Raw genomic sequence first — 230,686 nt, 5'->3', positions numbered from 1 at the left:
AGCGCGCTTCCAGCACGGAATCAGCATGGCGGCCGATTCCAAAGGAAACGTTTACGTTCTCGACCTCCTTGCGAACGTGGTGCGGCGGGTCAGCCCGGACGGAACGGCGAGTTTGTTTGCGGGGGTTGCAGGGGTCCGGAACAGCGAGGAGAGGGGGCGCTTTCGCGCCGACGCGTTTGCCGAACAAAAATCGATCGCGGTCGATGCCAGGGACGTGGTGTATGTCTCCGATGTCGACAGGATCGTCAGGATCGAGGACGGTGTCCTGACCACGGTGGTGGCGCAGGACGAGCGCACGATGGTGGAGCATATTGCGGTCGATTCCGCCGGCAATATCGCCACGGCCGGGCGGAAAGGGGTGCGCGTGCTGAACCCGCGCGGCGATATATTGATGACGGTCGAACAGAGCGATGTCGCCAAACTGGCACCGCCTGCACGGGGGTTACATGGTTTTACCCCCGCCGGCGTTGCCTTCGATAGGGCTGGAAACCTGTATATCGCCGATCAGGAAGGCCATACGATCCTGAAGCGGGACACGCTCGGCTCTTTATCGGTTTTTGCGGGCACCTTCGACGGTGACGGCAACGCCGATGGCGCCCCCGGCAAGGGACGTTTGGGCTTCGAAGGTCCGGTGCACATGACGTTTGCCCCGAATGGCGACATGTACCTGACCGGCTCGGGCAAGGTGCGCAAGATCGCGCCGGACGGCACGGTATCGACGCCCGTGCTGGCCTGGGGCTACCCCAGCCTGGCCAGCATCGTGTACAGCCAGAAACGGTTGCTGGGCATGACTGCCTTCGCCGTCCTCGCGACCCCGCTGCCGCAGTAAGTATCGCCGCGCGCTGCCAGCCTTGTTGGCCGATGCGCGGCGCCCCGGTCCGAACATTTGAGTAGTGTTGTGCAAGCAAAATGGGTATATTCCGCCTTCTCAGATATTTTCCAGATAGTTAAAAGATCCAATGCGACACGACCCACTGCCATTTCCCCCTTCTATGGCCACGCGCCGCGGCGCTGCACTGCTTGCATGCCTGTTTTTCACGGCTTGCGGCGGCGGAGGATCGGGCGGCTCGTCCACGCCGACACCGCCGGCGGCCTTGGCGCCACCCGCATCCACATGCGGCGCCGGTGCAGCCGACTACATGGCGGCGGGCGATGAAGACATGGCCGCGCTCGGCATCACCTGCGTGCAGTCCGTGCGCGCCGGCAAGGAAACCGTGCTGCAGATCCCGCATGGCATGGCGCTCGACAAGGCGGGCAATACGTATATTCTCGACCGCGCCAAGCAAGTCATCTTCAAGCTCACGCCCTCGGGCGCGATGTCGGTGCTGGCCGGTTCGATCGCCAGCTACGGCAGCCAGAATGGTGCCGGCAGCGCGGCCAGCTTCAACTTCAACCACCTGTCGCGCCTCATCGTCGACACGGCGGGCAACCTGATCGTGACCGATACGTGCAACAACACGCTGCGCAAGATTACCCCGGGCGGCGTGGTCAGCACGCTCGCCGGGGTGACCGAGCTGGTGTGCCTGCGCGGCGCCACCGATACGCCGACCACCGACGGCGCGCTCGCGCAAGCGCCGTTCGACCGTCCGGCGGACATTGCGCTTGATGTCAACGGCGACTACCTGGTCCTCGATCAAAGGGGCATCCGCCGCGTCACCCCCACCGGTGCGGTGAGCCGGGTCACATGGAGCAACGACCCCGCCAATGAATGGCGGCTGGCCCAGCCCTCGCGCATTGCCGTGACGGGCGACGGCACGCTCTACCTGGCCGAGTACATGCGGATTTACCGCATCGCCGGCGGCGTCGCCACTTTTGTTGCCGGGGGCACCTATGGGGACGCGCGCGACGGGACCGGCGCGGCCGCCGTTCTGAAGGCGCCGCGTGCCCTGGTAGCCGACGCGGCGGGCGATGTGTACATCAGCGACTATGACACCTTGCGCAAGGTCACGAAGGCCGGCGTGGTGACGACCGTGGCCGGCAAGAGCATGGCCGGCGGCGTGCGCGACGGGACCGGGGCGGAAGCCCGCTTCTCGTATCTCGGCCCGCTGCTGCTCACGTCCTCGGGCAATATTCTCGCGCTCGACAGCGGGGCACCGACCATCCGCACCATCACCCCCTCCGGCGTGGTGACGACCTCGGCCGCCACCCCGGTCACCAGCGCGAGCGTGGATGGCAAGGGCAGCGCGGCGCGCTTCAACCGGCGCGAAGGCACGGCGGCCGATGCGGCCGGCAATCTGTATATTGCGGACGCCGAGACCAACGTCGTGCGCATGGTCAGCCCCGATGGCGTGACCAGTGTGTTTGCCGGCAATGGCGTCAAGGGCGCCACGTTCAGGCGGCCATACAGCGTCGCGGTCAGCCCGAACGGCGCCGTGTATGTCGCCGATGGCGACAGCATTTTCAGGATCGAGCGTGGCGCGACCACGTCTGTGCACTCGTATCAGCCGGTAAACAGCGGTGTGGTGGATATTGCCGTCGATGCCGAAGAGAACGTGGCCATCGCCGGCGACTATTGGGTACGGCAGATTTCGCCGTCAGGCAAGGTCACCGACTTGCTCACCAACGTGGGCCGCGGTTCCGCCTTGCTGGGAGATGGCTCTTTCCAGCCGACCAGCATCGCCTACGACCGCCCGGGCAACCTGTATGTGGCCGACGCCAGCAGCGTGGCCATCTACAAATTGACCAAGGCGGGCAAACTGACGGTGTTCGCCGGCTCGCCCGGCTGGATGGGCGACCTCGATGGCCCGGCCGGCAATGCCATGCTGGGCTTTCACGGGACCGTGGAAATGGCGTTTGCGCCGAACGGCGACATGTATCTGAGCGGGCAGGGCTTGCTGCGCAAGGTCAGGCCCGACGGCACGGTGTCGACCCCGGCGCTGGCTTGGGGCAAACCCGTGCTCGGCGGTATCGCCATCGGCAACGGGATGCTGATCGGCATGACGGGCTACGCCGTGCTGCACACGCCGCTGCCGGCGGACTGAGCGCCGGATGGTTCAGCCGAGCACTTTGCCGTCCAGGTCATGGCGCGTGATGGCGCCGTCCTCGCCGATGGCGATCCAGCCGCCGCGCGGCGGCTCGCCATCCGGCTCCCAGTCCGGCAGCACGTAGCGGCGTTTGCCATCCCTCTCGTGCAGCGCCGGGCGGTGCGTGTGGCCGTGGATCAGCACGGTGGTGCCGGTGGCGGCGAACAGCGCGTCGATCGCCTGCGGCGTGACGTCCATGATTTCCATGGTCTTGGTGCTGTGCGCTTCCTTGCTGCCTTCGCGCAGGTTGGCGATGATCGCCTTGCGCTGGACCAGCGGCATGGCGAGAAATTGCGCCTGCCACGCCGGCTGGCGTACCTGCTTGCGAAATGCCATGTAGTTGATGTCGTCGGTGCATTCGGCGTCGCCGTGCACGAGCGTGATGTTCTGCCCGCCGATGTCGGCGATGTGCGGCTCGGCCAGCAGTTGCATGCCGGCGGCGTCGGCAAAGGCCTGGCCGACCAGGAAGTCGCGGTTGCCGGCGATCCAGTAGACCGGAATGCCGGCCTCGCGCACCGCACGGATGGCCGTGGCGATCTGGCGGTGCAGGGGGGCGTCGAGGTCGTCGTCGCCCGCCCAGTACTCGAACAGGTCGCCGAGAATGTACAGCGCGCGCGCGGCCATGGCGCGTTCTTCCAGGAAAGCGAAGAAAGCGTCCACGGTGCGCGGATGCGCGGCCTGCAGATGCAGGTCGGAGATAAACAGCGCGAGCGTTCGCGCGGGCAGGGTCATCGCTGCACTGCCGGTGTGGTTTGCCCGCGCATCATGCTCAGATGACGGTGATTTTTTCGATGATCACCGGCTCGACCGGCACATCGGCGAACATGCCGCTGTTGGCGGTCTTGACCTTGCGGATCTTGTCGACCACGTCGGTGCCTTCGCTGACCTTGCCGAACACGGCGTAGCCCCAGCCGTCCTGGCCTGGATAGTCGAGGAAGCTGTTGTTCTTGACGTTGATGAAGAACTGGGCCGATGCCGAGTGCGGCGCCGAGGTGCGGGCCATGGCCAGGGTGTACATTTCGTTCTTGAGGCCGTTCTTGCCTTCGTTTTCCACGGTCTGCTCGGCTGGCTTTTGCTTCATGCCTGGCTCGAAACCGCCGCCCTGGACCATGAAGTCGCCGATGACGCGGTGGAAAATCGTGTTGTCGTAGTGGCCCTTGGCCACGTAGTCGAGGAAGTTGGCAACCGATTTCGGTGCTTTTTCGGCGTCGAGTTCGACGGTGATGTTGCCCATGTTGGTGGTGATGAGTACGGCCATGTTGGTGTCCTGTTGGTTGAGTTGTTGTGAGGGTGCTTTCAGTTTGCTACGAAAGGCGCCCGCTATTTTACTGCTTCACGATGGTTGCCGACTTGATGATGATAGGCATCACAGGCACGTTCTGGTTGCCGCGCACGTCGTCGACCATCACGCCCTTGATCTTGTCGACCACTTCCTGGCCGGAAATGACCTTGCCGAAGACGGTGTAGCCGAAGCCGTCGCGGCCCGGATAGTCGAGATTGGTGTTTTCGGCGACGTTGATGAAAAACTGCGAGGTGGCCGAATTCGGGTCCTGGGTGCGCGCCATGGCGACCGAGTAGGGCACGTTCAGCAAGCCATTCTTGGCTTCGTTCTGGACCGGTTTGTTGGTGCGGCGCGGGATCATCTTTTCATCCATGCCGCCGCCCTGGATCATGAAGTCGTTGATGACGCGGTGGAAAATCAATCCCTTGTAATGGCCGCTTTTAACGTACTGCAGGAAATTGGCGACCGTTTTCGGCGCTTTTTCCTGGTCCAGTTCAAGGACGATTTCGCCCATGTTGGTCTTGAGCGAGACTTGCGGCGTATCGCTGGCGAGGACGGCGGTGCTGAGGGTCAGGCCGCAGAACAGGGTGAGAAACCGGGCAACCAGTGGCATGCGGAACAATAACGAATCTTGCATTTAGAATCCTTGACGTGAGGTGCTTGTTGTTATATGGAGGCGAGGCTGTCAAGCCTTTACCGCAAAAATAAACCTGATCCATATGCGGCCAGCCGGGATTTTAACAATGCTATACTTTGTACAGAACGTCCCATTCTATCAAAGAAGAACAAGACAGAGGGCTCCGACGATCTCGATGCAAACCACGCCTGACCGGCGCGCGCCCACCGCGGCGATCGCGCCCGGTTGTCGTTTTGCCCGAGCGCGGCGCGCGCTGTAACGAGTAAGAATCCGATGAGCCAATTAAAGATCTACAACACGCTTGCGCGTGAAAAGCAGGTATTCACCCCGATCGAGCCCGGCAAAGCCGGCATGTACGTGTGCGGGATGACGATCTACGACTACTGCCATATCGGCCATGCGCGCATGATGATGGCGTTCGACGTCATCTATCGCTGGCTCAAGGTATCGGGCTACCAGGTCACGTACGTGCGCAACATTACCGATATCGAAGACAAGATCATCAGGCGCGCCGTCGAGAACGGCGAGTCGATTTTCTCGCTGACCTCGCGCTTCGAAAAGTACATGGACGAAGACACCACCGCGCTCGGCATCCTGCCGCCCGACGTGGTGCCGCATGCGACCGCCTACGTGCCGCAGATGCTGTCGATCATCGCCCAGCTCGAACAGAAGGGCCTGGCCTACAAGTCGGACGATGGCGACGTGAACTATGCGGTGCGCAATTTTCCCGGCTACGGAAAGCTTTCCGGCAAGTCGCTCGACGACCTGCGCGCGGGCGAACGGGTTGACGTCAATACCGGCAAACGCGATCCGCTCGACTTCGTGCTGTGGAAGGCATCCAAGGAATCCGAACCCGACGAAGTCAAATGGGAATCGACCTGGGGCAGCGGCCGTCCGGGCTGGCATATCGAATGCTCGGCCATGTCGTGCGCGACCCTGGGCGAGCATTTCGATATCCACGGCGGCGGCGCCGACCTGCAGTTCCCGCACCACGAGAACGAGATCGCCCAGTCCGAAGGCGCGTTCGGCCATCCGATGGCCAACTACTGGGTGCACAACGGCTTCGTGCGCGTGGTCGACGAACAGACCAAGGTCGCCGAAAAGATGTCTAAGTCGCTGAACAATTTCTTCACGATCCGCGACGTGCTCAAGCTGTACGACGCCGAAGTGATCCGCTTCTTTATCTTGCGCGGGCATTACCGCAGTCCGCTGAACTATGGCGCCGCCAATCTCGACGACGCCAAGGCTGCATTGACACGCCTGTACACGGCGCTGGCCGGTATCGACCTGGGTGTGGATACTGCCGGCGCCGGTGCGCTGGAAGTCGACTGGAACGAAGCGCACGCAATCCGTTTCCGCGAAGCGATGGACGACGACTTCAACACGCCGATCGCGATCGCCGTGCTGTTCGACCTCGTCACCGAGCTCAACAAAAGCAAGTCGGTCGCCCATGCGCGCCAGTTCAAGGCGCTCGCTGCCGTGCTGGGCCTGCTCGAACGCGCGCCGCAGGCATTCCTGCAGGCTGGCGGCGAGGAGGGCGGCCTGGACGAAGCGGCGATCGTGGCGGCCATCACCAGGCGCAGCGAAGCGAAAAAGGCACGCAACTTCGCCGAGTCCGACACCATACGCGCCGAGTTGCTGGCGGCCGGCATCGTCCTCGAGGACAAGCCGGACGGCACGACCAACTGGCGCCGCGCATGATGGCGCCAACCAAGGAAACGGCGGGGACCGCTCCGCCGCCGCTGGAGGTGCCTGAGTACTGGGAACAAGCCAAGATCGAACTCATGAAGCGCGACCGCATCATGAAAAAGCTGATCCCGCAGTTCGGCGACCTGCATCTGGTCGGCCATGGCGACCCGTTTACGACCCTGGCGCGCTCGGTGGTGGGCCAGCAGGTCACCACCAAGGCGGCCGATGCGGCATGGAACAAGCTGCTCACCGCCTGTCCCAGGATCACGCCGGCACAGGTGATCAAGGCCGGCGCCGAGCAATTGTCGGCCTGCGGGCTGTCCAAGCGCAAGACCGAGTACATCCTCGACCTGGCCGACCACTTCAAGGCCAAGCGCGTGCACGCGAACCAGTGGGCCGAAATGGATGACGAAGCCGTCATCGCCGAGCTGGTGCAGATTCGCGGCATCGGACGCTGGACAGCGGAAATGTTTCTGATCTTCAATCTGCTGCGTCCCAATGTCTTGCCGCTGGACGACCCTGGCCTGATTCAAGGTATCAGCCAGAACTACTTTTCCGGCGAACCGGTATCGCGCAGCGATGCGCGCGAGGTATCGGCCAATTGGGAGCCGTGGAGAACGGTCGCTACGTGGTATTTGTGGCGTAGCCTCGATCCGGTTCCGGTAGAATAGCGCCTGACGTGGCCGTGCGGTGGGGTATGCTGCGGCCAGAATTTACCCGGAGGTATCATGATTAAACAAACTTTCCTCAGTTTTGAGCAGCCAATTGCAGAGCTTGATGCCAAAATTGAAGAGCTGCGCTTCGTCCAGGACGATTCGGCTGTCGACATCTCCGAAGAAATCGACCGTCTGGCCAAGAAGAGCCAGCAACTGACCAAAGATATCTACGCCAAGCTCACGCCATGGCAGGTGTCGCAGATTGCGCGCCATCAGCAACGTCCGTACACCATGGACTACGTGAACGAAATCTTTACCGACTTCCACGAACTGCACGGCGACCGCACCTACGCGGACGACCTGTCGATCGTCGGCGGCCTGGCGCGCTTCAACGGGCAGGCCTGCATGGTCATCGGCCACCAGAAGGGCCGCGACACCAAGGAACGCGCAATGCGCAACTTCGGCATGCCGAAGCCCGAAGGCTACCGCAAGGCCATGCGCCTGATGAAGCTGGCCGAAAAATTCGGCTTGCCGATCTTCACCTTCGTCGACACCCCGGGCGCGTTCCCCGGCATCGATGCCGAAGAGCGCGGCCAGTCCGAAGCCATCGGCCACAATCTGTACGTGATGGCCGAACTCAAGGTGCCGCTGATCGCCACCATCATCGGCGAAGGCGGCTCCGGCGGCGCGCTGGCGATTGCCGTGGGCGATGCCGTGCTGATGCTGCAATACGCCACCTACTCGGTGATCTCGCCGGAAGGCTGCGCATCGATCCTCTGGAAGACGTCCGAGCGCGCGTCCGACGCGGCCGATGCGCTGGGCCTGACCGCGCACCGCCTGAAGGCGATGGGCCTGATCGACAAGATCATCAACGAACCGCTCGGCGGCGCCCACCGCGATCCGAAGGGCATGGCTGTCATGCTCAAGCGCGCGCTGGCCGACACCCTGCGCCAGTTCCACGGCATGAAGACCAAGGATCTGATCGAAGCCCGTCACAACAAGTTGATGAGCTACGGCAAATTCAAAGAAACGACGCCGGCCGAAGAGTGAACCAGACCACCAACGCAGCGCTTGCAGCGCAGTTTGCGCAAGCGCTTGACGCGTTGCGTGCACAAGGCGGGGCCATCGCGCCGTCGGTGGCCATCGCCTACAGCGGCGGGCTCGATTCCTCGGCCCTGCTGCACCTGGCGGCGCAGTACGCGTGCGCCAACGACATTCCCCTGTTTGCCTTCCACGTTCACCATGGCATCAGCCCCAACGCCGATGCCTGGCTGGCGCATTGCGAAGCGACCTGCGCCGGTCTCGGCGTGCGCTTCGCGGCGCGCCGCGTGGTGCTGGAAAAAACCAGATCCGGTGTCGAAGCGGCGGCCCGCAAGCTGCGCTACGCCGCCCTGGGCGCCCTGTGCCTCGAGCACGGCGTGCGCCTGATGCTGACCGCCCACCATCTCGATGACCAGGCCGAAACCGTGCTGCTGCAACTGCTGCGCGGCTCCGGCACGGCCGGCTTGTCCGGCATGGATGCGGCCAACGCCGCGCCCGAACTGCTGGGCAACCCGGATCTGGTGATGGCGCGTCCCTTGCTGCCGGTGTCGCGCCAGCAGCTCGAAGCGTACGTGGCCGCGTACGAGGTGGCCTACGTCGAGGACGAATCGAACACCCACCCGCGCTATGCGCGCAATGCCCTGCGCCACCAGGTGATGCCGGCCCTGGCCACGGCCTTTCCCGGCTACCAGGAACGCTTTGCGCGCAGCGCCGCGCACGCGCAGTCGGCCCAGCGCCTGTTGACCGAACTGGCCGTGCAAGACCTGGCCGGCTGCCTGATCGAGGATTGCATCGACGTCGCCAAGCTGCGCACGATGAGCCTGGACCGCGCCTACAACATGCTGCGCTACTGGTTCGGCCTGCGCGCGCTGCGCATGCCGTCGACCGCCTGGCTGACCGAAATGGTGACCCAGCTGGTCGAAGCGCGCCACGACGCGCAGCTGCTGGTGACCCATCCCGACTGCCACATCCGGCGCCACCGCGACCGCTTGTACATCACGCCCAGGCTGGCCGACCTGGCCGGCCAGCGCGATCCGGACGATGAAGGCATTTTTGTGAAGGAAGGCGAGCGCTTCACCTGGACCGGCGCAGCGAGCATGGCATTCCCGGCTTACGGCGGCGTGCTGCATTTCGACGCGGCGGAGCAGGGCTTCGATGCCGCCTGGCTGCGCGCGCAAGCCTTGCAGATCGACTTCCGCAAGGGCGGCGAGCGCCTGAAGCCGGCCGCCAACCGGCCCACGCGTCCGCTCAAGTATCACTACCAGGCCTGCAACGTGCCGGCATGGGAGCGCGAGCGCTTGCCGGTTGTCACCAGCGGCAAGGACTTGCTGTTCGCGGCCGGCATCGGCATGGATTGCCATCACTTCGGGGCTGCTCCCGGCCCCCTGATCAGCCTGCGCTGGGAAGCGCATCCGGCCTGACGACTACCCGGAAACGTAATTTCGATATAGCAATAACGTATAGGTTTGTCCACCGACTGCCTTGTTTTTTTGCATCGCAGCATGTAGAGTAAAGCCCTCCTTTTTCATTTAACCGAGCGGAAACTTCACTCTTATGGCTTTAATCGTCCACAAATATGGCGGAACGTCGATGGGCTCGACCGACCGCATCAAGAACGTTGCGGCACGCGTCGCCAAGTGGCATGACGCGGGGCACCAGATTATTGTTGTGCCTTCGGCAATGTCCGGCGAAACCAATCGCCTGATCGGCCTGGCAAAACAACTGATGGACCAGCCTGATCCGCGCGAATTGGACATGATTGCCTCCACCGGTGAACAGGTTTCCGTTGGCTTGCTGGCGATGGCCTTGCTGGCGATCGGCAAGCCGGCTGTTTCGTATGCGGGCTGGCAAGTGGCGATCAAGACCGACTCGGCCTTTACCAAGGCGCGCATCGAGTCGATCGACGACGTCAAGGTCAAGGCCGATCTCGATGCCGGCAAGATCGTCATCATCACCGGTTTCCAGGGTGTCGATGCGAACGGCAACATCGCCACGCTCGGCCGCGGCGGTTCGGATACGTCGGCGGTGGCGATCGCGGCGGCGATGAAGGCCCAGGAATGCCTGATCTACACCGACGTCGACGGCGTCTACACGACCGACCCGCGCGTGGTGTCCGAGGCGCGCCGCCTGAAAACCATTACGTTTGAAGAAATGCTGGAGCTGGCCTCGCTGGGCTCGAAAGTGCTGCAGAGCCGCTCCGTAGAATTCGCCGGCAATTACCGTGTTCCCACCCGCGTGTTGTCGTCGCTGACCGATCCCCTGATGCCGCTCGAAGAAGAAGCCAACTCGGGCACCCTGATTTCGTTTGAGGAAGATACAAATATGGAACAAGCCGTCATCTCCGGCATCGCATTCAACCGCGATGAGGCCAAAATCACCATCCTGGGCGTGCCGGACAAGCCGGGCGTGGCGTACCACATCCTGGGGCCGGTGGCCGATGCCAATATCGAAGTCGACATGATCATCCAGAACCAGTCGGTGGAAGGCAAGACCGACTTCACGTTCACGGTGACGCGCGGCGAGTATGCGAAGGCGATGGGTGTGCTCGAAGGCGTCAAGAACGATATCGGCGCGGCCAGCATTTCGGGCGACGCCAAGGTGTCGAAAGTGTCGGTCGTCGGGGTGGGCATGCGCAGCCACGTGGGCGTGGCCTCGCAGATGTTCCGCACCCTGTCGGAAGAGGGCATCAACATCCTGATGATCTCGACCTCGGAGATCAAGATCTCGGTGCTGATCGATGAAAAGTACATGGAACTGGCGGTGCGCGCGCTGCACAAGGCGTTCGATTTGGAAAAAGCATAATATTTCCAAAAAGTGGATGCGCATCATTGCAAAATCCACGCCCAGCCGGTATGATCTTGGTCTTCTGATCTGGTGAAACCTACCGGGCAGAATGGAGATGTGGCCGAGTGGCCGAAGGCACGTCCCTGCTAAGGACGCATATGGGGTAACCTGTATCGTGAGTTCGAATCTCACCATCTCCGCCAGAATCCTGTTCAGGTTGCTCCTGGACTGACAAGAACCCGCAGCGCTCGTCATGAGACTGCGGGTTTTTTGTTTTTTCTTCCCGGCACGCCTCGGCGAAGCGTGAATTTTTCGGTGGGAAGGGTGCCGCGGCCCTGTTCGGCGCCGCTGGAATCCGGTATGATCCTCATCTTCTGGCTTAGCAATATCGTGTAGGCCAGAATGGAGATGTGGCCGAGTGGCCGAAGGCACGTCCCTGCTAAGGACGCATATGGGGTAACCTGTATCGTGAGTTCGAATCTCACCATCTCCGCCAAAATTCTGTCCAGGTTGCTCCCGGACTGTCAAAAAACCCGTAGTCTCTATCCTGAGGCGCCGGGTTTTTTTGTTTTCAAGGTCCAGCTTTGCCCATCTATGTCTTCTCCACTTGGGGGCATGTTTGGGGCAGATTTCGTGCCCCCAAAAGCCCATGCCCCCAAAATTTCATGACCCCACGATCATGGCTAAGCGAATTGCCCCTTTGACTGACCTGGCTATCCGAAACGCCAAGCCGGGGGAGAAGTCACTGAAGCTGTTCGACGGGGGTGGGCTATACCTTGAAGTCATGCCCAGCGGCTCCAAGCTATGGCGTATGAAGTACCGGCAGCTTGATGGCAAAGAAAACCGGTTGAGCTTTGGCAGCTACCCCGAGATATCACTCGCCGACGCGCGCGCGAAGCGCACTGCCGCTCGTGCGCTCTTGGCCGCTGGTACCGATCCTGGTCGCGAACGCGATGTCGCGGCCGCCAGCGCGTCCCACGTCGCCGGCAATACTTTCGAACGCGTTGCACGTGAATGGCACCACACGTTCGTCGAATCCTGGCAACCCCAGACGGCTGAAAACATGTTGCACCGCATGGAAGTGAACGTCTTTCCCCTGCTTGGTCGCCTGCCGATCACGGACAGTCGGTTGAGCTGTCGGCACATACGGCGCCAAGGCTGAACCAGGTGTCAGCTTCAGATCAAGCAGAAAGTTGCTGTCGAGTGCACCGCGCCCGCGAACCAGAATCACATAGCGCTCCAATCCCAGGCTACCCGTACCGGCGATGCGGCGTGCCACATCCACCACACTGAAGAAGTCGGGCACAGGCTGCGTCTCCGCATAAGCGGCCATGAAGTCCTTCACCTTCTCGCGTTGCGCCTCGTCGACCGGCAGCGCCGTAATGCCGTCCAGGCGCAGCCTACGCTTACCCTTAGTATGTCAGTACGGCGGTCGAGAAACGCGGGACGCTCCCGCATGCGCAGGTCGCGCAGCAATTCACGAACCATGCCATCGGCAGTGAGGCGTTCCACCCAGCGCGCCTTGCCTTCGGTGAGGTTTGCCGCGTAGGCGTCGAGGAAGCAGTGAGAAAGGGCGATGGCTTCGGCAGGCCGCACCTTCAGCGTGTCCACCGCCACCAGAACGCTGACCAAAAAGCGGCTCAACTCCCAACTCGCTGGCGCCAACACCGCTTCGCCAAAGTCATTCTGGTCGAAGTAAGACAGGCGATTGTCACCCTTGTAGGCGCCGAAATTTTCAAGGTGAAGATCTCCGCAAATCCAGGCAGGCGGCGCGCTGTTGAGCAGAGGGTCACAAGGAAAGTCCGTCGTTCGTTCAACAACGCGACAGAACCTGCACAATTCCACGACAGATTGATTGTATTTATTCGCCATAATGTCCTGCCAGTATTTATTTTCTCCCAATACCCAACAGGACAATGCCATGCAACGACTATCTAGTAAGCACCTGTCTGCCGGACTGACACTCTGCCTCGCGCTGTTCTTGAGCGCGTGCGGCGGCACCAGCGCTCCCCAGCCAACGCCGGAACCGGTCCCGCCTCCTCCCGCAGTGTTGAGCGGGCGCACCAGTTTCGTTTCGGCCGACAGCGGCGCCAACCAGTCCACCCTCGGCCTGGACGGCACGCTCAAGCTGACCGTCGCCGACTCCGCTGTCCCGCCCGTCGCCGCTGCGCCCACCCGCACCGTGCAGGAGGGCGACATTTTCCGCATGCTGGAGAACGGCAAATCCATTCTTAGCCTGAACCGCTTCCGCGGCCTGCAGATCATCGATATCAGCAACACCGCGAGTCCGCGCGTTGTGGGCCGTGCCGCCATCAATGGCGAGCCGGTGGAAATGTACCGGATGGGCAACCGCGTGTACATCTTGCTCAATAACTGGACCGAGTACAAGCGCATCGCCACGGGGGGGGCCGAATCGCTCGATCAGTTCAGCGGCGGCGCCGTGATCACGGTCGATATTGCCGATCTGTCGGCCCCGAAAATTCTGGCCACGGAGCGCGTGCCTGGCAACATTGACACCTCGCGCCTGACCAGCGGCGCCGGCAAGAATGCCTTGTACGTCACTGCCAGCGACTACACCGCCTCGGTGATGCCGATGGATGTCGTGCCTGCTACGCCATCCTTGTATTACCCGGGAGTGAGCAAGACGCACGTCCTGAGCTACAGCATCAACGAACAGGGTCAGCTGATCAGCAAATCGACCCTGCAGCTGGGCGGCAATGTGCAGGCGGTCCAAGCCTCGGGCGATCGCCTGATGGTGGCGCGCGCGGCCGACGACCTGGGTCGCCAGAGCGGCTCGCGGGTGGCGCTGATCGATATCTCCAGCCCGGATGGCGTGATGGTCCAGGGCGCCGATGTGGGCGTCAGCGGCATGGTGCAGAAGAAGACCAATATGCACATGCACGGCGACGTGCTGCGCGTCGTGTCCGGCAACTGGTGGTCCTCCGGCGCCAATGTGAATCATGTCGAAACCTTCAATATGGCCGACATCGGGCGTCCGAAGCCCATCGACCACGACACCTTCGGCGCCGGCCAGCAGTTGTTCGGCACCTCCTTCTTCGCCGACAAGGCGTTCTTCGTGACCTATTTGCGCAAAGACCCGTTCCACGCGTTTTCGATCACGCCTGACGGTACCATGAAGGAAGAGAGCGAGTTTATCGTCTCTGGCTGGAACGATTTCTTCGTGCCGGTGCAAAACCAGACGCGCTTGATCGGGGTGGGCCACAACGACGAGAATGACCGGCGCAGCCTGGCCATCAGCCTGTACGACGTGACCGACCTGAAGAACACCAAGCCGCTGCTGATGCGCGCCGAAGTCGATCTGGCCAACAGCTGGTCCCAGGCCAACTGGGATGACCGCGCATTCACCGTGCTGGAAAACGCCGCGAACGCCATCGCTCCCGACGGCAAGACGCGCGAAACCGGTCTGATTCTGCTGCCCTTTACCGGCTTCAATGCCAACACCCGGGAAAACAGCGCCGGCGTACAGATCTTCACCTTCTCCGCCAGCACCGTCACCCGGCGCGGCATCATGAAACAGGACACGGAAGTGCGGCGCAGTTTCATGGGCGATACGGCCAATAACCTGGCGGCCAACCTGTCCGACAGCGAGCTGTCCCTGTTCAGCATCGTCAATGCCGAGTCGCCGCAAGTCAAGGGCCGCCTGCCCCTGGCGCCGAACTATGGTCAGTTCGTGCTGTTCAAGAATGTCGACGTGCGTTATCACGTCAACGACAATCAGTGGTGGTCAAGCACTGCGGCCCGCACCGATCAGGTGGAACTGGTACCGCTGGCCAATCCGGATGGCGCCGCGCCCTTGTCCAGCATCACGGTACCGAGCAACGCCAAGCTCTACAACGTGGCCGAGAAGCTGGTCGTCGTGTCCAGCGCCGGCGGAAACGATGGCACCGTGAACACCACCATCACCACCTACGACCTGGCCGATGCCGCCAAGCCGGTGCGGCTCGGTTCGCTCACCACCACAGAGCTGGCGCAGACCAACATCTATCCGATGATGGGTAAAACCATCTGCCCCATGATCGGGCCGTGCGGTGGCTGGTACGGCACGCTCGATGCCACCGTGGTGGGCAATGCCCTGGTATTTGCCACCCAGGTAACACCGATCCTGTTGCGTGGACCGAAGCCTGCTGCCGCTCTGGCCATGAGTTCGCTGCCTTACGGATATTATTCCTCCAGCTACACGCTGCACGTGCTCGACTTGAGCAAGCCTGCGCAACCTGTGCTGCTGCCAAAAATCGCCATGGCCGAAAATGAACAGGCCGTCGGGCTGGTCAAGAGCGGCAACACGGTGTGGGTCAATTACAAGCAAGCCGAGGCAGTGACGAGCAGCGGCCAGGCGCAGGCGAAATACTACGTCAAGGCGCTCGACGTATCGAACGCCAGCGCCCCAAAACTGGGCAGTGCCATCAACGTGCCGGGTCGGGTGATGGCCGTCGTTGGCGACGTCATGTATACAGTGGACGAGTCCTGGGGAGACAAGACCGTGACAAACTCGGTCAATATGCTGATCGTGCGTGACAATCTGGCATATCTGCAAGCATCCCAGGCGCTGGGAGGGCAGTACGCGCGCGACCTAAGCATCGAGGGCAAGAACCTGGTGCTGGCCCTTGCCGAGAATGGGACCGGCAAGAACGCGCTGGCGGTCATCGAGGTGGGCAGCCAGTCGCTGACCCGTAAAGCCACGCTCGATGTGCCCTTCTACCCGATGCTGCATCATGCCGGTCCGGGCAAGGTGCTGGTACAGGCCGGCTATGGTTTCCTGCTGTATGACGTGAGTACCGCGGCCCCGTTCGCCCAGGCATTTTTCCCGACCGCCAACTGGGGCGGTCAGGTCAGCGTACTCGGCAAAGACATTTATGTGCCCGCGAACGCCTACGGCATCTATCAGTTCAACCTCGATACGGTCAATTTGAGCAAGCCCTAAGGCAAGCAGGCGGCGCCTACGCACCGCGTCAAGCAGCACCCTTGAGGGTTCTGTCGCATTGTTGGACGAACGACGGAATTTCCCGGCGTCCCGCATCCTGTCGGTGCCGAGGAGGAAAGACATGATGAGCCAAGAAAATAAATTGCATCGTGCTGCGGAGTTGTTCGACAAAGCGGTCGCCTCATTGCCGCCAGCATACAAGGCACTGCTGGCCGGCGCTGCGTTCTCGGCGCTAAACGATCACGGGACCGTGAAGATGGTATCGGAGGGGACCGGCTGTAGCTCACTGTATACAGGGGAAATCAGGCATCTTGGTAAATTCCCTCTCGCAATATGCAAGCGAGGCCGAGGTGCTGTTTAAACCAGGCACAAAATTTGCGATAACCAAAGTAATCGATGCCGTCCCTGGGATAAATACAACCATCATTCTTGAAGAGATACTGAAATGAACAAAAGCACTCTACTAAAATCGCCGGAAGAGGAGGAAAGATCGGCCAGATTGGTAAGAGAAGTAGAAGCCCACCTGGCCCGTCAGCAGAAATACCCGTCGGACATGGGGTTTTCCCCGTTACAGGATAAATTTTGCGAAGGCGCTCAAGTGAAGGCGCCATGGCTGGCGGGTTACTTAAGCTATCGCGATATCCATGGAGATGAGAATTTTACTCGCACACAATTTCTCGAATACTTTGCGGCGGCTGGCGCAGACTCGAGCGATCAGGCCGATCGTTGCCGTGGCGCGCTGCTAGGCTTGGCCTTAGGGGACACGCTAGGTGTGCCGCTCGAGTTTTCCCAGCGCGATGTGAAAACTGTCAGCGGAATAGAAGGCGGAGGTCCATTCAAGCTGGCGCCTGGGTATTGGACAGATGATACGAGCATGGCATGCTGCCTGGCTTATAGTCTGATTACCTGCCGTGGATTCGATCCGGCGCACCAGATGCAATGCTATTGTCATTGGTATCGCTATGGCGCGTACAGCCCGACCGGTAATTGCTTCGATATTGGAAATGCGACCAGGGCCGCGCTCGAGCGTTTTTTGCAAACAGGAGAAGTCTACGCGGGCAGCGACGCCGCCCAGTCGGCCGGCAACGGCTCCCTGATGCGGCTGGCGCCGGTGCCGGTTTACTATTTCGATTCCTTCGAAAATGCAGTCCATTACTCAGGATTGAGCAGTCAGACAACGCATAAAGCCATCGAGACCATTGATGCCTGCCGCTATTTCGGCGCCTTGATTCATGGTGCCTTGCACGGTGTCAGCAAAGAACGCTTGCTGACTGGTCTGTATTCACCCGTTAAAGGTTATTGGGAGGCCCATCCATTAACAGCCAGCATCGAGGCGGTAGCCTTAGGTTCCTATAAAATCAAGTCAAGAAACGAGATTTCATCCAGCGGATATGTTGCGCACACGTTGGAAGCTGCGCTTTGGGCATTCCACCACCATGACACCTTCCGCGACGGAGTTCTCGCCGCAGTCAACCTGGCCGACGATTCCGATACAGTGGGCGCGGTGTTCGGGCAACTAGCCGGAGCCTATTTCGGCGAGACGGCCTTGCCGATTGAATGGCTCTTAAAAATGCATGCCACGCAAGGTTTTTATCACTTCGCACAAGATCTCAAGCTGGCATCTCATCCATAGTCCGCACGCTTGCCGGAGTCATCGGCGGCCTTAACTGTGCCGACACGAGCGCGCGCACACCGCTGCTCACGTTACCTTCAGTGACGAGATCGGTGTGCGTCAAGCCGATGCCGCATCGATCCCTGCTGGCTTTGAGTCCGAGACGCCAGTCGTTATCCTTCGTTAATTTCCATGGGATCGTAATGCCCCTGCTCGCGGGGCGACCTCGCTCGGGGAATTTGCCCGGATTGTTCGCCCCATGCCTTCGGTTGTCGTACGAAGCTGCGCCGTTCTACGCAATCATTTGTCAGGAAGGCATCCTGCGCCGTCGCCTTTCCGATGCTGCGACTGGAACCGATGGGCGCCGCTGCTGTCTTAATCTAGCCAGGACCGGAAACGACCGATCCGCCCACTTTCCCTAAAGAGGAGGACAGAATGGACTCGCAGAATCGTACTGCCCGGCGCGGCTCAACGCTGGTCGCCGGGTTGTTAATTCCTTTGTATATCCATGCCGCGAACCAGGCGCCGTCGGCAAAGGCCGAACCGCAGTCCCAGGCCAACCAGTCCGTGCAGCCGCAAGTCGACAAACGTACCGCCGATGCGGCCCTGCAAAAGCAGCGCGAGCTGATGGCGGAAGCCCAGTCCGCCATTGCCGAAACTGAAAAAGCCCTGAAGGCGCTGGACGAGAAACGCAACCGGGATGCGCTGGCCGCACTCGCGTCCGCCACCGGCACGCTGGAGCTGCTCCTGGCGCGCAGTCCCAAACTTGCCCTGGCGCCCATTCGCACCGATGTGGTCACGCACGACCTGCTGGCCAGGAACGACACCGTCAAGGCGGCCGTGAAGGAGGTGCGCGACCGCTTGCGCGATGGCGAGGTGCAAAAGGCGCGGCAACTGATGCAGGGACTCGCGAGCGAAGTCGAGTTCCGCACGCTTAACATCCCGCTCGAAACCTATCCGGCCGCGATCAAGGCCATTACGCCACTGATCGATGCCGGCAAGATCGAGGAAGCAAAAACGGCGCTGCGCACCATGCTCCACACCCTGGTGGTCACCACCGAGGTGGTGCCGCTGCCCAAGCTGCGCGCGGAGGAGCAGATCAAGGCCGCCCAGGGGCTTGCCGAAAAAGCCAAGCGCAGCAAGGAAGAAAACGACAAGCTCGCCCAGAGCATCGCGGCCGCGCGCGACCAGTTGAAAATTGCCGAGCTGCTTGGTTATGGCGATAAAGAGGACTACAAGCCCATGTATCAGCAGATCGACGAACTTGAGAAGAAAACCGCTGGCGGCAAGACCGGCATGGGCTGGTTCGAGAAGCTCAAGCAGCAACTCGCTGCATGGATGTAAGCAGTCAGACTCCGGCGTATCCACGCGCAAACGTTCCAAACACGACAGGCAGGCCAATGCCGGACCCTATAGCGAACCTGTACCGTCGAAAATGGCTGCTCAGGGCGACAGGCGTGAGCGGCGGCGCCGTGCTGGCCGCCGCCGCAGTTCCCTTCATCGAAAGCCTGGCCCCGAGCGAAGCGGCCAGGGCCGCGGGCGCGCCGGTCGAGGTCGACATTAACCAGATCGCGCCGGGCGCCTTGTTGACCACCGAGTGGCGCGGCCGGCCGGTGTGGATACTGCACCGGACCGTGTCCATGCTCACTCTGCTGCGCGGCAACGACGAGCGCCTGGCCGATCCCCGCTCCGAGCGGCCACAGCAACCGCCGTATGCGGCGAACCCGACCCGCTCGATCCGCCCCGCGTTCCTGGTTGCGACCGGCATCTGCACCCACCTCGGTTGCGTTCCCGTGTACCGCCCCGAGGTCGCGCCGGCGGACCTGGGCAGCGACTGGAACGGCGGGTTTTATTGTCCCTGCCACGGCTCCCGATTCGACTTGGCCGGCCGCGTGTTCAATAACGTTCCGGCGCCCACCAATCTTGAAATCCCCCCTCATGAGTACCTGAGCGACACCCGCCTGCGCATCGGCGCGGACCGCGAGAACCCTGCCTGAGCCGCGCTCATACCCCGCCAATTCGCCTGCGCTCGTGCGATCCCGATGACCTGTGGGAAAGCTCTTACATGCGCACGCGTCATCGTCCACTACGCTCGGCGGTTTGGCATTTGCATAATGTTCAACAACTGAACATGATGAAGTGACAAAGGAAGCCATGAACTCAATCAACACCGGCAGTGCCATCGTGGTCCACGGTGGCGCGGGTGCCGGACGCGATCTCGACGACGGCTGCGCACAGGCCGCCAAAGCCGCGCGCGAACAACTTGACCAGGATGGCGACGCGCTCGATGCCGCCATCGCCGCCGTCCTCTCGCTGGAAAACGACAGCCGCTTCAACGCCGGAACGGGCGCCGCACTTGGCCTTGACGGCACGACCATCGAAATGGATGCCTGCGTGATGGATACGCGCGGCCGCCTCGGCGCCGTGGCCGGCTTGCGCGCGGTGAAAAACCCGGTGCTGGTCGCACGCGACATCTCCCGCACGCCGCATTGCCTGCTAAGCGGGGAGGGCGCCGAGCGCTTTGCACGTGCCATGGGTCACGCGCCGTATCGCGAGGTCGGCGACAAGGCGCGGCGTGCCCACAAAAAAATGATCGACCAGCTCGCCGGCGACGGACAGGCCCTGCCCGGCATCGACAACGACGATTTTGCGCGCTTCTGGAACTATGCCTGCTCGCCGGCCTTCGTCGGCAAGAGCGGTTGCGACACGGTGGGCGCCGTGGCGCGCGACCAGGATGGCCACTTCGCCGTGGCCGGCTCCACCGGCGGCTCGGCGCCCTCGCTGCTCGGACGGGTGGGCGACACCCCGATCATCGGCAGCGGCTTCTACGCCGGCCCGCACGGTGCGGTGGCGGCAACCGGCATCGGCGAACGCATCATGCGCCACATGCTGGCCAGCACGGTGTACCACTGGATCGCCGCCGGTACCGCACTGGACGAGGCGCTGCGCCGCGGTGTCGGCCTGTTCCCCGACGACGTTGCTGTCGGACTGATTGCCGTGAGCCGCAACGATGCCGGCGCGTTCAGCAATGCGCCCATGCCGCAGGCGGTGCTGTGCCATGGATGAGACGCTGCTGGAGCGGGCCGGCCTGCCGGTGCCGGAAGGCGACACTGTGCGCAGTGCCGACGACGCCGTGCGCGTGGCCAGCCGAATCAACGGCCCGGTCACCGTCAAGCCGCTCGACGCCAACCAGGGCAAGGGTGTCACCACGCACTGCTGCAATGAAGAGGAGGTACGCACGGCATTTGCCCATGCCGCGAACATGCGCGCGGCGAGGGCCGCATTCCCCTGATCGCCGTCACCGGCACCAACGGCAAGACCACCACCACGCGCCTGATCGAACACGCGGCCCGCAAGACCGGCCTGACCACCGGCATGACCACGACCGAAGGCGTGTACATCAACGGCGAGCTGACCATGGAAGGCGATTGCACGGGCTACCATTCGGCGCTGTCGCTCCTGAGCGCGCCCGATGTCGACCTGGCGGTGCTGGAACGGCGCGCGGCGGCATCCTCAAGCGCGGGCTGGCGTTCGACCGCTGCGACATCAGCGTGGTGCTCAATGTGACGGCCGACCATCTGGGCCTGGAGCGGTGGTGCTCAACGCGCATGACCCGCTGTGCGTGGACATGCCAGCCGCATCGCTCGCGGGGTGGAAATCCTGTATTTTTCGCTCGACGACAGCCATCCGGTGCTGCGCAAGCACCTGGACGATGGCGGCCGCGCCGTGTACCTGCATCAGCGCAGCGTGGTGCTGGCCAGCGAGGGCGAAGAGCGACGCCTGCTCGATGAACGTGCCATGCCAGTGTCGATGAACGGCGTGGCGCGCCTGATTTCTGAGGGCGCACTGAGCGCGTCGCCCCAACCTGGCCGCCTCCATTGCAAGCTCGACGCGCACGAAGCGATCCGCTTTGCCTTGCGCATGTGCAGCCCGGGCGACGTGCTCATTTTCGGCTGCGGCTCGTCGTTGAGCGAACTGATCGAAGCGATTCGCCCGGACATGCCCTTGCTCGCGGAAAAAATTACCGCCGACATCGCCTATGACGGCGTGCCTTGCTGCATAAAATGAAACAGTGGAGGCAGGCGTATTCCTACATCAGTTCTGCGATAACGCCTATTCATGCGCGCCAGTGACAGGATTAACATGGAAGGTCGTCGCAAGGCCGCAGCAGCGAGCGTCGTCCGCAAGAGGACGCATGGCAACACGCTGCTCCGGCTGCGCTGACTCATCTCAATCGACAATCAGGAGGAAAACCATGTTGAGCCGTATTCTCGGGTTGGTGGCTGTTGCGGTCGGTGGAACGTTGCTGGCCAAGCAAATGCAAAAGTCTGGCGGAAAGGGCAGTGAATCGCGTGTCAGTATCGATGTCGATCTTCCGGTGCGCACTGTCTACGACCAGTTCACGCAGTTCGAGCAATTTCCGCAGTTTATGGAAAGTGTGCATGAAGTGCGCCAGCTCGACGACAAGCGCCTGCACTGGAAGGCGGACGTGTTCGGCAAGGTAATCGAGTGGGATGCCGAAATCACCGAGCAGATTCCGGACAAAAAGATCGCCTGGCGCAGCACCTCCGGCACGCCGAATGGCGGCGCGGTGACGTTCAAGGAGCTGTCGGGCGGACGCACCAATGTCACGCTCGAGATGTACTACGAACCGCAAGATGCCGTGGAAACCATGGGTGACATGGTCGGGGCCGTTCGCATGCAGGCGCGCTCCAACCTGCAGCGCTTCAAGGATATGCTGGAGAAGCGCGGCAGCGAAACCGGCGCGTGGCGCGGCACCATATCGAAAGAGAGCGGGGCAGGGCCGATGCATTAACTGCCCCGGCGAGCCGCGTCGCCCCGGCCAGCGTCATGCACCATGCACTGGCCGGGGCGGCCGGCCTTCGATACCGCCAGCCAGCTGCCGGCGGGTTTGATGTCTACCCGGTCGAGAAGGAGGCATGCACCTCCCAATCCGGATCGCGCTTGCTCACGCACGGGATATTGTGCGTGATATGCCTTCAGAAGAACGACGCGCCGGCACATCGCCCGGCGCGCCGCGACGATTTACGGATGCGCCGCAATGACCTGCGCCACCGCCGCCGTCAGTCGTTTTCCGTACGGCACATGCAGGAACTCGTTCGGCCCGTGCGCATTGCTCTTCGGTCCCAACACGCCGCACACCATCATCTGGGCTTTCGGGAAACTCTTCTGCAGCAAGCCCATCAGTGGAATGGTGCCGCCTTCGCCCAGATAGCCGACCGGCGTGCCGAAATGGCTTTCGCTGGCCGCGTTCACGGCGGTGGACAGCCACGGGCTCAGTTCCGGCGTGTTCCAGCCGCTGGCGCCATACGATCCCGGCGTACCATCCGGCACGAACGACACGCGCGCATTGTAGGGCGCGTTATCTTCCAGCAAGGCTTTCAATTGCAGCGCGGCGGCATTGCCGTCGAGCAGGGGCGGAATGCGCAGCGACAGCTTGAAGGCGGAGTAGGGGCGCAGCACATTGCCGGCATTGGCGAACTCCGGAAAGCCTTCCGCCCCCACCACCGACAAGGTCGGCCGCCAGGTGCGGTTCAAGATCGCTTCAAGCGGATCGGTCGTCACGGGCAGCACCGAGCCACCATCGGCGCCGCAGGCCCACGGCATGCGCTTGTACACTTCTTCCTTGAGGATGGCGGCGGTCGCTTTGGCTTCCTCGATGCGCACGTGCGGAATGTCGCAATGGAAGCTTTCCGGCAGCAGGCGCCCGGTCTTCGCGTCTTCAAGCCGGTCCAGCAGATGGCGCAGGATGCGGAAACTCGACGGCACTACACCCGAATGGGCCCCCGAATGGATGCCCTCGGTCAGCACTTCCACCTTGAGCGTGCCCGATACCATGCCGCGCAGCGACGTGGTCAGCCACAACTGGTCGTAGTTGCCCGCGCCCGAATCGAGGCAAACCACCAGCGATACCTGGCCCAGGCGGTCGCCCAGCATGTCCAGGTAAGGCGGCAAGTCGTACGAGCCGCTTTCCTCGCAGGTTTCGATCAGGCCCACGCAGCGCGGGCGAGGAATGTTCTGACGGTCCAGCGCCATGATCGCCGTGAGCGAGGCATACACGGCGTAGCCGTCATCGGCGCCGCCGCGTCCGTACAGCTTGCCGTCTTCGTACTTGGGCGTCCACGGACCCAGGTCGCCGCGCCAGCCGTCGAATTCGGGCTGCTTGTCGAGGTGGCCGTAGATCAGGATGGTGTCGCTGGAAGCGGGCTTGGTGGCCGGCAGCTCGAAGAAAATGACGGGCGAGCGATTCGGCGCGCGCAGCACTTCGAGTTTCAGGCCTGGAATCTTTTTGCTCCTGATCCACGCTTCGGCATCGCGCACGACCCGGTCGAGATAGCCGTTGGCTTCCCACTGGGCATCGAAGGCGGGGCTTTTGGCCGGCACGGCGATGTACGAGACCAGGGCCGGAACGATTTCTTCATCCCAGACGCGGTCGGCAAAGGCCGCCAGTTCGCTTTGGGAGAGCGTGCCGCTGGTGGGCGACGAAGTTGGGTGGGTCATGGCGGTTCTCTCTTGAACAGAATATCGTATTTTACTGTAGCACTTCATTCGATGGGAGGGTGCCCGCCACGCAGCTCGCCGCTGTGCCGATGTCGGCGGCGATACCGCTGTTTGGGGCCGCGCGACCATCCGCGCCGGATCCGGAATCCGGCGTATTATCTGGATATTAACCAAACAGCAAGCAAGACATCACTTACCACTGACCAAGGAGAACAAGCATGGCTGGAAAGAAGATTTTGTTTCTGACGGGCGATTTTGCGGAAGATTACGAGACCATGGTGCCGTTCCAGGCGCTGCAGATGGTCGGCCACACCGTGCACGCGGTTTGCCCGGGCAAGAAAGCGGGCGACAAGATCAAGACCGCGATCCACGATTTCGAGGGCGACCAGACCTACACCGAAAAACCCGGCCATCTGTTCGCGCTGAACGCCAGCTTCGATGAAGCCGACGCGGCCAACTACGATGCCTTGATGATCGCCGGCGGACGCGCCCCGGAATACCTGCGCCTGAACGAGCGGGTGATCGAGCTGGTCAGGCAATTCGCGCAGGCGAACAAGCCGATCGCGGCGGTGTGCCATGGGGCGCAGTTGCTGGCGGCTGCGGATGTAATTCGCGGCAAGCGCATTTCGGCCTATCCCGCATGTTCGCCGGAAGTGCGCATGGCCGGCGGCGAGTATGCGCAGATCGAGGTGGACCAGGCGGTCACGGACGGCAATTTCGTCACGGCGCCAGCATGGCCGGCGCACCCGCAGTGGCTGGCGCAATTTCTCAGGCTGCTCGGGACCGAGATCAGGCTCTGAACGCTGGCGCGGCGGCACGCCGCGCGTTCAGAACGTGAACGACTTGACCAGCGTCAGTTCGCCGATGCTGCGGATCGGCAGCACGAACGCTTCGCGTTTTTCGCGCGCAGTGTTTTCGTTATACACCAGCGTCACGCGCGCGGTGATCATCTGCATCTGGCGCTTGCTCTCGTCGAAGTGGTAGCCGTTCGCGCCCAGCTTGCCCCAATAATTGATGTACACGTGGTAGTTCCCGCGCAAGGGCGCGGTCATGGTGTACATCTCGGGGCCGGGGCCATCCACGCTGTCGACGTCCAGCCCGCCGCCGTTGGTCAGGATCGGGTGGCCGAAGTAGGCGTGCTGGCCGTCGGGCGTGACGATGTGCAGGTCGATCTCGGCTTCGGTGTCGTCCCAGGCGCAGATGATGCGCAGGCCGGGCAGGGGCCGGCCCGAGCTGGTTTCGTAGAACTGCACGCGCCTGAGCGACTTGCCCTGGGGCGATTTGACTTCCACGCTGTTCGACCCGGCGCCGAACAGGTAAGGGCGCGCGTAGCGGCCCTGCTCGTCCGTCATCAGGCGCAGGGGATTGCCGTTGACCACCAGCTGGTGCGCCTCGCGCTTGCCGGCGGCCGCCGCGATGCGCCCCTTGATCATGCTGCGTTTGCTCTGGGCGCCGCGGTCGATCGGCGAATTGGGGTAGGCCACCGTTGCCTGATCGCTCCTGTCGACCAGTCCCGAGCGGTTCCAGCCGCCGGCCGGCGAGGCTATTTCCGTGGCCATCGCGGACGGCAGGGCCAGTGCCAGGGCCAGGGCCGGGCGGCACAGCTTGCAGGTCAATTTCATCAGGGACTCCAGGAGGTTTGCGCGATTGTAACCGCTGCCCCGGCCGCTTGTTAAATTGCCTTTGTTTTATTGTTAATTCAAGAGTAAGCTTGTTTTGAATGTAAATCGATGTGCGGCAGGTTTTCAAGTACGAAAGAAGCTGATACGACAGCTCGGCGTCAAACAAGGGTAGTAGCAGGTAAATGACACTGACTACACTAACAGGAGAGCATGTACATGAATATTAATCCATTCGATCTGTCGGTTTCTGATTTCGTGGCGCAGTCGGCCAGGTGGTGTGCGCAGTTCAATATTCCGGATGACTTTCCCTACGATTTGAAGGTGGAGATCGCGGACCGCGCCCTGTTCGAGACCGGCACCGATCAATACGAGCAGATCGCCGAGGAAGCCGAGGACTGGATCGAACAGGAACGTACCCGCCTGGGCGAGGCGCTGCCGACGTTCAGCACGCACGCCGATTACATTGTGCGCACGGAGCAGTGGCGCAACGAGTTCAATATTCCCCCCTACCTGCCCTACACGGAACAGGTGCGCATTGCCGATGAAGTGCTGCGCACGATCGACCGGTCCAAATATGCCGGCATGCTATCGGCGGCCGAGGAATGGAGTAAAACCGAAAGCGCCAACCTGCATGCCGAACCGCCTTTCGATGGCTGGAAAGAGCAAATCCGGCGCCAGCTGCTGCAGATCCAGAAAGGCAAATACCTGATGATCTATGTGCCGTATGGTGCGAGCAACTACAGGATCGAGCAGGGAACCCTGACCAGTGTCGACTGGAACAAGGGCACGGTGCTCCTGCATAGCACCGTGTATAACCGCGATAACACCGTGGCGATCGATAACATCCAGAGTATCGACGAAAGCCGCAGCGGTTCGGGCGCGCTGGGCTCGGTGCAGACCGCCGATCTGCGGCTGGTCGGCTTTGACTGGTATCGCGGCAACACCAAGCTGTAACAGCCTGGCGGTTCAAGAGGCCATCGGCTGCCGATGGCCTCTCGGTGTGCGGCGCCCTGCCCGAATCGCGGTGCTGCCGAATTCATCGGCCCCCGGATCGATGCGCCTTTGCTGGGCGACCGGACACTTCATACGCATCGTCCGCGCTGCTTGGCCTGGGCGCTATTGCCGTTGATGGCTCGGGGAAAAGGTCGCGTTCCGAGCAGTTCCAGGCAGGTGATCCAGTCGTCGAAGCGGGGGCACTGCGCGCGAATGGCGGATAGCCCGGCGAGCTCGATAATTTCCGGCCCATGCAGCTTCTTGTCGTAGCGGGGAAACAGGGCTTTCATGCGATGCGATGGACTCGTTGCTGCGTTGTCATTCACCAATTCCGGCGCGCCGCATTGGGCAACGGCCTTCCGCATCGCAGCGAGCTCGCGCGCCGTGCCGCCCAGCCAATCGACCGCTTGCACGGGAGCGGCAAACAGCAGAGCCTCGAACTCGTACTGCTGGAGATACGGGAAAAAGCGCATTTGCCTGTCAACACCGGTCAGCCCGGCGATTGCCGTTTCCAGCTGGGTAACGGTGCGTTGGCCGCGATCCTTAAAACCGTAGAAGTCGTAGAAAGTGGCAACGAAATCAAAGGATCCGAATAAAGCCGGGAGAACGCCTTTAATCCTGTCGAGGCTCACGTTCCCCCGCAAATCAATTCCCGTCGCGATGATTCCATGTTGGTCAAAGTGCGGACGCAATACACGGTTGACGAATTCCCGTTCGGTGGCACCTTCAACGCTGATGCCCAGGCGCCTCATTGGGCGTTCCGCCAAGCGCATTCATTTCCCAGACATCGCCCAGCTTGTACTGTTCCATCCAGCACGCCACCTCGTGTTCCTGCAGGCGACGGAACTGAGATCCTTGACTGTTCCGATCGACGACCACCATGTCCTGCCAGCCGAACTGATTGGCCAGCGTGACCGATTGCGTCGATGCAATAATCTGGGTGGTCTCGCTGGCGGAGCGCATCATTGCCGCAAGCAATTGCATCGCGAATGGATGCAAGCCAAGTTCGGGCTCGTCCAGAAGAATCATGGATGGCATCGTGGGCTGCTGCAATAGCGTTGCGATGCAAATGAATCGTAACGTCCCATCCGACAGCATGGTGGCATCGAAGTAATCGTCGCTGCCGCTGTGCTTCCAGCGCAAGCGAATCAGGTCGTTTGCTTCAGGCAAAAAAACAAAATCCTGAAAGAAGGGCGCAACCCGCCGGATCGCGCGCACGATGCGCTGATAATTGCCGGTATCCCTGATGTGATACAAAAATGCCGCCAGATTTTCGCCCCGGGGCATCAGCCGTTCCGTTGCATGAATGCTGTAGGTGCCCTTTATCCTGGCAGTATCGCTAGTGTCATGAAAGTGATACACCTTCCAGTCTTGCAGGCAGCGCGCCAGGTGTTGGGCCGGTGAACCTGTTCCGGCCCGTGGCAGCCCCGACTCGCCCGAGCCGGACGTCGCCAGCGCCTGGCTTTTTTCCTCATGGACATCGCCGGTTACCCCACCGCTAAAGAGCAGCGCTTCCCTCTCGAATACCAGCGTGTCGTCATTGGTGGGCACCAGCGTGGCGCGATACCGATGGAAGGGGAACTGCAAAACCACGGCAAGCCGTTCTGTCACCTTGCACCCGAAATACAGGGCACGGTCGGCGCCGTTGAGCTGTGCGCGCACGTGCAGTTGCAACCCTTTTTCCGCCAGTCTGTTCATCAAGGTGAAGAAACTGACGAAATTGGATTTACCAGCGCCATTGGCGCCGATCAAAATATTCAGCGGAGCAAGGTCAAGGCTTAGTTGCTTGATCGACCGAAACCCGGCAAGCTCGATATGCTGCAGGCGTCCTAAAGTGGCCATCCGGGACCTCGCTCAGAAATCGCTCGTCACATGTGCGACAAGCGTTTAGGGGCGCGTCGACACGCAGTTGATATCTTAACGTATCCCGTGCGCAGATGGGGATCGCACGTCAAGCCTGGTGACCCCAAGCGTTCACACCCCTGCGTCGGCGGCCATCACCGCCGCAACCCGGCTCGCGATGGCCTGCGTGAGCACATGCACGTGATAGCCGTCGACAAAGCCGTGATGCGCCTGCACCGAAAACGGCATCGTCATCGTGTCCCCCGCCGGCGCGCTGAATTTGCCCCAGGCGAGCGAGGGAATATCGGAGCTGCGATGGCAGAAGACCGGGTGCTCGATCGCGCGCATCTCGAACCATGGCATGCAGGTGATATAAATATTGTCCCTGGCCTGGCGCGGCGTCAGGTCCGCGTTGGTATTGATCAAGGCGCGGCTGGCCTTCGCTTCCTGGCCGGCGCGTACGCTGCGCGCGATGAATTCGCGCAGGTCGGCGCTTCGGGTAAAGCGCGCGAAATTGAGATTGTTGTCGTCATTGATCACCGTGAACGAGCCGATGAAATCGTCGATCTTGATGACCTGATCTTCATGCACGCGGTACATGAAGTTATCGACCGTCTCGATCGCGGACAGCACGCAATACAGGAAGAAATGAAACGGCGGCAGCGCACGCTGTTTGCAGAACGGACGGAAATCCGGCAGTTCCAGCGTCAGGCTGATATTGAGCAGGGGATTGTCGAATTGGCGGAAAACCTCATAGCGGTCGCGCCGGAGTTCAAAATTTTTCATGCCCGCAGTTTAACCGATGGCGGCGCCGGCCGGCAGGCCACGGGGGCATTTCCACGGCGCCGTAGCGACGTTCTGTTCCTCCGATATGGCAGCCTGTCGCCGCCACCGCCTGTTTCTCCCCCCCGGCGAGGTAATCTGCGTACTCCTCCTGCATGGCAGGCAGATATCAACACCCTGCGCGGCCAATCGCGGCCGCGCACCAGAATGTGGAGCCTCATATGCTGTTTCGACAAATTGCCGTTATCGCCGCATTGACCCTCGCCAGCGCGGCTTGCGCGGCGGCGCCGGACAAGCTCGACGCCATCGTCAAGTCGGCCATGGCCGGCAGCAAGGTGCCGGCGGTCGGTGCCGTCATCCTGCGCGACGGCGCCATCAGCGCGCAAACGGTGCAGGGCCGGCAGCGCAACGACCGGCCGCGCCGCGCCGGCGCCGACGATGTCTGGCTGATCGGCTCCACCGGCAAGGTCATGACGGTGGCCATGATCGCGCGGCTGGCCGAGCGCGGCGTGCTGGCGTGGGATGCGCCGCTCGAGAAGATGCTGCCCGAGCTGGCCGCCGGCATGCTGCCCGACTACCGCCAGCTCACGCTGCTGCAACTGCTGTCCCACCGCGCCGGCTTGCCGCGCGACCTGCTCAATCTCAAGGGGGCGGAACATTTTTTCACCGACACCCGCCCCACCGGGCAGCAACGCCTTGCCTACATCGCCGAAGCGCTCAGGGACAAACCGGAGCTCGCCCCGGGCACCGCCTTCGCTTACAGCAATACCGGCTTCCTGATCGCCGCCGCGGTCGCCGAAAAAGCCAGCGGCGAGACCTACGAAGCGCTGATGCGCAAGGAAGTATTCGCGCCGCTGGCAATGCGGCACGCCGGCTTCGGCAACACCGGCAACGGCCAGAACCGCGGCCACCAGCATGGCAAGCCGATGCTCGACATGGCCAAGTTCGATGACGGCGCGCCGGCCATGTTCGCGCCGGCCGGGTTCCTGCATATGAGCCTGGCCGACTGGGCACGCTTCAATCTCGACCAGCTGGCCGGCGCCAGGGGGCAGGGCAAGCTGCTCACGCCCGCATCCTACAAGCTGATGCAAACCGCGCAGCCGGACAGCCCCGCCGGCCTGGACTGGGGTGTGCAAGCCTCGATCGCCGGCCGCCAGGGCCCGGCGCTGGTCCACCAGGGCTCGGACGGCAACTGGCTGGCCATCGCCGTGCTGTTCCCGGAGCAGGGCAGCGGCGCGCTGGTGGTCGCCAACGCCGCCGAGGACATGGGCGCGGACAAGGTCTTGAACGGCATCTTCGGCAAGTTGTTTCCAACGCTCAGTCCTGTCAAGTAAAATCCCTGGCACAGGCAGCAGGCTGCGAGCGCGCCGTCATTCCGACCGCGTTCGCAGCGCACTGTTCAATAAAGCCGACGCGCTTGGCGTTTTGCCGCCATACTGCTCGGACCTGCCGCCGCCAATGTCGGCTTGCAAAAAAGGACGCCATGGCGAAGCAGCACAGCACCACAGAATCGCCCCTACCCGCGGCACACTCCCTTGCCGCCGAAGTGGCCGACTTGCGCCGTCTGCTGGGCCAGCGCGACGCCGAGATCGCCACCATGCGCGCTGAGGCCGCACGCGCCGCAGCGCGCCAGCACGCCTTCCTGGCGCTGCTGGTGCGCGAACTGCGCAATCCGCTCGCCCCCATCAGCCTGGCCAACACCATGCTGGCCAAGCTGCCCGAGCCGTCGGCCGGGCTGCTCAATGTGCACGCAGTGATCCACCGCCAGGTGCAGCACCTGAGCCACCTGCTCGACGAACTGCTCGATGCCGCCAGCCTCAATGACGGCACCATGACGCTCGCGCGCAGCCCGGCGCCGCTGGTGGCGCTGCTGCGGCGCGCGCTGCAGACGGTGCAGGTGCGCATCCTGGAACGGCACCAGCAGCTACAGCTGGACATGCCGGAAGAATTGATGGTCCATGCCGACCCCGTGCGGCTGGCGCAAGCCTTTGCCAATCTGCTGGTCAACGCGTCCAGGTACACCGCCGACGGCGGCATCATCCGCGTGGCCGCGCGCGCCCATGAGGGCCGGGCGGTGGTGACCGTGGCCGACAACGGCGCCGGCATGGCGCCGCAAGTACTGGCCGCCATGTTCGATCTGTTTACCCAGGGGGAGCGCGCGCCGGCCCGCGCCGAAGGCGGGCTGGGGGTGGGCCTGAACGTGGTGCGCAATATCGTCGAACTGCATGACGGCAAGGTTGTCGGCGCCAGCGACGGGCCGGGACGGGGCAGCGTGTTTACCGTGTCGCTGCCGCTGTGGAGCGGCGACGCCGGGGCGGCCGCGCTGGCCGGCGGCGCCGCGCCGCCCAGCCGCCGCATCCTGCTGGTCGAAGACAATCTCGACGCCAACGATACCCTGGGCCAGCTGCTGCTGGCCGAAGGCCACAGCGTCATCGCCGCGTACGACGGCATCGCCGGGCTGTCGCTGGCGCGCACCCAGGCCTTCGATGTGCTGATCTGCGACATCAACCTGCCCGGCCTCGACGGTTACGAGCTGATCACGCAGCTGCGCCGCACGGCGGGGGCGCACATCCCGTTTGCGATCGCCATTTCCGGCTACGCCCGGCCGGACAACCGCACGCGCGCCATCGCGGCCGGCTTCGGCCAGTACGTGGTCAAGCCGCTCGACATCGACGCCTTGCTGGCGCTGGTCGCCTCGGAAGCGGTCACGCGCTTTATCGCCGCCGCCGGCAACGCCCGCTAGCCGCGGGGGCAAGGGCCGGCGTTGCGCCGCCGGCTCACGCGCTGTGCGCCTTGCCGCGCAGGTCGAAAAACTCGGTATGGCCGAATCCCTTCGTGTAGTCGAGCACGGAGAGCGCCAGCGGCGTGATGCCCACGAACAGCATGCCCGGCCATGGCAGCGCGGCCGTATCGGCAACCACGTTCACGAACGCCGGAAATTTGGCGAGCAGGGCGGAAGCGGCGCGCTGCGCTTCCACCGGTTCGTGAATCATCTCGGCCATGGCGTCCATCGACAGGCCCTGGATCTCGTTCCAGCTTCGGTAGGGCGCGTTGACCGTCAGCGCCACGCGCGGATGGGTGCGCAGGTTGTGCGCCTTGTGGCTGTCGAGCGCAATGGCGACATACAGCACCAGCCCATCGGCGGCGAAGCTCACCGTGGAGGCGTGCGGCGTACCATCGTCGCGGATCGAGGCCAGGGTCAGGTCGGTCGCGGCGGCAAGGATCTTGCCGGCCAGTTCTTGCGCTCCTGGGGGAAGTTGGGTCATGGGATGTCCTTTCAGTGAGTCGGGAAGACCATGCTGTCGCGCTGGCGGACGGTGCGCCGGCTGGTGCGGGGCGCGCACGGGCGCGTCACCGGCTTGCGGACCTCCCGGTGCCCCTCCGAGCCTAGCACAAAGCGCGGCGGCGCCATGCACCGGACAGCGCTGCGCGCGAATGTTGTTTTTAAAGCATTTTTATAGAACAACTTAATAAACCTGCGCGAAACGGGATAAACGTCCATACTGCGTTACGCCCAGTCGTCAATGTGCACACGACCAATACTTACTCGGCCTTAGATGGACACCAGCGACGCGATGCGGCAAAAAATGATCGATGAGGTGCTTGCCGCGCCGCCTGGCGGCGATGGCGCGGCGCGCGAGGCTGCCCTGCGCGCCTGGGAGCGGCTGGCAAACCACCTCAGCCCCCTGATCGGGGAAACCGCGCTGTGCGCGATGTACGCGCGCGCGCGGCATGTGACGTTTCCCGACATGCACCCGAGCCCGGCCATGCGGGAGCTGCGCTCGACCGCGCTCCTGCTCGATCAGCTCGCCACGCAGCTGGCATCGATGGCGCCCCAGGCGGGCGCCGACTTCAACCGGGCGATGCTCCAGAGTTTTACCAGGCTGCTGTCTGGCCTGATAGGCGAGGCCCTCACGGTCCGTCTGATGAATACAGCATGGACCGATCGGTCCTGCGGAAAGAGTACATGAACCTGAAAGTGCAGCTGGGCCTCCAGCCGACCGGCGTGCCCGGGCTCGACACCCTGCTGGGCGGCGGCCTGAGCGAGTTTTCCTTCAACGTCATCGCCGGCGCGCCGGGGAGCGGTAAAACCACGCTGGCGCATCAGATGATGTTCGCGCTGGCCGGCCCGCACAAAAAAGCCCTGTTTTTTACCGTGCTCGGCGAGCCGCCCCTGAAAATGCTGCGCTACCAGCAGCAGTACCATTTTTTCGATATCGACAAGATCGACGACAGCATCCGCTATGTGAACCTGGCCGACGACCTGCGCGCCGGCGACTTCAGCGGCGTGCTGGAACGCATCACGCGCGAAGTCGAAGCGTTTTCGCCCGGCCTGGTGTTCGTCGATTCGTTTCGCTCGGTGGTGCAGATGGCCAAAAACGGCAATGAGGGCGTGAGCGAGCTCCAGTATTTCATCCAGGAACTCGGCACCCGCATGACCAGCTGGCAAGCGACCACTTTTCTGATCGGCGAATATGCCAACGCCGAAACGGAGGCCAATCCGATCATGACGGTGGCCGATGGCATGCTGTCGCTGAGCAACGATATCGTCGGCAACTCTTCGGTGCGCAAGATTCGCGTGGTCAAGATGCGCGGCCAGGCCCACTTGCTGGGCGCGCACACCTTCCGCATCGACGCCGAGGGCCTCAAGATCTATCCGCGCATGCTGCCGCCGTTGGGCGGGATGCAGCCCCAGGCCAACACCGCGGCGCGGGTGGCCATGGGCAGTGCGGAACTCGACGCCATGCTCGGTGGCGGCTTGCCGCGCGGACACGCGGTGATGGTGGTCGGCCCGTCCGGTTCGGGCAAGACCATCCTCGGCACGGCCTTCCTGGCGCACGGCGCGCGTCTGGGCGAACGCGGCGTGATCGCCTGCTTCCAGAAAGACGCGGCGCACTTGCGCAACGCCGAACTCGATACCCTGATCCGCGACGGCAACGTGACCCTGGTCCAGAGCCGCTCGCTCGACCTGTCGGTCGAGGAAGTGCTCGACGATCTCATCACCGCGGTCGAACGCAGCGGCGCCACGCGCGTCGTGGTCGATTCGCTGTCCGAGGTCAGCCTGTACCTGGCGCCCGAGTTCCAGAGTGACTACCGGTCCTCAGTGTTCCGCATCCTGGCCGGCCTGGCGCGCCTGGGCGTGACGGTGGTGGTGACGATGGGCCTGGACGACCGCTTCACCGAGCTGCGCTTCAGCCAGTCTGACACCGGTTTCCTGGCCGACGCCATCGTCGCCATGCGCTATGTCGAGCTGGACGGCACGCTGGCCAAGGTGCTGACCGTGGTCAAGGTGCGCGGCAGCGCCCACAGCACCGACCTGCGCCGCTACAGCATCGACGCCGGCGGTCTGCGCATCGAAGCGGGCGCGCTGACGTACACCGGCCTGCTGTCCGGGCGGGCAACGGCAATCCTGTCGCCGGAGTAGGGGAGACCATGGCGATTCATCACAGCACGGAAGGATCGCTTGCCATCACGTCAACCATTGACGCGGCACTGCCGGCCGACTGCGCCGACCCCGCCACCCTGCGCGCGATGCTGGCGCAACGGAGCGGCGAAGTGGCCAGCCTGCGCGCCGCGGCCCTGGTCCAGTCCACCCTGGGCGATGAACTGCGCGAAGCGAACGGCAACCTGGTGCTGGCCACGCTCGAGGCGCGCACCCTGCGCGACGCGGCCGAGGGCGCGCACCGGCGCCAGAATGAATTCCTGGCCATGCTGGCGCACGAGTTGCGCAATCCGCTCGCACCCATCAGCCTGGCCAACGCCATGCTGGTACGGCTGCCCGAGCCATCCATCGAACTGCTGAACCTGCACGCGATCATCCAGCGCCAGGTGCTGCACCTGACCCGCCTGCTGGACGACCTGCTCGACGCGGCGCGCATCAGCAGCGGCAAGATTACGCTGCTGCGCAGCCCGATGCCGCTGGCGGACTTGCTGCGCCGCTCCGTCCAGACGGTCCAGGTCAGGCTGCTGGAACGGCACCAGCAGCTGCAGCTGGACTTGCCGGAAGAGCTCATCGTCGACGGCGACCCGGTACGCCTGGCGCAAGTGTTCGCCAACCTGCTGGTCAACGCCTCCAAGTACACGGGCGACCATGGCCTGATCCGGGTGGCCGCGCGCGCCCACGACGGCTTTGCGGTGGTCACCGTGAGCGACAATGGCGCAGGCATGGACGCCGACGTGCTGGCCAGCGTATTCGACCTGTTTACCCAGGGGCCGCGCGCGCTGGCAAGGGCCGAGGGGGGCCTCGGCGTCGGCCTGAACGTGGTGCGCAACATCGTCGAGTTGCATGGCGGCAAGGTGGTCGGCGGCAGCGATGGCCTGGGACTGGGCAGCGTCTTCACCGTCACCCTGCCGCTGGCGGCCGGGGGCGGCCCTGCGGCCGTGCTGCCGGGCCCCAGCCCGCTGCCGGCCAGCCGCCGCATCCTGCTGGTGGAAGACAATCTGGACGCCAACGAAACGCTCAGCCGCCTGCTGCTGGGCGAGGGCCACCTGGTGACCTCGGCCTACGATGGCGTGGCCGGCCTGGCGCTGGCGCGCGCGCGCGCCTTCGACGTGCTCATCTGCGACATCGGCTTGCCCGGGCTGGACGGCTACCAGCTGATCACGCAACTGCGCAAGACCTCGGGCGCGCACATTCCATTCGCCATCGCCATTTCCGGATATGGCCAGGTGGAAGACCGCATGCGCGCCATCGCCGCCGGCTTCGGCCAGTATCTGGTCAAGCCGCTCGACGCCGACGCCTTGCTGGCGCTGGTGGCATCAAGCGCCGTCACCCGTTTCATCGGCGCCGCCGCGCGGCCGCGCTAGGCCAGGGCGGCGCGCAACTACCACAGCGGCTTCGCCGCTACCTTGATGAGCCGGGTTTTGCGCTCATAGTTTCTGACTCAAGGTGCCATCATGTTCTCTCCTCGTTCCGCATGGCAACGCCATCTGCCGCTGATCGGCTTCGGTTTTGCGCTGCTGACCTTGTACACGGCCGGGGCGCTGGCGCTGGCCAGCCCGACCCGGTCGATTGATCCGGCCATGATCTTCGGCCCGGCCGCGCTGCTGACGATGCTGTGCCTGTGGCTGTGCAGCCGGTCCAGCCGCGCGCTCCCGCCCGTGCTCAAGCGCGCGCCCGACAGCGGCCGCGCGCTGGTGCAGCGCCTGATCAAGTCGGAAGCGCTGCAGGACGCCATTTTCAACAGCGCCAATTTTTCCAGCATCGCCACCGATGCCCAGGGCGTGATCCAGATTTTCAATGTCGGCGCCGAGCGCATGCTGGGCTATGCGGCGGCCGACGTGGTCGACCTGATCACCCCGGCCGCGTTTTCCGATCCGCAGGAAGTGATCGCGCGCGCCGCCGCCCTCAGCGCCGAACTCGACACACCGATCGCGCCCGGCTTCGAGGCGCTGGTGTTCAAGGCCTCGCGCGGCATCGAAGACATTTACGAGCTGACCTACATCTGCAAGAACGGCAACCGCCAGCCGGCGGTGGTGTCGGTGACGGCCCTGCGCGACGCCGGCGGCGCCATCATCGGCTATCTGCTGATCGGTACCGACAACACGGCGCGCAAGAATGCCGAGCAGGCCCTGGTGCAGGCGGGCGCCCTGCAGGCCGCCATTTTTAATAGTGCCAATTTTTCCAGCATCGCCACCGATGCCCGCGGCGTGATCCAGATTTTCAATGTCGGCGCCGAAAAGATGCTCGGCTACGCCGCCGCCGACGTGGTCGACCGCATCACCCCGGCCGATATTTCCGAGCCGGACGAGGTGGTGGCGCGCGCCGCCAGCCTCAGCGACGAACTCGACACCCCGATCGCGCCCGGTTTCGAGGCGCTGGTGTTCAAGGCCTCGCGCGGGATCGAGGATATTTACGAACTGACCTACATCCGCAAGGATGGCAGCCGCTTCCCGGCCGTGGTGTCGGTGACGGCCCTGCGCGACGCCGACGGCGCCATCATCGGCTATCTGCTGATCGGCACCGACAATACCGCGCGCAAGCGGGTCGAGGCCGAACAGGCCCTGCTCGACCAGAGCCTGCGCGACCAGCAGTTCTACACCCGCTCGCTGATCGAATCGAATATCGATGCCCTGATGACCACCGATCCGCACGGCATCATCAGCGATGTGAACCATCAGATGGAAAAATTGACCGGCTGCACCCGCGACGAGCTGATCGGTGCCCCGTTCAAGAACTATTTCACCGATCCGGCGCGCGCCGAGGCCGGCATCAAGCGGGTGCTGGCGGCCGGCAAGGTCACCAATTACGAACTGACCGCGCGTGCCCGCGACGGCAAGGAAACGGTGGTTTCGTACAACGCCACCACCTTCCACGACCGCGACCGCAAGCTGCGCGGCGTGTTCGCCGCCGCGCGCGACGTCACCGAGCGCCAGCACTTCGAGCAAGCGATGCAGGCCAACAATGTGGAACTGGAAGCGGCCAGGGCCGCCGCCGAAAAGGCCAACCAGGCCAAATCGGATTTCCTGTCGAGCATGAGCCACGAACTGCGCACGCCGCTCAACGGCGTGCTCGGCTTCGCCCAGCTGATGGCCTCGGACGATCCGCCGCCCTCGGTCAAGCAGCAGCGCTCGATCAACCAGATCCTCAAGGGCGGCTGGTACCTGCTGCGCTTGATCAATGAAATCCTCGACCTGGCCCAGATCGAGTCGGGCAAGATATCGATTTCGACCGAACCGATGTCGCTCACCGACGTGCTCGACGATTGCTACGAGCTGGTCGGCCCGCAAGCGGCCGCGCGCGGCATTTTCCTGCTGTTCCCCACGCCCGGCACGCCGTTCTACATCAACGCCGACCGGGTGCGGGTCAAGCAGGTGCTGATCAATCTGCTGTCGAATGCCATCAAGTACAACAGCGCCGAGGGCTCGGTCCATGTGGACTGTTCCTCGCGCGCCGGCGGCATGGTGCGGGTGGCCGTGACCGATACCGGCGCCGGGCTGGGCCGCGAACAGGTGGCGCAACTGTTCCAGCCGTTTAACCGCCTGGGGCAGGAAAGCGGGGTGGAAGAGGGTACCGGCATCGGGCTGGTGGTGACCAAGCAGCTGGTCGAGTTGATGGGCGGCACCATCGGGGTCGAGAGCGATCCCGGGCGCGGTTCGCGCTTCTGGGTCGAGTTCGCCGCATGCGCCGCGCCGGCGGCCATTGCGCCGCTGTCGGCATCCGACGCCGCCGCGCTGGCGCGCGCCCGGCCGGCGCCCGGCACGGCCCTGCGCACCGTGCTGTATGTGGAAGACAATCCGGCCAACCTGCTGCTGGTCGAGCAGTTGATGGACCGCCGCCCGGACCTGAAACTGCTTACCGCCATCGACGCCCATCTGGGCATTGCCCTGGCGCGCGCCTACCAGCCCTCGGTGATCCTGATGGACATCAACCTGCCCAACCTGAGCGGCTTCGGCGCCCTGCGCATGTTGCGCGGCTACGCCGAGACTGCGCATATTCCCGTGCTGGCGCTGTCGGCCAACGCCATGCCGCGCGATATCGCACGCGGCATGGAAGCGGGATTTTTCGGCTATCTGACCAAGCCGATCCAGATCGCCGAATTCATGGCGGCGCTCGACCTGGCCCTGCTCCATGCGCAGCAGCACGGCCACGATCCGCAGCTCACGGTCGTGCACTGAGGGCGCACGCGCCCTGCCTCAGCCGGCCTGCAGCAGCTGCACGAAACGCTCTTCCGTGGTGGCCGGCGAGAACAGGAAGCCCTGCGCGTAGTCGCAGCCGGCTTGCCTGAGCCAGTCGCGCTGGCCGACCGTCTCGACGCCTTCGGCGATCACTTTCAGGCCCAGCTTGTGCGCCATCGCGATGATGGTTTCGGCGAATATCTGGCTGTTTGGGTTGGTGGTGAGCATGTCTTTGACGAAGGATTGGTCGATTTTCAGGAAGTCGACCTTGAATTTGTTCAGGTAGGCCATCGACGAGTAACCGATGCCGAAGTCGTCGATCGTGAACTGCACCCCGGCCCGCTGCAGCCGGGCCAGCTTGTCGCGTACGCCGGGCGAGTCGTCCAGCAGCACGCCCTCGGTGATTTCGACGGCGATGCGTGCGCCGGCGTGGTCGAACAGGGCCATGTCTTCTTCCCAGGAATGGCGGATCACGCGGCTCATGAAGCCGACCGGCGACTTGTTCACGCTGATCTGGAAGGGCGCGCCCGTCAGTTCGCCCAGGCGGGCCGCGCACGGAACCGCCTGCGACAGTACCCAGGCATCGATCTCGCCGATCAGGCCGGTTTCCTCGGCGATCCCGATAAAGTGCTGCGGCAGCACCAGGGTGCCGTCCGGATGGTGCCAGCGCACCAGCGCCTCGGCCTTGACGATCGTCTCGCTGGCCAGCTCGACGATGGGCTGGTAATACACCCGCAGTTCGCGTCGCGTCAGCGCCTGGCGCAGCTCGTCGATCGCCCGCAGCCGGGCCCAGGCCGAATCGCGGATGTCGGGCGTGAAGTAGCTAAAGCGGTTGCGGCCGCCCTGCTTGGCCACGAACATGGCCTGGTCGGCATTGCGCAGCAGGTCGTCGGGATGGTGCGCATCTTGCGGACAGAAGGTGATGCCGATGCTGCCCGACACATGCACTTCCTTGCCCGCGATGGAGAACGGCAGCGCCAGCTCGGCCAGGATCTGGCACACCAGCACCTCGACGAACGCAATCCGGCTCACTTCGTTGAGGATGACGGTAAATTCGTCGCCGCCGATGCGCGCCACCGTGTCGGTCGCGCGCACGCACGCCTGCAGGCGCCGCGCGACCTGCCGCAGCAGCAGGTCGCCGGTATCGTGGCCGAAGCGGTCGTTGACTTCCTTGAAGCCGTCCAGGTCGATGAACAGCAGGGCCAGGGAGAACTCGGTGCGGGCCGCGTGCCGCACGTCGTGGTCGAGCCGTTCGCGGAACAGGATGCGGTTGGGCAAGCCGGTGAGGCTGTCGTAATAGGCGTTGCGCAGGATTTGCGCTTCCGACGCCTTGAGTTCGGAAATATTGCGCGCCGTGCCGGTAATGGCATCGACCTTGCCCTCCTGGTTGCGCACCGGGATCAGGATGTAGCGGTAAGTGTGCGCCGTGCCGTCGGCCAGCGTGTGCTGCAGTTCGCCGCGGCCGGTCGCGCCGGTGTCGGCCACGGCGCGCAGGTCGCGCCCGAGCTGGGCGGCGAAGGCGGGGCAGAAATCGGCGAGGTGTTGCCTGGCGGCCGGCGTGGCGGGCGGTCCGAGCAGCTTGCCGAGGGCCTGGTTGGCGTACAGCACATGGCCGTCGATATCGGTAATGTAGTGCAGGTCGGGGGTGGCCGAGAGCAGGGTGTCGAAGCGGTGCGCGAGTTCATCCTTTTCGGTGAAGAAGGCTTGCAGCGACTCTTCCAGCGACTGGTCGACGGCATCGTTGAAGCGGATCATGTCCTCGCTGCTGAGGTCATGGCCATGGTCGCTGGCCGCCCACAGATGCATGACACTGGCGCGCAGCGCGCGAAACTCGGCAATGGTGTCGTTGGCGCTGAAGCCGGCGCCCACGCGCGCGGCCCCGTGCAGGCCGGCCTGGGTGTCCGGCTGGGCGTCCGGCTGGGCGTCCGGCTGGGCGTCCGGATCCAGGGACGGCGCGCTGCCGCCCGCCGCCTCCGGCGTGGGCGGCAGATCGAGCGCGTCGGCAATGGCATTGAGCATGCCGGCCGCATGGTCGCGCAGGGTGGCCGCCGGCAGGTAGCGCGCCGCCGGAATGCTGCGCGCAAATGCATCCCAGTTGCGCAGGATATCTTGCAAATGGGTGCGGATGAAGCGCGCAATGCGCGCCTCGTTGTTGTTCGGTCGTTTGTTCATGAAAGATGGTGCGTTAATGCCATGCAATTGGACACGCATGTCGCAAATAAGTTCCGGCAATTCTGGAAAAAGTCTCTGCAAGCGTGATCACCGCATGCCATTGACGGGATCGTGGGACGCCGGCAGCCGGCGGCGCTATCGTCGGGATGGTGCTGTTCCCGGCGCTGGCCACCCGTGCAGCGCGACACCCACGTGAGGAGACCGCGAGCATGAATTCGTCAGACTGGTTTGAAGGAATCGACCGCCTGCGTCAGCGGCAAGGAAATGCCATGGACCGCCTCGGCCTCGGGGCGCGCGTGACGCCGTCGCACGTCGTCTTCAGCGCGCCCGGGCTGCGCCTGCGCTGTTATGGCGCGGGCACGGCGCACTGTCCGCCCTTGCTGATCGTACCGGCACCGATCAAGCGCTGGTACATCTGGGACCTCTCGCCCGAGCGCAGCGTGGTGCGCAAGGCGCTCGCGCAAGGGTTCGGCGTATACGTCATCGAGTGGAGCGCGCCGCCGCGCGCCGGCGGCACGCTCGGGCTGGCCGATTATTCGGGACCGATGATCGACGCCTGCATTGCCGTCATCGCCCGCATCAGCGCGTGCCGCCAGGTCTTCCTGTGCGCCCACTCGCTGGGCGGCATCCTTGCCGCGCTGTACAGTGCCTGGCGGCCGGAGCGCGTGGCCGCGCTGGCCCTGTTCGAGGCGCCCGTCAACTTCGATACGGGCGGGCCCTTTTTCTGGAGCATCGCCGGCGCGGCGCTGCTGGCCAGCGTGCCGCGCGACCGGTCGCGCCGGATTCCGGGTTCGGTCCTGAGCGCCATCTTCGCCAATATCGCGCCGGCCGCCTTCTATGCCGGTCCCGCTATCGACTTCCTGGCCAGCGCGGTCTCGCCCAAGCACCTGGCGACCCACCTGCGCGTGCAGCGCTGGGCGCTCGATGAATTGCCCATGTCGCGCCTCTTGTTCGACGAGGTGGTCGCGCTGCTGTTCGCTCAGAACAGTTTCATGCGTGGAGAACTGGTGCTCGGCGGGGTCAGGCTGGCTCCGCAGCAGGTCACGGCCCCCTTGCTGACGCTCTACCGGCCGTTCAGCTCACTCGCGCCGCCCGATACCGTGCTCGGCTTCCATGGCGCCGCCGGCAGCGCGCACAAGGTGCTGCTGCCGTACCTGGGCGATGTCGGGGTCGCGCTGCAGCACGTCGGTCCGCTGGTGGGCGACAGCGCGCATCTGGTCGTGTGGCCGCGCGTGCTCGATTGGCTTGCACGGCTTTCGCCGACTCCGCGCCTGGTCCACTAGCGCCGGCCCGTTGACGGATTCGTCAGGCGTGCGGGCGGCGCGGCGCTATCGTCGGGCTCGGCCCCGTTCGTTTGCCCATCTACCCATATCAAGGAGAACACCATGCAACCCTTGTTCAGGCGCATCTTGTGCGCTGTTCTCACGGCCGCGCTGGCCTGGCATGTGCCGGCCGCGCCCGCGCAGCCGGACGCGCGCCCCGCAGCCGCGCCCCATGGGCAGCCGGGCGCCGATCCGGCGCCGCATCTGGCGCAGCTCAGTTCGCTCGGGCTGGCGCTGCATGTGCGCCAGTGGAGCGAGGCGGCGCTGCGCGCCAATGCGCTCGACCACACCCCGCCGCCGCCCGGTTCCGCGCGCGGCTACCGCGAGCAATATGGGCCGGCGCGCAGTGCGCGGGCGCTCGCCATCTACCACCTGGCCCTGTACGAAGCCCTCAACGCCATCGCACGCGCCTATCCGAGCTACACCGGCATGCACCCGGCGCCGGCCTCAAGCGCCCCAGACGCCGCCCTGGCGCGCGCCGCGCGCGATACCCTGATGGCGCTGTACCCGGCGCAAGCGCCGACCTTCGAGCTTGTCTACGAGCGCAGCATGGCCCGGGTGCAGGCAGGGCGCGCGCGCGACAACGGCGCCGAGACGGGCCGGCGCGCGGCCGCCGCCGTGCTGGCGCTGTACCCGCCGCGTACGGCCACCTACGAAGACCGCACCGCCGGCGTCGACTTCTTTCCGAGCAATGCGCCCGGCACATGGCGGCCCGACCCGGTCAGCCGCGATCCGCTGGCGCTGGGCGCCGTGTGGCAGCCGGTGCGCCCGTTCGTGCTGCCCTCGGCCCTCGCTTTCCGCCCCGGCCCGCCGCCGGCGCTCGCCGGCAGCGACTACGCCGCCGCGTTCGAGGAAGTCAGGCAGCTCGGCGGCGACGGCGTCACCACGCCGACCCGGCGCACCCCGGCGCAAACCGTGGCCGGCATTTTCTGGTCGTACGACGGCTCTCCCCGGATCGGCGCGGTGCCGCGCCTGTACAACCAGATCGCGCTCGAGATCGGCGAGCGGCGCGGCTTGGGCGGCATGCAGATGGCGCGCATGCTGGCCCTGGTCAACGTGGCGCTGGCCGACACCTGCCTGACGGTGTGGGGCGCCAAGTACAGCGAGCAATTCTGGCGTCCGGTGACCGGCATCCGCGAAGCGTCGGCCGGCAGCGGCCCGAGCGGCCTGGGCGACGGCAATCCGGCCACCCGGGGCGACCCGCAATGGACGCCGCTGGGGGCGCAGGCGAGCAATACCTCGGACCCGGACTTCACGCCGCCGTTTCCCTCCTATCCGTCCGGCCACGCCAGCCTCGGCAGCGCGCTGTTCCAGACCCTGCGCCGCTTCTACGGCACCGACGCGATCGCCTTCAGTTTCATGTCCGATGAATTCAATGGCATCACGCGCGACAATAACGGCCAGGTGCGGCCGCGCCTGGTGCGCAGCTTTGCCAGCCTGAGCCAGGCCGAAGAGGAAAACGGCCAGAGCCGCATTTACCTGGGCGTGCACTGGCAGTTCGACAGGCGCGCCGGCTCGGCGGTGGGGCGCCGCGTGGCCGACTACGTGTTCGAGCACGGGCTGGTGGCGCCCGACGATCAGCGTTCGCGCCAGCCGGCCCAGTAGCGCGCCATGTCCGCCTCGCGGCTGGCCACACATTCGCCCTTGCCGACGGTCACGAGGGCGGTGGAAAAGCCCGCTTCGGCGGCAACGGCCTGCATGAAGGGCGCCATCTCCGCCGCGTGCGAGGTGGCGTTGTCGACGATCAGCAGGCCGTGCGGGCGCAGCACGCGCCGGATGCCGGGCCACCAGCCGACATAGTCGGTGCGCTCGGAATCGAGGAACAGCACATCGCAGCTGCTGTCGCCCGACCGCGCCAGCAGCTGGCCGGCATCGCCCTCGACCTGCTCGATGAAGGAGCCCAGGCCGGACGCCGCGACATTCTCGCGCGCCATGCGCAGCGTCGCCGGCGCCATCTCGACCGTGGTGACCGTGCCGCCGTTCGGCGCCACGGCATCGGCCAGCCACCGGGTCGAATAACCGTTCGAGGTGCCGATTTCCAGGATGTCGCGCGCGCCCACGGCGCCGATGTGGCACTGTCAAGCGAAGCAAGCAAGGCCGGGGCAAACCCGGCCTTTTGTTTTGGAAGCATCAATCAGCTTTCTCCAGACTGCGGCGGGCCCTGCGGCCGCGCATCCTGATCCGGAAGCGGCGCGTCGTGAACGATGACGCCCCCGTGCAGCGCAACCAGACGGCGTGCACTCGCAATCGTTTCGGGCCGGTGCGCAACAATGATTCTCGTCATGTTGAGCTGTGCGATTGCGGTGTTGACCTTACTTTCAAGTATGACATCCAGGGCGCTTGTCGCCTCGTCCATCACCAGGATTTTGGGGCGCTTGTACAGCGCCCGCGCGAGCAACACACGTTGTTTTTGCCCCCCTGACAAACTGCTGCCCATATCGGCAATGAAGGTTTGGTAGCCCATCCGCATTCGCTCGATGTCGGCATGAGCGTGCGCAAGCTGCGCGCAATGTTTGATGTGGGCTATGTCGGGTCGCCGGTCCTGGAAGCAAATGTTATCGTTGAGTGAGCCGGACAGCAAAACATCATCTTGCATGACGGCCCCGAGGACACGACGGTAAGCCCGCGTTCCCAGTTGCGTGATCGGCACGCCTCCGTAGCGGATTTCTCCGTAGGTCGGTTGCAAGCATCCCAAGAGGAGCTTCACCAGTGTAGTCTTGCCGCAGCCGGAGGGGCCGGCGATTGCCACGGAGTCTCCGGGCTCGATCGTGAGGTTGATGTCACGCAGTACCCACGGTTCGGAGTCGCCATAGCGGTAGTTGACGTTGATCAGCTCCAGTTTGGGGACCAACTGGTCGATATCCTGCATGTGTTCGATATCGGGTTCGATAGATTCGAGCACGATGTCGGCCAACCGTTCGCAGTGCAGCGACAGCATTTTGTAGTCGACCACCACATTCGTCAGGGCGGTGGTTCGCGCTGTGAACATTGCACTGTAGACCATGAGGGCCATCAGCATCCCTACTGTTAACGAGCCCGTCATAACCAAGCCGGCCCCGAGCCACAACACAAGCGCTGCCGACAGCGCGCCGATCGCCATGTTGATGTTGCCGAACCAGAGACCCATCGTCTGGGCATGCACGTTTCGGTTGACAGAGTCGGTTTTCATCGCCAGCCAGTCGATGCGCCGGTCGACTTCACGGCCGAACAATTTGATGGGCCCCATCGCCCTGATCGTCTCCATCAAACAATTCTGCTCCTTCGCCGCCAGCGCCAAACCTTCGAGGTTGGCATTGTGCAGGGGCCGGTAGAAAATAATTCTCACTGTCACGTAGAGCGCCACCGTACAGCCCACCACTACCGCCAGTAGCGGGCTATAGAGAATAATCATGCCCATCGTCATGATGGCGGTGATGCCGTCGAGGAGTGCTGTGACCGCCCGGGTAGTCAACAAATCCTGGATTGGGCCGACCGAGCCGAAGCGCGACAGAATATCGGAGAGTTCACGTTTTTCAAACCAGTTCATGGGGAGCCGCACCATCCGGCCGAAGACATCGCTGATCCACTGTAGGTTGAGGTGTGTGGTCATGTACAAGATGGTCGTACCGCGTGCCAGCGAAAGGGCGGTTTGTACCAGCACCAGCAGGAGCAGCCCGAGCGCGAGGATGTTGCGCAGGCTGGTGTCGTTGGACATGAGTACGTCGTCGATCATGAATTGGTTGATGCGGGGGACGGCAAGGGTGATCAGTTCGAGTGTGAGTGCGATGGTGAACAGGAAGGCAAAGGACTGCCACCAGCCGTCCAGTGTGCCTATCAGCGCCTTGACCGACACCTTGCGCCGCTCGTCCGCCGGGGTGAAATCGATGGCACGCTCAAGTTGGAGGGCGTTGCCCGTGAATTCCCGGCTCACCTCGGCGTAGGACAGGTGTCGCACACCGAGCGCTGGGTCGTGAATGACCACTTCCTTTGCCGTGGCACGGCTGAGGACGACGAAATGGTTCAGGCTCCAGTGCAGGATAGCGGGGCTCTTGAGTTGGCGCAGTTCCTCCGGCGAGAGGGTGGTGCCCCATGGGGAGAGGTGCAGCCGCTGGGCGTACTCCGCCAAATGCCACATGCTGGTGCCGTTGAGGGAGATGGGGAAGCGTCCGCGCAGGGTAGACAGGTCGGTACGATACCCAAGGTAGGATGCAACCATGGCGAGACAGGCTAGTCCGCACTCGGCTACTTCTGTTTGGAGGATCAGCGGCAGCCGCGTGGTCGGAAATAGGGACGGTGCGACCATGTTACTTCTCCAGTTCCCAGCGCAGGGACATCTCAAGTGAGTACAGAGCGCGGGCAGGGCCATGCAGCTCAATGTCGTTTTCGCAAATTCTGCTCAGTTCGAGGTCTTGCTCTGGTGAATGTAGCCAAGCCAGGTAAGAGGGCCATTTAAACCTGAAGTAAATGCGATCCTTATTGGTGGTTAACGCGGATATGGTGTAATCGTCCTCCTGTAAAAGTTGTTCTAATCGAGGGATGAACTGGCGGGCCGTACCCCGGGTAATGATCGTCATTCTGGCTGGTAGTGTCATGCAAGGCCCCCAAATCAGCAGGCCCAGAATGAAGGCGCCCGAGCCCGATTGCAGGGGCACGACGTCCGGCCAGAGACGCGCCAGGAGAGTACAGCCTAGAAATATGAACAGGCTTAGGGCGCAAAATACAAGAAACTGCTTTAGGGATTGAAAAGGCCAGAGGTAGCGCCAAAGCGAATGGGTACGTTTTATTTTGGAAACGGCGAAAGCGGGCGGCTCCAAGGCTGCAAGATGTCCGCTGCTACCTTTATCTTTAGTAATAGACATAATAGGCTCCTTCAACACAGCCGTAACGACCGCTTACGGCTGTGTTAATGCTAAGGTTAGGCCGCCATTTGCACAACGTTGTTACCCTGACGCGAGGCGTAGGATACCGGGGCGTCGTCGGACCCTATAGGCGCCGTCGTTGGAGCCATACGCGGCACGCCATGCCTATCGATATAGCCCTTTTCGAAGTGTCCCTCGGGAGGCCGATGGTCCCGTTCCAGCAGGAAATAGGCGCCGTAGCCGACGAACCCCCCGATGACAAGCCCGCCCACAGCACCCCAGGGGCCGGCCACCGCCATTCCGTACCCCGCCCCTTTAAGAGCGCTGCCAATAAAGGTCCCGCCGGCCAGGAAGCCCGCAGCTCTGGCGGCGTTGACGAGTTCTTCATCGAACTTTTGATGCTCGATCGACAAGCCTTTATTTGTTACGTCCATCCCCAGATAGCCAGCCCCGGAAAAATCCGTTGGGGATGCAACGGGGTTTGAGAACAAGGGGTGCGCCCCGCTAATTCGGACAACCGCTTCTTGCCCGCCCTCTATTCCCACCGCGCCGATATCGTAGGAGGCTCCGTAGAAGGGGTCCATTGGAAAGCCGGGCGGAGCCGTAGGGGGGCCACCGCCGCCAACAGTATCTTCGAGAGGGCCGGTGTACTGTAAGCCGCCGACTAACTGAGTCATCATGTCTTTGTCTAACGCTTGCATAATCTACTCCACAAAATAAAAGTGCATCGTGTCCCACGCAGGCACGATTTTTTTTGGCGTTGGCCAGGCACGCGGCGCCAGTTTGCATTTCATTTTTTAACCTCTGGGGGTGTTAACTCTTTTGCCGTGCTAATGAGTGGATCGATAATCCATTCAATTAGCTTTCGACGGTCGTTGAAAATGTCTGCTTCGAGGGTTAAGCCAGGCTCGAATTGTTTTCGCTTTCCATACATCATCATGTGGTTGGTCGACAGTGCCACGGTCGCTCGGTACATCGGGACGTCCTGGCTGACGAGGGGCGGCGGGACGGCCGGATTAGCAGGGGCATGTGATCCGCCTGCGTTGTCGTTGATCGGGTTCAACTCTACCTGTTTGACGGTCCCGGCTACGCGCCCGTATTTTTGGTAAGGAAAGGCGTCAATGCGTAGATATACCGGCTGCCCGGGAGTCACCGAGGACTTCGCGGCTGAGGGGATGAACAGTCGTGCTTCCAGTTGACTGCCGTTGGGCAGGACGGTGGCGAGCACGGTGGCCGGGGGAACCGTCTGGCCTATCTCGTAGCCGAGGGCGGTCACCGTGCCGGCGGCCGGGGCCGTGATTCGTAGGGTGCTCCGGCTATCGTGCTCGGCGGCTTCCTGCTCTATGACTGCCAACTGCTGCGCCGCTTCTGTGCGCGCTATTCGCTCTTTTGCCGCGATTGTAGCCAGTTCATTTTGGACCTGCAGCAGAGTGCCTTCGGCGTTGCTCAGGTTGACGGCCATGGCGTTACGCTTGGCTAGCTCCACGTTCAAGGCGTTCTTGTACTGCGCCAGTGACGCGGGCGCAATGAACCCTTGTTGGGCAAGTTTCTCGTTACGGTCGAGGGCTGTTCGGGCGCTCTGCACCAGCTCGTTTCCGATGGCGATAGAGCCGCGGTGTGTGGCTAGCTCGGCGCTCGCTAGCCGGTGCTGGTCCGTCAGTGCTGTGGTGCGGATCGCTAGTTCGCGCAGGGCAGCGTTGCGGTATTGCAGAATTTGCTCTCGACGGTCGTTGAGGGCGGCACCGATACGGGCGTCGATAGAGCCCGTGCCGCCGATGCGTTCTGCCGACAGGTCAAATAGAACCTGGCCGGTTTTTACGGTCTGGCCTTCCTGGACGTGGCGGGCCGTGATGCGGCCCATCTGCGGTGTTACTGCTTTGATTGCCCCACCTGCGTAGACCAACTGCCCGGATACTTTTACTTTGCTGCTGTATTCGCCAAATGTGATCAGCAGCCCGAAGGCAAGCAGGATTGCAGCGCTGCAGGCCGCCGCCACCTTCATCGGCACCGGGCGCGCCAGCACAATGGCACCAGCTTTGCGATTACGACGGGCCTCGATCACTTCGACACGTATCGGTGCAAGCTTCATCTGAATCTCCAAGGCGCTGACATCGAGCCACGCCCATTCGCTGAGCGCGGCAGATGTCTGATCCTTGATGCATGGGACGTTTTTGAAGGCAGACCGATAGCCAAGTCGTCAACAACGCACCACGAGACTAGTAAAGTGCATATAGACCTATTGCACCAAAACGAAGTTCAATGTTTTTTTCACCTGAACTGTGCTGTCGCTGGCGGCTCGACCATGTAGGCCGGATCGGCGGTGGGGCGCCGCGTGGCGGACTACGTGTTCGAGCACGGGCTGGTGGCGCCCGACGATCAGCGTTCGCGCCAGCCGGCCCAGTAGCGCGCCATGTCGGCCTCGCGGCTGGCCACACATTCGCCCTTGCCGACGGTCACGAGGGCGGTGGAAAAGCCCGCTTCGGCGGCAACGGCCTGCATGAAGGGCGCCATCTCCGCCGCGTGCGAGGTGGCGTTGTCGACGATCAGCACGCGCCGGATGTCGGGCCACCAGCCGACATACTCGGTGCGCTCGGAATCGAGGAACAGCACATCGCAGCTGCTGTCGCCGGAGCGCGCCAGCAGCTGGCCGGCATCGCCCTCGACCTGCTCGATGTAGCGGCCCAGGCCGCACGCCGCGACATTCTCGCGCGCCATGCGCAGCGTCGCCGGCGCCATCTCGACCGTGGTGACCGTGCCGCCGTTCGGCGCCACGGCATCGGCCAGCCACCGGGTCGAATACCCGTTCGAGGTGCCGATTTCCAGGATGTCGCGCGCGCCCACGGCGCCGATGTGGCACTGTCAAGCGAAGCAAGCAAGGCCGGGGCAAACCCGGCCTTTTGTTTTGGAAGCATCAATCAGCTTTCTCCAGACTGCGGCGGGCCCTGCGGCCGCGCATCCTGATCCGGAAGCGGCGCGTCGTGAACGATGACGCCCCCGTGCAGCGCAACCAGACGGCGTGCACTCGCAATCGTTTCGGGCCGGTGCGCAACAATGATTCTCGTCATGTTGAGCTGTGCGATTGCGGTGTTGACCTTACTTTCAAGTATGACATCCAGGGCGCTTGTCGCCTCGTCCATCACCAGGATTTTGGGGCGCTTGTACAGCGCCCGCGCGAGCAACACACGTTGTTTTTGCCCCCCTGACAAACTGCTGCCCATATCGGCAATGAAGGTTTGGTAGCCCATCCGCATTCGCTCGATGTCGGCATGAGCGTGCGCAAGCTGCGCGCAATGTTTGATGTGGGCTATGTCGGGTCGCCGGTCCTGGAAGCAAATGTTATCGTTGAGTGAGCCGGACAGCAAAACATCATCTTGCATGACGGCCCCGAGGACACGACGGTAAGCCCGCGTTCCCAGTTGCGTGATCGGCACGCCTCCGTAGCGGATTTCTCCGTAGGTCGGTTGCAAGCATCCCAAGAGGAGCTTCACCAGTGTAGTCTTGCCGCAGCCGGAGGGGCCGGCGATTGCCACGGAGTCTCCGGGCTCGATCGTGAGGTTGATGTCACGCAGTACCCACGGTTCGGAGTCGCCATAGCGGTAGTTGACGTTGATCAGCTCCAGTTTGGGGACCAACTGGTCGATATCCTGCATGTGTTCGATATCGGTATCGTAGAATTTGCTCTCGACGGTCGTTGAGGGCGGCACCGATACGGGCGTCGATAGAGCCCGTGCCGCCGATGCGTTCGGCCGAAAGGTCAAATAGAACCTGGCCGGCTTCAACGGTCTGGCCTTCCTGGACGTGGCTGGCCGTGATGCGGCCCATCTGCGGTGTTACCGCTTTGATTGCCCCACCTGCGTAGACCAGCTGTCCGGTTACTTTGACTTTGCTGCTGTATTCGCCAAACGTGATCAACAGCCCGAAGGCATGCAGGATTGCAGCGCTGCAGGCCGCCGCCACCTTCATCGGCACCGGGCGCGCCAGCACAATGGCACCAGCTTTGCGGTTACGACGGGCCTCAATCACTTCGACACGTATCGGTGCAAGCTTCATCTGAATCTCCAAGGCGCTGACATCGAGCCACGCCCATTCGCTGAGCGCGGCAGATGTCTGATCCTTGATGCGTGGTACGTTTCTAAACGCAGACCGATAGCCCAGTCCTCAACAACGCGCCACAAGACTAAGTAACCGCCAGATTTTTCTTGTCAAAGCCTGATCGATAACGATCAGGATGGTGACAGAGATGAGGCTGCGATTGAAGCTAAGCGCTGTGGAGCGCAAGACGTTGCGCGAGATGGGTATCTACCATCCGCATGCCCGCACACGGATGCGGGCACAAGGGATGTTCCGGCTGGCGCAGGGTTTGACACTGCAACAGGTGGCCGACGAATTCGAGGTGCACCTGAACAGTGTCGAGAACTGGCGCCGGCGTTGGGATGAATTTGGCTTGGTCGGCTTGTTCGAGGGCCGGCACACAGGCCGGCCCCCGAAGTTGTCCGACGAGGAGCAGCGCCAGCTCGGCGATCTGGCGCGCGATGCGGGCGGCACTGCCAGGACGCTGCAGCGGCAGTGGGAAGACGCGGGGCATACGCCGCTCAGCCGCAACAGCATCAAAGAATATCTGAAGCGCATGGCGTTTCGCTACAAGCGTTGCCGCCTTGGCTTGAAGGACAAGCGCGGCCCCGGCGCGTTTGAACACGCCAAGGGTGTCGTGGCGTCGTTGCAGTGCATGGCGCAGGCGGGCCAATGTGATCTGCTGTATTTTGACGAGTCGGGATTCAGTCCGAATCCGCCGCTTCAGTATGGCTGGACGCCAACCGGCCACAGCCGTTGTGCCGACGCCGGGGTGCACCGGCAGCGTGTCAATGTTCTGGGTGCGCTGGGCCATGATGGCAAGCTGCTGTGGACGATCAAGGAGCAGCGCACTGTGCGCGACGACGTGATCGCCTTTTTTGATCGCATCGCGGAACAGCCGCATCCGGTGCCATGCATTGTCGTGCTCGACAATGCCAACATCCACCGCGGCGAAGCGATGGAACTGAAGCGCCGGCAGTGGCAGCGCCGTGGCCTGTACTTGTACTATCTGCCGCCCTACAGTCCAGAGCTGAACCGGATCGAAATCCTCTGGAAACAGGCCAAGTACTTTTGGCGCAAATTCGCGCGCCTGACCGGCAGTGCACTGCTCGACGAGGTCAATTCAATCATGGCAAATTATGGGACAGCATTGACAATAAATTTCCGGTGACTACTTAGCACCGTTCTAGCAATCACTAAAATTTATTATTGCCAACAAGCGTCAACAATGCGAGGCGGTATGTGGAAATACGACGCTGGTTGAAAAGGCTCAAAGCAAACCAAGGCTATCCTAAGTAATAATAGCGCTCACTCGCCATAACTCGCGCTTAGCAAATTTAGCCGTTCCAAGACTATAATTTATCAGCAAGCATTGTTATTAAGTAACTCGCATGATTCGCTTGTTCGTAAGCATCTTTCTATTTTGTTTTTTTTCCCGCCTAGAATAGACACAGTTTTCTCGCGGCGTACGCTGTTGCAAAATGAACTATTAACTTAAAATGGGTTCAAGATAAAGTGTGTGCCACAATCATATTTTTCGCAAATAAAAAATAGAATGAAAATGAGCTCTTCTCGAACCTTATTAGTTTGCATTGCAATAGCATCATTTTCTTTCGTGCTATGGATAAATTACTCCAATCGGAACAATTTATTGATAGCGAAAAATATAAGTGTTGAACATGCAAATAAAACTCATTTAAAAACTGAAGACAACAATACCCCCGTATCAATTCAAAAAGATACGCCAGTCTCCTGTTCGCCATCCAATAGTCCCTTGGTAACCAAGTTGATGCGCAATACGAAAACAGCGAGTTCGGAAATCGACGATTTAATGGCTGACGGTTACGTTAATCCTGACGCGCTTTTAGAGCAGGCTCGCGCCGGCAAAGAATTTGCGGCAATAGCAATGTTTAAGATTATCAGGAATTGCTATTTGATGATGGAACCACCGTCGTTAGGAAAAATGGTTAGCGAGAAGATTCCCGTTCAGCACCAAAATTGCCCTTCGCTACCAAGTGATGTCGTACGAAACCCATTAAAACTATTAGAAGATGCAGCAAACATGGGATCGACTGAAGCAATGCTATTTTACGCAATGAATTCTCGGTCATTTTCTCAATTTTATACCAGAAAGAATACAAATGAATCTGTGCAACTTTCTCGCATTGTATTAAAGCAGGCGGAGATTTATGGAGAGCAAGCAGCCCGTGATGGCCTCCTGGAAGCATACGGATTTATGTTTGGCGCATACATGACGGGTCAGTTCGGCACACGGGATTTAACTTTAGCATATAGCTATGGTCTTCCTTTGGCGGCAAATAAAAACAACCCTGCAATAAGCGGTCAACTCAGTAAAATTGGCATGACGCTTTCTCCGCTTGAAAAAACAAAAGCAGAGCAATTTACGTACGGATGCACCGTTAATAAGGAGGCAAACTCATTAAATAGCCCGTTTAAATAATATAAATATAGTGAAGATATTATTATAAATGAAATTTTTGATTGAGGAAAAACATGCTAATCCTGAAAACTATGTTGCATCGTTTTCTCACTGTGGTTCTATTAAGCAGTGTGATTGCTCCAGCCCTAGCTCAAGACCCCATAGTGATAATTCATGGGGATCGTGAGTGCATGGGTTGGTATACGAAATGCGAAATAATTGACGGAGGGGGCGGCAGGGGCGGAGGCGGCAGAGGGAGCGGAGGCTACGATGACAATGAAGGTGGCGGTGGTGGCGGTGGCGGTGGCTACGTCTCCAACAATAATGATGGAACTACTGGAGTTGCTTTAGATAAAAATCGTTTTCAACCCGGTTGTCTTGGCGAACAAATCTTTGTGGAGTCAACTTTGCAGAGTGTAATACTCAACGGGCAGCCTGTAGGAACACCTGTTGATCTTGAACTGGGTGATCCACTTTACAACAATGGTGAATGGGAAAAATTTCAGACTGAAACCATCCAACGTTCGACGCGTAAGGGCGATCCTTATACAATGGCGAAACGTATTCGCATTCATTACATGTATAATCACGTTACTAACCAAGTAGCTCAAGTTAAATTTAAGAATTCATACCAATTTGGGTGTGAAGGCATCTCTCACGCAGTGGGGGGATAATTTTTCCGAGGCGCATTAAGCAAAACAACTGCGTCTCATTTTTCACAGGAGGGTATATTGAATCCGGGAATAAAATTTGTACGACTGGAACCGAATTCACAAGAATTTGAACTTCATGTTACCGTTGCTACTGAATTAGCGTCGTTTACTACTCAAATGTATGTCTCCAACGCTATCATTAGCAGGCTGGGTGACGGCCTGGAAAATTTGATTGAGAGGCGGAGTGTATTTGATTTTGAGATTGGTCGTTTTGGCCCAGAGTATGCTGGCGGAGCACTACGGTTGCGCTTTAACGGAATTGGAAGTAGATATTATATAACAGCGAATGTACAATCTAGCTATGCTGATTTCGGGAAATACTTAGTGGCATCAGATGCAAATTTATACTTTGAAACCGAGTTAATGTCTATTGATCAGTTCATTGTTGAATTACGAGCATTCAGCAATATGCATTGCGATGAGGCAAATTTGATGCGCTAAATACTTCCCTTGCAGATCATTGCATTTTATTCGCCTCTACGGTGCCGCTAACTACCGGCGCGCGATTGTGCGCCCATCCGTGGCCGGCTTCTCGTGAACGCCGGCCACGTTGCCGACAGCCTTGGCGCCACTCTCGTTCAACCGCGGGCGTCAACAAAAACACGGCTCGCGCGTTCGTGGATATGATGGCGGTGGAGCAGCACGCTCCGTGTCGGTAACAGTCGCCAACAAGAAAATGCACATGAAAAAAATCACCACCCGGCTGGCCACGATGGATGACATCGACCAGCTCGCCGTCCTGTTCGACGCCTACCGCCAGTTCTACGAACTCGCGCCGGACCTGACCCTGTCGCACCAGTTCATCCACGACCGCATGCTCGGCAGCGAATCGGTCTTGATCCTGGCCGAAGATGAAGAGGGCACGGCCGCCGGTTTCTGCCAGCTGTACCCGAGCTTTTGCTCGCTCGCCGCCGCGCCCATCTACGCGCTGTACGACCTGTACGTGCGGCCCGAAGCGCGCAAGCTCGGCGCCGGCCGCGCGCTGCTGCTGGCGGCCGAGGCGCACGCGCTGCGCAACGGCGCCCTGCGGCTCGACCTGACCACCGCCAAAACCAACCTGGCGGCGCAAAGCCTGTACACGGCGCTCGGCTGGCAGCGCGACGATATTTTCTACGCCTACAGCAAAACCCTGGCTGCGTAGTTTGATCTGGCGCAAGCCCAGGCGATATGTTTTTCATCCATTGCGGAGCAAGGTCAAACAGGCGTACATTAGCGTCTTCATAAGCTTGATCAGGAGATCAGCAATGGGTTCCAGTAAATTGATGCGCTTGAGTTTGCTTGCCGCTGTCGCCCTGGGCGTCACCGCCGTTCCGCTCGCCTCGCGCGCGGACGAAACCTGCAATTCGCCGTACATGTCGGGCCTGATCAAGGGGCAGGAAGATTTTCTGTACGTGTGGACCCTCGGCGTGAAGGGCGTGGGCGACGGCTTCGATAAACTGGTGACCATGGACGTCAATCCGGCCTCGAAAAAATTCGGCCAGGTGATCGGCCACGTGTCGGTCGGCAAGCGCGGCGAGGCCCATCACATGGGCTTTACCGACGACCGCCGCTTCCTCTGGGCGGGCGGCCTGGACGACAGCAAGATCTATGTGTTCGACGTGCACACCAACCCGGCCAAGCCGAAACTGGTCAAGACCATCGACGACTTCGCCAAGCGCTCCGGTTACGTCGGCCCGCACACCTTTTATGCGCTGCCGGGCCGCATGCTGATCGGCGCGCTGTCGAACGACAAGGACCGCGGCGGGGTCACCGGCATGGCGGTCTACAACACCAAGGGCGACTTCATCGCCAAACACGCGATGCCGACCACCAACGGCGGCGACGGCTACGGCTACGATATCGCCATCAATCCAGGCAAGAACGCGATGCTGACGTCGAGCTTTACCGGCGCGGTGAACTACATGACCGATCTGGGCAAGCTGATCAAGGACCCGGCCGCCATGAAACAGTTCGGCAACACCATGGTCATGTGGAACCTGAAGTCGATGCAGCCGGAAAAAGTGCTCAACGTGCCCGGCGCGCCGCTGGAAATCCGCTGGTCGTTGAACGAGGGCGACGAGTGGGCCATCACGGCCACCGCGCTGACCTCGAAAATCTGGCTGGTCAAGAAAGATGCCAGCGGCGCCTGGCAAGCCAAGGACGTGGCCACCATCGGCGACCCGGCCAAGGTGCCGCTGCCGGTCGACCTGTCGATCACGGCCGACGGCAAGGGCTTGTGGGTGAATACCTTCATGGATGGCACCACGCATTATTTTGACATCAGCAATCCGGAAGCGCCCAAGGAAACCTATTCCAAGCGCACCGGTTCTCAGGTGAACATGGTCTCGCAAAGCTGGGACGGCAAGCGCCTGTACATCAGCAGTTCGCTGCTGGCCAAGTGGGACAAGAAGGGCGCCGACGACGAGCAGTTCGTCAAGCTGTTCGCGTGGGATGGCAAGGAGCTCAAGGAAACCTTCAAGGCCGACTTCGCCAAGCTGAAACTGGGCCGCGCGCACCACATGAAGTTCGGCGCCGCGAGCGCCAAGGCGGGCGCCATGGTCAGCGCCGACGCGGGGCAGGGCGCGCCGCGCGTGGCGGGCCGCTGAGTTGTCCCGTCTGCACGCGGGCGCCCTGGCGGCGCTGATGATGCTGGCGCCGTGCGCCCTGGCGGCGCCGGCACGCCCGCTGGCGCTGCCAGCGCCGGGCGCCTACAAGCTCGAACGCATCCTCAAGGCGCCCGACGGCGTGGTGCTCGACAGCGACGGCAGCCGCCGCCGGCTGTCGGAATTTACCACCGGTAAAGTCACGCTGTTTTCCTTCATCTATACCTATTGCACCGACGCGCGCGGCTGTCCGCTGGCGTACGCGACCCTGCACACCCTCAAGAAAACCCTCGGCAAGGATGCGCGCACGCGCGACCGGGTGCGTTTTGTGAGCATGAGTTTCGATCCCACCTACGATACGCCGCCGGCCATGCGCAGCTACGGCGGCGAGGATGCGCGCGACCGCAGCAGTGTGGAGTGGCGCTTCCTCACCAGCGGCTCCAACGCCGAACTGGCGCCGCTGCTCGACGGTTTCGGCCAGGACGTGTCGGTCGCCAGCGAACGCGCTCCGGGCCAGCGCCTGCCGACCCTGAGCCACCTGCTCAAGGTCTATCTGATCGACACCTCCGGCAGCGTGCGCGAAATCTATTCCACTTCATTTCTTCAGCCCGATGTGGTGCTGAACGACATCCGCAGCTTGCTGCTTGAGCGCCGTCCGAAGCGCTAGGCAATCCTGCACTTATAGCAATAAGGTTTTTCTGTCAATTTCTATAAAAACATAAATTATGACGATAAACATGTTTTTCGTCATAGATGTATGTTGCGCATAAGAAATTTCAAGCTGGCAGCTTGTGTTGTCGCCGGTGTAAGGCCGGGCCGCCGGGCCCGCCCGCCATAGGGAAAACCAGGGCGTATCCATGCGCGCGGAGCGCGCCCTGGCGCGCTTTCGACGACCCTATGAAGCAAGCCGTTTCGGGCCAAAATTTCCCTATTGAAACTTCTAGAATGTTATTACTCTGTGCATAGAGTTGTCAGCGTTGCATATTTGCATCATTTCCATTAAGAACTTTGTAAGATGTTGTTTGTATGAATATAATGTCGACGCGCAAGAGAAGTGTTGTCGATGCATTCACATCCGCAGTGTGTCTTTCCTCCGCGTAGTTCCAGTTTAAATTCCCAATCGCAAAAGCGATGCCGTGTGCATGGCGGGCGATGTGTTGTCGTCCGCATTCTTAATTGATGAAGCCAATAATGTTCAAAAGCGCCTTACCAGTGGTGAAGTCCCGATCCTCGCGTGTGTTTGCATGCCTGCTCCGGGTAACAGCGATTGCCTTGCTGGGGCTGCCTCTGCAGGCAGCCGCGGTCGACCTGCTGGTATCGCAATTGACCGATACGCCGGACCCGGCCGTGCGCGGCGGCACCATTCTGTATTCCGCTTCGGTCACCAACAACACCAGCGACGTCGCCAATAACGTCCAGGTGGTGTTCACGCTCGATCCGCAGACCAGCTTCGTGTCGGTGTCCGATCCGGCCTGCGTGCACAATGCGGGCACCAACAAGGTCACCTGCAGCTACGCCACGGTCGCGGGCGACGGCGCCGGCGCCGGTACCGCCGACCTGCTCGACATCGACCTGACCGTGCGCACCCTGGCCACGGCCGGCCAGACCGTCAACCTGCTGGCGGCGGTCACCACGAGCGATGCCGACAGCAACGCCGGCAACAATTCGCTGTCGCAGCTGACCACGATCGACAATGGCGCCGACCTGTCGCTGGTGCTGAACGGCTCGCCCGCGAGCCTGATGGCCAGCGGCACGCTGGTGTACACGGCCAACCTGACCAACAACGGTCCCGACGCGGCCGGCCCCACCAGGGCCACCTTCACCCTGAGCCCGAACCTGACCTACCAGTCGGCAACCGGTTCCGGCTGGTCGTGCGGGGCGGCGGGGCAGGTGGTGACGTGTAACCGTCCGAGCGCGGCCAAGGGCGCCTTGCCGGACATTATCATCAACACCAAGGCTACCGGCACCACCACCGGCACCATCACCAGCACCGGCGTGGTGACGATCAGCGGCAGCGCAACCGACTTCAACAACGCAAACGATGCTTCGTCGGCGAATACCACGATTACCGTCGGCACCGACCTGGCCGTGACCAAGACCGTGTCGCAGGGCCTGGTCGGCAGCGGCCAGCCGGTCAGCTTCACCCTGGCGCCACGCAACCTGGGTCCGATGCTGGCCAACAACGTGGTGGTCAGCGACAGCGTGCCTGCTGGCTTCGCCATCGTCAGCGCAACTGGCACCGGCTGGACCTGCGGCATCAATGGCCAGAATGTCAGCTGCACGCGCGCCAGTTTCGCGGTCGGCACGGTGCAGGACATCGTCATCAGCGCCACCGCGCCGGTGGTGGCTGCGCAAACCGCCGCTACCAACACCGCCACCATCGGCAGCGATACGCCCGATGGCGACCTGGCCAACAACAGCGGCTCGGTCAACATCAGCATCGTGCCGGACGGCGTCGATCTGTCGATCACCAAAACCAAGACCCCGAATCCGGTTGCGCAGGGCGCCAATATGGTCAGCACCATGCGCGTGACCAATCACGGCCCGCGCGCGGCAGCCGTCGGCGAAGTCAAGATCGTCGAAACCTTGCCGCTTGGCGAAACCTTCGTCAGCGCCAGCGGCGCCAACTGGACCTGCGCACCGCAAGTCGGCCAGGACATCACCTGTACCTATAACGTGGCGCTGGCATTGAATGACTCGACCTCGAACCTGGGCCTGACCACCACCGCCGCCCTGTCCGGCACCCTGACCAATACCGCCTGCGCCGTGTTCGTCGACACCGGCGGCGTGCAAGCCGATCCGGTGCCGGGCAATAACTGCGCCAGCGCCACCTCGGAATCGACCCAGACCCCGAATTCGGCCGACCTGCAACTGACCAAGAGCGCAGCTCCAGGCACCCTGGACTGGAACGCGCCGACCATCACCTACCTGTTGACCATCACCAATGCCGGTCCGGGCGAATCGACCAACGTGATCCTGTCGGACTTGATTCCTGGCTATATCGCTGGCAAGACCGTGGTCAATGCCTCGAAAACCGGCGGTACCAGCCCGGCGGGGTTCACCTGCACCACGGGCGCGATGGTCACCTGTTTCCTCAGCAGCGGTACGATGGCGCTCGGCAGCACCGCGGAAATCTCGGTGACGGTGACCCGTCCGCTGCTCGACAGCAGTGGCCAACCCGGCAATAAATGGGTGAACACGGCCAGCGTGCGTTCCAACGTGCAAGGCGATCCGGTGCCGGCCAACAACGTCGCCACCGCCGATGTGCAGGTCGATCCGGTCGCCGACGTGACCATCACCAATACCGTGACCCCAGGCTCGGTGCCTGCCGGCACCAATGCCACCTACGTGCTGACCATTAATAATAATGGTCCGTCGACGGCGAATGGCGTGACCGTGGTCGATGTGTTCAATATTCCGGAAGGCTCGATGACCTTCATCTCGGCCGTCGCCAGCAATGGCGGCACCTGCGCCTACGACACCGCGGCCAAGACCCTGAACTGCACCATCGGCAACATGGCGTCCGGCGCAACGCGCACCGTCACCATCACCGTGCGTCCCGACTATCTGGCTAACGCGCCGGATCCGCGCAATATCGGCAGCACCGCCACGGTGGCCACCAGCAGCAACGAAAGCGATTACGCCAACAACAGCGGCACCAATGCGCTGGCGGTCACCCCCGCCACGCTCGACCTGCTGGTCAACAACACCGACAACGTCGATCCGATGGGCTTCGTGCCGGCCGGCGCCGGTCCGGTGTTCCCGGACAATGTGGTCACCTACCGCAACACGATCACCAACCGCGGTCCGTCGGTGGCCACCCATCTGGTCCTGACTTATCTGATGAAGCCGCCTGCCGGCAAGAGCATGACCTTCAAAGGCGGCAAACTGCTGCCGGACGGCCAGGCCTATACCAATTACTGTACCCAGGTCGGCAACACGGTCACGGGGCCGGCGCAGATGAGCATCACCTGCAACTTCCCGACCACCGACATCCTGATGGGCAACAACGCCAGCACCGACCTGTATCTCGACTTCCAGGTCGATACCCAGCCGACCGGTTCGGGCGACACCTACCAGTCGACCGTCACCGTGTCCTCGCGCGAGCCGGAACAACTGATGCCGAACAACACGGCCGACCAGAGCACCACCATCAAGATGCGCGTCGACCTCAAGCTGACCAAAGCGGCGTTCGCCTATAACGGCAACACCAACGCGCTGGCTGCCGCGGTGCAGCTGCGCGAGCCGTTCTTCTGGGTCCTGACCCTGAACAATGCCGGTCCCGGCAACAGCCAGGGCACGGTCGTCACCGACAGCCTGCCAGCCGGCCTGACGCTCTACACCGGCGGCACGCTCGCGCCGTACAACGCGGCGCCATACAACGCCGGCCTGACCTGGAGCACCAACAACGGTGCGCCGACCAGCGGCACCTGCAGCGCGGGCGCCACGATCAGCTGTAACGTCGGCCTGCTGGAAAGCGGCAGGGCGGCCACCGTGCGCATTCCGGTGATCGCCACCGCGGTCAACGCGGCGCTGGAAAACTGCGGCAACGCCACCACCAACGATGTCGAACGCAGCGCGGTCGATAACCGTGGTTGCGCCACCGTGGCGGTGCAGCGTTCCTCGATCGCCGGCTTCGTGTATGAAGACGGCAACAACGACGCGGCCAAGGGCGCGGGCGAAAACGGCATCACCGGCGTGACCCTGCGCCTGGACGGTGTCGATATCTACGGCAATACCGTCACCAATGTCACCACCACCACCACCGCCGGCGGCGCCTATCTGTTCGATAACCGCTCGCCAGGCACCTACAAGGTGAGCGAAGTGCAGCCCGCCACCTACCTCGATGGCAAGGAAGCGGCCGGCAGCGTTGCCGGCACCGCCACCGATGCCAGCGGCGACGAGATCAGCAACATCGTCCTGCCGGCGTCCACCAACGCCACCGGCTACCTGTTCGGCGAACTGAAACCGGCGACCCTGTCGGGCTTCGTCTTCGTCGACCTCGACACCGACGCCGTGCGCGACGTGACGAACGTGCCGGCCACCGATGAAAGCGCGGGCGTGACCAGCGTCACCATGACCCTGACCGGCACCGACGACCTCGGTCCGGTGAACGCCACCATGCCGACCGGCGCCAACGGTTCGTACAGCTTTGCCAATCTGCGTCCCGGTACCTACCAGGTGGTGCAGGCGACCCTGCCGGGCGTGACCCACACCGGCATGACCATCGGCAGCAAGGGCGGCAATGACGGCGCCACCGTGCTGGCCGCCAACACCCCGGTCATCGGCGCCACCAAGCGCACCATCGGCAATGTGCCGCTGGTGGCGGGCGACGCCGCCGTGAACTACAACTTCGGCGAAAGCGGGCAGGGCCTGGGCGGCATCGTCTATGCCGACCTGAACAACAATGGCGTGAAGGATGCGGGCGAGCCGGGCATTGCCGGCGTCTCGATCACCCTGTCGGGCAATACCTCGAACGGCACCAGCGTGTGCGTGGCGATTTCGCCGAACCCGTGCACCATCCTCACCGACAGCAGCGGCGGCTACGGCTTCGCCGGCCTGCCGGCCAGCGACGCCACCGGCTACGTGCTGACCGAGCAGAGCCAGGCCAGCGCGCCACTGTCGAGCTATGCCGACGGCATCGACACGGTCGGCACCGTCAATGGCGTGGTGCGCGGCACCAAGACCAATGACCGCTTCAGCGGCATCGTGATCGGCACCGGCCAGTTCGGCAGCAATTACAACTTCGGCGAATCGTCCGCCAGCCTGGCGGGCAAGGTCTACCTCGACGTCGACCGCAGCAATACCTTGAATGGCGGCGACACCTTGCTGCCTGGCGTGACCGTGACCCTGTCGGGCACCACCGCGACCGGCGCCAATGTGTGCACCATCGTGAGCACCTGCGTGGGTACCACCGATGCCAACGGCAACTATATCTTCACCGGCCTGCCGGCGAGCAATGGCGGCGGCTACACCGTGACCGAAACCCAGCCGGTCGACTTCATCGACGCCACCAACACGCTGGGCACCGGCGCCACCACGCCCGGCAACCTCGGCGTGGCGGGCGACAGCGTGTTCAGCGGCGTCGTGCTGAGCGCGGGCCAGAAGGGCATCGATTACCTGTTCGGCGAAGCCACCGGCAAACTGAGCGGCTTTGTGTATGCCGACAAGAACAACAATGGCACGATGGATGCGGGCGAAACCGGCATTGCCGGCGTCACCCTGACCCTGACCGGTACGGCGGCGAGCGGCGGCAACGCCTGCGGCGCGCCGACCTGCGTCGCCACCACCGGCCCTGATGGCGCGTATACCTTCAGCTTCCTGCGCAATGCGAATGGCGCCGGCTACACCGTCACCGAAACCCAGCCGGCCGCTTACCTCGACGGCATCACCCGCAAGGGGAATGTCGGCGGCGCCGCCTGCGCGGGCTGCGTCGACAATGTCGCCAACGTGATCGGCACCATCGCTTATGCGGTCGCCAGTACGCACACCGACTTCAACTTCGGCGAAGTGGTGCCGGCCAGCGTCAGCGGCACCGTGTATGCGGACAGCAACCAGGATGCCAGCGTCGGCAACGGCGAGCAGATCGCCGGCGTGACCGTCACCCTGACCGGCAGCGACGACCGCGGCGCGGCCGTCAGCCTGACCACGACCACCGCGGCCGACGGTACTTACCGCTTCGACAAGCTGCGTCCGAGCAGCGGTGCCGGTTACACCGTGACCGAAACCCATCCGGCCGGCTACAACGATTTCCCGGGTAACACCGGCAGCCAGCCGGGCACCATCGGCGGCATCACGACCGGCGTGGCCGTACCGAACAGCATCGGCGGCTTGCCGCTGGCGCAGGGCGACAACGCCGTGAACTACAATTTCCGCGAAATCGGCGCCAGCATCGCCGGCGCCGTGTATTTCGATGCCAACGACAATGGCGTGCGTGACGCCGGCGATACCCCGCTGGCGGGCGTGGTGGTGCGCCTGAACGGCCCCGTGCCGCGCACCATGGCGACCGGCGCCGATGGCACCTTCCTGTTCACCGGCCTGATGGCTGGCAACTACACCCTGGTCGAAACCCAGCCGGGTGGCGTATCGGATGGCGTCGACGCCGCCGGTTCCGTGGGCGGCACCATCAATGCCCCGAAAAACAGCATCACCGGCATCAATGTGACGCCGGGCACGGCCGCCGTGAACTATCTGTTCGGCGAGCGCGGCGCACCGAACACCGGTTCGCTGGCCGGTACCGTGTATGTCGACAGCAACAAGGATGGCAAGCGCGACCCCACCGAGCAATTGCTCAATGGCGTCACCCTGACCCTCAAGGGTACCGACGGCACGGTACGTACCGTGCAGACCGATACCAATGGTAATTACCTGTTCCCGGTGCTTGCACCAGGCACCTACACCCTGACTGAAACCCAGCCAGCCGGCCTGTCCGATTTCGAGGCCGCTACCGGCACCAGGATCGGTACCCTGGGCGGCGGCACCGCCGGCCTGAACACGGTTACCACCATCGTCATTCCGCCGGCGGGCGGCGCGGCGACCGGCTACGATTTCCGTGAAATCAATCCGGTCAGCAATGGCCTGGCCAAGCTCGGCGGTACTGTCTACGTCGACGGCAACAAGAACGCCAAGCGCGAGCCTGGCGAAGCATTGCCTGGCGTAACTGTCACCCTGACCGGTGTCGATGCCAAGGGCGTGGCCATTCCTGCGCGCACCACCGTGACCGGCGCCGACGGCAGCTATCTGTTCGTCGACCTGGTACCGGGCACCTACACCGTGGTCGAAACCCAGCCAGTGGCCTATGGCGACTTCCCGACCAACACCGGCAGCGCCCTCGGCAACGTCGGCGGCACGCTCGACAAGGGCCCGAACAAAACCACCGGCATCGTGCTGGCGGCGGGCACCGAAGCGCGCGACTACGATTTCCGCGAAGTAGGCAGCAGCCTGGCGGGCGTGGTGTATCGCGACGACAACCATAACGGCGTGCAAGACGCCGGCGAGCCTGGCATTGCCGGCGTGCCGGTCAGCGCCGTCGGCGGCAAGGGCGAAGCAGGCCGTGCCACCACCGATGCGGATGGCCGCTTCCTGATCGTCGGCTTGCCGGCCGACACCTACAGCCTGGTGGAAACCCACCCGGCCGGCTACACCGATGGCAAGGAAACCCCGGGCAAGATCGCCGGCGCCGTTGCCGGGTCGGTCGACAACAGCGCCTTCGACAACACGGCGCCGAAGAACACCATCTCGGCCATCAAGCTGGGCGTGGCCCAGGATGGCACCGACTACCTGTTCGGCGAACGCCGCGCGCGTCTGGAAGGCTATGTGTATGTCGACGCCAACCACAACGGCCAGATGGACGCGGGCGAAATTCCGCTGCCGGGCGTGCACGTGACCATGACGGGCGTTGACGCCTGCACCATGGGCTGCGTGGCCGTCACCGGCGCCGATGGCAAGTATGTGTTCGAGAACCTGGTTCCCGGCCGCTACACCCTGGTCGAGTCCCAGACCGACCTGCCGACCTCGAAATACATGGATGGCAAGGAAACCGCCGGCGTCGCAGGCGGCAAGGTCGACAACAGCAGCTTCGGCACCGCGCCGTCGCAAAACACGATCGCCCAGTTCGACGTGACCGGCGACGTCATCGCGGCCAATGGCGGCGTGGTCGGCGGTTACCTGTTCGGCGAGCGCGTGCGTCCGGGTCCGGAAACCCGCGCCCCGATCATCAGCGGCTATGTCTGGATGGACCGCGGCCACACCCGCACCCGTCCCGAGAACCATGAAGGCGTGAAGGATTGGACCGTGGTCCTGACCCAGAACGGCAAACCGGTTTGCACCGTCAAGAGCGACGCCAAGGGCTACTACCAGTTCGACAGCCTGCGTTGCGCCGGCTACGAAGGCACGGGCTTGCCGACCGGTCCGGGCTTCGAGATCGTGTTCACCAAGGATGGCAACGGCATGCCGATCGTTCCGACCTCGGCCGGCAACGCGGGCACGCCGGTGGTGGGCAGGATCACCGGCATCACCCTGCTTGATAACAGCGACATCACCGAGCAGAACTTGCCGCTGACCCCGTCTGGTGTCGTGTACGACAGCGCCACCCGTCAACCGGTGCGTGGCGCGGTCGTGACCGTGACTGGTCCGGCTGGCTTCAACCCAACGCGTCACCTGCTGGGCGGCGTGGAAGCGGTCAACCAGACCACCGGCAGCGATGGCGTGTACCAGTTCGGCTTGCTGAACGATTTCCCGGCGGGCGTCTACAAACTGGCGATCACCAGCTATCCAGTCGGTTATGTTCCGGCTGAATCGGCGAAGATCCCGGCTTGCCAGGGTGCCGCCAGCGTGATGGCCAGTGCCAATGCGGCGCTGATCCAGAAGTCCGACGGCGCTCCGGCGCCCGGCGTGAACCTGCACAAGCCGAACGCTTGCGTCGGCGCGGTGCCGGGCGGTGCGGACACCACCCAGTATTACTACACCTTCACCGTGGGCACGAATGGGGCCCCGGTGGTGAACAACCACCTGCCGATCGACAAGATCGAAGCGGCTGGCCTGGCGCTGACCAAAACCGGCGACAAGCAGCAGCTCGAATTCGGCGAAAGCCTGCTGTACACCCTGACCGTGCGCCAGACCAGCGGCAGCGCGGTAGCACAGGCAACGGTGCGCGACAGCCTGCCGGCCGGCTTCTCGCTGGTGCCTGGCACCGTGAAAGTCGATGGCAAGTCGGTCGCCGATCCGGTGCCAGCGGTTGGCCCGGTACTGGCCTTCAACCTGGGGCCGCTGGCTAGCAACAAGCAAGCCGTGCTGACCTACCGCCTGCGTGCCGGTGTCGGCAGCCTGCAGGGCGACGGCATCAACCGTGCGATTGCCTACGCCTGTAACGTGGCCAGCGGTTGCGTCACGCCGGGTTCGTACCAGCCTGTGCCGGCCGCGTACCCGTCGAACAATGCCGAGTACAAGGTGCGCCTGACCGGTGGCGTGTTCACCGAGCAAGCCTGTGTGGCCGGCAAGGTCTTCGTCGATTGCAACGGTAACTCGGTGCAGGACAGCGAAGAGCTGGGCGTGCCGGGTGTGCGTCTGTACCTGGAAGACGGTACCTCGTTCACCACCGATGTGGAAGGCAAGTACAGCTACTGCGGCCTGACGCCGAAATCGCACGTGATCAAGGCCGACAGTTTGACCTTGCCACGCGGCAGCCGTTTGACGACGACCAGCAACCGCAACCTGGGCGATGCCAACAGCATCTGGCTGGACGCGAAGAATGGCGAGCTGCTGCGCGGCGACTTTGCCGAGGGTTCGTGCTCGGCGCCGGTCATCGAGCAGGTGAAAGCCCGCCGCAGCCAGGGTGGGGGACGCGCGCCGGAAACGGAAGCGCCGCGCCTGCCAGGCCTGAAATTCGACAGCAAAGCACCTGCCGCGCCGCGGCAGGCGACCGACAGCGCCAACCAGGAACTGGTCAAGCCACGCCAGGGAGCAATCCCTGCCGGCGCGGGAGAAGCCCGTGCGCAATAAGCAACCATCCCGCCTGGCCCAGATGAACACCATGACGAACAAAAAACTTCTTCTTATTCAACGCCGCGGCACCGGTCGCCTGCTGGCGGGCGCGCTGGCGGTGGCCTGCGCTTTCCCGAATGCCGGCGCGCAAGCGCTGCCATCGGCCCCGGCCGACGCCGGCCTGCGGGCCCAGATGGCGGCGCCGCAACTGTGGAGCGGGCGTCTGGACGCCAGCGCCAAGGTGGCGCGCATCCTGGTCGAAACCGACCGCGATGGGGTGCCGGCCGACGGCCAGTCGCCGGTGCGCGTGAGCGTGCAGGTGCTGGGCGAAGATGGCCAGCCGCTGGCCGATGACGTGCTGCTGACGCTGGAAGCGTCGGCCGGACGCATCCTGCTCGACGGCAGCGCCACCGATGCGCTCGGTCCGCAAAGCGGCGACGCCGACAAGGTCACTCCCGGCGTGCAGCTGCGTGTGAAAAACGGCAAGGCGCAATTCCGCCTGCTGGCCCCGGCCGCCGCGCAGGAAGTCTTGCTGCGCGTCGACGGCGGCAAGATCAGCACCCAGGGCGTGATCACCTTTGTTCCGGAACTGCGCCAGATGCTGGCCGTGGGCCTGATCGAAGGCGTCATCAGCAAGCGCCGCCTGAACGCCGGCGACCTGGCGCCAGCGCGCTTTAACGATGGCTTCGAGCAAGACATCACACGCTGGAGCCGCCAGTTCAACAGCGGCAAGGCCAACGCCAGCGCCCGTACCGCGTTCTTCGTCAAGGGCACCATCCTCGGCAGCAAGCTGCTGACGGCCGCCTACGATTCGGACCAGCAGACCAAGGAAAAGCTGCAGCGCGACATCAACCCGAACGAGTTCTATCCGGTGTACGGCGACAGCGCCAGCACCGCGTTCGACGCCCGCTCGGCCGGCCGCCTGTACGTGCGCGTCGACGACAAGAAAAGCTATGTGCTGTACGGCGACTTTTCGACCAGCGAAGGCACGATGTCGTCGGTACCCGGCCCCAACACGGGCATGGAAGCGCGCAAGCTCGGCCAGTACCAGCGCACCGCCACCGGCCTGCGCGGCAACTGGGACCTGAAACGCGGCAACCTGGGCGGCTTTGCCTTCCACGACAACGCCAAGCAGGTCATCGAAGAATACCGCGCCAACGGCAGCTCCGGACCATTCGCCGTGCGCAACAATGGCGCGCTGACCAATTCCGAGCGCGTCGAACTGATTGTGCGCGACAAGAACCAGACCGACCTGGTCAAGCAGGTCACGCCATTGCGCCGCCTGGAAGACTACAGCTTCGAGCCGTTTTCGGGCCGCATCCTGTTCAAGCAGGCCGTGCCATCGCTGACCCCGGAAGGCGACCCGCAATCGATCCGCGTGACGTACGAAGTGGAGCAGGGCGGCGAAGAATTCTGGGTGATGGGCGTCAATGGCGAATACCGCCTGACCGACAGCATCAGCGTCGGCATGGCCGCGGTGGACGACAAGAACCCGCAATCGCCGTACCGCCTGCACAGCGTCAACGCGAGCGTGCAACTGGCGCCGAAGACCAGTTTTGTTGCCGAATTCGCGCAAAGCGAATCGACCAGCTACACCTCCAACGGCCAGGTGTTCACCACCCCGAGCGGGCAGGCGGGCGAGCTGTCGAGTTCGGCATCGGGCCAGGCTGCGCGCGTGGCCCTGTCGCACAAGAGCGATGCGTTCGACATGCGTGCCTACTGGCAGCGTGCCGACGATGAATTCAACAATACCGCGGCCGGCATCAGCCCCGGCCACAGCGACGCCGGCGTGAACGTGAGCGCCAGGTTCACGTCCACCACCACGGTGTACGGCAGCGCGCTGCAAAGCCGCGACCAGCAGGTTGTGGCCCAGCGCGATGCCGTGCGTGTCGGCATGCTGTGGAAAGCCGATCCGCGCCTGACCCTGGACTTCTCCCTGCAGCACATGAAGGAAGAGGGCGAGCTGCGCAACCAGGTCGGCATGGCCAGCAACACCGGCGTGGTCTCGAACCCGAACGGACTCAATCCGAGCGGCGGCTTCTTCGGCTTCGGCCACACCAACAGCGCCATCAGCCCGGTCAACGGCAGCACCATCACCGCCTTTGCACCGGTCGGCGCAACCACCACGCCGGGCACGCGCGGCACGCTGGACGCCAACACGGTGGCCATCGGCGCGCAGTACAAGGCGACCGATTTGCTGAGCCTGACCGGGGTGATCGAGCATGGCATTTCCGACAGCAACCAGAAACGTTACGAGCTCGGCGCGCAGTATCAATTGTCCGAGCGCAGCCGTGCGTATGCGCGCTACGAGAACCAGACCGGTCTCGCATCGCGCTACTCGCTGAACCCCGCCGAGAAGAGCAATGCGTTTGTGGCCGGTGTCGAATCGACCTACCTGCCGGGCGCCAGCATCTTTTCCGAGTACCGCCTGCGCGACTCCATCGACACCGAACTGGCCGACGGGCGCGACCTGCAACTGGCCAGCGGCGCGCGCAACACCTGGAACCTGTCCGAAGGCGTGGCGGTGAGCACCAACGCGGAATACCTGCACGTGTTCGACGGCCGCCAGCAAAAGGGCGTGGCCCTGGCGACGGCGCTCGACTACACCGCCAACCCGCTGTGGAAAGCCTCGGTCAAGCTCGAATGGCGCCGTCTGTTCGACAGCCCGGGCGACATCGGCAACCAGTCGCAGGACCAGTGGCTCAATACGCTCTCGTTCGTGCGCAAGCTCGACCGTGACTGGACCGTCCTGGCGCGCAACTACGCCCTGCTGTCGCGCAACAACGACGACCTGAGCGGCAAGCCGCTGGCCAACAGTCTGCAGGAACGCGCCCAGCTCGGCTTTGCCTGGCGTCCGGTCGACCGCAACCAGTTCAACGGCCTGGCGCGCTACGAGTACAAGAACGTGCGCGACGGTGCCCGTGCCGATGGCGACAACTATGCCGCGCACATCGTCTCGACCCACCTCGACTACCATCCGAGCCGTCCGTGGTGGAGCACCGGCCGCCTGGCCGCCAAGACCAGCAAGGAACGCAACCTGCCGCAGGGCCAGCAGACTTACAGCGCCTGGATGGCGTCGGGCCGCGTGGTGTACGACATCACCGAGAACTGGGACATCGGCGTGCTCGCCGCCTACCTGCACAGCCCGCAGAACAAGGGCAGCAGCCAGTATGCGCGCGGAGTCGAAGTCGGCTACCTGGTCAAGGAAAACCTGTGGCTGTCGGCCGGCTACAACGTGAGCGGCTTCCGCGAACGCGATCTGAGTGCCGCGGACTACACCTCCAAGGGATGGTTCGTGCGCCTGCGCTTCAAGTTTGACGAGAATGTATTCAAAGGCAAGGACCCAGAAGCGAATCGCGCGCTGGCCCGCTAATTTCCTGAAATGAGAATGACGATGAAACCAACCATTATTTCCCGCCCGCGCGTTGTGCTGTTCGCCGCCATGGCCCTTGCCGTTCAAGGCGCCTTCGCGCAAACGCTCACTGCGCCGGCGGAGCGCATCTCCGACCAGGCGATCGTGGCCGACCAGGCCGGGTACAAGGCCTTGCAGCAGCGCGTGAAAGCGCTCAACGACAAGGGCATCCCGGTCAGCAATTACTATCTGTCGAAGGCGCAGTGCTGGCTCGACGTGTCGCTGCATGAATACACCCGCAACGACCGTTCCGCCTTCCCGCAAAAGGCCTTGGAGCAGGGCGCCGCGATCGTGGGCGCGCTGGAAACGGGCGCCACGCCCAATCCGGGCGACCAGACGCCGCTGGTGAACGACGCGGCCAGGCTGCGCGACGACCTGTGGGCGCGCTTCGGCGGCGTCAAGAGCGGCGCGGGCTTCAGCTGCGCGGCGCAGAAGGTCGCTTGCGGCGAAGTCGAGCTGGTGCACGCCGGGAATGAGTTCAATCAGCAGGGCTGGCGCCATGCCAACCCGTACATCCAGATCGCCGAAGACAACCTGCAGGCGGCGCAAGCGTCGGCTGCGGCTTGCGGCGGTGCGCCGGTGGCGGTCGTGGTCAAGACGGAGCAGGACAAGGGGCCGGCGGTGGTGGTCGAGAAGCTGACCCTGGCGGCCGACGCCTTGTTCCGCTTCGACAAATCGGGCTTGCCCGATTTGCTGCCGGCGGGACGCGCGCGCATCGACAGCATGATGATCAAGCTCGATGGCGTGTATGCGCAGATTTCCGGCATCAAGCTGACCGGCTACACCGACCGCCTGGGCACGGAAGCGTACAACCAGCCGCTGTCGGAGCGCCGCGCGGCGACGGTGCGCGAGTACCTGGTGAGCAAGGGTTTTGCGGGCGAGATCGTCAGTTCCGGCAAGGGTGAAGCGGACCAGGTCGAGGCCTGTACCGGTGTTGCGCCACGCGCTGCATTGATCGGCTGCCTGCAGCCGAACCGCCGCGTCGAAGTGGAAGTAACCGGCATCAAGCGATAAGAGGAAGTGCTTCCGGCCAAGGCCGGAGCATGCAAAAAGCCGCACCGAGGTTAAACCCCGGTGCGGCTTTTGCGTTATCGCGCTGGAATTAGCCGCGCTTGCGGCGCGCGATCGCACCGAGCATCATCAAGCCAAGACCAAACATCGCGTAGGTGGCCGGTTCCGGGACCGGGTTCGCGGCCGTCAGGATGGCGGAAGTGCTGAAGCGCATTTCTTTGCCTACGCCGCTCGTGTTCGAAGCGCTCAGCGAAAACTGCTCGTCGAAGTCGACCGACTCTGCTCCTCGCACCCCGGAACGGAACCGTTGCTCCCACTTGTCCTCGGTCCATCCGTAGCTCTGGATCGTCAGTGTCAGCAGGTTAAACAGGTTGTGCCCTTTATATGGGTTGTCAGCCCATGGACCGGAGACATCGTTCCGGATCTGCGCGTTTCCTGTCACGATCAGCTTGGTATTGGGCGCGAGCACGAAGGTGTAGGCGGAATATCCTTTCGATCCCGCTGTAATTTTCCCGGCCGCCGAGTCGTGGCGCTCCACGCCCAGATGCAGCCCGCCTGCCTCGCTCAGGCTGGCAGTGGCGCGATCCCGGTCGACCACCGTTGCGCTATTGATCAGTTCGCCATTGGTGTCTTGCCGATCGCTGGGAAAGCTCCAGGTGCTCAAGTTCGAGACGGAGGTCGACACGTTGCCATAGAAGCTGGTGAAGCTGATGCCGGCGTCGATGCCGTCATGCGGGGTCAGGTCGATGATCTGGAATTGCACGCCGGTCACACTCATACTGCCGGCGGTGGCGGCAACGGCGCCGCCGCAGGCGCATAGTGCGGCCGCGGCCAGCAGGGCGCGGGAAAGGAAGAAAGATGGTTTCATGGGACCTTGGTGGGAAAGGAAGCGGCGAACCCGCGAAGCGGGGGTGTGATGGTTTTATTATACTTGGCAAATCGTTAACCTCGCCATAATTTTACCTTTCTCCAATGGCTGAAAGACACGGTTTTAGCTGCTGCGCGCAATCGAACTTGGTATGATGCCGGGGCCATTTGCTTCTGCTGGCACTTTCATGACTCTTGGGGATGATGCAATGATGGGACGTCTGTTCATTTTGGGGGCAGCTACACTGGCTGCCGGTAGCGCGCTGGCCGCGCCGCGCGGGTTCACGGTCGAGGATCTGGTAAGGATGGAACGGGTCGGCGCGCCGGCCCTCTCGCCGGACGCCTCGCGCGTGGTCTACACGGTGCGCAGCACCAATATGGAAAAGAACCGCGGCAACACCCAGCTGTGGATGATCGACCTGCGCAGCGCCAGGCCGACCCCGGTCAAGCTGACCAGCGGCGACGCCAACAGCACCGATCCGGAATGGTCGCCCAAGGGCGACGCCATCTATTTCCTGTCGGCCCGTTCGGGCTCGTCGCAGGTGTGGCGCCAGCCGCTCGCGGGTGCGGGCATCGGCGGCGAGGCCGTCAAGGTCACCGACCTGCCGCTCGACGTCGACAATTTCCGTCTCTCGCCCGCTGGCGACCGTCTGGCGATGAGCCTGGCCGTGTTCCGCGATTGCACCGACCTGGCCTGCACCAGGACGCGCATGGACGACAAGGCCAAGGACAAGGCCAGCGGCAAGGTCTACGACCGCCTGTTCGTGCGCCACTGGGATACCTGGAAGGATGGGCGCAACAGCGTGCTGTACACCGCGCCGATCGACGCGGCCGGCAAGGTCAGCGCCGCGCCGGTCAGCCTGTCGGGCAGCATCGATGGCGACGTGCCCTCGAAACCGTTCGGCGACCGCGAGGAGTACCGCTTCAGCCCGGACGGCAAGAGCGTCGTGTTCAACGTGCGCGTGGCCGGCAAGACCGAATCGTGGTCCACCAATTTCGATATCTACCAAACCAGCGCCACCGGCGGCGCCGAGCCGCGCAACCTGACCGCCGACAATCCGGCCTGGGACAGCAAGCCGGCGTTTTCGCCGGACGGCAAGACCCTCGCTTACCTGGCCATGAACCGGCCCGGCTTTGAAGCCGACCGTTTCCGCCTGGTGCTGATGGATGTCGCCAGCGGCAAGAAGCGCGTCGTGGCGGAGAGCTGGGACCGTTCCATCGGCGACTACAAATGGCGCGACGATGGCAAATCCCTGCTGGCCACCGCCGACGACCTGGGCCAGCATCGCCTGTTCTCGATCGATGCCGCCAGCGGCAAGGTCGTGCCGCTGAGCGAGAAGGGCTACGTCAGCGCGTTCGACGCGCGCGGCAAGACAGTGGTGATGGCCCAGGCCAATCTGCAATCGGGCGCGCAACTGTTCAAGAGCACCAATGGCGGGGCACCGGTCCAGCTGACGCAGTTGAACAGCGAACTGCTGGCCGACGTGCGCTTCGGCGAGTACGAGCAGTTTTCCTTCACCGGCGCCAAGGGCGAGACCGTCTACGGCCACGTGATGAAACCATGGAATGCGACGCCCGGCGCCAAGTATCCGGTGGCCTTCCTGGTCCATGGCGGGCCGCAGGGCAGCTTCGGCAACTCGTGGAGTTATCGCTGGAATCCGCAGACCTACGCCGGCGCCGGATACGCGACGGTGTTCATCGATTTCCACGGCTCCACCGGCTACGGCCAGGCATTCACCGATTCGATCAGCGGCGACTGGGGCGGCGCGCCGCTGGAAGACCTGAAGAAGGGGCTCGACGCGGCCGTGAAGAAATTCCCATGGCTGGACCGCGAGCGCAGCTGCGCGCTGGGCGCGTCCTACGGCGGCTACATGATGAACTGGATCGCCGGCAACTGGTCGGACGGCTTCCGCTGCCTGGTCAACCATGACGGCGTGTTCGATACGCGCGGCATGGCGTACGCCACCGAGGAACTGTGGTTCACCGAGTGGGAAAACAAGGGAACTTACCTGGACAACGCTGCGCTGTACGAAAAGTTCAACCCGGTGCATTTCGTCAAGAACTGGAAGACGCCGATGCTGGTGGTGCAGGGCGACCTCGACTTCCGCATTCCGACCTCGCAAGCGCTCGGTACCTTTACCGCGCTGCAGCGCCAGGGTGTCGAGAGCAAGTTGCTGGTGTTCCCGGACGAAAATCACTGGGTCTTGAAACCGGCCAATTCCGTGCTGTGGCATAACACGGTCAAGCAGTGGCTCGACCGTCACCTGGCTCGCTGAGATGCCAGAGCACAAGAACCTGGTTCTTGCGGCGGCGCTGTGTGCAGGACTTGTCCACAGCGCCGGCGTGCTGGCCGCGCCGGCCGCCACCGTGCCGGCGGCAAGCTCGCCGGTCGCACTGGTCACGGCGTTTTACCGCGACTACTTCGCCGATGAGGCGGCGGCACGGAAACGTTATCTGGACAGCGGCGCCTTCTATTCGGCTGGCGCGCGCAAGCTGCTGGCGGAAAACGACTTCGCATGCCGAAAAGTGGCGCGCGGGGACGATATGTGCGGCTATGGCGCCGGGGGCGACATGTTTCTGGATGCCCAGGACCGCGATCCGCAATTGACGCTGGCGTCGTCCGGCTTCACGGCCAGGCCGGTGGGGGCGAACGCGGTCGATGTGGCGTTCAAGATATTCCCCAAGGACGCCCGTTCGCAGCGCACGACGATGCGCTATGTGCTGGTGCGGGAAGGCGGCCAGTGGCGGGTCGATGATGTGCTGTATCCGGTCAAGGGCGCGCAGGCGCCCAGGAACAGCATGCGCCAGGGTATTCTGCACGAGATCGTAGCGATTTCCAAGGCTGCGCGCGACGTTGCCGATGCCTCGGGCTGGGTCAACATCTATGTGGGAGAGCAGCAGGCGGACCGCTTCGCGCGCTTTGTCGCGTTTCCTGTGACGGTGTGCGTCAAGCCGGGCGCATGCGTGCCGTACGCGCAAGACGATGCGCGCTTGCCTGCGCTGGTAAAGACCTTGCACGATACCTGGTTCAAGGCCGGAGCGGCCCAAAAAGGCTTGCCGACAATCGCCGCCGGCAAGCAAGGCGCGGGTGCGCCCAAGGAAGATAGTGTGGTGCGCAGCGGTCCGTTCGACTACACGTTCCAGCGTGGCGCTTGGTGGCTGTCGCGGGTCGATATGACGCGCCCGCCTGTCGCTCAACAATAAGCGCTGCCGGTCTCGCCAACAGGGACCGGCAGCCTTGCCTGTTACGGGTTAATCAGCGGTGCAACGCTGTTGGCGAACGGCCAGCCCTGTTCTTCATCGGTGTGAATCTGCCAGTTGAAGCCACCGCGGATGTCCGGATGGTTGGCCTTGACCTGGTTCCACGCGCTGACCGCCTGCTCCCGGCTCATGTAATTGGCCGCGTTGCTGATACCGAAGCCGACCACCACCCGGTTCGCGCCGAGCAAGCTGACCCACTGTTTGACGTTTTCGGCCACATAGGCTGGATCGTTCAGGCCAGGCCCGTCGTAATACTGCGGCGCGGCGTAATCCATCGCACCGGCAGCGACCATCGCACGGCAAAATTCCTTGTCGATCGCGTTCCACGGTGCCGGTGGCGCGGAAATGATGAAGCCCGGGTAGCGCTTCTTCAGTTCCAGGCTGATCCAGATCATTTCAGCGGTATCGGGCCGCTGGTCCGCTTCGAAGGTATTCCAGTCCATGCCGTCGATGCCGCCCAGCTGCGAGTAGATCGAGGCGATGCTGTTCACGAACGTCTGCGATTTGGTTCGGTTCGGAAAACTCATGCCATTGCCCGCGCCGCCCACCGACAGGATGATCTTGCGGCCCTGGGTGCTGCGTGCGTACTGGATGTCGGCGTTCAGATTGGTGGCCGCACCGCGTCCGTTGCCCGGTGCGCTGAAGGTGACCGCACCGGTGGTGCCCGGCGAGCCGCCCACCGGCACCGCGTGGAACAGGTAGATCAGGTTGTAGCGTGCGTTGACGTCGCGGATGCGCACCGGGGAGGGCGTCCAGTTCGGATAGTAGCCGCCGACGATTTTCTTCGCCGCTGGCAGCGCGCAGGTCGTTTGCGCCCAGTACCAGGTGCTGATGGTCGGCGTGGTGCCATCGCTGCCGTTGCCGGCGACTTGCACCACCTTGTAGTACAGCCCGTTCGGTGTGTACAGCACGACTGTCCCGAGCGGGTAATTGACGCCGGCGCGCCAGGTGACGGCGGTGCACGGCGCGAGCGCGGCCGACGATCCCGAGTCCGTGCCAAGCCCGTCGATTGCGGCACTGCTGGTGGCGCCGGGCGCGACGGACGCCGCCAGCGGCAGCAATGGCTCCGCCGTGACGGCGGCGTTCATCCGCGTGGGGCTGGCGGCGGTGGGTGCGCCATCGGACGATGCGCCGCCGCATCCGCTGATGATGGCGCCGCCGATGGCGGCCATGCCCAGGTATTTCAGTAGTTTCTTCATCTCGACTCCCGTTGAAAAATGAGAAGGGGCCGCCAGCGGCGGCCCCGGGCTGCATTACCAGCCGATGGTCACCGTGGCGGTGGTTGGCGCGGTGGAATGCACCGACGAGCTGTAGTTCCACACGTCGTCGTAGGCGAAGCCGTAGGCCAGCTTGTTGATGCTGTGGTCATGCCAGAACTTGGCGTACCAGTTGGCTGGCTGGCCCGCCGGGTAGAAATACGCCGCGTCGGACCAGCGCGCCGGGTTTTCCACCACATGGCGGTTGAGGGCCGCGCACAGCTGCGCCTGGATCTGCAACTGCTTGTGGTAGGCGGGCGTACCGCCGACCGTGCCGCTGGGGTCGTCCAGGGCGCCATTGCCGAGCAGTGCCATGGCGGTGGTGGGCTTGCGCACCCTGTAGGTGCCGGCACCGTCGGTGAACTGGAATACGCCGTTCACCACCTGGCCGCTGAAGGTACCCTGCTGGTTGGTGAAGACCAGTTTCTGGCTGCTGTACTTGTTCCAGATATGGTTGATGTAACCGTCCAGGTAGCTGGCGTTGGCGCCGCTGTTCTGGAAGCTGGCGTGGGCCGGGGCGATGATGCGGTAGGGCGCGTACGGCGCCTGGGCCAGGCCCTTGAACTGGGCCGGGACGCTGGCGACGAATTGCGCCATCAGCGAGGCGCGCGTTTCGGTTTCGCCCACGGTCTGGTCGTAGCCGCCCAGGCCCTGCAGGCGCAAGGTGAGGGGGAAGCCGAAGTGGTCGACCCGGGTTGTGTTGCCGAAGAAGCCGTCCTTGGCGCCGATGGACATTTCGACGAAGTCGAAGTAGACGTCGATGTTGGGATCGGACGGATTTTCGATATTCGCGCCGGCGTAGCCGAGGTTGCCGTTGGCGTCGGCATTGACTTGCAGGTACATCGGGCTGCCGACGCTGAGGAACAGGCGCGCCGAATTGAGCGGCGGGATGGTGATCGACTTGAGCTGGGCCAGGGTGTGGAAGTAGTTGGTGTACGGCTTGCCGTTCTTGTTCAGCGCGCCGTTGTCGCTCAGCGCCATGGGAATGAAGCGCCCGCCCGCATCGACGTGGACGTATTTGCCGCTGTTCCAGTCCTTGCCGATGATGGCCCAGTAGACCTGGCTGTCGGCATAGTGCCCGCGCGTGCCGTTGACCAGCTTGAAGGTGGTCAGCTGGTTCCAGGTGCCCGGATCGGTTGGCGGCGGCGTGGCGCCGGACGGCATCGGCACGCCCGGCAGGTAGCAGCGTTTGGGGACGCCGGGAATCGGATCGCCGAACACGCCGCTGTTGCAGTCGGCGCCGTTGCTGAGGGTTTTGGTGACGAAGCTGCCGTTGGCGCCGTACAGCAGCACCTGCGTGCCGCTGAAGGTGCAGCGGCCGTTCTCATAGGCGCAGCGGGTCCAGCTGGTGGGCGCGCGGTCGCAGTGCTTGGCGCTGCCCGGCAGCGGGTCGCCGAACACGCCGGTGGTGCAGGCCGCTCCGCCGGTCACGGTTTGCGTGACGTAGGTGTTGCCGGCGCCAAAGCGCACGGTCTGCGTATCGCCGAAGCCGCACTGGCCGTTTTCGTTGGCGCAGAAGGTGAAGCTGCTGGTGATTTCGCAGTGCTTGGCCACGCCCGGCGCCGGATCGGTGCCGAAGGTGGCGTTGTTGCAGCTGGCGGCCCAGTCGAATTTCTTGCTGGTGAAGCTGGAACCGGCGCCGTAGCGCACGGTCTGGTTGCCGGTGAAGATGCACTCGCCGTTCTCGTTGGCGCAGAACGTCCATTCGGTGGTCGAGGGCGCCGAGGAGGAGGCCAGGGTCGGCGCCAGCGTGGCGGACTTGGGCGTGCCGATGGCGTTCGAGCGCACCGTGGTGGTGGCGGAGATCGTGGGCTGCGGTGTCGCGTCGCTGCCGGACGACGAGCCGCCGCAGCCGCTCAGCAAACCGATGCCGAGCATGCCGAGCGAGAGGAATTGAAGCAGTTTTTTCATGGTGCGGTCACCTCGTGGAAAGTGGCCGTTGCCTGCGCTGGACGATGATGCATGACGGCGGCCTTTGTGGTTGGATGCGCGGTGCGCATTGGTCGGAGCCGGCCGGGGCCAGTTCCTGCGAAAACCCGGTGTGCCCCGCCCGGACGGGCGGGCACACCGGGAGGACGTTGGGTAAGCTGTTCGGTGTTGCAGTCGGTGCCTGTCGTGGGAGCGCTTCCAAATCGGATGGTTGTTTGGCCTTTGAAATATCGCTGGAGGCGAACATTTCACTCAGGACGTGTGTTGGGTTGATGGACGTGATCTTGAACAGATCGTCAGGGTTGTCGCAGTATTACCGCGTATTAAAGCGAGGTCAACAGATGTGAAACGTAATGTAACTTGAGGACTGGTAAGAACACATGGCGCGACGGAATCGATTATTGGCGAGGTAAAATCCGGCGACGGCAACGATGATTTGCCCGTGCAAGCGCATCCCGACAAGACCACTTGGGCCTGTGCGTTTTTCCGTTCGCAGCATGAGCGGGCCATCAGGATTGCGCCTCTTCCCATACCACTTGCATGGCAAGCAGGACAGGCCATATCTGTTTTGGAGAGGAAGCCGCGCCGGTTGATGGGCTGGCCACGTGGAGCCGGGAGCGTGGCCGGCCAGCTAAATCAGGGAAAATTATGTCTGGTCGCGGCCACAGAACGGGTGTTTTTCAATTGCTCGTGCGTTCGGCCGGCGTTTCGGCGTTGACGCCGCTTGCCGGGTGCGGCATCACTCGACCAGCACCACAAACTCTGCGACAATCCGCTTTCTGCCGCGCCATGCGGCAACGTGATAGAAAGCAACGTGCATGACACTGCCTAAAAAACCCGACGCCGCCCGTCTCGACAAGATCGTGGCCGATGCCCGCAAGGCTGCGGAAACGCGCGAATCCGGCTACCGGGCGCGTTCCCTGAAAATGTATCCCTGGATATGCGGGCGCTGCATGCGCGAGTTCACCAATGCGAACGTGTCGCAGCTGACGGTGCACCATCGCGACCACAACCACGACAACAATCCGCCCGATGGCAGCAACTGGGAGCTGCTGTGCCTGTACTGCCACGACAACGAGCACTCGCGCTACCTGGAAGCGGACCGCGGCGCCGGGCTGCTGTCGGCCGAGGTGGCGCCGGCCACGCACAACCCGTTCGCCGCCCTGGCGGGGCTGATGAAGAAAAAAGACTGAACAGCCAGCATCGCTGCGGCTGCCATCGCGGGTGACCGCGGCATCGGTCGTGCGCGCGCCGGCGGCATGTTGCTGGCGCAGCCGATCCATCGCGTGGCCGTGCGATTTCGCATGGCAAGCCGCCCCTTGAAAGGGCGGCAAGCGTTTTCAGACAATCAGGAACATAGCGTATGTTGATAAATGGTTCGGGCGACGCCGCCCGCGCATGGCTGTTGGGCATGCTGCTGTGCCTTGTGACGGCCGGAGCATTCGCCCACGGCGTCTCCGAGTCGGACCAGAGTTTCCTGCAGGGCGCCACCGGCGTGCACTTCCTGCCCTATCTGTACCTGGGCGCCAAGCACATGGTGACCGGCTACGACCATCTGCTGTTCCTGTGCGGCGTGATCTTCTTCCTGTACCGGATGAAGGATATCGGCGTGTACGTGACCCTGTTCGCGCTCGGCCACAGCACCACCTTGCTGCTTGGGGTGCTCAACGGCTGGCATATCAACGCCTATCTGGTCGACGCCATCATCGGCCTGTCGATCGTCTACCGCGCCTTCGACAACCTGGGCGGCTTCAAGACCGTGTCCGGGTTTCAGCCGAACAAAAAGGCGGCGGTGCTGATCTTCGGTTTCTTCCACGGCCTGGGACTGGCGACCAAGCTGCAGGATTTCTCCCTGTCGCCCGACGGCCTGGTGCCGAACATGATCGCGTTCAACCTCGGCGTGGAGCTCGGCCAGCTGCTCGCGCTCGGCATGATCCTGATCCTGGTGCGCTACTGGCGCACCACCGCCAGTTTCGCCCGGCATGCCTTGACCGGCAATTTTGCGCTCATGAGCGCCGGCTTTGTCCTGGCCGGCCTCCAGTTCACCGGCTATATCAGTCAATAGGAAAGTCCATGTCCCTGCCTTCATCGAACGCCGGCGTTGTCGCGCCCAAAAAAGAACTCTTGCGCGGCTGCCTCATCGCCGCGGCGGTGGCCGCCGTGCTGCTCACCGTCGCCGTCCTGCCTGCCGAGTACGGGATTGATCCGACTGGCGCGGGAAAGGCGCTCGGCCTGACCAAGCTGCACAGCACAGCGCCGTCCGCGGGCGAACCTGCGGCGGCCACGGCCGTTGTAACGCCAGCGCCAACAGGATCGACGGTCTCGGCCCCGGGTGAAGTGCGCGCCCTCACCATCGCGTCGAAGCAGACGGTTGCCTACCGGGCCGACACGCAAGAGATCACCCTGGCCCCAGGCAAAGGCGTGGAGGTGAAGACCCACCTTGCGAAAGGCGCGACGCTGGTCTTTTCCTGGAAAACGACGAAAGGCGAAGTGCTCAACCATGACTTTCATGGCGAGCCGGTCAATGCCAAGGGCGACGAGTTCGAAAGTTTCATCCTGGAGAAAGAGGTCAGCCAATCCAGCGGCGCCCTGATCGCGCCATTCACGGGCGTGCATGGCTGGTACTGGAAGAACACCAACGACGAACCGGTGACGGTGGTGCTGCAGGCCAGCGGTTTTTACACGGACATCTTCAAAAAATAGTGTGTCCTGCACTGCCACCCGCACTACCCGGGCAGTCGTCACCGGCTCGAATTGTCTAGAATCAATATTCCTGCATCGCATCAGTGACCTGCGTTCATAAAGTTTCCACAGAAAAAGTTATATTTATCGGGTGTCAAGCTGATGCCGGGTGCCGGCCGGCCCGGCTGCCCGCGACCCAGCGTCGCCCTTTTCTGGAGAACTCATGACCACCACCGTACGCAGCCCTCTCGACGCCCTGTATGCAGGCGACCCCGATTACTGCATGTTCGTACTTTGGGACATGGACCTGAACGACGACGTGTCCGCCGCCTTTGCCACCCTGTCGCACGTATCGGCCGACTTCGACATGGAAGCCATGATCCTGAGCGGCGACGATGGCAGTACCCCGTACTGGTTCCTGCCGGAGAATGACTTTGTGCACACCATGTGGACGGGCGAGTTCGTGGAGGAAGGCAGCGCCTACGAGGTACTCATCGGCGGCGAGAACAACGACACCATGCACGGCCGCGCCGGCGCCGACCTGCTGTTCGGCCAGGATGGGAACGATATCCTCCAGGATGTGCACGGCAATAATCTGCTCGACGGTGGCGCCGGCGACGACCTGATCGAAGGGGCAGGGCAGAGCCTGTATATCGGGGGGGCGGGCAATGACAACATTACCGCCTGGGGCGCCGATTTCACGATCGCCTTCAACGCGGGCGACGGGCGCGATACCGTGCACTTGTGTGCGCGCGGCGCTGCCGCCATCTCGCTGGGCGGCGGCATCCACGCGCCGGACATGTTCCTTGCCCGCTCGGGCAGCGACCTGGTGCTCATGACAAGTGCGACGGATGGCATGGCGTTTGCCGGCTGGTACGACAATCCGGCGCCGGACAGCTTCCGGCTACAGGTGCTCGCTGACGCCAGCGCAGAGGGCGCCCTGAACGGGCTCTACGACATGCTGCCGCTGATCGCCGCCTTCGATGCGATGTACGGCGCCGATCCCGCAACCGGCGCATGGCATTTCGCCGCGCAGCTCGATCAGGCTCGCCTGGAGACCGGCGACAGCCCGCTCGGCGGAGACCTGGCGCAGCTGTATGCAGTCAATCCGGGCGGCATCGCCATCACCGGCAGCAATGCGGCCGCGTGGTACGACGCCTTCGGCCATACCGAAGGCCTGGGCATGCTGCTGTAAGCGTCGGCGCGGCATCTTGCCGCCTGACTGGCGCAAGATGCCGCGCATACCGGTCTTCAGTGCACGCCGGCTTGCGCGTCCCTCGACCACGGCGTGCCCGGCGCCCGCAGGTATTCGCGCGCAACATGCCCCCATGGCAGCACCAGCACCACCAGCACAATGCCGGCGGCGCAGGCGAACAGCGTCTCGGCGGCATACTCGTCCAGGCCCGGCCCCATCCACATCGGCAGGGCGAAGGCGAGAACCCAGATGATTTTCCAGGCCAGCTCGAACAGGAGCAGCGGCAGCATGCGCAGCGGATAGCGCAACCCCAGCAGCGACAGCAGGCACAGGGCGCCGAGCAGCGAGCGCACCACGGTGCTGGCGTTGGCAGCCACGCTCGACGGGGCAATGATGGTCGGCCACATGGTTACGCCCAGCCCCATCACCAGCAGCAGGTACATCGCTCTTAGCAGGGACAGTCTCAGGGTGCTGATATCGTTCATGGTGCGGCTCCTCGTGGGTTGGTGAGTGGTGAAACGTCAGTGCGAATTGAGTGAGGGCGAGGGCGCGGCCATGCGCTCCCACGCCGGGATGTCGATGCCCTTGAACAGCAGGCACAGGCAGAACGCGCTTTCGCCGAAAAACGATGGCACCAGGATCGCCGGGAACACGGCGGCGTGCAGGGCAGGCGAGAGCACCATGATGAAGGTGTTGACCAGGTAGCACAGGCCGGCAAGCTGCATCATCGCGCCGATCAGCGGCGGAAAATAGCCGGACTTGCGGATCAGGTGGCCGATGATGATGCATTCGACCCCGAAGAACATCAAGGCCACCGCGAACGCATGCGAGTGCCCGACAATGGCCAGGTAAGCCGCCGCCTGCGCCTGTTGCAGGTCCATCCCGAGCCTGGCGCCGGACAGCAGCGGCGTCAGGGCGCCTTGCAGCTGCAGGGCGCTGACGCTTTCGACCGCCAGCGACACCAGCGCGAAGAACATGGCCAGCAGGGTCAGGTGTTTGTTCACCGGGCGCAGCAGTACGTACCAGGTCAGCGACATCGCAACCGCGCACAGCAGCAGCAACAACTGGCCCGCGATCCCCACCCGCCACAGCCATTCCGAGGCCACGATGCGCTGGGCCGTCTCGGCCGCGTTGCCGGCCACGACCAGGCTGTTGCGGATCACCGTCTCGCCCAGCAGTCCGATGACGATGATGACGAGGTACAGCGCGCCGGCGATGCGCGCAGTGCGCTGCGCATCCTTGCCGCCGATGGCAATCTGATGATGGTACGGCATGGTGTTCTCCCTGGTGAGGCAGGCAATCGATCGGTGCGGCAGGTGCTTGATCCGGGCTGGCGGCGCCGCTTTACTCCACGTCGCGCAGCATTTTCTCGACGGCGGCCACGCGCGTTTTCAGTTCCGCCAGATGGGCGTTGACCGCTGCCAGCGCGGCGGCCGTCTCGGTCTGTGCCGCCGCTGCCTGCGCCGCGAGCTGGCGGTACGCCTCGTCGCTGGCCAGGCGCGCCTTGGCCTGCTGGATGGCGGCGAAATACTTCATGCCGAAAATGAGCAGGACGGTGGCGAGCGGCAGGCCGATGGTGATCAAAAAGACGTGTTCGGACATGGTATTGGTCTACTTCTCAAGGTTGATGGTGAGGGACTTGACTGCCTCGGCAATCGCTTCCGGCGTCAGCGCCACGGCGAAACTGGCCGTTTCAAAGTAATTGAGCGCTTTGCCGTCGTGCGACAGTTCGAGGCGGCTGGTAACGAGGCCGGCTTGTTCGAGTTTCTGGAGATGCAGGTGCAGCAGCGGCCGGCTGATGCCAATGTCGCGTGCAAGCTGGCTGACGTAATTGCGTCCGCCCGATGCGAGGGCCGCAAGGATGCGCAGCCGGTGCGGATTGGCAAGTGCGGACAGGATCGCCAGCAACTGGTCTCCTTTGATTGGTGGTTTATTTTCTTTCACCTGTAAACATTATCTGACACGTGACAGGCAGTCAAGCGGATTTTTCAGCGGCCGGGCGCGCCGCCGGGAGCGCAAGGGCCTGCCAGGCGCGGCGCGACTCTGATAAACTGCGGCAACTGTTGTGTTTGTCTTGAACCCGCCCGCCGTAACGCCGATGTCAGCTTCCCTGGAACGCTGAACCGGGTCAGACGGCCCGCGTGTGGCGGGGTCGAGGTGCAAACGCAGCCAAAGTACCGTTTCCAAGCGCTGCCGCCAGGCAGGTCGAGCAGAACTTGTCGAGGTGCTCAATCGCCCGGCTCCTGTCCGGAGTCTCCCTTGCCTTGCCCTGTCCGCGACCTGCTGGTGGCATTGATCCGCCATTTTCACAGGGATGCCATGTCTTACCTCCAAACACTCGACACCATTGTCACCACCATCGTCCTGCCGGCCGCGCCGGCCACCGACCGCGATGCCCAGTTTCCGCGCGCCGCCATCGATGCGCTGGGCCAGGCCGGCCTGCTCGGCCTTGTCAGCAGCAAGGACGTGGGCGGCATGGGCCTCGGCTTGCCCGAGGCGGCGCAGCTGATCGAGCGCCTGGCCAAGGCCTGCCCGTCGACGGCGATGATCGTCTGCATGCACCTGTGCGCCGCCACCGTGCTGGAAAAATTCGCCGGCGAGAAGGTGCGCCGCGACGTCGCTTGCGGCCGCCACCTGAGCACCCTGGCCTGGTCCGACAACGGCTCGCGCAGCCACTTCTGGGCCCCGGTCGGCACGGCGCGCCAGGACGGCGAGGGCATCGTCATCGACGGCAGCAAATCGATGGTCACCGCCGCCGGCGAAGCCGATTCGTACGTGTGGTCGACCGCGCCGGTCGCCCTGGAAGGCGCCAGCACCCTGTGGCTGGTCGACAGCAAGAGCGCCGGCCTGAGCGAACCGAAAGCGTTCGACGGCATGGGCTTGCGCGGCAACCGCTCCTCACCCATCAGCGCGACCGGCGTGCGCGTCGCGCCGGCCGCCATGCTGGGCCTTGACGGCGGCGGCTTCGACATCATGATCGGCGCCGTGCTGCCGGTGTTCTCGACCCTGATCGCCTCGTCCTCGCTGGGCCAGATGGACGCCGTGCTGGAAGCGGCATGCGCGCACGCCGCCGGCAGCAAGCTCGAACACCTGGGCAGTTCGCTGGCCGAACTGCCGACCATCCGCGCCTACCTGGCGCGTGCCCGCATCCAGGCCGACATGGTGCGCACGCTGCGCGACGACACGCTCGCCGCGCTGGCCGCCAACCGTCCGGACGCCATGCTGCGCGTGATGCAGGTCAAGGCGGCAGCGGCCGAAGCGGCGCTGGAAGTGACCGACAGCGCCATGCGCGTGTGCGGCGGCGCGGCCTTCCGCAAGGATGTCGGCATCGAACGCTACTTCCGCGATGCGCGCGCCGCCTCGGTCATGGCGCCGACCTCCGACGTGCTGTTCGACTTCATTGGCAAGGCCGTTTGCGGCATGCCGGTGTTCGGTTAAGGGGCGCGCGATGAACACACCATTGATGATGGGCGCGGTGGCCTACGCACCGAAAGTCGTGACGATCTGGGAAGGCTTCAAGGAATACTTCCGGCGCCACGACTTTGAATTCGATTACATCTTGTACTCCAACTACGAGCGCCAGGTCGAAGCGCAGTTCGACGGCAGCATTGCGCTGGCGTGGAATTCGCCGCTGGCCTGGGTACGGGCCGAGCGCATGGCGCGCGCCCGCGGCCAGGAAGTGACGGCGCTGGCCATGCGCGACAGCGATTGCGACCTGACCTCGGTGCTGGTCACGCGTACGGGCCCGCTGGTCACGCTGGAACAGCTCAAGGGCAAGACGATCGGCTTTGGCGCCATCGACTCGCCCCAGGCGCACCTGATTCCGCTCGACCTGCTGCGCCAGCACGGCATGCTGGCCGGACGCGATTACACGGCGCGCCGCTTCGACGTCCTGGGCGGCAAGCACGGCGACCATATCGGCGGCGAACGCGATGCGGCGCTGGCGCTGATGGCCGGCGAGATCGACGCCGCCTGGATGATCGACAGTAACCACATGGCCTTCTCGCGCGAAGGCTTGCTGCCGGCCGGCGCCACGGCGATCATGGCGCGCACGGCGCCGTTCGACCATTGCAATTTCACGGTCAGCCCCGGCGCGCCCGCGGAGAGAATCGCACGCTTCGGCGAACTGCTGCTGGCCATGAGCTGGGACGATCCGGAAGTACGCCCGCTGCTCGAACTGGAAGGCCTGAAAACCTGGCTGCCGGGTCGCGTGAGCGGCTACGACGCGCTGGTGCGCGCGGTGGACGATGAGCGCTTTTACGATGCGGAAGGGAAGATCCTTGCTACCGACTATCGATATTGAGAGTCTCGGCTTCGACGCCGGCGCCCATCTGCTGATCAAGCATGGCTTGCAGCAGCTCGCGCCGGGCGACGCGCTGGACGTCACCGGGCTTGGCGCGGGCTGGGACGGGCAATTGGCCGCCTGGTGCCGCAGCCAGGGGCACCCGTGCACGGCGCTTGAGGTGGACGGGCGCAGATTGGTGCGCGTGACGCGCGGCGGCGCTTCGGCCGGCCGCTGGCGCGCGGCGCTGCACAGCGGCCACGCTGATCCGCGCGCCGAGGGCGCCATCGCCGATCAGGCCAAGGCCCAGTGGGGTCTGGCGGCACGCGGCGCGACGGTGGAGGCGGGTTCGCCGGCCATGCAGTTCCGCCTCGATCAAAAGGAGGAAGTGTGGGCCGAACGCGCGGCCGATTTGTACGCGCAGGCCGCGGCGGCGCAGTGGGACCCGGAGACGGCGATCGACTGGAAAGCCGAGTTCACCTTGCCCGACATGGTCGAAGACGCGGTGGTGCAGGTGCTGACCTACATGATCGAAAATGAAGTGGCGGCGCTGGTGGTGCCGGCGCGCTTTCTGGGACAGGTGCACCCGCACTACCGCGAAGTGCAGGCGGTGCTGGCGATCCAGGTGGCCGACGAAGCGCGCCACATCGAGGTGTTCACGCGCCGCGTGCGCCTCAAGGGCCGCGAGCCGGGCTTGTCGACGGCGGGCGGACAAAGCTCGCTCAAGACGCTGCTCGATGAGCAGGATTTTTCGGTGGCCGAGTTTTTGCTGTCGGTGCTGGGGGAGGGGACCTTTGTCAGCCTGCTGCATTTTTTGCATGCGTACGCGCCCGATCCGGTCACGCGCCAGATCGCGCGCCTGGCCGCGCGCGACGAAGCGCGCCATGTCGCCTTCGGCATGACGCACCTGGCGGCGCGGCTCGAACGCGAGCCGGCTTTTCGCACGCGCCTGGCCAACGCGGTCCAGTCGCGCAACGATGCGCTGGCGGCCAGTTCGGGCTTGAACGAAGAGGTATTCGACGCGCTGATCCTGCTGGCGGCGGGCGCACTGACGCCGGCGGCGATTGCGGCCGGCTACCTGCGCGTGCAGCAGCTGATGGTGGACATGGCCGAAGGGCGCCAGTCGCGCCTGGAGCGGCTGGGGTTTTCAAAAACCGAGGCGCAGCAGTTGTCGGCCCTGCATACGCGTAATTTCATGTAGCGTCAGCCGGAGTGTGACGATGTCGATGAAAAGCGAGGTGCGCTCGTCTGCTCCCCGCGCACACGGGATGAGGGCATGAACACGGCTGCCCCCCGGATAGCGCATCTGACATGGATGGAAAACGACATTGAATGAACTCCTTCAAGAACTCAACCGTGGCGGTGGGTGGGACTGGTGCATCCGGTCCTTTGACGGCTACTCCCTGAGCTTATCGGCAGGATGCTCGTTGTCGCATGCGCAGCACAAGGTGTCGTTTCACGGCGTCTGCTACCTCGCTTGCCCCACCGAGTTCAGCCACCCCACGTTTCGCCTTGCCAGCGTGGCCGAGCGTCTTTCAGTTAGCGCGCTGGTGGCAGTCGACGAGGACGAAACCGTAGTTGCCATCGATGCCGACAGCTCGGTCGGGATGGACCCGCTGACGTTTTTTATCGTTGCCGCGTCGGCGACCTTGGCCGCGGTGCCGGAGGCGTAGCGACGACGCGCGCCGGCAGCGTCGTCATGATCGCTTGTTTTGCCCGGTCAGGCGACCTTGGCCGGTTTCTTGAACGGACTGCGTTCGGGCGCGTCATCATGCTCGATGCCCAGCAGCAGATGCTTGATCATCTTGTTGAGCACCGGCTGGCGGTGGCGCACCAGGATGCCGAAGGTCTGCGGCTTGGCGCCCAGGGCCGCTTTCGGTTCGAGCGCGGTGCGGCCGAACGACACTTGCTTGCAGCCCATCGACAAGGCGTCGGCGATGCCGGCGTGCAGCAGCCGCAGATAAATCGGCAGGTCGGCCGCCGCCGCGCGGTTAAAGCCGATGTGGTAGGCGATCGAGGTGTCGCCATCGGCCACCGAGATCAGGAAACCGAGCATCTCCCCATCGCGCTTGAGTACGCTGCAGCGGAAGCGCTCGCCAGCCGCTTTTTGCAGCGCCGGGAAATACTCGGGGCGCAGCTCGAACGGGCGGAAGCCGGCGTTGACCTGCACTTCCTTGTAGAGCCCGTGAATCTGCTCGCGCACGGCGTCCAGGTCGCTTAACTGTTCGAGCGTGCAGGCCGCCTCGTCCAAGGTCTTGAAGACGGCATTGCGCACGCCGCTGCGGTACTTGGAGGCCAGGCTGGCCAGGTAGTCGTCGTAGTGCTTCCAGTCGTCCTGCAGCGCCAGGACCATGTTCGGTTCTGTTTCCACGTACCGGTAGCTCAGGTGTTCCAGGTGCGCCGCGTGATCGGTATGGGGCGCGTGCAAGTCCTTGATCATGATGAAGTGGGTCTTGCCGACCAGCTTGTCGGCCTGGCGCACCCGGTACAGCACTTCGGCCACGCCGTGCCAGGCCAGCTTGGGATCGGCGCCGGGCGCCATGGCGATGCCGTGCTGGCCGAAGGTCAGCAGGTTGCCGCAGCTGAGGATGCGCTGCGTGGTCTTTTTCGCCAACTCGTCGAGCGGGGCGGCTCGCGTGGATGCAGCCTGGCTCTTGTCCGGCCGCGCCTGCGCCAGGTTGAGGTCGGCGATCTGCATGTACACCGCCGCGACCGGCATGCGCTCGGCGCCGGCGCCGCTGTAGATCAGGGCGTAGCGCGGCGACAGGTTGTGCGGCAATACCTGTTCGAGCGACTTGAGGTAGGCGAAGGACATGAAGAAGCCGGCATGGTCCGCCAGGGCTTGCCAGGCGCCGGCGTCGAGCAGTTCGATCGAATCGGCGATGGCGTAGTTCAGGTCGGCGGGGCCGCGCAGACGCTTGCGTTCGCGGCTGCGTTCGGAGAGCGAGGCTTTGATGGAGCGGAGTTTTTCAGGGATGTTCATGGACGTGGTGTTGTTATCGTTATTGAAATGCCGGTGAGCGCGATTCTACAGCGCTGGCGGAGACAGCGGTAAGTACAGCGAGGCTGGCATGGATGCGGCAGAGGGGCAGGGCCGTCAACAGCTGACCGGCTGCAAGCTGCCCAGCGGGCAGTGTCGGGCCGTTATGTACCGGTCAACGCGGCGATGACAGGGTCGCCGGCCCAGTCGGCAAGCGCGGGCCGATCGGATTTTTCAGTGGAACTGACACCGGTGTGCGTGCTCAGATGGTTCAGCCAGTTATCAAGGAGACGGTAGCCGAAAACCAGCGCTGCAATGAGCAGGATCGTCAGGACATTCACGCTCAGATTGGCGCTCACGTCCTTGAGCCAGCCGATGAGCCCTTTGCGTGCACGTTGATGCGCAAGGATCGTGGCCAACTGTTGACCAATCGCCGTTGTCATGAATTCGGCTTCCAGCCTCGCCTTTCTCGATTCGAGCGTTGCGTCAAGAAGTGCATTCGCCAGGGTCTCCGCCCGTCGCTGATACATGGCAATTCCCATCGGCGTCATCGCCGCGCGTTCAAAGGCGCTCATCTCTTGCGGCGTGGGTGCTCGTCCGGTGGACGACTCGATCTCTGAACAGGTTTCCACTTTATGCTGCTGGTATTGCGTGTAAGCGAGCGCAGCAAGCGTATCGCCCGGATCCGGTACCAGCAGGCTGTACACGCTTTGGCGGGTAGTCATGTCGATCCGTCGCTCTCGTCCGGCAGCGCCTGGGCCTTGATGGTCTCGCTTGCGTAGAGGCTGTTGAGCCTTTTGTTCGCAATCCTGAACGCCTCCCGTATTTCTTCAAGGCTGAACTGGGTCGTCGGCGACGGCCACAGATCGGCGTCCTCCGCAATGGCCTCGGACCCGGATGATCGGGATGGCGCTTTCCCGGGGGATGTGAAAGGGTCGCCGCGCTTGTCCATCTCGCGCAGCATGTCGGCCGCACGGCGGTTGATTGCCAACAGCGTTTTTCTATCCATAACGAATGCCATGGTGCACCTCCTTATCGGGAATAGTCGAGCCATTCCGCCGCTCCTGTGCGAAAGACGCGCACGTCAAGTCATGGGCAGTCCTTCCCAGGTAGCGAGCGGCTTGTTACATGGTTTGACCACGTCCATCCGGTCTGGTTCAATATCGACGCGATTTCCCTGCACGATGGCTTGCCACTGCGCTTGGCCGCATGCGGCGGATTTTTCGTGACTGTAGAGCCTGTTCGATGCGGATACGCCGCCGTCATGCCGAATGCGTACGAATAACGCGTCACTTCGGAAATTGTTTATTTGCGGCGATTTCTGCCTTGCGGGAACGCGTATTGTTCAAGGCAGCTCCTTCTGACTAAGATTTGTCCAAAGGCAAATTTCTAAATGAAATTAACGATAGCATCCATGCGCATGTTGGAATTTCTGGAAGAAATAATTTACCTGAGTGCGCGCTGAAATCACGTGCCTGATCCTCCAGTCCGGAGAGCGGATTTCCCGGCCTGGCGAGCGATCCTGCCGCCAGCCGGCGGACCAAACCTGTTACCAACGTCGGGGCGCAAAATGGCCAAGCTGAAACAACAGACAGGGACGCTGGCCGTTGCCGCGCTACTCGCCGCAGCCGGACCGGGTTCGGCAATAGCGGGGCCGGTGGTCTACGACTTCGATCGCTTTGCCGACGGTACCGTGCTATCGAGCCAGTATGCCGGCTTAAGCTTCAGCCAGGCCACGGTGCTGCTGGCCGGCGCCTCGCTCAACGAACTGGCATTCCCGCCGCGCTCCCTCGCTGGCGCCTTGTTCGACGACGGCGGACCGGTCACGATCACCTTTCTGGCGCCGGTGTTCAGCGTTGGCGGTTACTTCACCTATCTCAGCGGCCTGACCGTGTCCGCCTACGGCATCCATGGCGCGCTGCTCGATACCGGCAGCGCGGCCTATGCGATCAATCTCGCCGACGGCAGCGGCGATCCGGGCAGCAGTCCGAACGAATTTCTCCAGGTCGCCAATGCGGCCGGCCTCATTTCCTACGTCACCTTCACGTCGCATGCCGGCGGCGCCTCGTTCGTCGTCGACGATTTGACAGTCGAGGCCGGCGTCGCCATTCCAGCGCCGTCCACCATCGCGCTGACGTTTGCCGGGCTGTGCGCCGGGCTGCTTCTGCGCTGCCGGTCGCGCCGATCCTGACGCAAGTTCCTCGGCGGGCGGCGCATGCGCCTGTCCGGGCGAGGTTCAATCGCAACAAAGTGAGGAGGCGAACATGGGCAACGTGGTGCTGCGGCAAATTCGCAGGTCGGTCGGGATCGGTGCAATCGTGCTTGGCTCGCTGCTGTGCGGGCGCGCCGCCGCCGCCGGCCCGGGCGCGCTGGAGGCGCCGTCGATCGCGCCTGCCAGCATCAGGGTGGGCGTTCCCGCCGAGGTGACCTTCAGCGTCACGATTACCGACCGCAACTACATTCCAGGCAGTGCCAACGTGCAGAGGATCAATGGGGCCGGCGGCATCGTGTCGGTGCTTGGCGCCTTGCGTGACGATGGCATGCAGGGGGACGCGCTGGCCGGCGACCGGCTCTTCACGCTGCGTACCACCCTGCAGGAAGCGGTCGAAGGAAGCATCAGGTTCCAGGTGTCGGCCGCTTTCAAGGGGGCGTTGAAGCGCTCCAGCGCCGGCCCGCTGTTTCTGGCCGTGACCAGGGCGCCGGCGGCGGCGATCGGCCCCGTCCGCATCTCCCCAGGCACGACGCCGGCCGGCGTCGACGTACTGGCCACCGTCACCGCGCTCATCGACAACGGCACAACGCTGCCCACCAGCGTGACATTGCAAAAGCTGGATGCGGCCGGTGCGCTCCTTGCCACGCTTGGCCAATTGCGCAATGATGGCATCGATGGCGACAGCGCAGCCAACGACACCACGTACACCCTGCGCACCACGGTACTGGAAAACCGGGCGGGAACCGTCCACTACCGGGTCGCGGCGCGCTTTTCCGACGCTGGACCGCTCGTCTATTCCGCGCCATTATCGTTTGCCATTACCGGTACCGCGACCGGCATCGCCATCACGTCGCCGGCCGACGGTGCGTACATCAACACCCCGGTGCTGACGATTCACGGCAATGCCGGCGATGGCGCGGCCCTGGTCAAGATCAACGGCATTGCCGCGCCGCTCAGCGACAAGCGCTTTGCGGCCGCGGTGCCGCTCAACGAGGGCCCGAATACCGTGACCGCGGTAGCGACCAACAGCAATGGCAGCACCAGCACCAGCAGTGTGCAGGTCATGCTCGACACCACCGCGCCGAAGGTGGAAATCTATTCGCCGGCGGCGGGCGCCAGCACCAGCGCGGCGCTGGTGACGGTCAGCGGCGTGGTCAACGACATCGTGGTCGGCACCGTCAACCCGCAGCAAGCGACGGTCGCCGTCAACGGCGTGGCCGCCGAGGTGCTCAACCGCAGCTTCATGGCGCGCGACGTGCCGCTGGCAGTCGGCACCAATGCGATCCAGGCGGTCGCCACCGACCGTGCCGGCAACCGCGCCACCACCACGGTCCACCTTGAGCGGGCGCGGCCGAATCTGGCCTCGCTGTCTATCGTCTCCGGCAATAACCAGAGCGCACCGGTCGGTACGGCTTTGGCCGCGCCGCTGGCCGTCAAGCTGGTCGACAGCCAGGGTGCGCCGCAGGTCAACACGCCGGTGGTGTTTCGCGTCATCGGCCTCGATGGCACGCTCGGCCCGAACCAGGCGGCAGGATCCGGCCTGAGCGCGCTGGCGGTCAATACCGATGCGCAAGGACAGGCGCGCGCCTACTTCAAGCTGGGCAGGCGCGCCGGTTCGGGCAACAATCTGGTCGAGGCCAGCGCGGCGGGGGTGACCAGCACCGCGGACTTCGTCGCCAGCGGCACGCCAACCAGCCCGCGGCTGGTGGTGGTCGATTCGGGCAACAACCAGGTGGGCGTGGTGGGCCAGCCCCTGCCGCTGCCATTCATCGCCATTGTCACCGACGCCAGCAATAACCGCCTGCGCGCCGTGCCGCTCTCCTTTCGCGTCGTCAGCGGGGGCGGCGGATTCGGTCCTGCGCGCAACGCCACACTGCAGGCCACCAGCGACAGCGATGGCCGGGTTGCGGCCACCCTGGTGATGGGGCCGGAACCGGGCGTCAACAATAACGTGGTGGAGGTGAGCTTCGACCTTCCCGGCGCGCATGCGGCCGCGTTCGCCGCCGGCGGAAAGGTGCCGGGGCAGGCCAGCCAGACCCGCATCAGCGGCGTGGTGCTCGACAACAGCAACCAGCCGATTCCGGGCGTGACCATGCGCCTGCTGCACATCACCCAGGGCAACGCCAGCAACATCCCGCAAGAAATGGCAACGGCCGTGCGCACCAACGAGCAGGGCCAGTTCCTGATGCAGCCGGTGCCGGTGGGAATCTTCAAGCTGATGGCCGACGGCGGCACGGCGCAGCGCCCCGGCAACTGGCCGACGCTCGATTTCGACCTGATCACCATCGCGGGCCACGACAACACGGTCGGCATGCCGGTGTACCTGCCGGAACTCAATCCCGGCAACCGCGCCTGCGTCAACGAGACCACCGGCGGCACCGTCACAATCCCGGAAGCGCCCGGCTTTGCCCTGACCATCGCGCCCGGCTCGGCGACTTTTCCGGGCGGCTCGCGCAGCGGCTGCGTGTCGGTCACGCCGGTCAACATCGACAAGGTACCGATGTCGCCCGGCTTCGGCCAGCAGCCGCGCTTCGTCGTTACGATCCAGCCGGTCGGCACCCACTTCAATCCGCCGGCGCGCATGACGATACCGAATGTGGACGCTCTGGCGCCGCGCGCGGTCACCGAAATGTATTCGTACGACCACGATCTGGCCAGCTTCGTGGCCATCGGCAGCGCCACCGTCAGCCAGGACGGCGCGACCATTACCTCCGATATCGGCGCCGGCGTGATCAAGGCCGGCTGGCATTGCGGCGGCGATCCGAACGTCACCGGGTCGGCCGGGACGTGCCCGTCCTGCCAGAAGTGCGAGGGAGCCAGCTGCGTCGCCGACCCGGCAAAAAACGGCGCAGCGGTGGACGGCGACAAGTGCGCCGTCTGCAAAAACGGCGCGGCGTCGCCGATCGACCTGGGTACCGCGGAGAGAAGCTACAAGACGGAGATCGGCATGCCCAGCGAGGTCGCCAAGAGAATAAACGATGCGCTGGCCAAATTCGAAAGAGTTGGCGTGAACGCGAAGATCAGCCTGCTGCAGAAGGCATCGATGCTGATCACCGAGAACGACTGCTGCGGCAAGACGACCGGCATCAGCAAAAAAAGGAAGGGCAAGCTGGTGGCGACGTTGGGTAGCGCCAACGTGGAGGCGCGCGTGTGGCCGAAGCCGGGGGGGAAGGCACTGGATTTCGACGTCGCGCCGTTTCATTTCGGTTTCGTCATCATCGCTGGAAAAGCAAAGCTCGACGGCGGCGTGTTCATCGGGCTTGCCGTGACCGTGACCGGTGAACTCGGCTACATGAAGGATGGCTGTTCGGATGACTCCGCCGCCCGCGAGGGGTGCGTGTTCGTCGTCGCCGAGACCGCGCTGACCCCCAGCGTCAGCGCCAAACTCACAGGCAGTGGAAGCGTGGACGTCACCTGCACGGGCGGTGAGTGTGACCCGATGAAAGTGGGGGTTACCGTCACGGCCAATGGCGGCAACATCACCTGGCCGGTCAGCCTGGCGAAGGTCACTTTCAACCAGCCGAAGTGCGGCGACGGCCTCGCGGGCGGGGAGCTGATAGCTGGCAAGGTGTCATTCAAGATCAACGGGATCATCGAGGGCAGTTATAGCATTGGCGGCTACTCGACCACGTTTAATTTTACACAAGACATCGTCAAATGTTCTTTCGACCTTGAGAATGGAGTTGAATGTGCAATCATCCCCATCTAGGCATCTGCTCGCCACCGTCGCGGCAGCCATTGTGTTGCTGGGAAGTGGAGGCGCTTTCGCCGCCGGATTCACCGCGCGCGCCGTGCCGATGCTCTTGCATCCTTATGACGACAAGTTCATCCCGACTGCCGCCTGCATGGACGTGGCGGAGCGCCGCTACGACGATCCGGACTGGGTCGGGAAGGCGGCATGGCCCGGCGCCGACGCTGCGGAAAAATCACTGATCAGTGTCGTGGCGGCCTTGCGTGCGGGCGAGCGTGACCGCGTGCTGGCGCTATCGGATCCCGAGCATGGCCGCGACCCGGCGCAGTTCGATACGCAGTACACGGCGTTCGTACAGCAACTCAAGTTCTTCAGATTGAGCGGTGTTCAATACGCCTACCGTCTCGGCACAGTTACGGTTTTCTTCATGAGGATAGAACTGGCCGGCAAAGCTGGAGTGCGGTGGGCGAGCCCGTTCGCTTTCGACACCCACCCTGATGGCAGCGTGTGGTTCCTGCCGTACCGGCCCACCGACCTGGGCTTCATGCTGCTACAGGACTGGTTCAACTCCGAGTTCGGTCCGACCGGCCGGCAGAGCCCACAGTATTGCGATACAAAGGGCGCGAGCGGCGCGCGCTTCCGCCTCCCCTTGGACGGCCCCCTCCGCGAGAAAGCGATTGCGGCGGCGCCCGGCCCCGGCCCGTCCCCCGCACTGACCTTTTTCGGCCGGCAGGTAGGGGCGGGCGCGCCCACGCCGGTAGTCCAGTTGTTCGAGAAGATCGCCGCGGCCGCCGGCCGGAATGATTTTTCGACGATCGTGGCCGCCACGACGGCACACGGCGCTTCGCAGTTGAACGATATCCGGAGCGCCGAGGAGCGCAAGCACTTCCTGGCGGACCTGGCGAAACGCCGCCCGGCTTTTCTCGTCGACCTCGGCGATGCGGCTGTCCTGTACACCCGCGGCAGCGACGTCGAGCCGATGTACTTCGCCAGATATGGGACTGAATGGAAATGGGTCAACATTTTTGTCTTGAACATCAATTCAAGGGTGTTTGGCCAGGAAATCATGCTCAAGCAGGCAGCGGCCCCGCAACCGTTTTCTGCATTGCGCCAACGGTGACACACCAAGGGGGCGCGCCCGTATCGTGTCCTGGCGTGGCCGCCGGGCAGGCAGAAGTTCACCGATCGCCCGGGAGAATAGCGTGAAAGCCTTGATTGTCCGATTGTTCATCGCCGCGCATGACGCTTTCGCGGCGGCACCAGGATCAGGCTCGCCATGGCGGCCTGCGCGAGCGTCATTCGACATGGCAGTCAAGCAAAATAAGGCGGGTGCGAACATGCAATTGAAAAACTGTATTTTCTGGTGCGGACTGGCATTGTCCGTAGCCTCCCCGGCGCAGGCCCAGCTCAACGAGAACTGCGTGGTCAGCGTCCTCAATCGCAACGTGCAGGCCAGGCCGGACGGCACCTGGGTCCTGCCCAACATTCCGGCCAACTTCGGCAGTGTGCGCGCACGCGCCACCTGCGTCCAGGGCGGCGTGACCAGCTACGGCGAATCGGTGCCGTTCACGATTCCGGTCAATGGGTCGGTTACCCTGCCGCCGATCGTACTCGGCCCGACCACGCCGGTTCCCACGTCGGTACGGGTGAACGTACCCACGGAGCTCCTGGCCACGGCCGGCGCCACCACCCAGGCCCAGGCGCTGGCCACCTTTACCGGCAGCCCGGCGCAGGTGGACGTGAGTGCCAGCGGCACCAGCTACAGCATCAGCAACCCGGCGATCGCCACCATCACGGCGGGTGGCCTGATCACCGCCGTGAACAGCGGCACGGTGGTGGTGCAAGCCATTCACGAAGGTACCCAGGGCATCGCCCAGGTGCGCGTGGCGCTGGCCGGGGTCGACAGGGACGGCGACGGTGTTCCCGACGCCGACGAGTTGCGCCTGGGGATGGACCCTGCCAATCCGGCCGACGCCATGCTCGACCTCGATCACGACGGGCTTACTGCGCGCGACGAGTTCCTGGCGGGGACCGATCCGCGCAAGGCCGATAGCGACGGCGATGGCTTGGGCGACGGCGCCGAGGCCCGCTGCCCGCGCGCGACCTGCAGCAGTCCGCTACTGTCCGACACCGATGGCGACGGCATCCATGACGGCACCGAAATCGCCACCGGCAGCGATCCGGCCAATGCCGCCAGCTTCAACCTGGCGGCGGCCCTGGCGAGCTTGCGCGTGACGCCTGGCAATTTCACCCTGACCGTCAATACGCTGAGCGGCGGCGCCAGCGTGCAGCTGACGGTGACCAGCACCATGATCGATGGCCGCGACATCAACCTGACCAGCGCCCAGCGCCAGACCACCTATGCCAGCAGCAACCTGGCCAGTTGCAATTTCGGCGCGCCCGACGGCCGCGTCTACGCAAGTCAGGCAGGCCGCTGCCAGATCACGGTGAGCAACCACGGCAAGAGCGCATCGGTGGCCGGCACCGTGACCGATTTTGCGCCGGCCCAGCGTTCCTTCCTCATCATCCGCGGCTACGGCAACGCAGTGGCGGTCAACAGCGATTACGCTTTCATTGCGTCCGGCGCCGCCGGCTTGCAAGTGGTCAGCCTGAGCGCCGACCGGCGCACCCCGAAGATCGTGGCGACACTCGGCCTGGGCGGCGACGCCTACGACATCACGCTGGCCGGCAATATCGCCTACCTCGCCACCAGCACTGGCCTGAAGGTGGTGGACGTGTCGGTCCCAACCTTGCCGAAGCTGCTGGGCAGCTTCGGCAGTGTTGGCAGCGCGATGGGGGTGAAGGTGCGCGGCAGCACCGCCTATGTGGCCGCCGGCAGCAGCCTGTACCTCATCAGCGTGGCCAACCCCGGCGCGATGATCCAGGTTGGCGCGGTCGTCGTGGGAGGCACGGCATGGAACCTCGACCTCGATCCGGCCCGCAACCTGGCGGCGGTGGCCGCCGGCAGCGCCGGCTTGCAACTGGTCGACATCAGCAACCTGTCGGCGCCGCTGCTGCGTGGCGGCGTCGCCACCGGCGATGCGCGCGGCGTGGCGCTGCGCGGCAACGCCGCGATTGTGGCCGATTACGTCAATAGCATGACCGCAGTGGACATCGCCAACCTGGCCGCCCCTTCGGTTGTGTCGCGCACGCCGGAGTTACTGGGCGGCCTGCTGAACAATGTCGTCCTGTCCGGCAATTTTGCGCTGGGTGCCGACCTCCTGTTCGCCAACGGCGTGCCGATCGTCGACATCAGCAATCCCGCAGCGCTGCAGCCGCGTTCGATCCTCAGATTCACCACGCGCGACGATAACGGTATCGGCATCGCCGTCGACGACAGCTACATCTACCTGGTCGCCGACGCGGAGGGGGTCGAGCGTGGCGGCAGCGACGGCAACAGCCTGCTGTACATAGGCCAGTACCAGCCGCGTACCGACCTGGCCGGCGTGGCGCCCAGCGCGGCGATCACGCGGCCGGCCGCTGGCAGCCAGTTCTACGAAGGCGCGCCGCTGACCGTCGCCGTCGATGCCGTCGACGACATTGCGGTCGCCGCCGTGCGCTTCCAGGTCGATGGCCAGGCCGTGTTCACCAGCACCGGCGCGCCTTATCAGTACACCTTCACGGTGCCAGTCGGCGTCAGCAGACTCACGCTGGGCGCCGCCGCGCGCGACCTGGGCGGCAACGAAGGAAGCGCCGCCCCGGTCTCGGTGACGGTCGCGCCGGACCCGCTTACCACGGTGGTCGGACTGGTGGTCAACGCGGCCGGAGAAGCCTTGCCGGGCGCACTGGTCAGCGCCCCCGGCGGCAGGACCGCGATCACCAACGCCGCCGGGCGCTTCCAGATTGCCGGCGTACCCACGGTGCTCGGTAGCCTGGTGATCGGGGCGCAGTACGCGCCCGCGGGCGGCGCCGTACAGAACGGGGCCTCGCCGGCGCTGGCGCCGGTGCCCGGCGGCGAGACACAGGCCGGAACGATCACGGTGATCGCGGTCAGGTTCGAAACCGATTACGGCGTCAACTGGCAGGGCTGCGACGATTGCTCCATTGCGCACGCACTGCCGTTCAGTTTCCCGTTCTATGGGCAGGGCTACACCAGCGCCTGGATCGGCCAGAATGGCTATCTCACGTTCGATGCGCAGGACGGGACCTACCGCGAAGGTGTCGGCGCGTTCAACCAGCACAAACGCATCTCGGCATTTTTCGACGACCTGATCGACGGCGAGGTGTTCGTCAACGACCGCCTGCCTGGCCGTTTCATCGTCACGTACGACCGCGTCGGGCATTACGATGGCGGCGGCGGCAGCAACACGTTTCAGATCCAGCTGTTTGGCGATGGCCGCATCGTGTTCGCCTACAAGGGCATCAGCGCGCTCGGCACAGGGTCGATCACCGGACTGACGCCGGGGCCGGGCGCGCCATTCCGGCAAGTCGACTTCGGCGCCATGCCGCCGCTGACCTTGCCGGCCGGGACGGCCATTTACGAGTACTTCACCGCGACCAACCGGTTCGACCTGGACCAGGCCTTCATCGACTTCGCGCCGGTCGCCGGTGGCGGCTACCACGTGCGCACGGTCATGCCGGCGGCGGCGCCGCCGGTGGCGACCCTGGTCGGGACCGTCGCGGCCCCGGGCCAGGCGCTGAGCGCGCCGTCGCAACTGCGGGCCAGGGTCCAGGGTGCCGGCGGCGCTGGCAAGCGTGCGCACAGCATGGCAAACGCCGAAGTGCGGGTTTTCTCTTCAGGTAATCCACACTATCGGGGCATGACCAATACCGATAGCCAGGGCGGCTTCACGCTTGGCGCGGTACCGGCCGGCGGCATCAGCGTCGAGGTATGGCGCGACGGCCAGCTGATCGGGCGTGGCGCGGGCGTGACGCGCGACGGCGGCGCCAACCTCGTCAACATCGAACTGGTAGGGCCGGACCTGCAGCCGAAAGCCGGGAGCGCGAAATGAGCCTGCAAACGAGTCTGCGCCGGCGCTGTCTTGCCGCGGCAATCACTTGCCTGGCCGTGGGGATGGCTGGCTGGGCAATCGCCCAGGTCGATGCGTCGCTCCAGCGGATGGGCGTCGGCGATGAATTCGGCCTGAGCCAGCATCTGCGCGACGACCAGGAATTCGTGATCCCGCTGGCAGAGCTGATCGAGCATGGGCGCAAGGTCTTCTCGGCGAACTGGACCATATCCGAAGGAGGGGGCCGGCCGCTCGCCAAGGGCAACGGGCGCGCCCTGTCGGACCCCTTGGCGCCGCTGAGCGGGGCGCGCTCGTTCAACCGCATTTCCGGCCCCGACGCCAATTCCTGCATGGGCTGCCATAGCCAGCCCTACGGGGTCGCGGGCGGCAGCGGCGACTTCGTCGCCAATGTGTTCGTGCAGGGGCAGCGCTTCGACTTCGCCACCTTCGACCGCAGCGACACGGTGGCCACCAGAGGCGCGCTCGACGAGCGCGGCACGCCGGTGACGCTGGCCAGCATTGCCAATTCGCGCCACACGCCGGGCATGTTCGGCGCCGGATACATTGAAATGCTGGCGCGCGAGATCAGCGGCGATCTGCAGCGCATCCGCGACGGCATGCGGCGCGGCGAGACCCGCATCCTGGTCGCCAAGGGCATCGATTTTGGCCGCATCACGCGGCGCGAGGATGGCATGTGGGACGTGCGCGAGGTGACCGGCCTGCCGCGCCAAAGCCTGATTACGGCAACCCCGATCGATCCGCCCAGCCTGCTGGTGCGGCCGTGGCACCAGGCCGGCAATTCGGTATCGCTGCGCGACTTCACCAATACCTCGTACCATCACCACCATGGCATCCAGGCGACCGAGCGCTTCGGCGCCAACCTCGACCCGGATGGCGATGGCTTTGCGAACGAATTGACGCGTGCGGACGTGACCGCGGCCACGCTGTTCCAGGCCGTCATGGCGGTGCCGGGACAGGTCGTTCCGAACGAGCCCGCAGTCGAACGCGCCATCCTGCGCGGCCAGCATCTATTCAGCCAGTTTCAGTGCGCCAAGTGCCACGTGCCCGCGCTGCCGCTGAGCCGCCAGGGCTGGGCCTTTACCGAACCCGGTCCGTTCAACCCGACCGGCAACCTCAAGGCGGGCGATGTGCGCACCTTGCGCGTCGACCTGAACGACCGCGCGCTGCCGCTGCCGCGCCTGGCGCCGGAACACCCGGACGATGCGCTGATGATGGTTCCCGCCTACACCGACTTCAAGCTGCACGACGTCTCCGGCGAGGCCGACGACATGCCGGCCGAAGCGCTCGACATGAACTGGCCGGTGTGGGCCCCCAAGTTCGCGGTAGGGAACCGGCGTTTTCTCACGCGCCGCCTGTGGGGAATCGCCAATTCCGGGCCGTATTTTCATCACGGGATGTTTACAACCATGCGGCAAGCGGTGCTGGGACACGCCGGCGAAGCGGTCGCGTCACGAAAGGCATTCCAGGCCGCCGGCAAAACCGATCAGGATGCCTTGATCGAATTTCTCAAGTCGCTGCAAGTACTGCCGCCGGGCACGCCAGAGCTTGTCGTCGACGAGAAGTTCCAGCCGAAACGCTGGGGTGCCACCGCCGCCAGGACAAAGTAGCCGCGCGAAGGCTGTTACAAAGCGCCACCAATGTGGCGCTGGCGGCCCGGCCGGCAGCGACGGCCATGGCGGGATATGCTACGCTTGAGCGAGGGAGCGGCCAGGCGTGTTGCGTATCTTGATGCCCCCCTGAATGTTCGGCTGATGCACACATTACCTGTCGCGGAGAGACGCCCTTGGATGCTATTTACCGCGAATGGTTTAAGACCGACACTGTCAAAGTAAAAGTCGAACTTGAGAAAAGTGATGAATTTTTGGATGCGGCAGAGATAGCGGAACTGACCGGCGCACCGAAAGATAGTGACATCGTCGTTAGTCGCGTCGGGGATGTCATCCAATTCCGGATAAGCAATCCAATTTTCGCTGAAGATATGTTTCGGTATCTTACGGCGGATGCCGATGGGGTGTCGTATTATCTGACAAATGTTGTCATGGTGCTGAAAGACGAGTTCACAAAAATGGGTATCGGACCAAGATGCGTAGTGAAAGTGCTGTCGCAATATGTGAGAGAAAAAGGAATTGAATTATGAAACGCAATTTACTTCTTGCAGTGAAGAAAAATACTGCACCGGTATCAAATAAGGAATTTGAAGAATTCCTGTTGCAACGGCACGGAACTTTGACGAAGGAAAATGCAAGCGCCGATCCGGGCGCGCTGGACCGAGTGGGATCCGATGCATTAAAGTTGAAAGCGAAGAACGCCCCTCAGTCCATTGCGAACGATGTGAGCAAAGGCTTGACGCGATCAAAGCCGCGTAAAGTATTGAACAATACGGAAACCCTGTCTCTACGCTCAAAGAAGAAAGTGGCGGACATCTGATTGCAGATGCCCGGGCACTTTTTTACCAGGTGATGGCGAGGCGGCTGCTGAAAGTCGGCGCTCGGTGCCAGAACCGTTCCTGCGCGACTGGCACTGGCTACGTCCCATCCCACCCATTCTTGTTTTCCTCGGCGGTCAGTTCGGCATCGAGCGCGAACATGGCTTCGAGTTCCTCGCGCGCCTGCTTGGCCACCGACAGGAACTGTTCCTTGTCCTTGTAATACGGATATATCTTGTCCAGGCTGCGCAGGTTGAACATGCGGAACTTGCTGGCTGCCTGGCGCGCCTGGTAGGCGCCGAACCCGAGCTCGTGCAGCACATCGCGTCCCAGCATCAGCGCCGCTTCAAACGTTTCGCGCTGGATGATGGTCACGCCGCGGTCGCGCAGGTCGAAATAATGGGTCACGTTGCGCGCCCGCGCCATGATTTTCAAGGTGGGAAACTCGCGCCGCACCGCGTCGACCAGCTTCAGGCTGTCGTCGATATCGTCGACCGCCACCACCAGCGCCCGTGCCCGCGCCGCGCCGGCCGCGTGCAGCAGGTCGATGCGGGTGACGTCGCCGTAAAACACTTCGCTGCCGAAGCGGCGCACCAGGTCGATCTGGTCCGGGTCGTGGTCGAGCACGGTCAGCTTGACCCCGTTGGCGGTCAACAGGCGCCCGACGATCTGGCCGAAGCGCCCGAAGCCGGCAATGATCACATGCTCGTCGTTGGGGGCGATCTTGTCGGCCTGGCGCGTCTGGTCGGCGCGGTAGCGCGGCGCGATCAGGCGGTCGTGGGCGATCAGCAGCAGCGGCGTGACCACCATCGACAGCGCCACCACCACCACCAGGATGGACGCCACCTCGGCGCTGAACACCTTGGCCGCCTCGGCCGCGCCGAACACGACGAAGGCAAACTCCCCGCCCTGCGACAAAATGAAGGCGAACAGCGCCTGCTGGCTGCGCGCAATCTCGGCCAGCCTGCTGATCCCGTACAGCACCGCGATCTTGATGCACAAGAAGGCCGCCACCAGCCCCAGGATCAGCCACGGCTGCGCCATGAACACGCCGAAGTCGACCGACATGCCGACCGCGATGAAAAACAGCCCCAGCAGCAAGCCCTTGAACGGTTCCAGATCGGTCTCGAGCGCGTGGCGGTATTCGGAGTCGGCCAGCAGCATGCCGGCCATGAAGGCGCCCAGCGCCATCGACATGCCGACCCATTGCATCAGGAGCGCAATGGCAATGACCAGCAGCAGTGCGAACGCGGTAAAAATCTCGCGCAGGCCGGTCTTGACGATGATGCGCAGCAGCGGACGCACCAGGTGGCGCCCGGCGAAGATCAGGCCGCCGATGACGGCAACCACCTTGAGCGCGCCCAGCCAGCCCTGTTCGGTGCCTTCGGCGGCGGCCACGCCCAGGAGCGGCACCACGGCGATCATGGGAATGGCGGCCATGTCCTGGAACAGCAAGATGGCGAAGCTGGCCGAGCCGGTCGGGGTGCTCATCAGGTTGCGCTCGTCCAGGGTGGCCAAGGCGATCGCGGTCGACGACAGCGACAGCCCGAGGGAGGCGATCAGCGCCACCTTCCAGTCGACGCCGGCCAGCATGGCGGCCGCGCACAGGGCGCCGCTCACGCCCAGCACCTGGGCCGCGCCGCGCCCGAAAATGGCGCGCCGCATGGCCCACAGGCGCTTCGGTTCGAGTTCGAGGCCGATCACGAACAGCAGCAGCACCACCCCGAATTCGGAAATATGCAAAATATCTTCGACCTCGCCGATCAGGCCCAGCCCCCAGGGGCCGATGGCGATGCCGGCCAGCAGGTAGCCGAGCACGGCGCCCAGGCCGAGTTTTTTGGCGATCGGTACGGCAATCACCGCCGCCGCCAGGTAGATCAGTGCGTTAAGCAGCAAACCGTGTTCCATCGTCGCAAAGCTTTCCAAGGGGGATTCAGGCGCTCGCCAGCGCCGTCAGGCGGGCGGTAAAGGCGTCGACATGGGCGTCCAGCGCCGCGTCGCCGGCGCGGTGGGCGGCATGCAGGATGTGCGGATCGATCCAGTCCATGCCGCACAGGGCGGCAATCTGGCGATAGGGCGGCAGGAACGCCTCGAACGGGTGGCCGTGGGTGGCGCCCGGCGCGTAGGCATCAAGCGGGCTGCCGGTCGAGGCCACCAGCCAGAAGCCCTTGCCCTGCAGTGCGGTGGCGCCGGCGCCGTAGGCCCAGCCGGGCACCAGCACCATGTCGACCCATTCCTTGAGCAGGGCCGGCATGCCGTACCACTGGATCGGCTGCAGCAATACCAGGGAGCTGGCATCGGCCAGCTGGTCCTGCTCGGCCGCCACGTCGATGTAAAAGTCGGGGTAGGTGCCGTACAGGTCGACCAGTTCGACCCCGGGCACCTTGCGCGCGGCCTCGGCCAGGCGGCGGTTCACGCGCGAGCGCTGCGGCGCCGCGTGCGCGAACAATACCACTACCTTGCGCACGCGCGCCGGAGGGCCGGCCGTCACTGCGCCTCGAGCATGGCTTTGGACAGCGAAAACTCGGCGTCGTCCTGGTCCAGCGCCCACGACATCATGCCGCCCAGGCGGTTGTCGCGCACGTAGGCGGCCTTTTCCTTGATCACCAGCGGATCGTCGTAGGTCCAGAAAATGCCGTTATCGTAGGTCCACAGCTGCTTGCTGACCGGATGGTAGAACTTGGGCGTCTTGCGCGGGGCCAGGGTCGAGTATTTCTCGGTGCCTTCCTCGAAGCCGCGCGCCGGGGCAGCCGCGCTCTGGTACAGGCCGTAGCGCGCCGCCGGCACGCCGCTCCAGCCGCGCGCGTAGAACGGCACGCCGATGACCAGTTTCTTGGCCGGCACGCCAGCCTTCAAGAAGCGCTGCACGCCGCTGTGGATGCTCTGCTTGTCGATGTCGGGGCTGCCCGGGTCGGCGTACAGGTTGGAGTGAAAGCCGGTCGGGCCCTGCTTGTTCCAGCCGCCGGTGAAATCGTAGGTCATCAGGTTGATCCAGTCGAGCGACTTGCTGTACTTGCCCGGCTCGGTGGCGTCGGTGGTTTTCGCGCCGCTGTTGACTGCCGCCGTCAGGTAGTATTTCTTGCGCTGCTTCTTGCCCAGCGCATTGAGCTGGCTGCGGAACTCCGCCAGCAGCAGGGTGAAATTGCGCTTGTCCGCCGGGCTGATGGTGTTGTACGCCATCAGCGGCACGCCCGGGTACTCCCAGTCGATGTCGAAGCCGTCGAACAGGCCGGCCGCGGCACCCTTGCCGCCATGGCCGTTGAGCAGCGGCAGGTCGCCCTTGATGTACATGTCGATGCAGGACGAGACCAGCGCGCGCCGCAGCGGCGCGGTGGCGGCGCCGGCCGAGAACCAGCGCGACCATTCGGCGCCGCCGATGGCCAGCATCACCTTCAGCTTGGGATGCCTGGCCTTGAGCTGGCGCAGCTGGTTGAAGTTGCCCGCCAGCGGCTGGGATGGACCATCGGCGCTGCCGTCGACCGATTCGCTGGCGCTGAAGTGGTGCGCGTAGTCGAGCGTGGCGCGCATGCCGGCGCCGTCGGCGGCATCCTTGATGTCGCGCCCGCTATCGCAGCGGTAGGTGTCGTCCGGCATCTTGTACAGATTGGCGAAGGCGTAGTTCAGGAACGTGAAGCGGGCGGCCACGCCGGCCTGGTCGAGCTGTTTCAGGCGAAAGCCCTGTTCGGTGCTCCAGGCCGTGTAGTACGAGCCGACCTGGACCGGTCCGGCGGCATGCGCCGCGCCGGCGCCGAAGGCGGCCGCCAGGGCCAGGGTCAGGGCCCGGCTGAGCTTGTTCATGCGGATAGGGTGCGACATCGTTCCTCCATGCTTAAATCTTGAGCTTGCAATTATGTATGTTCAGGCGCGCAACCACCAGCACCATCGTCGCTGTAAACACGGCCGCGGCCAGCAGCGCGCTGTTGCCTTCGACCAGGGCCGGGCGGAACCGGGCCCCGGCCAGGCTGATGACGGCGCCGATGGCGAACGGCAGCAGATAGGTGATCAGCGGACTGGTCGCGGCCGGTTCGACCAGCACCGTCCAGCGGCGCGCCGCGCGCACTTCCACCAGCCAGTACAGCAGGGCGAACAGGGCCACGCACAGTGCGCCGCAATACAGAGCCCAGGGCGGGGTGGCGCCGATCTTCGAGACCGGGTACCAGCGGTGCAGCACCCAGGCCGCCGCCGCCAGCACGGCCGCGAAGGCGGCGCCATGGCGCAGGCGCAGCGAGGCAGGGCGTTGGCCGTCGAAAAACAGCAGCGCGCATACCAGCCCGGCCAGCACGATGAGGCTGTGGATGGCATGCCCGGCCAGCGCCGTGCCGGTGCCGCTGCGGGTGGTGAGCATGTACAGGGTCAGGCAGGCCAGCATGGCGCCCAGCAGCAGCGTCAGTTGCCCGCGCGCCAGCTGGTACAGCACGGCGCCGGCCAGGTAGGCCCAGCCGATCAGGCCGAGGATGCCCCACCACTGCGGCGTCATCATGCTGGTGCCGTCGGCGCCGCGCCAGAGCAGGGCCAGCGCCGCCAGCAGCGCCACCCCGGCCGCCCGCAGGCAGCGGTCGAGCAGGACGCTGTCGAAGCGGTACACGCCCCACACCAGCAGCACGGCTGCGTAGAATGCCAGCGACCAGGCCGCGATCGGCATGCGCATGGCTTGCTCGCTGTAACCGGACTCGGCATTGACCATGAACACGCCCATCACGATCAGCGCCAGCGCGCGGTAGGCCGTATGGCCGAACACCCGCAGCGCGGCGTCGCCGCGCGCGATGCGGCTGTTCACGCCGAAGGGAATCGACATGCCGACCGCAAACAGGAAGCCGGGAAACACGATATCGGCCAGGCCCATGCCGTCGGCCGCGCCATCGACGTGCAGCAGCCAGGAGGGCACGCCGCGCGCGCCGGCCAGGTAATTGACGAAAAGCATGAGAACGAAGGTGAGGCCGCGAAAGGCGTCGACCGACAGGATGCGTTGCCGGGGCAGGTCGTTGAGCGGGACGGGCATGGGCGCTGGGGGTAGGTTGTCGAATCCGGCAGTCGGGAAAGCTGTTCGGAAGACAAGATTATATCACCTGGCATGTCGGCATTCTTTACAGCCGAGCTGGAAGAAACCGTTAGTGTTGCGCTAAGTCGCTGAAAAGATTGACTACTTGTTGCGGGTACGCATATTGCTTCGCCTTGTTACAGGTTTGCTCATAAGAATAAGGAGAAGATATGACCGGTAAAATGACCGTCGCGGCCTGCATGGCGCTATTGCTGGCGGGAACGGCGCAAGCCGGCGTGATCGGCGCCGGCGGCTTCACCGCCCCGACCGTGATCGATTTCGAGGATGCCGTCGCCGGTCCCATCGGCAGCCAGTACGCGGCGCTGGGCGCGACCTTCGTCAATTTCGACCTCGACGTGTATGCGACCTCGCCGGCGCCGCCGAGCCGGGTGGCGCTCAAGTTCATCGACGGTTCGCCCGGGATCGACGGCAGCATCGTGTTTTCGTCGGTGATCACCCGGCTGGGCGCGGACGCGAGCACCAATCCGGAGGATGACACTTTCGTCGACGCCTACCTCGGCAATACCCTGGTCGGCAGCGCCTTTTTCGACACCGGCGGCGACGGCCTCGGCGGTTCTTTCATCGGCATCGAATTCCTGTCCGGCTTCGACCGCGTGGTGTTTCGCACCCTGCCGGTCGTCAACGGCGCGCTGGCGCTCGACAATCTGCGCTTCGAAAATGTCGTTCCGCCCAGCCCGGTGCCGGAACCGGGCAGCCTGACCCTGACCCTGGCCGGGACCGCGTTGCTGGGACTGGTACTGGCGCGGCGCCGCCGGCGCTGAAGCGGGCGCGCCCTACAGCGTCTTGCCGGCGATGACGGCCTGCGCGGGCAGGGCGGCGGCCAGCGGGATGGCCTCGATCGGCTGGGCAAAACGGGTGCTCAGGAACGCGGCGATGCGCTCCTGGGTCGCTTCCAGGTAGGGAATGTTCATGTGGTCCGAGTCGGGCACGGTTTCGTCCAGGTGCAGCTTGCCGAGCTGGGCCACCAGCAGGTCGGTGTGCGAATGCGGCACGATGTCGTCGAAGGCGGCGCGCAGCACGTAGGTCGGCGCGTTCAGCGAGGAGGCGTATTTGACCGACTCGAAACGGTGGCGCAGCACGTACTCGACCGGCACCGCGCGGAACTTGCGCTTGGCTATGGCCAGAATCGAATCGTAGGGCGTGATCAAGACCAGCGAATGCACCGGGCGCTCCAGCGCCACCTGCACCGCCACCCCGGAACCGAGGCTGCGCCCGACCACCGCCACCCGCTGCGGATCGACGTGGCCGCGCTCGGCCAGCCAGTCGAACAGCAGGCGCCCATCTTCGACCATGTGGGCTTCGGCCGGTTCGCCATGCGAATCGCCGTAACCGCGATAATTAACGGCCAGCACGGCCATGCCGGGAAACAGCTTGCCGGCATCGCGCACCACCCAGGACACTTCTTCCGAGCGGCCGCCGAAATACACCACGGCCGGGTGCGGACCGGGAACCTGGGGCGTCATCAGCCAGCCCGACAGCTTGGTGCCGTCGCGCGCGCGCAGCACGATGGCACGGGTGCGGTGGCCGCTGCTGCGCGGATTGTCGACTTCGCGCTTGACGGTCGGATTGAAGACCAGGCGGCGCTGGCTGGCCGCGATGGCCGCCGTCACCCCCACCCACAGCACGCTGACGATGCCGGCGACGCCGGCGACTTTACGAGAATTGTTCATAGGCATCAGTTTAACCGGGTTCCGGCGTCGCGGTGATGCCCCGGGACCGCCACCAAGCCCGACAGTACGATCTCATCAATACGCGTGGCTGGAATACAACGCTCGGGGCTGATAGCTGTGCGCATTTTCATGTGGTAATCTTTACCGGTCCGCACCCTGGCTTTCCCATGAAAAAATTCGTCTTCTCGGCCGAACAAACCGCCGGCCTGTTCGTCGGCTTGCTGGGCACGCTTGTAGCGCTGCGCTGGATCTTCAACAGCAACACGATCGCCACCCTGATCCCCGGTTCGGCCCAGATGGGCATCAACAGTCCGATCCTGTTCATCGCCGCCGGCGTGTGCTGCTGCCTGGTGCTGCCGCGTGCCCATCCGAGGCGCTGGCACGCGCCGCTGTGGCACGCCTGCGCGCTGCTGCTGCTGGTGCTGCCCGCGCTGGTGCTGGTCGAGCACATCACCGGCCTGAACCTGGGAATCGACTTCGTGCGCGTGCCCACCGCGCCCACCGCCAGCACCCCCCATCCCGGGCGCATGGCGCCGAACACCTGCATCGGCTTCCTGCTGGCCGGGGTTGCCCTGCGCCTGGTCCGCCTGCCCCGGCGCAGCCGGCGCCAGGCCGGCCTGCTGACGTTTTGCGCGGCCGGCGTGACCGGGCTCGGCCTGGCGGCCCTGGCCGGCTACTTCCTCAAGCTCGAAGTGCTGTACCGCCTGGCGGCCTACAACGCCATGGTCACGCCCACCGCCGTCGGGATGAGCGTGCTGGGACTGGGCCTGTGGTCCCTGCGCAATACGGTCACCGTGCGCGGCGATGTCCTGGACAAGGAAAACCGCATCACCGCGCGCGCCATCGCGGTGGTGGCGCTGGTGGCCGTGAGCGCCGGCGCGGCCGGTTTTGCCGCCATGCGCGACAGTTACGAAGAATCGATTGCCGACAATATGCGCCTGTCGGCCGTCAGCAGCGCCGCCACCGTCGGCAACTCGCTCGAAACCAGCCTGTGGTTTCCGCGCACCATCGCCGACCGGCCCTCGGTCACGGGGCCGGTGGCGCGCCTGGCCGCCGGCGCCGACGATGCGCGCGCGCGCGCCGCGCTGCTGCAGGCGGCCGGCAGCTTCATGAACGCCGGCATCAGCGCCCTGCGTTTCGAGAGCCTCGACGGCAGGGTGCTCGCCTCCAGCGGCGTGTTCACCGGGCCTGGCACGGGTGCGGGGCAGCCGCTGGTCACGACCGGCCAGCGCGCCCGCCTGCTGTGGCCCGGCCACTACGTGCTGGCCACCGAGAACGAGGTGCGCGACGGCGAGCGCGTCGTCGGGCGCATGCTGGCCGAACAGCAATTGCCGATCGTCGACCGCCTGCTGGCCGGGATCCGCGCCAGCAGTCCCTCGTCCGACGTGCTGCTGTGCAGCCTGGACGGCAAGGATGCGCTGTGCGCGCCGACCCGTTTTTACCCGGACACCTTCCGCATTCCCATGCTCAAGCCCGACGGCAAGGTCAACCTGCCGATCAACCAGGCGCTGCTGGGGCATGCCGGGGTGGCGGTCACGCGCGACCTGCGCGGCGTGGCCGTGTTCGCGGCCTACACCCCGATCCGCGAGTTCGGCCTGGGCGTGGTGGTCAAGAGCAACCTCGATACCGTCTACCTGCCGCTGCGCAACAAGGCCAACACCCTGATGCTGATGCTCATCGCGCTGGTGGCACTGGGCGCGTCGATGCTGCTGATCCAGGTGCGTCCGCTGCTGGCCCAGCTGGTGCGCGAGCAGCGCCGCATCAAGGTGATTCTGGAGAACTCGAACGACGCCTTCATCGCCCTCGGGGTGGACGGCTGCATCACCGACTGGAATACCGAGGCCGAGCGCACCTTCGGCTGGAGCGCGGCCGAAGCCATCGGCCGCCGCCTGTCGGAACTGATCATCCCGCCGGCCCAGCGCGCCGCCCACGAAACGGGCTTCCTGCAGTTCACCCGCAGCGGCACCGGCCCGGTCATCAACAACCGGCTCGAAGTGAGCGCCCTGTGCCGCGACGGGCGCGAAATCCCGATCGAAATGTCGGTGGCCGCCTTCCAATCCGGCGACGGCTACGTGGCCAACGCGTTCGTGCGCGACATCAGCGAGCGGCGCCGCCTGGCCGGCGAGATTGCCGCGCGCGCCACCGAACTCGAACTCGAGCGCGACCGCGCCCAGGCCGCCAGCCGCGCCAAGGGCGAGTTCGTGGCCAACATGAGCCACGAACTGCGCACCCCGATGAACGCGGTGCTCGGCATGACCTACCTGCTGGGGCATACGGACCTCAAGCCCGAGCAGCGCAAATACCTCGACATGATCCGCAGCTCGGGCCAGTCGCTGATGGGGATCATGAACGACATCCTCGATTTTTCCAAGATCGAGGGCGGGCGCATGGAACTGGCCGAAGCGCGCTTCGACCTGGGCGAGGTGCTGGCGGCGGTGGCCGACATCATGAGCGTGTCGGCCGGCGACAAGGACCTGGACCTGGCGATCGGGGTCGAGCCGGACGTGCCGCGCGCGCTGGTGGGCGACGCGCTGCGCCTGCAGCAGGTGCTGGTCAACCTGGCCGGCAACGCCATCAAATTCACCGAGCACGGCGAAGTGAGCGTGCTGGTCGACGCCAGCGCGCGCCAGGACGATCGCCTGACCTTGCGCATCCGCGTGCGCGATACCGGCATCGGCATGGATGAAGCGCAGCAGGCGCGCCTGTTTTCGCCGTTTACCCAGGGAGATTCGTCGACCACGCGGCGCTTCGGCGGCACCGGCCTGGGGCTGACCATTTCCAAGCACTTGACGGAGATGATGAAAGGGACCATCGAACTCGATAGCGCGCCGGGGCGCGGCAGCGAATTCACGGTCAGCCTGCCGCTGCGCGTGGCGCCCGACCAGGATGAGGCCAGCGCGCCCGAAGCGCCGCTGGGCAGCCTGCGCCTGTTGGTGGTGGACGACAACGCCACCAGCCGCGACTACCTGTCCAAGACCATCGCCGGCTGGCGCTGGGAAGCCGAGGTGGCCGGTTCGGGCGCCGAAGCGCTCGCGATGGTGGCGCGCGCCGCCGCCGTGCAGCGCCACTACGACGTGGTGCTGCTGGACTGGCAGATGCCCGGCATGGACGGCGCGGCCACCATGCGCGCGCTGCGCGAACGCATGCCGGCCGCGCGCCTGCCGATCGCCCTGATGGTCAACGCCTACGGGCGCGGCAAGCTGATGGACAGCGGCGCCGCCGGCCAGGCCGACGCCATCCTCAGCAAACCGGTGACCGGTTCGAGCCTGTTCGACACCGTGCACGAAGTGCTGGTGCAGCGCGCCCAGGCCGCGGCGCGTCCGGGCGGCGCGCTGGCGGCCCTGCACGGCGCCGCCGGCACGGTGCGCCTCGACGGCGTGCGCCTGCTGCTGGCCGAAGACAATGAATTGAACCAGGTGGTCGCGCGCGGCATTCTCGAGAGCGTGGGCGCGCGCCTCGACATCGTCGGCAACGGCCAGCTGGCGCTGGCGCGGCTGGCCGCCAATCCGGGCGCCTACGACCTGGTGCTGATGGATATCCAGATGCCGGTGATGGATGGCTACGCGGCGGCGCGCCGCATCCGCGCCGGCCTGCGCCTGACCTTGCCGGTGCTGGCGCTGACGGCCGGCGTGACCGAGTCGGAGCGGCGCGCCTGCGCCGACGCCGGCATGAACGACGTCATCGCCAAGCCGATCGAGGTCGACGACATGCTCTCGGCCATCGTGCGCCATTTGCCGGGACTGGAGCGTGGGGGCGCGCCGGCGGCGGCAGCGCCGGCGGCACCGGCGGTGGCGGCCTTGCCGGTGCTGCGTCTCGGCCCCCTGATCGAGATCGCCAGGGGCAATCCGGAGCACCTGGCGGCGGTCGCCAGCCTGGTGCGGCGCGTGGTGGGCGAGGGCCACCAGCAGTTCGACCAGGCGCGGGTGCACTGGGACGCCGGGCGCGACCATGAGGCGGCCATGGCGCTCCATTCGCTGCGCGGCGGGATCGGCAGCGTCGGCGCCAAGCGCTTTGCGGCCGCTTCGCTGGAGCTGGAGCAGTCGCTCAAGGGCGAGCCGGCCGGCGACACCGCGGCCCTGTTCCTGCGCGCCGCGCGCGAACTCGATGCGGCGATGGACGCCGCGCGCGAGTGGCTGGCGCAGCAGGATGTTGCCGCGGCCGCCGCCGCCGCTGGCGCTAGTGCGACATCAGCACCGGCGCCGTCATCGACTTGAGGATGGTGGCCGTCACCCCGCCCAGCAGCAGTTCGCGCACGCGCGCATGGCCATAGCAGCCCATGACGATCAGGTTGGCGTCGACATCGGCCGCCAGCGACAGCAGCGCTTCGCCGACATCGATGCTGGTGCGCTGGGCCATGACCTCGGCGTTGATGCCGTGGCGCGCCAGGTACAGGGCGATGTCGGCGCCGGGCTGCTGGCCGTGCGCTTCGTCGGGATTGAACACCGCCACCGTGACGCGGCGCGCGCGCTTGAGCAGCGGCAGGGCGTTGGCCAGCGCGCGCGTGGCGGCGGTGCTGGCATCCCACGCCACCAGCACCTCGCTGCCGATGACGGGAAAGCGGCCGGCATGCGGCACCACCAGCACCGGGCGCGCGCTGGCCAGCATGACGTATTCGGGCAGGCCGGGCGTCATGCGGGCGACCGGATCTTCCGGGTCGGACTGGCTCACCACCACCAGGTCGGCATAGCGCGCCTGCAGCGCCAGCGCGGCGCCGGGTTCGTCGTCGACCAGGCGCCGCTCGAACGAGCGCACGGCGGCGCCGGCGGCGACCCGCTCGAAGTGGTCGAGGGCGGCGTTGGCGCGCCGGTTCAGTTCTTCCATGTGGCTGGACAGTACCGTCTGCATCAGGTCGGTGGCGCCATCCTGGTAGATGTAGCGCGATACGCCGCTCATGGCCGCGCCCACCAGATGGGCGTTGCAGTCCACCGCCACCGCGGTGGCGGCCTGCAGGCGCGCTTCGGCGTGGCGGGAATGATCGGCGTGAACGAGGATGGTCTTGTACGGCATGGCGGCTCCTGTTGGCTTGGTTACCTCAGCGTAGGCCCTGCCACGGCCACAGTCCAGCGTTGTTCGGCCTGCGCAAACCTTTGTTTTGTTATATTTGATGCACATCAAGCGCAGCCCCGGCCGGGCCGTCTACGCTGTGCGCCCATCGTCAGGCTCAATCAAAAGGGATCACCATGAGCGTCAGGAATCTGGAGCACTTGTTCGCACCGCGGTCGGTGGCCATCATCGGCGCCTCGGCGCGTCCCAACAGCGTGGGCGCGACCGTGCTGCGCAACGTCATCGAGGGAGGCTTCAGCGGCGCGCTCTATCCGGTCAATCCCAAGTACGACAATCTGGCCGGGCTGCGCGTGTACGCGCGCGTGTCGGCCTTGCCCGCGGCGCCGGACCTGGCCATCATCTGCACGCCGCCGGCCACGGTGCCGGGCCTGGTGCACCAGCTGGGCGAAGCGGGCACGCGCGCGGCCATCATCCTGACCGCGGGCCTGAGCGCGCAGCACGACAGCCAGGGGCGCACGCTCAGGCAGGCCGCGCTGGATGCGGCCCGGCCCTACACGCTGCGCCTGCTGGGGCCGAACTGCGTCGGCCTGCTGGTGCCCGGCATCGGCCTCAATGCCAGCTTCGCGCATACCGGCGCGCTGCCCGGCAAAATCGCCTTCGTGTCGCAATCGGGGGCGCTGGTGACGGGCGTGCTCGATTGGGCCAAGTCGCGCGGGATCGGCTTTTCCAAGTTCATTTCGCTGGGCGACAGCGCCGACATCGATTTTGGCGACCTGCTCGACTACCTGGCCAGCGACCCGCACACCAGCGCCATTTTGCTGTACATGGAAGACGTGCGCCACGCGCGCAAATTCATGTCGGCCGCGCGCGCCGCCGCGCGCAGCAAACCGACCCTGGTGCTCAAGGCGGGCCGGGTGGCCGAAGGCGCCAGGGCGGCTGCCTCGCACACCGGGGCGCTGGCCGGTTCCGACGACGTGTACGACGCCGCCATCCGCCGCGCCGGCATGCTGCGCGTGCTCAGCACCGAAGACCTGTTCGCCGCCGTGGCGACGCTGGCGCACGCGCGGCCGCTGTTCGGCGAGCATCTGGTGATCCTGACCAATGGCGGCGGCCCCGGCGTGATGGCGACCGATGCCGTGGTGAGCGGCAAGGGCAGCATGGCGCAGCTCGCGCCGGACACCGTCGCCAGGCTGGACGCGGTGCTGCCGTCCACCTGGTCGGGCGCCAACCCGGTCGACATCATCGGCGACGCCCCGGCCCAGCGCTACGTCGACGCCCTGAACATCGTGCTGCAGGACCCGCAGGCCGACGCCATCCTGTTCATCCACGCGCCGACGGCGATCGTGCCCAGTGCCGACATCGCGCGCGCGATCGCGCCGCTGGCCAAGGCATCGTCGCGCAACATCCTGGCCTGCTGGCTGGGCGGCGACGCCGTGGCCGAGGCGCGCGCGATTTTCACCGAGGCCGGCATTCCCAGCTTCGGCACGCCCGAGGAAGCGGTCAGCGCCTATCTGCAGATCGTGCAGTACCGGCGCAACCAGAACCTGCTGATGCAGGTGCCGCCGGCCGCCTGCGACGACGCGGTAGCCGACGGCGCGGCCAATCCGGCGGCGGCGCGCGCGCTGGTGCGCGCCGCGCTGGCGGCCGGGCGCACCTTGCTCAGCGAGCCGGAAACCAAGGCGGTGCTGGCCGCCTACGGGGTGGCCGTGGTGCAGACGCGCAGCACGGCCTCGGTCGAGGAAGCGGTGGCGGCGGCGCGCGAGATCGGCTTTCCGGTCGCGCTCAAGATCCTCTCGCCCGACATCACCCACAAGAGCGACATGGGCGGCGTGGCGCTCGACCTGGAAGACGCCGACGCGGTGCGCGCGGTGGCGCAGCGCATGAACAAGCGCCTGGCCGAACTGCAGCCGCAGGCGCGCCTGGAAGGCTTTTCGGTGCAGCAGATGGCGCGCCGGCCCGAGGCCCACGAACTGATCATCGGCGTGGCCACCGACCCGGTGTTCGGCCCCGTGATCCTGTTCGGGCAGGGCGGCATCGCGGTGGAGGTGACGGCCGACCACGCGGTGGCGCTGCCGCCGCTGAACGTGGTGCTGGCGCGCGACCTGATCTCGCGCACGCGCGTGGCCAGGCTGCTGGCCGGCTACCGCAACCGGCCGCCCGCCAACATGGACGCCATCATCGCCACCCTGATGCGCATCTCGCACATGGTGGCCGACCTGCCCGAGCTGGTGGAGCTGGACATCAATCCACTGCTGGTCGACAGCGACGGCGCGCTGGCGCTCGACGCGCGCATGCGGGTGGCCATCGCCGACCAGTCGGCCAGCACCCTGGACCGGCTGGCGATCCGGCCCTATCCGCACGAGCTGGAAGAACGCATCGACTGGCAGGGCGCGTCGCTGCTGCTGCGCCCCATCCAGCCCGAGGATGGCCCGGCCCACGTGACCTTCTTCAACGCCCTGAGCGACGACGATGTGCGCTACCGCATGTTCGTGCGCGTGCGCGAACTGAACGCCTCGCAGCTGGCGCGCTTCACCCAGATCGACTACGACCGCGAGATGGCGTTCATCGCCACGCGCCCGGGGCCGGATGGGGTGAACGAAACGCTCGGCGTGGCGCGCGTGGTGTGCGACCCCGATAACGTGGCCGCCGAATTCGCGGTGACGGTGCGCTCCGACCTGAAAGGGCAGGGACTGGGCAAGGTGCTGATGGAAAAGCTGATCGCCTACTGCCGCAGCCGCGGCACGCGCGAGATCGTGGGCGAGGCGCTGCCGCAAAACACCCGCATCACCAAGCTGGCGCGCAAACTCGGTTTCGAGATCAGCAAGGCGGCCGAAGACGGCTCGGTGCATATGCGGCTGCCCTTGTAGGCCGCCGCCGCCCTGGCCGCCCGGCCATTTTTGATGCAAATCAAGGATTTCGGCCGCCAAGCTCCCTAGACTTCTCCTATTGAATTAATGCTTTAGGGCAAAAGGAGTATCTGCGTGCGCAATAATCTGCCGGTTACAGGGATCGAATACGAGCTGCGCGAAGGCCAGTCCATCGTCTCGAAAACGGACATCAAGGGCATTATCACCTACGTCAATGCCTCCTTCATCGAGGTCAGCGGCTTCGCCGAGGACGAATTGCTGGGCAAGCCGCACAACCTGGTGCGCCATCCCGACATGCCGGCCGAAGCCTTCGCCGACCTGTGGCGCAGCATGAAGGCCGGCCGTCCCTGGACCGGCCTGGTGAAAAACCGGCGCAAGAACGGCGATTTCTACTGGGTGGTGGCGAACGTCACCCCGGTCAAGGAAAACGGCCAGGCGGCCGGCTTCATGTCGGTGCGCACCCGTCCCACGCGCGCGCAGATCAAGGGCGCCGGCGAGTTGTACCAGCGCTTCAAGGAAGGGCGTGCCGACGGCTTGGCCATCGTCGACGGCGCCGCGGCGCGCACCGGCATCGCCGCGCGCTTGCGCGCCGCCTTCCATCTGCCGATCGGGGTACGGATCGGCATCCTGATGGCGTCGCTGGCCGTGCTGCCGGCGGGCCTGGGCGCGGCGTCCGGCAGCGCCGTGCTGGCCGGGGTGGGCGCGTTCGGCGCGCTGCTGGCGCTGGGCGGCTGGGTGGCGCTGCGGCGCGCCATCGTCATCCCCATGCGCCAGGCCGCCGAGGCGGTGCAGGCGCTGGCCGGGGGCGACCTGTCGTTCGTGTGCGCCAACGAGCGCACCGACGACATGGGCCAGTTGCTGCGCGGCCTGCGCCAGGTGGCGGTGAACCTGCGCGCCATCATCGGCGACGTGCGCACCAGCGTGGCCTCGATCGAGGCGGCCACGCGCGACATCGCGGTCGGCAATGCCGATCTGGCTGTGCGCACCGAGTCGCAGGCGTCCAGCCTGGAACAAACCGCCGTCAGCATGGAGCAGTTTGCCGTCACCGTGGGCGAGAACGCCGCGCGCGCCCTGCAGGCCGACCAGCTGGTGTTGTCGGCGTCCGGCATCGCCGGCAAGGGCGGCCAGGCGGTGGCCCAGGTGGGCGCGACGATGGGCCAGATCAGTGATTCGGCTGCCAAGATTGTCGATATCATCAGTTTGATCAACGGGATCGCCTTCCAGACCAACATCCTGGCGCTGAACGCCGCGGTGGAAGCGGCGCGCGCCGGCGAGCAGGGACGCGGCTTCGCGGTGGTGGCGGGCGAAGTGCGCGCGCTGGCCCAGCGCTCGGCGGCCGCCGCCAGCGACATCAAGCGCCTGATCGAGGACTCGGTCGCCAAGGTCAGGAACGGCGACCGCCTGGTCGAGGAAGCCGGCGGCACCATGGCCGGCGTGGTCGAATCGGTGCAGCGCGCCACCACCATCATGAGCGACATCACGCGCGCCAGCGTGGAGCAAAAGAGCGGCATCGCCCAGGTCAACGAGGCGGTGGCGCAGCTGGACCGGATCACCCGGCAGAACGCCGCGCTGGTCGAGGAATCGGTCGGCGCCGCCGCCAGCGTGGCCGAACAGGCCGGGCACCTGGCGCAGGCGATCGCGGTGTTCAAGTTCGGCGGCGGGAGCCGGGCGAGGGGCAAGCGTGCGAATCGGCCGAGCCGGGCCGACTCAGCCGTTTTTGATGCAGGTCAAGGATTTCGCGAGCCCTGATCCCTACACTCGGTCCCCATAGCCAGGAGCCTACCACCATGTCGCATACTGTTATCCCCATCGCCAACCCGCGTCCCCTCGACTTCGATGCCGCGCTGATTCGCAAGCTGAGCCAGAACGGCCCGCGCTATACCTCGTATCCGACCGCCGACCGTTTCAGCGAGGCGTTCGGCTACCGCGACTACCTGCAGGCGGTGGCCGGGCTGCGCACGCGCGGCTCGGTCAAGCCGCTCTCGCTGTACCTGCACATTCCATTCTGCGAATCGGTGTGCTACTACTGCGCCTGCAACAAGATCGTCACCAAGAACCACGACAAGGCGGTGACCTACCTGGGCTACCTGAAACGCGAAATCGAAATGCAGGGCAGGCTGTTCGCCGGCATGAACCAGGTCGAGCAGCTGCACCTGGGCGGCGGTACGCCGACCTACTTTACCGACGCGCAGATGGAAGAACTGATGGAGCACCTGCGCCGCTGGTTCCAGTTCGCTCCCGACGGCACGGGCGAGTATTCGATCGAAATCGATCCGCGCACGGTCTCGCGCGAGCGCGTGCTCAGCCTGCGCCGCCAGGGCTTCAACCGGGTCAGCCTGGGCGTGCAGGATTACGATCCGGCGGTGCAGGCGGCGGTCAACCGCATCCAGCCCGAGGCCGAAACCCAGGCCGTCATCGATGCCGCGCGCGAGGCGGGCTTCCGCTCGGTGAGCATCGACCTCATTTATGGCCTGCCCAAGCAGAACGTATTTACGATGGCGCAGACCATCGAGAAGGTGATCAAGGCCGATCCGGACCGCATCGCCATCTATAACTACGCCCACATGCCGCACCTGTTCAAGCCGCAGCGCCGCATCAACGAAGCGGACATGCCCAGCCCCGACGAACGGCTCGACATGCTGGGCCTGGCGATTCGCCGGCTGGAGCAGGCCGGCTATGTCTACATCGGCATGGACCATTTCGCCAAGCCGGACGACGACCTGGCCGTGGCCCAGCGCCAGGGCCGGCTGCACCGCAACTTCCAGGGCTATTCGACCCATGCCGACATGGACCTGGTGTCGTGCGGCGTGTCGGCCATCAGCGCGGTGGCGGCCACCTACAGCCAGAACGTCAAGACGCTCGACGCCTACTATGACCTGATCGACAAGAACGAGCTGCCGGTCGCGCGCGGCATCCGCCTGGGCATGGACGACGCCCTGCGCCGCACCATCATCCAGACTTTGATGTGCCACTTCGAGCTGTCGATGCCGTCCATCGAGCAGGGCTACCCGATCGCCTTTGGCACGTACTTCGCGGCCGAACTGGAACGCCTCAAGGTGCTGGAAAGCGACGGCCTGGTGACCATCGGCCCAGAGTGGCTGAGCGTGACGCCGAAAGGGCGCCTCCTGATCCGCAATGTGTGCATGGTGTTCGACCGCTATCTCCAGCAGGCCGCGCCGGCGCCACGCGGGTCGACCTCATATTCGCGGACGATCTGACGGGGCACGGGTGAGCGCATTGAACCTGATCGCGGTGTTCATGGTGGGCCTGCTCGGCAGCGTCCACTGCGTCGGCATGTGCGGCGGGATCGTGAGCGCGTTTTCGGCGGCGCCTGTGGCGGCGCGGCCGTTTCCGGTGGCCGTCATGACACAGCGCGCGGCGACCGATGGCATGGCGCGCGTACTGGCTTATAACACCGGCCGCATCGCCAGCTACATGACGGCCGGTGCGCTGGCCGGCGGCCTTGCCGGCGGCGCGCGCACCCTGGCCGGGCTGACCGCCGTGCAGGCGGGCGGCTACTGGCTGGCCAACCTGATGCTGGTGATCCTCGGCCTGTACCTGATGGACGCCTGGCGCGGCCTGGCGAAGCTCGAAGCGCTGGGGCAGGGCCTGTGGCAGCGCGCGCGTCCCCTGATGCGCTTCATCGTGCCGATCGACAGTCCGCTCAAGATGCTGGCGCTGGGGGCCCTGTGGGGCTGGCTGCCGTGCGGGATGGTCTACAGCGTGCTGATGACGGCCATGTTCACGGGTTCCGGCGCCGAGGGCGCCATTGTCATGCTGGCCTTCGGCCTGGGCACCTTGCCGATGCTGCTGGCCATGGGCATGGCGGGCGAGCGCCTGCGCGCGGCCCTGCAACAGCGCGCGGTGCGCATCGGCGCCGGCACCCTGGTGCTGGCCTTCGGCCTGCTGGGCCTTGCGCGCGCCGCCACCGGTGGCCAGGGCGGCTGGCTCGACGCGCTGTGCATCACGGGCGGCGTGCATTGAGCGCGCAGCCGTTCAGCGCCGCCTGCTACCACTGCGGGCTGCCGGTGGCGCTTGGTGCCAGCTGGTCGGTGCGCATCGACGGCGAGCCGCGTCCGATGTGCTGCCCGGGCTGCGAAGCGGTCGCGCAAGGCATCGTCGACAGCGGCCTGGCCGACTACTACCGCACCCGCAGCGTGTTCGCCGACCGGGCCGAGGGCGTCGACCTGGTGCCGCCCGAACTGGCGCTGTACGACAGCGCCGCTCAGGCCACGCCGGGGGAGGCGCGCGAAGGCGTGTTTTCGCTCGACGGCATCCGCTGCGCCGCCTGCGTGTGGCTGATCGAACGGCGCCTGGCGCGCCTGGCCGGCGTGCGCGAGGCCCAGGTCAACGTGGCCACCGAGCGCCTGCACATGACGTGGGACGCCACCGCCTGCAAGCCGAGCGACATCGTCCAGGCGCTGCGCGGCATCGGCTACACCGCTTACCCGTACCAAGCGGCGCAGCATGGCGCCCAGCTCGAACGCAGCCGCAAGAAGCAGTTCCGCCAGCTGTTCGTGGCCGGCCTGTCGATGATGCAGGTGATGATGTACGCGCTGCCGGCCTACATTGCCGAAGACGGCACCATGGACGCGCCGATGGCCGCCCTGATGCAATGGGCCTCGCTGCTGCTGACCATTCCGGCCGTACTGTACTCGGCCCAGCCGTTTTTCAAGGGCGCGTGGGCCAGCCTGCGCGCGCGCATGCCGGGCATGGACCTGCCGGTCGCCATCGGCATCGGCGCCGCCTTTGGCGCGAGCGTCGTGGCCACCCTGCGCGGCAGCGGCGAGGTGTATTACGACTCGGTGACGATGTTCATCTTCCTGCTGCTGGCCAGCCGCTACCTAGAACTGATGGCGCGCCGAAAAGCGGCGCGCGCACTGGAAGACCTGCAGCGCGCCTTGCCGGCGGCGGCGCAGCGCCTCCCCAAGTGGCCCGATTCGCGCCAGGCCACCATGGTCGCCGCCGCCAGCCTGGCCGAGGGCGATGTGATCCTGGTCGAACCGGGCAGCGCGGTCGCGGCCGACGGCATCATCCTCGAAGGGCATACCGATGTCGACCTGGCGCTGCTGACGGGCGAAAGCCGCGCCCAGGCGCGTGTGCCCGGCGACGAACTGCCCGGCGGGGCGATTAACACCACCCAGGCCATCGTGCTGCGCGTGACCCGCGTGGCCAGCGACAGCACGCTGGCGCGCCTGGTCAAGCTGGTGGAAAAAGCCGGCCAGGGCAAGCCGCAGATCGCCCAGTGGGCCGACAAGGTGGCCGCCTGGTTCGTGGCGGGCCTGCTGCTGCTGACGGTGGCGGTTTTCATCGGCTGGCAGATGGTCGATCCGGCGCGCGCCTGGCAGGTGGCCATTGCGGTGCTGGTGGTGTCGTGCCCGTGCGCGCTGTCGCTGGCCACGCCGACCGCGCTGGCCGCCGCCACCGACGCGCTGGTGCGGCGCGGCGTGCTGGTGGTGCAGCCGCACGTGCTCGAGACCCTGCAGCGCGCCACCCATATCGTTTTCGACAAGACCGGCACCCTGACCGAAGGCCGGCCGGTGCTGCGCCACGTGGAGCCGCTGGCCAGCCTTGACCGGGCGCGCTGCCTGCAACTGGCGGCGGCGCTGGAGGCGGGCAGCGCCCATCCGCTGGCGCTGGCGGTCCGCAATGCGGCACCCGGCGCGGAACTGCACGCCAGCGAGCTGCATAGCGAAGCGGGGCAGGGCGTGGAAGGCGTGATCGACGGCGTGCGCTATCGCCTCGGGCGCACCGGCTACGCGGGCTCGGCCCCGGCGCCCGTATGGCCCGACGTGAGCAATGTGTATCTTGGTGCGAACGGCGTCGTGCTGGCGCGCTTCGAGCTGGCCGACGCGCTGCGCGCCGATGCGGTTGACGTGGTGCGGCGCTTCAAGGCGCGTGGCCAGACTGTCATTCTTTTAAGCGGCGACGACCAGAGTGTGGTCAGCCGCACCGGCGCCGCGCTCGGCATCGATACCGCCATCGGCCAGCAGCTGCCGGAGCAGAAGCTGGCCTGCGTGCAGCAGTTGCAGTCGCGCGGTGCGGTGGTGGCGATGGTCGGCGACGGCATCAACGACGCCGCCGTGCTGCGCGCGGCCGATGTGTCGTTCGCCATGGGCGGCGGGGCCGCGCTGGCCCAGCTCAGCGCCGACTGCGTGCTGCTCTCGAGCCGCTTATCGGCGCTCGACGACGCCGCCACGGGCGCGGCGCGCGCGCTCAGGATCATTCGCCAGAACCTGGCCTGGGCCAGCATCTACAACTGCGTGGCGATCCCCGCGGCCGCCTTTGGCCTGATCAATCCCTGGCTGTCGGCGGCGGGCATGTCGCTCAGTTCCGCCGTGGTTGTCATTAACGCACTGCGCCTGCGGCGCATGAAAGCCGGTTGAATGGAATCCTTGTATCTATTGGTCCCCCTGAGCGTGTTCATCGTCGTGCTGGCGGTGTGGGTGTTCTTCGGGGCGGCCGACAGCGGCCAGTTCGACGACCTCGATGGTCCCGGCATGCGCATCCTGCTCGACGACGACGAGCCGGCCGAAAAAGCGCCACGCAACGATCTTGCGTGATTCCGGCGTTTTTGATTCACATCAAGGATTTTTGACCTCCGGAAATTTACTCTTCTGCTGTCATCGTTGCATTCTCAGGAGAGCCTTTGTGGACAGAGCTTTAAATTACAACAACAAGATCGTCAGGTACTTTACGATCGCCACCGTCTTTTGGGGCGTGATCGGCATGCTGGTCGGCGTGTTCATCGCCGCGCAGCTGGCCTGGCCGGCCCTCAATTTCGACATCGCCTGGTTAAGCTACGGGCGTCTGCGTCCGCTGCACACTAATGCGGTCATTTTCGCGTTCGGCATCAACGGCCTGTTTGCGACGTCGTACTGGGTGGTGCAGCGCACCTGCCAGGTGCGCCTGTTCTCGGACACGCTGTCCATGATCACCTTCTGGGGCTGGCAGGCGATCCTGGTGCTGGCCACCATCACGCTGCCGATGGGTTTCACGCGCGGCAAGGAATACGCCGAACTGGAATGGCCCATCGCGCTCCTGATCACGGTGGTGTGGGTGATCTACGCGATCGTCTTCTTCGGCACCATCGTCAAGCGCAAGGTCAAGCACATCTACGTGGCCAACTGGTTCTTCGGCGCGTATATCCTGGCCGTGGCGATCCTCCACATCGTCAACGGCGCGGTCATGCCGGCCTCGTTCTGGAAGTCCTACTCGGCCTACGCCGGCGTGCAGGACGCGATGATTCAATGGTGGTACGGCCACAATGCGGTCGGCTTCATCCTTACCGCCGGCTACCTGGGCATGGTCTACTACTTCATTCCGAAACAGGCCGAGCGCCCGGTGTACTCGTACCGCCTGTCGATCGTCCACTTCTGGGCCCTGATCTTCACCTACATGTGGGCCGGACCGCACCACCTGCACTACACCGCGCTGCCCGACTGGACCCAGTCGATCGGCATGGTGTTCTCGCTGATCCTGCTGGCGCCATCGTGGGGCGGGATGATCAACGGGATCATGACCCTGTCGGGCGCCTGGCACAAGCTGCGTTCGGACCCGATCCTCAAATTCCTGATCGTGTCGCTGTCGTTCTACGGTATCGCCACCTTCGAAGGCCCGATGATGTCGATCAAGACCATCAACGCGCTGTCGCACTACACCGACTGGACCGTCGCCCACGTGCACGCCGGCGCTTTGGGCTGGGTCGGATTCATCACCATGGGTTCGATCTACTACCTGATCCCGCGCCTGGCCGGCAAGACGGAAATGTGGAGCGTGCGCCTGATCGATACCCACTTCTGGGTCGCGACCATCGGCATCGTGCTGTACATCTCCTCGATGTGGATCGCCGGCGTGATGCAGGGCCTGATGTGGCGCGCCGTGAACAGCGACGGCACCTTGACATACACCTTCGTCGAAGGCGTCAAGGCGACCTATCCGTACTACGTGATCCGCGTCGGCGGCGGCCTGCTGTACCTGACCGGCATGCTGCTGATGGCCTATAACACGTACCGGACGATGCGCAGTACCGTCAGCGACGACGCGCGCATTCCCACCCTTTTACCTGCACACGCCTGAATCCGGAGCTTGCAATGAAATTTTCACATGAATTGATCGAGAAGAATCCCTGGCTGCTGATCGGACTGGTTTTACTGGTCGTTTCCTTCGGCGGCCTGGTGGAAATCGTTCCCCTGTTCTTCCAGAAATCGACCACCGAGCCGGTGGCCGGCCTGAAACCGTATTCGGCGCTGCGCCTGGTGGGGCGCGACATCTACGTGCGCGAAGGCTGCTACAACTGCCACTCGCAGATGATCCGTCCGTTCCGCGCCGAGACCGAGCGCTATGGCCACTACTCGGTGGCCGGCGAATTCGTCTACGACCGGCCGTTCCAGTGGGGTTCCAAGCGCACCGGTCCCGACCTGGCGCGCGTCGGTGGCCGCTACAGCGACGAATGGCACCGCACCCACCTGGACAACCCGCGCGACGTGGTGCCGGAATCGAACATGCCCGGCTATCCGTGGCTGGCCAAGACCAGGCTGGTGCCGAACGAGGTGATTCCGAAAATGCGCGCCCTGCAGCGCCTGTCGACGCCGTACTCGGAAGAAGACATCGCCCAGGCCCCGGCCACGCTGGCCGACAAGACCGAACAGGATGCCCTGATCGCCTATCTGCAGGGCCTCGGCATCCAGATCAAGACGAGGAACTGACATGGCAATCGAACATATTTTTGACAGCGCGAGCAGCATCATGACCGTCATCAGCTTCACCACCTTCCTCGGCATTTTGCTGTGGACCTTCGTCCTCAAGGGCGGCAAGGACTTCGAGACGCAGGCGGCGCTGCCGTTTGCGGACGACGCCGGCGATAGCGCCGGACGCAACGCGGGGGAGAGCGGTCATGGCTGATTTCACCAGCGGTTTCTGGGACCTGTACATCATCGTCATCACGGTGCTGGCGATCCTCGGCTGCGGCGTGCTGCTGTGGTCCCAGTCGACCCACAAGGTCGAACCGGGCAGCGACGGCACCACCGGCCACGTGTGGGACGAAGACCTCACAGAACTCAATACGCCGCTGCCGCGCTGGTGGATGTGGCTGTTCTACATCACCATCGTGTTCGCGCTGGTGTACCTGGTGCTGTACCCGGGTCTGGGCAGCTATGCCGGCAAGCTGGGATGGAAGTCGAGCGGCGCCTACCAGGAAGAACTGGTCAAGGCCGATGCCGACTACGGTCCCCTGTTCGCCAAGTACGCCAGCCAGGACCTGAAGGCGGTGGCGGCCGACCCGCAGGCGCACGCGATCGGCGAGCGCATGTTCCTGACCTACTGCGCGCAGTGCCACGGCTCCGACGCGCGCGGCAACAAGGGCTATCCCGACCTGACCGACAAGGACTGGCTGTACGGCGGCGAGCCGTCGGTGATCAAGGACACCATCATGAAGGGCCGTAACGGCATGATGCCGCCGATGGGCGCGGCCGTCGGCTCCGAAGCCGATATCGAGAACGTGGCGCACTACGTCAAGAGCCTGTCCGGGCTGACCGCCGATCCGATCAAGGTCTCCTTCGGCAAGTCGAAGTTCGGCGCCTGCATCGCCTGCCACGGCGCCGGCGGCGTCGGCAACCAGGCACTGGGCGCGCCCAACCTGGCCGACAAGGTCTGGCTGTACGGCGGCAGCGCCGAGACGATCATGGAAACGATCCGCAAGGGCCGTACCAACACCATGCCGTCCTTCCACGAGTTCCTGGGCGAATCCAAGGTCCACGTGCTGGCTGCCTATGTATGGAGCCTGTCCAACGACCCGGCGCCAGCGAGCCTGGCGGCGGCGCCGGGGGTGGCGCAAAAATGACCGAGGCCGCCGCCAAGCCGGTTGTGATCCGGATGTATGCCGCGCGCGAGGAAATCTATCCGCGCGAAGCAAAGGGGCGCTATGCCAGCTTGCGCTGGGCGTGCGTATGGATCACCCAGCTGGTGTTCTACGGCTTGCCGTGGCTGAACTGGAACGGCCGCCAGGCCGTCCTGTTCGACCTCGGGGCGCGCAAGTTCTACATCTTCGGCATGGTGTTGTGGCCGCAGGACTTCATCTACCTGGCGGCGCTGCTGATCATCGCCGCCTACCTGCTGTTTCTCGTCACCGCCATCGCGGGGCGGGTGTGGTGCGGCTTTGCCTGTCCGCAGACGGTCTACACCGAGATCTTCATGTGGATCGAACGCAAAATCGAAGGCGCGCGCAGCGCCCGCATCCGTCTCGACCGCCAGCCCTGGACCGCCGACAAGCTGGCACGCAAGACCGCCAAGCATCTGGCCTGGGGCGTGGTGGCGCTGTTTACCGGCTTCAGTTTCGTGGCGTACTTTGCCCCGGTGCGTTCGCTCCTGTCCAATATCGGCGCCTTTGCGCTGGGACCGTGGGAATGGTTCTGGATCGGCTTCTACGCTTTCGCCACCTACGGCAATGCCGGCTGGCTGCGCGAGCAGGTCTGCAAATATATGTGCCCGTACGCGCGCTTCCAGAGCGCCATGTTCGACAAGGACACCCTGATCGTCACCTACGACCAGGAACGGGGCGAACCGCGCGGCGCGCTCAATCCCAAGGCCACGCCGCAGGACGCGAAAAAGAAGGGCGATTGCATCGACTGCAATATGTGCGTGCAGGTGTGCCCGACCGGGATCGACATCCGCAAGGGCTTGCAGTACGAATGCATCGGCTGCGCCGCCTGCGTGGACGCCTGCAACGGCGTGATGGACAAGATCGACCTGCCGCGCGGGCTGATTCGCTACTCGACCGACAACGCGATGGACAACAAGTGGTCGGCCAGGCGCATCGGCCAGCGCATCTTGCGCACCCGGGTGCTGATCTACACCGCGCTGCTGGTGCTGATCGTGGCCGGTTTCGGCACCGCGCTGGCGCTGCGCACGCCGCTCAAGCTCGACGTGATCCGCGACCGCGGCTCGATGGGGCGCGAAGTGGGCGACGGCATGATCGAAAACGTGTACCGCCTGCAGATCATGAATACCGCCGAAACCGGGCATACCTTCCGCATCAAGGTGTCGGGCATCGATTCGGTGCGCCTGGCCACGACCGACCAGGCGGTGCTCGATGGCGCCAGCACACGCGCGGTGCCGGTGCGGGTGCAGGTCGAACGCAGCGCGGCGGCGCGCGGCGCGGCGGCGCCCGGATCGAACCACATCGAGTTCGAACTGACGGCGGTGGACGACCCGTCGCTCAGCGTGCGTGAAAAAGCCGTGTTCATCGTGCCAAAATAAAGCAAACAAGGAGACCCGCATGCAAACCGCCTCACCTCTGACTCCCTCCATCGGCCCGTGGTACAAGCACCGTTGGCCATGGCTCCTGATGCTCGGTCCCGCCATCGTGGTGGTGGCCGGCGTGAACCTCGGTGTCGTCGCCTGGCGCGGCCAGGATGCGATGGTGGTCGACGACTACTACAAGAAGGGCAAGGCGATCAACCAGGACTTGCGGCGCGACCGCGTGGCCAGCGCCATGCGCCTGGCGTTCGACGCGCGCTACGATCCGGCCACGGAAAAGCTGTCCGGTACCCTGAGCAGCGGCGGACAGGCCTTGGGCGCGCCGTTCAGCATCCACCTGGCGCACGCCACCCAGCCGCAGAAAGACCGCAAGCTGGACGTGATTCCGGATGCGGCGGGGCGCTTTTCGGTGGCGCTGCCGCTGCTGGAGCGGGCGCGCTGGCAGGTGGTGGTCGAAGGCGGCAAGCGTGACTGGCGTCTGGCCGCGGCCTGGCACTGGCCGCGCGAACACGCGCTGGCGATCAAGGCCGACGCTGCGGACCTTGCTCACTGACCGGGGGAGTGCAGATGCGACTTGCGATGAAAGTGTTGTGGCCCGCCTTCCTGGCGGCGATGCTGGCCGAAGGCTGTTTTTTTGCGCTGTTCGACCCGCGCGAGGCGCTGCATGTGGGCGACATCACGCTCTCGCCGATGGCGGCGTACACCATCGGCTTTTTCTTCTTCTGGACCTTTTGCGCGCTGGCCAGCGTGCTGACCTACTACCTGGTCGTCGTGCCGGACGATCCGCATCCGCCGTTCTAGCCTGGATATTTTGTTCGCCGTGCCAAGGCGCGCGAGATAGTTCGGGTCAAGTGAATGCCGCGCCATCGTCAAACACGGCCTGCAGGCTGGGCGCGTTGAGGCTGCGCTCGAACCACTGTTCAAGCTCTGCCTGAGTGGCCTGACCGATGCGCTGCGTTGCCGGCCCCGGCAATTCGCCGAACCGCTTGCGCAACAGGCTGCCCAGCGCCCCGCGTAGGGCAATGACTTGTCCTTCAGCCTTGCCTTCCGCCTTACCTTCCGCACACCCCTTTTGAAATCCGATCTCCTCGATCTGCTCGGCCCACGTTGCAAGTTTGCCTCCCATGTCAGCATCCTCCTCCACACTATCAACCATAAACAATTCCGAATTGCCGGTTCCGCGTGCCAGCAAACCGTTTACCCATACCTGAATCGAGCGCCGCAGGCTGGCCTGGGTGATTCCTTGAACCACGTCGTCAGCGCAGGCAAGACGTCTGTTGAGACCTCGGGAAAGAGTGAAAGTTCAAGCCGGAACAGCAGCGCCAGCAAGCTGGCATTTGCTTCCAGCGCCGTTCTGTCCAGACGTTGCTGATCGATGAGCACGTAGCGCTGCGTTGGCTGGAGCGCCGCCAGTTCGGCGGGCGCGTGCATGAGAAGTCCGGCCAGGTCCATGCTGGCGCTCCAGTGCGGGAAGCCGTTGTAGAACACCAGCGGCAACACCGGCGGTAACAGCAGGCCAGGGGACAATTCATGGCGCTTGACCAGGTCCTGGTACAGCAAGCCGATGTAAGTCTGCATGCGCAGCGCCATCCAGCGGTCCACGCCGGACTGGCACTCCAGCAGGATATACACATAAAGAAACTCGTCGCCGATCCGCACGCGCCAGACGATGTCGTCCTGGCGGGCCGACAAGCGCTCGCTCACATACGCGGGATTGACCCGCTCGAAGGCCGACAGGGCGACTTCATCGAGCAGCTTGAAGGAAGTAAAATCCGTGATCAGTTCGCGCACCAGTTCCGGGTGGGCGAACAGCGAACGGTATCCGAGGTCGTGAGGGGTGGGCATGGCGCATTGTAGCGAGCGCCCATGTCCCGCCTTTGCGCTGCCTCACGCGTGCGCGGCGGCGTACAGGTCGGAAGGATAAGGCAGGTAGCAGATATGGCGCGCGGGGAAGAGGAAAGCCCGTAATGATGTCCTGATAATTACCTGCGAACATACTATCGCCTGTTGGAAAACTGATTCCCGCAGGCTTGTTCCGACCTACGCCATCGGGCTGCACTGCTCGGTGCCGGCGGCCAGCGCCTTGAGCATGGCCGGATCGAGCAGGGTCATTTCGCGCTTGTCGACGCCGATCCAGCCCTGTTTCTTGAAGCGCGACAGCAGGCGGCTGATGCTCTCGATGGTCAGGCCGAGGTAGTTGCCGATATCCTCGCGCGACATGCGCAGCTGGAAACTGGTGGCCGAGTAGCCGCGCGCCGCATAGCGTGCCGACAGGTTGACCAGGAACACCGCAAAGCGCTGCTCGGCCCGCATATTTCCCAGCAATAGCATGACATTTTGCTCGCGCGTGATTTCCTGGCTCATGATGCGGTGGAAGTGGCGCAGCAGGGTCGGCACCTCGCCGAACAGTTCTTCCAGGCGCGCGAACGGAATTTCGCACACTTCGCTGTCTTCGAGCGCGACCGCGTCGCAATGGTGGCGGTCGCCGCTGATGGCGTCCATGCCCAGCAGTTCGCCGGCCATCTGGAAACCCGTGATCTGCTGCTCGCCGCCGGCATTGACCTGGTAGGTCTTGAAGTGGCCGAAGCGGATCGCGTACAGGTTGCGGAACGGTTCGTCCATCTGGTACAGGCGCTCGTCGCGCAACAGGCGGCGGCGCTTGCCGATGATGCTGTCGAGACGGGTGATGTCGTCTTCATCGAGTCCCATCGGCAGGCACAGCTGGTGCATGCTGCATCCCGCGCAGCTGGCCTTGAGCGCGGCGACGTTCAGCATGGCTGCGGGAACGAATGGAAGTGGCTGGGGCATAGGGGTCCGGCGTTTTGTGGCTTGATCCGTATGATACTCCAGTGGAACCTTGGCGCACAGGCCAATAGCGGTGCAGTTGCGGCATTTTCCCCAGTACAGATGGCAGAATGTCCACGGCGGCGTTGCATTATCTGCGCAGGCGTTGTGCAAGTCCCAACAGTGCTGGCCAAAGTGCAAGGGATAGCCCGATGGCGCCCGCCCAAACCAGTTGCGCGGCACTTAATGGCGCGAAATGAAACACAGCCGCCAGCGCGGGCACGTAGATGACGGCCAGCAACGCGGCGAGCGCGCCCGCAGCGATCATCCACCGCACCCGGTTGGGCCGGCGCCGCGTAGCGTGCGCGAACATCAGTGCCAGGTTGGCGCCGACCAGCGCAGTGAAGGCAAAAGCGCGCGCCGCATCCGGCGCCAGCACGGCCCAGGCCCACAGCCACGCAGCGATGACGTGGGCCAGCGCCAGGGCGCCGTGCAGGCCCGCGCGCAGCAGGCCGGCGGCGCCGATGAGGGGCGCGCCGGGCCGGCGCGGCGGCTTGCGCATGCTGTCCGGATCGGGCGCATCGTTCTCGAAGGCGAGCGTGCAGGCCGGGTCGATCATCAGTTCGAGGAACACGATATGCATCGGCAGCAGCAGCACCGGCCAGCCGAACAGCACCGGCAGCAGCGCCATGCCGGCGATGCAGGCGTGGACCGACACCAGGTAGCCCACCGCGCGCCGCATGCCGGCGAAAATCCGGCGCCCGGCGCGCACCGCCGCGACGATCGCATCGAAGCGGTCGTCCAGCAGCACCAGCACGGCCGCCTCGCGCGCCACGTCGGTGCCGCGCTGGCCCATGGCGATGCCGACGTGCGCGGCGCGCAGCGCGGGGGCGTCGTTGACGCCGTCGCCGGTCATGCCGACGATGGCCCCGCCGGCCTTGAGCGCCTGCACGATGCGCAGCTTCTGCTCCGGCGCGATGCGCGCGCACACCGTCACCTCGCCGATGCAGGCGCGCAGTTCGCGCGCCTTCATCGCCGCCAGCGCGTCACCGGTCAGCAGTGCGCCCTCGGCCAGGCCGGCCTGGCGCGCGATGGCCTGCGCGGTCGATGGATAGTCGCCCGTGATCATCACCACGCGGATGCCGGCCGCGCGCAGGGCACGCACCGCATCCGGAATGCCGGCGCGCAGCGGATCGGCCAGGGCGACCAGTCCGAGCAAGGTAAAGCCCAGGCGCGCCGGATGCGGCGGCCACTGCGCGCCATCCCAGCCGGCGCGCGCCACGGCCAGCACGCGCAGGCCGTCGCGCGCCATGTCGTCGGCCGTGGCCAGCAAGGCGGCCGTGCCCCGGGCGTCGAGGCGGCACATGGCGGCGATGGCTTCGGGCGCGCCCTTGGCCGCCACCGTGCATGCCTCGGAGCCCGGCGCGCGCCAGGCCTGCAGCATGGCGCGCAGGGCCGGACGCGGCGCCTCTTCGCGCACCAGGCGCCAGTGCGGGTGCAGCTGGTCCGATCCGGCCAATTCGCGCCGGGCCAGCCGCACCAATGCCTGTTCCATCGGGTCGAACGGGGTCGCCGCGCTGGCCAGCAGCGCATATTCGAGCAGCTCGCGTACGGCCGGGCCGAGTGCCGCGCCGGGCGCCACGGTCTGGCCGGCGGCGTGCAGGCGCGCCACGCGCATGCGGTTTTCGGTGAGGGTGCCGGTCTTGTCGACGCAGAGCACCGAGGTGGCGCCGAGCGTCTCGATGGCGGCCAGGCGGCGCGTGAGCACGCGCTCGCGCGCCAGGCGCCACGCGCCCAGGGCCGGGAACACCACCAGCACGACGGCAAATTCTTCCGGCACCATCGCCATGGCCAGGGCGATCCCGGCCAGGACGCCCTGCAGCCACGCGCCGCCGCGCAAGCCATGCAACAGCACCAGCGTCACGCTCAGGGCCAGTCCCAGCACGGCGAACATCACGGTCAGGCGGCGTGTCTGGCGCCGTAGCGGCGACGCCTCGGGCGCGAGCTGGCGCAGGGAAGCGCCGATGGCGCCGATGCGGCTGTGCGCGCCGGTGGCCGTGACGATCGCCGTGGCGTGGCCGGCGACGACCAGGGTGCCGGAAAACAGGCAGGCGCCGGCCTCGCCGTCGGCGCCGGCGGCCTTGTCCAGCGCCAGCGATTCGCCGGTCAGCAGCGACTCGTCGACCCGCAGTGCGTGGCCAGCCAGCAGGCGCGCATCGGCCGGCACGCGGTCGCCTTCGGCCACGACGATCAGGTCGCCGCGCACGAGGGCCCGGCTGTCCAGGTGGCGGCTGTGGCCGTCCCGCACGACCAGCGCGCGCGGGCTGCCGAGCTCGCGCAGGGCGTCCAGCGCCCGTTCGGTCTTGCCTTGCTGATACAGGGACAGGCCCACGGTCAGGGCGACCGTGGCCAGCAGGAACAGGCCTTCGTGCAGCTCGCCCAGCGTCAGATACAGCGCGGCGGCGCCGAGCAGCAGCAGGAACATGGGTTCGCGCGCGCTATCCCATGCCAGCTTGAGAAGGCCGGGGCGGGAGGCGGCCGGCAGCGCGTTGGGGCCGTCCGCGGCCAGGCGGCGCGCGGCTTCGGCTTCGCTCAGGCCGCCATGGACGGCCGCCTCGTGCGCTGTGCTTGCCATGGGATTCCTGAACGAGGCGCCGGAGGCGGCGGATCGTTCAGGATATCAATGACTTATCAGCAAGGCTTGATGTGGCACAAGCGTGCCCGGATCGGCTACTCAGCGCGGGCGGAAGCGTACGTCGACGCTCGAGATTTCGCCCGTGACCTTGGCTTTCTTCGGCTTCTTGGGCTTTTTCAGCACCTCGCCGGCGGTGTTGGTCGCCGGCACCCGGTGCTCGGGCGAGAAACCGGGCTCCTCGATGCGTTCCAGGGTCTGTTTGGTGAGGATTTCGATGGCGGCGAGCAACTGAACTTCATCCGCGCACACCAGCGAGACCGCTTCGCCGGAAGCGCCGGCGCGGCCGGTGCGGCCGGTGCGGTGAATATAATCCTCGGCCACGATGGGCAGGTCGAAATTGACCACCTGCGGCAAGTCGTCGATGTCGAGTCCGCGCGCGGCCACGTCGGTGGCCACCAGGATCTTCGCTTCGCCCGCCTTGAAACGGTCGAGCGCGCGCAACCTGGCCGGCTGCGGCTTGTCGCCATGAATCGAATCGGCCGCGATGCCCCGCGCCTGCAGGGTCTCGACCAGCTGGTCCACGCCCTTGCGCGTCTTGACGAACACCAGCACCTGGCCCCAGCGGTGTTTTTTCAGCAGATACAGGAACAGTTCCGGCTTGCGCTTCTTGTCAACCGGCACCACCCACTGGCGGATGCGCTTGACGGTGCTGTTGCGCGGGCTGACCTCGATGCTCAGCGGGTCGATCAGCAGCTTGCCGGCCAGCGCGCGGATCTCGTCCGAAAAGGTGGCCGAAAACAGCAGGGTCTGGCGTTTTTTCGGGAGGGCCGCGAACACGGCGTCGAGCTCGCGCGAAAAGCCCAGGTCCAGCATGCGGTCCGCTTCGTCGAGCACCAGCGTTTCGAGCTGCTCGAACTTGACCGCGTTCTGGCGGTACAGGTCGAGCAGGCGGCCGGGCGTGGCCACCAGCACGTCGAGGCCCTTGCGCAGCTTCATCATCTGCGGATTGATGCTGACGCCGCCGTAGGCGACATGCGTGCGCAAGGGCAGGCCGGCGCCGTAGGCGCGGAAACTCTCGTGCACCTGCTCGGCCAGCTCGCGGGTGGGCACCAGCACCAGCACGCGCACCGCATTGGCGCCGACCTGGCCCTGCAGCGTCAGGCGCTGCAGCAGGGGCAGGGCGAAGCCGGCGGTCTTGCCGGTGCCGGTCTGGGCGGCGGCCATCATGTCGCGTCCGGCCAGCACGGCCGGAATGGCTTGCGCCTGCACCGGGGTGGGGGTGCTATAGCCGAGCGCGTCCAGCGTGCGCACGAGGGGATCGATCAGACCGAGGGAATCAAAAGACATGGGGAAGCGACCTTGCAGCAAAAGAACAAGGGCGTAGTTTACTCTGTCCGGCGCCGGCCGGGGCGCAAAAGCCCTAGCGCGTGGCGCTCACGGCGGCCGAAACGGTCGGCTTGGTCGGCTCGTGCTTGTCGCCGCAGGCGGCCACGGAGAGCACGAGCATGCAGCAGGCGGCAAGGGCCGCGAGCGGGTGAAAGCGTGGTTTCATGGCGCACCCCTGTTAAAAAGCCAATGCTACCCAAAACCACGCCCGGGCGGCGCGCTGTTGCTACGCGCTATCGCGACGCGCTGCCGCGACGCGCTGTCAGAAGCGGTAGCTCACGCCGGCGCGCAGCACCGGATACACTTTGTAGGCCTGGACGTCGGCTTCCATCTTCACGCGCTCGACTGCCACGTCGCGCGCCAACTGGGTGCAGGCGGCGCTGGTGGCCGTGCAGCCCGACTGCACCAGGCGGCCGTTCGGATGACCCTGCCACAGTGCGCCCAGGTCGGCGCTGAACTGCCACTTCTTGTCGGTGCTCAAGGCATTGCCCCAGCCCACGCCGAGGTAGGGCGCGCCCTTGTTGTACTCGATGCCGCCGTTGAGGATGCCGACCTGGCTGGCCGCGTAAGTCTTGCCGTTGATGTTGTAGTTGCCGTTGGAATCCTGGCGTGCCACCATGCTGACCTTGTTACCGTTGTACACCACGCCGCCGGTCAGGCGGAACGGGCTGTTATCGATCAGGTGCCAGTCGAACAGCACGTCGATGTTTTGCAGCTTGGCCTTCATCGTGTAGTGGACGGTGCTGGCGGTGTCGTTGTACTTGTACTGGAAATAGCTGGCGCCGAAACGGGCGTTCAGCGTTTTTTCCATCGGGAAAATCAGGTGCGCGCCGACGCCGGTGGTGCCGACTTCGGCGGTAACGGCGATCTGGGCTTGCGCGCTGGCGGCCAGCAACAGGGCGGCGGCCGCCAGGACGGTATTCTTGATGTACATGCAATGACCTTTGACGAATGACTGGGGGATGGCGGCATTGTACCGGCTCAGGCCGCCGGCGACATGCTCGGGCATCGTGGCCCGCCATGCTACTCCAGTCGGGCCTGCCAAGCCAGTCCCGAAAGGTAAGCAATTGTCGTTTTTTGTCGCCCGGCCAGCCCGCCGCCGATGGCGTGGAGAAGGCGTTTCGCCTGTATTGACGGGCGCCGTTGCGTGCCGGGATGGTGGTTTCCAGGCCCGATCCATGATAAATTCTGTCGCGGCCGGCTGCAGATCGTCCGCAACACGCCCCAGCAACCGATTTTCCGGAGATTCCCGCATGCCTGTCCCGTTCCAGCGCGCCATCGCGCCCCGTCTGATTGCCGCCCTGGTGGCCTTGTCGCTTGGCGGCGCCGCCGTGCCGGTGTTCGCTGCCTTGCCAAGCGCCGGCGCCAGCGCCGCAGCCGCGGTGGACAAGCGCGCCGCCGCCTTCGACAAATGGGCCGACGGCTTTGCCGCCGACTGGGTGCGGCTGTCGCCCCAGCGCGCCACGGTCGACCAGTATTTCAGCGGCGCCGAACAGCAAGCCCTGGACCGCCAGCTCACGCCGATGACCGTCGCGCACCGCGCCAGGTATGCGGCGCTGGCCCGGGCGGGCGTGGCGCGGCTCGACCGCTTCCTGGCCGGGTCCCTCGACAGCACCCAGCGCGTGTCGGCCGAGACCATGCGCTGGTCGCTGGCCAACCACCTGGCCGGCGAGCGTTTCGAGGACCACGCCTTCGTGTTCTCGCAATTCGGCGGCACCCACATCGCGCTGGTCAGCTTCATGAGCGCGGCGCACCCGATGCGGCGCGCGGCCGATGTCGACAGCTACCTGGCGCGCCTGGCGCAGATTGGCGAACGCATGGACCAGGCCAGCGCGCGCACCCGCGCCGCCGCCGCGCGCGGCTTGCTGCCGCCGCGCTTCATCCTCGAACGCGCGCAGGGGCAGGTCGACGCCTTCCTCAAGCCGGCCGCCGACAAGAACGTGCTGGTGCTTTCGCTGGCCGAGCGCAGCGCCGCCCTGGCCGACCTGACGCCGGCGGCGCGCGCCGCCGCCATCGACAAAGCGGCGGCCATCGTCGGCAAGAGCATCCTGCCGGCCTACGCCAGGACCCAGGCGCTGCTGGCCGAACTGCACCCCAAGACCGGCGACGACGCCGGCATTGCGCGCCTGCCCGACGGCGCCGCCGCGTACAGCCAGGCGCTGGACAGCTTCACCGGCAGTACCCTGAACGCGGCCCAGATCCACGCTATCGGGCTGCGCGAAGTGGCGCGCATCGAGGGCGAGATGGAGCGCCACCTGCGCCAACTCGGATTCACCGACGGCAGCATCGACGCGCGCATGAAAGCGCTCGACAAAACCTTCCAGCCGGCGGCCGAACCCGATCCGCGCGCGGCGATTCTGGCCAGTTACGCGGCCATGGTGCGCGACGCCGAACAGCGCAGCGCCAGTCTGTTCAACCTCAAGCCGCGCGCGCCGGTCGAAGTGCGGCGCGAACCGCCGCTGACCGAGGGCAGCGCGTCGGCGCACTACAGCGTGCCGGCGCCGGACGGCAGCCTGCCCGGCATCTTCTGGGTGCCGCTGCGCGGGCCGGCGTTCGACATGATCCGCATGCGCAGCCTGGCGTATCACGAAGCGGTGCCGGGGCACCACTTCCAGCTCGCCATCCAGCAGGAACTGAGCGGCCTGCCGGCCTGGCGCACGCAGCGCATTTTTGGCGGCGGCAGCGCGCACGCCGAAGGCTGGGCGCTGTACACCGAGCGGCTGGCGGTGGAGCAGGGCTGGTACGAAGGCGATGTGCCGGGTTTGCTGGGCGCGCTCGGATCGGAACTGTTCCGCGCGCGCCGGCTGGTGGTCGACACCGGCTTGCACAGCAAGGGCTGGACGCGCCAGCAAGCGATCGACTACGGCATCGGCGCGGCCGAGGTGGAGCGCTACGTGGTGTGGCCGGGCCAGGCCTGCGCCTACATGCTGGGCATGCTGCGCATCCTCGAACTGCGCGAGAAAGCGCGGCTGGCGCTGGGCGAGCGCTTCACCTTGCCGGCTTTCCACGACGTCATCCTCAAGAACGGCTCGGTGCCGCTCGACGTGCTCGGCAAGATCATCGACCAATGGATCGCCGACCACTCCAAGGCCGCCGCGACCTGAATATTTCCTAACCGGGGTCAGACCTCCGAATCGAAACATTTCTTAACCGGGGTCAGACCTCCGAATCGAAACATTGTTAAATCCGGGGAGGCTGGCCTGACCGCAGCCGGGCTGAGCGCCATCGACTCTCCGCCTGGCCGGTACCGGGGGGCGCTCGTTCGCCACAAGAAAACAGCCGGATTGGTATCGATTTGCACGTTAACTGTTAAATGTTGCTAATTAAAGCTCTGACCCCGGTTTTGGGGGAAGGAAATGTTTCGAGTCGGAGGTCTGACCCCGGTTGAGCATTATTTGGTGACGTGGAAGTCTTTGCCGTTGACGATGCTGCCGGCGGGGTCGATGCTGATCAGGTGCATGCCGCTGTCTTGCAGCCCAAGCCTGGCCAGTTGTGCCGGGGCGAGGCGCAGCAGGTAGTCGCCCGGGACCACGCCGCCCAGCACGTAGTAGCCGTCGGCCGTGCTGCTGGTCTTGCCCACGATCGCGCCGCGCTGGTCGAGCAGTTCGAGCTCGAAGTCGCCCATGCCGCGCTTGCCGCCCGCACCCATCAGATAGGTGGTGCCGTCGATTTCGCCGGTGATGCCGATCGCGATTTCCAGCCGGCTGACCTTGCCCGGGCGCGGCACCAGCCGCCGTCCCGGTTCGCGCGCCTGCCATTGCGGGTCTTCCAAGGTAGCGGGATCGACCGCGATGGCGACGTGCTGGTGCGCCGGCAGGCGGTTGAGGTAGACCACGCCGTCGGCGCCGCTGCGCGCCAGGTGGGTGCCGCCGTTGACGGCGAAACCGGCTCCCTTGATCGGTTCGTCGTCGCCATCCATGACGCCATTGCGGTTCTTGTCGAGGAAGACGCGCACCGAGGCCGCGCCGGTGGCCGCCATCGGCACGGCGTCGTGCAGCCAGCGCCCGCTCCTCGGGTCCTGGCCGATCGCCATGAACAGCTGCACCCCGCCGCCGTAGTCGCCGCGGCTGGTGTAGAACGCGTTCAGGCCGACGCCGACGCTGCCGACGCCCTTGTTGAGGGACGCGCTCCAGCGCAGTTGCCGGTCGGCGAAGGTGCGGGTGACGGCGGCGTTGAGGAGGTAGCCGTCGCCGACGAATTTGTCGGCCGCCAGCGCCAGCGCCGAGAGGGCGGCGTCGGGCACGATCGCCACTTGCAGTTGCCCGCTCACGCCGATGCCGGCCACGCGCCGGCTGGCCTGTACGCTGCCGTCGGCGCGCCGCACGCCATCCACCTCGCGCCACAGCGCGCCGGCACTGACCGCGGTGCCCTGGCGGTAGGCCGACAGGCGCGCGCCGGCTTCGTGCCGGGTGGCGCCGGACGCCAGCCGCTCGCGCCGCAGCTGCAGCGACAGCGGCATGGGCGCGGGCCCGCCGCCGGGCAGCAGCCCGTCCAGGCGCAGTTCGTCGCGGCTGCGCAGCGGGTCGGCCCCGGGCAAAAACAGTTCGCTGACAAAGCCGTCCAGGCGCGCATGGCTGGCGCCCAACGCCATGCCGCCGACCCGGGTCTTGAGGCCGATGCGGGCCAGCTTGCCGCCGTCGCCGGCGCGCGCCAGGGCGGCGTCGGCCAGCAGGGCGCGCCAGTAGCCGTGCAGGCCGAGGTTGGCGTAGCGCTTGTCCTGGCCGTCCAGCGCCAGGCGCACCACGCCGCCGCTGGCGCTGAGCTGGGGCGCCAGGCCCACTTCGGCCTGGACCAGCGCGCGCGCGCCGCCGTGCTGCTCGCCCTGGAGGCTGGCGCTGTAGGCGACGGCGCCCGGGGCCAGCACGGCCTGGTCGATCAGGAAGCTGTGGCGCTCGATGCGCAATTGCCCCAGCGGGCCGTGGAACACCAGGCGAAATTCGTTGCTGCCGTAGATGAGCGGCTGGTCGTCGAAGCGGTAGCGGCCATCGGGGCGCGCCTGCTGGAAGCCGATCAGCGCGTCGTTGAAGTACAGCTCCACATCCCAGCCGGGCGGCAGGTCGCCTTGCAGCGTATGGCGCTCGGTGCGCGCCGGCTGGCCGAGCGCGCGGTTGGAGACGGCTACGCCGGTGCCGTTGGTGCTGGCCAGCGCGATGTCGCCCACGCCCGGGGCGAGCACGCTGCCGATTTGCAGGGTGCGCGCGCGCAGGGGGCCGAGCAGGCCGGCGTCCGGATCGTTGCGGGCCAGGGTCAGGCGCCCGGTGGCGCCGCCGGCGGCCTTGCCGGCGTTGAGGTAGAGCGCGGCCTCCATGCCCGCCAGGTCGGCCGTGAGATAGGCGGTGTAGTCGAGCGTGGTCCCGCGGCGGCGCGCGTCGAGGGCCACGGTCTGGTCGATGAAGGGCATGCCGGCCAGCGCGTAGGGGGTGTCGAGGCGGGCGTAGACGCTCGCCGGGCCGCTGTCATGGTGCTGCGCCGTGCCGCCGCGCGACTGGCGTTCCAGGCGCGCCTGCAGCGGCAGTTTTTCGCGCGCGCGCACGCGCAGCACCAGGCTGGCCATGTCGATGTCGAGGTCCAGCGGCAGCCATTGGGCCAGCAGGCGGCTGGCGACGTACAGGTCGTCGGCCTGGCGTTTTACCCGCGCCGGGTCGACCGTGGCGCGCCGCTCGCCTTCGATCACGAGGCGCTGCGCCAGGTCGAGCCGGAAGCCGCGCTGTTCGTCGAGGATGTAGCCGCTGGCCAGGCCCTCGGCCGGTTCGGTGCGGATCGCAATGGTGAGCATGCGCGCCAGTTCGCCGAGCGGCAGGTAGACGTCGTCGCCATGCTGGTAGGCGCCCAGCGCGTCGGACACCGGATGCTCGCCGAGCCGCACTTCGAGCACCAGGTCGGGCCCGTCGGCGCCGGCCGCGCGCGCGGGCGCCAGCGGTGCCAGCACGGGCAGCAACAGCAGCATGCAGAGCTGGCAGGCGCGCTGGCGCAGGCGGTGGGGGCGCATGGCGACGCGCGCGGCCGCGCTCCGCTCAGGGCAGGGCGAGCGCGGCTTCGGCCAGTACCGCGCCGCCGGCTTCGGCGCGCTCGCGAAAGCGCAGGTGCACGGTGCCGCGCGCCAGCGTCACGCCGGGCGGCATGGTCAGGTTCAGGCTGGCCTTGCGCATGGGGTTGGGGGGGTAGATGGCCACGCCGGCGGCCTTGGCCAGCACGTGTTCGGAGCCGCCCTGCGGCACGAAGGTGGCGCTGACGTCGCCGTACACCGAGCTGTCGCCGCTGCGCCCGATCTGGAACGACAGCTGCGCGCCCTTGGCGCCGCGCTGCACGTCGAGTGCGCTCAGGGTGACGCTGGCGCCCTCGGTCTGGTGCCGCACGATGACGGGAATCGAGGCGCCGATCAGGGTGTTGAGGACCACCCCGATCTGCTGCGTGTTGGCCGCTTGCGTTTCCACGCTGCTGGCGCCGCCGCTGTCGGCCAGTTTTTCGAAGTGCAGGTGCGAGCGGTATTCGCCGGCGGCCAGGGTGGCCGGTTTGCGCAGCATGACGCGCACCACTTGCGCGGTGCCGGGCAGCAGGGTGACCTGGCGCGGCGAGAAGCTCAGCATCGTATCGGCGAAGCGGTCGTCCGGCCCGGCCGTGTCGGCGCCGGTGAATTCGCCGTTCTCGGTCATGCGCCGGTTGACCAGGCTGATACGGTAGGTGGCGGGCGTGCTGTCGCTGTTGATCAGTTCGACCTGGGCGGCGCGCTGGTTCTTGGTAAACACGACGCGGGTCGGGTTGAGCATCAGGCCGGCCAGCGCCTGCACGGGCAGGGCGGCCATCAGGATCGCTGCCGCGAGCAGGCGCCTGGCGCGCGTGAAGGAGAAGGTGGAATGCATGATGGGCCTCGCAGGATGATGATCGGCTATTGATATTCGATGGTGATGTGGAAGGCGCCGCTGTAGTTGCCGGGTCTCTGGCCCGCCGCGACCTGCAGCGTGGCGCCGACCGCGAGCACCTGGGTGCCGCCGGAGAGCACGCCGGCGCCGGCCGGGGAGCTGACGAAATCGGTCAGGACCATGCTTGAGGCGCCGTCGCTGATGCTGGCGCTGGCCGGCAGGCTGACGATGTAGACCAGGCTGGCGTTGGCGGGCGTCTTGTCGCTGATGGTGAACCTGGCCGGTGCGCCGGCCGACGCCAGCAGCACCACGCCGCCGCCGGACGATCTTGCCCCGCTGGTGCCGACGCTGACGAAGCCGGTGGAGATGGCGGCGAAGCGGCCGAAGGCGAGATCGCCCGCGGCCACCGCGTTCAACTGGGCGCGCCCCGGCGTGGCTGCCAGCAGGCAGGCAGCCACGCCGAGCGTGCCGCTGCGCCGCAGCAGGCGGCGCCAGCGCGCACGCGCGTCAGTTGTATTCAACGGTGGCGATGACATTGCCGGCATAGGTGCCAGGAGCCTGGTTGGCGGCCACGGTCAGGGTGCCGCCCACATACAGCGACTGGGTGCCGCCGGCCGAGAGGGTGCCGGTGGACACATCGCCCGAGGTGGCATTGGCGCCGGTCAGGTCGCTGAATTTGGCCAGGACCATCGTTTCGCCGCCGCCGCCGGTGTTGGTCAGCACCGCCGTGCCGGAGTGGGTGATGGCGTAGGTGCTGCCCGGCTCGCCCGTGATATCGAATTTGGCCGCCGAGGTGGCCGACGCGCCCATCGCCACCACGCCGCTGACGGCGCGCGCGCCGCTGGTGCTGACGGTGATGGTGCCGCCGGCCGCGGCGGCAAAGGTGCCGAATGCCAGGTTGGTGCCGACCACGATGGCGATCGGGGTGACCACGGTGCCGCCGGCGGTGGCCGTCGCTTGCGCGGCGTACGCTGGCGCGCCCAGCCCCAGGCCGGCGGCGATGACGGCGAGTACGGCCAGGGTGGACAGGGTGCGCTGCTGCTTGATCGTTGTGTTCATTCCAGCTCCTTGGTTTCTTCGGTTGGGGTTTTCTTTGCAGAAGCTCTTTCTGCAAGGGAATAGTACCTGCGAATATTCATGGAAAAACCGCGCCCGCCGCGCCTTGGGGCAAAGCTTGATATGGATCTAACGCGCTGTGCCGATTGGCTTGCCGATGTTGCGCAATTGCCGCGCCGGGGTGGCGCGGGTGGTACAGAAAGGGTGGCTTGAGGCGAGCTTGTCCGGTGTGCTATCTTGCGTTCCGCAAACACTGGCAAACGGACACGCAAAGCGGGCGTTCGTCGGCGCCGGCGCGGTTTCGTCGGATTCGGTCCCGCCCGCCAGGGAGCGCTTGCTATAGTCGTTTCACCCCTCCCTGACTGGAATTGCTCATCATGACGAGTTTCTTTTTTATCTTCCGCGTGACCCTGGCGTGGACCATCGCCAATACGATCCTGGCGATCACGCTGGCGCATACGCTGCTGCACGACCGCGACAGCGGCAGCGCCCTGTTGCTGCTCGTGCTGGGCGCTGCGGGATTGGCCGCGGTGACCGCGTTTTCGCATGTGCGGCGGGTGCGCCTGCTCACCGGCGAGGTCAATCCCGGCACCCTGGCCAGCCGCCAGCGGCGCCAGATCGAAGTGCCGTTCGAGGCCGGCGAGACGTTCGACATCATCGATGCCGCGATCCGCGAATTGCCCGGCGCCGAGCAGGTCGACAGTGCGCGCGACAGCCTGCAGGTGCGCGCCAAGATCCGTTACCTGCATCCTTACCGCGGTGGCTTGCTGTTTCAAATGACCGGCCACAGCGGGCCGAGCGGCAACCAGGTCATCGTCACCGTCACGCCGAATGGCGACGCGGGCAGCGTGACCCTGATCTGCGAACCGGAACGCTGGGCCTGGACCGACTGGTTCCTGCTCGACGCCGGCGCCAACCTGGAAAACGCCGACGCCATCGGGCGCGCCGTGGCGCGCCGGGTGGCCGAGCGGCGCCGCAGCGAGCAGGCCGCGGCGATCCAGACGGCGACCGAGAAGGAGCTGACCGTCGCCAAGCTGAGCTTGCTGCATGCGCAGGTCGAACCGCATTTTCTCTACAACACCCTGGCCAATGCGCAGTTGCTGACCCGCAGCGATCCGGCGCGCGCCGACGAGATGCTGGGCAACCTGATCACCTACCTGCGCAACTCGCTGCCGCGCACCGACGACGCGCTCGCGACCCTGGGCCATGAACTCGAGCGCGTGCGCGCCTATCTCGACATCCTGGCCATCCGCATGGGGCCGCGCCTGCGCCTGCAGGTCGAGGTGGCGGCGCCATTGCACGGGGCCCCGTTTCCCGCCATGATGCTGCAAACCCTGGTCGAAAACGCCATCAAGCACGGGCTGGAACCGAAACCGGGCGGCGGCACGGTGTGGATCATCGCGCGCGTGCACGACGGCGCGCTGGCGCTGACGGTGGCCGACGATGGACGCGGCTTTTCCGCCGAAGGGGGCGGCACCGGGATCGGCCTGCGCAATGTGCGCGAGCGGCTGCGCCTGGCGTACGGCAGCGGCGCGGGCTTTACCATCGTGTCGAACTACCCGTGCGGGGTGGCGGCCACGATCAGCGTGCCATATTCAGCCGCTGTCACGGCACCTTTGGAGGAGAAGCTGCATGGTTGATTGCGTCATTGCCGAAGATGAACCGCTGCTGCGCGATGCGCTGGTGCAGCTGCTCGCCGGCGCCTGGCCGGAGCTGCGCATCGTGGCCGCCTGCGACGATGGCGGCAGCGCGCTCGACGCGATCGCCGCGCACCAGCCGCAGGTGGCCTTCCTCGACATCCGCATGCCCGGGCTGAGCGGGCTGGACGTGGCCGCCGCGCTGGCCGAGGTCAGCCCGGCCACGCAGGTGGTGTTCGTGACCGCCTACGACCAGTACGCGATCGATGCGTTCGAGCGCGGCGCGCTCGATTACCTGCTCAAGCCGGTGGCGCCGGCGCGCCTGGCCGCCACGGTACAGCGGGTCAAGGCGCGCCTGGCCAGCGGCACCCCGGACGCCGGCATGCTGACGGCCTTGCTGCGCCAGCTGGGACGCGAGCTGCCGCAGCCGGCCAGGCCGGAACCGCTGGTGTGGCTGACCGCCAGCGCGGGAACGGAAACGCGCCTGATCATGGTCGAGGATGTCGCGTATTTTCAGGCCGACAGCAAGTACACGGTGGTGATGACGGCCCAGGGCGAGGCGCTGCTGCGCAAACCCATCCGCGAACTGCTCGAGGCGCTCGATCCGGCCATGTTCCGCCAGATTCACCGCTCGACCATCGTCAACCTCAAGGCGATCGCCTCGGTGGCGCGCGACGAGACCGGGCGCGGGGTGCTGCGCCTGCGCACCCGGCCCGAGACGCTGGCCGTGAGCCAGCCCTTCATGGCCTTGTTCCGGGCCATGTGAAGCAGGCTGTGTGCGTTTGCGTACCGACTTGGCTGTTGCTTTTGCTAAACTAATGAATGTGAGCGGCAAGGCGCGTGGCGCCGGCGGCTGACGGCGCGCCTGCCGGGCGCGTTGACTTTCTTTGCGAGGCAACCATGAAAAGCGTGATCATCGCCGCCGTCCTGCTGGGCGCGAGCCTGTCCGGGCAGGCCCAGACCAATGTCAGCATCAACATCGGACAGCCGGGGTTTTACGGACGCATCGAGCTGGGCGACTTCGGCCGCCCGCCCGTGGTCTATACGCAGCCGGTGGTGGTCGAACGGTATGTGCGCGGGGCGCCGGAGCCGGTGTATCTGCGGGTGCCGCCAGGGCACATGAAAAAATGGAGCAAGCATTGCGCGCGCTACGACGCGTGCGGGCGCCAGGTGTATTTCGTGCGCGACGACTGGTACACCAATACCTATGCGCCGCGCTATCGCGAGATGCGCGGCGGCGGGCGCGACAGGGACCATGGACGCGACCGCGATGGCGGACGCGATCGTCATGACCGCAAGGATCGCGATCATGACAAGGATCGCGGGCATGGCAAAGGTCACGGCAACGGTCACGGCCGCGATAAGAACTGACGCCTGCAAAGCGGCGCGCCAGTGCCCACCTGTACAGCGTGGGCGCGATTTCCCGGATCGCAGTAGACTGTCGTTGTCAAAAAATTCAGGGAGATACTTTTGCGCGGCGAAATAGTGATTGTCGGTGGTGGGGCGGGCGGCCTGGAACTGGCCAGCAAACTGGGCCGCAAGCTGGGGCCGTCCAAGGTGTTTCTCGTCGATAGCCGCCTGTCGCACATCTGGAAACCCTCGCTGCATGAAGTCGCAGCCGGCACCCTCGATATCCACCAGGAAGGCTTGTCCTACCAGATGCTGGCCCACGATAACGGCTTCAGCTTCGTCTACGGGGCCCTGACCGGACTTGATGCCGCCGCCAGGCGCCTGACCATCGGCCCCATCCGCACGCCCCAGGACGAGGAAGTCCTGCCCGAGCGCACGCTCGAGTTCGGCTCGCTGGTGATTGCCGTCGGCAGCACCTCCAATTATTTCGGCGTGCCCGGCGCCAGGGAATACACGATTTCCCTGAATGCGACCGAAGACGCCGAACGCTTCCGCCTGCAACTGCTCAAACTGCTGGCCCGGGCCGATGCGCGCAAGGCGGTCGAGCCGGCGGCCGGGGTCGATATCGTCATCATCGGCGGCGGCGCCACCGGCGTCGAACTGGCGGCCGAGCTGCGCGAAGCGAGCGCGGTCTACACCACCTATGGCTTCCAGCACCTCAAGCCGCAGCAGGATGTGCGCATCACCTTGCTCGAAGGCGCGCCGCGCATTCTCGCGCCGCTGCCCGAACGGGTGTCGAACGCGGCCCTCAAGCTGCTGCACGAACGCGGCATCAAGGTGGTCAACGAGTGCCGCGTGACGGGCATCGCGCCCGACCAGGTAAGCGACAAGAACGGCAATGTGTACCCGTCCGACCTGTGCGTGTGGGCGGCCGGCATCCGCGCGCCGGAATTCCTGGCCACGCTTGGCTTGCCGCTGGCCAAGGGCGGGCAGATCGAGGTCGACGGCTTCCTGCGCGTGAAGGATGCGCCGGGCATCTACGCCATGGGCGACTGCGCCGCCTGCGTCGACGCCGAGGGCAAGATGGTGCCGCCGCGCGCGCAGGCAGCGCACCAGCAGGCCGACTATCTGCTGGCGACCTTCCTGCGCCAGCAGGCGGGCAAGGCGCCGCAAACGAAGCCCTACGAATACAAGGATTACGGTTCGCTGGTGTCGTTCGGCCAGACCACCACCGTGGGCAGTCTGATGGGCTCGCTCAAGGGCTTGAGCTGGTTCGTCGAAGGCTTCTTTGCGCGCATGATGTATGTGAGCCTGCACCTGATGCATCACGCGGCCGTGCTCGGTCATGTGCGGACCGGCGTGCTGGCGCTGGCGCGCTTCCTGATCAAGCGCAGCACGCCGCAGGTGAAACTGCACTGAAGCGCAGGTCCTGCCCCTGGCCGGCCTGCCGCGCGGGTAAGCCGCATCGATATCGGTTTCCTGTCATTTCTGCCAGTGCTGACAGTGGCGCAAATGACACGTCTCACGCCAACGGCATCATCCGCCGGCCGCCGTGTGCGCGACCGGCGCCTTGGGCAGGGTCAGGGTCATCACCGTGCCGCGCTGCGGGGCCGGCATCACCGACAGCGCCCCGCCCAGGTAGGCGGCCCGCTCGCGCAGCAGGCGCAGGCCGTGGCAGCCGGACGACTCGCCCGAACGATCGCCCAGTCCCACACCGTTGTCGCGTACCGTGAGCATGATCTCGTCGCCGCCATCGTCGAGGATGACATCGATTTCGGTCGCGCCCGCATGCGCGGCAATATTGCGCAAGCCTTCTTCCAGGGCGCGCAGCAGGGCGACGCCATGCTCGCGCGCGTAGGTTTCATCGTCGTCGGGCAGGCTGCAGCGCGCCACCACGCGGTGCTCCTTGCCGAAATCGCTGACCAGCTCGGCGATCGCCGATTTGATTCCAAGAAACTCCAGCTTATCGTTCCACAGCGATAACTGCATGTCGCGGTTGGTGTTGATGATGGTCATCAGGAGCTGCTTCATCTGGGTGGTGCGGTCCTGCAGCGCCTTTTCCTTGGGCAGTTGCTGGGTCAGCAGGGCCAGGTGCATGGTCAGGGCCGTCATCGACGAGCCGAGGCTGTCGTGCAGCTTGCGCGCCAGCTGGCGTCGTTCGTCATCCCAGCAGGTCGTCAGGTGGCCGAGCAGTTCGGTCAGGTCGGCGTCGCGCCCGGCAAGCTGGCGGTCCGGGTCGGCGTCAAGCGGAGGGGAGGGCGGTAAGGTCATGCTGGGCTCTAAGAAAGTTTCCCAAATCATACAACAGCTTTCGCGCGCTTGTCGCAGCGCAGGGGCGCACGGTGAAGTGGCGCACATACGCGGCGGCGCTTTTTGGACAATCTGGCGCTTCGATTATCTGCCACTTTTTTCATCGGACGAGGGAGTTTTCCATGAACACGACAAAGAGGGATGCCATCGCGATGCTGACCGAGGATCATCGCGAGGTGGAAGAATTGTTCAAGCAATACGAGGCACTGGGCGAGGGCGACAATGACCGCAAGAAGAAGATTGCCGACCAGATTTGCACCGCGCTGACCCTGCACGCGACGATCGAGGAAGAGATTTTCTACCCGGCCGTGCGCGATGCCGGCGAGGACAATGAAGAGCTGGTCGACGAGGCCACCGTCGAGCATGCCAGCGCGAAAGACTTGATCGCCCAGCTGCAGGAAATGGACCCGGAAGACGAGTTGTACGACGCCAAGGTGAAAGTACTGTCGGAACAGATCGCGCACCACGTCCAGGAAGAAGAGAAGGAAATGTTTCCGAAGGCGAAGAAAAACAAGCTGGACCTGGCGGCCCTGGCCGAGGAAATGGCGCTGCGCGAGGATGAGGTGGCGGCGACCATGTAGGGCCGCCGCCGTCCGGCCGCAACCTAGTCGGCCGCAGTGGCCACGCACTGGCCGATGGCGTCGAGCAGGTGGTCGATGTCGACCGGCTTGACGAGGTGCTTGTCGAAGCCGGCTTCGAGCACGCGCCGCTGGTCGTCGGCCAGCCCGTAGCCGGTCAGGGCGATCAGCTTGATGTGGCTGGTGTCGCTGTCCTGGCGCAGGCGGCGCGCCACTTCATAGCCATCGATGCCGGGCAGGCCGATGTCGACCAGGGCGACGTCGGGCAGGAAGCTGCGCGCCATCTGCACGCCCTGCACGCCGTCGGCCGCGTAGCGCACCGGGTAGCCGTAGGCGCCGAGCATGGTGGCCATCATTTCGCGGCCGTCATCGTTGTCTTCGATCAGCAGGATGGCGGGCTTGCTGTCCAGCGCCAGGGCGGCCGGCGCCGGATGGGCGCCTGGCGCCACGGGAGCGGCGCGCGGCAGGTGGATGACGAAGGTGGAGCCGGCGCTGGCGCCGTCGCTATGGGCTGAAACCTTGCCACCGTGCAGCTCGACCAGGCGCCGCACCAGGGCCAGACCGATGCCCAGGCCGCCTTGCGCGCGGTCGAGCGTGATGCTGCCCTGTACGAACACGTCGAACACGTGGGGCAGCAGTTCGGCCGAAATGCCGACCCCGGTATCGCGCACTTCGAGCACGACTTCCTTGCCGGTATCGGTCACCGCAATGTCGATGGTGCCGCCGGGCGGGGTGTACTTGAGGGCGTTGTCGATCAGGTTGGTGGCGATCTGTTCGAGGCGGGTCGGGTCGCCGTCGACCCAGCCCGGTTCCAGGTTGACATTGACCAGATAATTGCCGGTGCGGCCGGTGGCCTTGAAGGTGTCCAGGCAGGCGGAGACGAGGGCGGAGACGTCCAGGGTTTGCTTGTCGAGCAAGATCTTGCCGGACATGGCGCGCGACAGGTCGAGCAGGTCGTCGACGATGCGCGACAGGTGCTGGCTCTGGCGCTGGATGATCTGCTTGGCGCGGCCGACCGTATCGGCGGGCGCGCCCGGCAGGCCGATCAGCGAAGCGGCGCTGCTGATGGCGCTGAGCGGGTTGCGCAGTTCGTGCCCGAGCATGGCCAGAAATTCATCCTTGGCGTGGCTTTTCGCTTCGGCCGCCTGGCGCTCTTCCATTTCGCGGGTGAGGCGCTTGTTGGTGGCGGTCAGCTCGGTGGTGCGCTGGCTCAGCTTGTGGGTCTGGCGCTTGAGTTCCTCGTTCTTGGTGGCCAGCGCCACGAACACCTGGACCTTGGCGTGCAGGATCTGCGGAATGACCGGCGTGAACAGGAAATCGGCGGCGCCGCGCTGGTAGGCTTTCAGGCGGTCGATTTCATCGGCCAGGAAAGCGGTGACGAAGATGATCGGAATGTCGGCCGAGCGCGCGCGCTGATGGATGGCTTCGGCCGTTTCAAAGCCATCCATGCCGGGCATGTTGACGTCGAGAAGGATCACCGCGAAGTCATGCAGGAGGACCTGGCGCAAGGCTTCCTGGCCCGAGCGGGCGGACAGGACGGCGTAGCCCGACTCGTCGGCCCACTGGTCCAGCAGGCTGGTCAATGCGAGCAGGCTGGCCGGATCATCGTTAACGACGAGAATCTTCGGTTTTTCTATTGTTGTCACGTCATTCCTGCACTGCGGTGGTGGTTGAAGCACGTCTGGAGCATTGCTGCCGACAGGATAGCAGAACCGGAAATTTGCCCCTGGTAAAAGCGAATGCGGCTGTCTTGAGGGGGCGGCGTTCATCATATCAATCGGGTAATCCAATGTCAAAATGCAAGCGAATAGGTGGCATTCAGAATGCAAGGTACGCTAACGCACATACTTGGGTGGGGGCGTATGCGATAGTGACATCAGGACAACCGCTGCCGAATGGCGCGGCACATCGCCACCATCGTGGCGTGGCACATTGAAAGGGTAAGCCATGAATATCAACACCATCGTCGACGCCGAATTTACCGGCAAATGCTTCCGTGACCTGCGCAACGCGCCGCTTTCGGCCATGCGCGGCCTGAGCACCAAGGACGCCAAGGCGCTGCACGACGCCTTCAATATCACCACCATCGGCGATCTGGCGAACCTCAAGTTCGTCAAGTGGGCCAGCGCGATCAACGTGCTGGCCGACGAAGAGTGCGATACCGACGAACAGACCGCCAAGGAAACCTTGCTCGACGATGCAGTCGAGATGACCTTCCCGGCCAGCGATCCGATCTCGGTCGATGCGGGCATCACGCGCATTGAAGTACCGCCCGATATGGTCAACGCCAGCACCGATCACCAGCATGCGAAGTCGATCGAGGCCAGTACCAAGCAGGGGGGCAAGGGCGCCAAGTAATCCGGGGCGCAGGGGAGGGCATGACGCTGTCCCCTGTGTTCCAAGCCGCCGCTCCCGCCAATGGCGGGACCGGCGGTTTTTTGTTGACTGAAGAGAGGTAAGGGCCGTTAACGGCGCGGCGCCACGACCAGCGCATCCTGCGCCAGCGGTGCGGCCGGCGTGGCCGAGGTGGCGCAGAAACGGTTTTTGCCGCCGCGCTTGGCCTCGTAGAGCGCGTAATCGGCAATGCTGATCAGCGCTTCCACCGTTTCGGCGTCGTCCGGATAGATGCTGATGCCGATACTGGTCGACAGGCGCAAGGTCAGGTCGTTGATGAAAAACGGTTCGGACACGGCCTCGACCAGCTTGGCCGCCGGCCCATGCGCATCGGCCAGGCCCGACACTTCGCCCAGCACCACCATGAATTCGTCGCCACCCAGGCGCGCCACCGTATCTTCCTTGCGCGACGACGCCACCAGGCGCTGCGCCACGATCTTGAGCACTTCGTCGCCGTAGGAGTGGCCATAGGTATCGTTGATCGCCTTGAAGCCATCGAGGTCGAGATACATGATCGCGGCCTTGTGGTGATTCCGGTTGGCGTGCTGCAAGGTGGTTTCGATGCGGTCTTCCAGCAGGCGCCGGTTCGGCAGCCCGGTCAGCGGATCGTGCAGCGCCAGCTCTTGCTGGGCGCGGCTGTACTGCGCCAGTTCCTTGTAGAGCAGGCGCACTTCCAGCATGTTATGGATGCGCTTGTGTACTTCGAGCAGGTCGAACGGTTTGCTGATGAAGTCGCGCGCACCGGCTTCGAGCGCGGCGATCTTGAAACTGGGCTGGGCCGTGAGCGCCAGTACCGGCAGATAGCCACCCTGTTCGATTTCCTTCAGGCCCTTCATGACCTGGAAGCCGTTCATGCCGGGCATTTGCAGGTCGAGCAGGATCAGGTCGTAGCAGTGCTGGCGGTGCAGCGGACAGACTTGTTCCGGGAGCATGGTCGAGCTGACGCAGTTGTAGCCTTCTTCGCGCAATATCTCTTCCATCAGTTCGATATTGTCTGACGAATCATCGACCACGAGGATTTTTGCGTTCAGTATGTCTTCTCGGCTTGGCATGCGTTGTCTCGGTCAAGGCGGAGGGGCGTGCGGCAAAGAGCGCACGCGCGATTTTAATATGTTGCTAGTGTAACAGTGTATCGAACATTTCTTGTAGGACAGCGCCGCGTGCGGCGGTAGGAATCCCATTGTATGTCAGCGCGGCCGGCTTTCCCCCATGGACGCCACCGTAGCGATCAGCTCGCTAGGCTCGACCGGTTTGGCGATATGCGCCATGAATCCCGCTTCCAGCGCGCGCAGGCGGTCTTCGGAGCGCGCAAAGGCGGTCAGCGCCACCGCCGGCACGTCGCCGCCGCCGCCGTGGCCGAGCGCGCGCACCTGCGCCAGCAGCTCGAAACCGTCCACGTCCGGCATGCCCAGGTCGCTCACCAGCACGTCCGGCGGCGCATTCCTGAACTCGGCCAGGGCGTCGGCCGCGCTGGCCGCCGTGCGCACGGTGGCGTTGCAATCAGACAATATACGCCGGATCAGGTCGCGCGCGTCCGGTTCGTCGTCCACCACCAGCACGTTCAGGTGCGACAGGTCGCGCAGCAGGATCTCGGGGGTCAGCGGCGCCACCTGCAGGGAAGGGGGGCGGCCGGCGCGCGAAGCCTGGCTCTGGCGGTTGGCCGCCGGCAGCTCGATCGTGAACGTGGCGCCATGGCCTTCGCCCGGGCTGTCGGCGCGCACCGTGCCGCCATGCTGCTCGATCAGGTGCTTGACGATCGACAGGCCCAGCCCCAGTCCGCCGTGCTTGCGCGTGGTGGAGGCGTCGCCCTGGCGGAAGCGTTCGAACACGTGGGCCATGAATTCGGGCTTGATGCCGACCCCGGTATCGTTGACGGCGATCTCGACATGGCCCTCGACGTTGCGCAGGGCGATGCAGACCATGCCGTCGCGCGCGGTGAACTTGATGGCGTTCGATAACAAATTCCAGATCACCTGCTGCAATCGGGCCGGGTCGCCGGCGATCATGCCCACGCCCGGGGCGTAGAATTTCTCGATGCGGATGTTCTTGGCGTCGGCGGCCGGGCGCACCGTCTCGATGGCGGCGTCGATGAACCCGGCCGGCGCGACGGTCTGCATGTCGAGCAGCACCTTGCCGGACGTGATGCGGCTCATGTCGAGCAAGTCTTCGATCAGCTGGGCCTGGGCGCGCGCATTGCGCTCGATGGTTTGCAGGCCGCGCTGCAGGTCGGCCTGGTCGCGGCTGCCGCGGCGCAGCACCTGGGCCCAGCCCAGGATGGCCGACAGCGGCGTGCGCAGTTCGTGCGACAGGGTGGCCAGGAATTCATCCTTCATCTGGCTGGTGCGTTCGGCTTCGGCGCGCGCCGAGCGTTCGCTTTCCAGCAGCACCTTGCGCTCTTCGGCCGCGTGCTGGGCCGCTTCGTACAGGCGCGTGTTGTCGATCGCCACGGCGGCCTGGGCCGCGATGCCGCCCACGATGCGCTCGGTGCGTTCGCTGAAAATGCCGGTTTCCGGGTGGCTGAAGACCAGGCTGCCCAGCACTTCGCCGGAACGCGCGATGACCGGCACCGCCAGGTAGCTGCGCACCCCGCTCTGGTCCTCGGGCGTGGCGCCGTGCGCGTGCGGCGGCGCGTAGCGCGGGTCGGCGCCGATGTCGTCCGAGCGCAGCACGCTGACGCTGCGCAGATTCGGCCCGAACAGTGCATTGGTGTGCAGCTCGCCATCGGTCTCGAACTCGGGCGGGGCGACGCCGGCCACGGTGTGCAGGGTGAACAGGTCGCCATCGCCGTCCTTGCCATGGTAAAAGAAGGCGCCGAAGCGGGCGCCGCTGATGCCGGTGGCGGCGTCGGTCACGGTTTGCAGCAGCGAGCGCAGGTCGCGCTGGGAAGCGAGCGCGCTGCCGGTGCTGTTGAGCAGTTCGAGCACGTTCGATTCGTCGCGCAGGGCTTGCTGCACGCGCTTGACCTGGTCGACGTCGGTATTGGTGCCGAACCAGCGCACCACGTGGCCGAGCCGGTCGCGCACGGCGTTTACGCGGGTGAGGAACCAGCGGTATTCGCCGTCGGCGCCGCGGATGGGAAACTCCATCTCGAACGGATTGCCGGTGCGGATAGATTCATGCCAGCGCACCAGCATTTGCGGCAAGACGTCCGGGTCGTGCGTCGATTGCCAGCCCCAGCCGACCATCTGGTCGGGCGTGGTGCCGGTGTACTCGTACCAGCGCTTGTTGAACCAGACGATGGCGCCGTCGGCCTGGGCCATCCAGGCCAGCTGGGGAATCGAATTGGCCAGCGCGCGCAGCACTTCCTCGCTCTCGCGCAGGGTGTCTTCGGCGCTTTTGCGGGTGCTGATGTCCTGCACCACGCCGGTCATGCCGAGCACGGCGCCGTCGCGGTCGTAATCGGCGCGGCCGACCACCCCGATCCAGCACTGGTCGCCATCGGGCCGGTCGACCCGGCACTCGATGTTCAGGTCGGTGTGCTGGGCGAACGCTTGCAGGAATTCGGTGCGCGCCATGTCCTTGTCGCCATCGTGCAGGCGCTCGCGCAGGCTGTCCCAGGGCAGCGGGGTTTCCGGCGGCAAGCCGAAGATTTCGGCGGCGCGCGCGCCCAGGGTCACGCGGTCGGCGCCGGCGTCCCAGCGCCAGTCGCCCAGCCGCCCGGCCGAGAGCGCCACCTGGAGGCGGCTGCTGCCGTCGAGCAGGGCTTGTTCATCGGCCTTGCGCTTGCTGATGTCCTGGAAGTAGACGGTCAGGCCGCCGTCGGACGGGTAGGCGCGCAGGTCGAACCAGTTGCCCAGGCTGGGGTAAAAGAATTCGAAACTGGTCGTTTGCTGGGAATCCATGGCGCCCCGGAACTGTTCTTCCATGGCGCTGGTGCGCAGTTCGGGAAATTCATCCCAGATGACGCGGCCGAGCAGGGCTTCGCGGGTTTTGCCGCGCGCCGACAGCAGTTGCAGCGCGCGCGCGTTGATGTAGGTGATGCGCCAGCCGCGGTCGACCGCGCAAAAGCCATCGGTGAGGCTTTCAAGCATGTTTTCCATGCGCGTGTTGGCGTGGCGCAAGGCATCCTTGGTTTCCATCAGTTCCTGCTGGGCGCGCTGGCGCGCCGCCAGCAGGCTGTTGGCGTTGCGCAGGGCCACCGCGCGCATCAGTTCTGTTTCGTCGTGTTCTTCGCTCACGCACGCTCCCGCAGAATGGCGCTGGCCAGCGCGGTGCCGGCCACGCGCGCGGCGATCTTGGCAAAGGCGGTATCGCGGCTGGTCGAGCGGTCGTCGCAGAATGGCGAAAAGCCGCAATCGTCGGTGCTGCCGAGCTGGCCGGGGGCGATGAACCGGGCCGCGTGCAAGATCCGGTCGCGCACCAGTTCCGCCGTTTCGATGACCGGATCGATGGGGTCGATCACGCCGACGAACACGCGCTGTCCGGGCTTGAGGTGCCTGGCGATGATCTTCAGTACGCGGGCCGGGTCCGGTTCGCTCGCGAGGGCGATGTAGAAACTGCCGACCTGCAGTTCAAACAGGCTGGGCAGAAGCTCGGCGTAGTCGACATCGAGGCTGTGGGTCGAATCGCGGTCGGCGCCGGGGCAGGTATGCACGCCGATCAGCGCGCGCTCGGCGCTGGAAAAGCGGTTCAGGGCCAGATTGTTCAGGTCGATGAAGCTCGACAGCAGCTCGCCGCTGGGGTCGAGCTTGACGGCCAGCCGGCCTTCGGTGAAGTCGACCTGCACCTTGTGCGCGCCTTGCGCCAGGCAGCGCCGGATTTCGGTTTCGTGCTCGCCCAGCAGGTCGTCGATGAACTGGTCGCGCGAGTAGCCGGGCAAGCCTTCGGACGGGTACATGAGCGACAGGGCCGAGGGCGAAATGACGGCCTGCTTGACCGCCACCGTGGCATAGCGCCGGGCCACGGCCAGGTAGCTGTCGGCGTAGCGTTCGTAGCGGAACGGGGCGCGCATCAGGCGCGGCATGCGGCGCGTGTGGCCGTCCGCGAACGGGATCTGGAACCCGTCCGGCGCGGTATTGTGCGAACCGTGCACGCAGTAGGTCAGGAAGTTATGGTACTTGCGCTGCTCGCCATCGCTGATGACGGTCGAGCCGGTCGCTTCCATGCGGGCGACGGTGTCGCGCACGGCGTCCTCGTACAGCGCGTCGAGCTCGCTGTCGCTGAGCTTGCCGTTTTCGACCGCGGCCATCAGGGCTGGGGGGCGCGGAATGCTTCCGATTGGCTCGGTGGGAATCATCATCTGGATTTGGGCAACCGTGAAGGAATGGGCGGGGACAGCCCCGCGACGTCTCCTGCGCACTACTGCGGCGGGCGGCGCGACGACGATTCTAGCCGACCGGCGCCGCATCGAACCACACACTTGAACCGATCATACTCCGCTATGCAGCTGCTTGGAAACTGTGGCGAGTGCCGCTTGCAGCTGTTCAAGTTCATAGGGTTTTTGCAGCGACTGGTGGGCGAACTCCACATGGCGCAGCAGGGCATCGCCGTAACCGGACGCGAAGATGACGTTCAGGCCGCCTTGCAGGCGCAGCGCTTCGCGCGCCATGTCGACCCCGGACATGCCGGGCAGGCTGACGTCGGAAAACAGCACGTTGTAGCTGTTGCGGGCCAACATCGCCAGCGCGTTTTCGGCGTCGCCCACGCCTTCGGCTTCGTGGCCGAAGGCGCGCAGCATCTCGACCACCAGGTATTGCGAGTCCAGATTGTCCTCGACCACCAGGATGCGCAAGCCGTCGGCGGGCGCCGCCACGCTGGCCGGAGGCGCGCTCGGCGCCACCGCGCACAGCACGCCGCCGACCGCGGCGCCATCGCGCACCGGGGTGTAGAACAGGTCGTAGTCGGCGCTTTCCATGGCGCCGTCGCGCAAGAAACTCAGGCGCTGGCGCTCGAGCCGGACCACATCGCCGCCGAGCGCGCGCTCGAGCGCCGCCGGGCTGGCCGCGAGCGGGGCGGGCCAGACCGCGGGAACGCGGCCGCCCGGAGCGCGCGGGTGGCGCGGACCGGCCAGGTCGGCGTAGGCGTCATTGAATACCACGATGCGGCGCGGGCCCCACAGCAGCAGCATCGGCAGCGGGGTGTTGAGGACGATGTCGACGCACTGGCGCAAGGTATCGGGCCAGGCGAGCGGGTCGCCCAGGTCGGTGGCGCTCCAGTCGGCGCTGGCCGCTCCGGCGGCGTTACCAGTTTCGTGCATGAGAAGCCTGTTTCATGAAAAATTGACGATGCGAAGTTGTGGAAACGAAAACATGAGCGAATCGTACACCAAACAGGCGCGGATCGGACTTTTCGCAGGGCTTCCTTGGCCAGGGCGCATCGATCGGGCCGGGCCTGGCGTCGCAGTCGGGCGGGCCTGGCGGCATGCTGTGCCGGTCCTCGGGCGCTGTCGGGATCGGGCCATGCCAGGCCGCCAAGGTTCAGCCTTGTCGCCCGCTCGAGCCTCCAGGCAAAAAAAAGCCCGCTCAGAGAGCGGGCTGAATCTATTTTCTTGGAGGAGAATAGAGGAGACAGATGCAGTATGCTGCACTGCAGAAAATAAATCTAATTGATGTTTGTGATGTCAGTTATCTATTCTATTTATGGCTCAAAATAAACAAGAGGTGATTCATGGCAAGTATCGTCAAGCACAGGAGGGTCAACATCGTCGTGCTCGAACAGGATGAAGCCATCGGCGAGCATTGCAAGCCGGGCGATATCGCCATCGCGGCGGCGGCCGACGGCTGGTGGACCAGTTTCGTCGGCGAGGATGGGGTCATCGACAGTTACGACATTCCCTACCCGAGCTATCTGGAAGCCTTGTGGGCCGCCAAGGCCGCGGCCGAATTCGGCGTCTAGCATGCGCTTTGCGTCGCACTGGCGCAACTTGTTGTAGGCAAATTGCCACCACCAACAATAAACCAACGCTTGCAAATAGCTGTTAACGTGCGCTGCTTTGTTCATGACAGAAAATGTTCTACGATAGCAAGCATGCGTAAACTGCCATTTCTGATCCATTTCATCGCATGCGCGGGCCTGTTGCATGGCGCTGGCGCGCGGGCGAATGTGGATCAGGCGTCCCTGCTCGATTTTTCGCTGGAACAGCTCTCCGACATCGTGGTCAGCTCGGTGTCGCGCCAGCCGGCGCGCCTGGCCGATGCCCCGGTGTCGCTGTACGTGATCGCCGGCGCCGACATCGCCCGCGCCGGCGCCCGCAGCCTGCCCGAAGCGCTGCGCCTGGCGCCCAACCTGCAGGTGGCGCGCAGCGATGGCGGCACCTACGCGATCACCGCGCGCGGCTTTGCCAGCACCATCGAGAACAAGCTGCTGGTGCTGATCGACGGGCGCAGCGTCTACTCGCCGCTGTTTTCCGGCGTGTTCTGGGACACCCAGGACGTGGTGATGGAAGACATCGAGCGCATCGAAGTCATCAGCGGGCCGGGTGCGACCATCTGGGGCGCCAACGCGGTCAACGGCGTGATCAACATCATCACCCGCAACGCCGCCAACAGCCAGGGCGCGCTGCTGTCGCTGGACGCCGGCCGGCGCGAGCGCGGCGTGACCGTGCGCCAGGGCGGCAAGCTCGACGGCGGCGGCCTGTACCGCGTGTACGCCAAGGCCAGCGACATCGAGGACTTTGCGGACGCGCCGGGCGGCGGCCTGGAGCGGCGCCAGGCCGGCTTTCGCAGCGACTGGAAAAGCGGCACGGGCGCCGCCAGCCTGAGCGCCGATGCGTACCGCGGCAGCTTGCAGCGGCGCGGCGGCGGCGAAACGCGGGCGAGCGGCGCCAACCTGCTGGGACGCGCCAGCGGCATCCTGGCCGACGGCAGCGACTGGCGCATCCAGGCCTCGCTCGACCATACCGAACGGGTCCAGTCCGGCACCGGCTCGCAGCGGCTCGACATGGTCGACCTCGACATGCAGCACGGCATGCGTCTGGGCGCGTCGCACAGCCTGGCCTGGGGCGGCGGCTACCGCCATGCCTGGGACCGGGTCAGCGGCGGCAGCTTGCTGGCTTTTTTCCCGGCGGACAAGAATCTGCGCTGGGCGAATGTGTTCGCGCAAGATAAGATGCAACTGAGCAGTACTTTGCGGATGAGTATCGGAGTCAAACTGGAACACAACACCTACACCGGCATGGAAAAGCTGCCCAGCATGCGCATGGTCTGGAACGCCAGTCCGACCAGCGTGCTGTGGGCGGCCGCCTCGCGCAACGTGCGCGCGCCGTCCCGCCTGGACCGCGACATGTACCTGCGCAGTGCGCGCGGCGGCTACAGCATCGAGGGCGGTCCGGACTTTGTCGCCGAAACAGTGCGCGTGCTGGAAGCCGGTTTTCGCGCCCAGCCGCTGCCCAGCGTCTCGTATTCGGTGACCGTGTTCGCCAGCGATTACGACCGCTTGCGCACCCTGGAACCGCGCGCCCCTGCGCCGGGCGCCCCTGCGCCGGGGGCCCCTGCGCCGGGGGCCGAATTCGCCAACATGGGCGAAGCGAACACGCGCGGGCTGGAGTTCTGGAGCCGCTGGCAGGTCGCGCCGCGCTGGCGCCTGGTGGCCGGCATGGTGCTGCAGGATATCGACGCCGGCCTCGTGCCCGGCAGCCGCGACGTCTCGGCCGCGACCGGCATCGGCACCAACGATCCGGCCAGCTACTGGTCGCTGCGATCGTCGCACGAACTGTCCGACGCGTGGCAGGCCGAGCTGGCCCTGCGCCGGGTCGGCCAGCTGCCGCAGCCGCTGGTGCCGGCGTACTACGAGCTCGACCTGAGAATGGCCTGGCAGCCGCTTCGGAACGTGGAGGTGGCGCTGGCCGGCCGCAACCTGCTGCATCGCTCGCACGCCGAATTCGGGCCGCCCGCCACGCGCCGCCTGATCGAGCGCGCCGTGTCGCTCCAGCTGAGCGCGCGGTTTTGAGCGCGGCGCCTCCCATGCCCGGCCGCGAACCCTCTCCGCCGCGCCGCGCACTGTCGCGCGGCATGGCCGCCAGTTTCTTGTTTGCGTTGCTTGCGCCACTTGCGCCGCTTGCCGTGCCCGGCCTGTGCGGCGCGCAGGCGGCCTTGCCGGCGGGCGGCGCCGCATCACTCGAACGCAGCATCAAGGCCGCTTTCCTGTATAAGTTCCTGGGCTACGCGGAGTTTCCGGCCTCGGCCTTCGCCGATGGCGCCGCGCCGCTGGTGATCGGCGTGACCGGGGCCGACGACCTGGCCGCCGACCTGGCCCGCATCGTGGCCGGGCGCGTGGTGCAGGGGCGGCCGGTGGCGGTGCGCACCCTGCGCGAGCACGCTGCGCCGGCCGGGGTGCATCTGCTGTTCGTCGGCGGCGACGATCCTGTGCGCCTGCGCAATGCGCTGCGCGCGATCGGCGCCGGGCCGACCCTGGTGGTGACGGAATCGCAACAAGGACTGCAGCAAGGCAGTGTTATCAATTTCAGGATCGTCGAAGAGCGCGTGCGCTTCGACGTCTCGCTCGAAGCGGCCGACCGGAACAGCGTCAAGCTCAGTTCGCGCCTGCTGACAGTGGCCAATCACGTTCACAAGGGAGCACCGTGATGCAACACGATACCGGCTCCGTCCGTAGCAAACTCATCCTCATGGCCGTCTCGACCACCTTCGTGGCGCTGCTGTCGGCCTCGATCGCCATGCTGCTGTACGACCTGCGCACGTTCCAGCAATACTGGGTCGACGACCTGATGACCCAGGCCGACATCATCGCCAGCGTCAGCGCGCCGGCGCTCTCGTTCAACGATGCCAGGAGCGCGCAGCAGAACCTGGCCGTGCTCAGGGTGCGTCCGCAGATCCTGTCGGGCGCGGTCTACACCAGCAGCGGCGTGCGCTTTGCCTCCTACACCCAGGGTTCGCTGGAGCCGGCGTATCCGGTCAAGCCGGGCCGGCCCGGCTACACCATCGACCGTGGCGAGCTGGTGGTGTACCACAACATTGTCGACAATGGCGAAGTGCTGGGCACGGTGTACCTGCGCGCGCGCTTCGGCCTGGTCGAACGCATGCTCAATTACGCGGCGATCCTCGGCATCGTGCTGCTGATCTCGCTGGTGATCGCGGCCCTGGTGGCCTCGCGCCTGCAGCAGAGCATCACGCGTCCACTGCTGGCGGTGACCAACGTGGCGCGCGAAGTGATGCAGCGGCGCGACTTCAGCCTGCGCGTGCCGGGCAATAATCCGGGCGAAATCGGGGTGCTGGTGGCGGCCTTCAACGACATGCTGGCCGAGATCGGACGCCGCTCGCACGCCCTGCAGGAAGCCAACCTGACGCTGGAGCACGAAATGCAGGTACGCCACCGGGCCGAGGAAGCGCTGCTGGTGGCCGACCGCCGCAAGGACGAGTTCCTGGCGACCCTGGCGCACGAACTGCGCAATCCGCTGGCACCGATCCGCACCGGGCTCGACATCCTGCGCATCCGCAGCGGCGACGCCCAGGCCACCCAGCGCGCCACCGACATCATGGAACGCCAGCTGCGCCAGATGGTCAGGCTGGTGGACGATTTGCTGGACGTCTCGCGCATCAATACCGGCAAGTTCGCCATCAAGATGGGCCGGGTCGAACTCAAGGCGGTGGTCAACGATGCGCTCGAAGTGGTGCGTTCCTACATCGAACTGCACGGCCACGAGCTGGCCATCGATCTGCCCGACCGGCCGGTGTTCCTGCATGGCGACGCCACGCGCCTGGCGCAGATCTTGTCGAACCTGCTCAACAATGCGGCCAAGTACACCAACCGCGGCGGCCGGGTCAGCCTGACGGCGCGGGTGGAAGAGCGCGACCTGGTGATCCAGGTGGCCGACAACGGCATCGGCATCGCGCCCGACATGCTCAATCACGTGTTCGAAATGTTCGTGCAGGTCGACTCGACCCTGGAGCGCACCAATGCGGGGCTGGGCGTGGGGCTGTCGCTGGCGCGCCGCCTGGTCGAACTGCATGGCGGCAGCATCGAAGCGCACAGCGCCGGCATCAACCGCGGCAGCGAATTCGTGGTGCGCCTGCCGATCGTGGTCGAGCCGGAAATGCCGACCAAGACCAGCCCGGCCGCCTTCATGACCTCGGAAACCTACCGGATCTTGCTGGCCGACGACAACGTCGACTTCGTCAACAGTATCGGCGCCTTGCTCTCGGCCATGGGGCACAGCGTGGTGATCACCCACAACGGGCCCGATGCGCTGACGGCGGCGGCGCGCTTTTGCCCCGATTATGCGTTTCTCGATATCGGCCTGCCGCAAATGTCGGGCTACGACCTGGCGCGCGGTATCCGGCGCCTGTCGTGCGGGCAAATGACCTTGCTGATCGCGGTGACCGGCTGGGGCCAGGAAAAGGATCGCCAGCTGGCCTTCGAGGCCGGGTTCGATCATCACATGGTCAAGCCGGTGCGCTTCGAGCAGATCGAGGAAATTCTGAGCAACCGCAGCGTGATCAAGAAAGTGCGCGGTTAGGGCGCCTGGTTCGGGACGAAAAAAAAACGGAAGCCGAAGCTTCCGTTTTTTTATGCAACAAGCAAGAACTTACGCTTGCTTGGCTGCTTTGCGACGACGGGCCAGGAAACCGACCACGCCCAGGCCTGCCAGCATCATGCCGTAGGTTTCTGGTTCTGGTACTGGTGCCAGCATGACGGTGCCGCCGAAGCTGCCGCCGGTGCCCGAAACCATCTTGCCGCTGACCTGCAGGTAGTAGTTACCCAGGCCCAGGCTGTCCGCGCGCAGGCTCCAGATGTCCACGGCGCCAGTGCTTTCCTGGGTACCGGAGGTGATCAGGGTGCCGTTGTTGCTGAACAGGCTCAGACCGGTGATGTCCATGCCGGTCGAAGCGTTACGGGTGATCGACGACACGATGGCGTCGAAGTCGTGCTCGACGCGGGTGATCGAGAAACGGAACTTGTCGGCAAAGGTGTTGTTCTGGTTGTTCAGCAGGAACGAGCTGCCGAAGTTGGCAGTGTTGTCCAGCACAGCCAGCGCTTGCGGGTTGTTGGAAATGTCAGCAGCGAAGGCCGCCGTCGAACCGAGTGATGCGGTTGCCAGGACAGCCGCAGCAATCAGGGATTTCATATGTTTCATAGGTGTTACCTCGTAAGAAAAAATCAGCCGTGCAAGACGGCCTGGTTATCAAGAATCGGGGAGCTTAATGCTAGCAAAGGCGCGTTCAACATCGGCGATACGACGCGACGTGCGCGCAACGCCGCTGCAATCTTGCACCGGCAAATTAATTGCTCCCCTATAAGTCCATTTTTACATTTTCATAGGGGAGCGCGTCCGATTCTAATGCATATTTACAAAGATTACCAAGCCAACGTATTATTTGTAGGTTAATACCTACACTAACGCGCGTTTAATTCCTTGGAAGAGAGCGCTTCTTCTTTTAAAACGCAAGAATCCGTCTGGCGGCTAAAGTGTAAGAGAATGTGACACTGCAACAAAATGTTGTGTGAAAAGAAAAAAGGCCCGAAGATTTCTCTTCAGGCCTTCAATCTTACGAATAATGGTGCGGCTGGCAGGAATTGAACCCACGACCCCTTGGTTCGTAGCCAAGTACTCTATCCAGCTGAGCTACAGCCGCGAAAGACAAGATTATAGCAACGATTTCAGGAATGTCAAAGTTACCGGAGTAAAAAATTTCGACAGCGTTCTCCCGGCCGCGGGCAGCCGGCGCAGACGGGCGGCGCTTGACGATCGTGTCGACAGATGATAATTTACCTTCAGGTTAATTAACCACCGGGTTTAGTATGCGGCAAGACCACCTCAGCACCACGTTCGCGGCCCTGGCCGATCCGACCCGGCGCGCCATCCTGGCCCGCCTGGCGGACGGGGAAGCATCGGTGAGCGCGCTGGCGGCGCCCTTCCAGATGAGTTTGCCAGCCGTGACCAAGCACCTCAAGGTGCTCGAACGTGCCGGCCTGATCACCCGCGGACGGCAGGCGCAATGGCGTCCCTGCAAACTCGACGCGCAACCGCTGCGCGAGGCAGCCGACTGGATGGCGCATTACCGCCGGTTCTGGGAGGGCAGCCTCGACCGGCTCGACGACTATCTCACCCACCTGCAAACAAAGGAGCACCACGATGACCAACCCTGATTCCAGCGTCGATTTCGTACTGACGCGCGTCTTCAACGCGCCGCGCGAACTCGTGTTCAAGACCATGATCGACACCGAACACCTGCAGAAATGGTGGGGGCCGCAGGGCTGCACCATCGAGGTGATCCGCCACGAGCCTCAGCCGGGCGGCGTGTTCCATTACTGCATGCGTTTCGGACCGGGCGTGGAGATGTACGGAAAATTCGATTACCGCGAGATCTCGCCGCCCGAGCGCCTGGTGTTCGTCAACGGCTTTGCCGACGCCGAGGGCAATCGCATCCATCACGCGATGAGCCCGACGTGGCCGCTGGAAGTGCTCAACACGAGCACCCTGAGCGAGGCCGACGGCAAAACCACGCTCAGTTTGCATTCCACGCCGCTCAACGCCAGCGCCATCGAAATCGAGACCTTCAAGTCCGGCCATGCCTCCATGCAGCAGGGCTTCGGCGGCATGTACGACGAATACGAAAAATACCTGGCGACGCTTGTCAACGCAGCGCAGGCTTAGCTAACGTTTCCTAACCGGGGTCAGACCTCGGTTAGGAAAGTTTCCGGGATCTCCCGCACTGTGAACCTACCGTTACTCACCATGAAAAAACACTTTCTCTTTTTCCTGCTGGCCGGCGTCACCGGCGCCGCGCTGGCAGCACCGGTCACTTACAAGATCGATCCGGACCACACGTTCCCCAGCTTCGAGGCCGACCACATGGGCGTGTCCGTCTGGCGCGGGAAATTCAACAGCAATTCGGGCAAGGTCACCCTGGACAAGGCGGCCGGCTACGGCATGGTCGATATCAGCATCGACCCGGCCAGCGTGGACTTCGGCCAGGACGCACTGAACAAATGGGCGGCCGGCCCGGATCTGTTCGATGTGGCGAAGTTCGGCGCGGCGCGCTACAAAGGCAAGCTGACCGGCTTCAAGGATGGTGCCCCGACCCAGCTGCAGGGCGAACTGACCTTGCACGGCGTGATCAGGCCGGTCAATCTGCAGATCAAGAGCTTCAAATGCATCCAGCACCCCATGCTCAAGCGCGAGATGTGCGGTGCGGATGCCTACGGCAGATTCAGGCGCGATGAATTCGGCCTGAGCGCCGGCAAGGATTACGGCTTCAAGATGGATGTCGACCTGCGCATCCAGGTCGAAGCCGTGGCCGAGTAGTTATGCCTGCAAGTTACGCCTGCAGCGCAGGGTAGTCGGTATAGCCTTCTTCGTTCGAGGCGTAGAACTTGTCGGACCGCACCGGGTTCAGCGGCGCGTCGAGCTGCAGGCGGCGCGGCAAGTCGGGGTTGGCGATGAACCACTGGCCGAAGGCGACCGCATCGGCTTCACCGGCGGCCACCAGCTGTTCGGCGCTGTCCTTGGTCAGCTTTTCGTTGGCGATGTACACGCCGCCGAACTGCTGCTTCAGGTAAGGGCCGAGACGGTCCTCGCCCAAGCCTTCGCGCGCGCAGATGAACGCGATGCCGCGCTTACCGAGCTCGCGCGCCACGTAGCCGAAGGTTGCCTTCGGATCGGAGTCGCCCATGTCGTGCGCGTCGCGCCGTGGCGCCAGGTGCATGCCCACTTTGCCCGCGCCCCACACCTCGATGCAGGCGTCGGTCACCTCGAGCATCAGGCGGGCGCGGTTTTCGATCGAGCCGCCGTAGATGTCGGTGCGCTGGTTGGTGCTGTCTTGCAGGAACTGGTCGAGCAGGTAGCCATTGGCGCCGTGCACTTCCACGCCGTCGAAACCGGCCAGTTTGGCGTTCTCGGCGCCCTTGCGGTAAGCGGCCACGATGCCCGGGATTTCTGCCAGCTCGAGCGCGCGCGGCACCGGATAGTCGCGCAAGGGGCGCAGCAGGCTGACATGGCCCTTGGCCGCGATCGCGCTCGGCGCCACCGGCGCGTCGCCGTTCAGCAGCTCAGGGTCGGAAATGCGGCCCACGTGCCACAGTTGCAGCATGATCTTGCCCCCGGCCTTGTGCACGGCGTCGGTCACCAGCTTCCACCCTTCGACCTGCTCGTCGGACCAGATGCCCGGCGTGTCGGCGTAACCCACGCCCTGCGCCGTGACCGAGGTCGCCTCGCTCAGGATCAGGCCGGCGGAGGCGCGCTGTACGTAGTACTCGGCCATGAGCGCGTTCGGCACGCGGCCGCCGCCAATGGCGCGGGCGCGCGTCAGCGGCGCCATGATGATGCGGTTTTGCAGCGTGAGATCGCCGATGGTGATGGGGTCGAATAATGTCGTCATGCTTAACTCCTAAAGTCCCTCGTTCATATGGTCGAGGAAAGCCTTGATGGCTTCCTCGTTACGCTTGTAATAGATCCACTGGCCTACCTTGCGCGAGGTAATCAGCCCGGCGCGCTGCAGCGCTGCCAGATGGGCCGATACGGTCGATTGCGCAAGCCCGGTCCGCGCGTCGATCAGGCCGGCGCACACCCCGACGTCGAGGTTGTGTACCTGATGTGCGAAGTGCACATGCGGTTCCTTGAGCCAGCCAAGAATCTGGCGGCGCATCGGGTTGGCCAATGCCTTGTGAATGGCGTCGATTTGCATATCGGGTTTTTCCGAATCTAATATCGTCATATTACGATATATAAAAAATTCCTGCTTGGCAGGGACTAAAACGAGGGACTGCGGGGCTCAGTGCGAAAGATAGAGCAGGGCCAGCGCGAGCGCGGCAGGCACGGTCTGGAAGAACAGGATGATCTTCTTGACCGTCAGCGCGCCCCAGACGCCGGCCACCATGATGCAGGCCAGCCCGTACACCACGAAGGCATGCGCGATCTCGGCATTGGGATGGAGCAGGCCGACCGCCAGCGCCGCTACCAGGAAACCGTTGTAGCAGCCCTGGTTGGACATGGCGGGCGCCATGATCTCGGCTTTTTCAGCAGTCAGGCCGAACACGCGGCGCCCGCGCGTCTTGAAAAGGAGCGTTTCGAGCAGGACGAAGTACACGTGCAACAGCAAAATCATACCGATCAACACTTTTGCGGCGATGGCCATTGATGGCTCCTTGTTATGGATGGTGGGATGGATAGTGTAACCGCGTGCAAGCTGCGTGGCGAATGAGCGGGCAGGGCGGCCTGTGGGAAGAAAGGGATGTTAACGTTATAATAATGTTCTTCACATATCTTGCTCTCTCGCACCGTCCACTTTTCAGGCTTCCATGACAAAGACCATCACTCCCTTGACGACCTGGGACGGCTACACGCGCCTCTCGCGCGCCGGTTTTCGCGAACGCTTTCCCGGCGCCGGCGAGGACAATGAGGATGACGCGCCCGGGGACGACAGCGGTTCGCCGTGGTTGCTGGTTACCGGCAATATCAGCATCGGCAAGCAGATGCTGGAGGCGGCCGAGGGCCAGGCCTGGAGCCGCATCGTCGTCGACGGCGACCTGCATATCGACGATGGCGGCGGCGACCTGGGATGGGGCGACCCGCTCGGCCAGGTGGGCTTTGTCAGCGGCGACCTGTATGTGGACGCGATCCGGCTCGACGCCATGCAGAGCAACGCGGTCGGCGGCCGCGTCGTGGCCAAATCCGCCTGGCTGCTTGCGGAAGACGATTGCGCCATGCGCCGCGCGCCCGAACTGCGCCTCGACACGCAATTCCTGTTCGCCTGGTTTTACCGGATCGACCAGCTCACGCTCAACCCCGGCGCGGTCATTTTCATTCTGGGGGACGGCGACTACTGCGCCAAGCTCGACCTGCCCAATCCGGTGTTTTCGTGGCACGATGCGGTGCATGTACTCGACGAGCGCTTCGTCGCCTACGTCCTGTGCGATGGGTCGGACGATTATTCCTGGCATAGCCCGTCCATCATCCCCGCACTGAAGCGCGGCCGCACCATTTACAAGGACGGCTACGACATCGCCTGCTATCCGTTTCACCAGGCCGCGCAGGCGGCGATGGCGGCGGGCGACCATCGGGACGCCTATCTGCTGCATAAAAAATCGGCCGCCATCGCGCCGGCCTACTACGAAGCCTGGTTCGGCATGGCGTACGCGCTGCTGCGCGAGGGCGCGTGGGAACAGGCGCTGGGCGTATACCGCAAGGCCGCCGCGCTGTTCCCGAAAGAGCAGACCGGCATGGTCAATACGGCACTGAACCACGCGGCCTTGTGCGCGGTTCACACGCGCCAGCTTGGCCTGGCGATCGAGCTGGCGAGCATGTCGATCGAGCACAATCAGGAGTCCGGGTACAAGGAAAGCGAAGCGGCGCAGGCATATCGCTACCGCGCCGAAGCGTATCTGATGTCGGGCCAGGCCGGTGCCGCCATGGCCGACCTGGAGCAGGCGCTGGAACTCGATCGGCATCTCGCATCGGCGCGCTGGCTGAAAGGCCTGGCGCATTACCAGCGCAATGAACTTGACAAGGCAAACGCCGATCACGCCGCGGCCTGCCGCTACGACAAACGCTACGCCGCATCCTACGACACCCATGACGACACCGGTTTCCTGTACCAAGCCGACCAGCGCGTCGACTGGGACCAGGTCGACGCCGCCGACATCGCCTTGCCCGCCAGGGACGAGGCGTACTGGCTCAATTACATGCTGCACGACGAATCGGCCTCGCTCGCACGCGTGCCGGACGAGTATCGCACCGGCGCCCTGTGCCGCGAAGTGGTGCGCGCGAGCGGGCCGGATAAGCTGGGCTACGCCAAACATCTTCCCGACAGCGCGTTCACGCGCGAGATTGCCGAAACCCTGATCGCGTCGTCGCCCGGTTGGCTGGAGAACATCCCGCCGCGCTTCATCGACAAGGCGCTGGTGCTGCTGGCCCGTCCCGGCACGAGCGGCTTCGCGCTGGCGCATGTACCGGCGGCCGTCATCGACTTCGACGTTTGTGTCAGGGCGGTGCAGTGCGGCGAGTCGATTGCCAGCGTGCCGCCGCAGCATGTGAACAAGGCCCTGTGCCTGGCGTGCGTGACTGCCCACGCGCGCCGGCTGGAAGAAGTGCCGCCGGAACTGATCGACGACGACCTGATCGCGGCCGCCATCGCCCACGGCGAGCACTATGGATTCGACAACTGGCTGCCGGGCATGTACAAGACGCGCGCCTTGCTGGAACTGGCGATCGGCCGGTACAAGTGCGCACTCGACGCGATACCCGGCTACCGCATCGATGCCGCGCTGTTCGCGTATGCCGAACAGCGCTACGGCCAGGATGCCGACTGGCCCGCAATCGTCGCGCGCCACGACCGCGCCGCCATCGAGCGCGATGCGCGCGCCAAGTGCGTGACCGAGTGCTGGAGCGTGTTCTGGACCGAACCGTTCATGCTGGCGCAGGTCGCCAGGGAAGACGACTATCTTGCGCCGTACGAGATCCCCGACGCCAGCTTCACGCAGGCGGTGGCCGAGGCATGCTTCAAGCGCCATCCCGTCTATTTCTATTGCATTCCCAAGCGCTTCGTGACCCAGGCCATGAGCGACACGGCCAGCCAGATCGACCCGGACCAGATCGAGCATATTCCGGTCGCGCAGCGCAGCCAGGCGATATGCACGCGCGCCATCAAGGAAGACGCGGCAAGGAACCTGGCGCTGGTGCCGCTCGCGCTGCGCAGCGTCAAGGCGTGCGTCGCCGCGCTGCTGGACGATGGCGACCAGCGCCTGGTGCCGGGTGCGATCTATTACGAGGTGTTCGATACCCTGATCGCCAAGCACCGCAAGCAGTTCGATCTCGGCTGGCTGTACCTGAACCGGGCCGAGGGCGCAATGCGCGCCACGCCGCGCCGGATCGAGCTGGCCATGGAGGATTGCCAGTTCGTGCTCGACGCCCACGCCAATGAGGAGGTGGGCGAGGACGACCTTGCGCACGCACGGCACGCGCTGGCGCTGTGCCATTATCTGCGCGGCGACATGGCGCTGGCGGCGCTGTGGCCGCAAACGCCCGAACAATGGGCGAACGACGAGATGCAGCATTTTGCGGAGCCGCTTGAACCGGTCGATTTCGACAGCCACCGCTTCGACGGCCTGATGGCAGACCTGGACACGCTGGTGCAGCGGCGCGACTACCGCAGCGCCATGGCGCAGGTGGACGAGGCGGAGCGGATGCTGGCGCAGGCAGGCTGCGGCGACGCCGTGAAATGGGCGCACGTGCTCGACAAAAAGCGCTTCGTGTCGCTTGAACTTGGCCTGCTGGACGTGAACGAAGCGGCCTGCCGCGCCGCCATCGCGCGCCTGGAGCGGGAAACGCTGTGGTGTTATCTTCCCGAACATGACGTGATCCGCCACACTCTGCGCTCGTGCTACTTCCGCCTGGGGACCATGCGCGAGCGCGATGGCCTGCCGCTCGCCGAACTGGAAGCCGACCTGGCCCTGATCGACAAGGCGCTGGCGCTGGCCGGCCCTGCGGAAGACGCGGGCGTGCTCGATCCGTTCAGGGAAGGGCATGCGGCGCTGCTCGGCATCCTGGCGGCGCAGCAGCCATCGTACAAGGCCGCGTACCGGCGCGCGGTGGCTTTGGTGGTCTGATCGCATTCCTGCGAATACCTGCGTAGGCCAGGCTGCACGCATCGGCGCGGCCGATGGTATACTTGAGCCACCTTTTTCTCCGGCGGGGACGACCCTGCCGCACACGGAGCCAGGCATGGACGACCTTGCCAATCTTGGAGGTTGTCATGGCATGGATTTATCTGTTCGTCGCCGGTTTGCTTGAAGTCGGCTGGGCCGTCGGGCTGAAATACACCCACGGTTTTTCGCGTCTCGTTCCTTCCGTATTGACGCTGACCGCGATGGCCGGCAGCGTCGGTTTGCTCGGACTGGCATTGCGCCACCTGCCGCTGGGGACCGCGTACGCCATCTGGACCGGCATCGGCACCGTCGGCACGGCCATTTTCGGCATGCTGGTGCTGGGTGAGCCGGCGGGCGCCATGCGGCTGGCCTGCATCGCCCTGATCGTGGCCGGCATCCTCGGATTGAAGCTGCTCGCGCCGGGCTGACACGGCGCCGGGACCTGCGCCCGATTGTGCCAATTTCGTCGCACCATGCCCTTGAGCAGGCAAGACAATCGCGCTATCCGGGCGTATGCTGGAAGCATGAAGACCATTTCCATCATCGACTCCCATACCGGCGGCGAACCGACGCGCCTGATCATCGACGGCGGCCCCGATCTGGGCGGCGGGCCACTGGCCGAACGGCGCGAGCGCTTCCGGCGCGACTTCGACCATGTGCGTTCGGCCGTCGTCTGCGAGCCGCGCGGCTCCGATGTACTGGTCGGCGCGCTGCTGTGCGAGCCGTTCGCGCCCGACTGCGCCGCCGGCGTCATCTTCTTTAACAATGTCTCCTACCTCGGCATGTGCGGCCACGGCATGATCGGGGTGGTGGTCTCGCTCGCGTTCATGGGCCGCATCGGACCCGGGCGGCACCGCATCGATACGCCGGTCGGCGTGGTCGAAGCCGAGCTGCACGACGACGGCGCGGTCACCATCGATAACGTGGCGTCCTACCGCACGCGGCACGCGGTGACGGTGCAGGTGGAAGGCGCGGGCGCCGTGACGGGCGACGTGGCGTGGGGCGGCAACTGGTTTTTCCTGGTGTCGGGCCACGGCCTGGCGCTGCGGCGCGCCAACGTCGACGCCCTGACCGCGTACGCGGTGGCGCTGCGCGATGCGCTCGAGGCGCACGGCATCACCGGCGACGACGGCGCCGTGATCGACCATATCGAACTGTTCGCGGCGTCGGCCACGGGCGCCGACAGCCAGAGTTTTGTCCTGTGTCCCGGCAAGGCCTACGACCGCTCGCCCTGCGGCACCGGTACCAGCGCCAAGCTGGCGTGCCTGGCGGCCGACGGCAAACTGGCCGAACACGCCCAATGGCGCCAGGAGAGCATCATCGGCAGCGTGTTCGACGCCTCGTACCGCCGCGACGGCGAACGCATCATGCCCAGCATTCGCGGCAAGGCCTGGGTCAACGCCCGGGCGCAGCTGATTTTCGACGAGAGCGACCCGTTTGTGTGGGGCATTCCCTGAGCTGCGCCGGGCGCGGGGCTACGACAAGGACTCGACCGGGCCGATATCGGTCTGCACGTTGAACACCGACGTGCGCCGGATCGTGCCCTGGATGGTGCCGCTGGTTTTGGGCAGCGCCGAGGCGGCGTCGGCAAACCAGAAGTAGTGGCCGTTGACGCGGTCGGGGAAGTTGGCGCCGAAGTAGCCCTGCACGGCAATCGGCGCCGTAAACGACATCGATTCGTCCGACATGGTGCCCACCATCGACACTTTACGCTTGCTGCGCGCCGGTACCGTGACCGTCACCGTGGACGACGACGAGCGCGAGGTGCTTTGGGTCGACGACTGGCCGACCGTGGTCGACACCGAAAACGAGGCGCCGGTCTTGAACACGCCCTCGATGGTGAACTCCGCCGACAGCGTCAGCCCGGTGGTCGTTTCGGACGACCAGCTGGTTGCGTCCGACCACGCGCCTTCGACCGTCAGGCTCACTTGCGCCGCATCGTCGCCGTTGTTGATTGCGTAATTGCTGCCGACGATGGCCGACGTCGGCGGCGCGCCCGGATTGGTCACGTAGTTGAATGGCCCGAGCGTCTTGTAGCACGGGTGCCCGTACTGCGCCGTGATGGCCGGGGTCACCGCATTGTAGTAGGTCTCGCTGTTGACGCTGATGCCGTCCGGGTTCTTGCCGTAGGCGGTCTCGAAGTAGGCCCTGACGGCCGATGGACTGGAATTGAGGTAAGTCAGGTCATTGAAGGACAACGCTTCCTGCACTGGCATGATGATCTCCATTGGGTTGATTGATCGCCCAGGAACATCCGGGCGGGATGGCCGCCGGGCGCTGCGCCCGGCGACCATCCCACCTTAGCCCTTCGCAAAGAGCCCAGGCTCACACATTGTCACCGCCTCATGCCGCCCGCATAAATGGGCGGATGGCGCGCCTTTTTAGGTGGAAGCACACCCGTTTGTGGCTTTCATGTCAGTGCGCCAGGGCGCGCGCGCCTACTCGGCAAAGCGCTCGAAATCCGGATTGGCGCGGGTCAGGTAGTACCACTCCTGGTTCGGTCCCGCGTTCACATCGGGGAACAGGATCTTGCCGTCGAAGTCGGCCGTCACAGGCGTGCCGTCGGCGCGCGTGCCGATCTGGTCGCCCTTGGCCACCGCATCGAAACTGGACCACACGCGGCTGAACCGGTCGCCCGCATCGAGCTTGTCGTGCACCACCACCATCGACAGCGCTTCCATCTGGTCCAGCGCAATCGGCTCGGGCTTGGGCGCGTCGATCACGCCGAGGAAGGCCAGCGTATTGATGATGGCGCGGTAGGCCACGTCGGGGGCGGCCGGATCGAGGTGCTGGCCGCATTCGAGCGTGAGCGCGTAGCCGCCGGTGCTGCGCATGTATTCGGTGGTGCCCATCCCGTAGCGCAGCACCAGGTTCAGGGTCGACTCGTCGCCGCTCTTCATGCGGCGCTGTACGCCCTGGCCGTAGGTCGCCAGCCAGCCGTCGACGAAGCGGCGCACGCCCAGGCGGCGCGCCAGCGCGCGTTCTTTTTCGGCGTGCCGGAACGGCTGCAGGGTGCCGTCGTTGTTGCGCGGCCCGACCATGACGAAGGGCTGGCTTTGCGCATTGAAGGAGTGCAGGTCGAGCAGCACCTCGTGCTGCGCCAGCAGTGGGCACAGCCAGTTGGCGACGCGGTCCTCGAAGTCCTGCGGCTGCGGGTTGGGGAACAGGTTGCGGTTCAGGTTACGCTCGCCCGAGCGCTGCTTGAGCGCGTAGGCCAGCGGGTTGGTCACCGGGACGAAGGTCACGCTGCCGGCCGCCACGTGCAGCGCGCCGCTGTCGATCTCGCCCATCACGCGCAGGATCGCCTTGGTGCCGCAGGTCTCGTTGCCATGCACGGCGCCGGTGACGATCAGGCGCGGGCCGGCGCCAAGGCCGGTGTAGTTGATCGATTTGAATTGCAGCTCGCGTGCGGTGGTCATGGTCGGAGGTAGCCTGGACGATTGGTGGATCGTCTATTTTATCGGACATCGCTGGCGCCTGCCGAAGCGCCATGTCATCATGTGGCGCATGAAAAATCCTGTTTCCAGCGTCCGCATCGAAGGACTCGATACCCTGCGTGCGCTGGCCGTCATCCTGGTCGTGCTGCACCACTATGTGCTGTTCGTCAGCCGTGCCGATACCTTCGGCTGGATAGGGGAGGTGGGCTGGATCGGGGTGGACCTGTTTTTTGCCTTGTCCGGCTACCTGATCGGCAACCAGATTTTCGCCGCCATGCGCTCGCAGGGCGAATTCTCGCTGGCCCGCTTTTATGGACGGCGCGCGCTGCGCACGCTGCCGGTGTTCTACGCCATGCTGGCGCTGTACTGGTTCTGGCCGTGGTTTCGCGCCGGGCTCGAACTGCCGCCGCTGTGGCGCTTCCTCACCTTCACGCAGAATATCGGCCTGGAGCCGGGCACCGCGTTTTCGCACGCCTGGTCGCTGTGCATCGAGGAGCAGTTTTACCTGGTGCTGCCGGCGCTGGCGCTGGCGATGGCATCGCTGCGCAGTTCGCTGCGCTGGAGCTGGGCCGCCATCGCGCTGGCCATCGTGGCCGGGATGCTGGTACGCGCCTATACCTGGCAGGAACTGGTGCACGCCAATCCGCGCGGCTCGCGTAACTATTATCAGTATATTTATTACTCGACCTTGTGCCGCTTCGATGAACTGGTGGCCGGCGTGGCGCTGGCGCTGCTGAAGAATTTTCACCCGCGCCGGTGGCGCGTGCTCACGTCGCGCGGCAACCTGGCCCTGGGCGCCGGGCTGGCGGTCACCGGTCTGGCGGTCTGGCTGTTCCTGGACGAGCGCCAGGGCTTCGGCGTCACCGTGCTGGGGTATCCGATGCTGGCGCTGGGATTTTCACTGCTGATCGTGGCGGCGCTGAGCGACAGGTCGCTGCTGCGCACGACCCGTGTTCCGGGCGCCGCCGGCATGGCGCTATGGTCGTATTCGATCTACCTGACGCACAAGCAGGTGTGCATCCTGGCCGCCAGGCCGCTGGCGGTGCATGGCTACGGCCCCGCTTCGCCGGCCGCGATTGCAGCAATGCTGTCGCTGAGCGTTTTGTCGGGCTGGGTGCTGTACCGCTGCGTCGAGCGGCCCTTCATGCAGCTGCGCCAGCGCTACCTGCCGACCAATTTCAAGCCGCGCTGACGCGGACTGGCGTCGATCACATCGAAAGCGGCCGGCATCTCGCTGAGGAAGGCGAGCACGCTGCGCGCGTCGCCGCCGCTGTCTTCGATGGCTGCGCGCAGGCCGGGCACCGCTTCCTGGGTGTACGGACTGCGGTAGGCACTCACCAGCAGCGAAACCAGGTCGACCGGCTGGCCGCCCGAATGGCGCATGCGCGTGCCGATCAGGTCGAGCAGCACGCGCTGCATGGCCGGCGTCGGGTTGGCGATGTTGGCGAAGATCAGCGGCGTATTGGCGATTTTCTCGCACAGCGCGCGCTCGATCTGATCGGGCTTGAGGTCGGAGGCGATGTCGAAATGGGCTCCGCTCCAGTGGGTGCGCGCGTGGGCGTGCCCGGGAGGGAAGGAATCGACGGTTTCAAAGCCGCATACGCGGCTAACGTAGGCCAGGGCCTGGGTCAGGATTGGGAACATGCCCCCAGTGTAGCGCAAGATGTTCTCCTTGTGGTTGCAGGGCCCCCGCCAGGCCTTGGAAGCCGGCGGGGGGCGGGTGCATCAGGCGCCGAAACGGCCGGCGCGAAAGTCCTCGACGGCCTGGAATACCTCGGCCTGGGTGTTCATCACGAACGGGCCGTATTGGGCGATCGGTTCGTTCAGCGGGCGCCCGGCAATCAGGATCAGGCGGCTGGCCTGGGCGGCCATGATGCGCACCCCGTCAGAGTGCGGGTCGTTGGCCAGGATCGCCATGCGCGACACCGGTACCGGTTTCTCGTCGATCAGCACCTGGCCGCGGAACACGTATACAAAGGCGTTGTGCCCCGGCGGCAGCACCTGTTCAAAGATGGCGTTGGCCGGCAGTTCGATATCGAGGTAGAGCGGCTCGGTGCCTGCGCGCTGCATCGCGCCCTGCACGCCGTGGCTGGCGCCGGCGATCACTTGCACCGTTACCCCCGCCCCGGTGGTGAAGCGGGGGATGTCGGTATTCGGAATGTCGCGGTACCATGGCGCGGTCATCTTGTCCCTGGCCGGTAGGTTAAGCCACAGCTGGAAGCCTTCCATCAGGCCGTCGGTCTGCTCCGGCATTTCGGAGTGGGCCACGCCGCGTCCGGCCGTCATCCACTGCACGCCGCCGTCGGTGATCAGGCCTTCGTTGCCGGCGCTGTCGCGGTGGCGCATGCTGCCGGCGATCATGTACGAAATCGTCTCGAAGCCGCGGTGCGGGTGTTCGGGAAAGCCGGCGATGTAGTCGCCCGGCTTGTCGCTGCCGAAGGCATCGAGCATCAGAAACGGGTCCAGGCGACGCTGCAGGTTTTGCGTGAGCACGCGGTTGATCTTGACGCCGGCGCCATCCGTCACGAACTGCCCGTTGATCAGGCGCTCGACGGCGCGCGGCTGGTGCACCGCGAAATCCGGTTTCATCAACGCTTGTGTCATTTTTCTCTCCTTAATACAGATACAGCGTCGTCGGGGGGGGGGGGGGGCTCAGGCCAGTGCGGCCTCGATCTCGGCATTCGCCTGGGACTGCGCCTTGGTCACCGCTTCCGGGCCCATGGCCATGCCTTCGGAGTACACGAACGTCACGTCGGTCATGCCGAGGAAGCCGAGCAGCATTTTCAGGTGCGGCGTCTGGGTATCGTTCGGGGTGTCGCGGTACATGCCGCCGCGGGCAAACGCGACGTAGACTTTTTTGCCGGTTAGTTTGCCGACCGGGCCGGTGGCGGTGTAGGCGAAGGTGACGCCGGCGCGGGCAATCGCGTCGAACCAGCCTTTGAGCTGCACCGAGCTGCCGAAGTTGTACATCGGGGCGCCGATGACCAGCACGTCGGCCGCCTGCACCTGGGCGATCAGGGCGTCGTCGAGGGCCACGCGGGCCGCCTGTTCGGCGCTGCGCTGGTCGGCCGGCGTGAACAGGGCGCCCAGGGTCGGCTCGTCGAGCGCGGGGTGCGGGTTGCTGGCCAGGTCGCGCCGGGTCAGTTGGGCGCCGGGGTTGGCCGCTTGCAGCCCGGCGACGATGGCGTCGGCCATGCGGGTGGACTCGGAACCGGTCGAACGGGCGCTGGAATTGATTTGCAAGATGTTCATTTTATTTCCTTTTTTATGAGTTGAACTGCGATGGTGTGACTTTACGCGTTCCAAAATCAATGCGGAAGACGTTAAAATGGATATCATTATTCAGCCGGTGGGACAATCAAATGGATGTGGAACCGAACGACCTGCTCCTGTTCGCGCGGATCGTCGAGGCGGGCAGCTTCAGCCAGGCCGCGCTGCGGATGGATTTGCCCAAGTCGACCGTCTCGCGCCGGATCGCGCTGCTGGAAGCGAAACTGGGCGAGCGCCTGCTGCAGCGGACCACGCGCAAGCTGATGCTGACCGAATTCGGCGCCAGCCTGCTCGATCACGCGCGCAAGGTGGTCGAGGAGGTCGAGGCGGCCGGCGCGCTGGTGCAGCACCGCCAGCAAGCCCCGAGCGGGCGCCTGCGCATTTCGATGCCGGCCGATTTCGCCAGCCTTGGCATGACGCAGGTGATGACGCACTTCATGGCGCAGTACCCGGCCATTACCCTGGAACTGGACCTGTCGCCGCGCCGGGTCGACCTGGTGAGCGAAAATTTCGACATCGCGATCCGCATGGGCGACCTGCCGGATGACGCCTCCCTCAACGCGCGCCGCGTCGCGCTCGAACAAATGGCGCTGTACGCGGCGCCGTCGTACATCGCACTGCGCGGGCTGCCGCAGCATCCGGACGAGCTGCTCAAACACGATCTGCTGTGCCTTCTGAGCCGCGGCGGCGGGCCGTCGCCGTGGAAGCTCACGCGCGGCAAAACGGTGTGGGAGCGCGAACTGCCGGGCCGGCTGACGGCCAATTCGCCCGACCTGCTCACGCGCGTGGCCTGCGCCGGCGCGGGCATCGCCGCCAGTTCCGACCTGTTCGCGGCGCCCCATGTGGCCAGCGGAGAGCTGGTGCGGGTGCTGCCGGAATGGGATTTGCCGCTGGTGACCGGGTGGGCTGTCTTCCCTGGCCGCCGCCTGATGCCGGCCAAGACCCGCGCTTTCCTCGACATGATGGAAGGGCTGTGCTGCGCCGACGCACGCAAGCGCATGGGGATGGTGTAGAGAGAGGCGGGGCATCGGAATGGCCATGCGACCCCTCGTCTTTTGCCGGCCGGATACGCCCAATCGCGGAATCGTTGATAATGAGCCCGCCGCGGCGCCTATCCTGCGATCGCCCTGGCTGCGAATATCATCCATCCAACATCAAGGAATTCCATGCTGCTTGAAAAATTACACTGGCGTTACGCCACCAAGAAATTCGATGCCACCAAGGTGGTGTCGGAAGATAAAGTCGACCGCATTCTCGAAGCCGTGCGCCTGGCGCCGACGTCGAGCGGCCTGCAGCCGTTCGAGCTGATCGTGGTCAGCAATGCCGAGCTGCGCGCGCAGATGAAACCGATTGCCAGCAACCAGGGCCAGGTGGTCGATGGGTCGCACATGATCGTCTTCGCGGCGTGGGACAATTACACCGAAGAGCGGATCAACATGATGTTCGACCTCGTCAACGAGGAACGCGGCATGGTCAACGAAGGCTGGGAAGCCTACCGCAAGTTCATCCTGGCGACCTACCCGCCGCGCGACCCCGAGGTCAACTACGAACACGCCGCGCGCCAGGCGTATATCGGCCTGGGCATCGGCTTGACCGCCGCCGCCTTCGAGCAGGTCGATGCGACGCCGATGGAAGGCTTCAATCCGGATCAGCTCGACGAATTGCTCGGCCTGCGCGCGCGCGGCTTGCGCTCGGTCGCGATCATGGCGCTCGGTTACCGTGAGGCCGAGGGTGACTGGCTGGTCGACTTGAAAAAAGTGCGTCGTCCGAGCGAGCAGTTCATCACGAAAGTGGCGTAAATCAGCGCATTGGCGCAGCGGTCATTTTTTGGCCGCGCGCACCTTTGTTCACAACAATAGCGGATTTTTCGTCCCGATTTATCGGGGCACGACCACGTTGAGCCATGAGGAAATCGGACGAAGTGTGCGCTTCCACGAGTCGCGCACATCATAAATCACCTTGTTATCGCGGCGAATATGTACGGGTGTGAACGCCAGTGCCTCGCTCCGGCTGTTATCGAACAAAATGGAAGCGTCAGCAACGTCAATGGCCGCGTTGACGGCTTGTTGTGTTCTGGGGAAGCGCTGGAGTAGCTTTTTAAACGGGACTGCATGTCCACCCTGGCTTTGACGGGTGTCAACCCGGCCAATCGAGAGGGTGACCGTTGATAATCCAACAAAGGCCAGGAGCACGAAGTAGCCGGACCTCTGTAGTTCCCTGATCAGGTCTATCTTGCTCGATATCACCCCGTTGGCATTTCTGGACCAATAGGAAAATACAGTCTCGACAGCAAACGGCAGTTGAGCACCTATTGCCGAATTGGTGAAGGCTTTTACGCCCTGCTGCGCTACCTGCATCCATGCCTCGCTGGTGTCGCGTAGCTCTTGCGCCCATGGAGTAAGGAACCCGGCCTTGTCCGGCTCGGGGAGGATGGACAACATCATGCGATCGGCATTTAGCAGCGGAACCTGTAAACGCTGGGCCAGGAATCTGTACCACAAGGTCGATTTTCCTGAGCCGTTGTGGCCTGCCAGTATGACCGCGACCGGTTTGTCGTGAGGGTGTAACACTGCACCGATTGCCTCATCAATTGAAACGCGTATCATCGTTTAACCTGGATGAACCGGCCATTTTTATCGAAGCGCCCCAGCGTCCGCGTTTCCCCAAGTTTCCGAATGACCAGGTTGGGATCCTTTGAGTCGGCTTCATATAGCGGTGTTGTCGGAGGCAAGTTGAGGCGCACGCCGCGCCGCGGAATGGCGGCGGCGAAAGCGCGCATCACTCGCTGACTTTCAGCAAGCCGTTTTTTCAACTCGGATGCCGACGGCGTCGGAACCTCCACCGTGACATTACCCAGCGTGACAACAGTCATCTGCTTGCCGCTGGCTGTCGTGCGCTGGCTTACAGGGCTGCCGGGAGGCGGCTCCTGCGTTGTGCTGGCGATTGTTTTGGGCGGATGAGTATGCTTGGCCATGATGCGCTGCCGAACGACAAGCTTGATGAATAAACCCGGTGATCGGTTTTATTGTAGCGCCAAATTCAAACGCGTGACGCGGGCGGCGCTACCTGCTCACGGCTTGCCCGCCAGCCGCTGGTTCATCCGCTCCAGCACCGGCACGATCTTGCTGCCCACCTTGATCTGCGGGTTCGAATAGCCGTCGTCCTTGCCGGCTTCCGTTTCGCGCTGCAGGATGACCTTGCGCGCCGCCGCATGCGCTTCGGTGAACGAGCGCGTCGTGGTGCGCAGCTGTTCGTCGTACATGGCGCGCCCGAAAAACGTCAGCGGCGACTTCTTGCCGCAGCCGTAGGAGGTGTGGTCGGCGTCGGACGCCGTCATCACCAGGGTGCCGTCGGCCGCCAGCGGCGCGATCCAGTTGCCGGCGTAGCAGGCCGAGATCGACAGCACGCGGTAGCCGATGCCGGCCTGGTCGAGCCATCCCTTGAGCTCCGGCGGCAGCACCGGCGCCACGTCGATCGGCCAGAAACTGGCCGCCAGTTCGCCGTCCGACGCCCCGTGCGACGTCAGGTGGATGAACAGCACATCCTCGTCGCGGTCCATGATCCCGGCGATGCCTTCGATGGCGCGCTGCAGATTGAGCGGCGTGGCCCACGGCAGCGTGCCGGCGGTCTTGCGGTGGTTGATCAGCTGCAGGCCGCGGCCGGCGGCATCGAAGCGGCGCGCCATGACGTCGGACACCATGGCGCTCTCGCGCCGGAACACTTCCTCGCCTTCGTACGGCGCGAAGGTGATCGTGTACATGTCGATCACGCCCGGGCGCTGCGGCTTGAGGGCGTCGATCTGGTCGCCCAGCAGGGGCAACTGCGCTTCCATCATCTCCTGGCTCACCTCGAACGGCTCTTCCTCGGCCGCCTCGGGTTGGGGCGCGGCGCGCCATGTCGGCGGCGCCGGCGCGAGATAGTGGCCCAAGGCCGTGGTGAGCGCGACCACCGCGATCGTGACAATGGCGCGCTCCGGCGCCAGCGGACGCGCCGCGCGAATCAGCACCTTGAGCTTTGCCAGCACGGACCAGAGCACCGGCACGAACCACAGAGCCCATTGCGCCTCTGTGCTGGCCGCGGCAATGACATTGGTGCGGATCAGGAGAAAATAGAGCGCCCAGGCCAGCATCGCAAACAGTGTCGATTGGGCGATCAGCAGCGTGTACAAATGCGCTGCGCCGGGCGCGCCATCGGGGCTGCGCCGCAGTCGCGGGTCGGGCTGAATCAGGTAGCACAGCCACACGGTCAACAGGGCAGTCGACCATCCGGCCAGCAGCGCGCGCCAGATGAAGATGGCATCGCCCTCGATCAGGATGCGGTGCATCAGCACGCCCAGGCCGACCTGGAGAAGCATCTGGAACGCCATCTGCCATGGCGACGCCACCAGCCGTTCCCAGCGTGGCGCGAGCAGCAGCATCGAACGCGCTCCTTCGCCGAGCCAGTCGCAGGCCGTCAGCACGCTTGCGCGCGGCGCCGGCGAGGCGACAGCAACCGGATCCGGCACCGGTCCCGCCACCTGGGCCGGCGGGCCGACCATGTCGTCCACTGTGTCGCTCATGCCGCTCTCTCGTGAAATCAAGCGCGTTTGGCGGCCGGCTTGTTGCCCATCGCTTCACCCAGCCGTACGGAACGCTCGGGCGCCCACTCGGGATTGAAGACGATGGTGTCTTTCTTGAACAGCATGACGATGGTCGAGCCAAGCAGGAAGCGGCCCATCTCGTCGCCTTTCTTGAGCACGATGTTCTGGTCGTCGTAACGCCATTCCTTGACCACGCCCGGACGCGGCGGGTTCACCAGCCCGTGCCAGACCGTGGCCATGCTGCCGACGATGGTGGCGCCCACCAGCGTGAGCACAAAAGTGCCATGCACTTTTGAGTCGAACACGCACACCACGCGCTCATTGCGCGCGAACAGGCCGGGAATGCCGCGCGCGGTGGTCGGGTTCACCGAAAACAGCGCGCCGGGCACGTAGATCATGCGCGTGAGGCGCCCGTCGCACGGCATGTGCAGGCGGTGGTAATCCTTGGGGCTCAGGTACAGGTTGGCGAAACTGCCGTGCTGGAACTGGGCCGCCAGCGCCGCGTCGCCCCCGACCAGGGCCGTGGTGCTGAACTTGTGGCCCTTGGCCTGGAAGATCTGGTCGTCGTCGATGCTGCCGAACTGGCTGATCGCGCCATCCACCGGGCACACGAAATCGGCCTTGGCCAGCGGGCGCGCGCCCGGACGCAGGGGACGCGTGAAAAATTCGTTGAAGCTGGCGTAGCTGGCGATGTCCGGATTGGCCGCTTCCTCCATGTTCACGCCGTACTGGCCGACGAACCAGCGGATCAGGGTGGTCGTGTACTGGCCGCCCTGGTGGCCGGCGACGCGGCCCGCGAACCGGGTCAGACCTTGCTTCGGAATGAGATACTGGGGAATGACTTTTATGCGATCGGACACGGGCTTCAACCTGTTTTAAAAACGATGGGCAATTATAACGGCGCGCTGCGCATGTGCAGCGCTTTCCGTCGCCCGGATGGTCAATGCGCTAAAAAATAGTCGGCATGGCGGCGCCGCTCAGCGCGGGCGCACGCCGCCGGCCAGGATGGCGGCCGGGTAGTAGCGCTTGAGGCTATCGTACACGGCGCCCGATTTGACGGCGGCCGCGAACAGGTTCTGGAGCGCGCTGCGGTCGCTCGCCGTGACGGTCTGCCTGGAGATGTAGATGCCGCTTTCGCCCCACGGCAGCTCCTCGAGCGGCTCGATGCGCAGCTTGGGCATCATCCACCCAAAGCGCTTGTCTTCCAGGATGGCGCCGGCAAACACGGTCGGCGCCATCAGCGTCACGTCGGCAAAGCCGGCGTCGAGCACGCGCGCCACGGCGGCGGCATCCTTTTCCAGCAGCAGGCGGCCCTGGGCCGACAACTGCTCGATCATGTTCAGGTAGGCGTCGCCGTAGTCGAAACCGCGCACCAGCACCACGCGCAGCTCCTTGCGCGCGAGCAGGTCACGGATCGAGCGCACCGGCGCGCGCCTGCTGTCGACCGACAGCAGGGTGGCGCGGGTGCCGATCACGGGGACGAAGTAGCCGAGCTGGTCGCGCCGCGGGGTGCGCACGGCGGGCATCAGCAGGTGCGATTTGCCGGCTTCGAACATGGCTTCCTGGCGCGCCCGCGGCACCACCGAAAACGTGAACTTGCAGGGGCTTTTCGCGCTGACGCTGCGCAGCAGGTCGGGGTAGATGCCGCTGATCGATTCGCCGCTGATGCTCACGCTCAGGCCGGTGGGCGCGAGCGGCACCAGGAATGCTTGCTCGCAGTTGGCCAGCGCAGGCGCGCCGGCGCCGGCTACGAGGACGGCAATGACAAACGCGGCCGCGCGCGTCGCGCTGCGAATAGAGGTTTTGCCCATTTGCCAATTCTAGCGCATGCCTGCCTTATGTGCGCATCCGATGCGATTTGAAATAGAAAAGTGCAACGCCGATGGCGACCGCCTGCATCGCCGCGCACAGGAAAAAGGTGCTGCCGATGCGCCAGTCCTGCGGCGGCAGGCGGCTGGCCAGGCCCAGGATGGCCGTGCCCAGCAGCGGCATGAACACGACGCCCAGGCTGCTGATCGATTGCAGCGAGCCCATCAGCTCGCCCTGGCTATTCGCGTCCGAACCGCGCGAAATGATGCTCTGCAGCGCAGGCGCGGTGGTAAAAGCCAACAAATTGCACAAAATAAATACATACATCATCCAGCCCTGGGTGGCCAGGCCGTACAGCACGTAGGTGATGCAGCCCGACGCCAGGCCGAGCAGCGTCAGGCGCACCTCGCCGAAGCGCTTCATCAGCATGCCCAGCAGGCCGGCCTGCACCACGGCCGCCGCCAGGCCCACGCAGAACATGGCGGCGCCGTTGTCGCCCGGGCTCCAGTTGAAGCGGAAGGTGGTGTACAGCACCCAGGTCGACTGCAGCATCATATGGGCGAAGGTGGACAGGGCATAGACGATCACCACCCCGCGGATTTCGGTGCGGCGCATCAGTTTGCGCAGGGAGGAGAAAGGATTGATCTTGGCGACCGAAAACGCCGACCGGCGCGACAGCGGCAGCGATTCGGGCACGGCGATGTAACCGTAGACGAAGTTGGCGGCGCACAGGGCGGCGGCCACGTAGAACGGCAGTTGCAGGTTAATTTCGCCCAGCGCGCCGCCCAGCGCCGGACCGCCGATGAACCCCAGGCCGAAGGCGGCGCCCACCTTGCCGAAGCTTTTGGCGCGCGTCTCGGGGGTCGATATGTCGGATGCATAGGCCGAGGCGACCGACATGCTGGCCGAGGACACGCCGCCGATCACACGGCCGATGAACAGGAACGCCAGGCTGGGCGCCCACGCGGTAGCCAGGAAATTGAGGCACATGCCGGCCATCGAATAGAGCATCACGGGACGGCGCCCCACACGGTCGCTGATGGCGCCGAGCATGGGCATGAAGATGAACTGCAACAGCCCGAACAGCGTCGCCAGCACGCCGAACCAGAACGCCTGTTCGTCGCGCCCGTTGACAAACTGGCCCACCAGGGCCGGCATGACGGGAACGATCATGCCGATGCCGAGCATGTCGATGAAGACGGCGACCAGCACGAAATTGAGGTTGCCGGCAGAAGCGGGGGAGGCGGCGGGGCTGCTGCTCATGGAGAAAAGCCCGGGGCCGGGCGCGAAAGGGCGATGCCCTATCTTAACGCACTACGCCCCCGTACGAACGCGGCAGTTCCTACAGTGCCCATTCCTGCGCGAAGGCCGCGCGGAAGGTGGTCAGCTGCGCCATGCGGGCTTCTCCCAGCGCGCGGCCGGCGGCGGTCTGCATCATCGCTGGCAGTTTGGCCAGCTTGACTTCGATATGGTCGAGCGCATAGGCGCGGTCGTCGAGCTCGCGCCGTCCGGGCAGCGGGTCGCTGGGGTGGGCCAGCGCGCTGCCCATCTGGCCGGCGATGTAGAACAGGCGCGCCAGGCCCACGGCGCCGAGGGCGTCGAGGCGGTCGGCATCCTGCACCAGCTTCGCTTCGATGCTGTGCGGCGGCAGCGCCGCCGAAAAGCTGTGCGTTTCGATGGCGTGCGCCACCGCGTCCAGCTTGGCGGCCGGGAAACCGAGGGCGGCCAGCTCGCGCCGCGCCAGTTCGGCCGAGCGGCGCGACGCCATGCTGCGTTCCGGGTGATTCTTGGGCAGGTTGACCAGGTCATGCAGATAGCATGCCGCCATCACGGCCAGCGCATCGGCTTCCGGGTGGCTCGCCAGCAGCGCCTGCGCATTGCGCCACACGCGGTGCAGGTGATTGATGTCGTGGGCGCCGTCGTCGCCGCAGGCGGCGCCGGCCAGTTCCTGCAGGCGTGGCTGCCATGCTGTCAGTTCGTCGGTGGTCATTGCATGCTCCTTGATGGGGAGCGCGATTATGCCATGCCGGCCGGCCCGAACGCCGCCGCGGCGCGCTGCGACAGGGCGTCGGCGGCCTGGTTCTTGTGGCGCGGCAGCCAGCGCACGCAGGCACTGTCGATCCGTCCGAGCAGGGCCAGCGCCTGCGCCCGATACGCCTGCAGCGAGGGCGCGCCCGCCAGCTCCGGCCCATTCACGTCGTCGATCACGACGCGGCTGTCGCCATGCACGGTCAGGCCGTGCGCGCCGCGTGCGACGGCCGCTTCGAGGACCGCGATCAGCGCCTGGTATTCGGCCTCGCTGCTATTGCCGTAGCCTGCCGGGCGCGAAATTTCGACGCGTTCGCCATCCGGGCCGGTGAGCAGCGCGCCGATGCCGCAGCGCCCCGGGTTGGGATGGGCCGAGCCGTCGAACCAGGCGCGCCACGGCGCGGGCGGACCATCATGCTTGTTCAATCTGGCGCTGCGTGCAAGCGCGCGCCTGGTATCGCGTTCGGCCAGGCGCGCCGCATCGGCCGCGAGCAGTGCGGCGCGTTCGTCGAGCAGGGCGGCCAGGCCGCGCGCACCGGCGCGCTGTTCGAGCGTGGCGCGCAAGGCCTGTTCTTCGCTGATGTTGGCGCGTGCGGAGAGCTTACGGCTGGCGTTGCGTTCGGATTTGAACGCCGCCGCGGCTAAATGGGCCAGTTCGTGGATCGGTTCGGTCATGGCGACAGCATAACCGCAACGGCAACATGTTGCCAAAATCATGCGTTTGTGAGGACTGAAAGCACTCATCCGCGCGATTGTGGCGCATCAAACTGCCGAGTCCGTCAGTGCCTAGTATGGCCTTAGCGGTCCGCACGAGGACGAGTGGGAATTGCCACTGGTCCAGTTTCAATTTGTTAAAGGAGAACATCATGCGCAACTTGACCAGCACTGAACTGCAACACGTGTATGGCGGTGGCAAATCGGATTGCCATACCAAGTGCCACAGCAAGAGCAAGAGCAAAAGCCGCTGCAAGAGCAAGAGCAAAAGCAAGAGCCGGAACAAGTGCAAAACCCGCCGTTGCGACAGCAAGTCGGGCCACGGCGGCGGCCTGCTCGGATGGCTGCTGTAATGCGTTTCCTGCTTAAACGCTGTGCCGGGCCATCGTTCAGCTAACTGGCTGGACTGGCTACTTCAGTCCGCCGTCGGACGCGGCGGCGGGCTGAACTTTCAAGTGAGGTTGCAAAATGCAGAATCTCAACACATCAACAGCGATTGCCACGCCAGAACGCCCCACGCACGAGGAACTATGGCTGCTCGGCCAGGCGCCGCTGCAGAAGTACCTCGATTTCGCCGACGATTTGTGCGCCGAATCGCCCGAGGCCATCCGCCCTGCGCTGATTCGCGAATGGGGCGCGGCCAACCTGTATTACGAAGAGCTGGCCCGCACCGAGGCCGGCGTCGCCGATCATCTGGACTGCGCCGCGCTGCCGGCCGTCATGCTGCCGCTGGCCGCGCAGGTGTGCGCCAGCTCGCAGTACACGCGCACCTTCAACAGCCTGCCGACCCGGATCGCGATGGTCGAACTGGGGCGCATGGTGGTGTGCCAGAACCACGTCACGCGCAGCTTCGTCGATGAACTCAAGACGCAATTGGGTCCCCATCCCGATCCCGCGGCGTTGTTCCGCTTCTGCTTTCCGCCCGACGAAGTGCGCGCCCCGGTCCATATCCGCGAGGCCGGCTCGAAGCGCTTTGTATTCCGCTCCGAATCGACCGATTTCCGCTTTCACGAGCCGGTGCTGCTGCGCCCGGACCAGCTGAACGATTACCGCGCTTCCGGCACCGTGGCCGGCGTGGTCGGCCTGGTGGTCGGCTACAGCGCCAACATTCTCAACGCCGTGTGCGACGACGACAGCGGGCGCCTGGTGCTCAATAACGGCTACCACCGCACCTGTGCCTTGCTCGAACTGGGCATCACGCACGCGCCGTGCGTCATCCAGACGGTCAGCTCGCGCGACGAACTCGATCTGGTGGCCAAGTCGATCGTCGCCACCGACCCGGGCTACTTCTTCAACGCGCCACGCCCGCCGCTGATGCGCGACTTCGCCGATCCACGCATTCGCAAGGTACTGCGCATCAAAAAGATCGCGCGCATGATCGAGGTCAGTTACGATGTCCGCGACTACTTCATCGAAGAGTGAGGCCGGCGCGCCGGACGCGGTGGCGCAGCAGCCGCTGTTCCGGCCGCAGGTGCTGAGCGAACAGCAAACGCGCTGGCTCGGCACGGTGGCGATCAAGCCGCGCCTGTCGCACCGCTGGTACGCCGCCTTTTCGCTGCTGATCGTCGTTGCCGTCACGGCCACGCTGTTCATGGCCAGCCACACCCGCAAGGCGCGCGTGGCCGGCTGGCTGGTACCCGAGCAGGGCATGATCCGCGTGCATTCGCCGCGCGTGGGGGTGGCCACGCGCCTGATGGTGCGCGAGGGCGACACTGTGTCCGCCGGCCAGGCGCTGGTGGCGCTGTCGGGCGAAGAGCGCAGCGTGGCCGTGGGCGAGACCAATGCCCAGGCGGCGCGCGAGCTGCAGGCGCAGCGCGCCAGCCTGGACGCCGAGCAGGCGCGCGCGGCGCAGTCGTTCGACCAGCAGCGCGCCATGCTGGCCGAGCGCATCGCCGCCGCCCGCGCCGAGCAGGACAACATGGTGCAGGAAATCGCCCTGCAAAAGCGCCGCGTGGACTTGGCGCGCAAGTCCGAAAAGCGGCTCGACGAACTCAAGGCACGCGGCTTCATCTCCGCGCAGCAGGTGCAGGCCACGTCCGAGGCGACGCTCGACCAGGCGGGCAAGCTGCGCTCCCTGGAACGGGCCCTGTCGTCGCTCGGGCGCGAACGCATGGCGCTGGAGGCGGAACTGAACGACATGCCGCTCAAGCTGGCCACGCAAAACGCGCTGGTGGCGCGCAACACCAGCGCCATCGACCGCGAGCTGGCCGAGGTGGCGGCCAGGCGCGAACTGCTCATCACCGCCCCGCAGGCCGGCACCGTGACGGCGATCCATGCCTCGCGCGGCGCGGCGGTCGGGACCGGCACGGCGATCCTCAGCATCGTACCGCGCGGCGCCACCCTGGAAGCGCACCTGTACGCATCGAGCCGCGCGATCGGCTTCGTGCGCGCGCAACAGCAGGTGCACCTGCGCTACCTGGCCTACCCGTACCAAAAATTCGGCCACTACAAGGGCACCATCAAGAGCATTTCGCGCACCGGCATCGAGCCGGCCGAGCTGCCGGCCCAGTTCGGGGCGGCGGCCGGCGCCGGCAAGCCGGGCGAGGCGCTGTACCGCATCACCGTGACTCTTGCGCGCCAGGACGTGACGGCCTACGGCGCGCGCGTGCCGCTGGCCCCCGGCATGCAGCTGGAGGCCGACATCCTGCTGGAGCGGCGCCGTCTTTATGAATGGGTGCTCGATCCGGTCTACACCATCACCGGGAGGCTGGGACGATGAGCAAACCAATGGACGCCAGCGCCGGCCTGGGGGTACGCCTGCCGTCGATCCTGCAGACCGAAGCCGCCGAGTGCGCTCTGGCCTGCCTGGCCATGATCGCCGCCTACCACGGCAACGGCACCGACCTGGCGCACCTGCGGCGCCGTTTCGGCATGTCGCTGCGCGGCGCCACGCTCAAGGACCTGGTCGGCATCGCCGTTCACCTTGGCCTGGCCTCGCGTCCCCTGCGGCTCGAACCCGAAGAACTGGACCTGCTGGCCACCCCGTGCATCCTGCACTGGGACCTGAACCACTTCGTCGTGCTCAAGCAGGTCACCGCCAAGGGCGTCGTGATCCACGATCCGGCGGTCGGCGTGCGCCGCCTGCCGCGCGCCACCGTGCTCAAACACTTCACCGGCGTGGCGCTCGAACTGAGTCCCACGGCGTCGTTCGAGTCGGGCCAGGCGGCACCGCGCGTGCGGCTCAGCGCTCTGCTCGGGCGCATGTCGGGCATCAAGCAGTCGCTGTTCGCGCTGGCCGCCATGGCGCTGGCGATCGAAGTGCTGGCCGTGGTCAGTCCGTTCTTCATGCAGTGGGTGGTCGACGAAGCGCTGGTCAGCGCCGACCGCGACCTGCTGCTCACGCTCGCGCTGGGGTTCGCTTTCCTGCTGATCATCCGGGTGGCGGTGACGGCCGCGCGCGGCGCCACCCTGATCGCCATCTCCAGCACCATCAAGGTGGCCGGGCGCGCCAGCCTGTTCGGCCACCTGGTCAGCCTGCCCGCAGTGTATTTTGAAAGCCGCCACCTGGGCGACATCATGTCGCGTTTCGGCTCGCAGGAAGTGATCCTGCAAGCCATCACCACCGACATGGTGGAAATCCTGCTCGACGGCCTGATGGCGGCCATTACCCTGTGCGTGATGCTGTTCTACGCGCCCGAACTGGCCATGCTGGTCGTCGGCGGCAGCGTGCTGTACGCGCTGGTGCGCGCCGCCTCGTACACGGCGCTGCGCAACGCCTCGGTCGAAGCGATCGTGTGGGGCGCGAAGCGCGACAGCCACTTCCTCGAAACGCTGCGCGGCATGCGCACCATCAAACTGTTCAACGCCCAGGCGTCGCGCCAGGCCCACTGGCTCAATCTGCTGGTGGAAACCGTCAATCGCCAGGTGACGACGCAAAAACTGGGATTGATGTTCCGCACCGTGAACTCGCTCCTGATGGGCATCATCGCGATCCTGGTGGTGTGGCTGGGGGCCGAACGGGTGTTGAACAATACGTTCTCGGTAGGGATGCTGCTCGCCTTTATCAGCTACAAGGACCAGTTCATGGGCCGCGTCAGCGCCTTGATCAACAAGACGCTCGACCTGTTCATGCTGCGTCTGCACGCCGAGCGCCTGGCCGATATCGCCCTGACGCCACCGGAGGTGTGCCATTTGCCGCTGGCCTCGGACGAGCGGCGCAAGCCGATGGCGATCCGCCTGCGCGACCTGCGCTTTCGCTACGGCGCCAGCGATCCCTGGGTGCTCGACGGGATCGACCTGCAGATCGACGCCGGCGAATCGGTGGCCATCGTCGGGCCTTCCGGCTGCGGCAAGACCACCTTGCTGCGCCTGCTGGCCAGTTTGCTCGAACCGGTATCGGGCGAGATCGAGGTCGACGGGCGCGCGCTGAACCAGGGCGGCCTTGGCGAATACCGCGCGCAGATCGGCGTGGTGCTGCAGGACGACCAGCTGTTCGCCGGCTCGATCGCCGACAACATCAGCTTCTTTGCCGATGCCCCGTCGATGGACCGCATCCGCGAATGCGCGCGGCGCGCGGCGGTGGAAGACGATGTGAACGCGATGCCGATGGGTTTCCATACGCTGATCGGCGACATGGGCACGGTGCTGTCGGGTGGCCAGAAACAGCGCATTCTGATTGCGCGCGCGCTGTACCGCGAGCCGGTCCTGCTGCTGCTCGACGAGGCCACCAGCCACCTGGACGTGGCGCGCGAGCAGGCCGTCAACGCCGCCATCCACGCCTTGCCGATGACCCGCATTATCGTGGCGCACCGGCGCGAAACCATCCTCTCGGCCGAACGCATCATCGTGCTTGAAGAAGGCAAGGTCGCCTGCGACCTGCGCGGGGAAGAGGGCCGGGCCGCGTACCTTGCGCGAGTGGCGTTGGAGGACGGATGAAAAAAGCGCCAGCCGGGGGAGCCGGGCTGGCGCTTGGTCAAGCTTGACTACGGATTAATCGCGGCGTGGATTGTCGGGGCGTTTGTCGTGGCGGTTCGGGACGCCGTCGCCATCGCGGTCGCGGTCGACGCGGTTCGGTACGCCGTCGTTATCGCGGTCGCGGTCGTAGGCATCGGGCACGCCGTCACGGTCGCGGTCACGGTGTTGCAGGCGATCAGGGACGCCGTTGCGGTCACGGTCGCGGCCTTCCAGGCGGTCGGGGATGCCGTCACGGTCGCGGTCACGGCGTTCGCCGTGGCGGCTCCAGCGGGCCGGTTCCATGAACCAGTGGCCATCGCGCTGGACCCAGGCCGGCTGCGAGTACACATAGCCTGCACGGTTGCGCATCCATTGGCCGCCGATCCACGCGTGGCGGTTGCCGCGCCACTCCCAGTGGCCGGGCACCCACACATGGCCGGCCCGTGGGCGCGGCACCCGCTCGTAGCGTGGCGCCGGCGGGGCCACGCGCACTACCGCGTAGTCGCGCTGCGACACTTGCTGCCAGCCGCCGCGGTTGAGTCGATAGCTGTCGTTATCGCGGATCCATTCGCTGCGGCGGTATTCGTAGCCGTCGCGCGCGCTTTCCCAGCGGCCGGCGGTCCAGACGTGGCGGTTGTTTTCCCAGTTCCAGAAGCCTGGCGCCCACACATAGCCGCGGCGCGGCGCTGGCACGCTCTCGAAGCGCGGTGCGGGTGGAGCGGTATTGATAATCACGCGGAAATCAGTTTGCGCGACCGACGGCAGAGGCATGAAACCGGCGGAGCCAAGGGTGATCAGTGCTGCAAAGGTCAGGGTGCGCTTCATTTTTACTTCTCCTTGTGAAATCCTATGAGTTCAATATAGCAAGCGATGTGGCGCTTCGGGAAAATTGACTCACCTGCTTACAAATGAAACAGAATCGGGGGCAAACGTAAGTTCCGTAACGTCTGTTGCCAACCTTGCTCAGTTGGCAATGTTGCGCCGGTTTCGCTGCGCCCCCCGCTAGTGCTGGGCAGGCCACGCGCGAGGCGTGCCACGTGATTTGCGGAGAGATGATGAGAGGCTGGCTCGATACGGTTGTGCAGACGTGGTCACGGCGCGGGACGGCGCGGCGGCGGGCCCGCCATCTGCGCCAGGGTTCGCGTGTACCTTCGGCGCCACACTCGTTCACGCTGACCGGCGCGCACTGGATCGGCGCGGCCGGCCTCGTCGCCGCCGCCGCGGGCGCGCTGCTGATCGCCGCCCATGCCCGTCATCTGGCCGCGTCGTCCGACCCCGGCGCCGCCGTCCTGCACGGCGCCGGCTTGCCGGTGTCGGTTGACGCCTTGCAGCCAGCCGCGCCCGGGGCGCAGTTCAGCGTGCCGCGCACATCCGGCATCGGCGTGGCCACGCATGGCGGCGCAACCCTGCTGATCGCGTCGAGCCTGCGCAGCGCGCCGCCGGTGCGCATCGACCTGTGCACGCAGATGCTCGACGCGGCCAATCCACGCCTGCTCCCGCTGCGCATCGGTTACCGCTTCGCCGACGTGGCGCGCTGGGTCGCGCGCAATGACGCCTCGGCCAGTCCGGTCACGCTGCGTAACATCGCCCTGGCGGGCCCCGACGTGGCGGGCATGCCCCAGGTTCAGCTGAGCGGCATGGCGCTGCCCGATTTCGCCGACGCGCGCGGTTCGGCATTGCGGCTCGACTGGACCGGGGCCGAACCCGGCGCGCGCTGGCTGGGCGAGTCCAGCGGCACCGTACGCGGCGCGCGCGGGTCGGTCGGGCTGCAGCGCGAAGGCTGGCTGGTATGGAAAGACGCCGCCTTGCGCTTCCAGCGCCGCGCCAGCAACCGCTGTCCGCAAGCCGGCGAGCTGCTGGTCCAGCTGTTTCGCAGCGGCGCTGCGGCGCCCGCCGCCAAGGCGCTGGTGGTGGCATTTCCGGCTCGCGGCCCGGCCTTGTCGGCATGGCTGTCGCCGGGGCTCTATCGGGTGCCGGCACTGCCGCGCGCCAGCCTGGAAGACCAGGCGCTGTTCCTGGCCTTGCAGCAGCATGGCCTGGTGCGCCTTGGCGCCAGCGGACTGGCCGAACTGGCGCCGCGCGACCTGGCGGCCTGGCAGGCGGCCGGCGACGCCGCGCGCGCCGCGCAACTGGCCGGCTGGCCCGGCGCCCGCCTCGATGCCGCTGCCTTGAAGCTGCTCAAGCGCCTGTACCGTATGGCCGACGGCGACTATGTGCGCGAGCAGGTCCAGGTGTTCAACAGCGAACGGCGCCTGCTGGCATGGCGCCTCAAACCGGGTCAAGGCGGCGAATGGCAGGCCAGCGTCGCCTCGGCACCGGCCTCCACCACGGCGGCGATGCCGCCGGCCGCCGCGCGCCTGTTCGCCGATGTGCCGCAAGGCTGGGCGCCCTGGACCCGGGTCGGCGCCTGGCCGGACGCCGCCGCCGGCGCACCCGCGCGCCTGACCCTGGCGCTGCCGCGCGCGGCGCAAGCCGGCCAGTCGATCGAGTTGATGCTGGTCGGACGCCTGCTCTCGCTCGACGGCGCGCAACTGCGCGGCCAGCCGCGCGATGCCTGCAGCGGGCGCGATTGTCCCTCGCCTGCGTCGGTCCAGTCGCTGGTACTCGACCTGCAACCTGGCGCGCGCGCAATCACCCTCACGGCCGCGCCCCTGCGCATGGCGGGGCTGGCGGGCGACCAGCAGTATCGCCATCTGCGCCTGGCCGGCGGCCAGCTTGCATGGCAGCCGCTGGCCGCGAACAGCGCCACGGCGCGCGCCGCACCGCTCGCCGGCGTGACGCTGGCCGACCGCCATGGCACGCTGGTGTGGAGCGGCGGCGAGCCAACCCGGGCTGCGGTCGATGCCGGTCTCGCGCCCCTGCTGGGCATCCGCGCGGCCCACGCCAACAGCGTGGCCGGCATGCTGGCCCGCGTGCCGGCGCCCGATGGCATTGCGCATACCGCGCGGCTGACGCTCGACCTGGCGTTGCAGACGGCCAGCCAGCAGGCGCTCGATTGCGTCGGCATGCGGCGCGGCCGCTGGAACGGCGCGACCTGCAGCGCAGCGCAGGCCGTGGTGCCAGGCCGCCAGGCGGGCCTGGTCATCCTCGATACCGCCAGCGGCGACGTGCTGGCGGCGGCGGGCGCCGGCGGCGGCGCCGTTACCGCGGCCAACTGGAACGAGGTGCGCGATTTCGACCGCGCCAATCCGGCCCGCAGCCCCCTGCGCCTGCCGGCGCTCCAGCACGATGGCGGCGCCCACCGCAGTCCCGGGTCGACCTTCAAGGTGATCAGCGCGCTGGGCCTGGAACTGGCGGCCAGACGCGATCCGCAGCTCGAAGCGCTGCTGGCCGGCTTGCCGCTGCCGGCGATTAACCGCATGGCGCAGTCGAAAGGCTTCGCCTTCCAGACCAACGCGGCCAGCTATCCGCTCGACACCAGACTGGCCCACATCACCAATTACAAGGACCAGCACCTCGACCGGCGCGCGCAGGACGGCCGCCTGGGGCTGTCCCAGGCGCTGACCTACAGCCTCAATACCTGGTTTGCCTGGTCCGGTGAGCTGAGCGACAGAAGCCTGTTCGGCCGCCCCGATGGCGGCGCGCCGGACCTGCAGGCGCTCGATGGCGGGGCCCTGGACAGCGTGCGCCCGATCGTGGCGATGGCCCACCGCCTCGGCTTCGAGCAGGCCGCGCGCCTCGATGGCGGCTTGCTGCCGCCCGGCTTCGCGTGGTCGACCTGGGACGCGCTGCAGGCCAGTCCCGCCCACATCGACCCGATTCACACGCGCCACGAGCTGCGCCAGATGGCGATCGGCCTGCGCATGCAGGTCACGCCGCTGCAAATGGCGCTGGTGGCCGGCGCGGTGGGCGAGGGCAGGATGATCGCGCCACGCCTGCTGCTCTCGCTCGACGGCCGTGATGCCCTGCCTGGCGAGCGGACGGCCCTGGGCGTGCGGGTGGACCGGGTACGGGCCGGGATGAAGGGCGTGGTCGACAGCGGCACGGCGGCCGGCGCCTTCCGCGGGGCCCGGTTCGATGCCGTGCGGCGTGGCCTGTCCGGCAAGACCGGCACCTCGCCGGCGGTGGCCGATGGGCGCGAGCTGGCTACCGTGTGGTTTACCGGCTGGCTGGAGCCGGGCAGCCTGCCGGGCCAGACGCGGCGCCTGGCGGTGGCGGCCTTTGTCAGCCATTCCGACGCGACCGGGGGCGAGCACGCGGCCCCCATCGTGGCCGCCATGCTGGGGGCGATGGCGGCCCAGAATCCGGAACAGAAGGGTAAACAGGGGTTTCAAGCGCGCCTTGCCGATTCCCGGTCTATGGCATCATTTTGATGCTGACACAACGATGGGGATGGTATGCGCTTGCCGGGAACCCGGTATCAGGAACAGGGCTGGGAACAGGTGCGCAAACTGCTTGGGCACTCTTCCCTGCAGGCGTTCGCCGTCAGTTCGCCCGCGCGTTTGCTGGACCGGCCCGACACGCTGCCCGAGTATGTCGACCTGACGGCGGAGGCGCTGCACGCATGCGCCCGCACGGCGCGCGCCGAGGCCCCCGCCAACAGCTATGGCGAGAGCGCGCTGGAACTGTCACTGAGTCTCCTGTACGAGCTGCAGGCGCGCCCCGCCGACTGGGCCGCGCTGTGCGCCGCGGTGGCCAACGAACACCAGAAAATCGGCGCGTTCTGGACCACGCCGGGGGGCGACGCCATCCTGCGCAAGAAAATCAACGATATGTACGCGGGCGTGCGCGACAAGGTCGATTCGGACAATTACCAGGCCGCGTGCGGGCGCAGTTGCAGTCCTAACAAGATGTATGCGTACCGCATGCTCGATACGGCGTACAGCGACATCGCGCGCCTGTTCGGCGCCTGGCGCGAGCATGCGGCGCAGGTGGCCGCCATCCTGGGGCGCGAAGTCGTCGCAATGCCGATCGAGGTGCGCCAGATGCGCTCCATCGGTACCTGCAAGGCGGAATGGGTGCTGCGCTGGAGCGAGTCGCTGGAGCGCTTCGGCGGCGGCGCCGGTCCCCTGCACACCAGGTCGAAGCGCTTCGCCAACCTGAAAAACAGCCCTGAAAAGATCGGCGCCATGCTCGCCGAGATCGGCGACTACGAAGAATTGTCGTCCAACCGCGACCGCGACTGGCTGCACGACGCCGGCGAGGCGGCCAACTGGCTCGAAGACCTGTGGCGCGTGAGCGACGCGGTGGTGGACGATGCCGGCAGCCGCATCCTGCCGGCGCCGGAGAGCGAAGACAGCGAGAGCGGCGGCGACGCCCAGGACCCCGATCCGGCCCCGCAGGACGCGCCCGAGCCGGCGCCGTACGACAGCGCGATAGCCGTCAGCCTTTCACTGCCCCCCCGCTTCATGGAACTGGCGTGGGCGGCGCAAGACCACGGCAGCTGGAGCGCGCGCGAACTGGCCGCCTGTTCGCTGCCGGTGCGGCTGGCGGTGTACCTGAAAATGCTGGGTGGGCTGGACGACAGCTATCCCGGCGAATGGCTGGACCCGGCCACCGGCGAGCTGCCGACCATGCAGCAGCTGGCGGTGCTGGACCAGATTTCGCTGCCGACCCTGCGCAAGCGCCGCGACGCCGCCATCGCCAGCCTGCTGGAGGCAGTTCCATGAAGGAGAATGATGTGAAAACGAACCAGGAACCCGACCGCAAGCTGATCGAGCGCCTGCTGCTGTCGCGCCGCGTGGAGGGCGACCGCCTGATGCTGGGCGATGCCGTGCTGCTTGCCGCGATCAGCGGGACAGCCCCCTTGAGCGGCGCCGAACTGGCCGCCTTGCGCGCCTCGCCCCTGACCCTGCGCCGCTTCCGTCAGTTGGCCATCGGGCGCGGTGGCGCGCGCGCGGCCAACGACGACGCCTGGAGCGGCAGCGCCGGCATGCTGCGCGCCGCCTCCGACGGCGCCGATCTGGCCCGCCTGCTGACCGACGACGGCCACTGGGCGCTGCATTTCGTGGCGCAGGACGGCGCCTGGCGTCTGATCCTCTCGCTCGACGCGGCCGCGCCGTTCGCCGCGCGCCTGCTGCGCGAGCAACCGATGCTGCGCGTGGTCGACGGCGGCGGCGCCATCCTGCTGCAAGGCCGGCTCGACGCCGACGGCGAAGTGGAGTGCGGCTGGCCCTTCGACGGCGCGCCCGCACCGCACTTCCAGCAGTTCGGCGCGCGCTTCGCGGTCGAACCGGTGCACGTGTGAGGAATACGATGATCGGTCTGTTCAAGCGCCAGGCCAAGGCCACCCCGCCCGACACGTCGGCGCTGGGCACGGCCACGCTGGCGCTGCGCATGGACTCCGGCTGCACCGTGCCGAAGGGCTGCATCGGGGTAGTGGCCGACAAGGGCGGCCACACCCGCCGCGTGGCGGAGGCCAGCCGCATCGTCCTGGCCGACATTGAAACCGCGTTCTGCTTTCATCCGGGGCCGTACGGCGTCGACCTGCTGCCGTTCGCCGCAGCCCCGGAACTGGGACTGCGCCTGTCGTTCGCGGTCGATGGTCCCGATCCGCGCGTGGCGCAGCAGCGCTTCGACCTGTACCTGGCCAGCGAAGCGGGCGACACGCTCGGCCTGGGCGACTTCGCCGCCGCCATCGAAGCGGCGCTCCAGCAGGAACTGGCGCTGGGCCATCTGGCCCTGCCGCCGTGCACCACGCTGGACGAATGGAATGCCTTTCGCGCCGGCTTCAACCAGCTGTTATATACCCGCTTCGGCATCAGCGTCGACGATTGCATACCGGTCGACCTGGGCGAGCGCGTCGACTACGCCGCGTTGCTGCTGGCGCGCGCGGTCAGCGTGCCGCAAGTGCCGGCGCCGCAGCCGCAGCAGGTATGCGCCGCCGCGCCCTTCGACGCCGCTGCTGCCGACGCCAGGGCGCTGCGCCGCCTGTTCGTGGAGCTGCCCTGCGTGATGCATGGCTTGCGCATGGCGGTGCTGCCGCCCGGCCAGGCGCTGTTCCAGCAGCATATGGCGCTGCTGCAGCGGCTCGACAACGTGAGCCTGTCGGTCAATACCATGCCGGCCTTGGCCCTGGCCGCGCCGGGCGAAACGCTGCCGGCCGACCGTCAGCTAACCCGCACGCGCCACAGCCTGCGCGCCAGTGCCGCGCTGGACGAAGCCTGGGCCTTGCTGGCGCGCCTGGGACTGGCGGCCGATGGCGATCTTGCGCCGCTGTTCGATGACGCCGACCGCATCGTCGCCAACCTCGAACACGCGTGCGCGGCGCGCCGCGTGGCGATCCTGGTTCCCGAGAGCGAGCCGGCATGAGCGTTCCGACCGAAAAGCGTCACGGCGCCGAATGCCGCAGCGTGCTGGCCGGCGGCGCGCTGCTGACCGTCAGCGCCACCTTGCGCCCGCGCGCCGGCCGTGCCGATGTCAAATGCAGCGGCGCCGGCGACGCCGCCGTGGCCGAGCGCATGCAGCAGGTGGTGCGTCTGGCGCGCCTGACCGAAGGCTGTTTCGACAGCCGCGAGCAGGTGGTCATCAGCATCGACCGCGCTCCCGGGCGCCATGAACGCGACTGGGAACTGGCCGTGGTGCTGGCCGACCGCATGGTGCGCGGGGTGTGGCAGCCCGTCGGCCCGGTGCTGGCCAACGGCTGGTCCGAGCAATGGCAGCTGGGACGCGTCGACGGCCATGACGTGGCCAACGCCCCCGCGCACGCGCTGCTGGGCGGGCCGCAGGGGCTGGGATGGCTGGGCGCCCTGACCGGGCAGCCCGACAGCGCGGCCAGCGTGGCCTCGGCGCGCGCCTGGTTCCCGCTGCACAGCGGCGGCATCAACGACAGCTTGTGCTGGGTCGAGGTGAATGTCTATCCGCTGGCCGGGGCGGGCGGCGAGGAAGAGGAAACGATCGCCGCGCCCGGGCTCGACCCGGTCCAGCTGCTGGCGGTGCGCCAGGCGCTGGCCGGGGCACGCCATTTCGATGGCCGTGCGCTGGGGCGCTGGCGCACGGTGGTGCGTTTCGCCCAGGCGCGCTTTCAGGGCAATTCGTTCGAGCTGGCGCTGGTGCTGGCCGACCGCATGGCACGCGGACGCGAGTTTTTGGCGCGCGGCCGGGTCATCGCGAGCGGCTGCTCGGGCGCCTGGCATGCGGGACGGGTCGATTCCGTCGAAGGCTGCGCGCCGAAATGCACGCTGATCTTGCAGCAGGCCGTCGCCGGCGACCGCATTTTGCTGCCCAAGGCATGGGAGGGCGCGCTGGCGCCGGGGTTCCTCGATGCCGTGCGCGCGCGCGGCGCCAGCGTGGCGCTGGTCGAGCGGATCGGGATTATCTGAACATGCGTTTAATAGTAAAACGTCTACCGGCGTGCGCGACGGTCGTGCGCCTCGTCCCCTGCTAAAATCGAACGGGCCGGGCGGGTTTGGTAAAAAAGTAGTGCAAGTTGAACAACCAGGAGTCGATATGTTCCAGATGTTTGGTTTTGGCAGCGTGGCCTGCCCGCGTTGCGAGCATCAGAATGCCGGCGATTCCGGCTATTGCGCCCGGTGCGGCTTGACCTTGGGCGCGCCGCGCAACGAGCCGGTGTTCCGCGAGAACCGCTGGATTCCCGGTCGCGACGATCTGGCCGTGTTTTTCGGCGTGGAGCAGCTTTCCGGCCTGTTCGTGAAGACCTTGCGGGTGCCGGCCACCACGCGCGCCTACATCCTCCAGGCGGGCCAGGCGACCGAGGTGCCGCAGGGCGAGTACGAGATCGAGGGCTTTTTCACGCGCCTCAATCACCTGCTGCGCAATCAGCATGCCGAAATCCTCATCACGCGCACCGCCGCCATGCCGGTCGAGTTTTCGTTCGACGACCTGCTGACGGCCGAACACCTGGCCATCGGGGCGCGCTTCACGGTCAGCGTCAAGATCGAACAGGTCAGCGCCTTTGCCCAGCACTTCATGACCATGCCGGGCGCGGTCACCTCAAGCCACCTGCGCGAGCTCCTGGCGCCGTCGGTGCGCCAGCTGGCGGCCGAATTCATCGCCGGCCAGTCGATCCGCGACATGTCGGGCAACCGCGACCTGCGGCCGCAGCTCGACGAGCGCCTGCAAGGCTCGCTCAAGCTGCGCCTGGCGCAGTACGGGCTGGCGGTGGCGCAGGTCGACACGCTGGCCCTGCGCCACGATAAATTCGATACGCACCAGGCCCGCATCGGCACCCTGTGGCTGGTAGCCGACGAGCGCCACGTGAAGCTGGAACACGTCAAACAGCTCGACCAGTTGTACAACGACGAGGAATGGCAGCGCATCCGGCGCGAGGAGCAGGAAAACCGCCTGCGCTACCGCCGCCAGGAACTGCGCCAGGACGACAGCATCGAAAAAGCCGAGCTGACCTTGCAGAACGCCGAGCGCCTGCAATCGCTGCGCGCGCGCGAGATCGACCTGTATGGACGCATCGTCGATTCCAAGAGCCGCAAGCAGGCGCTCGAACGGGGCGCCGGCGACATCGTCAATGAACTGGAGCACGAACTGGCCAAGAAAGGCGCGGCGCGCGAGGACGAGTCGACCGAGTGGGCGCACCTGCGCCACCTGGCCCAGCTTCGCATGCGCACCGAACTCGAAGTGGCGCAGCAGGGCGCGCTCGAGATGCGCCAGCTCGCGCAGCAGCGTTTCTCGCACCAGCTGCTGCAGCAGCAGATCCAGAACAAGATCACCCAGGCGCTGGGCATCGAGGATGAATCGCGCAAACGCGCCGAGCTGGCGCGCCTGCATCAGGCGCAGCAAGCGGCCAACGAGCGCCGGATGGCCATGGAAGCGGAGCAGCACAAGGCCCAGTGGCAGTCGCTGGCGCTGGCCAACGCGGCCCACAAGCGCGAGGCCGAGCGCATCGCCGAATGGGAAGAGCAACTGGCGCTGGACCGCAAGCGCGACCTGCTGCGCGCCGACATGCTCAAGGATACCGGCGCGAAGGCCGATGCCGAGGAAATCAACCAGAAGATCGACACCCTGCGCCGCGGCGGCGCGCAGCAGGATTCCATCGCCCAGCACGAAAAGCTGCTGCGCACCATCGACGCCGACGGACGCCACACACGCCAGTCGCAGCAGATCGAACTGGAAGCGGAAGAACGGCGCCACGCGCTGCGCCAGCAGGAGCAGGAGGCGGCCTGGCAGCAGGAACTCAAGCGCCTCGGCCACGAGCGCGAAACGCAGTTCGCACAGCAGGCGCACGAAGCGGAACTGGCGCGCATCGAGATTTCGCGCGTGTCGACCATCGGTAGCCTGACTGACACCGGCAAGGTGGCGCTGGCGGCGGGCCCGAACGCGCAAGCGCTGGCCGACGTGATGAAAACCCAGGTCCACGCCAGCATGACGCCGCACCAGCTGGCGGCGCTGGCGTCGGTGGTGGCGGCGACATACAGCGTCACGCCGGCCGAAGCGGCGCGCGGCGCGCAGGAGCGGGTCGACCGCGAACGCGCGCTGCGCGACGCCGAAGTGGACAAGGACCGGCGCCACCAGCTCGACTTGCTGGGGATGCAGAACGATGTGAACAAGGCGGCGCTGGCTTCGCAGTCGGCGCTCGGCACCGGCGTGGCGCAGGGTGGCGCGCAGGTGCGCTATGATCAGGCCCCGCGCCCGCTGGTGCGCATGTGCCCCAACGGGCACCGGGCAGGTCCTAACGATAAATTCTGCGCCGAATGCGGCGCGGCGATCCAACCTTGACAGGACAGATGCAAACGGCAAGAGACAAGATCCGCGAACTGCGCAGCCTGCACGAAGATGGCCTGTTAAGCCAGCAGGAGTTCGACAGCCGCAAGAACGCCATCCTGGACGCGGAGTACGCGCCGCCCGGCGGCAGCGGCACGCCCATGGCGCCGCCGGCGATTCACATCCGCCAGGGCACCGAGATCGGGCTGATGGTGGGCCAGGAGATCGGCCCGCAAAACCGCCGCTACCGCCTGGAACAGCTGATCGCGCAGGGCGGCATGGGCCAGGTGTGGCAGGCGATGGACCTGGCGACCCACGCCGAACTTGGTCACAGCGCGATGGTCGCGCTCAAGATCCTGCCGCCGCAGCTGACCCAGAGCGCTACCCATGCCAAGCTGCTGATCGAAGAAGCGACGCAGGCGCGCCGCCTGGCGCATGAACACATCGTGCGGGTCTACGAGTGGGCCCAGGACCCGGCCACGTCGAGCTATTTCATCATCATGGAATGCCTCGAAGGCGAGGACCTCGACAGCCTGCTGGCGCGCGAAGGCCCTTTGAGCCTGGCGCGCGTGCAGGAACTGCTGGCGCCGGTTTCCGACGCCTTGCAGTACGCGTGGGAGAAGCACAAGCTGGTGCACCGCGACATCAAGCCGGGCAATGTGTTCCTTACCAAAAAAGGCGAGGTCAAGCTGCTCGATTTCGGCATCGCCGCGCGCGCGCGCAGCAGCGCAAGCAGCATCGGCCTGGAGGCGCCCGGCAATTCGGGCACGGCCGGCTACCGTGCGCCGGAAGCGGGCACCCTGCAACGCCAGCCGAGCCGCGCGCTTGACGTGTATGCGGTGGCGGTCATGATTTACCAGATGGTGGAAGGGCACATGCCGTTCGACGGGCCGCGCAGCGCCGGTCATGAGCCGCCGCGCCCCGAGGCGCTGTCGGCGCGCGAATGGGATGCGCTGCGCAGCGGCTTTGCCTTCGATCCGGACCAGCGTCCGGCCACGGTGCCGGACCTGCTGGCCTCCTTGCGCGGGGCGGTGGGGCCGTCGCCGCAGGAGCTGGCGGCGCAGCAGGCGGCGCAACAGGCGCAGGAGCAGGTCGCGCACGCGGCGCAGCAGGCGGCGCTGCGCGTGCAGGAAGAGCAGCGCGCCAGGCAGCTGGCGGTGCAGCGCAAGGCCGAGGCGGAAGCCGCGGCGGCAGCCCATCTGCTCAAGGAAAAGCAGCGCAAGGAGCAGGAGGCGATCGAACGCGCCGAAGCCGATGCGGCCAAGCGCGACCGCAAGGAAGCGCTGCGCCAGCAGTTGCGCGAGCGGCGCGAGGCCGATGCCGAAAAAGAGCGCAAGGCGCGCGAGGAACAGCAGCGCAAGGCCATGCAGGCCAAGGCGGTGGCGGCATATCGCGTCGAGCAGCAGCGCGCGCGCGAAGAGATGGCCGAACGCAGCGTGGCCGAGCGCGGCCCGGCCGAAGTGGCGGCCGAACCCGCGCCCCAGTTGTCGGAAACAGGCGGCCCCGTTGCCGACACCGAGGGCGTGCTGCGCGACCGCTTCCTGGACGGGACGGGCAAGGGGCCGGAACTGGTGCTGCTGCCGACCGGGCGCTTCCAGATGGGGTCACCGGAACACGAACGCAAGATCGCGATGCGGGCCGGCTCGCAGCAAGCGTGGGTGGAGCGCGAAACGCCGCAGCACTGGGTCGGCATCGAGCAGCCGCTGGCGATGGGGCGCTTTCCCGTCACCGTGGGCGAGTGGCGCCAGTTCGTGCGCGCCACCGGCTGGCAGCCGCACGGCGAGGTCAATTGGGCCAACCCGGGTTTTGCCCAGACCGACGACCATCCGGTGGTGGGCGTGACCTGGCACGACGCGCAAAAATATGTGCGCTGGCTGAGCGAGAAGACCGGGCAGACTTACCGGCTGCCGAGCGAGGCGGAGTGGGAGTACGCCTGCCGCGCCGGCACCAAAACCGCGTTCAGCTTCGGCGACGAGATCGATACCAGCCTGGCCAATTACGACGGCAACTACACCTATAACGGCAGTCCCAAGGGCGAGTACCGCCAGGGCACCACGCGCGCCGGGCTGTTCTCGCCCAATCCGTGGGGGCTGTACGACATGCACGGCAATGTGTGGGAATGGGTGCAGGACACGGTGCACGACAACTACCAGGGCGCGCCGCCCACCGGCGAGGCGTGGGAGCAGGGCGGGGACCAGAGCCGGCGCATCCTGCGCGGCGGCTCGTGGCTGTACAACCCGCGCTATTTGCGTTCGGCGCTGCGCAATGGCTTCTCTGCGCAGCTCAGTAATGATATTGTCGGGTTTCGCGTAGCACGCAATATCGTCGCGCCCTGAAAGTTTATCTTGCCACGGCTGCGCCGGCAACCCGATACCGGCCGTTTCAATGTCCGGATATTGTTAATCATGCAGCACTTCACCACCTTAAAGATAATGTTCTCTTCCAATCCACCTCCCGATTTCGTTCCAGTTTTCGCGTTTGAAAATAAGCTTTCGACCCCAATCACGCTTTATCTGGAGATGACCCCTCAGGAAGTCGAATTGTTACCGGGCGATGCGGTGCAGGTATGGGTTTACAAGGAGGATGATACCTTGCCGATTCATATGGAACTTGGCGATGGCTATCTTACAATTCATCCTGATCGGAGTTGGGGAAACTGGTACGTGTACAAAAACGGTGAAGATGTCTCCGGAACGCCTTACCGGACACCCTATACCAAGCCATTCGTTTTCACCTGAGGTATGCCTGCATTCGCCTCCGGACGGCGTGGACGGTTCCGGCATGCGAGGTGCGTGGCGTGCGTCCTGGAGGCTCCCCCCATTCCGTGGGATGCGCGCTGCCGCGAAAGGGTGTAAATTCCGCCAACACCCACCCTGATCCAGAAGGAACCCCATGTCCATTACCGTCAAGCGCGACCTGTCGCAGCCGATGCGCCATATCGTCCACGTGCGCAACCACCTCATTTGCGCCGATGGCTCGGTCGAGGAGGGCGGCGCCGATGCCGGACCGTCCCCGCACGACCTGTACGACGCCGCCCTCGGCGCGTGCAAGGCCCTCACCGTGGTCTGGTACGCGAAGCGCAAGGGCATTCCGGTCGAGGATATCGAAGTGAGCATCGAGCGCGATGCCAGCGAAGAGCGCAAGGGCGTGTACCGCCTGTCGGCCGCGCTGCAATTCGGCGGCGAGCTGTCCGACGAACAGCGCGCCGACCTCTTGGCCGCCGCCGAGAAATGCCCCATTCAAAAGCTGATGACCGGCGTCACCACCGAGATCACCACCACCCTGGTGCGGCCATGAGCATCGCCTATTTTTTCAAGCCGCACGAGAAGGATATCGGCGGCGGCTTTCGCGTGCGCCGCGTGCTGCCGGCCGCCGCCAAGCAGGCGGTCGGCCCGTTCATCTTCTTCGATCACTTCGGTCCCATCGATGCGCCGGCCGAGGCCAATCACGATGTGCGCCCGCATCCGCACATCGGGCTGGCCACGGTGACGTATCTCTACGAAGGCGCGATGGAGCACCGCGACAGCGTCGGTTCGGTGCAGCGCATCGAGCCGGGCGCGATCAACTGGATGACGGCCGGCAGCGGCATCGTCCATTCCGAACGCACCCCGCCTGATCTTGCCGGCAAGCCGCGCCGCTCGCACGGCCTGCAGTTGTGGGCCGCGCTGCCGCGCGCGCACGAGGAAGACGCGCCGGGCTTTTCGCACACGCCGGCCAGCAGCATCCCGCTGGCGCAGCTCGACGGCGCGCTGGTGCGCGTGCTGATCGGCAGCGCCTTCGGCCAGACCTCGCCGGTGGCGACCTTCAGCGAAACGCTGTACCTCGACATCGCACTCGACGCGGGCCGCAGCATCGAACTCGACGACCTGCCGCCGGAAGCGGCGATCTATCCGGTCTCGGGCGAGATCGCCATCGACGGCGAGCTGCTGGCGCCGCATACGATGGCGTATCTCGACGCCGGCACCGGCGCGAGCGTGTACAGCAGCGCCGGCGCGCAGTTCGTGGTCATCGGCGGCGCGCCGCTGGACGGCCATCGCCACATGGTCTGGAATTTCGTCTCGTCGAGCAAGGAGCGCATCGCGCGCGCATCTGACGATTGGGAGCAGCAGCGCTTCGACAAGGTGCCTGGCGAGACCGAGTTCATTCCCTTGCCCAAGCGCTAACGGGAACTTTGCGGCGTGACAGTGGTCTAAGCCTTCACATCAACCAACCGTGGAGGCGGTCGTGAAGATTCCTGATGAGCTGCAAATTCCCGCTATCGTGTTTGCATTGCAAGCGGCGCTGCTGTTCGGCGTGGCCATGGTGTTCCTGGTACTTCTCCCCGGCGGCTGAGCTCGCCAGACCGGCAGTGGCGGCGCCTGCCGCTGCCGGCATCCCCTTCTTCTTCCGAATATCCTCTTTTCGTACCCGGATCGCAGCGCATTGCTGTGCAAATGCGCCCGCATGCGCATCGTTGTGAGAATGCATATTCTATTTTGCATGCAAGAAAACTACGCTTACGGAGGAAGATTATTCCTTAGGCCATGTTCCAGCGCGCCAGTGCCCGATTACGTTTCCTCAATACAACACTTTCGTGAATTCGAAGCGATACTCGGTACCCAAAAAGTTGCCCGTAGTCCACAATTCGTTCCCTGAATTAAGCAACCCATTGAGGAAAACGAATGAATCAACCACTGCGCCTGGCCCTGGTCACAGCGATCCTGGCAGCCTTCAGCGCGGCGTCGCACGCCGCCGATGCACCTACCGTGACGATCAGCGGATTCGGCACTGCCGCCCTGACGGCCACCGATACGGATGATGTCGAATACGCACGTTTCAACCAGGCCGCCGGCGTCGGCAAGAGCCCGCGTCCGGGCGTCGATTCCAATTTCGGCATCCAGGGCACGGCCAAGATGAATAACTGGCTGTCGTTTACCGCACAGGGCCTGGCCCGCAAGAATGCACGCGATGCCTACGGCGCCGAACTGAGCTGGGCGTTTGCCAAGTTCAAGGTCAGCGACGAGATCTCGATCCGCGTCGGCCGCATCGGCATGCCGATCTACATGATTTCCGATTTCCGCCAGGTGGGTTACGCCAACACCATGATCCGCCCGGCGCAGGAAGTGTATCGCCAGATTTACGGCGACTCGTACGACGGCGTCGATGCGATGTATCAGCATAACTTCGGCGACACCACGGTGACCGCGCAAGTCGGCATCGGTAAAATGTCGGCCAGGATTACCGACGATAACCGCGTCCAGTACAAGCCGGCAACGACGATTCACATCGTGGCCGAAAACGGCCCGTTCACCGTGCGCTTCGGCCGTGCCGATGCCAAGGTCAGCGTGGAAGGCAGCGAGTCGCTCGACGGCTTGCTGGCCACCCTGCGCCAGGTCGGCATGACCAATGTCGCCAACGACCTGGCGATCACCGACGTCGACGGTTCGTTCACTTCGCTCGGCTTCACCATGGACTACAAGAACTTCCTGGTCCAGAGCGAATACGCCGTACGCAAGACCGACTCGCTGGTGATCCATGACACGAGCTCGTATTACACGATGCTCGGCTATCGCTTCGGCAAGGTCACGCCGTACTACTATTATGGCAACATCAAGCAGGACAGCGCCCGTTCCTACGCCGGCTTGCCGGGCACCGGTCCGCTGGCGGCACTGTCGGCTGGCGTGAATTCGGCAATGAAGGCCGGCCTGCAGTCGACCAATGCGGTCGGCGTGCGCTGGGACTTCCACAAGTCCGCCGCGCTCAAGGTGCAGATCGACCATATCAAACCACGCGACGGCGCCGGCGCGTTCCTGAAGGCCAAGCCAGGGTTTAACGACACGGTCAACGTGTACGCCGCCGGCATCGATTTTGTATTCTAAGGAGAGCAGCATGAAGACAATCATCGGCAAGATGCTGCTTGCAGCTGGCTTGTGCGCGGCGACGCTGCCCGCCTTTGCGGAAATCGTGGTCATCGTCAACCCGAAGAACCCGGCCACGCGCATGTTCAGCGAGCAGGCGGCCCAGTTCTTCATCGGCAAATCGGCCTTGTTTACCCCGGTCGAGTTCAACGAAGGCGCGGCCATCCGCACCGAGTTCTACAGCAAGGTGCTGCAGAAGGAACCGGCGCAGGTCAAGGCCATCTGGTCCAAGCTGGTATTCACCGGCAAGGGCACGGCACCGAAGGAATACCATTCGGCGGCCGAGGTGAAGAAAGCGGTCGCGGCCGACGTGAGCGCCATCGGCTACATCGACAAGTCGGCCGTGGACGATAGCGTGAAAGTCATCCTCACGGTGCAGTAAGCCTTGGCGGCCCGGGCCTGTGCGCCCGGCGAGCAGCCGCATGGCGTTCCCGATTGCGCCGGTCGTTCTGGCCGGCGCATCCTCTCTCGCTGCATCCCCGCAGTGATCTTCTACCCCCATCCATCGCATTTGATTGCCACGCGTAATGCACGCTTGCGCGTCCTCATGCCTAAAACTTTTCCGTTTAGCATGCCATAAAATTACCTTTCGCGAAGAGTGTTATTTGTTAGGCTAGATTAAAGCGCACCAATGCCCGCCTGTGTTCCTTCAATACAACGATTTCGTTAATTATGCCGTGTTCGCTGTACACAAATAGTTACTCGTGGCCCACACTAGAGCTTCAGCACTAGCGAACCATTGAGGAGATAGAATGAATCAACCACTGCGCCTTGCCCTGGTCTCAGCAATCCTGGCAGCCTTCAGCATGTCGTCGCACGCGGCCGATGGTCCGACGTTTACGGTCAGCGGATTCGGCACCGCGGCCCTGACCGCGACCGATACCGATGACGTTGAATTTTCGCGGCCGAATCAACAAGCGGGTGTGGGCAAGAGCCCGCGTCCCGGTGTCGATTCCAATTTCGGCATCCAGGGCACGGCCAAGATGAACAACTGGCTGTCGTTCACCGTGCAGGGCCTGGCCCGCAAGAATGCCACCGATGCCTGGGGTGCTGAACTGAGCTGGGCGTTCGCCAAATTCAAGATCAATGACGAGATGTCGATTCGCGTCGGCCGCATTGGCATGCCGATCTACATGATTTCGGATTTCCGCCAGGTCGGCTACGCCAACACCATGATCCGTCCACCCACCGAAGTGTATCGCCAGGTCAACGGTGATTCGTTCGACGGCGTCGATCTGGTGTATCAACACAGTTTCGGCGATACCACGGTGACTGCGCAGGCCGGCATCGGCAATATGAAGGCCAAGGTCGTCGATGGCGCCAAGGTCACGTACAAGCCGGCGACGGCGGTTCACATCGTGGCCGAAAACGGTCCGTTCACCGTGCGCTTCGGCCGTGCCGACGCCAAGGTGACGGTGGAAGACAACAAGGCGCTCGATGGCTTGCTGGCCACCTTGCGCCGGGTTGGCCTGACCCAGGTCGCACAAGACCTGAGCATTACCGATGTCGATGGTTCGTTCACCTCGGTCGGCTTCACAATGGATTACAAGAACATCCTGGTGCAGAGCGAATACGCGATGCGCCGCACCGATTCGCGCATCATCGTGGACACCAATTCGTACTACGCCATGTTCGGCTATCGCTTCGGCAAGGTGACTCCGTACTACTACTATGGCGACACCAAGCAGGAAAGTGCCCGTACGTATGCCGGCTTGCCGACCAGCGGTCCGCTGGCGCCCCTGGCCGCTGGCGTGAACGGCGTGGTCAAGGCGGCGCAGCAATCGACCAACGCGGTCGGCGTGCGCTGGGACTTCCACAAGTCCGCCGCGTTGAAGGTCCAGATCGACCGCATCAAGCCACGCGATGGCGCCGGCACGTTCCTGAGGGCCAAGCCAGGGTTCAACGACACGGTCAACGTGTACGCCGCCGGCATCGACTTTGTATTTTAAGGAGAGCAGCATGAAGACAACAATCGGCAAGATGCTGCTTGCGGCAGGCTTGTTCGCGGCAACGGTGCCCGCCTTTGCGGAAATCGTCGTCATCGTCAATCCAAAGAATCCGGCCACGCGCATGTTCAGCGAGCAGGCGGCCCAGTTTTTCATCGGCAAGTCGTCGCTGTTCACGCCGGTGGAATTCAACGAGGGCGCGGCCATCCGCGCCGAGTTCTACAGCAAGGTGCTGCAGAAGGAACCGGCCCAGGTCAAGGCCATCTGGTCCAAGCTGGTGTTTACCGGCAAGGGCACGGCGCCGAAGGAATACAACTCGGCAGCCGAGGTGAAGAAGGCGGTCGCGGCCGATGTGAGCGCCATCGGCTATATCGACAAGTCGGCCGTGGACGATACCGTGAAAGTCATCCTGACGGTGCAGTAAGCATCCACGCGCCGGGACGTGACCCCGGCGCGCAGCAGCACCGCACAAGGCCCTTCCGCTGTCCGGCAGGGCCTTGTCGTTTCCAACGCGGAAATTTGCCGGCGTACGCGCGTATCTGCTAGGCTGGGCGACCGCGGCACGCCGCTCACCACCCCCATCCGATGACGCCACTTCCCGCCGCGCCCCTGACCATTCCCGCACCGGACGGTGTGCCTGCCTTCGGCCGCTTTGCCGGCGCCGCCACGCGCTTCGACTGGGCCCGCCTGGCCGCGCCGCACGCGCGCAGCCGCTGGTGGCGCCGCTTTCACCACAAGCGCTGGCACTACACCGCACTCGCGACTGATGAATTGTTTTGCGGCATCGCCATCGTCGACGTCGGCTGGACCAACACGGCCTTTGCGTATGTGTTCGAGCGCGGGCAGCGCGAAGTCGCCGCGGGCTTTTCGCGCGACGGCATTCCGGGGCTGACGGCGCGCCTGGCCGATCATGCGGGCGGGCAGAGCCGTTTCAGCTTTGCCGGCAGCCGCGTCGAGATGTCGGCAAGCCAGCTGTCGCTGCGCTGCAAGGGCTTGCGGATCGATGCGGCCATGGCGGCGCCGGGCGCGCCGCTGTTGCTGGCGGTGGGGCCGGTGCAGGGCGGGGCGGTGCATGCGACGCAGAAGTCATCGGGCCTCGCGCTCACGGGCACGGTGCGGCTCGGCGCGCGCGAGTACCGGCTTGAGGGCGGCGTTGCCAGCTTCGACTATTCGAATGGTTTACTGGCGCGCAACACGGCGTGGCGCTGGGCCTCGGCGCATAGCCTGGAACTGGGCTTCAATTTGCAGGCCGGCTATTTTGGCTCGCACGAGAACGCCTTGTGGCTGGACGGCCGTTTGATCGGACTTGGTGCCGCCACGTTCGAGTTCGTCGAGGGCGATCCGGCCGCGCCGTGGCACGTGTTCACCGACGACGGCTTGCTCGACCTGCATTTCACGCCGGAAGGGGCGCGCCGCGAGGACAAGAACCTGCTGGTGGCGGCCAGCCGCTATGTGCAGCCGATCGGCACCTTTTCCGGGTGGGTGAGGGCGAGCGCGGATGGGCCGCGCCGTGCCGTGACGCGTCTGGCCGGCGTGACCGAAGACCACGCGTCGCGCTGGTAGCGCGACGCGTGGGCGCATGTTGCGCAAGGAGCCGGCCGGCGTCTTCATGGTACCGGCGCGGGAATCAAGGGAACAGTTCAAGGCACTTGTCGGCGCGCTTTCGTGCAAAGTGGTGGGAACTACTTTGACGGGCGAGCCTGGTTACGTCCAGACCGCCCTCGCAAGACGCTTACGCGTTTTGCAAGGGCGGTCTCACACAAAAGAAGGACGACTGCGAGCGCGCCGCGTGTTGCGAAAAACCTTGCTTATCGGCGCGGGCAGGCCCCGAAGTCGGCGGTTTGTACCGATGGGTTTGCAGTCGCGGATCCCGTGGGGGCGGACTGGACGGTGATATTTGAGAAGGTGACGTTCGCCAGGACCAAGTTCTGTCCAGATGGGCAACTAAAGTTGCCAGGACCTGGAACAGCGAGAGTAAGACAGCCTGAAACGTTGCCGTTTCTATCGCTGATGAAATCCCCGGATGTCGAGACTTGCGTGTTAACCGTGGTCTTATTTGCTGCGTTGGGGCATTGTCCACTTCTAGTTTGGCAAACATAGGTCGCTGTTGCATTAGCTGTTTGCCCGGTAGATCGTGAACCGCAGCGGTTCGGTAGGGGATTCTTTGGAAGTACATCAGCGGCGTCTTTCACGAGCACATGCATCTCGTGAACTTCGACCTACCGGCGCAGGGTGATGCTGTAGCGCGGGCGCACCGCCTTCGACGCGCCAAGGCGGTGCGCCAAGGCGGCGCGCCAAGGCGGTGCGCCAAGGCGGCGCGCCAAGGCGGTGCGCAACATGCATATCTTTTTATCTTGACATCAAAATTCAATCGGCATATATTTTACATTCCTGATTTGGAAGCGTTTCCATAATCGGGAGAACGGTAAGTTTCCGCTCTCCAATACATCCGAAAAACCGCGTGCACAGGAATGCGGCCCGGCCCGCAAGGAGACCGATGTCCGGCGTGAACCGTTCACGCAACAGGCGTTCCGGCGCCGCGATTTTCCCGCCCGATGCAGCCCGGGCCGCGCGCATTGCTTAGCGACGGCTGCACGTTCCACCCTGAATCTTGCCCGATCGCGCATGCAGCTTGCGCAGCCTGGCACAGCGCGATACCGACGCTGATGGAATCGTTACCAAAGCGCTTCCGGCACGGTGCCGCATTTTATGAAGAGTAGTTACGAGGAGACATTGTGAAAAATCAAAACAACCAGCTGGTCAGCCGCAAACGCACATTCGTACTGTCCGCCATCGCGGGCAGTATTCTGGCCATCTACGGCGCCAGCGCGGGTGCCAGCGTGACCAATCCGGTCATCGGCCAGCTGCTGTGGTCGGAAGAGTTCAACGGCCCAAGCCTCAATACCTCTTTCTGGACGCCGGACGACGGCAACGGTTGCCAGATCAATCTGTGTGGCTACGGCAACCAGGAATTGCAGTACTACAGCCCCAACAACCTGTCCATCGTGAACGTGCCGTTCGAGTCGAACTCGCGCGCGCTGGCGATCAAGGCCCAGCGGCAAACGGTCGGTAGCAACTCCTTTACTTCCGGCAAAGTGACATCGGCCGGCAAGGTACAAGTGCAGTACGGCATGATCGAGATGCGCGTGAGCACGCCGCCGCTCGGCACCGGTCTGTGGCCGGCCGGATGGTTGCTCGGTTCCAGCCCGCAAACCTGGCCGCGCAATGGCGAGATCGATATTCTCGAGATGGGCCATCGCGCCTCCTATCGCCCTGGTGGCGCAGGCATCGATAACTTCACCGGCTCGAACGTCATCACCTGGCAGCAAGCCGCCTGCGTGCCGGGCAACGAAAGCTGCGCTGCGTCGACTGCTTGGCAAACCAAGAACTGGTATATCGCACCGACCTCGATGGCGAACCGGTTTGTTACCTACCGTCTGTACTGGACCGAGTCGCAAATGCGCTTTACGGTCGTCGATAACGGCGTCGAGCACAATATGTACGACAACCCGCTGCCGGTCAATTCGAGCGCGCTGCAAGCGCCGTTCTACCTGCTGCTGAACATGGCCGTGGGCGGTAACTTTACCGACGCCGCTTCGCCGGGACAGGTCACCGCACCGCTGCCGGGCACCATGTATGTCGATTATGTGCGCGTGTATCAGCTCGATGGCAAGGGATCGGTCAAGCTGGGCAGCCAGTCGACGCCGGAAGTGGGCAAGTTCGGCGTGTTCACCGATACCACCGCGGTTAATAACAAGCAGGTGGCCGGCACCAGCTCCGATGTCTTCGTGTGGAATAACGCGTCCATGTCCGCCGGTAATATCGCGCCGTTCGAGGGCAGCAATGTCATGGCCTTGAACTACACTGCGCCAAACCAGTGGTTCGGCGGCAGCGTGCAATCGCGCCAGGCGCATGACATGAGCAATTTCAGGAACGGCAATCTGAAGTTCCGGATCAAGATTCCTGCCAATGTCGCGTTCAATGTGAGTATCCAGGATACCTACACCAACCAGAACGCGGTCAAGTTCCCGGCCAATGCAACCACCTATGGCCTGGTGCGCAACGGTGAGTGGGCGACGGCGACGATTCCGGTATCGACCCTGGTCGGGCCGAAAGTGGCGTTGCAGTCGATGCTGGACCTGTTCCAGTTTTCGAGCGAAGCGACGCAATTGCCGGGCGCGCCGTTCCAGATGGCGATCGACGATATTGTGTGGGAATCGGGTACGCCGACGCCGACGCCGACGCCAACGCCAACGCCAACGCCAACCCCGACCCCGACGCCGACTCCGACCCCAACGCCAACGCCAACGCCGACCCCAACGCCAACGCCGACCCCGACCCCGACCCCGACCCCAACGCCGACCCCGGTGTCGGTCAGCGCCACCCAGACCGGCCCGACAACGCTGCAGTTCGCAGTGCGCACGTCGAGCTGGGCGGACGTGCATTACACGGTCAACTCCGGTGGGCAGCAAAACCTGCGCATGCGCCAGGATGCCGGCAATAACACCTACGCGGCAGGTGGCCTGAAGGCAGGCGACGTGGTCAAGTACAGCTTCACGTACTGGGATACCACGCGCAATTATGCGGTCGATACCGCCCAGCAAACCTTCACGATGAAGTAATCGCGCAAGCGCGCCGACGGCAAGGCGTTCGCAGCGATTGCGGACGCCTTGTGTCCTTTACTTGCTCTTGCCGGCGGCCGGGGCCGCGGCCAGCCATTGAACCGGTGCCTGAATCGCCGCCGGTTTGCTCTCCGGGCCGAACACTGCTGAAATCGAGGCTGATGTCATTCCACGCGGCAGGGGAAGCCACTTGCCATCTTCGGAAACGAGCATGGGATAGATCGGTTTCATGATCTTGATGCCATCCATGATGTGCGACATCAGGTAATTATCCAGCTCCACGCGTTCAGGCGTCAGGGCGCATGCGCGGGCGGCCGGCAAGGTGCGTTTCGTCCAGTATGTTTGCCATGCCTGGCCGGCATTGTCGTCGCACCTGATGCGGGCAACTTTTTCCAGCCAGGGCATGCCGCCAGCCGAGCTCTCCCGCAGCGAGCCGGGGATAATGTAGAAGGTCGTGTTCAGCGTCGGCGCTGCCTTGTGCAAGGCCTTTTCCAGCTGATTGCAGCCCGGACAATCGAGAGCTGAGAACATCAGGATCTTGCGTCCTCCGCCATTTCCATACGAGGTCTTGATCAGTTTGTCGTAATCGATATTGGCCATGATCTCGGCGCGCAGCCCGGCCACTTGCTGTGGCGACATCGGGCGCGGTTTGCCGGGTTGCAGCCCGACGCTGCTGAACCCGCCAGCCTTGCCGGTCAGGGTTCCCGCCTCATTGGTGACGGAGATGAGGTTCCCTTTCGGGCTGTAGATGCCATACAAGCCTTTCACTTGCGCCGGGACCATCGTGGCAGTCGACGCGTTCACATCCGGGAATGTCACACCGGCCTGTTTCATGTTTGCGAAAAAATTGGTTTTCGCTGTATTCGCATCGGCAAGTGCGCCGGCCGGCATCATGGCCGCTGCCAGACCCAGTAAAGCGACGCCGGCCGGGCGTAAAGCGCCATGCATCGGCTTGAACAAGCAAAATGCCAGGCGGATCGGGTTGGTTTTCACTGGAATGCCTTTTATGAATTGAAGAAATGAAGGCCGCAATATCATGTGCCTATGCGGTCGATGCTGCCCAGCAAACCTTAACGATGAAGTAAATCCGCAACGGCGGTGACGGCAGGGCGGTGGCTGCGATTGCGACCGCCTTGTGTCGCCTTGTGTCGTTTACCTGGCCTTGCTGGCTGGTGCCGTCTGGGCCGGCTTGCCGTCGAGCGCGGCCGCCAGCCATTGGCTCGATGGCCGAGGTACTGCCGGTTTGCGTTCCGGAGCGAAGTGGGCCGCGGTCTCGGCTGGCATTCCCTGATACGCAGGAAGCGCCTTGCCATCCTCGCCTATCATCATGGGGACGAGTGGTTTTATGGCTTTTACGCCCTGCATGATGGCGAACAGCGAGTAAAAATCCACATCCGCGCTCTCGGGGGTAAGCGCGCATGCCCGGGCCGGTGGTACGCTGCGTTTCGTCCAGTATTCTTGCCACGCCAGTCCCGGATTGTCGGCGCACCGTATCCGGGCAACTTTTTCCAGCGCAGGAAGGCCACCATTCTTGCGACCGACCAAGGAGCCAGCGATGACGTAGTAGGTGGTGTTCATATCCGGCGCTACTTTATGCAACCCTTTTTCCAGGTGATTGCAGCCGGGACAATCGACAGCCGAAAACATGAGTATCCTGCGTCCTCCCCCGTTTCCATGGGCGATCTTGATCAGCTTGTCGTACTCGAGATTGGCCATGACTTCCGCGCGAAGCCCGGCCAATTCCTTGGGCGTCATTGGGCGTGGTTTCCCCGGTTGCAGCCCGACGATGCTGAAGCCGCTCTTTTTGCCGGCAATGGTCCCTGCCTCATTCGTGTAAGCGACGAGCGTCCCATCCGGGGCATCGATTCGATACATTCCTTTCACATACACCGGGGCGATTCTGGCAGTCGAGGCGTTCACCGGCAACACCACTCCTGCCTGGCTCATGTTCGCGAAGAAACTGGTTTTGGCTGTGCTGGCATCGGCGAGGGCGCTGCCCGGACCCATGGCCGCTGCCAGGCCCAGCACAGCGGCGACGAGCGGGCGTAACACGCCGCGCACCGGCTTGAACGAGGCACATGCGCGGTGATTCAGATTGGGTTTCACGGGAATACCTTCTTTAAATTTTGAAAAACAGAGCAGCAATGTAATATATTCGTCAATTTAATGATTAAAACCCTGCCTGTCGAGTGATAAGGCCAAGTTGCGCCCGTATTCGTTTTTTGGTGGCGCGATAAGCACGCAATCGGCGCGTAATAAAACAGGCGAAGACGAATTCATGGATGACATTCCTGACGAAACATTTTCACGCGGCCCCGCAATCCTCGCGGATATCCTGTCGCGCGACCCGATCCGGGTGTGGTCGGCATCGGGCGCGATTATCCATCTGTGGGATCGCGCCGCGCTCGATATGCTCGCCGCGCATCTGGCTGACATGCAGCGTGCGACCAGCGGCCTGGCGCTCGGCGGGGCGGTGTTCCCCAACGCCGAGCACCTGAAATTCGCATTACGAAAGCTGGCGTACCATCGCGATACGGCCCAGTGCCTGTGCGCGCTGTATCCCGACTACCTGATGTACAACCCGCAGAAGGAGCAAAAGGCCGGTAACGTGCGCATCGACGCCGTCACCCCGGCCGAAGGCGGGTGGGGCGAGGATATCGACTGCACCTGCTGCCGCTGCGGCACCAGGTTCAAGGTGGAAGAGCGCGAATCCCATTACACCTGGTGGGGATGGAAAGCGCTGCCCCGGTACGGCTGACACAAATGAACCGTTGCCTCAATCGGCTGCGTCGAGCCAGAAAATGGCATAGGCCTTGGCAGGCGTTTTTTCGGTCGGCTTTTCAATCTGGATCTGGGCGCAGTCTTCCGCAACCAGGCTGCGCCAGTTGGGAATGCCGGCGTTGGCAAACACCGTGGTGGCCTTCGATGCGAGACTGATATCGAGCGCCAGGCGGGCATTGCGCGCCCCCGTCTTGGCGTAATTCACGCCGCGCAGTTCAAAGCCGTAGGCGGTCAGCCATGGCTCCCACAGGCCCGATTCCACGCCCTGCACGATGCGGCCGAACATATCCTTGAGCGGCAAGCCTTTCTTGATGATGCCACGCAGCGGTTCGAGCGACGGCGCCGTGCGCGCGTCGGTCGACAGCTTGCCCGCGCCGCGTTCCCCGATCGCCTTGATTTCCTTGGAAAAGGCCGCATCGCGTTCGGTGTAATCGCGCATCCGGGCGAAAAATTCGGTACTGATGAACGGATTCTCAGGCCGGCCGACCGGTTCCTCGGGTGCGCGTTTTACCGCAGGCTGTTTTTTGGTGGTCATGGATTCAGTGCTTCATAGTCTAAGGTGGTAGGGCCGTAGTTTAACCTATCGTTCACTTGCCAAGCAGCGCAAGCGATGCATTCCATTGCCCCAGCCACGGATGCAGGAAATCGTGGCCCTGGAATGCCCGTTTCAGTTGCGATACCGGCACCCGGTACAGATCGTTCATTCCGAGCGCCAGCGTCACCGGATTCCACATGGCCTGCTTCTTCGACTTCCTGGCGCTGCCTTTGATACGCGCGCCTTCATCGCCGAAGATGCCGCCGGCGTCGTCCAGCGCCTTGCCGATATCGATCCGCAGCATGCCCGCGAAAGCGGCGATCACTTCGTCCCTGCTGATGCCCACGCGCGCCTCATGCGCCGTTTCCGCCGCCACCGGCTTGGGTTCCGCCTCGCGTTTGAGCCTGGCGACCAGTTTTTCCAGCTCCTTCTTGAGAAAGCGCAGTTCGTGCAGCTCGCGCCGGAAACCCGGCGGCGGCAGCTGAACCACGATCTTGTACGCGTCCTTGGTGATCGTGATCAGCACGTCGTCGCTGCCGGCCACCAGGCGCGCGGTGTCGCCTTCGAAGAAGATCGGCGCCGCATAACCGCCATTGGCGTCGCCGAACAAATCGGGATGACTGGCGTCGTAATCGAGCCACACATAGGGCGTGAGCGTCTGTTCTATCAGCCGCGCCAGGGTCCAGGGCGTGCCGGTTTGCTGTTCCAGCCACGCGCAGGCTTGTTCTGTTGTCGCCCGAAACGGGAGTTCGATGATCGTCATTGTTTATCCACTTACAGGAGTTCGGCGGCCGCGATGGCCGGTCAATACCGCCATGATAGGCGATCCGGGTACGGCCGAGCGTTTTGGGACGGCCGGCCGCGTGAGATAATGGCCGGCATGACGCTCACAATCTCCAGGATTCTCCACGCCGGCTATGTATTCGAATGCGAGGGCACGCGGATCGCTTTCGATCCGGTCTTCGAAAATCCCTTCAGCCGCAACTGCCACGCTTTTCCCGACGTGCGGTTCGACCACGCGCACATCCGCGACGTGCGCTTCGATGCCGTCTTCATTTCGCATTTCCATGACGACCACTGTTCGTTCGACAGCCTCGATTTACTGGACCGCGCCACGCCCATCTACATCTACTGCCTGTTCGACGAATTGTTCGCCATGGTGCGCGAGCTCGGCTTCGTTCACGTGCACCAGCTGCGCATCGACGCGCCGGTGCACATCGGCGCCTTTGCGGTGATTGCGCGCGAGGCCATGGATGCCGACGTCGATTCGATGTTCCACATCCAGGCCGCCGGCCTGAATGTGCTCAATGTCGTCGATTCGTGGATCGATCCGGCGACCCTGCCGGCGCTGGCGCGCTTCGCGCCGTGGGACATGGTGCTGTGGCCATTCCAGACCATGCGCGAAATCGAGGTATTGTCGCCGTCGCGCGCCGCCCCCGCGCCACCCCGGCTGCCGGAAGAGTGGATCGAACAACTGGCCGCGCTCAGGCCGCGCCATGTCGTGCCCAGTTCCTGCCAGTTCGTGCAGGAGCCGTGGTCCTGGTATAACCACGCGTTTTTCCCGATCACGTACCGCCAGTTCGAGGAAGAGGTGGGCGCGGCCCTGCCTGACGCGCGCATCGTCAGGATGAATCCATCGGTGTCGTTCGTGCTTGGCCACGATGCGCTCGACGCCGCGCCGCCATTAAGCTGGGTAGTGCCGGTGGGCGACCAGGATGTCGATTACCAGTACGAGGGGCACGCGCAGGCGCCGCGCACGGCCGATATCGCGCGCCGTTTTCCGCCCTTGACCGCGGCGCAGCACGAGCGTGTGATTAACTACTGCGAAGCGGGCCTGCTGGACAAATACCGGGGCATGGAACTGCCGGAAGAGAGTTTTTTCGAGACGCGGCGCGTGTGGCGTTTATCGGTTTTCGACCATGAAGGGCAGGGCACGCATTTTCATTACCGCATTGTTGGCGACCATATCGAGCCGCTCGCCGGCGTGCCGGATGCCTTGTCGTGGACCACCGAAGTGCCGGTCGCGCGACTGTATGCAGCGCTGGAACTGGGCGAGGCACTGACATCGATGTACATGCGGATGAATGACGCGGTATTCGACGCGCAGACCGAAGCCGATCTGCAGGATGCCGAACTGGTGGACGATCCGTTGATCCGCTGCCTGTTCAACGATGTCTTCGGCGCCTATCAGGCCGCGCAGCTACGCCGCATCAAGGAACGGGGCTAGCGAACCGCCGGGAGCTAGCGTCAGGCGGTCTGCATGTCCGCCACGCCGTGGGTCGACCTCAACGCCGAGCGAACGATCCAGCATTCCGGGTACGACTCGCTGGCAAAGCGCGTATGGCGTGGAAACTGGGCCAGCCGGTCCAGCGCCGCTCCGGGACTGAGTGCGGTTTCCTTGCCGGAAGCCGGGTCCAGATGCCAGAAACCGCCATTCTGGTGATAAATAACCGGCATCACCGACGCTCTCGGTGCCGCGCCGAACGGCGCCAGCGGGAAGCCCGGGTGCCGACCCGGTTCCAGGAAATAGAAACACTCCGCATGCGCGCCCTGGTCGATGCGGTGCACGATCACGCCATGCGGCATGATGGCCGTCACATTCAGCTCGACAATGCCCTTGATGCTGGCCGACAGCTCGATGCGCATGCCGAGCCGCAGCGGCACCGGCTTGTTCTTGCCCGGCCACACGCCGTCGAGCAGGATGCCGTAGCGCGACACATCTTCGATTTCAAAGCCGTTGATGCCCGGGCGGATCACCGCGTGGCGCCCCGACAGGCGGCGCGTGAGGCCGTCGCGGTCCTGTCCATCGTCGCCGAAGTGGGTCAGCAGCACGTCCGCCTCGGGGTCGTACAGTTCGAACCGCCCGAGTACGCACTCCGCCATCGCGAACAGGCGCACCTGGCGCTGCGCACCGGCTTCGGGGGCGGCGTTGACCAGGCAGGCGCAGGCGGTCGGGTGCGGGTGCGGATCGGAATGCGCGGGCACGTCGATTTCGATCAGGTCTTCGTCCCAGGCAATGGTCGAAAAGCCCAGGTCGACCTTGCCGGCCTTGGCGTCGAGATTCAGGTTGGCGATCGAGGCGTTACGTGCGTGCACGTCGATATCGAGGCGTCCGCCGCCGGCCTGGGCATTGACCCGGGCGATGGAGGCGTCGTCCGCCATCACGCGCACGTTTTTATGGGTCGACAGGAAGGTCTGGTGGATTTCCGTCAGGGTGGCATCGGGGCGCGGCACCAGGATCACCAGCGTGCACACCCATTTATGGCGGATGCGGCTGTCCTGCAGGTTGAACAGCTCCACCTCGATGCGGTACTGCCCGTGTTCCTTATTGCGTGACGAAAATTCGATGAACAGCGGGCGCCAGTCGCCGCGCAGGGTGCGCACGAAGGAATGGCGCGCATTGCCCTGTGCGATGAGCGCCGACTGCAATTGCATGGTCACCAGGGGAGCGCTGTCGGGCGGCATGCCGCGCAGTTCGACCTTGATGGCCTGGCGCCCACCCGCCGCGCGCGGATCGAAACCGCTGATGTGCAGGTGAGGGCGCTGCAGCGCGGGTGGCGCCTCGTCAGGGTAGGCAAACGGCGCCGCCCCTGGCTTGGCCGTGGGCCGCGAGCTGCGCAGGGCGCTGATCAGTTCATAGCTTGAATTCGCGGGGCCCGCCGGGGCCGGTACGGCCGACTGTGCATGGCCGTTCGAACAGGCGCTTTCCCCTGGCATGACCCAGAAGGTGCAATGCGGATGCAGAGGATTGTTGCATTTTTTCATAGCAATACTCGCCGTTCATGAGTGTTAAAGCTTACGCGTTTTTATGGATGTGTGGCACGCAAAACGTCAGTGCCATACAACAATATTTGTGTTTTGAAACAGAGTGTTGTCGGGTCATCAAGGCTCGCCCGCATAAAGTTGTTGGGTCGATATCGGCGCGGCTGTCTCATCCTGAACCAGGGGCCGCAGCACGATGGCGGTCAGATTGTCGATATGCAGCTCGGGCGGTGGATTGCTGCGCATTTCCGCAAACAGGGCGTCGCTGATGGCGCGGGCGCTGTGCTGCCCTGCGAGCAGCGCCGGCCAGCGTGCCAGCCATGCGCACGGGTCGGCGCAGGCCCAGAAACCGTCGCTGGCAAGCAAGTACACCGCGCGCGGATCGAGTTCCAGCGCGCGCCGGTCCGGCAAGTGGTACAGATACGACGGCAAATTGCGCGGCGACAGCTCATACAGCTCATCGGCCAGCTCGGCCGGATTGGCGAACGCATTGCCTAGAATGAAAGCTTGCGAAATCTGGGAGCGGTGTTCGCCATGCACCTGTTGCCACCATTCGTGCTCGCCCAGCAAGCCGCCCATCGCAAAGGCGGTCGCGGGAACGTGGTCGACCGTCATCGGGGTGACGTGCGCGCCGATGATTTCATACAGGCGCGAATCGCCCACGTGGTACAGCAGCGCCGGCTTGTTGGGGCGCAGTTCCAGCATCGTCAGGGTGGTGCCGGGCCGCTTGCCGGTGGTGGGATCGCAGCCGAATTGCCGTTGCAACTGCCCGTGCAGCAGGTCGAGCCGGGCCGACAGGTCGCCCAGCGTGTGGCAGGCGGGCATTTCCAGCAAACCGTCCACCACCGCCTCGGCCGCCTCGCGCCCCCGCCCGTGGCCGCCCATGCCGTCGAGCACCGCCACGCGCATGTGGCCGGCGGGCCAGTTGGCCACCTGCTGGCGCTGCCCGGCTTGCCCGCGCAGGAAGACGGCGCTGCCGGTGCAGTCGACGACCAGGTAGTTATCCTGGTTCTCCAGGCGCGCAAGCGCGTTGGCGCCGGCGCATGAGTGCACCGACACGTCGAGATAGGGGCCAAAATCGAGGCTGGGGGCTGCTGTTGTCATCGGGCTTGGCGTGGCGGATTTGTTTTGCACTGCTGCAATCCTGACAGCTTATCGGAAACGGCGCCGCGCCAAAACGACGATCAGATGGACGTTTCCCGCTTTCCTGTCGCCAGTGCGATGGCATTGACGATCACGCAGGCGCCGGCGCTGGCCAGCGCGGCCTGCACGCCGACCCGGTCGGCAAGCGCGCCCCAGACCATGCTGCCGACGGTATAGCCGCCCGCCATCACGAACAGATAGATCGACAGGGTGCGTGCGCGTATGCTGGCCGGAAAAGCCAGTTGCGCCGCCGCGTTCAGGGTCGAGACGGTCGCCGACCACGCCATGCCGGCCGCGACAATGAGCGGCACCGGCAGCGCCAGCGAGCGGAGGAATGGCAGCAGGCACAGCATGGCGCCGTAGACCAGCAGCGAGCCGCTCAGCAGGCGCGTCTTGCCGACCCGCGTGCGCAGCGAGGGCAGCAGGAAGGCGCCGCACACGGCGCCCGCGCCCAGGCTGCCCATCAGGATGCCGAACACGCTCGAATCTATGTGCAGCACCTGGCGCACGAACACCGGCAGCAGCGCCGCGAATGCAATCGTCGCGAAAAACACCGTGCACACATTGAGCAGGATGCGCCGGTAGCGCCCGCAGCCGAGCGCGGTGCGCAGGCCGAGCTTGAGGCTGCTTGCAAAATCGACCCTGGCGCGCGGCTCGGGCACGCCGTCGCGCCACCACGACCAGTACACCGTCAGCAAACCGACGAAAGAGAGGGCGTTGACCAGGAACAGCGCGCCGGCGCCGACCCAGTTGAACAGCAGCCCGCCCAGCGCCGGCCCGACGATGGCCGCGACGTTGTAGCTGAGATTGTTGAGGGTGGCGGCCGCTTCGACCTCGTCCGGTTCGACCAGGCCCGACATCGACGCTTGCCAGGCCGGCCACATGAAGGCCGCGCCGGCGCCCATGCAGAACGTCAACGCCAGCACGGGCGTGGTCGACACCCGGCCGCTGATGGCCAGCGCGGCCATGGCGCAGGCGCACAAGGCCATGAACAGATTACAGAAGAACAAAAATTTGGGCCGGTCCACCGCATCGGCAATCACGCCGGCAAACAGCGCAAACAGAAAGATGGGAATGTAGCTGGCGGTCTGGACCAGGCTGGCCGTCGAAGCCGAGCTTGCCACACAGGCAATCAGCCAGGCCGAGGCGAAGGTCTGGGTCCAGGTGCCGAGGTTCGATATCAGGTTGGCAGTCCACAAATGCCGGAAGCGCGCGTGGCGCAGCGGCTTGGACAAGGGCACCCTGGCGCACAGCGACGGCGCCGGCAGGGGAATGGACAGGCTCGGTTTGGACATGATCGCTCCAGTCTACGGCGCGCTAGTGCCGAGCGTCAACATGCGGGCGCAAATGGCCTGCACAATCGCGTCCAAACGTGCACAATGATGCTCTGCCAACCTCATTAAACCAACAATGCGTATCCGTCCCATCGAGCCCAGCGACATCCCCGCCGTCGTCGCGCTGTTCCGCGCGCTGGCCACCGAGTTCATCGTGCATGAATCGCCGCCGGAAGTGGTCGCCACCTTCCTGCGTGACAATGACGAGCAGGGTTTCCAGGGTTTTCTGGCAAAGGGCTATGTGTATCACGTGGCCGAGATCGATGGCGAACTGGCCGGTTTTATCGCCGTACGCGAACGCAGGCATCTGTATCACATGTTCGTCGGTAAAACCTTCCACGGACGCGGCGTGGCGCGCGCCATGTGGGACGTGGCCCGGCGCGAAGCGATCGATGGCGGCGGCGACGGCAGCTTTACCGTCAATTCGTCCAATTACGCGCTGCCGGTCTACCAGGCCATGGGTTTCGAGCGTACCTCGCCCATGCAGAGTGTCAATGGCCTGTATTTCAACCCGATGAAGCTGCCCGCCTGAGCACCCTCAGCGCCGCGCTTCCTCGGCGCGCCGCAGCCACAGGCTGCTCGACCAGCCGCGTACAATCTTGCCGTCGATGCGCGCGCTGACCTGCCACCAGTCGCCGTCGCGCAGGCCGGTCGTGGTCACCACGGTTCCCGCCGGCGCCACGGCGATGCGCGGGGCGCCGATGCCTTTGTCCGCGCGCAGGTTCAGGTCATCGTAGACGGTGTAGCTGATGCCGGCGTGCGAGGGCGGCGCGGCCGCCAGCGCCGGCAGGGCCGCCGGCAGCAGCGACAGCAGCAGGGCGCCCAGGCCCCAGGTGCCGGCCACCAGGATGCTTGCCGCGCGCAGGTTGGGCCGGCGCCACCAGCGCGCAGGCGTCAGCCACGCCGCCAGCACCAGGGTGGCGACCAGGCCCGCTGCGTAGGCGGCCATGGTCAGGTAAGGTGCGCTTGGCATGGTGCTCTCCTTACGCGTCGAAACGCAGCACGTAGTGGCCGGCCACCAGATGATGACCGGATGGCAGCATATAGGGCTTGTCGGCGCTTGCCTCGCCGATGCTGGCCACGAAAACCAGCTTGTCATCGAGGTGGTACAGCGCCTGGGTCGCGCTCAGGCGCCCGATCCGGTAACCGCTTGGTCCCGCCTCGAAGCTGAAGGCGCTGCGCGAGAGGCCGATGCGGTCGGCGCTGGCGCTGTCGGCGCCGCCGGCAAGGCGCAGGAAGCGCGCCGAATCGAGCACCCGCAGCGCCGCCAGCATGGGCGCGCTGCGTCCGAAGGCAAAGCGCGCGCCGCTGGCCACGGGAGCGGCGATCGGATGCGGCAGGCGTAGCAGGGCGCGATAGCGCTCCGCCATGGCGGGAGCGACCGCCAGCAGTTCCACTGGGCGCGCATCGACCGGGGTGAAGGTGGCGGGCGCCTTGATCGGCTGGCGTCCGGCGCTGGTGAGCGCGAACAGCTGGTCGGTCGCGTCGACGGCGAAACCGATGGCGGCCGCTTCGCCGTCGGCGGCCAGCTGCAGCGAGGGCGCCAGGCCAATCTCCATCGACACGGCTCCGGTATCGTGATAGCGGCTCAGGCAGGGCAGCGCCAGGCCGACCAGGCTGACGCGCTGCTGCGCGAGCGGGGCGTAAGTAGCGTCGCTCTCGACTGGCGCGGCGGCGGGACGGTGGCTGAACGGCACGGCGGTGTCGCCGGCATCCATGCCGGCCGGCGCGCGCGCCTTCCAGACCGCCGCCGGTTTGCCCGTGGGGGCGGGAATGGGGGCCGCACCGGCGCGGCGCACGCGCATCAGCAGGCGCGCGCCGGCGCTGTCGCCCTTGGCGCTGACGACGTAATGGCCGCTCAGCGGGTCGAGCGCGCAGTCGAATGCGCCCTTGGGCCGCACCTGTACCTCGATCGGGGCGTCGGGACCATCGTTAATGAGCAAAATGGCGCCCACCGTGCCGAACGGCCAGGCCGGCACCGCGTGGCTGGCCAGGTCGGCATCGTGGCCGATCAGGGCTAGGCGCTGCTGCGGGTAGATCGGGCACACCGCCTGCCATACGGCGCTGTCGCGCGAGGTCTCCACTGTATACAAGGGCTGCTCGCCGGCGGCGGGCAGGTAGACCGCGTGGCCGAACTTGACCTCGACCTGGCCCGGTTCCAGCGCATCGGTGCCGATCACGTCGTAGCGCACGTCGTCGCTGCCGAGCAGGTCGCCGAAGTCTTTCTGGTGCAGGGCCGTGAGCGATTGCGCCAGGTCGCGCACGCGGGCGCCGCGCGTCAGGTGGCGGTCGTCGTCGACTTCATCCTGCGCCAGCATCAGGGTGATATGCGAAAAGCAGCGGGTGGGCGCGCGGCCGCGGTGTTCGCGCGGGGAGCGCTCCAGCAGGTCGCGCAGCAGCGGGCGGCGCGAGAACAGCGCCAGGCCGGGCGCCTGCCACAGGGTTTCGGCATTGAACACATCGTTCACCTTGCCCAGGACTTCATGTTGGACGTAGACCGGCATGGTTGATTCTCCTCGATTGATTGCGCACTGATTGCACTGAACGCTAGCAGGGGGCAGATGAAAAACAGCAGGTGGCTGCCGCCGGCCGACAGAAAACTCATGGGCTGGCCCATGATCGGGAAGATCGCCAGGTTGGTCCCCCACGACAGCAGGAAGTGGCCCAGCACGAAGGCGGCCCCGCCGCACAGGGCGAAGCAGCGGAAGCGCCACAGCCAGGCCTGGCGGAAGTCGCGCGTCTGCTCGCTGGCGCCAAAGGCGCGCGCCGCCGTCTGCAGCAGGCCGACCAGGAACAGCGCCTGCAGCGCCCACAGCGCCAGTGCGCCCAGCAGGCCGTGGCGGTTCAGGAAGAAGGATGGCGCAAAGTCGTCCTGCACCGCCGGAATATGCAGCGCGCTGCCGCCGATTTGACCCATGGCGCCCAGTCCCAGCACGTTGTCGGCGCCCCACCAGGCGCCCTCGGCGATGGCGCGCGCCGCCAGCAGCAGTTGCTGGCCGGTATGCGGATGCTGGGCCGGGTCGAGCCACACCAGAAAACGGTCGGCATAAAAGCCCCACTGCGCCACTTCGGCCACGCCGGCGCTGCGCAGCCAGGCGATGCTGCCGGCAGCGATACACGCCACGCCGAACAAGGCCGCGGTGGCGGCGTGGGTGCGGGTGGCCAGCGCCCACGCCAGGGCCATCGCCATGCACCACACCAGCAGCAGGATCAGGGGCGAATAATCGTCGACCTGGACCAGGGCCAGCCCGAGCAGGGCGGCGAACAGCAGGACCGGGGCCGCCAGGCGCAGCCAGCGCCGCGCGGGACTCGATTGTTCCGGCATGTCCGCATGCCAGCCAAGGCCGATGGCCAGGCAGTGCGCGGTTAGGGCGGTCAGCGCCAGCTTGGCGAATTCGACCGGCTGCAGGTCGAACACGCCGGTTTCGTCGCCGAAGACCACCTGCATCAGGAGCGCCACCAGGGCCGCCAGCGCAAACAGGGCGAGCATCCATTCGAGGCTGGTCTGGGGCATGACCGGGGCGCCGGAGCGCACACGCAGGCGCAGGTGCGCTCCGATGCCAAGGCCGATCGCCAGCAGCGCCACCGATTTCTGGAAGTGGCGCAGCGCGGCCGATTCGGCGCCGCCGAAGCCCAGTTCCAGCTGCGCGAGCAGGCCGACCGCCAGCAGCAGCACGCCCGCCGCCGTGGCCAGGGTCAGGCGCGCCGGCACCAGCAGGCAGCCCCACAGCGCTGTCCAGGCCAGCAGCATCGACCAGCCCACGCCCGGCGCGCTGCCGGAGCGCTGGAACAGCAGCGCGGCCACGCCGGCAATGGCCAGCAGCGCACTGCCGATGGCTGCCGCGCGCAGCGCGCGGCTGGTATCGCGTGTAAAAGGCCAGGCGCCGCGCTGCCATTGCACGGCTGCCGCCGCGGCCAGCAAGATGCACAGGCCGAGCGCCACGTACCACGCACGTCCGGCGGGCAGCGTCCACAAGCCGCGTTTCTTCCACTGCCACGCCACCTGCGCCGGCAGCAGGGCGTCGGCTTCGGCGTACAGCGCCACGTGGCGTTGCGGCAGCAGATGCAGCACGCCGTCGCCGATCTGCACGCCGAGCCGGGTACGCCCGGCCACCAGCGTCTGCACGCCGGCCAGCGCTTCGGCCCTGCGCGCCAGGTCGACCGGACCTGCGGTGGACGAGATCATCAGCGGTGCGCGTTCGGCGGCGCCCGAAAGCAGCAGGCCGTCCCGCGTGCGGGCGATGGTGGCGCTGGCACGCTCCACATAGGCGATGCCGAGCCGGTTGCCGCAGTACAGATTGCCGCCAAAGGCGAGCGGACGCGCCACCGTGAGCGCCTGGGGCATGGCGCGGTTCCAGAGCGCGATGGCGCGCGCGGCGACGCCGGCGTCCGGGCACGCGGGCTGGGCGCTGTCGTTGCGGTACAGCGTGGCGCCGTCGTAGCGCCATGCGGCGCCGGGGCTGGAGAACGCGACTTGCCTGGTGCCGCCGTCGGCGACATCGAAACGCGCGGCGCCGATTTGGAACGACTGGCCGGCGCGCAGCGCGCTTGAGCCCATGCGGCGATCAAACCCATCGCGCTGCAGCAGCACCTGCTTGCCGGCGCTGACGTTGCTGGCCCACCAGCTGCCGTCATGCGCGCGGCGCAGTGCCAGGTGGGCGCTGTCGGCCTGGGGGGCGGCCAGTTCGGCGTCGCCGAGGGTGAGCGATTCGCCCGGCTGCAGCGACACCGAAATGCGCTCGGGCGACCATGCCGGCGGCGCGCGCCACAGGCACACCAGCTGCAGCAGGCACAGGACCGCGAGCAGGCTGGCGGTCAGGATGAAGCCGGGCGAACGGTCCGCAAGCCGCAAGCGCATCATGGCTGGACGCTCGCGGGCAGGGCGGCGCGGATGGCGCCGATCATGCGGCTGATCTGCATGGCGTGGCGCGGACGTTGCGCGCGGTCGGCGTCGAGCAGGGCGCGCAGCAGGAGCAGCGCCTCGTCCGCGCCGCTCGATGGCACATCGGGCGCCGGATTCCAGGTGCCGGCGTCGGCCTGGCGCCCGAAGGCGCGCACGAAATGGTCCGCTTCATCGGCGTGCAGGGTGGGGGGAGGGTGG

At 65.1% G+C, this 230,686-nt stretch carries 193 protein-coding genes, 3 tRNA genes and 3 pseudogenes (2 of these 199 only partly in view); 115 read left to right on the top strand and 84 right to left on the bottom strand.

What is annotated here, in order from left to right:
• On the top strand, positions 1 to 829 hold the 3' portion of the coding sequence (locus tag RBA41_RS07335; protein WP_306622532.1) for an NHL repeat-containing protein. Its footprint begins 1,175 nt before the window's first position; only the last 829 of its 2,004 coding nucleotides appear in the window; its start codon lies beyond the left edge, outside the window; the stop codon is at positions 827 to 829.
• Between the two features lie 130 nt (positions 830 to 959).
• The gene (locus RBA41_RS07330; protein WP_306622530.1) at positions 960 to 2,981 is read left to right on the top strand and encodes an NHL repeat-containing protein; all 2,022 of its coding nucleotides are present in this window, start codon (positions 960 to 962) and stop codon (positions 2,979 to 2,981) included.
• Between the two features lie 12 nt (positions 2,982 to 2,993).
• Here RBA41_RS07330 and RBA41_RS07325 read toward each other — a convergent pair whose 3' ends face one another.
• From RBA41_RS07325 to RBA41_RS07315, 3 genes are all read right to left on the bottom strand, one after another.
• The gene (locus RBA41_RS07325; protein ID WP_306622528.1) at positions 2,994 to 3,755 is read right to left on the bottom strand and encodes a UDP-2,3-diacylglucosamine diphosphatase; all 762 of its coding nucleotides are present in this window, start codon (positions 3,753 to 3,755) and stop codon (positions 2,994 to 2,996) included.
• Positions 3,756 to 3,792: 37 nt separating this feature from the next.
• Complete coding sequence (locus RBA41_RS07320; protein WP_099880195.1) at positions 3,793 to 4,281, bottom strand: peptidylprolyl isomerase; 489 nt, start codon at positions 4,279 to 4,281, stop codon at positions 3,793 to 3,795.
• 67 nt (positions 4,282 to 4,348) lie between these two features.
• A complete protein-coding gene (locus RBA41_RS07315; protein WP_306622525.1) occupies positions 4,349 to 4,942 on the bottom strand; it encodes a peptidylprolyl isomerase in 594 nt (197 codons plus the stop codon).
• Between the two features lie 273 nt (positions 4,943 to 5,215).
• Here RBA41_RS07315 and cysS point away from each other — a divergent pair, with 273 nt between their 5' ends.
• From cysS to RBA41_RS33450, 8 genes are all read left to right on the top strand, one after another.
• Positions 5,216 to 6,643: a cysteine--tRNA ligase gene (gene cysS / locus RBA41_RS07310; RefSeq protein ID WP_306622523.1), complete on the top strand. Its 1,428-nt coding sequence runs from the start codon at positions 5,216 to 5,218 to the stop codon at positions 6,641 to 6,643.
• A complete protein-coding gene (locus RBA41_RS07305; protein ID WP_306622755.1) occupies positions 6,643 to 7,302 on the top strand; it encodes a DNA-3-methyladenine glycosylase family protein in 660 nt (219 codons plus the stop codon). Before cysS ends, RBA41_RS07305 begins: the two co-directional genes overlap by 1 nt.
• A 57-nt stretch (positions 7,303 to 7,359) precedes the next feature.
• Positions 7,360 to 8,337, top strand: a complete 978-nt coding sequence (locus tag RBA41_RS07300; RefSeq protein WP_306622521.1) for an acetyl-CoA carboxylase carboxyltransferase subunit alpha — start codon at positions 7,360 to 7,362, stop codon at positions 8,335 to 8,337.
• Positions 8,334 to 9,749 (top strand): tRNA lysidine(34) synthetase TilS, encoded by a 1,416-nt coding sequence (gene tilS / locus RBA41_RS07295; protein WP_306622519.1) that lies wholly within the window; start codon positions 8,334 to 8,336, stop codon positions 9,747 to 9,749. The genes RBA41_RS07300 and tilS overlap by 4 nt, the downstream gene beginning before the upstream one ends.
• Positions 9,750 to 9,882: 133 nt before the next feature.
• A complete protein-coding gene (locus RBA41_RS07290) occupies positions 9,883 to 11,130 on the top strand; it encodes an aspartate kinase (protein ID WP_306622517.1) in 1,248 nt (415 codons plus the stop codon).
• Between the two features lie 93 nt (positions 11,131 to 11,223).
• Positions 11,224 to 11,315: transfer RNA gene (locus tag RBA41_RS07285), tRNA-Ser, on the top strand.
• A 201-nt stretch (positions 11,316 to 11,516) separates the two neighbouring features.
• Positions 11,517 to 11,608: transfer RNA gene (locus tag RBA41_RS07280), tRNA-Ser, on the top strand.
• 153 nt (positions 11,609 to 11,761) lie between these two features.
• Positions 11,762 to 12,274, top strand: coding sequence for a tyrosine-type recombinase/integrase (locus RBA41_RS33450; protein ID WP_374709500.1), 513 nt, complete (start codon positions 11,762 to 11,764; stop codon positions 12,272 to 12,274).
• Positions 12,275 to 12,286: 12 nt separating this feature from the next.
• Here the strand turns inward: RBA41_RS33450 and RBA41_RS33445 are convergent.
• Positions 12,287 to 12,487, bottom strand: a pseudogene (locus tag RBA41_RS33445) (DUF2252 family protein); the annotation flags it as partial.
• A complete protein-coding gene (locus RBA41_RS07270) occupies positions 12,454 to 13,035 on the bottom strand; it encodes a DUF2252 family protein (RefSeq protein WP_306622515.1) in 582 nt (193 codons plus the stop codon). The pseudogene RBA41_RS33445 and the gene RBA41_RS07270, both read right to left, overlap by 34 nt.
• On the opposite strand from RBA41_RS07270, the gene RBA41_RS07265 reads away from it, so the two are divergent.
• The 10 genes and pseudogenes from RBA41_RS07265 to RBA41_RS07225 all read left to right on the top strand — a co-directional run bounded on the left by RBA41_RS07265 (position 13,034) and on the right by RBA41_RS07225 (position 22,482).
• A complete protein-coding gene (locus RBA41_RS07265) occupies positions 13,034 to 16,054 on the top strand; it encodes a beta-propeller domain-containing protein (RefSeq protein WP_306622513.1) in 3,021 nt (1,006 codons plus the stop codon). The genes RBA41_RS07270 and RBA41_RS07265 overlap by 2 nt on opposite strands.
• A 290-nt stretch (positions 16,055 to 16,344) precedes the next feature.
• Positions 16,345 to 16,503, top strand: a complete 159-nt coding sequence (locus tag RBA41_RS33440) for an ADP-ribosyltransferase (RefSeq protein WP_374709502.1) — start codon at positions 16,345 to 16,347, stop codon at positions 16,501 to 16,503.
• Positions 16,500 to 17,687 carry an ADP-ribosylglycohydrolase family protein gene (locus RBA41_RS07260; protein ID WP_306622510.1) on the top strand — a complete coding sequence of 396 codons (1,188 nt, stop codon included), beginning with the start codon at positions 16,500 to 16,502 and terminating at the stop codon, positions 17,685 to 17,687. Before RBA41_RS33440 ends, RBA41_RS07260 begins: the two co-directional genes overlap by 4 nt.
• A 414-nt stretch (positions 17,688 to 18,101) precedes the next feature.
• The gene (locus tag RBA41_RS07255) at positions 18,102 to 19,010 is read left to right on the top strand and encodes a YfdX family protein (RefSeq protein WP_306622508.1); all 909 of its coding nucleotides are present in this window, start codon (positions 18,102 to 18,104) and stop codon (positions 19,008 to 19,010) included.
• A gap of 56 nt (positions 19,011 to 19,066) precedes the next feature.
• Positions 19,067 to 19,663, top strand: coding sequence for a ubiquinol-cytochrome c reductase iron-sulfur subunit (gene petA, locus RBA41_RS07250; protein ID WP_306622506.1), 597 nt, complete (start codon positions 19,067 to 19,069; stop codon positions 19,661 to 19,663).
• A gap of 157 nt (positions 19,664 to 19,820) precedes the next feature.
• Entirely contained in the window at positions 19,821 to 20,732 is a 912-nt protein-coding gene (locus RBA41_RS07245) for an isoaspartyl peptidase/L-asparaginase (RefSeq protein ID WP_306622504.1), read from the top strand.
• Positions 20,677 to 20,958: an ATP-binding protein gene (locus RBA41_RS07240; protein ID WP_445352068.1), complete on the top strand. Its 282-nt coding sequence runs from the start codon at positions 20,677 to 20,679 to the stop codon at positions 20,956 to 20,958. The genes RBA41_RS07245 and RBA41_RS07240 overlap by 56 nt, the downstream gene beginning before the upstream one ends.
• Positions 20,940 to 21,253 (top strand): annotated as a pseudogene (locus RBA41_RS07235) (Mur ligase family protein); the annotation flags it as partial. The gene RBA41_RS07240 and the pseudogene RBA41_RS07235, both read left to right, overlap by 19 nt.
• A 31-nt stretch (positions 21,254 to 21,284) precedes the next feature.
• On the top strand, positions 21,285 to 21,734 hold the full coding sequence (locus tag RBA41_RS07230) for a DeoR/GlpR family DNA-binding transcription regulator (RefSeq protein WP_306622501.1): 450 nt from the start codon (positions 21,285 to 21,287) through the stop codon (positions 21,732 to 21,734).
• Positions 21,735 to 21,921: 187 nt separating this feature from the next.
• A complete protein-coding gene (locus tag RBA41_RS07225; protein ID WP_099880168.1) occupies positions 21,922 to 22,482 on the top strand; it encodes an SRPBCC family protein in 561 nt (186 codons plus the stop codon).
• Between the two features lie 230 nt (positions 22,483 to 22,712).
• Here RBA41_RS07225 and RBA41_RS07220 read toward each other — a convergent pair whose 3' ends face one another.
• On the bottom strand, positions 22,713 to 24,188 hold the full coding sequence (locus RBA41_RS07220) for a M20 family metallopeptidase (protein ID WP_306622497.1): 1,476 nt from the start codon (positions 24,186 to 24,188) through the stop codon (positions 22,713 to 22,715).
• Between the two features lie 218 nt (positions 24,189 to 24,406).
• Here RBA41_RS07220 and RBA41_RS07215 point away from each other — a divergent pair, with 218 nt between their 5' ends.
• Positions 24,407 to 24,988 carry a DJ-1/PfpI family protein gene (locus tag RBA41_RS07215; protein WP_306622495.1) on the top strand — a complete coding sequence of 194 codons (582 nt, stop codon included), beginning with the start codon at positions 24,407 to 24,409 and terminating at the stop codon, positions 24,986 to 24,988.
• 27 nt (positions 24,989 to 25,015) lie between these two features.
• Here RBA41_RS07215 and RBA41_RS07210 read toward each other — a convergent pair whose 3' ends face one another.
• The gene (locus RBA41_RS07210; protein WP_306622493.1) at positions 25,016 to 25,810 is read right to left on the bottom strand and encodes a YfaP family protein; all 795 of its coding nucleotides are present in this window, start codon (positions 25,808 to 25,810) and stop codon (positions 25,016 to 25,018) included.
• 216 nt (positions 25,811 to 26,026) lie between these two features.
• Between RBA41_RS07210 and RBA41_RS07205 the strand changes: the two genes are divergently transcribed.
• Positions 26,027 to 26,764, top strand: coding sequence for a hypothetical protein (locus RBA41_RS07205; RefSeq protein WP_306622491.1), 738 nt, complete (start codon positions 26,027 to 26,029; stop codon positions 26,762 to 26,764).
• Between the two features lie 128 nt (positions 26,765 to 26,892).
• On the opposite strand, the gene RBA41_RS07200 is transcribed toward RBA41_RS07205, so the two are convergent.
• From RBA41_RS07200 to RBA41_RS07190, 3 genes are all read right to left on the bottom strand, one after another.
• A complete protein-coding gene (locus RBA41_RS07200; RefSeq protein WP_306622489.1) occupies positions 26,893 to 27,555 on the bottom strand; it encodes a DUF4276 family protein in 663 nt (220 codons plus the stop codon).
• Complete coding sequence (locus RBA41_RS07195) at positions 27,530 to 28,645, bottom strand: AAA family ATPase (RefSeq protein WP_306622487.1); 1,116 nt, start codon at positions 28,643 to 28,645, stop codon at positions 27,530 to 27,532. The genes RBA41_RS07200 and RBA41_RS07195 overlap by 26 nt, the downstream gene beginning before the upstream one ends.
• Before the next feature lie 132 nt (positions 28,646 to 28,777).
• On the bottom strand, positions 28,778 to 29,431 hold the full coding sequence (locus tag RBA41_RS07190) for a CatA-like O-acetyltransferase (RefSeq protein WP_306622486.1): 654 nt from the start codon (positions 29,429 to 29,431) through the stop codon (positions 28,778 to 28,780).
• Positions 29,432 to 29,649: 218 nt separating this feature from the next.
• On the opposite strand from RBA41_RS07190, the gene RBA41_RS07185 reads away from it, so the two are divergent.
• Entirely contained in the window at positions 29,650 to 30,762 is a 1,113-nt protein-coding gene (locus RBA41_RS07185) for a serine hydrolase domain-containing protein (RefSeq protein ID WP_306622484.1), read from the top strand.
• Positions 30,763 to 30,911: 149 nt separating this feature from the next.
• Entirely contained in the window at positions 30,912 to 32,171 is a 1,260-nt protein-coding gene (locus RBA41_RS07180; RefSeq protein ID WP_306622482.1) for a hybrid sensor histidine kinase/response regulator, read from the top strand.
• Positions 32,172 to 32,205: 34 nt separating this feature from the next.
• Here the strand turns inward: RBA41_RS07180 and RBA41_RS07175 are convergent, their stop codons facing one another.
• Positions 32,206 to 32,694: a pyridoxamine 5'-phosphate oxidase family protein gene (locus RBA41_RS07175; RefSeq protein WP_306622479.1), complete on the bottom strand. Its 489-nt coding sequence runs from the start codon at positions 32,692 to 32,694 to the stop codon at positions 32,206 to 32,208.
• Positions 32,695 to 32,985: 291 nt separating this feature from the next.
• On the opposite strand from RBA41_RS07175, the gene RBA41_RS07170 reads away from it, so the two are divergent.
• The 4 genes from RBA41_RS07170 to RBA41_RS07155 all read left to right on the top strand — a co-directional run bounded on the left by RBA41_RS07170 (position 32,986) and on the right by RBA41_RS07155 (position 39,046).
• The gene (locus RBA41_RS07170; protein ID WP_306622477.1) at positions 32,986 to 33,399 is read left to right on the top strand and encodes a hypothetical protein; all 414 of its coding nucleotides are present in this window, start codon (positions 32,986 to 32,988) and stop codon (positions 33,397 to 33,399) included.
• A complete protein-coding gene (locus RBA41_RS07165) occupies positions 33,396 to 34,853 on the top strand; it encodes an ATPase domain-containing protein (RefSeq protein ID WP_306622475.1) in 1,458 nt (485 codons plus the stop codon). The genes RBA41_RS07170 and RBA41_RS07165 overlap by 4 nt, the downstream gene beginning before the upstream one ends.
• Before the next feature lie 8 nt (positions 34,854 to 34,861).
• Complete coding sequence (locus RBA41_RS07160; RefSeq protein WP_306622473.1) at positions 34,862 to 36,235, top strand: hybrid sensor histidine kinase/response regulator; 1,374 nt, start codon at positions 34,862 to 34,864, stop codon at positions 36,233 to 36,235.
• 90 nt (positions 36,236 to 36,325) lie between these two features.
• A complete protein-coding gene (locus RBA41_RS07155; protein WP_306622470.1) occupies positions 36,326 to 39,046 on the top strand; it encodes a hybrid sensor histidine kinase/response regulator in 2,721 nt (906 codons plus the stop codon).
• A gap of 18 nt (positions 39,047 to 39,064) precedes the next feature.
• Here the strand turns inward: RBA41_RS07155 and RBA41_RS07150 are convergent, their stop codons facing one another.
• Complete coding sequence (locus RBA41_RS07150) at positions 39,065 to 41,218, bottom strand: putative bifunctional diguanylate cyclase/phosphodiesterase (protein ID WP_306622468.1); 2,154 nt, start codon at positions 41,216 to 41,218, stop codon at positions 39,065 to 39,067.
• 209 nt (positions 41,219 to 41,427) lie between these two features.
• On the opposite strand from RBA41_RS07150, the gene RBA41_RS07145 reads away from it, so the two are divergent.
• Complete coding sequence (locus RBA41_RS07145; RefSeq protein ID WP_306622466.1) at positions 41,428 to 42,501, top strand: alpha/beta fold hydrolase; 1,074 nt, start codon at positions 41,428 to 41,430, stop codon at positions 42,499 to 42,501.
• Between the two features lie 102 nt (positions 42,502 to 42,603).
• Positions 42,604 to 44,145, top strand: coding sequence for a vanadium-dependent haloperoxidase (locus RBA41_RS07140; RefSeq protein ID WP_306622464.1), 1,542 nt, complete (start codon positions 42,604 to 42,606; stop codon positions 44,143 to 44,145).
• Here the strand turns inward: RBA41_RS07140 and RBA41_RS07135 are convergent.
• The 8 genes from RBA41_RS07135 to RBA41_RS33435 all read right to left on the bottom strand — a co-directional run bounded on the left by RBA41_RS07135 (position 44,118) and on the right by RBA41_RS33435 (position 51,428).
• On the bottom strand, positions 44,118 to 44,600 hold the full coding sequence (locus RBA41_RS07135) for an O-methyltransferase (RefSeq protein ID WP_306622462.1): 483 nt from the start codon (positions 44,598 to 44,600) through the stop codon (positions 44,118 to 44,120). The genes RBA41_RS07140 and RBA41_RS07135 overlap by 28 nt on opposite strands.
• 74 nt (positions 44,601 to 44,674) lie before the next feature.
• Complete coding sequence (locus tag RBA41_RS07130; protein ID WP_306622460.1) at positions 44,675 to 46,822, bottom strand: peptidase domain-containing ABC transporter; 2,148 nt, start codon at positions 46,820 to 46,822, stop codon at positions 44,675 to 44,677.
• Between the two features lies 1 nt (position 46,823).
• Positions 46,824 to 47,378, bottom strand: coding sequence for a hypothetical protein (locus RBA41_RS07125; protein ID WP_306622458.1), 555 nt, complete (start codon positions 47,376 to 47,378; stop codon positions 46,824 to 46,826).
• A 56-nt stretch (positions 47,379 to 47,434) separates the two neighbouring features.
• A complete protein-coding gene (locus RBA41_RS07120) occupies positions 47,435 to 47,962 on the bottom strand; it encodes a hypothetical protein (RefSeq protein WP_306622456.1) in 528 nt (175 codons plus the stop codon).
• Positions 47,963 to 48,168: 206 nt separating this feature from the next.
• Positions 48,169 to 49,467, bottom strand: a complete 1,299-nt coding sequence (locus tag RBA41_RS07115; RefSeq protein ID WP_306622454.1) for an HlyD family secretion protein — start codon at positions 49,465 to 49,467, stop codon at positions 48,169 to 48,171.
• Positions 49,468 to 49,754: 287 nt separating this feature from the next.
• Complete coding sequence (locus tag RBA41_RS07110; RefSeq protein ID WP_306622451.1) at positions 49,755 to 50,219, bottom strand: O-methyltransferase; 465 nt, start codon at positions 50,217 to 50,219, stop codon at positions 49,755 to 49,757.
• 74 nt (positions 50,220 to 50,293) lie between these two features.
• On the bottom strand, positions 50,294 to 51,028 hold the full coding sequence (locus tag RBA41_RS07105; protein WP_374709499.1) for an ATP-binding cassette domain-containing protein: 735 nt from the start codon (positions 51,026 to 51,028) through the stop codon (positions 50,294 to 50,296).
• Positions 50,940 to 51,428 (bottom strand): biotin/lipoyl-binding protein, encoded by a 489-nt coding sequence (locus tag RBA41_RS33435; RefSeq protein ID WP_374709498.1) that lies wholly within the window; start codon positions 51,426 to 51,428, stop codon positions 50,940 to 50,942. The genes RBA41_RS07105 and RBA41_RS33435 overlap by 89 nt, the downstream gene beginning before the upstream one ends.
• Positions 51,429 to 51,618: 190 nt before the next feature.
• On the opposite strand from RBA41_RS33435, the gene RBA41_RS07095 reads away from it, so the two are divergent.
• The 10 genes from RBA41_RS07095 (at position 51,619) to RBA41_RS07050 (ending at position 72,092) form a co-directional block, all read left to right on the top strand.
• A complete protein-coding gene (locus RBA41_RS07095; RefSeq protein ID WP_306622449.1) occupies positions 51,619 to 52,620 on the top strand; it encodes an IS630 family transposase in 1,002 nt (333 codons plus the stop codon).
• 384 nt (positions 52,621 to 53,004) lie between these two features.
• Positions 53,005 to 53,910, top strand: coding sequence for a hypothetical protein (locus tag RBA41_RS07090; protein WP_306622447.1), 906 nt, complete (start codon positions 53,005 to 53,007; stop codon positions 53,908 to 53,910).
• A 53-nt stretch (positions 53,911 to 53,963) separates the two neighbouring features.
• Positions 53,964 to 54,563 carry a hypothetical protein gene (locus RBA41_RS07085; protein ID WP_306622445.1) on the top strand — a complete coding sequence of 200 codons (600 nt, stop codon included), beginning with the start codon at positions 53,964 to 53,966 and terminating at the stop codon, positions 54,561 to 54,563.
• A gap of 57 nt (positions 54,564 to 54,620) precedes the next feature.
• Positions 54,621 to 55,043, top strand: a complete 423-nt coding sequence (locus RBA41_RS07080) for a hypothetical protein (RefSeq protein ID WP_306622443.1) — start codon at positions 54,621 to 54,623, stop codon at positions 55,041 to 55,043.
• A gap of 241 nt (positions 55,044 to 55,284) precedes the next feature.
• Positions 55,285 to 55,743, top strand: coding sequence for a GNAT family N-acetyltransferase (locus RBA41_RS07075; RefSeq protein ID WP_306622441.1), 459 nt, complete (start codon positions 55,285 to 55,287; stop codon positions 55,741 to 55,743).
• A gap of 103 nt (positions 55,744 to 55,846) precedes the next feature.
• The gene (mtoX, locus tag RBA41_RS07070; RefSeq protein WP_306622438.1) at positions 55,847 to 57,187 is read left to right on the top strand and encodes a methanethiol oxidase; all 1,341 of its coding nucleotides are present in this window, start codon (positions 55,847 to 55,849) and stop codon (positions 57,185 to 57,187) included.
• 1 nt (position 57,188) lies between these two features.
• The gene (locus RBA41_RS07065) at positions 57,189 to 57,851 is read left to right on the top strand and encodes an SCO family protein (RefSeq protein WP_306622435.1); all 663 of its coding nucleotides are present in this window, start codon (positions 57,189 to 57,191) and stop codon (positions 57,849 to 57,851) included.
• A 605-nt stretch (positions 57,852 to 58,456) separates the two neighbouring features.
• Complete coding sequence (locus RBA41_RS07060) at positions 58,457 to 67,684, top strand: SdrD B-like domain-containing protein (protein WP_306622434.1); 9,228 nt, start codon at positions 58,457 to 58,459, stop codon at positions 67,682 to 67,684.
• On the top strand, positions 67,674 to 71,039 hold the full coding sequence (locus tag RBA41_RS07055; protein WP_306622433.1) for a hypothetical protein: 3,366 nt from the start codon (positions 67,674 to 67,676) through the stop codon (positions 71,037 to 71,039). Before RBA41_RS07060 ends, RBA41_RS07055 begins: the two co-directional genes overlap by 11 nt.
• A 21-nt stretch (positions 71,040 to 71,060) precedes the next feature.
• Positions 71,061 to 72,092, top strand: coding sequence for an OmpA family protein (locus tag RBA41_RS07050; protein WP_306622432.1), 1,032 nt, complete (start codon positions 71,061 to 71,063; stop codon positions 72,090 to 72,092).
• Positions 72,093 to 72,180: 88 nt separating this feature from the next.
• Here the strand turns inward: RBA41_RS07050 and RBA41_RS07045 are convergent, their stop codons facing one another.
• Positions 72,181 to 72,957, bottom strand: coding sequence for a PEP-CTERM sorting domain-containing protein (locus RBA41_RS07045; protein WP_306622431.1), 777 nt, complete (start codon positions 72,955 to 72,957; stop codon positions 72,181 to 72,183).
• A 208-nt stretch (positions 72,958 to 73,165) separates the two neighbouring features.
• Here RBA41_RS07045 and RBA41_RS07040 point away from each other — a divergent pair, with 208 nt between their 5' ends.
• Both RBA41_RS07040 and RBA41_RS07035 read left to right on the top strand, forming a co-directional pair.
• Positions 73,166 to 75,232 (top strand): S9 family peptidase, encoded by a 2,067-nt coding sequence (locus tag RBA41_RS07040; protein WP_306622430.1) that lies wholly within the window; start codon positions 73,166 to 73,168, stop codon positions 75,230 to 75,232.
• Between the two features lies 1 nt (position 75,233).
• The gene (locus RBA41_RS07035) at positions 75,234 to 76,160 is read left to right on the top strand and encodes a YqhG/Tai3 family protein (RefSeq protein WP_306622429.1); all 927 of its coding nucleotides are present in this window, start codon (positions 75,234 to 75,236) and stop codon (positions 76,158 to 76,160) included.
• 41 nt (positions 76,161 to 76,201) lie between these two features.
• On the opposite strand, the gene RBA41_RS07030 is transcribed toward RBA41_RS07035, so the two are convergent.
• Together RBA41_RS07030 and RBA41_RS07025 are read right to left on the bottom strand one after the other, a co-directional pair.
• Positions 76,202 to 77,416, bottom strand: a complete 1,215-nt coding sequence (locus RBA41_RS07030) for a glycoside hydrolase family 18 protein (protein ID WP_306622428.1) — start codon at positions 77,414 to 77,416, stop codon at positions 76,202 to 76,204.
• 54 nt (positions 77,417 to 77,470) lie between these two features.
• Positions 77,471 to 79,384, bottom strand: coding sequence for a glycoside hydrolase family 64 protein (locus RBA41_RS07025; protein WP_306622427.1), 1,914 nt, complete (start codon positions 79,382 to 79,384; stop codon positions 77,471 to 77,473).
• 836 nt (positions 79,385 to 80,220) lie between these two features.
• On the opposite strand from RBA41_RS07025, the gene RBA41_RS07020 reads away from it, so the two are divergent.
• The 4 genes from RBA41_RS07020 to RBA41_RS07005 all read left to right on the top strand — a co-directional run bounded on the left by RBA41_RS07020 (position 80,221) and on the right by RBA41_RS07005 (position 83,279).
• Positions 80,221 to 80,595 carry a YajD family HNH nuclease gene (locus RBA41_RS07020; RefSeq protein ID WP_099880086.1) on the top strand — a complete coding sequence of 125 codons (375 nt, stop codon included), beginning with the start codon at positions 80,221 to 80,223 and terminating at the stop codon, positions 80,593 to 80,595.
• Positions 80,596 to 80,765: 170 nt separating this feature from the next.
• Positions 80,766 to 81,467, top strand: a complete 702-nt coding sequence (locus RBA41_RS07015; protein ID WP_306622426.1) for a HupE/UreJ family protein — start codon at positions 80,766 to 80,768, stop codon at positions 81,465 to 81,467.
• Positions 81,468 to 81,475: 8 nt separating this feature from the next.
• Complete coding sequence (locus RBA41_RS07010; protein WP_306622425.1) at positions 81,476 to 82,105, top strand: transmembrane anchor protein; 630 nt, start codon at positions 81,476 to 81,478, stop codon at positions 82,103 to 82,105.
• A 202-nt stretch (positions 82,106 to 82,307) separates the two neighbouring features.
• On the top strand, positions 82,308 to 83,279 hold the full coding sequence (locus RBA41_RS07005) for a calcium-binding protein (protein ID WP_306622423.1): 972 nt from the start codon (positions 82,308 to 82,310) through the stop codon (positions 83,277 to 83,279).
• A 56-nt stretch (positions 83,280 to 83,335) separates the two neighbouring features.
• On the opposite strand, the gene RBA41_RS07000 is transcribed toward RBA41_RS07005, so the two are convergent.
• From RBA41_RS07000 to RBA41_RS06985, 4 genes are all read right to left on the bottom strand, one after another.
• Positions 83,336 to 83,764 (bottom strand): hypothetical protein, encoded by a 429-nt coding sequence (locus RBA41_RS07000; RefSeq protein ID WP_306622420.1) that lies wholly within the window; start codon positions 83,762 to 83,764, stop codon positions 83,336 to 83,338.
• 36 nt (positions 83,765 to 83,800) lie between these two features.
• Entirely contained in the window at positions 83,801 to 84,553 is a 753-nt protein-coding gene (locus RBA41_RS06995) for a DUF4386 domain-containing protein (protein WP_306622419.1), read from the bottom strand.
• Between the two features lie 70 nt (positions 84,554 to 84,623).
• A complete protein-coding gene (locus RBA41_RS06990) occupies positions 84,624 to 84,881 on the bottom strand; it encodes a hypothetical protein (RefSeq protein WP_306622417.1) in 258 nt (85 codons plus the stop codon).
• 9 nt (positions 84,882 to 84,890) lie between these two features.
• On the bottom strand, positions 84,891 to 85,187 hold the full coding sequence (locus tag RBA41_RS06985) for an ArsR/SmtB family transcription factor (RefSeq protein WP_306622415.1): 297 nt from the start codon (positions 85,185 to 85,187) through the stop codon (positions 84,891 to 84,893).
• A 411-nt stretch (positions 85,188 to 85,598) separates the two neighbouring features.
• On the opposite strand from RBA41_RS06985, the gene RBA41_RS06980 reads away from it, so the two are divergent.
• The 4 genes from RBA41_RS06980 (at position 85,599) to RBA41_RS06965 (ending at position 89,234) form a co-directional block, all read left to right on the top strand.
• A complete protein-coding gene (locus RBA41_RS06980) occupies positions 85,599 to 86,717 on the top strand; it encodes an acyl-CoA dehydrogenase family protein (RefSeq protein ID WP_306622413.1) in 1,119 nt (372 codons plus the stop codon).
• A gap of 10 nt (positions 86,718 to 86,727) precedes the next feature.
• Positions 86,728 to 87,582 (top strand): phosphate/phosphite/phosphonate ABC transporter substrate-binding protein, encoded by an 855-nt coding sequence (locus RBA41_RS06975; RefSeq protein WP_306622411.1) that lies wholly within the window; start codon positions 86,728 to 86,730, stop codon positions 87,580 to 87,582.
• Positions 87,560 to 88,762 (top strand): ferritin-like domain-containing protein, encoded by a 1,203-nt coding sequence (locus RBA41_RS06970; RefSeq protein ID WP_306622409.1) that lies wholly within the window; start codon positions 87,560 to 87,562, stop codon positions 88,760 to 88,762. Before RBA41_RS06975 ends, RBA41_RS06970 begins: the two co-directional genes overlap by 23 nt.
• A gap of 127 nt (positions 88,763 to 88,889) precedes the next feature.
• Positions 88,890 to 89,234: a hypothetical protein gene (locus RBA41_RS06965; RefSeq protein ID WP_306622407.1), complete on the top strand. Its 345-nt coding sequence runs from the start codon at positions 88,890 to 88,892 to the stop codon at positions 89,232 to 89,234.
• A gap of 47 nt (positions 89,235 to 89,281) precedes the next feature.
• Here RBA41_RS06965 and RBA41_RS06960 read toward each other — a convergent pair whose 3' ends face one another.
• The 3 genes from RBA41_RS06960 to RBA41_RS06950 all read right to left on the bottom strand — a co-directional run bounded on the left by RBA41_RS06960 (position 89,282) and on the right by RBA41_RS06950 (position 91,562).
• Positions 89,282 to 90,544, bottom strand: a complete 1,263-nt coding sequence (locus tag RBA41_RS06960; RefSeq protein ID WP_306622405.1) for a GNAT family N-acetyltransferase — start codon at positions 90,542 to 90,544, stop codon at positions 89,282 to 89,284.
• Positions 90,545 to 90,705: 161 nt separating this feature from the next.
• Positions 90,706 to 91,266 carry a hypothetical protein gene (locus RBA41_RS06955; protein ID WP_306622403.1) on the bottom strand — a complete coding sequence of 187 codons (561 nt, stop codon included), beginning with the start codon at positions 91,264 to 91,266 and terminating at the stop codon, positions 90,706 to 90,708.
• Positions 91,263 to 91,562, bottom strand: a complete 300-nt coding sequence (locus tag RBA41_RS06950; RefSeq protein ID WP_306622401.1) for a hypothetical protein — start codon at positions 91,560 to 91,562, stop codon at positions 91,263 to 91,265. The genes RBA41_RS06955 and RBA41_RS06950 overlap by 4 nt, the downstream gene beginning before the upstream one ends.
• Before the next feature lie 549 nt (positions 91,563 to 92,111).
• Here RBA41_RS06950 and RBA41_RS06945 point away from each other — a divergent pair.
• The 7 genes from RBA41_RS06945 (at position 92,112) to RBA41_RS06915 (ending at position 103,841) form a co-directional block, all read left to right on the top strand.
• Positions 92,112 to 92,732: a PEP-CTERM sorting domain-containing protein gene (locus tag RBA41_RS06945; RefSeq protein ID WP_306622399.1), complete on the top strand. Its 621-nt coding sequence runs from the start codon at positions 92,112 to 92,114 to the stop codon at positions 92,730 to 92,732.
• 73 nt (positions 92,733 to 92,805) lie between these two features.
• A complete protein-coding gene (locus RBA41_RS06940) occupies positions 92,806 to 96,462 on the top strand; it encodes a hypothetical protein (RefSeq protein WP_306622397.1) in 3,657 nt (1,218 codons plus the stop codon).
• A complete protein-coding gene (locus tag RBA41_RS06935) occupies positions 96,443 to 97,564 on the top strand; it encodes a hypothetical protein (protein ID WP_306622395.1) in 1,122 nt (373 codons plus the stop codon). Before RBA41_RS06940 ends, RBA41_RS06935 begins: the two co-directional genes overlap by 20 nt.
• 256 nt (positions 97,565 to 97,820) lie before the next feature.
• Positions 97,821 to 101,396 (top strand): Ig-like domain-containing protein, encoded by a 3,576-nt coding sequence (locus RBA41_RS06930; RefSeq protein ID WP_306622393.1) that lies wholly within the window; start codon positions 97,821 to 97,823, stop codon positions 101,394 to 101,396.
• The gene (locus RBA41_RS06925; protein ID WP_306622391.1) at positions 101,393 to 103,021 is read left to right on the top strand and encodes a di-heme oxidoredictase family protein; all 1,629 of its coding nucleotides are present in this window, start codon (positions 101,393 to 101,395) and stop codon (positions 103,019 to 103,021) included. Before RBA41_RS06930 ends, RBA41_RS06925 begins: the two co-directional genes overlap by 4 nt.
• A gap of 176 nt (positions 103,022 to 103,197) precedes the next feature.
• On the top strand, positions 103,198 to 103,551 hold the full coding sequence (locus RBA41_RS06920) for a hypothetical protein (RefSeq protein ID WP_306622389.1): 354 nt from the start codon (positions 103,198 to 103,200) through the stop codon (positions 103,549 to 103,551).
• Positions 103,548 to 103,841, top strand: a complete 294-nt coding sequence (locus RBA41_RS06915; RefSeq protein WP_306622387.1) for a hypothetical protein — start codon at positions 103,548 to 103,550, stop codon at positions 103,839 to 103,841. The genes RBA41_RS06920 and RBA41_RS06915 overlap by 4 nt, the downstream gene beginning before the upstream one ends.
• A gap of 97 nt (positions 103,842 to 103,938) precedes the next feature.
• On the opposite strand, the gene kefC is transcribed toward RBA41_RS06915, so the two are convergent.
• Genes kefC through RBA41_RS06895 form a run of 4 tightly spaced genes read right to left on the bottom strand, consistent with a single transcriptional unit; the run spans position 103,939 to position 108,838 of the window.
• On the bottom strand, positions 103,939 to 105,747 hold the full coding sequence (gene kefC / locus RBA41_RS06910) for a glutathione-regulated potassium-efflux system protein KefC (RefSeq protein ID WP_306622385.1): 1,809 nt from the start codon (positions 105,745 to 105,747) through the stop codon (positions 103,939 to 103,941).
• 25 nt (positions 105,748 to 105,772) lie between these two features.
• Positions 105,773 to 106,330 (bottom strand): glutathione-regulated potassium-efflux system oxidoreductase KefF, encoded by a 558-nt coding sequence (gene kefF, locus RBA41_RS06905; protein ID WP_306622383.1) that lies wholly within the window; start codon positions 106,328 to 106,330, stop codon positions 105,773 to 105,775.
• Positions 106,327 to 107,655, bottom strand: coding sequence for a glycoside hydrolase family 18 protein (locus tag RBA41_RS06900; RefSeq protein WP_306622381.1), 1,329 nt, complete (start codon positions 107,653 to 107,655; stop codon positions 106,327 to 106,329). Before RBA41_RS06900 ends, kefF begins: the two co-directional genes overlap by 4 nt.
• 13 nt (positions 107,656 to 107,668) lie before the next feature.
• Positions 107,669 to 108,838, bottom strand: coding sequence for a DUF5009 domain-containing protein (locus tag RBA41_RS06895; RefSeq protein ID WP_306622379.1), 1,170 nt, complete (start codon positions 108,836 to 108,838; stop codon positions 107,669 to 107,671).
• Between the two features lie 209 nt (positions 108,839 to 109,047).
• On the opposite strand from RBA41_RS06895, the gene RBA41_RS06890 reads away from it, so the two are divergent.
• On the top strand, positions 109,048 to 109,659 hold the full coding sequence (locus RBA41_RS06890; RefSeq protein WP_306622377.1) for a PEP-CTERM sorting domain-containing protein: 612 nt from the start codon (positions 109,048 to 109,050) through the stop codon (positions 109,657 to 109,659).
• Positions 109,660 to 109,671: 12 nt separating this feature from the next.
• Here the strand turns inward: RBA41_RS06890 and RBA41_RS06885 are convergent, their stop codons facing one another.
• The gene (locus RBA41_RS06885; RefSeq protein ID WP_306622375.1) at positions 109,672 to 110,568 is read right to left on the bottom strand and encodes an alpha/beta hydrolase; all 897 of its coding nucleotides are present in this window, start codon (positions 110,566 to 110,568) and stop codon (positions 109,672 to 109,674) included.
• Positions 110,569 to 110,735: 167 nt separating this feature from the next.
• Here RBA41_RS06885 and RBA41_RS06880 point away from each other — a divergent pair, with 167 nt between their 5' ends.
• Entirely contained in the window at positions 110,736 to 114,782 is a 4,047-nt protein-coding gene (locus tag RBA41_RS06880) for a response regulator (RefSeq protein WP_306622373.1), read from the top strand.
• Here the strand turns inward: RBA41_RS06880 and RBA41_RS06875 are convergent.
• Positions 114,745 to 115,575, bottom strand: a complete 831-nt coding sequence (locus RBA41_RS06875; RefSeq protein ID WP_306622371.1) for a universal stress protein — start codon at positions 115,573 to 115,575, stop codon at positions 114,745 to 114,747. The genes RBA41_RS06880 and RBA41_RS06875 overlap by 38 nt on opposite strands.
• A gap of 173 nt (positions 115,576 to 115,748) precedes the next feature.
• Between RBA41_RS06875 and RBA41_RS06870 the strand changes: the two genes are divergently transcribed.
• The 13 genes from RBA41_RS06870 to RBA41_RS06810 all read left to right on the top strand — a co-directional run bounded on the left by RBA41_RS06870 (position 115,749) and on the right by RBA41_RS06810 (position 130,496).
• Positions 115,749 to 118,439 (top strand): bifunctional acetate--CoA ligase family protein/GNAT family N-acetyltransferase, encoded by a 2,691-nt coding sequence (locus RBA41_RS06870; RefSeq protein ID WP_306622369.1) that lies wholly within the window; start codon positions 115,749 to 115,751, stop codon positions 118,437 to 118,439.
• A 114-nt stretch (positions 118,440 to 118,553) separates the two neighbouring features.
• The gene (locus RBA41_RS06865) at positions 118,554 to 120,188 is read left to right on the top strand and encodes a methyl-accepting chemotaxis protein (RefSeq protein ID WP_306622367.1); all 1,635 of its coding nucleotides are present in this window, start codon (positions 118,554 to 118,556) and stop codon (positions 120,186 to 120,188) included.
• A 38-nt stretch (positions 120,189 to 120,226) separates the two neighbouring features.
• Positions 120,227 to 121,657, top strand: coding sequence for an oxygen-independent coproporphyrinogen III oxidase (hemN, locus tag RBA41_RS06860; protein WP_306622365.1), 1,431 nt, complete (start codon positions 120,227 to 120,229; stop codon positions 121,655 to 121,657).
• Between the two features lie 10 nt (positions 121,658 to 121,667).
• Positions 121,668 to 122,423 carry a sulfite exporter TauE/SafE family protein gene (locus RBA41_RS06855; protein ID WP_306622363.1) on the top strand — a complete coding sequence of 252 codons (756 nt, stop codon included), beginning with the start codon at positions 121,668 to 121,670 and terminating at the stop codon, positions 122,421 to 122,423.
• Positions 122,420 to 124,825: a heavy metal translocating P-type ATPase gene (locus RBA41_RS06850; RefSeq protein ID WP_306622361.1), complete on the top strand. Its 2,406-nt coding sequence runs from the start codon at positions 122,420 to 122,422 to the stop codon at positions 124,823 to 124,825. The genes RBA41_RS06855 and RBA41_RS06850 overlap by 4 nt, the downstream gene beginning before the upstream one ends.
• Entirely contained in the window at positions 124,826 to 125,002 is a 177-nt protein-coding gene (gene ccoS / locus RBA41_RS06845; protein WP_306622359.1) for a cbb3-type cytochrome oxidase assembly protein CcoS, read from the top strand.
• An 88-nt stretch (positions 125,003 to 125,090) separates the two neighbouring features.
• Positions 125,091 to 126,518: a cytochrome-c oxidase, cbb3-type subunit I gene (ccoN, locus tag RBA41_RS06840; protein ID WP_306622357.1), complete on the top strand. Its 1,428-nt coding sequence runs from the start codon at positions 125,091 to 125,093 to the stop codon at positions 126,516 to 126,518.
• Between the two features lie 14 nt (positions 126,519 to 126,532).
• On the top strand, positions 126,533 to 127,147 hold the full coding sequence (gene ccoO, locus RBA41_RS06835) for a cytochrome-c oxidase, cbb3-type subunit II (protein ID WP_306622355.1): 615 nt from the start codon (positions 126,533 to 126,535) through the stop codon (positions 127,145 to 127,147).
• Position 127,148: 1 nt separating this feature from the next.
• On the top strand, positions 127,149 to 127,343 hold the full coding sequence (locus tag RBA41_RS06830) for a cbb3-type cytochrome oxidase subunit 3 (protein ID WP_306622353.1): 195 nt from the start codon (positions 127,149 to 127,151) through the stop codon (positions 127,341 to 127,343).
• A complete protein-coding gene (gene ccoP / locus RBA41_RS06825) occupies positions 127,336 to 128,280 on the top strand; it encodes a cytochrome-c oxidase, cbb3-type subunit III (protein ID WP_306622351.1) in 945 nt (314 codons plus the stop codon). Before RBA41_RS06830 ends, ccoP begins: the two co-directional genes overlap by 8 nt.
• A complete protein-coding gene (ccoG, locus tag RBA41_RS06820; protein ID WP_306622349.1) occupies positions 128,277 to 129,695 on the top strand; it encodes a cytochrome c oxidase accessory protein CcoG in 1,419 nt (472 codons plus the stop codon). The genes ccoP and ccoG overlap by 4 nt, the downstream gene beginning before the upstream one ends.
• A gap of 19 nt (positions 129,696 to 129,714) precedes the next feature.
• A complete protein-coding gene (locus RBA41_RS06815) occupies positions 129,715 to 130,248 on the top strand; it encodes a FixH family protein (protein WP_306622347.1) in 534 nt (177 codons plus the stop codon).
• Positions 130,249 to 130,274: 26 nt separating this feature from the next.
• The gene (locus tag RBA41_RS06810; protein ID WP_306622345.1) at positions 130,275 to 130,496 is read left to right on the top strand and encodes a hypothetical protein; all 222 of its coding nucleotides are present in this window, start codon (positions 130,275 to 130,277) and stop codon (positions 130,494 to 130,496) included.
• A gap of 46 nt (positions 130,497 to 130,542) precedes the next feature.
• On the opposite strand, the gene RBA41_RS06805 is transcribed toward RBA41_RS06810, so the two are convergent.
• The 7 genes from RBA41_RS06805 to RBA41_RS06775 form a co-directional block, all read right to left on the bottom strand.
• Entirely contained in the window at positions 130,543 to 130,851 is a 309-nt protein-coding gene (locus RBA41_RS06805; RefSeq protein WP_306622343.1) for an RpnC/YadD family protein, read from the bottom strand.
• A gap of 41 nt (positions 130,852 to 130,892) precedes the next feature.
• Positions 130,893 to 131,540, bottom strand: coding sequence for an Rpn family recombination-promoting nuclease/putative transposase (locus tag RBA41_RS06800; RefSeq protein ID WP_306622341.1), 648 nt, complete (start codon positions 131,538 to 131,540; stop codon positions 130,893 to 130,895).
• A gap of 195 nt (positions 131,541 to 131,735) precedes the next feature.
• A complete protein-coding gene (gene fnr / locus RBA41_RS06795) occupies positions 131,736 to 132,503 on the bottom strand; it encodes a fumarate/nitrate reduction transcriptional regulator Fnr (protein WP_306622339.1) in 768 nt (255 codons plus the stop codon).
• A gap of 127 nt (positions 132,504 to 132,630) precedes the next feature.
• Positions 132,631 to 135,114, bottom strand: a complete 2,484-nt coding sequence (locus RBA41_RS06790) for a cation-translocating P-type ATPase (RefSeq protein ID WP_306622337.1) — start codon at positions 135,112 to 135,114, stop codon at positions 132,631 to 132,633.
• Positions 135,115 to 135,213: 99 nt separating this feature from the next.
• A complete protein-coding gene (gene rhlE1, locus RBA41_RS06785; RefSeq protein WP_306622335.1) occupies positions 135,214 to 136,461 on the bottom strand; it encodes an RNA helicase RhlE1 in 1,248 nt (415 codons plus the stop codon).
• 73 nt (positions 136,462 to 136,534) lie between these two features.
• Positions 136,535 to 136,666, bottom strand: coding sequence for a hypothetical protein (locus RBA41_RS06780; protein WP_267876251.1), 132 nt, complete (start codon positions 136,664 to 136,666; stop codon positions 136,535 to 136,537).
• A gap of 96 nt (positions 136,667 to 136,762) precedes the next feature.
• Positions 136,763 to 137,434 carry a hypothetical protein gene (locus RBA41_RS06775; protein ID WP_306622331.1) on the bottom strand — a complete coding sequence of 224 codons (672 nt, stop codon included), beginning with the start codon at positions 137,432 to 137,434 and terminating at the stop codon, positions 136,763 to 136,765.
• A gap of 319 nt (positions 137,435 to 137,753) precedes the next feature.
• Between RBA41_RS06775 and RBA41_RS06770 the strand changes: the two genes are divergently transcribed.
• On the top strand, positions 137,754 to 139,604 hold the full coding sequence (locus RBA41_RS06770) for a DUF885 domain-containing protein (protein WP_306622329.1): 1,851 nt from the start codon (positions 137,754 to 137,756) through the stop codon (positions 139,602 to 139,604).
• Positions 139,605 to 139,891: 287 nt separating this feature from the next.
• On the opposite strand, the gene RBA41_RS06765 is transcribed toward RBA41_RS06770, so the two are convergent.
• Genes RBA41_RS06765 through RBA41_RS06750 form a run of 4 tightly spaced genes read right to left on the bottom strand, consistent with a single transcriptional unit; the run spans position 139,892 to position 144,419 of the window.
• The gene (locus RBA41_RS06765; RefSeq protein WP_306622327.1) at positions 139,892 to 142,489 is read right to left on the bottom strand and encodes a hypothetical protein; all 2,598 of its coding nucleotides are present in this window, start codon (positions 142,487 to 142,489) and stop codon (positions 139,892 to 139,894) included.
• A 25-nt stretch (positions 142,490 to 142,514) separates the two neighbouring features.
• Complete coding sequence (locus tag RBA41_RS06760) at positions 142,515 to 143,360, bottom strand: fimbrial biogenesis chaperone (protein WP_306622325.1); 846 nt, start codon at positions 143,358 to 143,360, stop codon at positions 142,515 to 142,517.
• 26 nt (positions 143,361 to 143,386) lie between these two features.
• Entirely contained in the window at positions 143,387 to 143,881 is a 495-nt protein-coding gene (locus RBA41_RS06755) for a DUF4402 domain-containing protein (protein ID WP_306622323.1), read from the bottom strand.
• The gene (locus RBA41_RS06750) at positions 143,868 to 144,419 is read right to left on the bottom strand and encodes a DUF4402 domain-containing protein (RefSeq protein ID WP_306622321.1); all 552 of its coding nucleotides are present in this window, start codon (positions 144,417 to 144,419) and stop codon (positions 143,868 to 143,870) included. Before RBA41_RS06750 ends, RBA41_RS06755 begins: the two co-directional genes overlap by 14 nt.
• Positions 144,420 to 144,793: 374 nt before the next feature.
• Between RBA41_RS06750 and RBA41_RS06745 the strand changes: the two genes are divergently transcribed.
• The 4 genes from RBA41_RS06745 (at position 144,794) to RBA41_RS06730 (ending at position 148,822) form a co-directional block, all read left to right on the top strand.
• Entirely contained in the window at positions 144,794 to 146,056 is a 1,263-nt protein-coding gene (locus RBA41_RS06745) for a sensor histidine kinase (RefSeq protein ID WP_306622319.1), read from the top strand.
• On the top strand, positions 146,049 to 146,819 hold the full coding sequence (locus RBA41_RS06740) for a LytR/AlgR family response regulator transcription factor (RefSeq protein ID WP_306622317.1): 771 nt from the start codon (positions 146,049 to 146,051) through the stop codon (positions 146,817 to 146,819). The genes RBA41_RS06745 and RBA41_RS06740 overlap by 8 nt, the downstream gene beginning before the upstream one ends.
• Positions 146,820 to 146,953: 134 nt before the next feature.
• The gene (locus RBA41_RS06735; RefSeq protein WP_306622315.1) at positions 146,954 to 147,424 is read left to right on the top strand and encodes a hypothetical protein; all 471 of its coding nucleotides are present in this window, start codon (positions 146,954 to 146,956) and stop codon (positions 147,422 to 147,424) included.
• A gap of 99 nt (positions 147,425 to 147,523) precedes the next feature.
• Positions 147,524 to 148,822 carry an NAD(P)/FAD-dependent oxidoreductase gene (locus tag RBA41_RS06730; protein ID WP_306622313.1) on the top strand — a complete coding sequence of 433 codons (1,299 nt, stop codon included), beginning with the start codon at positions 147,524 to 147,526 and terminating at the stop codon, positions 148,820 to 148,822.
• A 117-nt stretch (positions 148,823 to 148,939) separates the two neighbouring features.
• Here the strand turns inward: RBA41_RS06730 and RBA41_RS06725 are convergent, their stop codons facing one another.
• Entirely contained in the window at positions 148,940 to 149,674 is a 735-nt protein-coding gene (locus tag RBA41_RS06725; protein WP_306622311.1) for a sensor histidine kinase, read from the bottom strand.
• Between the two features lie 161 nt (positions 149,675 to 149,835).
• On the opposite strand from RBA41_RS06725, the gene RBA41_RS06720 reads away from it, so the two are divergent.
• Positions 149,836 to 150,294 carry a hemerythrin domain-containing protein gene (locus RBA41_RS06720; protein ID WP_306622309.1) on the top strand — a complete coding sequence of 153 codons (459 nt, stop codon included), beginning with the start codon at positions 149,836 to 149,838 and terminating at the stop codon, positions 150,292 to 150,294.
• Positions 150,295 to 150,317: 23 nt separating this feature from the next.
• Here the strand turns inward: RBA41_RS06720 and RBA41_RS06715 are convergent, their stop codons facing one another.
• Positions 150,318 to 151,937, bottom strand: coding sequence for a response regulator (locus RBA41_RS06715; RefSeq protein ID WP_306622307.1), 1,620 nt, complete (start codon positions 151,935 to 151,937; stop codon positions 150,318 to 150,320).
• A 301-nt stretch (positions 151,938 to 152,238) separates the two neighbouring features.
• On the opposite strand from RBA41_RS06715, the gene RBA41_RS06710 reads away from it, so the two are divergent.
• Positions 152,239 to 152,649 (top strand): hypothetical protein, encoded by a 411-nt coding sequence (locus RBA41_RS06710; protein WP_306622305.1) that lies wholly within the window; start codon positions 152,239 to 152,241, stop codon positions 152,647 to 152,649.
• A gap of 107 nt (positions 152,650 to 152,756) precedes the next feature.
• Here RBA41_RS06710 and RBA41_RS06705 read toward each other — a convergent pair whose 3' ends face one another.
• The 4 genes from RBA41_RS06705 to RBA41_RS06690 form a co-directional block, all read right to left on the bottom strand.
• Entirely contained in the window at positions 152,757 to 153,737 is a 981-nt protein-coding gene (locus RBA41_RS06705) for a GGDEF domain-containing response regulator (protein WP_306622303.1), read from the bottom strand.
• 135 nt (positions 153,738 to 153,872) lie between these two features.
• Positions 153,873 to 156,863 (bottom strand): hybrid sensor histidine kinase/response regulator, encoded by a 2,991-nt coding sequence (locus RBA41_RS06700; protein WP_306622301.1) that lies wholly within the window; start codon positions 156,861 to 156,863, stop codon positions 153,873 to 153,875.
• On the bottom strand, positions 156,860 to 157,921 hold the full coding sequence (locus RBA41_RS06695; protein WP_306622744.1) for a uroporphyrinogen decarboxylase/cobalamine-independent methonine synthase family protein: 1,062 nt from the start codon (positions 157,919 to 157,921) through the stop codon (positions 156,860 to 156,862). Before RBA41_RS06695 ends, RBA41_RS06700 begins: the two co-directional genes overlap by 4 nt.
• A 132-nt stretch (positions 157,922 to 158,053) precedes the next feature.
• On the bottom strand, positions 158,054 to 158,881 hold the full coding sequence (locus RBA41_RS06690) for a response regulator (RefSeq protein WP_306622299.1): 828 nt from the start codon (positions 158,879 to 158,881) through the stop codon (positions 158,054 to 158,056).
• Between the two features lie 410 nt (positions 158,882 to 159,291).
• Here RBA41_RS06690 and RBA41_RS06685 point away from each other — a divergent pair, with 410 nt between their 5' ends.
• The 4 genes from RBA41_RS06685 to RBA41_RS06670 all read left to right on the top strand — a co-directional run bounded on the left by RBA41_RS06685 (position 159,292) and on the right by RBA41_RS06670 (position 164,095).
• Positions 159,292 to 159,519: a hypothetical protein gene (locus RBA41_RS06685; protein WP_306622297.1), complete on the top strand. Its 228-nt coding sequence runs from the start codon at positions 159,292 to 159,294 to the stop codon at positions 159,517 to 159,519.
• A 132-nt stretch (positions 159,520 to 159,651) separates the two neighbouring features.
• A complete protein-coding gene (locus RBA41_RS06680; RefSeq protein WP_306622295.1) occupies positions 159,652 to 161,571 on the top strand; it encodes a TOL_0244 family TonB-dependent receptor in 1,920 nt (639 codons plus the stop codon).
• A gap of 14 nt (positions 161,572 to 161,585) precedes the next feature.
• Positions 161,586 to 162,206, top strand: a complete 621-nt coding sequence (locus tag RBA41_RS06675) for a TOL_0243 family YfiR-like periplasmic protein (protein WP_306622293.1) — start codon at positions 161,586 to 161,588, stop codon at positions 162,204 to 162,206.
• A complete protein-coding gene (locus RBA41_RS06670; protein ID WP_306622290.1) occupies positions 162,206 to 164,095 on the top strand; it encodes a sensor histidine kinase, YfiR-like protein-associated in 1,890 nt (629 codons plus the stop codon). The genes RBA41_RS06675 and RBA41_RS06670 overlap by 1 nt, the downstream gene beginning before the upstream one ends.
• A gap of 69 nt (positions 164,096 to 164,164) precedes the next feature.
• Here RBA41_RS06670 and RBA41_RS06665 read toward each other — a convergent pair whose 3' ends face one another.
• Positions 164,165 to 164,704, bottom strand: a complete 540-nt coding sequence (locus tag RBA41_RS06665; RefSeq protein ID WP_306622288.1) for an FxDxF family PEP-CTERM protein — start codon at positions 164,702 to 164,704, stop codon at positions 164,165 to 164,167.
• A gap of 431 nt (positions 164,705 to 165,135) precedes the next feature.
• A tRNA-Arg gene (locus RBA41_RS06660) sits at positions 165,136 to 165,212 on the bottom strand.
• Positions 165,213 to 165,378: 166 nt separating this feature from the next.
• On the opposite strand from RBA41_RS06660, the gene RBA41_RS06655 reads away from it, so the two are divergent.
• The 3 genes from RBA41_RS06655 (at position 165,379) to RBA41_RS06645 (ending at position 166,885) form a co-directional block, all read left to right on the top strand.
• The gene (locus tag RBA41_RS06655; RefSeq protein WP_306622286.1) at positions 165,379 to 165,726 is read left to right on the top strand and encodes an ArsR/SmtB family transcription factor; all 348 of its coding nucleotides are present in this window, start codon (positions 165,379 to 165,381) and stop codon (positions 165,724 to 165,726) included.
• Positions 165,713 to 166,234 (top strand): SRPBCC family protein, encoded by a 522-nt coding sequence (locus RBA41_RS06650; protein WP_306622284.1) that lies wholly within the window; start codon positions 165,713 to 165,715, stop codon positions 166,232 to 166,234. Before RBA41_RS06655 ends, RBA41_RS06650 begins: the two co-directional genes overlap by 14 nt.
• Positions 166,235 to 166,315: 81 nt before the next feature.
• A complete protein-coding gene (locus RBA41_RS06645; RefSeq protein ID WP_306622282.1) occupies positions 166,316 to 166,885 on the top strand; it encodes a YceI family protein in 570 nt (189 codons plus the stop codon).
• 13 nt (positions 166,886 to 166,898) lie between these two features.
• On the opposite strand, the gene RBA41_RS06640 is transcribed toward RBA41_RS06645, so the two are convergent.
• The 3 genes from RBA41_RS06640 to RBA41_RS06630 form a co-directional block, all read right to left on the bottom strand.
• A complete protein-coding gene (locus tag RBA41_RS06640) occupies positions 166,899 to 167,957 on the bottom strand; it encodes an alkene reductase (protein WP_306622280.1) in 1,059 nt (352 codons plus the stop codon).
• A gap of 9 nt (positions 167,958 to 167,966) precedes the next feature.
• Positions 167,967 to 168,263 (bottom strand): ArsR/SmtB family transcription factor, encoded by a 297-nt coding sequence (locus tag RBA41_RS06635; RefSeq protein WP_099882799.1) that lies wholly within the window; start codon positions 168,261 to 168,263, stop codon positions 167,967 to 167,969.
• Positions 168,264 to 168,350: 87 nt separating this feature from the next.
• A complete protein-coding gene (locus tag RBA41_RS06630; protein ID WP_306622277.1) occupies positions 168,351 to 168,713 on the bottom strand; it encodes a DUF1304 domain-containing protein in 363 nt (120 codons plus the stop codon).
• A 163-nt stretch (positions 168,714 to 168,876) separates the two neighbouring features.
• Here RBA41_RS06630 and RBA41_RS06625 point away from each other — a divergent pair, with 163 nt between their 5' ends.
• From RBA41_RS06625 to RBA41_RS06615, 3 genes are all read left to right on the top strand, one after another.
• Positions 168,877 to 172,182 carry a tetratricopeptide repeat protein gene (locus tag RBA41_RS06625; RefSeq protein ID WP_306622275.1) on the top strand — a complete coding sequence of 1,102 codons (3,306 nt, stop codon included), beginning with the start codon at positions 168,877 to 168,879 and terminating at the stop codon, positions 172,180 to 172,182.
• 146 nt (positions 172,183 to 172,328) lie between these two features.
• Positions 172,329 to 172,649, top strand: a complete 321-nt coding sequence (sugE, locus tag RBA41_RS06620; RefSeq protein WP_306622273.1) for a quaternary ammonium compound efflux SMR transporter SugE — start codon at positions 172,329 to 172,331, stop codon at positions 172,647 to 172,649.
• A 96-nt stretch (positions 172,650 to 172,745) separates the two neighbouring features.
• Entirely contained in the window at positions 172,746 to 173,678 is a 933-nt protein-coding gene (locus RBA41_RS06615) for a 4-hydroxyproline epimerase (RefSeq protein ID WP_306622271.1), read from the top strand.
• A gap of 18 nt (positions 173,679 to 173,696) precedes the next feature.
• On the opposite strand, the gene RBA41_RS06610 is transcribed toward RBA41_RS06615, so the two are convergent.
• Entirely contained in the window at positions 173,697 to 174,437 is a 741-nt protein-coding gene (locus RBA41_RS06610) for a hypothetical protein (RefSeq protein ID WP_306622269.1), read from the bottom strand.
• Positions 174,438 to 174,659: 222 nt separating this feature from the next.
• Positions 174,660 to 175,640, bottom strand: coding sequence for a M14 family metallopeptidase (locus RBA41_RS06605; RefSeq protein ID WP_306622267.1), 981 nt, complete (start codon positions 175,638 to 175,640; stop codon positions 174,660 to 174,662).
• Between RBA41_RS06605 and RBA41_RS06600 the strand changes: the two genes are divergently transcribed.
• Positions 175,639 to 176,850, top strand: a complete 1,212-nt coding sequence (locus RBA41_RS06600; RefSeq protein WP_306622265.1) for an acyltransferase family protein — start codon at positions 175,639 to 175,641, stop codon at positions 176,848 to 176,850. The genes RBA41_RS06605 and RBA41_RS06600 overlap by 2 nt on opposite strands.
• On the opposite strand, the gene RBA41_RS06595 is transcribed toward RBA41_RS06600, so the two are convergent.
• The 3 genes from RBA41_RS06595 to RBA41_RS06585 all read right to left on the bottom strand — a co-directional run bounded on the left by RBA41_RS06595 (position 176,820) and on the right by RBA41_RS06585 (position 178,910).
• Positions 176,820 to 177,320, bottom strand: a complete 501-nt coding sequence (locus RBA41_RS06595) for a hypothetical protein (RefSeq protein ID WP_306622263.1) — start codon at positions 177,318 to 177,320, stop codon at positions 176,820 to 176,822. The two genes, RBA41_RS06600 and RBA41_RS06595, sit on opposite strands and share 31 nt — an antisense overlap.
• A gap of 63 nt (positions 177,321 to 177,383) precedes the next feature.
• Positions 177,384 to 178,262, bottom strand: coding sequence for a pirin family protein (locus RBA41_RS06590; protein WP_306622261.1), 879 nt, complete (start codon positions 178,260 to 178,262; stop codon positions 177,384 to 177,386).
• 48 nt (positions 178,263 to 178,310) lie between these two features.
• Entirely contained in the window at positions 178,311 to 178,910 is a 600-nt protein-coding gene (locus RBA41_RS06585; protein WP_306622259.1) for an FMN-dependent NADH-azoreductase, read from the bottom strand.
• Between the two features lie 110 nt (positions 178,911 to 179,020).
• Between RBA41_RS06585 and RBA41_RS06580 the strand changes: the two genes are divergently transcribed.
• Both RBA41_RS06580 and RBA41_RS06575 read left to right on the top strand, forming a co-directional pair.
• Complete coding sequence (locus tag RBA41_RS06580) at positions 179,021 to 179,941, top strand: LysR family transcriptional regulator (RefSeq protein ID WP_306622257.1); 921 nt, start codon at positions 179,021 to 179,023, stop codon at positions 179,939 to 179,941.
• Between the two features lie 153 nt (positions 179,942 to 180,094).
• Positions 180,095 to 180,727: an NAD(P)H-dependent oxidoreductase gene (locus RBA41_RS06575; RefSeq protein WP_306622255.1), complete on the top strand. Its 633-nt coding sequence runs from the start codon at positions 180,095 to 180,097 to the stop codon at positions 180,725 to 180,727.
• Positions 180,728 to 180,805: 78 nt separating this feature from the next.
• Here the strand turns inward: RBA41_RS06575 and RBA41_RS06570 are convergent, their stop codons facing one another.
• From RBA41_RS06570 to RBA41_RS06535, 8 genes are all read right to left on the bottom strand, one after another.
• The gene (locus tag RBA41_RS06570; RefSeq protein WP_306622253.1) at positions 180,806 to 181,534 is read right to left on the bottom strand and encodes a zeta toxin family protein; all 729 of its coding nucleotides are present in this window, start codon (positions 181,532 to 181,534) and stop codon (positions 180,806 to 180,808) included.
• Complete coding sequence (locus tag RBA41_RS06565; protein ID WP_306622251.1) at positions 181,531 to 181,902, bottom strand: hypothetical protein; 372 nt, start codon at positions 181,900 to 181,902, stop codon at positions 181,531 to 181,533. The genes RBA41_RS06570 and RBA41_RS06565 overlap by 4 nt, the downstream gene beginning before the upstream one ends.
• A 96-nt stretch (positions 181,903 to 181,998) precedes the next feature.
• A complete protein-coding gene (locus RBA41_RS06560; protein WP_306622249.1) occupies positions 181,999 to 183,486 on the bottom strand; it encodes a C13 family peptidase in 1,488 nt (495 codons plus the stop codon).
• A gap of 17 nt (positions 183,487 to 183,503) precedes the next feature.
• Positions 183,504 to 184,367, bottom strand: a complete 864-nt coding sequence (asd, locus tag RBA41_RS06555) for an archaetidylserine decarboxylase (RefSeq protein ID WP_306622247.1) — start codon at positions 184,365 to 184,367, stop codon at positions 183,504 to 183,506.
• Positions 184,368 to 184,484: 117 nt separating this feature from the next.
• A complete protein-coding gene (locus RBA41_RS06550; protein WP_306622245.1) occupies positions 184,485 to 185,318 on the bottom strand; it encodes a transporter substrate-binding domain-containing protein in 834 nt (277 codons plus the stop codon).
• Positions 185,319 to 185,343: 25 nt separating this feature from the next.
• Positions 185,344 to 186,579: an MFS transporter gene (locus RBA41_RS06545; RefSeq protein ID WP_306622243.1), complete on the bottom strand. Its 1,236-nt coding sequence runs from the start codon at positions 186,577 to 186,579 to the stop codon at positions 185,344 to 185,346.
• A 79-nt stretch (positions 186,580 to 186,658) separates the two neighbouring features.
• Positions 186,659 to 187,306 carry an HD domain-containing protein gene (locus RBA41_RS06540; protein ID WP_306622241.1) on the bottom strand — a complete coding sequence of 216 codons (648 nt, stop codon included), beginning with the start codon at positions 187,304 to 187,306 and terminating at the stop codon, positions 186,659 to 186,661.
• A gap of 26 nt (positions 187,307 to 187,332) precedes the next feature.
• Entirely contained in the window at positions 187,333 to 188,019 is a 687-nt protein-coding gene (locus RBA41_RS06535) for a ribonuclease HI family protein (protein ID WP_306622239.1), read from the bottom strand.
• 191 nt (positions 188,020 to 188,210) lie between these two features.
• Between RBA41_RS06535 and RBA41_RS06530 the strand changes: the two genes are divergently transcribed.
• From RBA41_RS06530 to RBA41_RS06515, 4 genes are all read left to right on the top strand, one after another.
• Positions 188,211 to 188,411, top strand: a complete 201-nt coding sequence (locus RBA41_RS06530; protein WP_306622237.1) for a hypothetical protein — start codon at positions 188,211 to 188,213, stop codon at positions 188,409 to 188,411.
• A 115-nt stretch (positions 188,412 to 188,526) separates the two neighbouring features.
• Positions 188,527 to 189,480, top strand: coding sequence for a hypothetical protein (locus RBA41_RS06525; protein WP_306622235.1), 954 nt, complete (start codon positions 188,527 to 188,529; stop codon positions 189,478 to 189,480).
• Positions 189,452 to 190,777, top strand: a complete 1,326-nt coding sequence (locus RBA41_RS06520; protein ID WP_306622233.1) for an HlyD family secretion protein — start codon at positions 189,452 to 189,454, stop codon at positions 190,775 to 190,777. Before RBA41_RS06525 ends, RBA41_RS06520 begins: the two co-directional genes overlap by 29 nt.
• Positions 190,774 to 192,933: a peptidase domain-containing ABC transporter gene (locus RBA41_RS06515; protein WP_306622231.1), complete on the top strand. Its 2,160-nt coding sequence runs from the start codon at positions 190,774 to 190,776 to the stop codon at positions 192,931 to 192,933. Before RBA41_RS06520 ends, RBA41_RS06515 begins: the two co-directional genes overlap by 4 nt.
• 54 nt (positions 192,934 to 192,987) lie before the next feature.
• Here RBA41_RS06515 and RBA41_RS06510 read toward each other — a convergent pair whose 3' ends face one another.
• Both RBA41_RS06510 and RBA41_RS06505 read right to left on the bottom strand, forming a co-directional pair.
• Entirely contained in the window at positions 192,988 to 193,467 is a 480-nt protein-coding gene (locus RBA41_RS06510) for a YXWGXW repeat-containing protein (RefSeq protein WP_306622742.1), read from the bottom strand.
• 99 nt (positions 193,468 to 193,566) lie between these two features.
• A pseudogene (locus tag RBA41_RS06505) lies at positions 193,567 to 193,722 on the bottom strand (YXWGXW repeat-containing protein); the annotation flags it as partial.
• Positions 193,723 to 194,006: 284 nt separating this feature from the next.
• Here RBA41_RS06505 and RBA41_RS06500 point away from each other — a divergent pair.
• The 16 genes from RBA41_RS06500 (at position 194,007) to RBA41_RS06425 (ending at position 216,030) form a co-directional block, all read left to right on the top strand.
• The gene (locus RBA41_RS06500; protein ID WP_306622229.1) at positions 194,007 to 197,264 is read left to right on the top strand and encodes a penicillin-binding transpeptidase domain-containing protein; all 3,258 of its coding nucleotides are present in this window, start codon (positions 194,007 to 194,009) and stop codon (positions 197,262 to 197,264) included.
• 24 nt (positions 197,265 to 197,288) lie between these two features.
• Positions 197,289 to 198,560, top strand: coding sequence for a hypothetical protein (locus tag RBA41_RS06495; RefSeq protein ID WP_306622227.1), 1,272 nt, complete (start codon positions 197,289 to 197,291; stop codon positions 198,558 to 198,560).
• An 11-nt stretch (positions 198,561 to 198,571) separates the two neighbouring features.
• Entirely contained in the window at positions 198,572 to 199,138 is a 567-nt protein-coding gene (locus tag RBA41_RS06490; RefSeq protein WP_306622225.1) for a hypothetical protein, read from the top strand.
• Positions 199,139 to 199,146: 8 nt separating this feature from the next.
• A complete protein-coding gene (locus RBA41_RS06485; protein ID WP_306622223.1) occupies positions 199,147 to 200,202 on the top strand; it encodes a hypothetical protein in 1,056 nt (351 codons plus the stop codon).
• A complete protein-coding gene (locus RBA41_RS06480) occupies positions 200,199 to 201,212 on the top strand; it encodes a hypothetical protein (protein ID WP_306622220.1) in 1,014 nt (337 codons plus the stop codon). The genes RBA41_RS06485 and RBA41_RS06480 overlap by 4 nt, the downstream gene beginning before the upstream one ends.
• A 127-nt stretch (positions 201,213 to 201,339) precedes the next feature.
• A complete protein-coding gene (locus tag RBA41_RS06475; protein WP_306622219.1) occupies positions 201,340 to 203,580 on the top strand; it encodes an SPFH domain-containing protein in 2,241 nt (746 codons plus the stop codon).
• Positions 203,581 to 203,588: 8 nt separating this feature from the next.
• Entirely contained in the window at positions 203,589 to 205,901 is a 2,313-nt protein-coding gene (locus RBA41_RS06470) for an SUMF1/EgtB/PvdO family nonheme iron enzyme (protein WP_306622217.1), read from the top strand.
• Between the two features lie 69 nt (positions 205,902 to 205,970).
• The gene (locus RBA41_RS06465) at positions 205,971 to 206,303 is read left to right on the top strand and encodes a hypothetical protein (RefSeq protein WP_306622215.1); all 333 of its coding nucleotides are present in this window, start codon (positions 205,971 to 205,973) and stop codon (positions 206,301 to 206,303) included.
• Positions 206,304 to 206,457: 154 nt separating this feature from the next.
• Positions 206,458 to 206,862, top strand: coding sequence for an OsmC family protein (locus RBA41_RS06460; RefSeq protein WP_306622213.1), 405 nt, complete (start codon positions 206,458 to 206,460; stop codon positions 206,860 to 206,862).
• Positions 206,859 to 207,728, top strand: a complete 870-nt coding sequence (locus RBA41_RS06455; RefSeq protein WP_306622211.1) for a pirin family protein — start codon at positions 206,859 to 206,861, stop codon at positions 207,726 to 207,728. The genes RBA41_RS06460 and RBA41_RS06455 overlap by 4 nt, the downstream gene beginning before the upstream one ends.
• A gap of 498 nt (positions 207,729 to 208,226) precedes the next feature.
• Entirely contained in the window at positions 208,227 to 209,423 is a 1,197-nt protein-coding gene (locus tag RBA41_RS06450; RefSeq protein ID WP_306622209.1) for a hypothetical protein, read from the top strand.
• 10 nt (positions 209,424 to 209,433) lie between these two features.
• Positions 209,434 to 209,844 carry a hypothetical protein gene (locus tag RBA41_RS06445; protein ID WP_306622207.1) on the top strand — a complete coding sequence of 137 codons (411 nt, stop codon included), beginning with the start codon at positions 209,434 to 209,436 and terminating at the stop codon, positions 209,842 to 209,844.
• Positions 209,845 to 210,214: 370 nt separating this feature from the next.
• Entirely contained in the window at positions 210,215 to 211,411 is a 1,197-nt protein-coding gene (locus RBA41_RS06440; RefSeq protein ID WP_306622205.1) for a porin, read from the top strand.
• Positions 211,412 to 211,421: 10 nt separating this feature from the next.
• Entirely contained in the window at positions 211,422 to 211,832 is a 411-nt protein-coding gene (locus tag RBA41_RS06435) for a hypothetical protein (RefSeq protein ID WP_306622203.1), read from the top strand.
• 161 nt (positions 211,833 to 211,993) lie between these two features.
• Entirely contained in the window at positions 211,994 to 212,971 is a 978-nt protein-coding gene (locus tag RBA41_RS06430) for a DUF2804 domain-containing protein (RefSeq protein ID WP_306622201.1), read from the top strand.
• Positions 212,972 to 214,143: 1,172 nt separating this feature from the next.
• Positions 214,144 to 216,030, top strand: coding sequence for a glycoside hydrolase family 16 protein (locus RBA41_RS06425; RefSeq protein WP_306622199.1), 1,887 nt, complete (start codon positions 214,144 to 214,146; stop codon positions 216,028 to 216,030).
• A gap of 57 nt (positions 216,031 to 216,087) precedes the next feature.
• Here the strand turns inward: RBA41_RS06425 and RBA41_RS06420 are convergent, their stop codons facing one another.
• On the bottom strand, positions 216,088 to 217,023 hold the full coding sequence (locus RBA41_RS06420; protein WP_306622197.1) for a thioredoxin domain-containing protein: 936 nt from the start codon (positions 217,021 to 217,023) through the stop codon (positions 216,088 to 216,090).
• 159 nt (positions 217,024 to 217,182) lie between these two features.
• Entirely contained in the window at positions 217,183 to 218,136 is a 954-nt protein-coding gene (locus RBA41_RS06415) for a thioredoxin domain-containing protein (protein ID WP_306622195.1), read from the bottom strand.
• A gap of 172 nt (positions 218,137 to 218,308) precedes the next feature.
• Between RBA41_RS06415 and RBA41_RS06410 the strand changes: the two genes are divergently transcribed.
• A complete protein-coding gene (locus RBA41_RS06410) occupies positions 218,309 to 218,788 on the top strand; it encodes a hypothetical protein (protein ID WP_306622193.1) in 480 nt (159 codons plus the stop codon).
• 18 nt (positions 218,789 to 218,806) lie between these two features.
• Here RBA41_RS06410 and RBA41_RS06405 read toward each other — a convergent pair whose 3' ends face one another.
• Positions 218,807 to 219,346 carry a hypothetical protein gene (locus tag RBA41_RS06405; protein ID WP_306622191.1) on the bottom strand — a complete coding sequence of 180 codons (540 nt, stop codon included), beginning with the start codon at positions 219,344 to 219,346 and terminating at the stop codon, positions 218,807 to 218,809.
• Between the two features lie 52 nt (positions 219,347 to 219,398).
• Positions 219,399 to 220,109 (bottom strand): hypothetical protein, encoded by a 711-nt coding sequence (locus RBA41_RS06400; RefSeq protein ID WP_306622189.1) that lies wholly within the window; start codon positions 220,107 to 220,109, stop codon positions 219,399 to 219,401.
• A gap of 117 nt (positions 220,110 to 220,226) precedes the next feature.
• Here RBA41_RS06400 and RBA41_RS06395 point away from each other — a divergent pair, with 117 nt between their 5' ends.
• Positions 220,227 to 221,573 carry an MBL fold metallo-hydrolase gene (locus RBA41_RS06395; protein ID WP_306622187.1) on the top strand — a complete coding sequence of 449 codons (1,347 nt, stop codon included), beginning with the start codon at positions 220,227 to 220,229 and terminating at the stop codon, positions 221,571 to 221,573.
• 20 nt (positions 221,574 to 221,593) lie between these two features.
• On the opposite strand, the gene RBA41_RS06390 is transcribed toward RBA41_RS06395, so the two are convergent.
• From RBA41_RS06390 to RBA41_RS06380, 3 genes are all read right to left on the bottom strand, one after another.
• Positions 221,594 to 223,111: an FHA domain-containing protein gene (locus tag RBA41_RS06390; RefSeq protein ID WP_306622185.1), complete on the bottom strand. Its 1,518-nt coding sequence runs from the start codon at positions 223,109 to 223,111 to the stop codon at positions 221,594 to 221,596.
• 117 nt (positions 223,112 to 223,228) lie between these two features.
• Positions 223,229 to 224,242, bottom strand: coding sequence for a PP2C family protein-serine/threonine phosphatase (locus RBA41_RS06385; RefSeq protein WP_306622183.1), 1,014 nt, complete (start codon positions 224,240 to 224,242; stop codon positions 223,229 to 223,231).
• A gap of 50 nt (positions 224,243 to 224,292) precedes the next feature.
• Positions 224,293 to 225,546 (bottom strand): MFS transporter, encoded by a 1,254-nt coding sequence (locus tag RBA41_RS06380; RefSeq protein WP_306622181.1) that lies wholly within the window; start codon positions 225,544 to 225,546, stop codon positions 224,293 to 224,295.
• Between the two features lie 115 nt (positions 225,547 to 225,661).
• Between RBA41_RS06380 and RBA41_RS06375 the strand changes: the two genes are divergently transcribed.
• A complete protein-coding gene (locus tag RBA41_RS06375) occupies positions 225,662 to 226,117 on the top strand; it encodes a GNAT family N-acetyltransferase (protein ID WP_306622179.1) in 456 nt (151 codons plus the stop codon).
• A 6-nt stretch (positions 226,118 to 226,123) separates the two neighbouring features.
• Here the strand turns inward: RBA41_RS06375 and RBA41_RS06370 are convergent, their stop codons facing one another.
• The 4 genes in view from RBA41_RS06370 to RBA41_RS06355 are tightly spaced (at most 10 nt apart) and all read right to left on the bottom strand, a layout consistent with a single transcriptional unit that may run on beyond the window.
• Entirely contained in the window at positions 226,124 to 226,558 is a 435-nt protein-coding gene (locus RBA41_RS06370) for an SH3 domain-containing protein (RefSeq protein ID WP_306622177.1), read from the bottom strand.
• 10 nt (positions 226,559 to 226,568) lie between these two features.
• A complete protein-coding gene (locus RBA41_RS06365) occupies positions 226,569 to 228,089 on the bottom strand; it encodes a hypothetical protein (RefSeq protein ID WP_306622175.1) in 1,521 nt (506 codons plus the stop codon).
• Positions 228,050 to 230,446, bottom strand: a complete 2,397-nt coding sequence (locus RBA41_RS06360; protein WP_306622173.1) for an FtsW/RodA/SpoVE family cell cycle protein — start codon at positions 230,444 to 230,446, stop codon at positions 228,050 to 228,052. The genes RBA41_RS06365 and RBA41_RS06360 overlap by 40 nt, the downstream gene beginning before the upstream one ends.
• Positions 230,443 to 230,686, bottom strand: partial view of a serine/threonine-protein kinase gene (locus RBA41_RS06355; protein WP_306622171.1) — the end only. 761 nt of this gene lie beyond the right edge of the window; only the last 244 of its 1,005 coding nucleotides appear in the window; the start codon falls outside the window, past its right edge; it ends in the stop codon at positions 230,443 to 230,445. The genes RBA41_RS06360 and RBA41_RS06355 overlap by 4 nt, the downstream gene beginning before the upstream one ends.

The sequence above is a fragment of the Massilia scottii genome, assembly GCF_030846495.1.
GTDB classification, from domain to species: domain Bacteria; phylum Pseudomonadota; class Gammaproteobacteria; order Burkholderiales; family Burkholderiaceae_D; genus Telluria_A; species Telluria_A violaceinigra.
This window is presented reverse-complemented; position numbering and strand designations above follow the sequence as displayed.

Excerpts from the sequence above, each read along its gene's own strand:
- RBA41_RS07330 (WP_306622530.1), top strand. The coding sequence starts at position 960 with ATGCGACACGACCCACTGCCATTTCCCCCTTCTATGGCCACGCGCCGC.
- RBA41_RS07325 (WP_306622528.1), bottom strand. The coding sequence starts at position 3,755 with ATGACCCTGCCCGCGCGAACGCTCGCGCTGTTTATCTCCGACCTGCAT.
- RBA41_RS07320 (WP_099880195.1), bottom strand. The coding sequence starts at position 4,281 with ATGGCCGTACTCATCACCACCAACATGGGCAACATCACCGTCGAACTC.
- RBA41_RS07315 (WP_306622525.1), bottom strand. The coding sequence starts at position 4,942 with ATGCAAGATTCGTTATTGTTCCGCATGCCACTGGTTGCCCGGTTTCTC.
- cysS (WP_306622523.1), top strand. The coding sequence starts at position 5,216 with ATGAGCCAATTAAAGATCTACAACACGCTTGCGCGTGAAAAGCAGGTA.
- RBA41_RS07305 (WP_306622755.1), top strand. The coding sequence starts at position 6,643 with ATGGCGCCAACCAAGGAAACGGCGGGGACCGCTCCGCCGCCGCTGGAG.
- RBA41_RS07300 (WP_306622521.1), top strand. The coding sequence starts at position 7,360 with ATGATTAAACAAACTTTCCTCAGTTTTGAGCAGCCAATTGCAGAGCTT.
- RBA41_RS07290 (WP_306622517.1), top strand. The coding sequence starts at position 9,883 with ATGGCTTTAATCGTCCACAAATATGGCGGAACGTCGATGGGCTCGACC.
- RBA41_RS33450 (WP_374709500.1), top strand. The coding sequence starts at position 11,762 with ATGCCCCCAAAATTTCATGACCCCACGATCATGGCTAAGCGAATTGCC.
- RBA41_RS07265 (WP_306622513.1), top strand. The coding sequence starts at position 13,034 with ATGCAACGACTATCTAGTAAGCACCTGTCTGCCGGACTGACACTCTGC.
- RBA41_RS07270 (WP_306622515.1), bottom strand. The coding sequence starts at position 13,035 with ATGGCATTGTCCTGTTGGGTATTGGGAGAAAATAAATACTGGCAGGAC.
- RBA41_RS07260 (WP_306622510.1), top strand. The coding sequence starts at position 16,500 with ATGAACAAAAGCACTCTACTAAAATCGCCGGAAGAGGAGGAAAGATCG.
- RBA41_RS07255 (WP_306622508.1), top strand. The coding sequence starts at position 18,102 with ATGGACTCGCAGAATCGTACTGCCCGGCGCGGCTCAACGCTGGTCGCC.
- petA (WP_306622506.1), top strand. The coding sequence starts at position 19,067 with ATGCCGGACCCTATAGCGAACCTGTACCGTCGAAAATGGCTGCTCAGG.
- RBA41_RS07245 (WP_306622504.1), top strand. The coding sequence starts at position 19,821 with ATGAACTCAATCAACACCGGCAGTGCCATCGTGGTCCACGGTGGCGCG.
- RBA41_RS07240 (WP_445352068.1), top strand. The coding sequence starts at position 20,677 with ATGCCGGCGCGTTCAGCAATGCGCCCATGCCGCAGGCGGTGCTGTGCC.
- RBA41_RS07225 (WP_099880168.1), top strand. The coding sequence starts at position 21,922 with ATGTTGAGCCGTATTCTCGGGTTGGTGGCTGTTGCGGTCGGTGGAACG.
- RBA41_RS07220 (WP_306622497.1), bottom strand. The coding sequence starts at position 24,188 with ATGACCCACCCAACTTCGTCGCCCACCAGCGGCACGCTCTCCCAAAGC.
- RBA41_RS07215 (WP_306622495.1), top strand. The coding sequence starts at position 24,407 with ATGGCTGGAAAGAAGATTTTGTTTCTGACGGGCGATTTTGCGGAAGAT.
- RBA41_RS07210 (WP_306622493.1), bottom strand. The coding sequence starts at position 25,810 with ATGAAATTGACCTGCAAGCTGTGCCGCCCGGCCCTGGCCCTGGCACTG.
- RBA41_RS07205 (WP_306622491.1), top strand. The coding sequence starts at position 26,027 with ATGAATATTAATCCATTCGATCTGTCGGTTTCTGATTTCGTGGCGCAG.
- RBA41_RS07200 (WP_306622489.1), bottom strand. The coding sequence starts at position 27,555 with ATGAGGCGCCTGGGCATCAGCGTTGAAGGTGCCACCGAACGGGAATTC.
- RBA41_RS07195 (WP_306622487.1), bottom strand. The coding sequence starts at position 28,645 with ATGGCCACTTTAGGACGCCTGCAGCATATCGAGCTTGCCGGGTTTCGG.
- RBA41_RS07190 (WP_306622486.1), bottom strand. The coding sequence starts at position 29,431 with ATGAAAAATTTTGAACTCCGGCGCGACCGCTATGAGGTTTTCCGCCAA.
- RBA41_RS07185 (WP_306622484.1), top strand. The coding sequence starts at position 29,650 with ATGCTGTTTCGACAAATTGCCGTTATCGCCGCATTGACCCTCGCCAGC.
- RBA41_RS07180 (WP_306622482.1), top strand. The coding sequence starts at position 30,912 with ATGGCGAAGCAGCACAGCACCACAGAATCGCCCCTACCCGCGGCACAC.
- RBA41_RS07175 (WP_306622479.1), bottom strand. The coding sequence starts at position 32,694 with ATGACCCAACTTCCCCCAGGAGCGCAAGAACTGGCCGGCAAGATCCTT.
- RBA41_RS07170 (WP_306622477.1), top strand. The coding sequence starts at position 32,986 with ATGGACACCAGCGACGCGATGCGGCAAAAAATGATCGATGAGGTGCTT.
- RBA41_RS07165 (WP_306622475.1), top strand. The coding sequence starts at position 33,396 with ATGAACCTGAAAGTGCAGCTGGGCCTCCAGCCGACCGGCGTGCCCGGG.
- RBA41_RS07160 (WP_306622473.1), top strand. The coding sequence starts at position 34,862 with ATGGCGATTCATCACAGCACGGAAGGATCGCTTGCCATCACGTCAACC.
- RBA41_RS07155 (WP_306622470.1), top strand. The coding sequence starts at position 36,326 with ATGTTCTCTCCTCGTTCCGCATGGCAACGCCATCTGCCGCTGATCGGC.
- RBA41_RS07150 (WP_306622468.1), bottom strand. The coding sequence starts at position 41,218 with ATGAACAAACGACCGAACAACAACGAGGCGCGCATTGCGCGCTTCATC.
- RBA41_RS07145 (WP_306622466.1), top strand. The coding sequence starts at position 41,428 with ATGAATTCGTCAGACTGGTTTGAAGGAATCGACCGCCTGCGTCAGCGG.
- RBA41_RS07140 (WP_306622464.1), top strand. The coding sequence starts at position 42,604 with ATGCAACCCTTGTTCAGGCGCATCTTGTGCGCTGTTCTCACGGCCGCG.
- RBA41_RS07130 (WP_306622460.1), bottom strand. The coding sequence starts at position 46,822 with ATGGTCGCACCGTCCCTATTTCCGACCACGCGGCTGCCGCTGATCCTC.
- RBA41_RS07125 (WP_306622458.1), bottom strand. The coding sequence starts at position 47,378 with ATGTCTATTACTAAAGATAAAGGTAGCAGCGGACATCTTGCAGCCTTG.
- RBA41_RS07120 (WP_306622456.1), bottom strand. The coding sequence starts at position 47,962 with ATGGACCCCTTCTACGGAGCCTCCTACGATATCGGCGCGGTGGGAATA.
- RBA41_RS07115 (WP_306622454.1), bottom strand. The coding sequence starts at position 49,467 with ATGAAGCTTGCACCGATACGTGTCGAAGTGATCGAGGCCCGTCGTAAT.
- RBA41_RS07105 (WP_374709499.1), bottom strand. The coding sequence starts at position 51,028 with ATGCAGGATATCGACCAGTTGGTCCCCAAACTGGAGCTGATCAACGTC.
- RBA41_RS33435 (WP_374709498.1), bottom strand. The coding sequence starts at position 51,428 with ATGAAGCTTGCACCGATACGTGTCGAAGTGATTGAGGCCCGTCGTAAC.
- RBA41_RS07095 (WP_306622449.1), top strand. The coding sequence starts at position 51,619 with ATGAGGCTGCGATTGAAGCTAAGCGCTGTGGAGCGCAAGACGTTGCGC.
- RBA41_RS07090 (WP_306622447.1), top strand. The coding sequence starts at position 53,005 with ATGAAAATGAGCTCTTCTCGAACCTTATTAGTTTGCATTGCAATAGCA.
- RBA41_RS07085 (WP_306622445.1), top strand. The coding sequence starts at position 53,964 with ATGCTAATCCTGAAAACTATGTTGCATCGTTTTCTCACTGTGGTTCTA.
- RBA41_RS07075 (WP_306622441.1), top strand. The coding sequence starts at position 55,285 with ATGAAAAAAATCACCACCCGGCTGGCCACGATGGATGACATCGACCAG.
- mtoX (WP_306622438.1), top strand. The coding sequence starts at position 55,847 with ATGGGTTCCAGTAAATTGATGCGCTTGAGTTTGCTTGCCGCTGTCGCC.
- RBA41_RS07050 (WP_306622432.1), top strand. The coding sequence starts at position 71,061 with ATGAAACCAACCATTATTTCCCGCCCGCGCGTTGTGCTGTTCGCCGCC.
- RBA41_RS07045 (WP_306622431.1), bottom strand. The coding sequence starts at position 72,957 with ATGAAACCATCTTTCTTCCTTTCCCGCGCCCTGCTGGCCGCGGCCGCA.
- RBA41_RS07040 (WP_306622430.1), top strand. The coding sequence starts at position 73,166 with ATGATGGGACGTCTGTTCATTTTGGGGGCAGCTACACTGGCTGCCGGT.
- RBA41_RS07035 (WP_306622429.1), top strand. The coding sequence starts at position 75,234 with ATGCCAGAGCACAAGAACCTGGTTCTTGCGGCGGCGCTGTGTGCAGGA.
- RBA41_RS07030 (WP_306622428.1), bottom strand. The coding sequence starts at position 77,416 with ATGAAGAAACTACTGAAATACCTGGGCATGGCCGCCATCGGCGGCGCC.
- RBA41_RS07025 (WP_306622427.1), bottom strand. The coding sequence starts at position 79,384 with ATGAAAAAACTGCTTCAATTCCTCTCGCTCGGCATGCTCGGCATCGGT.
- RBA41_RS07020 (WP_099880086.1), top strand. The coding sequence starts at position 80,221 with ATGACACTGCCTAAAAAACCCGACGCCGCCCGTCTCGACAAGATCGTG.
- RBA41_RS07015 (WP_306622426.1), top strand. The coding sequence starts at position 80,766 with ATGTTGATAAATGGTTCGGGCGACGCCGCCCGCGCATGGCTGTTGGGC.
- RBA41_RS07010 (WP_306622425.1), top strand. The coding sequence starts at position 81,476 with ATGTCCCTGCCTTCATCGAACGCCGGCGTTGTCGCGCCCAAAAAAGAA.
- RBA41_RS07005 (WP_306622423.1), top strand. The coding sequence starts at position 82,308 with ATGACCACCACCGTACGCAGCCCTCTCGACGCCCTGTATGCAGGCGAC.
- RBA41_RS07000 (WP_306622420.1), bottom strand. The coding sequence starts at position 83,764 with ATGAACGATATCAGCACCCTGAGACTGTCCCTGCTAAGAGCGATGTAC.
- RBA41_RS06995 (WP_306622419.1), bottom strand. The coding sequence starts at position 84,553 with ATGCCGTACCATCATCAGATTGCCATCGGCGGCAAGGATGCGCAGCGC.
- RBA41_RS06990 (WP_306622417.1), bottom strand. The coding sequence starts at position 84,881 with ATGTCCGAACACGTCTTTTTGATCACCATCGGCCTGCCGCTCGCCACC.
- RBA41_RS06980 (WP_306622413.1), top strand. The coding sequence starts at position 85,599 with ATGTCTTACCTCCAAACACTCGACACCATTGTCACCACCATCGTCCTG.
- RBA41_RS06975 (WP_306622411.1), top strand. The coding sequence starts at position 86,728 with ATGAACACACCATTGATGATGGGCGCGGTGGCCTACGCACCGAAAGTC.
- RBA41_RS06960 (WP_306622405.1), bottom strand. The coding sequence starts at position 90,544 with ATGAACATCCCTGAAAAACTCCGCTCCATCAAAGCCTCGCTCTCCGAA.
- RBA41_RS06955 (WP_306622403.1), bottom strand. The coding sequence starts at position 91,266 with ATGACTACCCGCCAAAGCGTGTACAGCCTGCTGGTACCGGATCCGGGC.
- RBA41_RS06950 (WP_306622401.1), bottom strand. The coding sequence starts at position 91,562 with ATGGCATTCGTTATGGATAGAAAAACGCTGTTGGCAATCAACCGCCGT.
- RBA41_RS06945 (WP_306622399.1), top strand. The coding sequence starts at position 92,112 with ATGGCCAAGCTGAAACAACAGACAGGGACGCTGGCCGTTGCCGCGCTA.
- RBA41_RS06940 (WP_306622397.1), top strand. The coding sequence starts at position 92,806 with ATGGGCAACGTGGTGCTGCGGCAAATTCGCAGGTCGGTCGGGATCGGT.
- RBA41_RS06925 (WP_306622391.1), top strand. The coding sequence starts at position 101,393 with ATGAGCCTGCAAACGAGTCTGCGCCGGCGCTGTCTTGCCGCGGCAATC.
- RBA41_RS06915 (WP_306622387.1), top strand. The coding sequence starts at position 103,548 with ATGAAACGCAATTTACTTCTTGCAGTGAAGAAAAATACTGCACCGGTA.
- kefC (WP_306622385.1), bottom strand. The coding sequence starts at position 105,747 with ATGGAACACGGTTTGCTGCTTAACGCACTGATCTACCTGGCGGCGGCG.
- RBA41_RS06900 (WP_306622381.1), bottom strand. The coding sequence starts at position 107,655 with ATGTCGCACCCTATCCGCATGAACAAGCTCAGCCGGGCCCTGACCCTG.
- RBA41_RS06895 (WP_306622379.1), bottom strand. The coding sequence starts at position 108,838 with ATGCCCGTCCCGCTCAACGACCTGCCCCGGCAACGCATCCTGTCGGTC.
- RBA41_RS06890 (WP_306622377.1), top strand. The coding sequence starts at position 109,048 with ATGACCGGTAAAATGACCGTCGCGGCCTGCATGGCGCTATTGCTGGCG.
- RBA41_RS06885 (WP_306622375.1), bottom strand. The coding sequence starts at position 110,568 with ATGAACAATTCTCGTAAAGTCGCCGGCGTCGCCGGCATCGTCAGCGTG.
- RBA41_RS06880 (WP_306622373.1), top strand. The coding sequence starts at position 110,736 with ATGAAAAAATTCGTCTTCTCGGCCGAACAAACCGCCGGCCTGTTCGTC.
- RBA41_RS06875 (WP_306622371.1), bottom strand. The coding sequence starts at position 115,575 with ATGCCGTACAAGACCATCCTCGTTCACGCCGATCATTCCCGCCACGCC.
- RBA41_RS06870 (WP_306622369.1), top strand. The coding sequence starts at position 115,749 with ATGAGCGTCAGGAATCTGGAGCACTTGTTCGCACCGCGGTCGGTGGCC.
- hemN (WP_306622365.1), top strand. The coding sequence starts at position 120,227 with ATGTCGCATACTGTTATCCCCATCGCCAACCCGCGTCCCCTCGACTTC.
- ccoS (WP_306622359.1), top strand. The coding sequence starts at position 124,826 with ATGGAATCCTTGTATCTATTGGTCCCCCTGAGCGTGTTCATCGTCGTG.
- ccoO (WP_306622355.1), top strand. The coding sequence starts at position 126,533 with ATGAAATTTTCACATGAATTGATCGAGAAGAATCCCTGGCTGCTGATC.
- RBA41_RS06830 (WP_306622353.1), top strand. The coding sequence starts at position 127,149 with ATGGCAATCGAACATATTTTTGACAGCGCGAGCAGCATCATGACCGTC.
- ccoP (WP_306622351.1), top strand. The coding sequence starts at position 127,336 with ATGGCTGATTTCACCAGCGGTTTCTGGGACCTGTACATCATCGTCATC.
- ccoG (WP_306622349.1), top strand. The coding sequence starts at position 128,277 with ATGACCGAGGCCGCCGCCAAGCCGGTTGTGATCCGGATGTATGCCGCG.
- RBA41_RS06815 (WP_306622347.1), top strand. The coding sequence starts at position 129,715 with ATGCAAACCGCCTCACCTCTGACTCCCTCCATCGGCCCGTGGTACAAG.
- RBA41_RS06810 (WP_306622345.1), top strand. The coding sequence starts at position 130,275 with ATGAAAGTGTTGTGGCCCGCCTTCCTGGCGGCGATGCTGGCCGAAGGC.
- RBA41_RS06805 (WP_306622343.1), bottom strand. The coding sequence starts at position 130,851 with ATGGTTGATAGTGTGGAGGAGGATGCTGACATGGGAGGCAAACTTGCA.
- RBA41_RS06800 (WP_306622341.1), bottom strand. The coding sequence starts at position 131,540 with ATGCCCACCCCTCACGACCTCGGATACCGTTCGCTGTTCGCCCACCCG.
- fnr (WP_306622339.1), bottom strand. The coding sequence starts at position 132,503 with ATGCCCCAGCCACTTCCATTCGTTCCCGCAGCCATGCTGAACGTCGCC.
- RBA41_RS06790 (WP_306622337.1), bottom strand. The coding sequence starts at position 135,114 with ATGGCAAGCACAGCGCACGAGGCGGCCGTCCATGGCGGCCTGAGCGAA.
- rhlE1 (WP_306622335.1), bottom strand. The coding sequence starts at position 136,461 with ATGTCTTTTGATTCCCTCGGTCTGATCGATCCCCTCGTGCGCACGCTG.
- RBA41_RS06780 (WP_267876251.1), bottom strand. The coding sequence starts at position 136,666 with ATGAAACCACGCTTTCACCCGCTCGCGGCCCTTGCCGCCTGCTGCATG.
- RBA41_RS06775 (WP_306622331.1), bottom strand. The coding sequence starts at position 137,434 with ATGTACATCAAGAATACCGTCCTGGCGGCCGCCGCCCTGTTGCTGGCC.
- RBA41_RS06770 (WP_306622329.1), top strand. The coding sequence starts at position 137,754 with ATGCCTGTCCCGTTCCAGCGCGCCATCGCGCCCCGTCTGATTGCCGCC.
- RBA41_RS06765 (WP_306622327.1), bottom strand. The coding sequence starts at position 142,489 with ATGCGCCCCCACCGCCTGCGCCAGCGCGCCTGCCAGCTCTGCATGCTG.
- RBA41_RS06760 (WP_306622325.1), bottom strand. The coding sequence starts at position 143,360 with ATGCATTCCACCTTCTCCTTCACGCGCGCCAGGCGCCTGCTCGCGGCA.
- RBA41_RS06750 (WP_306622321.1), bottom strand. The coding sequence starts at position 144,419 with ATGAACACAACGATCAAGCAGCAGCGCACCCTGTCCACCCTGGCCGTA.
- RBA41_RS06745 (WP_306622319.1), top strand. The coding sequence starts at position 144,794 with ATGACGAGTTTCTTTTTTATCTTCCGCGTGACCCTGGCGTGGACCATC.
- RBA41_RS06740 (WP_306622317.1), top strand. The coding sequence starts at position 146,049 with ATGGTTGATTGCGTCATTGCCGAAGATGAACCGCTGCTGCGCGATGCG.
- RBA41_RS06735 (WP_306622315.1), top strand. The coding sequence starts at position 146,954 with ATGAAAAGCGTGATCATCGCCGCCGTCCTGCTGGGCGCGAGCCTGTCC.
- RBA41_RS06725 (WP_306622311.1), bottom strand. The coding sequence starts at position 149,674 with ATGACCTTACCGCCCTCCCCTCCGCTTGACGCCGACCCGGACCGCCAG.
- RBA41_RS06720 (WP_306622309.1), top strand. The coding sequence starts at position 149,836 with ATGAACACGACAAAGAGGGATGCCATCGCGATGCTGACCGAGGATCAT.
- RBA41_RS06710 (WP_306622305.1), top strand. The coding sequence starts at position 152,239 with ATGAATATCAACACCATCGTCGACGCCGAATTTACCGGCAAATGCTTC.
- RBA41_RS06705 (WP_306622303.1), bottom strand. The coding sequence starts at position 153,737 with ATGCCAAGCCGAGAAGACATACTGAACGCAAAAATCCTCGTGGTCGAT.
- RBA41_RS06695 (WP_306622744.1), bottom strand. The coding sequence starts at position 157,921 with ATGATTCCCACCGAGCCAATCGGAAGCATTCCGCGCCCCCCAGCCCTG.
- RBA41_RS06690 (WP_306622299.1), bottom strand. The coding sequence starts at position 158,881 with ATGCACGAAACTGGTAACGCCGCCGGAGCGGCCAGCGCCGACTGGAGC.
- RBA41_RS06685 (WP_306622297.1), top strand. The coding sequence starts at position 159,292 with ATGGCAAGTATCGTCAAGCACAGGAGGGTCAACATCGTCGTGCTCGAA.
- RBA41_RS06680 (WP_306622295.1), top strand. The coding sequence starts at position 159,652 with ATGCGTAAACTGCCATTTCTGATCCATTTCATCGCATGCGCGGGCCTG.
- RBA41_RS06675 (WP_306622293.1), top strand. The coding sequence starts at position 161,586 with ATGCCCGGCCGCGAACCCTCTCCGCCGCGCCGCGCACTGTCGCGCGGC.
- RBA41_RS06670 (WP_306622290.1), top strand. The coding sequence starts at position 162,206 with ATGCAACACGATACCGGCTCCGTCCGTAGCAAACTCATCCTCATGGCC.
- RBA41_RS06665 (WP_306622288.1), bottom strand. The coding sequence starts at position 164,704 with ATGAAATCCCTGATTGCTGCGGCTGTCCTGGCAACCGCATCACTCGGT.
- RBA41_RS06655 (WP_306622286.1), top strand. The coding sequence starts at position 165,379 with ATGCGGCAAGACCACCTCAGCACCACGTTCGCGGCCCTGGCCGATCCG.
- RBA41_RS06650 (WP_306622284.1), top strand. The coding sequence starts at position 165,713 with ATGACCAACCCTGATTCCAGCGTCGATTTCGTACTGACGCGCGTCTTC.
- RBA41_RS06645 (WP_306622282.1), top strand. The coding sequence starts at position 166,316 with ATGAAAAAACACTTTCTCTTTTTCCTGCTGGCCGGCGTCACCGGCGCC.
- RBA41_RS06640 (WP_306622280.1), bottom strand. The coding sequence starts at position 167,957 with ATGACGACATTATTCGACCCCATCACCATCGGCGATCTCACGCTGCAA.
- RBA41_RS06635 (WP_099882799.1), bottom strand. The coding sequence starts at position 168,263 with ATGCAAATCGACGCCATTCACAAGGCATTGGCCAACCCGATGCGCCGC.
- RBA41_RS06630 (WP_306622277.1), bottom strand. The coding sequence starts at position 168,713 with ATGGCCATCGCCGCAAAAGTGTTGATCGGTATGATTTTGCTGTTGCAC.
- RBA41_RS06625 (WP_306622275.1), top strand. The coding sequence starts at position 168,877 with ATGACAAAGACCATCACTCCCTTGACGACCTGGGACGGCTACACGCGC.
- sugE (WP_306622273.1), top strand. The coding sequence starts at position 172,329 with ATGGCATGGATTTATCTGTTCGTCGCCGGTTTGCTTGAAGTCGGCTGG.
- RBA41_RS06615 (WP_306622271.1), top strand. The coding sequence starts at position 172,746 with ATGAAGACCATTTCCATCATCGACTCCCATACCGGCGGCGAACCGACG.
- RBA41_RS06610 (WP_306622269.1), bottom strand. The coding sequence starts at position 174,437 with ATGCCAGTGCAGGAAGCGTTGTCCTTCAATGACCTGACTTACCTCAAT.
- RBA41_RS06600 (WP_306622265.1), top strand. The coding sequence starts at position 175,639 with ATGGTCGGAGGTAGCCTGGACGATTGGTGGATCGTCTATTTTATCGGA.
- RBA41_RS06605 (WP_306622267.1), bottom strand. The coding sequence starts at position 175,640 with ATGACCACCGCACGCGAGCTGCAATTCAAATCGATCAACTACACCGGC.
- RBA41_RS06590 (WP_306622261.1), bottom strand. The coding sequence starts at position 178,262 with ATGACACAAGCGTTGATGAAACCGGATTTCGCGGTGCACCAGCCGCGC.
- RBA41_RS06585 (WP_306622259.1), bottom strand. The coding sequence starts at position 178,910 with ATGAACATCTTGCAAATCAATTCCAGCGCCCGTTCGACCGGTTCCGAG.
- RBA41_RS06580 (WP_306622257.1), top strand. The coding sequence starts at position 179,021 with ATGGATGTGGAACCGAACGACCTGCTCCTGTTCGCGCGGATCGTCGAG.
- RBA41_RS06575 (WP_306622255.1), top strand. The coding sequence starts at position 180,095 with ATGCTGCTTGAAAAATTACACTGGCGTTACGCCACCAAGAAATTCGAT.
- RBA41_RS06570 (WP_306622253.1), bottom strand. The coding sequence starts at position 181,534 with ATGATACGCGTTTCAATTGATGAGGCAATCGGTGCAGTGTTACACCCT.
- RBA41_RS06565 (WP_306622251.1), bottom strand. The coding sequence starts at position 181,902 with ATGGCCAAGCATACTCATCCGCCCAAAACAATCGCCAGCACAACGCAG.
- RBA41_RS06560 (WP_306622249.1), bottom strand. The coding sequence starts at position 183,486 with ATGAGCGACACAGTGGACGACATGGTCGGCCCGCCGGCCCAGGTGGCG.
- RBA41_RS06550 (WP_306622245.1), bottom strand. The coding sequence starts at position 185,318 with ATGGGCAAAACCTCTATTCGCAGCGCGACGCGCGCGGCCGCGTTTGTC.
- RBA41_RS06545 (WP_306622243.1), bottom strand. The coding sequence starts at position 186,579 with ATGAGCAGCAGCCCCGCCGCCTCCCCCGCTTCTGCCGGCAACCTCAAT.
- RBA41_RS06540 (WP_306622241.1), bottom strand. The coding sequence starts at position 187,306 with ATGACCACCGACGAACTGACAGCATGGCAGCCACGCCTGCAGGAACTG.
- RBA41_RS06535 (WP_306622239.1), bottom strand. The coding sequence starts at position 188,019 with ATGACCGAACCGATCCACGAACTGGCCCATTTAGCCGCGGCGGCGTTC.
- RBA41_RS06530 (WP_306622237.1), top strand. The coding sequence starts at position 188,211 with ATGCGCAACTTGACCAGCACTGAACTGCAACACGTGTATGGCGGTGGC.
- RBA41_RS06525 (WP_306622235.1), top strand. The coding sequence starts at position 188,527 with ATGCAGAATCTCAACACATCAACAGCGATTGCCACGCCAGAACGCCCC.
- RBA41_RS06520 (WP_306622233.1), top strand. The coding sequence starts at position 189,452 with ATGTCCGCGACTACTTCATCGAAGAGTGAGGCCGGCGCGCCGGACGCG.
- RBA41_RS06515 (WP_306622231.1), top strand. The coding sequence starts at position 190,774 with ATGAGCAAACCAATGGACGCCAGCGCCGGCCTGGGGGTACGCCTGCCG.
- RBA41_RS06500 (WP_306622229.1), top strand. The coding sequence starts at position 194,007 with ATGAGAGGCTGGCTCGATACGGTTGTGCAGACGTGGTCACGGCGCGGG.
- RBA41_RS06495 (WP_306622227.1), top strand. The coding sequence starts at position 197,289 with ATGCGCTTGCCGGGAACCCGGTATCAGGAACAGGGCTGGGAACAGGTG.
- RBA41_RS06485 (WP_306622223.1), top strand. The coding sequence starts at position 199,147 with ATGATCGGTCTGTTCAAGCGCCAGGCCAAGGCCACCCCGCCCGACACG.
- RBA41_RS06480 (WP_306622220.1), top strand. The coding sequence starts at position 200,199 with ATGAGCGTTCCGACCGAAAAGCGTCACGGCGCCGAATGCCGCAGCGTG.
- RBA41_RS06475 (WP_306622219.1), top strand. The coding sequence starts at position 201,340 with ATGTTCCAGATGTTTGGTTTTGGCAGCGTGGCCTGCCCGCGTTGCGAG.
- RBA41_RS06470 (WP_306622217.1), top strand. The coding sequence starts at position 203,589 with ATGCAAACGGCAAGAGACAAGATCCGCGAACTGCGCAGCCTGCACGAA.
- RBA41_RS06465 (WP_306622215.1), top strand. The coding sequence starts at position 205,971 with ATGCAGCACTTCACCACCTTAAAGATAATGTTCTCTTCCAATCCACCT.
- RBA41_RS06460 (WP_306622213.1), top strand. The coding sequence starts at position 206,458 with ATGTCCATTACCGTCAAGCGCGACCTGTCGCAGCCGATGCGCCATATC.
- RBA41_RS06455 (WP_306622211.1), top strand. The coding sequence starts at position 206,859 with ATGAGCATCGCCTATTTTTTCAAGCCGCACGAGAAGGATATCGGCGGC.
- RBA41_RS06450 (WP_306622209.1), top strand. The coding sequence starts at position 208,227 with ATGAATCAACCACTGCGCCTGGCCCTGGTCACAGCGATCCTGGCAGCC.
- RBA41_RS06445 (WP_306622207.1), top strand. The coding sequence starts at position 209,434 with ATGAAGACAATCATCGGCAAGATGCTGCTTGCAGCTGGCTTGTGCGCG.
- RBA41_RS06440 (WP_306622205.1), top strand. The coding sequence starts at position 210,215 with ATGAATCAACCACTGCGCCTTGCCCTGGTCTCAGCAATCCTGGCAGCC.
- RBA41_RS06435 (WP_306622203.1), top strand. The coding sequence starts at position 211,422 with ATGAAGACAACAATCGGCAAGATGCTGCTTGCGGCAGGCTTGTTCGCG.
- RBA41_RS06430 (WP_306622201.1), top strand. The coding sequence starts at position 211,994 with ATGACGCCACTTCCCGCCGCGCCCCTGACCATTCCCGCACCGGACGGT.
- RBA41_RS06410 (WP_306622193.1), top strand. The coding sequence starts at position 218,309 with ATGGATGACATTCCTGACGAAACATTTTCACGCGGCCCCGCAATCCTC.
- RBA41_RS06405 (WP_306622191.1), bottom strand. The coding sequence starts at position 219,346 with ATGACCACCAAAAAACAGCCTGCGGTAAAACGCGCACCCGAGGAACCG.
- RBA41_RS06400 (WP_306622189.1), bottom strand. The coding sequence starts at position 220,109 with ATGACGATCATCGAACTCCCGTTTCGGGCGACAACAGAACAAGCCTGC.
- RBA41_RS06395 (WP_306622187.1), top strand. The coding sequence starts at position 220,227 with ATGACGCTCACAATCTCCAGGATTCTCCACGCCGGCTATGTATTCGAA.
- RBA41_RS06390 (WP_306622185.1), bottom strand. The coding sequence starts at position 223,111 with ATGAAAAAATGCAACAATCCTCTGCATCCGCATTGCACCTTCTGGGTC.
- RBA41_RS06380 (WP_306622181.1), bottom strand. The coding sequence starts at position 225,546 with ATGTCCAAACCGAGCCTGTCCATTCCCCTGCCGGCGCCGTCGCTGTGC.
- RBA41_RS06375 (WP_306622179.1), top strand. The coding sequence starts at position 225,662 with ATGCGTATCCGTCCCATCGAGCCCAGCGACATCCCCGCCGTCGTCGCG.
- RBA41_RS06370 (WP_306622177.1), bottom strand. The coding sequence starts at position 226,558 with ATGCCAAGCGCACCTTACCTGACCATGGCCGCCTACGCAGCGGGCCTG.
- RBA41_RS06365 (WP_306622175.1), bottom strand. The coding sequence starts at position 228,089 with ATGCCGGTCTACGTCCAACATGAAGTCCTGGGCAAGGTGAACGATGTG.
- RBA41_RS06360 (WP_306622173.1), bottom strand. The coding sequence starts at position 230,446 with ATGATGCGCTTGCGGCTTGCGGACCGTTCGCCCGGCTTCATCCTGACC.